Source organism: Nocardia sp. NPDC051030, assembly GCF_040683015.1.
In the GTDB taxonomy this organism is placed as follows: domain Bacteria; phylum Actinomycetota; class Actinomycetes; order Mycobacteriales; family Mycobacteriaceae; genus Nocardia.
Map to the genome: position 1 here is coordinate 1 of NZ_JBFBCD010000006.1, position 230,686 is coordinate 230,686.

Genomic DNA, 230,686 nt, shown 5'->3' on the forward strand with positions numbered 1-230,686 from the left:
CCCGCACAGTGCGGGAGCCGACGGCGTTTGGCGTCCACCCGGCCATAGCCCGGTTCTATGAGTGCATCGGTCCAGGGTGGCTACCGGGTCCGTGACCTGCGATGGAGAGTGGGGTTATACAAAAAATCCCCTCTTGAAATCAGGACACCATGTACACCCTGCTATTCGCACTGATTCTGCTCTGTGTGCTGGCGGTGGTTCGCGATTGGCCACGCCGGTACTCGATGTCGCTCTGCTCGATGACCCTGGCCCTCGCGGTGCTGGCGTTCCTGCCCCATGTGGTCGGCCGTCCCTTCGGCATCGCCCTCTGATGCGCGCGGTAAAGGAGAATCCGATGACCACCACACTTACCGCCCCCGCCGTCGAGAAGCTCGCTGGCACAGGCATTTCCCACAAGCTCGGGCTATGGTTCGCTCACCTCTACGTGCTCGGCATGTGCGGCACTCTGGCCGGTGCCTACTTCTTCCAGTTCGGCCTGGGCGAATACCCCTGCCCCATGTGCCTGCTGCAGCGAATGTTCTTCCTGCTCAGCGCGATCGGACCCGCCTGGATCATTGTCAGGTCGCGTACCGGAGTGGTGACCACCCAGGAGTTCGCCTCCGGCTTCGGCTGGGCCATCCTGGCCGCCGTGCTCGGTTCGGCCATCTCGGCCTCGCAGGTGCTCATGCACATCGTGCCCCCGGACCCCGGCTATGCGGGCGCACTGTTCGGGTTGCACCTCTACACCTGGGCCTTCATCACCTTCGTCCTGGCGATCCTCGCCTCGGCCATCGCCCTGTTCCTCACCGCGGTGAGTGAACCCGGCACCGTGGCAAGGACTTCCGCCGCTCTGAGCCGCGCCGCCAAGATCACCCCGGCCATTCTGATGACCTTCGTCGCCACCAATCTGGTCGCCTGCTTCCTGCTGCAGGGCCTGCACTGGAAGATGAGCGGTGATCCCACCAGCTACCAGTTCCTCACCGATCTCGGCTGGTAACTGAACGCGTTCGACCCCCGTACCGACTGCGGTACGGGGGTCGACTGCCATTCAGGCCACTATTTCGCGAGCGCCTTGCCGCCATTGGGTGCGACGGCGAACCAGGTGCCGCCGACGCCCTGGCCCAGCAGGTCACCCGCCTTCTTGTCCTTCGAGAAGTAGTAGACCGGCCAGCCGCCCACGGTGAGCTGGCAGGTGCCGTCGGCGCGCTCGATGAATCCGGTCAGGACCGGATCGATGCCGTCCACATAGAGGGACTGGCCGCGGTTGACCAGCATCGGCGACCAGGTGGTGGCGCAGTCACCACTGCAGTTCGAGACCGACGGCTTGGCGGTGTCCTTGTCGAACCGGTAGAGCGAGCGGCCGTCCTTATCGACCACGTGCTGCCCGATCGTCCCATCGGTGACCACCTTCAGCTGCACCGAATCGGCATTCGTGGGTGCGGTGCCCTTGTAGATCTTCAGCCAGCCCTGCTGCCGCTCGAGCTGCGCCTGCGAGACCGAGGTGGGTGCGCCGGTCGGCGTCGGGTCGGCGAAAGCCGGTGCGGTGGACAGGGTCAGCACTCCGGCCGCGGCGACCGCGACGGCGGCGGCACGGATCAAGGGTTTGATGGCGGAGATACGGACGGTCATGGAATGCCCCTCACTGATTTTGTGGTTGAGGCAATTGTTCGGTTTCCGGGCCGAATGTTCTGTTCACCCGGCGACGTCCATTGTGTATCCGAGCCGACACAACGATCGGCTGGAGGTCAGCCGAGATACTTTCCGTACCAGTCGGTTACCCGCTTCCAGGCATCGGCGGCCGCGGTCGGCTGATAGCGCGGGCCGGTGTCATTGAAGAACGCGTGATCGGCATTCTCGGCGACGAAGGTCTCATGCGGCAGGCCCGCCTTGGTCAGCGCCGCCTCGGCGGCCGGGCGCGACGCGTCGACGCGCGCATCGAGCGCCCCGTACACCGCCAGCACCGCCGCCTTGGCCCCGGTGACCTCACCGCCGTCCGGGAACGGTCCGTAAAAGGGTGTGGCAGCGGCCAATTCGGATACCCCGGAGGTGAGTAGCAGCCAGGTCAGCCCGCCGCCGAAGCAGAATCCGGTGGCTCCCAGCTTCTTACCCGGTACCCGTTTCTGCAATTCGCCCAGTCCCGCCCGCAGATCGGCCACGAACCGGTCCTGCGAGATCGTGCCGAGCGCCGCCGTGGCGGCGGCCGGATCGGTGAAGGTGGCGGTCCCGCCCTCCTCCGACAGCAGATCGACCGCCAGCGCCGAATACCCGACTCCCGCGAAACGCCCTGTCACGGAACGAATGTGATCGGTCAGGCCCTTATTTTCGTGAATGACCAGTACCCCGCCGCGCGGCTGCGCCGCCTCCGCCCAGGCCGCCTGCAAGGTGCGCCCGTCCGGCCCGGCGAAGGTGATCGCGGCCGGTGTCACCGCGGTGCTGGTTCCGGGCGGGGCCCCGGAACCCGGCGACGTGGTGACCGCACTCGTGGCGGCGGGCGGCGTCGCCTTGTCCGAACAGGCGGCCAGCAGCGCGACCGCCGCCGGTGCCGCCAAGCCCAGCATCCCCAGCCGCCGCATGGCCTCGCGGCGGCTGAGTAGCCCTTCGGCGTGATCAGTGGCGATTTCCTCTGCGATATAGCGTTGCAGTGGCGTCATGAGTGAGAGCGTAGGCCGCCGGGGTTACGCCGGGCTGAAGAAAAGCAGGACGGTCAGGGATTGACCGCGAGCACCAATTTGCCGGTCGAGGTGCGGCTCTCCATCAATCGGTGCGCCTCGGCGACCTCGGTCAGCGCGAACTCGGCGGTGATCGGCAGATCCACCCGGCCCGTCGTCACCAAACCGAATGCGGCCGCGGCGATCTCATGCAGCACCTCGGGCGCTCCGGCCGCCAGGCCGAGAATGGAGAAACCGGCGATCGAGCGCCCGCGCGGGTACAGCTCGGGCTGGCCGATCTGCCAGGGCGCCTCACCGCTCGCATTGCCGTAGGACACCATCCGCCCGAAGATCGCCAGCGATTCCAGCCCGCGCCGCAGGGTTTCCCCACCCACCGGATCCAGCACCAGATCCACGCCGCGCCCACCGGTGGCACGCCGGACATCCTCCTCGAAGGTCGCGGTCAGGAAGGCATCGTCGTAGCCGACCTTGCGCGCGAACTCCGCCTTGGACTCACTCGACACCACCCCGTAGACCGCACCCGCGCCCGCCAGCTTGGCCACCTGCCCCACCACGGTGCCCACACCGCCCGCCGCCGCCTGCACCAGCACGCTCTCACCGCCTTGCAGCCTGCCGACCGTATGCACCAGCGCATACGCGGTCGGCAGCACCGTGGGAAGCGTTGCGGCGGTCCGCATATCGACCCCCTCGGGAATCGCGAACACCGTAGCCGCCGAGACCACCGCGACATCCGCGTACGCGCCGCCCTGCGTGATCGCCGCCACCGGCTGCCCCACCGTCAGCCCCTCGACCCCCTCGCCGACCGCCCGCACCACGCCCGAAAGCTCCAGTCCTGGAACGAAGGGCAGCGAAGGCACCCGGTACCCCACCGAACGTGCTTGCAGATCAGCGAAATTGATCCCGACGTACTGGACGTCAACACTCACCTCACCCGGCCCCGGTTCGGGCGCCTCGACCTCCACCAGCCGCAGAACCTCGGGACCACCGAATTCGCCGATCTGAATCGCGCGCATGCGCCACACTCCATTCGCATTCGTGATGACGTCCGAATGATAACCAGGCGCGCTGTGAAGCAGTCGGAACAGCATTCTCAGTTCGAGCGTTCAGCGCGTTCTAATGCGTTGCGGCGGTGGGGAACTACTCTTGCACTGCGCTATCGCGAAATTTCCGAGCCCTAGCGGGGTTTCACCGGCCGAGTAGACCGCCCACGATCTGCTCCAGGCCGATGTGGGGGTCGAATTGTTTTGCGGGGCTGGCCAGTTGGTGCAGGATGACGCCGTCCAAGTAGTCGACCAGCGGTTTCGCCACGTCTGTGCCGGGGGCGACGTCGCGCAGCAGGGTGGCGGCCCATTCGGTCAGGCGTTCGTGGCCGCGGCGGACGGTTTCCTGGACCGCGGGCACGGTTTGTGCCTCCAGGAACAGCGCGTACCTGGCGAGGGTGCGGGCGCGATCGGTGGTGGTGGCATGGGTGGCGAACTGGGCCATGCCGTCGATGAGTTGATCGAGGGTGGCGGGTGCGGGCGCGCGGTTCATTGCTTCCCAGTCCGCGTGGTCGCGCGCCTCCAAGCGTTCGGCTATTCCGGAGAGCAGTGCGTCCCGCGTGCGGAAGTAATTCGAGGTCGTACCGGAGGGCACGCCCGAGATCTCGTCGACCGCGCGGTGGGTCAGGGCGCGTGAACCGCGCGAACCGAGTAGCTCGATCGCGGCATCCAAGACCTGTTCACGCTTGGTGGGCATGGCCGGATACTACATCAGTAGTGACTTGCACTACAGCCGTAGTATTCGACACTACGGCTGTAGTAGCTTGATGTCAGCAAGGCGGCCGGTTCACTCTCGAACCGGAGGGGAATGAAGGGATCACGACATGTCCAAGGCGGTCATAGTCGGCGGCGGCATCGGTGGACTGGCAACGGCCATCGCATTCATCCGGCAGGGCTGGGAGGTCGAAGTCCTGGAACGATCGGCACGGATCGCCGAGGTCGGGGCGGGATTGTCGATCTGGCCCAATGCGCTTCGGGCACTGGATGAACTGGGCCTCGGGGACGAGGTCCGGGCCCGGGCAGCGGAGGAGGGGCTGGCCGGAATCCGGGACAGCAAGGGCCGCTGGCTCTCCCGCTCCGATGTGGAGGCCGTCCGCGTCCGCTACGGCAGCCCGATCATGATGCACCGGGCCGACCTGCTGGACATCCTGCGTGCGGCCGTACCGAAATCCACACTGCGCACCGGCATTTCGGTATCCGAGGTGCGGTCCGACGGAACCGTCGTGCACTCGGCCGGAACCTCCACCGGCGACGTGATCGTAGGCGCGGACGGCATTCGCAGCGTGGTGCGGCGCGCGGTCGTCGGCGAGATCGAACCCCGCTACAGCGGATACACCGCATGGCGAGTAGTGATCACCCCCACCGAGCCGATCGGCGATATGGGCGAAACCTGGGGCAGCGGAGAGCGTTTCGGCTACGCCAAGCTCGCGGACGGCCGGGTCTACTGCTTCGCCGTGGCCAATATGCCCGCCGGAACCCCGGGCGGCGGCCTGTCCGAACTGCGTTCCCGCTTCGGCACCTGGCATGACCCGATCCCCGCCCTCCTGGCCGCGGCCGACGAATCAGCCCTCCTGAAGCACGACCTCTACGACCTCCCCGACCTGAAAACCTTTGTCGCAGGCCGTATCGCGCTGATCGGCGACGCCGCCCACGCCATGACCCCCAACCTCGGCCAGGGCGCCTGCCAAGCACTCGAAGACGCGGTAGTCCTGTCCCGAGTCGCCGCCAAGGACGCGGACCTCTCCCGCTACGACACCCTCCGCAGACCCCGCACCCAAATGATCGTCAAACGTTCCCGAGCAATCGGCGCAGTAGGCCAACTCTCCTCCCCCCTGGCCGTCCTCGCCCGCAACACCCTCATGCGCCTGGCCCCCTCCTCAGCCCAATTCAAAGCCCTCGCCCCGATCCTCGATTGGGAAGTCTGAGCAGGGATGCTTGAATGGCTGATGACCGCCTGAATCGCACCTGGTTGGGGGTTCGATGCTGATCGAGAAGCAACGGTGGGCAGGGATCCAAGACGGGTCGGTGACCGTCCTGTTCAGGCGCTGGCGCAAAACCCAGGCCACACCCGGGCAGACGTACCGAACCGGGGCTGGGCGAATCGTCGTGGATGGCATGGAGATTGTCACGCCGCGGCGGATTCGGTCCCTCGATGCGCGGGCCGCCGGATACAAATCCGTGGCTGCGGTATTAGCGGATCTACGCGGGGACGCCGACGCCCCGATCTATCTACTTCGCATCCACCTGGCCGAAGATGCCGACCCACGCGAGGAGCTGGCCGCCTCCGATCAACTAACCGACCAGGACATCGCGATCATCACCGGCAAGTTGGGGCGAATGGACGCCTCGAGTCCGCTGGGTCCCTGGACCTTACAAACTCTCCGTCTCATCAACCAGTTTCCGGCCACCCGTGCTCCCGACCTGGCCGCCCGGCTCAGGCGTGAGACGGATCGTTTCAAGGTCGACGTTCGCAAACTCAAAAACCTTGGGCTCACTCACAGCCTCGATGTCGGATATCGCCTGTCCCCGCGCGGCATTGCCTACCTGCAATCGCAGCGTTCACCGAGTTCGGAACGGTAGCCGACCATGGGCCTGGACATCCATCACCAGAAAGCCGCCATGGATGGCGACAGTTATATCGGCGTGGGGAGTATGCCCCCCGAGGCGCTGTCGGAATATGGGTTCGAGCGGTATGTACGGGATATCCCCAGCACTCGGATGGTGCATTCCGTCGTGTTCTTTGAAGGACGAACAGACGCGGGCCTTCGCGGAATCGGCCCATCGCGGTGATAAATCGGGCCACACCTACCTGGTGGGTACGCCGGAGACCGATGCCACGCGGCTTCGGGGCTTGGAACAGCAGCTGGGGATGGGGCATTGCGAGCGGCGCAAGTCGGTCATCGACTTCGTCACGGGCCCTGGCGCTTACGACTCGATCAACCTCTCGTATTACGAGCCGGTCATCATCCCGGTGATCCACATTGTCGACGCCGGGTACCAGCGCAAGGGGATGGCATCCGGGTTCTATGACCACTTCCGCAATCTGGGGCACTACGTGCGGGAGGAAGACTTCCGGATGCTCGAGGAATTCGCGGATCCTGACTACTTCGATACGACCGCGAACATCCGGAAGAACTTCTTGGAGAACTACGAGCGGGGTCGCAGCATTTTGACCAGTTGGTGGTGAGGCGCGCACCGCGTTAGACGGCGGCGGCGTGTCCGATGATGATGTTGCCGAAGGAATTACGGGCGAAGACCTGCACGGAGTCGCCGGTCTCGGAGGGGGCGACCGAGGACAGTTGGTTGTGGACCGAGCCGTGCGGGGTGTTGGTTTCCACGCGGACCGCGCTGCCCGGGCGGATGCCGACCTCCAGCTCGCCGACCGAGGTCTCCAGCTGCATAACCCCGCGGGCGGCTTCGACGATGCGGATGTCGCCCTGGGCGGCCTTGGCGGTGACCGAACCGAGGGGGCGTTCGACGATGATGTCGCCGGAGGCGATCTCCATGTCGACCACGCCGAGTGCGCCGAGGCCCAGCAGGTGGCCGACACCGCCGACGGCCTTGAGTGCGGAGCCGGTGGGGACCTCGATGCGCACCTCGACGGTCGGGGTGCCGCTGAAGGGGGAGTGGTTGCGCCAGTTCTTCGGGGTGTTGACGGTCAGGACGCCGTCGGTGAAATCGACCTTGATCTGCTCGGCGGCACGCACGTCGGCCTTCTTGGAGGCGTCCGAGGGGCGGATGTCGACGACGGTGTCGTTGCGGTCGGAGGCGATCACGGTGAGGGTGCCGGAGAGGACCTCGGCGTCGACGGTGATGGCGGCGGGGGTCTGGAAAACGGTCATGGCATTACTCCTTGTGCGAGTGAAAACGGCTGGTCCGTGAGCTGCGTGGCGGGGTCTTCGACCTGGCCGGTGCTGTTCAACGAGGACTACTTTCGCCAACCCCGCTGACAGTGGACTGACGTGGCGCTGACACGCCCGCTGATACGGTGCCTGAGATGCGAGAGATGCCGATGACATCGAGTCCGGAACGCACGTCGTCGCGGTCGTGGTGGGGGTGGGGTGCGACGAACGAGGCGCTCTCACAACAGGAATCCGAGGCGCTCGCGGCACGGGTCTCGGGCTTGCTGCCGGGGCATGACCTCACCGATCACGAGCCGCCGGATCCGGCGTCATTGCCGATACCGGCTGCCCGGGTGACGCCGCCGGAATCGCTGGCCGGGCTGTGCTCGAGCGATCCGGTCGATCGGGCGTCGCATGCGCATGGGAAGGCATTCCGGGATGTGGTGCGAAATCTGCACGGCCGGTTGGAACATGTGCCCGATCTGATCGTGCGGCCGCGCACCGAACAGGATGTGATCGACGTACTCGATTGGTGCACAAGGGAATCCATTGCCGCGATCGCGTTCGGCGGCGGGAGTTCGGTAGTCGGCGGGATCGAACCGCGGCTGGACGGGCCCGCCGTCACGATCGACATGTCGAAGCTGGATCGAGTGCTGGAGATCGACCGGACCAGTCGCGCGGCGCGGATTCAAGCCGGGGTGTTCGGGCCGGATCTGGAGAATCAGCTTCGCGGGCATGGGCTTTCACTGCGGCACTTCCCGCAGTCGTTCGCGTTCTCCACGCTCGGCGGATGGCTGGCGACTCGCGCGGGCGGGCATTTCGCCACGCTGTACACGCATATCGATGACCTGACCGAATCGATGCGGGTGGTGACGCCGGTCGGTGTCAGCGAGTCCCGGCGACTACCCGGGTCGGGGGCGGGGCCCTCGCCGGATCGGCTGTTCCTGGGATCCGAAGGGACGCTGGGGATTATCACCGAGGCGTGGATGCGACTGCAGGATCGCCCGCGCTGGCAAGTCACCGCCACCGTCGCCTTCCAGGACTACCGGCGTGCGGTGGAGGCAACCCGCGCCATCGCGCAATCCGGTCTGTACCCCGCCAACTGCCGACTGCTGGACCCCGCCGAAGCCTTCCTCAATGCCGGATCGACCGCCCCCGGCGGCGTCCTCGTGCTGGCCTTCGAATCCGCCGACCACCCCGTCGACTCCTGGCTGGACCGAGCCCTGGAAATCGCGGCGGACCACGGCGGCACCACCGCGGCCCGCCGCGACAGACAACAGTCCGACCCCGACGCCTCAACGAACTGGCGCTCATCCTTCCTGCGCATGCCCTACCAGCGGGATGCCCTGGCCCGCCGCGCCATGATCGTAGAAACCTTCGAAACCGCCTGCACCTGGGATAAATTCGAGACCCTGCACGCAAATATCACGTCCGCGGCCCAGTCCGCCCTGGCCGAAATCTGCGGCGGCGGCCTGATCACCTGCCGATTCACCCACGTCTACCCCGACGGCCCCGCCCCCTACTACGGCATTTACGCCCCCGGCCGCTGGGGCAGCACCGTGGCCCAATGGGATGAAATCAAAACCGCAGTCTCGGAAGCCATCTCGAGCTCCGGCGGCACAATCACCCACCACCACGCCGTAGGCCGAGACCACCGCCCCTGGTACGACCGCCAACGCCCCGCCCCCTTCGCCACCGCCCTGCACGCCGCCAAACAGGCCCTGGACCCCGCCGGAATCCTCAACCCCGGAGTCCTCCTCCCCACAAAGCCCGCCTGACCGAAAAAATCTGTAGTGAAAACTCTAGACATTCGGCAAGTGGTTGTGTAATTTCACTGTCGTTCATATGAGAGATCGAGTGACTGGGCAGGTGAGCTGCCTGGTATGCAGTACTCCCCGTCCCCTCCGGAGCAGGCGAGAATCCGGCTGGCCCTCTGGCTGCTGGACCGTCGCCGGAGGGGCGGGGCGTAACACGGCAAGACATTCGCAAGCAGACCGATACGTATGGAGGTGGCCACTGAGTAGTCGAAAGCCTGTTCCGCGACCCGAGACGTCTCGGATGCGGTGTACGCCATCGGCCTAGGGGGGCCGGTGAACAGTTCGACCCTTTCGTATACGTAGATCCCAGGCCCCGGCGCACCCGCGCCGGGGCCTCCCTTCGTTTCAAAACCCTCGAGAGGTGTTGTGCGGCAATCGGATATGACTACGCGTAGCCCTGACCGCGGCGCTAGTTCCGCGCGGTCAGGATCTGGGTGAGGTAGTCCGGGGTGCCGTCGATGCGCTGCAGATGCGGGTAACGGAGGCCATCGTGATAGTTCAGTTCAATGGTCCGTGTCTGATCGAAGTCTTTCACCTGCAATCGGATCGGTGCGGGGTCCGTCTTGGCCGCCTCGATCGCGGCTTCCATCGTGGCTTGGGAATAGGGGGCGTCGTTGACCGAAACCACCGTCATCCCGGAGCCGACCTTTGCCTTGAATGCGGGTCCGTCCCATCGCACGTCGGTGACCTTGCCCGCACCGGACACGTTGAGACCGATCGAGTAGGTGTAGTTGACGGCGCCCTCGGCCTTTTTCCGCTGAGCCGTGAGTAAGGCACCCGGGTTGTTGTCGTAGACCAACTTCCACCCCGTCTTCTCGACACTCGCGGCGAACGATTCCTTTCCGTCGAGGCGATCGCGCAGGTACTTCCCCCAGTCGTCGGAGACCACGCCATTCAGTGTCGAGACGACGTCGTCGAAGTCGTAGGTGTGCTGCGACACCCACTTGCCATCGTCGACACCGAAGAACGCGCGAGCGAAATCATCGAGTGACTTCGTGTTCCCCGACAGTTCGCGGATACGCGCGTCCACCCCCAGCCACACCAGTTGCCCGCCCTGGTAGTAATCCTCGCTGAGCTGCCACGACCGATACGGCTTCGTGCGCCGCTGAGCGATGATGGGATCGTTCGTGGTGTCCCGCAGGCCGCGCCAGGCGAGTCCGGGCCGGTTATCGGTGTACACAGCGACTACCGAAGCCAACGCATCACGGGAGACTTCCGCAGGTTCCAAGCCGGACCGGCCGGTGAGCACATTGCCCCAATACTGCGTCTGTCCCTCGTAGACCCACAACAAGCTGTCTTGCATCGGGACGTTGAAGTTGGGTGTCCACAGATCTGCCGGGCGTCGAAACTTGCCATTCCAGGAATGGGTGTACTCGTGCCCGAGCAGATCGTCGCTGCCAACCGCGGGGTCCCACCCGGTGAAATAGTCCGTGGGTTGGCCGTTCTCGCTGGATCGTTGGTGTTCCAACCCGTTGGAGCTGAGCTGATCCGACAACGACAGCAGGAAGTCGTAGTGGTCGTAGTGTTGTGAGCCGTACAGTCCCACGGCCTGTCGCACCAGAGCCCTGTGCAACTCGATGTGCTCGGGCTTGGCCTCGAGCTGCTCCGGTGCGTCGGCGAATGCTTGCAGCCGCACAGGGGTTTTCGCGCCAGGAGCCAGGTCGAACTCCTTGTGATAGCGCCCCGCATACACGGGCGAGTCGATGAGGATGTCCAATGGAACGGGCTTGTAATTCACGGTGTCGCCGTTCTTTCCGGCGACATCCAGCGCGGTTCCGGCCTCGAATCCTGGTGGGTAGGTAACGCTCGCGATGAAGGGAATCTCACTGGCGGGAGTGCCAGCTGGATAGAGGACCACGGCATTCCACTGTAAATTCAGCATATTCGGCGTCATCACCACGCGCCCCTGAGCGGAATCTGTGGGGGTGAGGAACTGGAAGCTCGCGTCAATTGATTCCACGCCGTCGGGCACGGACACCTTGAACGAATACACATTCAGCGGGTCACGCTTCCACTCCAGCTTGTTCCCTGCGCTGGTGAAGGTGATGCCCGCGATCTTGTCGATCGGACCGGACGCAGAGTGGCTGCCCGGCAGCCACTGCGGAAAAAGTAAATCCACCTCGCCCGGCTGAACGGGGATCGTCTCTTTCACCTGAATCACGCGTTGCGGCAGATTGGTCACGTCGACCGCCACCGAGATCGCTTTCTGATTCGCCGGAGCTTCATCAGACGTGTTGCGCAAGCCGAAGTAAAGCGAGCCCGCCACCAAAATGAGAACGACGACGCCAACAGCGCCATAAATACGAATCTTGGTCAACGGCACTCCCCGATCTCGTGGACGAAATAGACGCAATGCCCGCCCCCGCCCCATCCCCTCCTCCGGCGTCAACGCTTCAAATAGTTTGTTCGGGTCGGCGAGCATCCATTAGTTGTCTGAACTAACTTTTGATAGTACGAGAGTTGGTATCGCACTGCGCGGAGAGCAAGTGTGGGCTGCGTCATACCTGTCGGCGTAGCTGAGATCTGCCGGGCGGTAAGCGATCGAGTCGCGCTCAGGGCCGCGAGTCCTGTGATCCGTGCTCGTCCAAGGCGCTTTGCAGGGTGGTGTTGAGGGCCTGGGCTTCGGTGAGCTGATCCTCGAGGATCACGATCCGGCACGCCCCTTCGAGGGAATTTCCGGCATCGACCAGCTCACGCACGCGCGCGGCGATCCGCAGTTGGTAGCGCGAGTAGCGGCGGTGTCCGCCCGCCGAGCGTTGCGGGGTCAGCAGGTGTGCGGCGTCGAGGGTGCGCAGGAATGCCTGGGTGACGTCGAGGATCTCCGCCGCGCGACCCATGCTGTAGGCGGGGAAATCCTCGTCATCGAGTCTGTCCGCCCCGCCGACATTGCCGGGGGGAGTCGTATCTGGTTGCTGCACAACACCTCTCAAGGGTTTTTGAAACGACGGGAGGCCCCGGCGCGGGTGCGCCGGGGCCTGGGATCTACGTATACGAAAGGAACAAACTGTTCACCGGCCCCTGAGGGCCGATGGCATACACCGCACCCACGATGAGTCGGGATGTGGAACAGGTTTGGGACTACTCAGTGGCCACCACCTCCGCGGGTGTCGGGTTCTGCCTGTCATGGTCTTGGTCCTTGCTGTGCCCCGTCCCCTCCGGCGGCGGTCCGGGCTGCGGGGGGTCCAGCCGGCTTCTCGTCTGCGCCGGAGGGGACGGGTGTATTGCATGCCAGGCAGTTCACCTGCCCAGCCACTCAACTTCTCTCTCGAACGACAGTCAAATTACACACTGGCGCACGGAATGTCTAGAGCCATCACTACAGATTTTTTTCGCGGCGCCCGTGCCTCCCGTGCGCCCGCCCGCTCCCAGCTCACTCACCGGTCGATCAAGGTCGGCGAGGGGTGGTAACCAGGGTCACCGCGGCCGCCAGCACGGCCAGCGCCGAGGCAACCAGCAGCGCCGCACTCGAGCCGGAAGCCAGCGCCTGATGTAGTGCTTCGGTGGGCGGTTCGGTGGGGTGTGTGGCCGTCCATGACGTGATCGAGTCCGCGGTGACGGTCGAACCGATCGAGGCGATGGCGGCGAGGCCGAGCGTGCCTCCGGTTTGCAGGGCCGAGGCCGACATCCCCGACGCGATCCCGGTGTCTTCCTCGGCCACATTGCCGACCACGAGCAAGGTATTGGCAGACAACATCACGCCGATACCGCCACCCAGGGCGAGCAACCCGGGCAGCAGACCCGTCGCGTACGAGCTGGAAACCCCGAGCCGGGACAGCCAGAACGCGCCGAGCGCGGCCAGAATCGCACCCGCCGTGGTGAATACGCGCGGGCCGACCTTTCCGGACTTCGCCTTGACCAGGCCCGCGCTTACCACAATGGCCACGGTCATCGGCAGGAATGACAACCCGGTGCGCATCGGGCTGTAGCCGAATATGTCCTGCGCATAGCGAGTTCCGAAGAAGAACACCGGAAACAGGCACGCGTAGGTCAGCGCGGCCGTGACGAGGGCTCCCGTGCGTACCCGATCGCGGAGCAGCCGGAGCGGGAGCATGGGCACCGCCGTGGTGGCTTCGATCGTCGCGAACAGCACGAACAGCACGATCGCCGCCGCGAGCATGCTTACGCTGAGTCTGTTGTCCCAGCCTGCGCTGCCCGCGTGGATCGCTCCGTAGACCAGGCATGACAACGCCGCGGTCCCGATCACTGCGCCAGGCACGTCGAGCCGTCGGCGAGCGCCACGAGATTCGGGAAGCGTGACCAACGCCGCCAGCACAATCCCCACGCACAGCGGCACATTGATCAACAGCACCCAGCGCCAGGAGGCCAGTTGGGTCAACAGACCGCCGGCCACCATGCCGCCGGCCGCTCCGATCCCCGACATGCTCGCGTAGATCGCCATCGCCCGCTGGCGCGCCGGGCCGGCCGGAAAAGTGTTGGTGATCAACGACAGTGATGAAGGGGTGGCCGCCGCGGCACCCACTCCCTGTAGGCAGCGGCCTGCCAGCAGCCATCCCGGGGTATCGGCCATGCCGCCGATCAGCGAGCCGATGGCGATGATCACGAACCCGGCCACGAACAGCCGTCGGCGTCCGAACAGGTCCGCGGCGCGCCCGCCGAGCAACAGCAGACTGCCGTAGGTCAACGAGTAGGCATCGACCACCCAGGCCAGCCCGGCACCGCTGAAATTCAGCTCCCGCTGCACGGTCGGGAGCGCGACGTTCACGATCGTCATCTCGACGGAGGCCATGAACATCGCCATGCACAACACCACCAGCACCCTGCTGCCGGTCGTGCGGGCTTCCGTCGTGGTCACCGGGCTGCCGTCGCGGTTGGCCGCCGCAGAGACGCGGCGATGCTCTCCTGGGAGAAGGGCGGGATCATGCATGCCTCCAAGTACGGTTCGAAGTCGGCGTATCGGTGACGCCGACGTTCAGACTGAGGAATGCCGATCAACGTTCGTTCATACGATGAGTTGGGCGGCGGTCGCGACCGCCGACGTGCTGCCGTCGGATCAGTTGGGGGACAGTCCGAGGCGGCGCAGAATGTCGTCGGCCCGGCGAACGAGATGCTCGGCCTCTCCGGTCAGGCCCAGTGTCGCCCGAACCGTGGCCAGCACGGTCAGCGATTCGGCTTCTGCCAGTTCCGAGCCGACTTCACGGCTGCGGTGCACTGCCTGAAGTCCAGCATCGGCGGCCTGGTGTGCGCGGCCCGCCGACAGGTGTGCCACCGCGATCCGGACCAGCAGAAACGCCGCCTGCTTCTGTCGCAGCGGGTCGGGGCCGTGCAGATCGAAGCTGTCCTGGTAGCAACCGATGGCCGCGTCATGCTCGCCGAGATTCTCGTGGGCGAGTGCCGAGACGCCCAGGGCGATCGCTTCGCCTCGGCGGCAACCGATCTCGGCGGCCAGCGCCCGGGCCTGCTCGCACATCGCCACTGCCGCACGGGACTCGCCGCGGTCGATGTGGACCTGGGCGATGTCGATCAGAGTCTCGACTTCGCAGGACGGGCTGCTGTCACGTCGATGTGCCGCAAGCAAATCCAGATAGCAGGCCAGTGCGGTGTCGTAGTCCGCGCGACCCGCGGCGATCGCGCCGAAGAGCCGCTGGATCATTCCGGAGACGATGAGCCGGGTCGGATCGTAGGTGCCGCCGGACTCGAGTTCTGTTCGGCGGCAGGCTAGTTCGGCTTGTTCGGCGTATCGTTGCGCCTCGTCGAGGCTGCCATTGCGCTGGGCCGTCCGTCCGAGGGTGAATGCGGCGATAGCTTCAGCGCGCCGATCTCCGCGTTGCTCGGCGACACCGAGTAGCGTGTGCGCGGCGGCCCGGACCGATTCGAACCCGGACCAGAGCACACCCTCATCGTGAGAGCGGGCTATCCCGAGCATCAGCACCGCCGCCGGGAGGATGGGGACGGCCGGGTCTCGGCTGATCTGGATGGCCAGCCCGAAGCAGCCGGGGAACTCCCTGACGACCCACATCTGCGCGGTCAGCAGATCGGTGATGTACAGCGGCAGGTTTGTGGCCGGGCCGATCCCTCCGACGTCGAACAGCAGCTCACTCATCTGATTCGTCATATCGCTCGCCAACGGGTGTCCGGGCCAGATCAGCCCGTACGCGTCGCGCGCATTCACCAGGTAGTACTGCAGCAACCGGATGATCGCCGCATTCCGCTCGGCGATGTTCTCGGTGGACAGAGTCTGTTCGCGGGCGAACAGGCGGAGCAGGTCGTGGTATCGATATCTGCCGGGACCGGTTGCCTCGAGCATGCCGGCATCGACCAGCGATTCGACGAGGTTCTCCGTCTCACGTAAGCCCGAGCCCAGGATCGCGGCAGCTCCGTGCAGGGAGAAATCCGGGTTGTCGGGCAGGGCGAGCAGCAGGAACGCCCTGGCTTGGTGAATGTCCAGCTGTGCATAGCCGAGTGCGAAACTGCTGTCCACGGCCAAGTCGCCGATCCGCAACTCGCTCAGGCGGTGGGTTTCGTCAGCCAGCCTGTCGACCATCGATCGCAGGGTCCACGATCGGCGAGACGCCAGGCGGGAAGCCACGATTCGGAGAGCCAAAGGCAGCCGCCCGCAAGCCGTCACCAGTTCGGCGGCGGCAGTCGGATCGGTGACGATTCGTTCCGGGCCCGCAATGCGGGCGAGCATGGCCACCGCCTCGCTCGACTCGAGCACATCGAGGTCGACCAGGCGTACGCCCGGCAGCGTGGCGAGCCGGGATCGGCTGGTGATCAGCACGCCGCATCCGCTACTGCCCGGCAGCAGCGGCTCGATCTGGGCGGCATCGCGGGCATTGTCCAGCAGGACCAGCACCCTGCGGTCGGCGAGTGTCGACCGATACAGCGCTGAAAGTTCCTCCAGCCCATCGGGAATGGCGATCTCCGGCAGGCCCATCGCCCGCAGGAAAGCAGCCAGCGCCAGCCCTGGATCCGCAGGGTCCTCACCCGCTCCCCGCAGGTTCACATAGAACTGCCCATCGGGGAACCGATCGCGCACCCGATGGCTGACATGCACCGCCAGTGTGGTCTTCCCGATGCCACCCATGCCCGCGACAGCCGAAACCGCCAGTGCCGGTGAATCTTCCGCGCGCAGCGTTGCGCACAGTTCCTCGACGAGGGCTTCACGACCGGTGAAGTCGCCTACCGCGGCGGGCAGTTGCGCGGGTTTCGGCAGACTGGTCGCGACCTCGGCATTCGGTGGCGACAGGGCGGGGTCGCTGATGAGGATCTGCTGCCGGACCCGCTGCAGGTAGGCGCCGGGGTCGATGCCCAATTCCTCAGCGAGTGAATGCCGCACCTGGTCATACACCGACAGGGCATCCGCTTGCCGGCCGGACCTGTACAGCGCCAACATCAGCAAACCTCGCATCCGCTCCCGCAGCGGATGTTCGGCGATCAGCTCGGGCAGTTCGTTGACCGCGGCGGTATGCCGCCCGAGTTCGAGGTCGACCTCGATCCGAGACTCGATCAACCCCAGCCGGCGCTCGACCAGCTTGGCACGCTGAGTCTGCGCATACGGGCCGGGAAGTCCCGCGAGCGGATCGCCGCGCCAATGTCCCAGCGCCTCGGACAGCAATGTGGCCGCGGTGTCGCGGTCACCCGATCCGCGAGCCTCGTCCGCGGCTGCGGCCAACTCCTCGACCACTCCGATATCGACCGCGGTCGGTGGGACTCGCAGGCTGTAACCCCCGCTCGCGTAGACCAGTACCTGCGATTCGACGCGTGGCGCTCGATCGGGCTCCAGCAGTCGGCGCAGCTGCGAAACGTAGTTGCGAACGATCCGGACAGCGCTTTCCGAGGGCTGCTGGCCCCACACCCCGTCGATCAGGTCTCCGACCGGCACCAGTTTGCCGGGCCGCAACAGCAATGCCGCCAGCAATGCGCGCTGTTGCCGCGGCCCGGCGTCCAACTCCACACCGTCTCGCCACACCTGCAATCGACCCAGTACCCCGAACCGAAGATCAGCCACCACGGTTCGTCCTTCCGGTACCGCCTGCTCCGATGATGCGAAGCTGCGACTCTACGGGCAAGACACATCGCACGAGTTGCGGCGACCCGTGTACGACAAGCGGCTCATTCCCCCGCGTTCGTGGAGTCGGCCAGTGCGCCGCCGTCGATCGGGGTGAATCCGGCGTCGCGGATGAGGGGCCTCACGATCTCGGCGGCGCTCGGGTCGTCGCTCCAGTACCGCATTTCCGAGCGCTCGCCACCGTTCTGACCGCGCTGACCGTCAGCGAGCAGGTCGGGGGCGAGGCGGTCGCCGAAGGTGCGCACCAGTCGGACGTCGCCACCCAGTCGGCGCAGCTGGTATTGCGGGCTGGTCAGGCCATCGGGGATAGCCAGCGGCACGATCTTCCCGTCCCGTTCGCTGAGGGGGTTACTGGGGTCGATGACGATCTTGCCCGCGAGCGCCGCACCGTAGTCGCGGGCGATATCCGGGAAACCCTCCCACCACACCGCGATCACCACCACATCGGACGCGGCGATGGCGTCGAGCGGGCTCATGGCGGCGGCACGCTGACCCAGCTCGAGGGCCAGCCGCTTGGGCCCGTCCGGATGATTGGCACTGAGTACGACATCGTGACCGCCGGCCACCAGCAGCCGTGCCAGATTGCCGCCGATGCGGCCGGAACCGATGAATCCCACGCGCATGATCACTCGCTTTCTCTGTATCTCAAGGGGGCGGTGTCAGGAAATGAGGTCGTTGTCGCGAAGGCGGCGCAGGATCAGGGCCACGCCGAGCCTGATGACTCCGTACGGATCGGCGAGCCGGAATCCGAGCATCGTCTCGGCGGCGGCAATGCGGGTGGCGACCGACCGGTGGTGCATATGTAGCTCCCGGGCGGCGTTGCGCAATGAGCCCGCCCACACGAAAACCCTTAAGGCTTCGAGGGTTTCATCGCCGTTTCGGCTGGCGGCGATCAGGTCGAGGGCTTCGACGTCGGCGAGACCGGCCAGGTCGGCACTGCGCAGGTGCCGGGCGAGCACGGTGTTCGCGCCGAGATCGGCGTAGTGGAATATCGAATCCCGGATGACCTCGGACCGAGTCGCGCCGGACGGAGCGGCGAAACGCAGCGCTATCAGTGCCTGCTCCCACGAGTCCGGAGCGTCGGATGCCGCTAACACGGTCCCCACTCCGATCCGAATTCCCTTCGCGCCCTGAAGTTCCCGGCCAACCGGTGCCGCACTGGCGATCGCGTGCACCGATCCGAGCGACGCATGCCGGGTCCACGCCCCGCCCGTACCCAACTGCTTGGCCATGGCTGGACCCGACTCCGCCGGTCCGGCCACCGCGACCATGGTCATCGGCGTCGTCGGCAATACGCCGAGCAGACGTAGCGCGCGGGCGCGATCGGCGACGGACCGGGTGCGGCTGATGACGATCTCCAGCAGTGCCGGATCACCGAGCCGAAGTCCGTCCGGGTCCGCGAGTGGATCGGGTTCCTCGTTCACAGTGCCACCTTCGCTGAAGACTGCCGACAGCCGTGCGTGGAGCAGAAGTGCCAGGTCAGCCTACTTCCTCAGCTGTGGACCAGGGTGCCGGCGGGGCGCGGTCGGCGCGTGGCGAGGCGCGAATTCGCGCCACTTGGGCATATCTCCCGGCCACCCTCGCCGAGCAAGCTGGACAAACGTTCAGCTACATCGCCACACCCCCGAAGGGGCTTGGAAGCAAAGGAGAGCGTCATGAAGGTCAAGAACCTCGCAGTGGCCGCGGTGATGACCGCGACCGCCGTCGGTGTCGTCTCGGGCACCGCGCAGGCGCAGCCGACGCAATTCTGGCGAGCAGATGCTCCGATCAGTGCTCCGGCGGACACCGCGCTCCGCACCCAGGATCACGGGGTATCGATCGCGACCGTCCCGAACGCCGATGGCAGCGGTGTGGTCACCGAAATCGATTCCGGCCGTTTCGAACTGAGCCCCGATGTGCGGTCGGTCACCCTCTTCGACCGGAACGGTGAGATCGTCGACACGCTACCCATGGCGATCCAGGTCGCAGGGGTGAAGTACCTGCTCGCACCCGGCATCGAGCAAGCCGGACGCAGTCTCACCCTGAGCCCGGTCGCAATGCCCACCCTGAGCCCCGCGCAGCGTGCGGACCTGCCGATCAACTTCGCCGACGCCGCCGCCGACCTCAACCGGCACCAATACAACGCCGGAGTCGGCGCGCTCATCGGTCTCGGCATCGGAATCCTGGTCGGTCTACCGTTCCTCTTCCCCTTCGGGGCGATCCCGGGTGGGGTGATCGGAGCCGCGATCGGCGCGCTCATCGGCTGGGTCCTGCCCTGATCCGCTACCCATCGCGGCGACTTCCCGGCACTCGACTGCTGGCCTACAGCCACGACGGCGAGCTCACCATCCGGTGCGATCAGCTCCTACCTGCGGCGGCCTTCCCGGGTTCGCTGACCGGACGGTCGGCATGGCGGTATCTGCCTGGCGCGGTGCCGTATTCGCGTTTGAACGCGGTGGCAAAGGCGAACTCCGAGGTGTACCCGACCTGGCGAGCGATCTCGTTGAGTGGTGCATCGGATTCGCGCAGCAGCCGACCGGCAGTGGCGAGCCGCCACCAGGTGAGGTAGGTCAGTGGCGGACGCCCGGTCATGGTCTGGAAGCGGCGTGCGAACGCGGCTCGGGACTGTCCGGCCACATCCGCGAGTGTTTGCACCGTCCACGTCCGACCTGGATCCGCGTGAATTGCCTGTAGGGCGGCGGCGATGGCCGGATCAGCCAGTGCCGCAGCCCATCCGGTTACTTCCGCACCGGCGGGCTGGTCCTCGAACCAGGCGCGCAGCAGGTACAGCAGCAGCATATCGAGCAGTGCCCGCACGATGATGTCCGCGCCGAGTCGGGGAGTGCCCACCTCCGCGCCCAATAGCTCTATGGCAGAACGCAATTCAGGATGCTTACCGAGCTCGGCGGGCAGATGGATGACGGTGGGAAGATCCCGCAGTAGCGGATGCTTGCTGGTCGGATCGAGTTGATAACCGCCACAAAGGGTTACCGTGGCAGCCCCGTCGGTTCCGATGAAATCGGAAACGAACAGTTCGGTGTTCTCCACCGGATCGCACCGGGGTTCGGCCAACGGTGTGGACAGCTCATCGGCAAGTCCGTAGCTGTCGCCGTGCGGGAAGAACACCACATCGCCGACTCCGAGGGTTATCGGATCACCCTGTGGCGGAACAAGTCTGCACGTACCGCGCAGAATCACCTGGAAACCGGCGGCACCGTCCATGGCGGGAAACCGCTGCCCCCAGGGGGCACGCCATTCGACCCGCGCCGAACTCGCTCGCCCGGTTCGCATGCTCGCGATCACATCACTGAGGAAATCCACCACAGCAGCATAGATCAAGACGATCAAGTATAAATCGAAGATTTTCACGCATTGATCGTCTTACCCTCGGCAAATATGGTCATACCAAGGTCAAACGAGAGGGAAAACGATGTCAGCACGTCAAATCACCGCAGCGACGGTTGCTACCGAGATCGACACGGCGACCAGGACCACCATGCGTGCCGCCCGTATTCACGAATACGGCGGTCCCGAGAACATTCGATTCGACGTGGTGCCGGTGCCGCTGCCTGGTCCCGGCGCGGTCCTGATCCGGGTCGCCGCGACTTCCTTCAATCCCTCCGAAACGGCCCTGCGCTCAGGTGCGTTGCAGGCGTTCATGCCGCTGACGCTGCCGTACACGCTCGGCTGGGACGTGGCGGGAACCGTGGTCGAGATCGGTTCGGGGGTTACCGAATTCGTGCCGGGGGATCGAGTGATCGGCCGACTGGATGCCGGTGGGGCCGCCGCCGAGTACGTGGTCGCCGACACCGAGCTGCTGGCCGTTGCCCCCGCGGAACTGCCGCTCGAAACCAGCGCCGCGATTCCGGTCGCCGCGCTTTCCGCATGGCAGGCGGTCTTCGAACACGCGAAAGTTGTCCCGGGACAGCGGGTTCTGATCAATGGCGCAGGCGGTGGCGTGGGCGGCTTCGCCGTCCAGTTGGCCAAGCGCGCCGGCGCGGTCGTGCTCGCCACCGCCAGTGCGCGCAGCGCGGCGGCAATCCGTGCCGTCGGTGCGGACCAGATCATCGACTACACCCGCGACCCGCTACCGGCCGGAGTGGATGCGGTAATCAATCTCGCCGCAATCGATTCGGACGCGGCTGCTGTACTGGCCACGCTGGTCCGGCCCGGCGGCGCACTGGTTTCGATCGCGACGCCCATTCCCGCAGCGACGGCCGTCCATTTCGTAACCCGCAACGACGCGGCGCAATTGGCTCGGATCGTCGCCTTGGTCGACGCGGGTGAACTGCACATCGACATCGCCGAATCGCTACCCCTGACCGAATTGGCCGAAGTTCATCACCGCAGTGAGAACGGCCGAATCCGCGGCAAGATCACACTCCGCCCCTGAGCAAATTTCCCTCGACGGCGTTGTGCAGGGCCGGGCGGCGAACCCGGCTACCGTAACTCCGGTGGACCTTCAAGGACATGGAATTCGTGCCCGAATGGGACTGATCGCGGTCCTGGCGGCGCTGATGGCCTTCTCCCGGATCTACATCGCCGCGCACTACCCGCAGGATGTGCTCGGTGGGCTGTTGCTCGGCATTGCGGTTACCGGGCTCGGATACCTGGCCGCGCGCCGGCTGCTGGTCTGGCTGCTGGACCGAACCCAACGCACCCCGCTGCGACCGCTGCTCACCGCCACTCCCGCAACCAGCGCGCAGTTATGACTACCGAGCAGGCCGCGACTGCGGTGCCGAGCCGCGTATTTCCTTTGTATGCGGCCGGATTCGTCACGGCGTTCGGCGCGCACAGTATCGCCGCGAGTCTCGGCGGCTACACCGCCGGTGAGCATGCCTCGCTGCTCACTCTCGGCTTGCTGCTGGCGGTCTACGACGGTGTGGAGGTGCTCCTCAAGCCCGTCTTCGGGTCGTTGGCCGACCGTATCGGGCCCCGCCCGGTCCTGCTCGGCGGGTTGGTGGCCTTCGCTTTCGCCTCGGCTGCGTTCGTGCTCGCCGGTGATCCGGCGCTGGTCGGGGTCGCCCGGCTGGGGCAAGGTGCCGCGGCGGCGGCGTTCTCTCCGGCCGCGGGTGCTCTGGTCGCCCGGCTCGCGCCGAAGACTCGGCACGGGCGCGCCTTCGGCAGCTATGGGGCGTGGAAAGGCTTGGGCTACACCCTCGGGCCTGTACTCGGCGGCATTCTCATCACCCTCGGCGGCTACACCCTGCTGTTCGCGACCCTCTGTGTGCTGGCTCTGCTCGTCGCAGGGTGGGCCGCGCTGGCGGTGCCCGCCGTCGCGCCGCTGTCGCGCACCCGCCAGACCGTACTCGATTTGGCTCGCCGCCTCACTGCCGGAAGGTTTCTGCGTCCGACGGCCGCGCTCGCCGGTGCGACCGCGGCTCTGGCGGTCGGTGTCGGATTCCTGCCCGTGGTCGGTGCCGGGCGCGGGCTCGGTCCGTTGGCCACCGGAGCCTTGGTGTCGTTGCTGGCGGCGACGACCACGCTCGTGCAGCCGTACGTGGGCCGCGCCCGCGACGCCGGGCGGATCCGGGATCGCGCCGCGATGGTCGCCGGGCTGGTCCTCGCGGCCCTGGGCATGGCCGGTGCCGCTGCGATACCGGGTATCGCCGGAATCGTGGTCGCCGCGTTGGCAATCGGCGCCGGAGCCGGAGTGATCACCCCGATCGGCTTCGCTCACTTGGCCGCCTCGACTCCGCCCGAACGGATGGGGCAGACGATGGGTGCGGCCGAGGTCGGCCGGGAACTGGGCGATGCCGGAGGCCCACTCCTGGTCGGAGCCGTGGCTGTCGCGAGCAGTCTGGCGTTCGGGTTGGCCGGTCTCGCTGTGGCACTGGTCGTGATCGCGACACTCATCGGCGCCGGGACCACGCGCGGCAAGTAAGTCACAGTGCGCCAAGCAATCTCAGCCAGCGGTCTTGTTTCAGCGGTGATGGTGCTCGGGGTGCTCGGGTGTGGTCGAGTCGTTCGGTGCGTGATCGTGTCCGCTGTGGTCCGGCATCGAATGGTCGTCTTCGCTGTGACCATGGCTGTGCTCGTCGTCCGGACTGCCGCCCATCATCCGCAGCATCGGGATCCCGCCGGTCCGCACGAAGAATGCGACCAGTAGCGCGGCGAGGATGAGGAAGGCGATATTGAGCCAGGTGGTGTAGTTCCAGCTGATGCCTTCGGTCATCACCATGGCGTTGCGCTCCTGTGGGATGAGACTTGTTGCACCGAAGAGAATTTCGACGAGGTACCCGGCGCCCACCATGGCGGCGTAGAAGGTGCCGAGCAGGGTCAGCATCATGCGGGTGCCGTAGTACTTGCGGTAGATATTGAGGATCGGCAGGATCAGCAGGTCGGCGTAGATGAATGCGATCACGCCGCCGAAGCTGATGCCGCCGTTCCACAGCACCGCAGCCAGTGGCACGTTGCCGATCGAGCAGACGAAGGACAGGATCGCGACCAGCGGTCCGACGATCGGGCCCCAGATCGCGGCCAGTAGCGGATGGTCGGTGAGGAAGAAGCTCTGCCAGAACGTGTCCGGTACCCACGCGCCGATCGCACCGGCGATGAGCAGGCCGATGACGAGGTCGCGCAGAATGGCGGCCCATTCCATCACGAACACATGCGAGACCGCGGTGACACCTTGCCGCGAGAGCAGCCGACGCAGGAACGAACCCTCCGCAGTCACCGACATGTTCATGGCGGCATGGCCTTCCATGGAGCCGGCGACACCGCGCTCGGCCTGCTCGCGGGCGGCGTCGACGAGCCGGGAGCGCACGAACAGGCGGAACAGCACCGCGAGCAACACGATCATGATCGGCCCGCCGACGAATTCGGCGGCGGTGAACTGCCAGCCCATCAACAGGGCCAGAATGATGCCGAGTTCGACGACGAGGTTGGTGGAGCCGATCTCGAACGCCATCGCTGCGGTGAAGTTCGCGCCCTTGCGGAACAGCGAACGGGCCAGCGCCACAGCGGCATACGAACACGATGAGGAGGCTGCACCCAAAAGTGCCGATACGGCGAGGGTGCGTGGCCGGTCATCGCCCATCAGCCGCAGAATCGTCGACTTGCGGACAACTGCCTGCACGACCGCGGACAGTGCGAAGCCGAGGATCAACGCCCACAGGATCTCCCAGGTCATCGATCCGGCCAATGCCAGTGCATGCCCGATCGCGTTCACGCACACCTCGTCTCGTTGGGTGCGAGCGGCCGTTCCGGTCGCCGCCTCGTCGCAGAAACTATACCCCCACTGGGTATGTAGTCAACTGCGACGCGCCGTCGGTCCGGTTGGGATCGGTCCCGCCGAGGGTATGTGGTCATCCTCGACGAAGCTCGCCAATCCGGCCGTGTGTGGCGACGGAATATCATATGATGATTGAAATAAGCACTGCCGCTTGATGTTTCGTCCCAGTGTCGGGTATCGGCGATTGTCGGGGGTGGCTCAGGATGAACGATTCGGCTGTATCTGACATGGTTCGGGTCATCCGCTCGGGGCCGCAGGGGCCGACCGTGGCGGCGGTTTTCGACTTCGACGCACTGATTTGTCGGTTCCGTGGTGTCCGCTCGTATCGCAAGGTGGGCCGTGGCAGTCGCCGGGATCGCCGGTTGGCCGCGTCACTGCTGGAAGGTGTGAGCGGTGAGCGGTCGGCGGTCGATATCGAACAGATGGAACGGCGGGTGCGGCGAACGTGGTGTGGTCATGCCGAGAGCGAGTTGGACGATATCGGGCGGCGGTTGTTCCGCCAGATGATGGGCGGTCATCTCTACATGGAGGTCTGGCCACTGGTCCGTGCGCATGAAAATGCCGGTCATACCGTTGTTTTGGTGTCCACCCTGACCAGATTCCATGTCCAGGAAGCGGCGGACCAGCTCGGTATCAGCCATATCGTCTGTACCCAGCTGCAATCCGATGACGGGACCTTGACCGGGCGGTTGGCCGGACCCGTCCTGCACCGCGACGAAAAGGTCACTGCGGTAAAGCAATTCGCGGCAGCGCACGAGGTGGGCACCACCCTCGGACCGGCGGTATTCATCTTCAACCATCAAAGCAACGCCGACTTCGTCATTTTGGCGCACCTGTTCCGGCATCTGAGTGACGCGGCAATCCTCGCGAAGCGGGAGATCAACAGTCTTCCGGTCATCGGCTCGATCTTCCGCACGGCCGGCGCGACCTTCATCGACCGCGACACCATGATCGGCAGGATGGCGGGGTTCCGCCGAATGATCGAGGCATTGCGCGAGGGCCGATCAGCGGTCATCGCGCCCGAGGGCACCACGACCTACACCGCACGTCCCGCGCCGTTCCACCATGGCGCGTTCCGAATGGCGATGGCCGCGCGTGTTCCGATCGTGCCGGTGGTATTGCGCAATGTCGGCGAGGTTGCATGGCTCAACTCCTCGGTGATCCGTTCCGGCACAGTGGATGTGGCCGTCTTGAACCCTTGAGGCTTTCCCAATCGTGTCCCGCATGGCGGGAGGCGGACACAAGAATCCTGCGCCAGGCTGGACTTCAGCGTTGACATTCGGGCACAACATCTACGCCCGAACGATGGCCGAAGACCGCTGTCTGCGGCTCACCGGATATGAGATCTACGGCTTCGGAGGAAGGGTGTTCGTCGACGAGGAATCGGCGTGGCAACCGACGCAGATCGGCCCAAGGGGCTGCCTCGGCCACGGTGGGTGTCTGGGATGTGATGGCGCACTACTCTTCATGTGCGGGTCCACGAGTCCACGGTGCGATAGTGGACGGTTGCGCCATTTGAGCAAGCTCCGTGCTGCGCATACAAGGGCCGGGCAGTCTGGGCGTTCTGTGCTAGACGGACGTAGGAAGTCGATGGCCGTGAACCAATGGCTAATGCCACATCGCTTACCTTCCACGTGATGGCCGTTGTCGATGGTGGCATCTACTCGGCGCTTGTTCGGGGGGATGGCCCTACCCGAACCGATGCGTTCGATGCGGACTCGGTTGGTGAACTGCCGATTCTGATCCTGACTGTGAGTCGTCAGGGTAGGTGGCGCGGCACTCCACCGTCAGATGGGGGCCGTTGGCTAGGTGGTCGTGGGTTCGGGGTGGGCAGACCAGCGTGAACGGCGAGTTGGCGACGGTGTTCGGCGGGTGTGCCGAGGCTGAGCGCGGCGCTTTTCGCGCGGCCGAGGTACAGGTGGGTCGGGTGTTCCCAGGTCATGCCGATACCGCCGTGCAGTTGGATCATTGTTTCGGCGGCGGATACTGCCACTGTCGAGCAGTGCGCTTGGGCGAGCGCGGTCAGCAGCGGGCTGTCGGGAGCAGCGGTGGCGATGGCGTCGGCTGCGGCACGGGCCGCGGCGCGGGCGGAGACGACCTCGATCCAGGCGTCGGCCAGCCGATGCCGGACGGCTTGGAAGGAACCGATCGGGCGGCCGAACTGGATGCGGGTCCGGGTGTATTCGACGGTGCTGGTGAGGCAGCGTTCGGAGAGGCCGACCTGTTCGCTGGCCAGTAGCGCAGCGCCGGTGGAAAGAGCTGTCTGTAAAGAGCTTTCGGCGAGGTCGGGTCCGGCGACGATTCGAGCGGACACTTCGGTCAGGTCGAGATCTGCGAGACGCCGCGTCAGATCGAGTGTGGTCACCGGGGTGATGTGAACCCCCGGCGCGGTCGTGTCTATGAGGTGTAGTTCGGGACCGTCGGGGCCGAGTGCCGGTACCACGATGACGTCCGCGATCGGTAGATCGACCACACTGGTGACGCGACCGTCCAGGGTATCGCTGATACGGGTGACGGTGGTGGGGAAGGGCTGGTTCGGGGCGGTCGATAGCGGAATGGCCAGTGTACCTACGCAATTGCCCGCGGCGAGCGCGGCGAGCGTGTCGTCGGCGGCGGGGAGGTTCCGTAGGGCGGTGGTCGCCAGGACGGCACTTCCGAGGAACGGGACCGGGGCGAGGGATGCGCCCAGTTCCTCCATGACGACGGCGACTTCTCTTGCCGTGCCGCCGGTTTCATCGAGGTCATGTGCGAGCAGGCCGACCACGCCCACCTGCGCGGCGAGGGTGCGCCACAGCTCGGTGTCGTACCACGACTCGGATTCGCAGCGTGCCAGTACGGTCGATGCGGGACTGCGCACCGCGAGGAGATCGCGGACGCTGGCCCGAAGTTGGTCCTCCACATCGCTGTAGAGCAGGTTCGGTGTGGTGGTCATCGTGGTACGTCCTTCCAGGCGATGGCGGTATCGATGCGCGATTCGCGCGGGAGGTTCAGAACTCGGTCGGCGATGACACCGCGCAGGATCTCCGAGGTGCCGCCTTCGATGGAATTGCCCTTGGTACGCAGGTAGCGGTATCCCGCTCCGCGCGTTTGCCATTCGGATTCCAGCGGTCTGCGCATGGTCCAGTCGTCGTAGCGCAGACCTTCCTCGCCGAGCAGTTCCACCTCGAAACCGCTGATCGCCTGGTTCAGTTCGGAGAACAGGATCTTGACGGCCGAACCCTCCGGGCCGGGGGTGCCCGCGGCGAGTTGCTGACGTGCGAGATCGGCTGTCAGGCGCTGTATTTCGGCATCGGCCCAGAGTTTGGTGAGTCGATCGTGCAGTTCGGCGGTGCGCAGTTCGGGGCGTTTGCGCCACAGTTCCGCGACAATGCCGATCAGCAGGGATTCGCGGGGGAGCGCACGGCCGCCGATAGCCACCCGTTCGTTCATCAGCGTCGCCTGCGCCACCGCCCAACCCGCGCCCACACCGCCGATGCGATGGGCGTCGGGGATGCGTACCCCGGTCAGAAAGACCTCGTTGAATTCGGCCTCACCGGTGAGCTGGCGAAGTGGCCGCACCTCGACACCGGGGTCGGTCATATCGCAGATGAAATAGCTCAACCCCTGGTGCTTGGGCACATTCGGGTCGGTGCGCGTCACCAGCAGGGCCCAGCGCGCGGCATGCGCGTAGGAGGTCCACACCTTTTGCCCGTCGATCACCCAGTCCTCGCCGTCGCGCACCGCGCGGGTGGCCAGTGCCGCGAGGTCCGAGCCCGCGCCGGGCTCACTGAAGAGCTGGCACCACACCTCTTCGCCGGTGAACAGCGGGCGCAGAAAGCGTTGCCGCTGTTCGGGAGTGCCCAGCATGGCGATGGTGGGCGCGGCCATGCCGTAGCCGATGGCCTTGGCCACCGGGGCGACTACCGGTGCGCCGGCAGCGGTGAACAGGTCTTCGAGGTGCGCCTGGAAGTCCCGGTTCAGACCGAGGCCGCCCAACCCGGCGGGGAAGTGCACCCACGCGAGCCCCGCGTCGAAGCGGGCGCGGTGAAAGTCGGTGGGGGCAGTGGTGTTCGGGGGATGTGCGATGAGGAACTCCTCGACAAGTGCGTCGAGGTCGATCGGTGCGGGCACGAGAATTGTCCTTCGCTAGATGATGGTCAGTCCGCCGTCGACGACGAGCGTCGCGCCGGTGATATAGCCCGCGGCGGGGCTGGAGAGGAATACGGCGCAAGCGGCGAGTTCGGCGAGGTCACCGGCGCGTCCTGCGGGCAGCATCGGCAGGTGGGAGTCGAGATACCCCTCGGGGTACTGCTCGCCCATCTCGGTCGGAAAGTAACCGGGGACAAGGGCATTCACCCGGATTCCCTTGCGCCCGGTCCACTGCACGGCGAGGTCGCGGGTCATGCCCATGAGCCCGGCCTTGCTGGCCGCGTACGCGGCCTGCGGCAGCTGCCCGCTGATCAGGCCCGCGACACTGGAGATATTGAGAATCGAACTGCCGCGGGGCATGACGCGCCCACATGCCTGTGCGACCCAGTACGCCCCATTGAGATTCACGTCGATGACGCGCCGGAACTGTTCGGGGGTTTCGCGGGATGCCGGTACGGCAGTGGCGATTCCGGCATTGTTGATCAACACGTCCACCCGCCCGAATTCGGCTACGGCGGCATCGGCGATCCGCTGTGCGTCCTCGGGTTCGGAGACGTCTGCGGGCACGATCAGTGCCCGCCGTCCGCTCTTTTCGACCAGTGCCGCAGTCGTTTTCAGGCGATCGGTGCGTCGCGCGGCCAGTACCAGATCGGCTCCGGCCTCCGCGCACGCCTGCGCGAAGGCGACGCCGAGCCCGGACGAAGCGCCCGTGATGACAACCACGTTGTCCTCGAGGCGAAATCGATCCAGCACGGTGGGAGCTGTAGACGAACTACTCATTCCCGAATGCTGACAACACCCGTTATCAATGTCAAGGCCCAGTGTTGAGCGGGAATGTGTCGTGCCCGCTTCGCTAGTCGGTGAGCACCCGACTGCCGAGCCCCGCGACCAGGAGTAATTCGGTGCAGTGGTCGACGAGTTCTTCGCGGGAAGCCTTGATATTGCCCGAAAGCCAAGCCGCGAAGACGATGCCGAGGCTGCCGGCCAGGCTGGTCGCGATGAGCGCCTGCTTGGTGCGGGTGGTGCCGGGCGGGAGGTGGCCCATGGCAAGTTTGGTGAAAGTCGGTGTGGTCAGGATGGTCAGGGCGCTCAGTTCCGGATCGCGCAACGGCTCGACCAGCAGCATGCGCCCCTTGCGGGGATCGTCCAGGGCAAAGGAAACGAAGGCTTCCACCGTCGCGCGAGCCTGTGCGGCGGGCTCGCCACCGCTGTTCCTCAGCGATTCGGTCAGCGTGATCTGGGCTTCGGCGGCGAGTTGCCGGTAGAGCTCGGCGAGAAGTTCCTCGCGATTGGCGAAGTTCTCGTAGAAGTAGCGGGCGGTGAGGCTCGATTGGCGGCAGACCGAGCGCACCGTGACGGCGGCACTGCCTTCCGCGCCGACGATCTCGAGTGCTGCCTCCAGTAGGCCCGTCCGGCGTGACTGTCGCCGTTCGTCTTTCGTGGTGCCCAGCCACATGCCCTTGGGCTCGGCATCGTCCGATGTCGTTGTCATCACCGCCTCCTTTCCGCTCACCCTAGTCGCCGTCGATTGGTGACCTGAGTCACAGGGCCAGATATTGACTACGTATGTTATCAACCCTACTGTGATCACACGCGTTATCAACCTTGCGACGGCGCGGATTCACTGAAGGACAAGGAGGTCCGTCATGACGGACAGAGTGTTCGTGGTCGGCGTCGGAATGACGAAGTTCGAAAAGCCCGGTAGCCGCAAGAACGAAGACGGCACCGATTGGGACTACCCGCACATGGCCAAGGAATCCGGTACCCGCGCGCTCGCGGACGCGGGTATCTCCTACGACCTGGTGGAGCAGGCGTACGTCGGCTTCGTGTACGGCGAATCCTGCTCCGGCCAGCGCGCGGTCTACGAGCTGGGCATGACCGGCATCCCCGTGGTGAACGTGAACAACAACTGTTCGACCGGCTCCACCGCGCTGTACCTGGCAGCGGAAGCCATTCGCGGCGGCCGGGCCGACTGCGTACTGGCCCTGGGCTTCGAGAAGATGCAGCCGGGTTCGCTGGGCTCGACCTTCAATGACCGTGAACAGCCGGCCATGCCGTTCCTGAACGCGCTGCTCGAGAAGTACGAGGCGCACTTTCCACCCGCGCCTTGGATGTTCGGGTGCGCCGGGCGTGAACACATGGAGCGGTTCGGTACCACCGCCGAGCATTTCGCCAAGATCGGCTACAAGAACCACAAGCATTCGGTGAACAATCCGTACTCGCAGTTCCAGGACGCGTACTCGCTGGAGGACATCCTCGGCTCGCGTGAGGTGTACGCGCCGTTGACCAAGCTGCAGTGCTCACCCACTTCGGACGGCTCGGCCGCGGCCATCGTGGTCAGCGAGTCGTTCGTCGAGGCGCACGGCCTTGCCGCACAGGCCGTCGAGATCGTCGGTCAGGCCATGACCACGGACAGTGCCTCCACCTTCGACGGCACCGCGCGCAATGTCATCGGCTACGACATGAATAGGCAAGCGGCCGAAAAGGTTTACGCACAAGCCGGTCTGGGTCCCGAGGACTTCCAGGTCATCGAGCTGCACGACTGTTTCTCCGCCAATGAATTGCTGCTGTACGAGGCATTGGGCCTCTGCCCCGAGGGTGGGGCCGCCAAGCTCATCGACGACGAACAGACCACCTACGGCGGCAAGTGGGTCGTGAACCCCTCCGGCGGGTTGATCTCCAAGGGACATCCTTTGGGCGCAACGGGTTTGGCGCAATGTGCCGAGCTCACCTGGCAGCTGCGCGGCACCGCCGACAAGCGTCAGGTCGCCGATGTCACCGCCGCCCTGCAACACAACATCGGCATCGGCGGGGCCGCCGTTGTCACCGCCTATCAGCGCGCCGAGCACTGATTCACCGACTCGCACCACCGAAATTCGAACGAGGAGTACAACAATGGGACACATCGAGGTCGTCAGGGAACTGCCCGCCACCCCCGAGGCGCTGTTCGCCATTATTTCCAACCCCGCCACCTGGAGCGACTGGTTCTCCATCCACGAACACTGGCTGGAGGAGCCGCCCGCCACTCTGGAGACCGGCGCGAAGCTGGTAGCCAAAATCCTCATGCTGGGTATGGCGAACAAGATCGAGTGGACCGTCGGCACGGTCGAAGCTCCCGGACTGCTTGTGCTCGGTGGCACCGGAATGGCGGGTGTGAAGTGCGGCTTCAGCTTCGCCATCGCCCCGGCCGCGGCGGGCTCCACGGTCACCGTCAGCGGTGATTTCGAGGGTGCGCTGATCAAGGGCGCGCTCGGCAAGGCCGCCGAGAAGGACGGTGCCAAACAGCTCGACAAGAGCCTGGCCAAGCTCGCCGAACTCGCCGCCACCGCAGCCTGATTCGACGGGCGGCGACAGATCATGGCCGAACATCACGAGTTCGACGACAGCGGAATCGACATCTGGACCGAGCAGGAGAGCTTCGAGGTCACCCGGGAACGGATCGCGGACTACGCGGCCGCGACCAATGATCCCATCGAGGCACACCGCAGTGGTGATATCGCCTCGCCCGTTTTCAGTATCGTCCCGGTCTTCGAGACGATGATCGCCCCCGCATTCGATGTGTTTCCCATCGCAGCTATCCCGCGAATCGTGCACGGCGAGCAGGACTTTCACTACATTCGCGCATTGCGACCGGGCGACAAACTGCTCACCCGCGCGAAGATGACCGGCTACGAGGGCCTGGACAACGGCACCGCGGCAACGACTCTGCTCGAGACCCGGACCGTGGACGGTGAACTGGTCGGCACCCAGTACGTCACCTCCTTCGCGCGAGGAATCAACGCGGGCAAGACGATCGGCACCCTGGCCCCCGCGCATCGGTTCGACGAGACCCTGCGCGCGCAACCGCCGGTCGCCACCGTGGCCCAGCAGGTGGATCAGGATCAGACGTTCCGCTACGCGGGGCCCTCCGGCGATCCGAACCCCATCCACCTGGACGACGAGGTCGCCAAGGACCTCGGCCTGCCGGGCATCATCAACCACGGTCTCTGCACCATGGCGTTCACCTCGTGGGCGGTGCTGACCACGGTCGCGGCTTCGGATGTGCGACGGCTCAAGCGATTCGCGGTGCGGTTCGCCAAGCCGGTGCTGCCGGGGCAGCCCATGGAGACCGTCATCTGGCGGCGGAGCTCCGAAAACGGCGAGACCGCATACCAATTCGAGACCACGGTGAACGGCGAAGTCGTGGTCAAAGACGGACTCGCTGTGATCGTCGACGTCGCCGCGATCGGCTGATCACAGTGCCGCCGTGGCACACGGGATACGCGTGGGCCACGGCACTTTTCACAAAAACTCTCTCAGTAAAGGAGCTGCCATCATGGGAGCACTCGAAGGACGCGTAGCAGTTATCACCGGTGCGGGCCGCGGCATCGGCCGTGAACACGCACTGCTGTTCGCCAAGGAGGGCGCGGCCGTTGTCGTCAACGACCTCGGTGGCGCTACCGGCGGAGACGGCGCGGACGCCGGTCCCGCCCAAGACGTGGTGAACGAGATCCGCGCCGCAGGCGGCCGGGCCGTCGCCAATACCGAGAATGTCGCGACCTGGGACGGCGCCAAAGTACTTGTGGAACAGGCTATCGCGGAGTTCGGCCAGTTGGATGTGGTCGTCAACAATGCGGGCATCCTGCGCGACGGTTTCGTGGCGGGGCTGTCCGAGGCCGATTGGGATGCTGTCATCGCGGTGCACCTCAAAGCCCACTTCTGCGTGCTGCGCCATGCCGCCGAGTACTGGAAGAGGCAGAGTAAGGCCGGAAATCAGCCGAGTGCCGCGGTGATCAATACCGCCTCCGGCTCCGGTCTCACCCTGCCCAATCCAGGCCAGACGAATTACGGTGCGGCCAAGGCCGGTATCGCCGCGCTCACACAGGTCGCGGCCGACGAGCTCGAACGCTACGGCGTGCGCGTCAATGCCATTGCGCCCATGGCCCGTACGCGGCTCACCCTCCAGACCCCCGGTATGGGTGCGATCCTCGAGGCACAGCTGGAAGAGGGTGGTTTCGACTACTTCTCGCCCGCCAATATCGCTCCCATGGTGGCCTACCTGGCCACCGCGGACTGCCCGATCAACGGCAAGGTCTTCGCGGTGCAGGGTGGCGCCATCTCCGAGCTCGGCGGCTGGCACCACACCAAGACCATCGAGACCGAAGGTCCCTGGTCGATCGACAATATCGCCGAGCAACTGGCCTGAGCGGCAAAGACCATGGACGATTTCAGCGTCGTTATCGACGGCCCGCACAGTGTCCCGGACTATCGGCATCGGATCGAGGTCCGGTGATGAGCATCGTGCGGCGGGCCTGGGACGAGGCGCAGTATCTGCGGCAGTGCGTGAAAGCCGGTGTGCTGACCGTGGAATCGCCGCGACGGATCGCCCGGATGGCGGCGGGAGTGCGCCGCTTCGGGCTGATCGGCGGCGGGCTGTCGGTGGCGGCGGAACGCTTCGGCGACCGTGCCGCGCTCATCGATGAGCTCGGATCGGTGAGCTTCGCCGAACTCGACGGCGACACCAACGCGCTCGCGAATGCCTGGCGTGCACGAGGATTGCGAGCCGGTGACGGTGTGGCCATCCTGATCCGCAACCATCGCGGATTTCATCGCGCGGTATTCGCCGCCGCCAAGTGCGGGGCTCGAATCATCCTGCTCAATACCGATTTCGCCGGACCGCAGATTCGTGAGGTGGCCGAGCGGGAAGGTACGGACCTGCTCGTCCACGACGATGAATACACCGAGCTGCTCGGTGACCTCGTCCCGCGGTTCGGGCGGTATCGCGCCTGGATGGAGGCCCCTGGCGCGGACACCCTCGACGCCCTCATCGCGGCGAGCCCGCGCGATGCGCCACCGAAACCTACTGTGCCACCCCGTATTATCCTGCTCACCAGCGGAACCACCGGCACCCCGAAGGGGGCGCCGCGCCCGGAGCCGCGTTCCCTGGCACCGCTCGGCATGCTCCTGGAACGCGCGCCGTTCCGGGCGGGCGAGGTCACCGTGTGCGCCGCACCGATGTTCCACACCCTCGGCTTCACACACGCCGTGCTGGCGGTGACGTTCGGCTCGACCCTGGTGGTGCGGCGCAGATTCGACCCCGCCGCCACCTTGGCCGGGATCGCGGAGCACCGGGCCAGCGCCCTGATCGTCGTTCCCATCATGTTGCGGCGTCTGCTCGACCTCGGCGACGAGGCCCGTGCCCGCCTGGACCTGTCCTGTCTCCGAGTCATTGTCGTGGCGGGATCGGCCCTGGGTGCGGATCTGTGCGTGCGGGCCACCACTGCGTTCGGTCCGGTCGTGTACAACGTGTACGGCTCGACCGAGGTCGCCTATGCCAGCATCGCCACCCCGGATGATTTGGCGGTGGCACCCGGCTGTGTCGGCCGCCCGGTCCGTGGCGCGGTGGTCCGCATCGTCGACGACCGTGGCATTCCGCAGCCGACGGGCCTGACCGGACGAATCTTCGTCGGCAATGCAGTCCAGGCCGAGGGCTATACCGGTGGCGGCGGCAAAGAAATGCTCGACGGCCTCATGTCCTCCGGGGACGTAGGTCATTTCGACGCGGCCGGTCGCTTGTTCGTCGACGGCCGGGATGACGAGATGATCGTATCCGGCGGCGAGAATGTCTTCCCCGCCGAGGTGGAAGAGCTGCTTGCCCAACACGATTCGATCCTGGAAGCGGCCGCCCTGGGCATCCCCGACGACTACCACGGTCAGCGCTTGCGGGCCTTCGTAGTGCTGCGCCCGGGTGCGTCCCTCACCGAACAAGACGTTCGTGAGTACGTCCGCGCCCACCTCGCTCGCTTCAAGGTCCCGCGCGATGTCGTTTTCCTCGATCGTTTGCCCCGCAACACCACCGGCAAGGTACTCAAACGAGTTCTGCTGGAACCTTGACTACAGCCGTTTCAAGGTAAAGAATTCTTACCAGTAAAGAGATTGAACCGTCCATCGGGATCTCTCCGACACCGATCGAGGGCGATAGGAGCACGACGTGTACGAGACGATGAGCAGACTGCGCGCGGTTCGCCGGCTCAAGCCGGATCCGGTGCCGGACAAGGTGATTCAGCGTGTGCTGCAGGCCGCGGCGTGGGCTCCGTCGGGTGGGAACGTGCAGCCTTGGCGGGTGGTTGTGGCTACCGCGCCGGAGGTCAAGCAGGCACTGGCCGATATTTACCGACCCGAATGGGAACGGTATTCGGCGGGGTACGCGGCACATGCGCCGCAGGACGCACAGGCCCGCGCGGCATTCCAGCGGAATCTGGATGCCGGGAACTATCTGGCCGCACACCTGCAGGACGCACCGGCGATTCTGGTGTTCTGCTTCGATCCGCGCCGCATGGCGATCACCGATATGGCCCTGGACCGGGTCAGCGTGGTCGGTGGTGGGTCGGTGTATCCCGCCATTCAAAATCTCATGCTGGCGTGCGTCGCCGAAGGACTCGGCTGCACTCTCACCACGCTGCACTGCCTGCGCGAAGACGCGGTGAAAGAAGTACTCGGGGTACCGCCGGAGTGGGGGACCGCAGCCATGATCCCGATCGGATATCCCGTCGGTCGCGGGCACGGTCCGATTACGCGCCGACCGCCGGGTGAACTCGCGTTCCGCGACCGGTTCGGTACCCGATGGGCACCCGAGCCGCAGGGCGCGGCAGGCAACGACGGGACGGCGACATGAGCGCGGAAATCGGCATGAACCGGCAATCGATTCTGGAGAACACCATGACCGACACCTCCGCGATTTCGATCGACGAGCTCGAGCGGGCGGCTGCGGAACTGGCCGAGCTGGCCCGCGCCCAAGCCGAGGACATCGAGCAGCAGCGTTGTCTGCCAACCGAACTCCTGGATCGATTCCGCAAATCCGGCCTGTTTCGAATGGGTGCGCCCGCGACCATAACAGGTCCACAGGCCCCGCCCGCGGTGTTGTTGGCGTGTGCGGAGACTGTCGCCGTCGGTGACGCGGCGGCCGGTTGGTCCGTCGCGATCGGTTCTACCTGCAGCCTGCTGGCGGGATGGCTGCCCCTGGAAGGTGCCGGTGAGATCTTCGGTGATCCGTACGCCGTCGCGGCGGGAGTCGGCGCGCCGACCGGCACGGCTCGCCGGGTACCCGGCGGCTACCGCGTTTCCGGCCGATGGGCGTTCGCCAGCGGAATCATGCACTCGGACTATATGTTCGGCGGCTGCATAGTTGAAGCCGACGACACCAACGCACCGTCGATCCGTTCGATGGGGATGTCCTGCAAAGAGATTCGCGTTCTCGATACCTGGCATACCAGTGGCCTACGCGGCACCGGCAGCCACGACGTGGTCGCCGAAGACGTGTTCGTACCCGAACATCGGAGCATGTCGCTGCTCGATCAGCCGGTTTCGACCGCGAGGCTGTACCGGTATCCGGTGGTCGCGTTTCTCGCACAGGCCGTCGCGGCCGTCGCGCTCGGCAATGCGCGCGGCGCGATCGACGACCTGTCCGGGCTGGCAGTGGGCAAGTCCGCGGTGGGATCGTCGAAGACGCTCGCGCAACGCTCCGCCACCTGGGTCGAGGTCGCACAGGCGGAGGCCGCGCTGCGGGCCGCGCGCGCACTCTTCTACGACGCGATCGAACGGGCCTGGGTGGCAGCCGAATCACCGGAGCCCGTCTCACTGGAGCTGCGTGCCGGGCTGCGGCTGGCGGCGACACATGCCGCGAAAACCGGTGCCGAAGTGGCGAAGTCGATGTACGACCTCGGCGGTGGCACCGCCATCTACGACCGCTCACCGCTACAGCGGCGCTTCCGGGACGCGCACGCCATCACCGCACACGTGCAGGTCAATCCCGCCTCCTGGGAGCTGCCGGGCCGCTTGCTGCTCGGTCAGCCGACCGCGACGGCGATGTTGTGACCGTGGACAGCGCCATGGTCGCCGCCGCCGACTACCGCGACGCGATGGCCCGATTCGCCAGCGGCGTCACCATTGTCACCACCGCGGACGAGTCCGGTCGGTGGTTCGGGTTCACCGCGAGTTCCTTCACCGCACTGTCGATGGATCCGCCCTTGATCCTGGTCTGCCTCGCCCGCACCGCGCGCTGCCACCCGGTTTTCCGTGCGGCGCCGAGGTTTCGGGTCAATGTGCTCGGACTCGAACACGAGCAACTCGCGGTCCGATTCGCCACCAGTGGTGCGGACAAGTTCGGCGGCAATGAATTTCACGCCGACCCGGAGAGCGGCCTGCCGGTGCTCGAGGGTGCGCTGGTCGGTCTGGAGTGCTCCACCACCGATATCACCGAGGGTGGGGACCACACCATACTCATCGCACGAATCGAGGCCGTCGCGCTGCGTCGCGACGGTGTCCCAGCGGTCCACGCGGACCGGCGCTTCTGGGATCTCGTCCCACGCCGAAAGGACCAGCAGTGAGCAACAATCCGGCCGAGGACCTCACCCAGCGTTTTCACGCCGACGCCGGGGCGCGCGCGTTCGCCCTGCTCGGGGACAAGTGGACACTGCTGATCCTGCGCGAGTCGGTGTACGGCGTGCGCCGCTTCGGGCAGTTTGCCCGCAACCTCGGCATCCCCAGACCGACACTGTCGGCGCGGCTTTCGATGATGGTCGAGACGGGACTGCTCGACCGGGTCCGCTACCAGGACGATCCCGAGCGCTTCGAGTATCGCGCCACGCAGGCCAGCCGCGATCTGTTCCCGGCCGCGGTGATGCTCACGCACTGGGGCGACACCTATCTCGCTTCTCCGGAGGGGCCCGCGATCGTGCTCCGCCACCACGAGTGCGGCGAGCCGATCGATCCCGCTCTCATCTGCCGGACCTGCGGCAAAGAGATCAATACCCACAATGTCACCGCCGAACCCGGACCGGCGTTCGCGGACACCGAGCCCGACATTCAGACCTAGGCGAGCCGGTCGATGGCCGTCCGTTCGCAATGGCGCGAAAGAGGAACCATGTATTCGACACTGACCAAGCAGCTGCAGTCCGCCGGCGCACGGCTGGCCGAGCGATATCCCTCGCCCGTCCGTCCGCTGGCCACGCCACCGCCCGGTAGCGAGCTGGCCCCCGTGCTCGGCCGCCACGGACCACCGGGAATCGGCTTCTCGCTGAACATGATCAGCGATCAGGTGGCCCTGATCGAGCAACAGCTCGATAGATTCGGGCCGGTCTCCTGGATCGGCGGGCCGGGCCGATCCGCCGTACTGGCGGTGGGGCCCGAAGCGGCCGAAACCGTACTGTTGGACCGGGACAAGGCCTTCTCCGCGGAGCGGGGTTACGGCTTCGCCATCGGCCCGTTCTTCCGTGGCGGCATCCTGCTGCGCGATCTCGATGACCACAAGTATCACCGCCGCATCCTGCAACAGGCCTTCACCCGCCCGCGGCTGGTTGGCTATCTCGACATCACCACCCCTGCCATCGAGCGCCGCATACATTCTTGGGAGCCGGGATCCGGGTTCCCGTTCTATGTGCGAAGTCGAGAACTGTTGCTGGACATAGCCACCGAGGTATTCCTCGGCTCCGACCTCGGACCCGAATCCACGCGCATCGAACAAGCCTTCATCGACACGGTCCACAGCGCCACCGCCATCGTTCGCACCAATGCGCCGGGCGGATCCTGGTCGCGGGGGCTGCGCGGGCGGCGGGTGCTCGAAGAATATTTCCGGCGCGAACTACCCGTCAAGCGATCCAGCGACAGCAATGATCTGTTCAGTGTGCTGTGCCGCACCGCAAGTCAGGAGGGGCATACCTTCTCCGACCAGGACATCGTCGACCACATGATCTTCGTGCTGCTGGCCGCATTCGACACCAGCACCATCGCACTGTCGATGATGACCTATCAGCTCGCGAAGAACCCGCAGTGGCAGGACCGGCTGCGCGCGGAATCGCTGGCGCTCGGCAAATCCACCCTCGACTACGACGACCTGGACCAGCTGCCGTCGATGGATCTGGTGTTCCGGGAGTCGCTGCGCATGAACGCGCCCGTCGGCGTGCACTTCCGTGAAACCGTCAAGGACACAGAGATTCTCGGGCAGTTCGTCCCCGCCGATACCCTGGTCATCGTCCCGCCGTACGCCAATATGCGGCTGGACAGATGGTGGCACGATCCGGATACCTTCGACCCTGAACGATTCTCGCCGGAGCGGGCCGAGGACAAGAGTCACCGCTACGCCTGGGCCCCGTTCGGCGCGGGCGCGCACAAATGCATCGGCCTCTACTTCGCAGGCATGACGGTCAAGGCGATCATGCATCAGATGCTGCTGGGCTATCGGTGGAGCGTCCCGGACGATTACGACGTCCCGCTGGTGTGGGGGACCGGACCAGTTCCGTCCGACGGCCTTCCGATCGATTTCGTTGCCGCGCCGGTCGATGCCGCACGGAGCGCGACCTCATGAAGCTGCGGGACAAGGTTGTCGTGGTGACCGGGGGCAGTCGCGGGCTGGGTAAGGCGATGGTCGAAGCATTCGCTGCCGAGGGTGCGGACGTCGTGATCGCCAGCCGCAAGCTGGATAGCTGTGAGCGATTGGCGACCGAGATCCGCGAAAAGTACGGCACACGAGCTCTTTCGGTGGCATGCAATGTCAGCGACTGGGCACAGTGCGACGCACTGATCGAAGCGGTCTACGCCGAGTTCGGCCGCGTCGACGTATTGGTCAACAATGCCGGACTCTCGCCCCTGTATCTGAGCTTGGATCAGGTCGGCGAAGCACTGTTCGACAAGGTTATCGGCGTGAATCTCAAGGGGCCCTTCCGATTGACGTCGGTGATCGGCACGCGGATGGCTTCGGGACCGGGCGGATCGATCATCAATATCAGCTCGATCGGAGCGATCCGCGCCGATGGGCAAGCATTGCCCTACGCCGCGGCCAAGGCCGGACTCAACACTCTGACAGAGGGATTCGCGCAGGCATTCGGGCCGACGGTGCGGACCAACGCGATTCAATGCGGTCCCTTCGCCACCGACATCGCCGCGGGCTGGCCGGACGGGTTGCGCGAACGACTGGAAGCCGGTCTCGCCCTGGGCAGGGTGGGGGATCCGGGCGACATCGTCGGCGCCGCACTGTATTTCGCCACCGACGCGTCGTCGTTCTGTACGGGCGCGATCCTGCGCCTGGACGGCGGCATGCGGTAGGTCGACTATCAACCGAAAAGGAACATCGCTATGGCTTGGGATTTCGACACCGATCCGGAGTTTCAAAGAGAACTCGACTGGGCCGACGAATTCGTTCGCACCGAGGTCGAGCCGCTCGATCTCGTCTTCAAGAACCCGTTCGACAAGAGCGATACGGCCGCAATGTCGTACACGCAGCCGCTGAAAGACGCGGTGAAGCGGCGTGGCCTCTGGGCGTGCCACCTCGGGCCCGAGCTCGGTGGCCCGGGATTCGGGCAGCTGAAGTTGGCGCTACTGAACGAGATTCTGGGTCGCTCGGTATGGGCCCCGTCGATCTTCGGCTGCCAAGCCCCCGATTCCGGCAATGCCGAAATCCTCGCCCACTACGGCACTCCCGCGCAGCAGGCCGAGTACCTGCGACCGCTGCTCGACGGTGAGATCGGCTCCTGCTATGTGATGACCGAACCACACGCGGGCTCGGACCCGACCCTGTTCACCACCCGTGCTGTCAAGGACGGCAACGACTGGGTGATCAATGGCGAGAAGTGGTTCAACTCCGAAGCTCGGCACGCGAGCTTCTGGATCGTGATGGCGGTGACAGACCCGGAAGTCAGTGCATACCGTGGGATGTCGATGTTCATTGTCGATCCCCGCACGCCGGGAGCGGAGATCGTTCGCGATGTGACTGTGCACGGATTCAGTGAGCACGAGGCCTACACGCGATTCACCGATGTGCGCGTACCTGCCGAAAACCTGCTCGGACCCCAGGGCGGCGCGTTCGCGGTCGCGCAAACCCGGCTCGGTGGTGGACGAGTGCACCACGCGATGCGCACCGTCGCGCAGATCAACAAAGCCTTCGACCTCATGTGCGAGCGCGCGGTCAGCCGCCCGGCCCGCAATGGCACTCTCGGCGCCTTGCAGATGACGCAGGAGAAAATCGCCGACAGCTGGATCGAGATGGAACAGTTCCGGCTACTCGTCCTGCGCACAGCTTGGCGTATCGACAAATACCAGGACTATCGGAAGGTGCGAAAGGACATCTCCGCAATCAAGGCGGCCATGCCCAAGGTGATGCACGACGTCACCCAGCGCGCGCTGCATCTGCATGGTGCACTAGGTGTTTCGGATGAAATGCCGCTCGCGGACATGCTGCTCTACTCGGAGATCATGGGTCTGGTCGACGGGCCCACCGAGGTGCACAAGATCACCGTCGCCAAGGAAGTTCTCGCGGAATACGCACCGCACGACGGCCTGTGGCCCTCGGGTCACCTGCCCGGTCTACGAGACAAGGCACGTGCACACGTCGCGGCACGGCTCGAACACCGAGTGGGGCAGCTCTGACGTTTCCACGCGCACCCCAAACCCGAACCCTGAACTGGAGCAGCGATTTCGGTCGAACCGCCGACGACATGTTCCGCTTCGCCGTCGCATGGGTCGATTACAGGGGCGGCCCCGAAGCGGATATCTTCGAACAATTCGGCGTCCCCGCTTCCGAGTTCTACCGCCGCATCCAGCTCCTGCTGACCACCTATCAACCGCTTCCCCTATCGCCGCCGAAGGATCGAAGTCGCACGCCGACCGTCTGCGCGGGTCGGCGGTGCCGTGAGAACTGTTCAATGCAGCGCCCGTGCCGCTCGCTGGAGTGGGCGGTCCTATGTGTCGCCGATCGAGCACGAGATGCGCTGCGAAAACCAGTCCATCACCGCCTGGGATTCACATCCGGGCAGGTAACCAATCCTGGGGCAGGTCAAAACCCGGGGAGGTTCATTACGCAGTACGGCCCGTGTGGGCATCGGTCGCAGATCGACGCCACAGCGGGAGCGGTCTGGTTTAGCTCGAGTTGTAACTCGACGCCGTTGTGGGCCGAGATTTTCTCAGGAGGGTGTCGGCCGCTGGACTAGCTATCCTGTTTTGTAGAGGCCGCTGAGCTGGGGAGTTAGCTGACAGCAACCCCCAATGGTGCGAACCTGCGACCTGTGACGTGGCGTTTGTCTGATCCGGGATTGGGTACAAAAATGGGTACCTAGCCTGACCTGGGGGAAAGGTCAGGCTAGGTGGTGCCCTCGGCGGGGCACAATATGGATGGGAACGGTACCGACCAGCATCTTCTCGGCGGGCATTTGGTTGTGGAGGCCGATTTCCCGTTGCGATTACCGCCGCAACGGGGGATGGCTCTGCTCGAGTGTTTGGTATCAGCCGTAGATTGCGTCGATGTCGGCTTCGTGGCGCTTCAGGACGGCGGGGCGCTTGAGGGACAGTTTCGGGGTGAGTTCGCCGGTTTCCTGCGTCCATTCGGCATCGAGGATATGGGCTCGCTTGATTTGTTCGGCCTTGGAGACGCGGGCATTGGTGGCGGCTACGGCCTGGTCGATATCGGCAATCAGGTCTGGGTGTGAGATCAGGTCCAGCAGTGGCGTTGCGGTGGGTACGTTGTGGCGGTGCCTCCATCCGGGCAGGGCGTCGCGGTCGAGGGTGATGAGAACGGCGATGAAGGGTTTGGCGTCACCGATGACCATGCATTGGCTGATCAGGGGGTGAGCGCGGAGGGTGTCTTCGAGCAGGGCCGGGGACACGTTCTTGCCGCCTGCGGTGACGATGATCTCCTTTTTGCGGCCGGTGATGCAGATATAGCCGTCGGAGTCGATGGCGGCGAGGTCGCCGGTGTGGAACCAGCCGTCGGTGAACGATTCGGTGGTGGCGTGCGGGTTGCGCCAATAGCCTTGGAACACAACGGGTCCGCGTACGAGTAGTTCGCCGTCGTCGGCGAGGCGAACGTCATGTCCGGGGAAGGGCTGTCCGACACTGCCGAGGCGTTGATTGCCGGTTTCGTGGCCGTTGAGGGTGATTGCGGCGGTGGTCTCCGTGAGGCCGTAGCCCTCGGCGATGCTGACGCCGACGCCACGGTAAAAGTGCGCGAGGCGCTCGCCCAGGGGTGCGCCGCCGGAGAGAGCGTAGGCGCATTCGCCGCCCAGGATCGCGCGCAGCTTGCCGTAGACGAGCCGATCGAACAGGACGTGTTCGGCGCGCAGCCACAGGTTCGGGCCGCCGGTGTCGAGGGCACGACTCCAGGCGACGGCGATATCAGTGGCGCGGTCGAAGATCCGGCCCTTACCGCTGTCGTGCGCGAGTTGTTTCGCGGTGTTGTAGAGCTTTTCGAACACGCGCGGCACGGCCAGCACACCGGTGGGGCGAATGATCGCGAATTGTGCGGGCAGGTTGGACCAGTCGCTGGTGTGGGCGACGATTACGCGATTCTCGAAGGCCGCCAACGAGATCGCGTGCGCGAGGATATGGGCCATGGGCAGGAAGAGCAACGTCCGCGACCCGGGGGCGGTGAAGGACGGTAGCCGGGCGGGACCGCAGGCGGCCATGGCGCCCAGGTTGCCGTGGGTCAGCGGTACGCCCTTCGGCTTGCCGGTGGTGCCTGAGGTGTAGATCAGCACCGCGTCCGAAGCGGCACCGAGTTGTGCCCGCCGGGAGGTCAATTCGGTGTCCGGGACTTCTCGACCGCGTGTGATCAACTCGGCGATCGCGCCACCGTCGATCCGCAGTGTCTCGCGCAGCGGCAGACCCTCGGATGCCTCCGCGGCGACGGCAGCGTGGGTGGCCTGCTCCACGATCAGCAGCTCGGATCCGGAATCCTCGAGCACCCATCGCACCTGTTCGGCCGCCGAAGAGGCGTAGATGGCGACCGTGACGCCGCCCGCGAACCAGATCGCGTAGTCCAGCAGAACCCACTCGTAGCGGGTGTCGGACATGAGCGAAACCCGATCGCCCACATGCACTCCCGAGGCGATGAGTCCCTTGGCGACGGCGCGTACCTGGTTGGCGAATTCGGCGGCGGTGACCTCCGACCAGTCCCCTCCGCTGGTCGGGGTCAGGAAACACACCGAATCAGGGTGTTCACGCTCGTTACGGGTGACCGCGTCGGCCATGCATTGGTCGTCGGAGATGACGTAGCTGGCGGGCACACTGAATTCACGCATGGGTAGATATCTCCGGGAGTTGTCGGTTTCGGTCACCGTCATCGGGGCGTCCTGTTGGCCAGTACCGCAACGGATTCGGAGAGTGCGCCCATGGTGATCAGGTCGGGTCGCCGGTCGTTGTGCAAGCTGGCGGCCTCGCCGGCCTGAGAGCCGAGTCCGATGGTGTGATGTTCGATGAAGCTGAAGGTGCGGTCGCCGTTGTTGCGGTAGATCATGGCACCAGCCAGGCCCATTTTCCCTGGATCCGATTGGTGACCCGCTTGTTGAAGCGGGCCAGCTTCCTGGTGGCGCTCATCGCGTGGTGTTGATCAGCACGGCGAGGCCCTGCCCGCCGGTGAGGCTGAGGAATTGGGAGGTCACGATGTCGGGCTTGCCGTCGCCGTTGAAGTCCGCGGTGTCGATGCCGTTGGGCGCCCAGCCCGCGTCCCCGGCGATCACCGGAGCGTCGAAGGTCAGCGATTGTGCACCGTCGGCAGTGGTGTTGCGCAGCACCGTCACCGGATTGCGGGGATTGATGTACGGGCTGGCGATGGCGGCATCAGGTTTGCCGTCGCCGTCGTAGTCGGCGATCGCGGTGCCTTCGGTGGCCCACCCGCCGGCCGGTTGGCCCTTCGCGCCGTCGAGCAATCCTTGGAAGTTCGGTGTCATGGAGCCCGCGGCGGTGTTGTTGACCGAGGTCCACAACCCGTTCAGCGGCGTGCCGAAGAATCCGATGTTGGTCAGCAGATCCGGGCGGTCGTCGCCGTTCATGTCGTGCAGGGTGACCCAGGTCGCCAAGGGGAAGACCGTCTCGCTGGATTGGAAGTCGGCCACCATGCTGCCCTTGGAAGTGCGGTTCATCAGCACGGTGACCGTGCTGGAGACGGTTTCGCCGACCACCAGATCGACCGCTCCGTCACCATTGATATCGCCCGCTGCCATGCCTTCCACACACATGCCGCCGTTGAAGAAGAACGGTCCGGTGAACGAAACCTCTTGTGCCCCAGCCGGTGTGTTGTTGAGGTAGATGTCGATCGCGTTGACGCCCACGTTGAGGGTGTTGCCGACCGCCAGGTCGGGTTTGCCATCGCCGTTGAAATCGGCGGTCAGTGTCCAGATGGGCATGAGTCCGCCCGCGAACTTCTGCGGCTGACCGAATTCCGGTTGCGCAGCGCCGTCTTCGGTGTGGTTGAGCATGATGTTGACACCGCCGTCGGCCAGCTTGCTGGCGTCGGCGGCCACCACGTCGGGCTTGCCGTCACCGTTGAAGTCGGCGACATCGCAGCCCAGGCTGACCGGTACGCCCGACAATTGGAAAGGGCCACCGAAATGCGTAGTGGTCGAGCCGGGTTCGGTGTAGTTCATCTGGATCGACATGCCGCCCCAGCCGAATTGCAGGATGTCGCAGGTGGCGAGGTCGGGTTTGCCGTCGTTGTTGAAGTCGGCGGCCTTGACCACGAACGGCACGCCCGAGGCGGTGTCGAGGAACTGCGCCGGAGCGAAGGAGATGGGTGCCGCGGCTGTCGCGGGTCCTGCTCCCGACATGCCGACTGCGGCACTTCCCGCCAGCGCCACGGTGCTGACCACCGTCCGCAACGTCCTCGTACCCCAGCGACCCACATCGACCTCCTCGTCGTGTCCCCTACTTGGAGAAGCGACGGTATTCGCCGGGCCGGGCTGTGGCCAGGATATGCGGAGTCAAACACGTGATAGTTTCGGCCACCGGCTTCCAGTGGTTGCCGACGGCGGAAATTATCACTATCGCGGCCTCTCATCACCTGGTCAACCGGGGCCGTCATGTTCTTGGATCGAGCCGGTGAACGCCACCGACCGCAGCGAGGAAGCCATCTACTGTGACGGCCGGATCCAGGTCAGTCTCGTGGAACTGTATTCCCCACTACCGCAAGACTTCCCGGCGCATCCCGAACGCCTCGACCGGCTCGCCTATCTGCGATACCGATTGGCCGACGGTCCGGATCGAGCCGAGGATGCCGATGCCATCCTGGTGATCCAGCCCGGCAATTTCCTCGGCCCGCATTCCCTGGACGGCGTGGCTCGCGGCAGTGTCCTCGCCGCGGCGGACAAGGGGCGGGTGGTCGAGTTCTGGGCACTGGCGCGGCGCAGTGAAGGCGCCGATGATCCGACCGGGGTGATGGCGGCGCTCGCCGCGAACGACCCCGACATCGCATTCGACTACTACTTCGGCGGGGCCACCGTCGCCGGCCGGGCTTTCGAGGGGTTCCGGTCCGGCGGCGAACAGCCGTTTCTGGCCGAACTCGGATTCGCCCGAGTGGTGCGTGATCTGCACGAAATCCTAGTACGGGAGATCCCCGACTCCCAGGTCCGACGGCGAAAGGTGTTCCTGGGCGGGCATTCCGGTGGCGCGTCGGTGACCGCCGCCTTCGGCTCATGGGACTTCGACGGCACCCCGGGACACGACATGTGCCGAGGGTTCATCGCCCTGGACACACCGCTGGATTGCCACTTCGGACTGCGCAGCAATACCGCGCTGCGGGTGCTGTCGGCACCGTTCACCGCTGCCGCCGGTCTGGCTTATCCGTGGGTGGTGCGCGCCCTGCGTGCCGGGCGTCTGCACCGATCCTCGGGGCGCCTGTCCACCATGGCGATCGAGGTCAACCGGCTGCTCGGTCTGTACGCCCATCTGACGCCGCACGCCGAGGGGGACCTGCTGCGGCGGGTGACCGAATCGGTCGAGGGGAGCGATCTGCACGGGCCGTGGCGGATGCTGGTGCGCCTGCTCTCCGCCACGACGCTGCGGCAGGCCCGCACCGGTCGTCCCGATCCACTCGATCGAAGACTCACCTGCGCTGCCGAATTCGGGATGTGGATCGGCTCCGGTGTCACGCCCAATATCGGACGGATCGGGATCGGCGCGCTCGACGGACCGGTGCGAACGCGGAGCTTCCCGGCACCGGCCTGGCTGTGGCGGGTACCGGTGCTGCGCGGACCCGTGGCGTTCGTGTTCGGGTATCGACCGCTGGTCGCACCGGCCGACCGCGGCCACCTGTACTCCTGGCGCAACGAACCGGGACCGGGCCAGCCGGCCGACTTCGCGGCGACCGCCCGCGCCGTGGCCGGAGGGCCACGCAGCGCCGTCGAGCCCTACCACCCGGTTCGATTTCCCCTGGATCAGACCTTCGCGCTACTCGGCGTACGCAGCGGGGACCTCGCGGCGATAAGGCACGAACGCGGCATGCGCGCCAAACCGCTGCTCTCGGTCTTCGAAAGCCACGTCCCGCTCGCCCCGTACATACCGTTGATGAACACCGGTGTGGCACACGTGATTCCGGGATACGCCCACGACGACATCCCCTTCGCGACTCCGCGACCGGACGGCTCGCCGGAACCGGTCAGCGATCACATCGCCGACTTTGTCGCCGCGCACACCACCGCCGAATTCGCGGCAACCGACATCGCAATGCTCGCGAGCGGTGGGGCCTGATGAGCGGTCGACACGGGTAGTCAGGCCCGAGCGATCTTTCGCTCGCGGGCGAACCTGCCGGGAGACATGTCTTTCCAGCGGCGGAAGGCATGTTGGAACGAGGCCGGTTCGGCATAGCCGAGACGGCGGCTGGTTTCCTCCACCGACAACCCCGCCTGTAGCAATTCCTCGGCCAACCGTTCCCGGACCTCGTCGAGAAGCTCGCGATAATTGGTTCCATCCGCGGCTAACCGGCGAGACAGTGTGCGAGTGCTGATCTCGAAGTGCATCGCGGTCTCCGCCGCGGTCGGCAGCCGATGCGGGTTGGCGAACAAATGATCGCGCACCTCCCCGGCGAGGCTCGGATGCGCGCCGCGCTGATCGAGCAGCTCGCGCGCCTGCTGCTCGTACCACCGGGCGGTGCCCTCGTTGGCACGGGGCAGGCGAAGATCGAGGATGCCGCGGTCGAGTACCGCGAAGGTCTGTTCTGCATCGAAATGCGCTGGCGCACCGAGTATTTCTTGATATCTATCCATCCCGGGCGGGGCCGGGTAGGCGAAGTTCGTGTATTCGACCAGCGCGCCCGGAAGCATCCCCCGGAATGTCATGAAGCAGGCGGCGGTACTGCGTTCAGTGAAGAACACACGCAGATCATCCGGTACAGCGCTGGCGTCGAGGAAGAACCTCGCCGTGTCACGATCCTCCTCGAGGCGCATCGCACAGAAGGAATGGGTAAGCCCCACATAGCGCACACCGAGCTCGATCGCCTCGCGCACGGTCGGACTCGTCGCCATGCCCAAACCCCAGGCACCATAGGTGGTGATGCGATAGCGCGAGCCTGCGATCAACCCGAGACAGGGCTCGTCGCACGCCGCCAGCAGATTGCGCGCCACCGCTTGTTCCTGCCACGATTCGATCTCTGCCGAGGCTAAGCGCACCTCGTGCTCGTCGAGTCGACTGTCACGCAACAGTGTCTCGACGGAGACACCACGCTCGATGCCCACATCGAGCAGGATGGCGGCTCCGGCTGCCGAGCGGCGTAGCGGCACAGTCATCGTGGCGCTCATGGAATACCTCCTTCGACGCGACTTTGCGTCGTGGCTGAAACTATCACTTACGCGGCGATTTCCCACCTGGCTACCGAAAGGTGCAGCTCATAGCCTTGCTGTCGAGCAGTGACAAGGACGTCACGCAGGCAGACGAGGAGGAATTGGTGCGTCGAGAGAGTCGGGACACGTCCGGGTTGCGGACGGCCGCGCGCTGGCTGGCGGCAGCGGGTGTCGCCGCCGGTCTGGCGGTGTCGTCCACGCCTGTGGCGACGGCCGCCCCGGCCCCGGCAATCGTGAGCCCGACCGCACCGGTGGCCGGTGCGCCGGGAGATCTGTTGTCCTACAAGCAGATCATGCCGAAGCTGATCCCCTGGGTGCCGTTGGACGTGCAGGCGTGGCAGATCAGCTACGTGTCGACCGACGCGACCGGCGATCCGATCCAGGTGACCGGCCAGCTGCTCGTGCCGACCGCACCCTATCCGGGCGAGCGGCCACTGATCGGATACGCCGTCGGCACACAAGGGATGGCGGACCGATGCGCGGCGTCGACCATGATGTCGGCGGGCCTCGAATACGAGGCGCCAGGCATCGGTGCGCTACTGGCGCGCGGGTGGGCAGTCGTAGCCACCGACTATCCAGGTCTGGGTTCCTCGGGGCTGCACCCGTACAACATCGGCCGCGCTCTCGGCCCGTCGGTACTGGACTCCATCCGTGCTGCCCGCCACTTCGCCCCGGCCGGTTTGGCTCTGGATGGTCCACTGGCATTGGTGGGTTACTCCGAGGGCGGCGGCGCGGCCGGTTGGGCCGCGCAGTTGCAGCCCAGCTACGCCCCGGAGCTGCGATTGACCGGCGTCGCGGTGGGCGCGGTGCCCGCCGACCTGGAGGCCGAATTCCACTACCTCGACAACGGGCTCGAAACCGGTCTGCTGCTGTGGGGTGCAATGGGCCTCGCCCAGGAATATCCCGAACTCGACCTCGAGGCCATCCTCAACCCCGCCGGTAAGCACTGGGCATGGGAGCTACGCGACAGCTGCCTCTTCCCGGAATGGACGCTCAACGCCCTCGAGCACCTCGGCGGCCACGTCGACGACTACGTCACCACCAACCCGCTGCGAGATCCCGCGTGGCTGGCGCGAATTCGGGAAAACAAGCTCGGCGCATCCGCGCCCGCCGCACCTGTGCTGCTGGCGAACGCCGAATTCGACGAAGCGGTACCGGTGGGCACCGCACACGCCCTGGCAGACGCATGGCAGGCGGGCACCAGCGTCGAGTTCCGCAGCCTCGGTCCCCTCGAACACGTCACCGGCATGCCCGTGTTCTGGCTCTCGGCCGCCGATTGGCTCGGCCAGCGCTTCGCGCACCAATGACGGTGCGACACAGCGGATTCGACTCACCACACAGGAGCACACAGTGAAGAAGCCGTGGGGCCGCCCCCGCTCTGTCGTTGCCGCACTGCCCCATCCGATGCGCATCGCGGTCGTCGGTGCGGGTGGTGTCGGGACCTTCTTCGCGGGCAAGCTCGCGCAGGCCGGCCACGAGGTGACCGTCGTGGCCCGCAACCCTGCCCGCCGCGCCGCGCTGAGCGCCGAGGGCGTACAGATGCGGAACAAGGGACGCGGCCCGATCGAGCACGTCTCGGTCCGGGTCGCCGCCGAACTGGTACACGGCGACCACTTCGACCTGGTGCTGGCCTGTGTGCAGCGGCACCAGATCGACGCGCTGGTCCCGACTTTGGCCGCGAATTCCTCGCCGCGCATCATGTTCGTCTTCAACTGCGCCGCAGGCGCGGACAACTGGGCGGACACGATCGGCCGCGAGCGCCAGCTGTGGGGCTTCCCCTCGGTCATCGCCGAATTGAATGACAGTGGCGTGCTCGACTACCGGCTCTTGCCCGGCCCACTGGCCAGGCTGACTCAGATCACCACCATCGGCCGCGTCGACGGCCGCATCACCGACGACCTTCTCGCGCTGCGCGATCTGTTCCGCGCCGCTGGAATCCCCGCTGTCTGCAGCCCTGACATCGACGCCTGGCTGAAATCCCGTGGCGCACTGATGGCTCCGATGATGGCCGTCGCCCGCCGCCGACTGGAATATCGGCGGGGACCACAATTCAGCCGCGCCGAAACCACCGAGATGGCCCACGCCGTCCACACCGCACTCGCCGCGGTCCGAGCCAGCGGCGTCACACCGACTCCCACGAACCTGGGACTGATCGCCCGCCTACCCATCCCTGTACTCGCCACCGCACTGTGGGCGATCTACACCATCCGCGTCGCCAAACACGGCCTGCTCGGCCACTCCGACAAAACCCCTCTGGAAATCGCCGCCATGCTCGCGGACGTCCAAGCCCTCGCTGCCGGAACCGAAATCGACACCGCCGCACTGTCGAGCCTGACCGCGCATCCGCCCGAGCCCACAGCCACAACCGATCACGTAAGCTGAATGCGATCTTCGCCAGATAGTGCTCCAGTGGTCACTATCGTGGCCCGGAGGGGGCTCTGAGCCGGCGTGCTAGCTGACAGCAACCCCCTATGGTGCGAACCTGCGACACGCGACCTGCGATTTCGTGTTCGCATATTTCTACCTGCGACATCCAAACCCCAGCTGACCTGCGTAAATGTGTTTCCCACTTGTGCCCTCGGCAGGATTCGAACCTGCGACACCCGCTTTAGGAGAGCGGTGCTCTATCCCCTGAGCTACGAGGGCTGAACCGGCTGCTGGTTGTGCGGCTTAGCTGGGACGTCGGGGAGTCTACCTGGTTGGGGGGTGGGGGGCCGCATTCATATGTTGGGCCGGTCGGGGATGGGGGGATGGGGTGGGGCCGTCCGGGGTGGCAGACGGACTGGAAGGGGTCAGGGTTTGGTGGCTACGGCGATTATGTAGTCGGCCCAGGGGGCCCAGGTGAGGAGGCCGGGGCGGCTGAAGGTGGCTCGGAGGACCGGGTTGACGCGGCGCATGTCGGGGTCTCGGAGGCGTTTGCTGAGGTAGGTGGCTAGGGGGAAATAGACGTCTCGGCGGATGGAGTAGGCGGTGACGTTGGTGAAACCTGTTGCGGTGAGGGCGTTTCGGTAGCGGGGGAGGTCGTAGATATTGCGTTCGGGGAGGGTGGCGGGGCGGCGGGGGAGAGGGCGATCGGAGGCTCGGATCATCGCTTCGGTCAGCGGGTTGGTGCGGACCGTGATGTCGGCGGTGACGAGTTTGCCGCCGGGTTCCAGGACGCGGAAGGCCTCGGCGAAGAAGGCCTTGTGGGAGGGGAAGTGGAAGGCCGATTCGAGGGCGGTGACCTTGGTGCAGGAGGCGTCGGGGCGGGGGAGGTCTATGGCGGAGCCGTATTCGAAGTGGATCCGGTCGGATAGGCCCAGTTCGGCGGCTCGGCGGGTGGCTATTTCGATCTGCTCGGTGGCGATGTTCATCCCGATGATTTCCTCGGGGCCGAATTCGCGGGCCCAGAGGAAATCCTGGTCGCCGTAACCGAATCCGATATCCAGCTGGACATCGCCGGGGCCCAGTTCGGCCTCGCGGGCGACCAGGCGGGCCAGATCGCGGCTGGCCTCGTCGAGACTGGCCGGATTGTCATGCCAGTAGCCGAGATTGATGAAGAGCGAGTCCTCGCCGAAGAGGTTCTGGGGGCCGACGATGTCGTAGACGCGGCCCACACGGCGACCGGAAGGGAGGAAGGGCACCTTGGCCCATTCGAGGCATTCGCGGGCCCAGCGGGCGCCGCGCTGGGGCAGGGTTTCGACCGGGATGCCCGCGGTGGTCAACGTCATTGAGACCTCCGAGAATCGGATACGTCCCCCGACGTTCGCCGCCTGTGTCTCGGACGATCTATTGCCGGAGTGATGACAGTCTCAGACAGTTGCGGCGGCGCGTCAAGGGCTCTCGGGCATCCCGGTAGAGCCCCTCACCGTCGTTCGGCGCGCTTCTCGTCGTAGTTCGACGGATCGAATTGCCGTGTCTTCCAACGGAACAGCACCGTCGCGCCCGGCCAGTTATTGGTGATCCGGCCCGAGGCATTGCGGTACCAGCTGGAGCAGAAGTTCCAGGGCGTGTCCTTCAGCCGCTTCTGCAGCCAGTCGTCCCAGGACTGCTCGGCCTCGGGACGCGCGGACAGGAACCGGCCGGGCTGTCCGGACAGGTACTCCACCGCCTGCCGGATGTAGCGCGACTGCGCCTCCAGCATGTAGATGATGGAACCCGAGCCGACATTGGTGTTCGGGCCGTACATCATGAACAGATTCGGGAAGTCCGGCACCGACATGCCCAGGTAGGCGCGAGCGCCCTCGGCCGACCACGCGTCGGCCAGCTTGCGACCGCCCAGTCCGTAGATATTCATGGGAGCCAGGAACTCGGTGCCCTTGAACCCCGTGCCGTAGACGATCACGTCCACCGCATGCTCCACACCATCCGCGGTGCGAATCCCGTTCGGTGTGACCTCGGCGATGGCCCCGGTCTCCACATGCACATTGGGCTGGCTCAGCGCCGGGAAGTATTCATTGGAGAACAGCCCGCGCTTGCAGCCCGCCGCGTAATCGGGAGTCAGCTTGGCGCGCAGGGTTTCATCGGGCACCTGAGCGAGGCGATGCCGGTCCGCGATCGCGACCACCGGGGCCTTCATGGCCGGAATGTCGGTGAGCGCCAGCGCCAGCACCTCGAAGAAGGACCAGATGGCGAAGCGCTCGGCCAACTGGGTGATCGGCACATGCTTGAACGCGGCGTGATGCAGCGCGCTGTACTCCCGGTCGAACTTGGGTAGCACCCAGGCGGCCGAACGCTGGAACAGCGTGAGGTGCTCGACCTGCGGCTGAATTCGCGGAATGTATTGAATCGCACTGGCTCCCGTGCCGATGCAGGCCACCCGCTTGCCGGTCAGATCCACCGAGTGATCCCATTCGGCGGAGTGGAAAGCCGCCCCGGTGAAGGTGTCGATGCCGGGCAGATTCGGCATGGCCGGTCGCGAGAGCTGACCCACCGCCGGAATGAGCACATCGGCGATATGGGTGACACCGTCGGTGGTGCTGACCCGCCAAACCCCGTTCGCCTCATCGAATTCCGCGTCGGTGACCTCCACGCCGAACTCGATCTTGGCGGGCAGGTCGTACTTCTCCGCGACATCGACCATGTAGCCGTGAATGTCCCGCTGCTCCGAGAACCGCCGCGGCCAATCGGATTTGGGCTCGAACGACCACGAGTACAGCGGGGACGGCACATCGCAGGCCGCACCCGGATAGGTGTTCTCGCGCCAGACGCCGCCCAGATCGGCGGCCTTCTCCAGGATGGTGAAGTTCGACAGGCCGCGGCGCTTCAGTTCCAGCGCCATGCCGAGGCCCGCGAACCCGGCACCGATGATGAGGATGGACGGCTCTCGCTTCATATGTTGAAGGTAAGGCGCATCGTACCTGGTCATGAAGGCATACGCGGACAGTGAATCGTTATTTTCGGCCATACCGCGGGGGCGGGGGCGCGAATCAGGCCGCGCGAATGGTGGTACTCGCGCTCACAACAAGCTGTCTCGGTCAGTGAGGCCCGTCTGACCTGCGACGCCTGTCCCCGACTGGACAGCCATATGCCGTACTCCCTATATTCACGGAAGTTCTTGCTCCAATATGCTTGTCCTGGTTAGTGATTGGCTATTCTGCGGCGCCGCAGGGGGTGTCGTTGCGCGCCGATCGCCTACCTGGACTCCGAAGTCGGCTGGTCGCCGTGTTGGGCGGCGGACGGTCGGCAGCACGGCTGCGGGTGGCGAAGGTGGGGTTCGCCACCCGCAGCCAACACTTGGGAAGGCTGCCCCGAATGTGCTCGGCCACAGTCCGGCAATCGGTCATCAGGGGACAATCGCCCGGCTTTCGAGGCCATGTCCAAGGGTGTCCGATTTCAGCTATTCTGCCCAGCAAGTGACTCAGTTCACTCTCCAGTAGGTATATCCAAGGAGCGGTTGGGAAATGTTGAGCACCATGCAGGACGAGCAGCTGTCACTCGCGACACTGCTGCGCTACGCGGCCACCTTCCAGGGCGACAGCACCGTGTCCACCTGGACCGGCACCGGCCTTCGCACCCAGACCTACCGTGAGGTCGGCGCGGATTCGGCCAGACTCGCCAATGCCCTGCGTGACCTGGGTATCGGTGAAGGTGACCGGGTCGGCACGTTCATGTGGAACAACAACGAGCACATGGTCGCCTACATCGCCGTGCCCGCCATGGGTGCGGTGCTGCACGCGCTGAACATCCGGCTGTTCCCCGAGCAGCTGGTGTACGTGGCCAACCACGCCGAGGATCAGGTCGTCATCGTGGACGGCACGCTGCTGCCGATGTTCGCCCAATACCTGCCCAACCTGAAGACCGTCCGGCATGTCATCGTGGCCAATGGCGATGCCGCCGCCCTCACCGCTCCCGAGGGCGTGCAGGTGCACTCCTACGCCGAACTGCTCGCCGCCCAGCCGGACACCTTCGACTTCCCCGTCGTGGACGAACGCTCCGCCGCGGGCATGTGCTACACCTCCGGCACCACCGGCGACCCCAAGGGCGTCGTCTACTCGCACCGCTCCAACTGGCTGCACGCCATGCAGGTCATCTCGCCCAATGGCATGGGCTTCACCGCCTCGGACTCCGTGCTCGCCATCGTGCCGCTCTTCCACGCCAATGCCTGGGGCATCCCGTACGCCGCCCTCATGTCCGGCGCGAATGTGCTGATGCCCGACCGGTTCCTGCAGCCCGCGCCGCTGCTGGAGATGATGGCCGTGGCCAAGCCGACCTTCGCCGCGGCCGTGCCCACCATCTGGGGCGGCGTGCTGGCGGGCTTGCAGGCCGCGCCGCAGGATATTTCGCATCTGCGCACCTGTGTGGTCGGTGGCGCCGCGGTGCCACCGTCCATGATGCGCGCCTTCGAGGAGCGGCACGGCGTGAAGCTGCTGCACGCCTGGGGCATGACCGAGACCTCGCCGCTGGGTTCGGTGGCGCACGAGCCCGCCGGGACCGAGGGCGAGGAGGCCTGGGCCTACCGCTACACGCAGGGCCTCTTCCCGGCCGGTGTGCAGGCGCGGCTGGTCGGCGACGACGGTTCGGTGGTGGCCAATGATGGAGAAGCGCTGGGCGAGTTGGAGGTTCGCGGTCCGTGGATCACGGCCTCGTACTACTCGCCTTCGGGTGGCGTGGTTGATCCGGACAAGTTCCATGACGGCTGGCTGCGCACCGGCGATGTCGGCAAGATCAGCCCGAATGGATACCTGACGCTGGTGGACCGGTCCAAGGACGTCATCAAGTCGGGTGGTGAGTGGATCTCCTCGGTGGATCTGGAGAATGCCGTGGTGGGTCACCCGGCCGTGGCCGAGGCCGCCGTGATCGGTGTGCCCGATGAGAAGTGGGACGAACGGCCTTTGGTGGCAGTCGTTCTCAGGGAGGGCGCCGAGGCCAAGCCGGAGGAGTTGCGCGAGTTCCTGGCCGACAAGTTCGCCAAGTGGCAGCTGCCGGAGCGTTGGGCATTCATCGACGAGGTGCCCAAGACCAGTGTGGGCAAGTTCGACAAGAAGCGGCTGCGCGCGCAGTACGCCGATGGTGCGCTGACCGTCACCACGCTGTCTTGAGTCGCTGACCCCGCGCCCCTACCGGATCGGGAGGGCGCGGGATTCGGTCGCTTGGTGTGAATCTTTCCTCCCGCGTGTCGGGTGCGAGGTTCGGCCAGGCGTTCCACTCGCGCCTTCGCGGACTTACCGTTAGTTTGACTGCGGATGCCCGCAGTGGTGGGGTTGGACGAGGAGGTCCGGGTGAAATCGACACGCGCACAAGGTAATTCGATGGAAGCATCGGCGTGGCAGGGGCGGATGAACGGGGTGCGCGCATGACACTCGGACTGATCAGGACGGTGGGCGAGCGGGCCTACCTGGAATTGGAATCGGCGCGCCTGGTCATGGAGGCCGGGCTGGCGCGTATTGAATCACCGCTGCCGCTGCTGGCGGCGGGCACCGCCATGCTGCGCTACGGCACCATCGCGGCGGGGCTGCGGCTCTCCGCCGCGCGTTATCCCGACCGCACCGCCGTGATCGACGAACTCGGTGCGCTCACCTTCGCCGAATTGGAGGACCGGTCCAATCGGCTGGCCAATGCCTGGCGCGACCGCGGGCTGAAACCGCGCGAGGGCGTGGCCATTCTGGCTCGCAATCACCGCGGCCTGCTGGATGCCATCTTCGCCGCCGCCAAGTGCGGTGCCCGAATCATCCTGTTGAACACCGACTTCGCGGGCCCGCAGATACGCGATGTCGCGACCCGCGAGGGCACCGACCTGCTCGTCTACGACGACGAATACGCCGAGATGCTGGAAGAGGTGCGCCCGCGCCGCGGCAGTTACCGGGCCTGGACGGACAATCCGCGCGAGGACAGCCTGGAATTCCTCATCGATATCGGCTCGCCGAATACGCCGCCCGCCCCCGGCGCGGAACCCAAGATCATCCTGCTGACCAGCGGCACCACCGGCACCCCCAAGGGCGCGCCCCGCGCGGAGCCGAAATCCCTTGCCGCCCTGGGTGCCCTGCTCTCCAAGGTTCCGTTCCGGGTGAACGGTGTCACCGAATGCTGCGCGCCCATGTTCCACACGCTCGGATTCGCCTGCGCCATCCTGTCTCTCGGCATGGGCTCCACCATTGTCATTCGCCGCCGCTTCGACCCCCAGGCCGCCATCGACAGCATGGCCGAACACCACGCCACCACCATGATCGTCGTACCCGTCATGCTCAGCCGCATGATGGACCTGGGAGGCAAGGCCCTCACCGGCCGCGACCTCGCCGCCCTGCGCATTATCTTCGTGGCGGGTTCCCAACTGGGCGCGCAACTCTGCCGTGAGGTGACGGCGGCCTTCGGTCCGGTCGTCTACAACCTCTACGGCTCGACGGAGGTCGCTTACGCCACCATCGCCACCCCCGAAGATCTGGCCGAGGAACCCGGTTGCGTGGGCCGCCCCGTGCTCGGCTCTCGGGTGGAAATCGTCGACGCCGAAGGCCACCCCACTCCGACCGGCACCACCGGCCGCATCTTCGTGGGCAATGTGGTCCAGTTCGAGGGCTACACCGGCGGCGGCCACAAGGAGATGATCCGCGGCCTCATGTCCTCCGGCGATGTCGGCCACTTCGATTCGGCCGGAAGGCTTTTCATCGACGGACGAGACGACGACATGATCGTGTCCGGCGGCGAGAACGTATTCCCGATAGAGGTCGAGGAACTCCTCTACACCCACCCCGCAGTCCGGGAGGCCGCCGTACTGGGCATCCCCGACGACCAATACGGCGCTCGCCTCAAGGCTTTCGTAGTGATCCACGACGGCCACGTCTTCACCGAGGCCGAGGTCAAGGACTTCGTCAAGACCAACCTGGCCCGCTACAAGGTCCCCCGCGAAGTGGTCTTCCTGGAAGAGCTACCCCGCAACCCCACCGGCAAGGTCCTCAAGCGCAAGCTCGAGCTATAGGGACATCCGGCCGACCAGGACGTGCATCCGAGTCGCCTTCGCGTCTGATTCGCCGGGTTCCGTGGACTATCCGGCGAGGTGTGCCAGTAGCGCGGCGAACTCGGCGCGGGACAGGTAGCCGTCACCATCGAGGTCGGCTGATGACAAGAGGGATGCAGCCGACTCGTGGGTCAGGTCGGGGCAGGTGCGGAGGAGGGATTCGAGTTCATCGAGTTCGATCAGGTTGTTCTGGTTGACGTCGAAGGTGTCGAAAGCGGCGTCCGGGTCATTGATTTCGGGGTCCCGCCCCAGGCGGGCGGCATCGAACTCCGCGCGGGAGATGAGCCAGTCGCCGTCGGTATCGGCGGCGGCCACCAGGCGCTGGACGGCGTCGGAGTCGATGTCCAAGCCGAGGGCGACGATGCCCGCGAGGATGTCTTCGGCGGAGATCAGGCCGTCGCCGTCCTGGTCCCACAGGTCGAAGGTGTCGGCGGTCATGAAGCCCCCTCGGTAGTGCTGGAGCACCGCCCGAAACATGGTGGTGCGAGCAGCATTCGACCGCACCCCGCCGACGTGGTCAAGGGGCGGCGGTCATGGTCACACCGGTTTGCCCGGGTTGCTAGGACCGGACTTGGCGGCGGTAGGTGAGTTTGTCGAATTCGCGGCCGTATTCGTCCACGGCGACCACGTCCATCTCGCTGGAGAAGAAGCCGGGGCGCACGTCCACCCGGATGAACGAATAGTTGCGGAAGCGGACCCGGGACCAAGGGGCCGGTTCGTCCTTCTTGGAGCCGTCCTTGGTCCAGTAGTAGCTATTGGGGACGGCCGGATCGGCAACGGTGTTGCCGCGGTAGCTTTCCGGGGAGCCGGGCTGGAAGCCGTAGCGGGGACGACCGCCGCCGCCGACCGTGTAGTAGACCGTGCCGTCGGTATCGGGGTAGACGATCGAATTGTCGGGCGCGGGCTTGGTGACATGGTCGGCGCGAATCGGGTCGGTGCGCTCGAAGACGTGATTGTGGCCCTGCAGCACCAGATCCACCTGGTAGCGGTCGAACAGGCCGCACCAGGCGTCGCGGACGCCGCCGTCGCTGGCATGCGAATCGGTGGTGGAGTACGCGCAGTGGTGGAAGAAGCACACGATGAAATCGATATTCGGGTCGCCGCGGTAGGCGGCGAGAGTGCGTTCCACCCACGAGGTTTGGGTGTCATTGGAGTAGCCGGTATTCGCGCGGATCTCGTAGGAGATGTCATTGGCGTCCAGGGACAGCACCGCCACATTGCCGTAGGTGAAGGAGTACGCCGATGGGCAGGCGGCGGGGCCATTGCCCGGCAGGTCCAGTCGGGCCAGGTGGCCGCCGTAGCCGTGCGTGCCGTACGCGGCTTCCATATCGTGATTGCCGGTGGCGAACATCCACGGCGTGACCGAGGCGCTGGCTTCGATCGCGCCGAAATACACATCCCACACATAGGGATTGAACTTGTCGAAGCCGCCCGCGAGTCGCCCGCCGCCAGACAAGACGAACTGCGGATTCTTGCCCGCGCCGGAGGGATCGGCGTAGGCGATGTCACCTGCCAGCACATGGAAATCCGGTCGGCTGGCGGCGATTTGGCGCATCACATTCGCGGCGTGCGGCGCGTTCGGATCATTGTCCGGCTTGTAATAGCGGTCGTCGTAGTCGCCGGGCGCGATACCTGCGGGCATGGTCGGCGTCTCATCGGTGCCCTGATCGCCCATCATGGTGAAACGGAAGGGCAGCACCGCATTCCGCGCCGTCGGCATGGCCGTCGAGGCGGAAAGGATGTCGCTGCTGAACCCGTCGGAGGTACGCCACCGATAGAAGTGCGGCATCCGCCCCGCTAGCCCATCCACGGGCGCGTGCGCATAGAACTGCTCCGCCGCCAGCACCCCGCCGTCACTGTCCGGAATCTGCGTCACCAGATTCCGCACCTCGGCCTCGGCGGTCCCGCCCAGCGCCGGAGTCGGCCCGTGATCGAGAAAGACCCGAGCCTCCTTGGGATTGCGCGAGAGTTGCGCCGCGAACCGCAACTGGCTCGCCGCATCCGCCCCGAACCCCACATGCCTGCCCGCGACCGTCAATTGCGCCTCGTTCGCATACGCCCGAGAACCGAACGGCGAACACCCGACAACGGCCACCGCCGCGGCCGCGCTCGATCCGACCAGGAAATTCCGCCGCGACACGGCATGGCGGCGCAGATACCCGCGATGCCATTCATGCTGCTCGGCCATGGTCATGTGTGCGGCGAGCTGTGCGGGCACCCCGGTATCGGGAACGTCGCCGGAGGGGTTCAGCGGATTCGACGGCATGCATTCGGATGCTGGTCCACCCGAGTGTCCATAGCAACCCGACACTGCCCTCCACGCAGCGAATTCTTCGTAAACTCTCGCGGGTGGCCGCGTTCCGCAGGCTGTCCGGCGTCGGGTTGCCGCCGTATGCTGAGCTCCTCGCATACGCGGTTGTACAGGGGAGGGCACGTGCCGGGGGACGGCGAACTCGGGCACTACCGACTCATCAAGCTGCTCGGCCGGGGCGGGATGGGGCAGGTCTGGCTGGCCGAGGACACGCATTTGGGGCGGGAGATCGCGCTCAAGCTGCTGCCTCCGGAGTTGGCGGCCGATGAAGGATATCGGCGGCGGTTCGAGCGGGAGGCCAGGCTTGCCGCGCGGCTGAGGGGGCCGCATGTGGTGCCGATTCATTCGTTCGGTGAGCTGGACGGCCGGTTGTTCATCGATATGGAGTTGGTGGACGGTGCGGATCTCGACAAGATCCTGGACGAAACGGGTGCGTTGACGCCCGCGCGGGCGGTCGATCTGGTCGCGCAGATCGCCGACGCGCTCGATATCGCGCATCAAGCCGGGCTCATCCACCGAGATGTGAAGCCTTCCAATGTATTGACGCTGCCCAGTGGGTACGCGTATCTGATCGACTTCGGTATTGCCCGCGGTATGGGCCAGGCCACGCTGACCGCTACCGGGGTGGCGGTCGGCACCTCCGCGTACATGGCACCGGAGCGTTTCGCCGGAGTGGAGGACGACCGGCGCTCCGATGTCTATTCCTTGGCCTGCCTGCTCTTCGAATGCCTCACGGGCAAAAGGCCGTTCGCCCATACCAATTCCGCGCAACTGATGGCGGCGCATCTGACGGCGCCGCCGCCGCGCGCGAGTGACCACAGTCGATTGGTGCCCGTCGCCTTGGACGAGGTGATCGTGCGAGGCATGGCGAAGGATCCGGAGCGGCGCTACCGCACTGCGGGCGATCTGGCCACGGCCGCTCGGGCGGCATTGCGCACGGGAGGTGCGCCGCTGGCTTATCCGTCCTCGGCGACCGCCCAGCCCGCACCGCCGACGGCGAGATGGGATGGGGGAGCGCCATTCCCGGCCTATGGCACCGGGCAGGCCTCACAGCCGCGCGTTCCGATGACGCCGCCGCGTGCGACACCTCATCCCGCACCGTTCACGCCGTTCCCCATGGCGGCCGCACACACGAGCGGGCCGATGCGGCCGGGTGTCAACACCTATCTCCGGCAGCCGGATCAACCTCGAATCCGGGCCTGGCGAGTGCTGTGGTGGGTAGTCCTGGCGCTCTTGATCGTGTTCTTCGGGATCATGACGATCGGCGTCCTCGGCGTGACGTTCACCAAGGGCTTCGGGGGCGTGGGCACCACGATCGTCGCGTATGTGTTCTTCGCCGCTCCTTTCCCGGGCTTCGGCTATCTGGCCTTGCGCGAGGTCAAGAAGTTCCGGGCCGCCCGGAAGTAGAACGGCGCGACCGGATCCCGGTCGCGCCGTTCAGGCCGGTCTCAGCAGTTGCGTAGCTCGGGGCTCTGGTTCAGCAGCTGAGCGCGGGTGGAGATGAAGGTGCTGTAGGTGTCGCCGCCGACCGAGGAGAGCGGGAAGGCCGCGACGCGATGGCAGTTCTGGAATGCGATCTTGATGCCGAAATGGCGTTCCAGGCCACCGCGAATGGAGTCGGAGGCCATGGCGCGCAGCAGTTGGCCGCGGGCCGTCTCGTCCGGCGGGGCAATGGTGTTGTCCGCGTATTCTTCGGTGCCGGAGCGCAAGTCGGCGGCCACCCGCTCCACTACCTCATAGGCGTAGGGCAGCGAGTTACGGACGCATTCGACGAATTCCTCGTCGCTGACTTCACCGCGTTCGGCACGTTCGAGCAGTGCGGTGGGTACGTCGAGTGACATATCGCTCTCCTCATGGGATGGCGGATGGTGTCAGCCGAGTCTAAACGAAAAAGGTTGTCAACAACCCTGGATTCGGATCGAAAGCGCCCTCTTCAGAGCGGTTTTCGCCGATTCCGACAGTTGCCGCACCAGCTCGCCCGCCGGTAGCTCGCCCGCGAGCGAATGCGCCTGACCTGCCCAGAGATTCACCGCGTCGGCATTGCCCTCGGCCCGCGCGGCCGCCCGCAAAGGGCCCGTGGCGTAATGAATTTCCGGGTAGGCGGCGGGTGCGTCCGGATGCTCGAGCATGAATCGATTGCGCAGCCCGCGCGCCCGGCGTCCGGTGAAGGCGCGGGTCAGCATGGTCGGCGTATCCAGGGTGATGGCATCGCGCAGCAGCGGTGCGGTCCCGGCCTCGGGGCAGCGCAGGAAGGCCGTACCCACCTGTGCCGCAGCCGCACCCGCGACCAGCGCGGCGGCCACACCCGCACCCGTGGCGATGCCGCCCGCCGCCACCACCGGCAGATCCACGGCGGCGGTGAGCAACTGCACCAGCGTCAGCAGGCCCAGCGGATCGGTGACATCGTCCTCGGGACGGTCGGCGAAATTGCCGCGATGCCCGCCCGCCTCGGCGCCTTGCGCGATGAGTGCGTCCGCACCGGCTTCGGCCGCGTACCGCGCCTCCGCCACCGACGTGACGGTCACCCACACCTCCGAGCCCACGGCATGCAGCCGCTCGATCTCGGCGGCGGTGGGGCACCCGAAAGTGCACGACACCACGGCAACCGGCGCACTCGCCAGCAGTTCCAGCTTCGCGTCCCAGTCGTCGGCGTCGAATCGTGGTTCGCCGACCGGGAATTCGCGCGCCAGCTCCTCCACATAACCGCTGAACGACGCGGCGGGGCTCGGCGCGGACGGGCAGAAGAGGTTCACGCCGAACGGTGCGGCGGTGAGCGCGCGGGTGCGCTCGATGCGATCGGCGAGGTCGGTGGCCGAGAGATATCCGGCGGCCACGAATCCCAGCCCGCCCGCGTCGGAGACGGCGGCGGCCAGCTCCGGGGTCGATGGCCCACCGGCCATGGGGGCAAGAACGATGGGGGTACCCAACTCATCCAGAACCATGTCCCCAGTGTGCTCTTGTCCTTGCACCCCGTGCTCAAGGGTTAGACCCCGCGACCTGGTGTTTTCCCAAGGAAGGTTGCGGAATGGTCACAGGCGAGTACAGTTTCCGTCACAGCGATGCCGAATCGTTACCGGAACCACCGAACGCTAGGACGAGCTTTGCCGCACCACAGAGAGACCGCAGACTCCGTATCAGTTATGGACTTGCTTGGTGATTCTGGTGCCGGCCGTGCTGGCACCGCCGCTCGCCGGCGGCACCGGGCCGAATCCACCGCCGTTGATCGCGTGAAGGTCGCCGCCGGAGCCGCGGTCGCCGCGGGTGCCCTCATCGGCACCGCGTCGCAGCTGGTTCCCGCGCTCGCCCACGCGGCCCCCTTGCTCCCGAACCACGATGAGAAGTCGATCGGTTCGGATCTCGCCCTCGCCGATGCCTCGCAGACCATGAAGCAGGCCACCGACGTCGCCGCCCCCGCTCCGGAGGCCGCCCCGGCCGCCGCCCAGCAGGTCGCCGCCGCGCCCGCCCCCTTCGGTCTGCAGAACCTGCCGCCCGAGGTCTCCGGTCCGCTGGCCCAGGCCGAGCAGACCCTCAAGGATCTCCAGCAGCAGTTCGCCCCGGCCGCCGCCGTGCGCCCGGTCGCGGACTCGGTGATCAGCTCCGGTTTCGGAATGCGCTGGGGCGCCATGCACTACGGCATCGACTTCGCCGACGCCATCGGTACCCCCATCCACTCCGTCATGGGCGGCACCGTGGTGGAGGCCGGTCCGGCTTCGGGCTTCGGGCTCTGGGTGCGCGTCCTCCAGGACGATGGCACCACCGCTGTCTACGGTCACGTGAACGATATGTACGTGCAGGCCGGGCAGCATGTGAACGCCGGCGACGTGATCGCCACTGTCGGAAATCGCGGCAACTCCACCGGTCCCCACCTGCATTTGGAGATCTGGGATGCCGCAGGAAGCAAGATGGATCCGCTGCCATGGCTGGCCAGCAAGGGCGTCATCATGCAGCAGCAGTGGGGACCGGACCAGTAGAGCGTTCACCGGCACCAGCGAACGGGCGATTCCCGGACCGGCGAATGCCGGTGGGTGCGGTGACGACGCTCGATGATCTGTTCGACCCCGCTTCGCTGCACGGCCGCGCGTACGCGGTCCTGATTCAGCATCCGCGGTCGACCGCGCTCGAAGTAGCCGAGCGCCTGAACGCGCCGCCCCGGGTGACCGAGGCCGCGCTGGAAACCCTGTGCCAGCTCGACGCCGCCGTGCGGCTCACCGAAAGCAATGGCACCGTGCGCTGGGATGCGCACGCCCCGGAAGCCTTGTCCGAGGCCGAGACTCGCCGCCGCAATCACGACATGCTGCGCATGCAGTCGGCCGCCGCACGCCTGGGTGAGACCTTCCGTTCCGTGCGCCGCACCACCGATGCCGACGGCGCGGTGGTGGCCGTCTACGAACGCCGCCAGCTGCTGGCCGATTTCGAGGATCTCCAGCACACCGCGCACACCTGCGTGAAGGTGGTGGAGCGCGGCCCGTTCCTCTCCGATGTGGAGACCGAGGAGCGCATGTTCGAGCTCAAGTCCGCGCGCATCACCTCGGGCATCGACTACCGCACCCTGTACCAGGAGACCATCTACCAGGACGCGGAACGGCTGCGGCATGTGCTGGCCACCAATGCCGCGGGCGCGCAGGCTCGTACGCTGCCCGATCCGCCCATGAAGCTGATCGTCGCCGACGACCGCCGCGCGGTCCTGGTGCTGCACACCGATGAGCGCCGCGGCGATCCGATGGGCGTCCGGGTGGGCCCCTCGCCGACGCTGGATCTGCTGGTCAAGACGTTCGATTCGCTGTGGTCGATGGCCACGCCGATCTCGGTGAACCCGGCCGAGGCCCTCGACGACCGGGACAAGGCGATCCTCACGCTCATGAGCATGGGCGCCACCGATGACACCATTGCCCGCCGGTTGGGACTGTCCCGGCGAACCGTGGTGCGCCGCACGGCCAGTCTGCTGGAGCGGCTCGGTGCGAGCACCCGATTCCAGGCCGGAGTGCAGGCCACGCGCCGCGGCTGGCTCTGAGGCCCACGCCCGCCGCCGGTGCGCGTGCCGGGCGGTGGGCTCGGAAAAGTGGTGTATGTCACCGTCGCGGAGGAAGTCTGTAGCACGCGGATACCCCCGTAGCGATGGGTGAAGGGAGCTCGGGTGGTCTCCGCCGGTGCGCTTCCCCCATATAGGATTGCTCGGACCGCAAACCCTCCCAGACAGAGATCGAGACCATTGGGTAGGGAACCGAATTCGCTTCGGTCCTGCGGACCTGATGAATGCGAGAGGTGACAAGCTCGAATGGATACTGCCCGCCGTTCCGCACGTGGTAGCCGCCGGCGCCGGTCGGGCAGCCCGCTGTTCGCCCAGTTGCTGACGGCGGCGGTCGAATCCGAGGCCGATGCGATCGCGATCCGGTTCAATCCGACCGGCGCTCCCGCAGATGCCCGCGAGCTCACGTACCAGGAGCTCGACGAATCCTCCTCGAAGCTGGCGCGCGAACTCATCGAGCGCGGCGTCGGCCCGGGCGATGTGGTCGCCATCGGCATTTCGCGGTCGATCGAGTCCGTATTGTCCGTCTGGGCGATCGCCAAGACCGGCGCGGCCTATGTGCCCGTCGATCCGGCCTATCCGCCCGAGCGCATCGAATACCTGCTCTCGGATTCCGGGGCCGTCCTCGGCCTGACCGTCGCCGCGCATCGCGAGGCCCTCGGCAGCACGGTCGAGTGGGTCCAGCTGGATGACGCGGCGTTCGCGGCGGGCGTGGACGCCCGGCCCGCGCACCCCATCTCCTACGCCGACCGGGTGCGCCCGCTCACCGAGCAGCATCCGGCCTACATCATCTACACATCAGGTTCCACCGGCCTGCCCAAGGGCGTCGTGGTCACCCACACCGGCCTCGCGGGCCTGGTCGCGGCCGAGCGCGAACACTATGCGGTGACCGGCGATTCGCGGGTGCTGCACGTCTGCTCGCCGAACTTCGACGTCTCGGTGCTGGAACTGTTGCTCACCTTCTCCACGGGCGCGACTCTGGTGGTCTCGCCGCCCAAGGTGTTCGGTGGCGACGATCTCGCCGAACTGCTGCGCCGCGAACGCGTCTCGCACATGCTCATCACCCCCGCCGCACTGGAGTCGGTGGATCCGGCCGGGCTCGACGAGCTGAAGGTCGTGGTGGTGGCCGGTGACAAGTTCGGTCCCGAACTGGTCGCCCGCTGGGCGGTGCAGGGCCGCGACTTCTACAACGGCTACGGCCCCACCGAGGCCACCATTCTGGCCACCAGCACCGCGGCCATGGTGCCCGGCGAAACCATCACCATCGGCCCGGCCATCGCGGGCGTCGGCGCGTTCGTGCTGGACACCCGGCTGCGGCCGGTGCCCGCCGGAGTGATCGGCGAGCTGTACCTGTCCGGCCCGGCCCTGGCGCAGGGCTATCTGGCCCGCCCGGGCCTGTCCTCGGAACGCTTCGTGGCCAGCCCCTTCGGCGCGGACACCGGCAATCCGGGCGCGCGGCTGTACCGCACCGGTGACCTGGTGCGCCGCCGCGAGGACGGCGTCATCGAATACCTGGGCCGCTCCGACTTCCAGGTCAAGATCCGCGGCCTGCGCATCGAACTCGGCGAGATCGACAATGCGCTCACCTCGCACGAGGACATCGACTACGCGGTCACCATGGGCAAGACGCTGCCCTCGGGCGCGACCGCGCTGGTCGCCTATGTGCTGGCCAAGCCCGGTCACACCGCCGACCCGGCCGTGCTGCGCGAGCACCTCGGCCGCAGCCTGCCCGCGCATATGGTGCCCTCGGCCATCGTGGTGCTGGACACGCTGCCGCTGACCCCGAACGGCAAGCTGGACCGGGAAGCCCTGCCGGAAACGGTCTTCGAGACCACCGCCTCCCGCCCGGCCTCCGGTCCGGTCGAGGAGAAGATCGCCGAACTGTTCGGGCAGCTGCTGCGCCTGGACGAGGTCGGTGCGGACGATTCGTTCTTCGCCGTCGGCGGCGATTCGATCATGTCCATCCAGCTGGTCTCGCGGGCCCGCGCGGCGGGCATCGTCTTCAGCCCGCAGGACGTGTTCGAACAGCGCACCGTGGCCGGACTGGCCAAGGTCGCCATTGTGGGCGCGGGCAATGCCCCGGTCACCCTGGACGAGCTGCCCGGCGGCGGCGTCGGCGATATCCCGCTGACTCCGGTGCTGGCCGATTACCTCGAAGACGGTGTCTTCGAACGCTTCTCGCAGAGCATGGTGCTCTCGCTGCCGGACGGCATCGACCGCGCGGGCATTGCCGAGACCCTGAACGACGTGCTCGGCCACCACGACATCCTGCGGGCGCGACTGGTGCACGCGGACGGTCGCTTCGGCCTCGAGGTGCCCGAATCGGGTGCGGTGCAGGCGGATTCGCTGATCGCCGAGGTCGAGGTTCCGGCCGGTGCGCAAGATGAGGACCTCGCCCGCATCGGCAGCGCCGCAATGGATTCCACGCTCGGTGCGCTGAGCCCGGCCGAGGGCCGCATGTTCGCGGTCACCTGGCTGCGCCGCCCCGATGCCGCCGACGTATTGCTCGTCGCGGCGCACCACTTCGTCATCGACGGTGTCTCCTGGCGCATCCTGATCTCCGATCTGGTCGCCTCGTGGGTGCAGCGCGCGGCCGGGCAGCGACCCACCCTGCCCGCCGTCGGCACGTCCTTCCGGCGCTGGGCGCACGGACTGGTCGAGGCCGCCACCGGCGAAGACCGTTCGAGCGAGGTCGAGTACTGGCAGCGGGTGCTGGCCACCTCCGATCCGCTGCTGGGCACGCGCGAACTCGATTCCGCCGTGGACACTTTCGCGACGGTGCAGCGCTTCACCGTGCAGGTGCCGACCGATGTCACCGAAGCCCTGCTGACCGAGGTCCCGGCGCTCTACCGCGGCGGCGTCAATGACGGCCTGCTGGCCGCACTGGCCCTCGCCGTGCAGTCGTGGCGTGCGCGCCGCGGCGTGGACGCGCCCGTCACCCGCGTGCGTCTGGAAGGCCACGGCCGCGAGGAGAGCGCCGTCCCCGGCGCGGATATCACCCGCACCGTCGGCTGGTTCACCAGCGTCTACCCGGTCGCGCTCGACCTGTCGGGCATCGATGCGACCGCCGCCCTCGAGGGTGGCTCCTACACCGCCGCCGCCATGCGGGCGGTCAAGGAACAGCTGATCACCGTGCCGGACAAGGGCATCGGTTTCGGTCTGCTGCGCTACCTGAACCCGGAGACCGCCGCGCTGCTCGACGGCCGCCTCGCCCAGATCGGCTTCAACTACCTGGGCCGCGTCTCCGCCGACGAGGTGCCCGAGGGTCTGGCCGACGCCGCCTGGCTGCCGACCGACGCCCTCGGCGAACTGTCGGTCGAGCAGGATCCGAGCATGCCCGCGGGCATGACCGTGGATCTCAATGCCATCGTCACCGACGGCCCGGACGGACCGCGCATGTCGGTGTCCGTGCAGTACGCCGCAAGGATTCTCGACGAAGCCGCCGTGCGTGAGCTCGCCGAGGACTGGGTCAAGGCACTCACCGCCGTGGCCCGCCACGTGCAGGATCCGGCCGCCGGTGGCCTGACCCCGTCCGATGTGCCGCTGGTTCGAGTCGCACAGCCGGAACTCGATGCCTGGCGCATCGCCTATCCGGGACTCTCGGATGTGCTGCCGCTCTCGCCGCTGGGCGCGGGCCTGCTCTTCCACGCCCAGCTCACCCAGGGCGCGGCCGATGATTACGTTACCCAGTTCGCGCTCGAACTGGCCGGTCAGGTCGATCTGGATCGGCTGAAGCGTGCTTCGCAAGCCATCCTGGATCGGCACGCCGGACTGCGCGCCGCCTTCGTGACCGCCGCCGACGGCACCCCCGTGCAGGTCGTGGTGGATTCCCTCGAAGCGCCGTGGCAGCTCGTCGAAGGCGTTGCGGACGAGGACATTCCGGCCCTGCAGGCCGAGGATCAGCGCACCCGGTTCGATCCGGCCGTGGCACCGCTCATCCGGTTCACCGTGTACCGCACGGTCACCGGCCGCACCCACTTCGTGCTGACCACCCACCACCTGCTCTTCGACGGCTGGTCGCTGCCGCTGCTCATGAAGGATCTGCTGATCCTGTATGCGACGCACGGTGATTCGTCGCTGCTGCCGCCGGTGCGGCCGTACCGCGACTACCTGACGTGGCTGTCCCGCCAGGACCGCGAGGCGACCCTGGACAAGTGGGTGAACACCCTCGCCGGTGCCCAGCCCACCGTCATCTCCACCGTGCTGGAGAAGCCCGAACAGCCGGAAATCGGTTACGGCGAAATCGAATTCGAGTTCTCCGAGGCCGAGACCGCGGCCGTCACGGCCTTCGCGGCCGACGCCGAGGTCACCGTCAATACGGTCGTGCAGACCGCGTGGGCGCTGCTGCTGGCCACCCTCACCGATCGCGAGGATGTCGTCTTCGGTGCCGTGGTCTCCGGCCGCCCGCCGCAGTTGGACGGCGTGGACGACATGATCGGCCTGTTCGTCAACACCATCCCGGTGCGGGTGCGCTTCGACGCGGCATCGACCGTGCGCGATCTGCTCACCAAGGTGCAGTCCGAGCAGGCGGGCCTGCTCGAACACCACTACCTCGGCCTGGCCGAAATCCAGAGTGCCGCAGGAACGGGCGCGGCCTTCGACTCGCTCGTCGCCTACGAGTCCTACCCGGTGGACGCCGACGGCCTCAAGGCCGCGGGCGGCTCCATCGACGGCCTCGAGATTGCGGGCGTGCAGTCGGTGACCTTCACCCACTACCCGGTCACCGTGGTCGTGGAATCCGGTGCGTGCCTGCGCTTCAAGGTCTGGCACCGCCTCGACACCGTGGGTGATCCGGCAGCTCGGGCCCTGGCCGATTTGCTGCGTGTTCTCATCGGTCGCTTCGCCGGAGGCGAACGTGACAACAGTGTCGACGCCCCGCAGGAAGCGATTGCGGCGCAGTCGAACTGGTGGCGCGCGGGCGTGCAACCGGCCGGGCTGGAACTGCCCGCCGACCGCCCGCGTCCGGCCACGCCGTCGCGTCGTGGCGGCGAACTGAGCTTCGACCTGCCCGCCCACCTGCACGCGGCGCTGGACGAGCTGGCGCGCCAGCGCGGTTCGTCGCTGTTCACGGTCGTGCACGCCGCCTTCGCGGTGCTGCTGGCTCGCCTCTCGGGCGGGGCCCGTGACATTTCCATGGGCGTCATCGCACCGGAATTCGGTGCGGCGCAGCCCGGTTCGACCGCCGGTGCGGTCGTGCTGGGCACCGAGATCGACCCGGGCATCGCCTTCACCGACCTCCTCGACGTGGTGCAGCGCGCCGACGCCGAGGCGGCCGGTCGTACCGGCGGCGGCTCCGAGCGGCTCGCCGATGTCCTCGACATGGTGCGCACGACGGCGGGGCATCCGCCGTTCCAGGTGCTGCTCACCGCCGGACAGGGTGCGGCACAGGGCGATCCGATCGCCTCGGCCGATCTGCGACTCGACCTCAGCGCCGACGCGGAGGGCGTGGTGCTCACCTGCACCTACGCCACCGATCTGTTCGACGAGGCGACCGTGCTCGACTTCGCGGACCGCCTCGGCCGCATACTCACCGCCGTGGCCGTCGACGCCACCGCCGTGGTCGGCGATATCGACATCTACGCGCCCGGTGAGCGCGATCTGGTGCTGCACGAATGGAATACGCCGGGTGCACCGGTGCCGGACGTGACCCTGGTCGACCTGATTACCGCCGTGGCCGCGCGGCAGCCCGACGCCACGGCCGTCCGCTTCGGCGACACCACGCTCACCTTCGGTGAACTGGTGCGCCGCGCGAATACGGTCGCGCGGGCCCTCATCGCCTACGGTGCGGGACCGGAATCGCTGGTGGCCGTTGCCGTTCCGCGTACCGAGGAACTGCCGGTGGCGCTGCTCGCGGTGCTCATCTCCGGTGCGGGCTACCTGCCCATCGACACCGCCTACCCGGCGCAGCGACTCGAATTCATGCTCGGCGATTCCCAGCCCGCCTGCGTGCTGACCACGACGGACGAGCGCGCCTCGGTGCCGTCGGGGGATACCCCGGTGGTCCTGCTCGACGATCTGGGCGGCTTCTCCGACGCCCCGGTCACCGATGTGGATCGCCGCGCTCGGCTGCGCGCCGATCACCTCGCCTACGTCATCTACACGTCCGGATCCACCGGCGTCCCCAAGGGCGTCGGCGTGGCCCACCGCAATGTGGTGGAGCTGTTCGCGAACACCCAGGCGCACTTCGAATTCGACGAGAACGATGTGTGGACGCTGTTCCACTCGTTCGCCTTCGACTTCTCGGTGTGGGAACTGTGGTGCGCGCTCGCCAATGGCGGTGCGGTCGTGGTGGTCGACCACCTCACCTCGCGTTCGCCGGAACAGTTCCGCGAGTTGCTGATTCGCGAACGCGTCACGGTGCTCAACCAGACCCCGTCCGCCTTCTACCAGCTCGCCGAGGCCGACCGGGCCGCCGCCGGGCAGACCGGCGACTACGCCCTGCGCTATGTCGTATTCGGCGGTGAGGCACTGGATCTGCGCCAGCTGCGCCGCTGGTACGAACGGCATCCCGCGGACGCGCCGACCCTGGTCAATATGTACGGCATCACCGAGACCACGGTGCACGTCTCCTTCCTGGCCCTCGACGAGGAACTGGCGGAGCAGCCGAGCAGCATTATCGGCCGGGCCCTGCCGGGCCTGGGCGCGCGCGTGCTCGACACCCGCCTGCACCCGTCCCCCGTGGGCGTCGCCGGTGAGATCTATGTCGATGGCGCGCAGCTCTCGCGCGGCTACCTGGGCCGTCCGGGGCTCACCGCAACGCGTTTCGTGGCCAACCCCTACGGCGCGCCCGGCACCCGCATGTACCGCGCGGGTGACGTCGGCCGCTGGGCCGGTTTCGGCGGCGAGGCCAATCTCGAATACGCGGGCCGCAGCGATCAGCAGGTGCAGCTGCGCGGCTTCCGCATCGAACTCGGCGAGATCGAATCCGCACTGCTGCGGCTGCCCGGCATCAGCCAGGCGGTCGTGCTGGTGCGCACCGACAATGGCGTGGATCAGCTGGTCGGCTACGTGGTGCCGGAGGGCGAGACCGCCGTCGATCCGGCCGACGCCAAGGCCGCGCTCGGCGAATTCCTCACCGCCTACATGGTTCCCGACGCGATCGTGTCCCTGGACACGCTGCCGCTCACCCCGAACGGCAAGCTGGACCGCAAGGCCCTGCCCGCACCGGAATTCGGCGGCTCCGCCGAATTCCGCGCCCCGCGCACCGAGATCGAACGCGTGGTCGCCGCCGAATTCGCCGCCCTGCTGGGTGCGGCCGAGGTCGGCGTGGACGACGACTTCTTCGCCCTCGGCGGCAACTCGCTGCTCGCCACCCGCGCACTCGCGCGGATCAATGAAGCGCTCGGCGCGAATCTGGCGGTGCGCGAACTGTTCGAGGCCTCCACGGTCGCGGCCCTGGCCGCCCGCGTGGTGACCGGTACGGCCGCCAACCGGCCGCCGCTGGTGGCGGTCGAACGTCCCGCCCGGGTACCGCTTTCGCTTGCGCAGCAGCGCATGTGGGTGATCAACCAGATCGATCCGGAGTCGCCCGCCTACAACATTCCGCTGGCCCTGCGCCTGTCCGGCACCCTCGATATCGAGGCGCTGCGCCAGGCCGTGGCCGACGTCGTGGAACGCCATGAATCGCTGCGCACCCGCTACCCGGTGGACGGTCCCGGCGGCCTGCCGTACCAGGACATCCTGACGGTCGCGGACGTGCTGCCCGGCGGCCTGGCCGTCGAGCCCCTCGCGAGCGCGCAGCACCGCATGATCGAGGTGCTGTCGAGCGGATTCGACGTCACCGCACAGGTTCCCGTGCGCGCGCTACTGTGCAGCGACGGCCCCGCGGGCACCGAGCACTATCTGGTCGTCGTCGTGCACCACATCGCCGGTGACGGTGCGTCGCTGCCCCCGCTGGCCCGCGACCTCATGACCGCGTATGTGGCGCGCTCGCAAGGCGATTCACCGGTCTGGGCGCCACTCGCGGTGCAGTACGCCGACTTCGCGATCTGGCAGCGCGAGGTCGTCGGCACCGACGACGACGAGAACTCCGTCGCCGCAGGGCAATTGGCGTACTGGCGTGATCAGCTCGACGGAGCCGCCGGAAATCTGGAACTGCCCCTGGATCGGCCGCGCCCCGCCGTGCGGACGATGCAGGGTGGCGCAACCACTTTCACGGTGCCCGCCGACGTGCACGAGGGCTTGCAGCGCATTGCCCGCGAGCACAATGCCTCGCTGTTCATGGTCGTGCACGCCGCCCTGGCGGTCCTGCTGGCCCGCCTGTCCGGCGGCCGCGACGTCACCATCGGCACGCCCATCGCGGGACGCGGTGAACGCGTCCTCGACGATGTGGTCGGCATGTTCGTCAACACCTTGGCCCTGCGCACCGCGATCGACCCGGCCGCCAGCTTCGACGAACTCGTCGACAAGGCCCGCGAAACCGATCTGGCGGCCTACGGCAATGCCGACATCCCGTTCGAACGGGTCGTGGAAGTCGTCGCACCGGACCGGGCCAATGGTCCGGACCCGCTGTTCCAGGTGGTGCTGTCCTTCCAGAACACCGACCGCCCCGAACTGGCACTGCCCGGCCTGACCGTCACCGGACTCGACACCGGCGCGGTCTCGGCCAAGTTCGATCTCCAGGTGACCCTGGATCCGCGGCAGTGGGAGGACAGCGTCGGCGAACTCGCCGGCGCCATCACCTATGCCACGGACATCTTCGACGAGGCCACCATTCGCACCTTCGGCGAACGGTTGCAGCGGGTGCTCGCCGCGGTCGCCGCCGATTCCAGCGGACGCGTCGGAGCCATCGAATTCGGCATGGTCGCGGCGCAGCGCCCGCAGCCCGTGGCCGCACCGGTCGCCGACGCCATCACCCGCGGCACCGCGCTCCCGCAGCTGCTCACCGCGGCCGTGGAGGACGATCCGGACGGCCCCGCCCTGGTGTGGGGCGAGGACGCGTTGTCCTATCGGGAACTCGACGCCCGCTCCTCGCGGCTGGCGCGGGTGCTCATCGGCCGCGGCAGCGGTCCGGGCACCGGTGTCGCGCTGCGCCTGGATCGCGGTATCGACGCGGTCGTGGCGACCTGGGCGGTGCTCAAGTCCGGTGCCGCACTGGTTCCGGTGCGCGACGCCGAGGGCGACCTGCCCGGCGATCTGGTGATCAAGGTCGGCCTGACCGCCGGTGCCGAACCCACGGTGGGCGGCGTCGACTGGCTGGTGCTCGCCGATCCGGCGCTGGTCACCGAGATCGCGGCCGCCTCGCCGCGTCCGGTCACCTACGCCAACCGCACCCGCGCGCTGCAGGGCGCGGACCCAGCCTTCGTGAACGAGTCCAAGGCGCTGACCTACGACGAACTCGCGGAGCTGGTCAATACGGTCAGTGCCCGCAGTGAGCTGACCTTCGAATCCCGCACGCTGCGCTACGGCCGCCCGGACGCGCCCGCCGCCGCGGTCGAGATCCTCGCGGCCGGTGCGAGCGGGGCATCGGTGGTGGTCACCGCGGTCGAACCGGACGGTTCGCTGGACGAGCTGCTGGCCGACGAATGGGTGACACACCTGTTCACCGACCGCACCGGGATCGACGGCCTGGGCACCGAACCCCTGGACGATCTGGCCGCCGTCATCGTGGACAGTGGAGCGGACGCCGAGGCGGCACAGCGCATTCCGTGGCTGCCCACGGTCGTGCCGCTCGAGCAGGTGTAGCGACGACCGGCGGGCGGCGGTTAGAGTGGCCGCCCGCAGGGTATCGGCCGCCGCACGACAATTCGTTGATATGACAGAGCGATGAAGCAGTGCGCCCGAGGCGGAGCACACAGGTAGACGGCACACAGGTAGACGGCAAGGATGAGGCGAAGTTGATGGGTCGGGCAGTCGGAATGCAGCGCACGCTGAACCTGGAAGGGCAGCAGGCATGACGCGCCCGGCACGCCAACGGCCCGTCCGCACGCGCCGACCTCGGGTCACCACCCTGCCGCAGCTCATGGCGACCGCGGTCGAGGCCAATCCGAGCGGGACCGCCGTCGTCTTCGCCGATGCCGCCGCGACCCTCGGCACGCTCGGCTACGCCGAACTCGACGAGCGCTCGACCCGGCTGGCGCGACTGCTCATCGACCGCGGCATCGGCCCGGAGGACCTGGTGGCCGTGGGCATTCCACGGTCGCTGAACTCCGTGATCGCCGTCTGGGCCATTGCCAAGACCGGTGCCGGATATGTCCCGGTCGACCCAAACTATCCGGCCGACCGCGTCGCGCATATGGTCACAGACTCCCGCGCGGTGCTCGGCCTGACCGTCGCCGAGGTCCGCGAAGACCTCGCCGACGAGGTCGAATGGCTGGCCATCGACAGCGCCGAATTCACCGCCGAGGTCGCGGCCTACCCGGACGAGGCCATCACCTCCGCCGACCGCATCCGGCCCCTGCGCGCCGAACACCCCGCCTACGTCATCTACACCTCGGGCTCCACCGGCAAGCCCAAGGGCGTGGTGGTCACCCAGGCCGGACTCTCCGGCTTCTGCGACGAACAGCGCGAGCGCTACCGCACCGGAACCGACTCCCGGGCATTGCACTTCGCCTCACCGTCCTTCGACGCCTCGGTGCTGGAACTGCTCCTGGCACTCGGCGGCGGGGGGGCGCTCGTGGTCGCCTCCCCGGACGTGCTCGGCGGCGACGAACTGGCCGCACTGCTGCGCCGCGAACGGGTGACCCACGCCTTCATCACCCCCGCCGCGCTCGCCTCGGTGGATCCGGCCGGACTCGACGACCTGCGCGTGGTGGTCGCCGGTGGCGAGGCATGCCCGCCGGATCTGGTGCGGCGCTGGGTACTTCCCATCGCGGGCGGTGCCACCCGCGAGTTCTACAACGGTTACGGGCCCACCGAAACCACCATCATGACCAATATCAGCGCGCCCCTGGTGCCGGGTGAACTCGTCACCATCGGCGGGCCGGTGCGCGGTATCACCGAATTCATTCTCGACGAGCAGCTCACGCAGGTCGTCGACGGCGCGGTGGGTGAGCTCTACATTTCCGGTGCGCAGGTGGCGCGCGGCTACCACGAGCGGCCCTCCCTCACGGCCCTGCGCTTCGTCGCGAATCCCTTCGACCCCAGCGGTACCCGCCTCTACCGGACCGGCGACCTGGTGCGCCGCACTCCGACCGGCGAGGTGGAATACCTGGGCCGCAATGACTTCCAGGTGAAGATCCGCGGCTTCCGCATCGAACTCGGTGAGATCGACGCCGTCCTCGGCTCACACGACAGCGTGGATTTCGCCGTCACCGTCGGGCACAAACTCGATACCGGCGCAACGATTCTGGCCGCCTACGTGCACGCCGCCACCGGTGCCACCGTCGATATCGACGAGCTGACCGCCTACGCGGAGCAGAGCCTGCCCGCGCATATGGTGCCCACCACCATCATGGTCCTGGATGTCATCCCGCTGACCCCCGTCGGCAAGCTGGATCGCCGCGCCCTGCCCGCACCGCAATTGCGCACCAAGGAATTCCGCGCACCCGCCGGACGTCTCGAGGAACTGGTCGCGGGCGTCTACGCCGAACTTCTCGAGCCAGCCGACCCGATCGGCGCGGACGACGACTTCTTCGAACTCGGCGGCAATTCGCTCATCGCCACCCGGGTCGCCGCACGACTGGGTGCCGAGATCTCCGCGCGCGTGCCCGCCCGCATGATCTTCACCTCGGCCACCGTCGCCGGACTGGCCGCACAGCTGGAACCCCTCGTAGGGGAGGGCGGCCGACCTGCCTTGACGGCACAGCCGCGCCCGGAGCACATTCCGCTCTCGCTGGCGCAGCAGCGCATGTGGTTCCTGAGCCAGTTCGACACCACCTCGGCCGCCAATAACATTCCGTTCGCCATCCGGCTCACCGGATCGCTCGATGTCGCCGCATTGCGGGCCGCCATCGGCGATCTCGTCGCACGGCACGAAACCCTGCGCACCGTGTACCCGGCCGTCGACGGCACCGGCTACCAGGTGATTCTGCCTGCGGAGCAGGCGATTCCGGAGCTCGAGCCGCAGGTCGTGGACCCCGCGCGGATTCCGGACTGGCTGACGGCGCTGGCCATCGAGGGCTTCGATGTGGCTGCCCGGGTGCCGCTGCGCATCGAACTCGCCGAGGTGGGGCGCGACGACTACGTGATCGCGGTGGTGGTGCACCACATCGCCGCCGACGGCGCGTCGGTCGGGCCGTTCATGCGCGATCTGCTGACGGCCTACTTCGCTCGCCACAATGGCGACGAACCGGCGTGGGCTCCGCTGGCGGTGCAGTACGCCGACTACACCCTGTGGCAGCGCGCGCTGCTCGGCGACGAGCACGACCCCGAGTCCCTCGCCGCGGGCCAGATCGCCTTCTGGCGTGAGACTTTGACCGGCATTCCCGACCGCATCGAGCTGCCCGCCGACCGGCCGCGCCCGACCGTCGCCTCCGGGCGGGGCGCTGTGTACTCGTTCGATATCGACGCGGCCCTGCACGCCAGCCTCACCGAACTCGCGCACACCAGCGGTGCATCGCCGTTCATGGTCGTGCACAGCGCCCTCGCGGCCCTGCTCGCACGGCTCACCGGCACCGATGACATCGTCATCGGCACACCCGTCGCGGGCCGTGGCGAACGCGAACTCGACGACCTCATCGGCATGTTCGTCAATACCCTGGTGCTGCGCACCCGGATCGACGGCGCGGCCTCCTTCGCGGACCTCCTGGACACCGCCAAAGAGACCGACCTGGCGGCCTTCTCGCACGCCGAGCTGCCCTTCGAACGCCTCGTCGAGGTGCTCGACCCGGTCCGCTCGCAGGCGCACCACCCGCTGTTCCAGGTCGCGCTGTTCTTCCACAATATCGAGACCCCGCGCCTGGAACTGCCCGGACTCTCCGCCGAAGCCGTCGAATTCGACGGTGCCGTAGCTAAATTCGACTTGCAACTGTCGATCGTGCCGCGCGAACGCGACGGCGTCGCCGATGGCATGACGGCCATGTTCACCTACGCCACCGACCTCTTCGACGAGGCCACGGTGGCCCGCTTCGCCGACCGCCTGACCCGGCTGCTGACCGCCGTCACCGCCGACCCCAAGGCCGCGCTCGGCGATATCGACCTGCTCCAGCAGGACGAGCGCGAGCGAATCCTGCACGGCTGGAACGACACCCGCCGCGCCATCACCCCCGGCCTGCTGCTCGACGACTACCGCCGCGCCGTGGCCCGGCACCCCGACGCCATCGCCATCAACTACGAGGGCACCGAACTCACCTACCGCGAATTCGACGCGCGCGTGAACAAGCTGGCCCGGCTGCTCGTCGGCTACGGCGTCGGCCCGGAATCCCTGGTGGGCCTGGCCATTCGCCGCTCCCCGGAACTTGTCGTCGGCATGTACGCGGTCATTGCCGCCGGTGGCGCGTACGTGCCCCTGGATCCGGATCATCCGGCCGAGCGCATCGCGCACATCCTCGAAACCGCCCGGCCCGCCGCCGTGCTCACCACCATCGCCGACGCGGTCGCGGTCCCGGACGACGACACCTCCGTGGTGTACCTGGACATTCTCGACCTCGACATGTTCAGCGCCGCACCGCTTTCCCCTGCCGAACTCATGGGTGCGGTGCTACCGGAGCATCCGGCGTACGTCATCTTCACCTCGGGCTCGACCGGCCGTCCCAAGGGTGTCGCCGTCTCGCACGCCGCCATCCACAACCAGATCACCTGGATGCTGGACGAGTACCCCCTGGGCGCGGGCGACGTCTATCTCCAGAAGACCGCCACCACCTTCGACGTGTCGCTGTGGGGCTACTTCATGCCGCTGCGGACCGGGGCCACCCTGGTCGTCGCCACCCACGACGGGCACCGCGACCCGCAGTACGTGGCGGAATCGATTGCCCGCCACAGCGTCACGGTCACCGACTTCGTGCCGTCCATGCTGACCGTGTTCGCCGCGCACACCGCGCCGGGCTCGATCGCCAGCCTGCGGGACGTGTTCGTGATCGGTGAGGCGCTGCCGCCGGAGACCGTGGCCGCCTTCGCCGCCGTCTCCGATGCGCGGGTGCACAACCTGTACGGGCCGACCGAGGCCGCGGTCTCGATCACCTACTGGCAGGCTCGCGGCGATGAGCGTCCGACCGTGCCGATCGGCCTGCCGCAGTGGAACTCCGAAGTCTACGTACTGGATTCGCGTCTGCGTCCCGTCCCGGCGGGTGTTGCCGGTGAGCTGTACCTGGCCGGTGACCAGCTGGCGCGCGGCTATGTCCGCCGCCCGGACCTGACCTCGGATCGCTTCGTCGCCAACCCCTTCGGCGACGGCTCCCGCATGTACCGCACCGGTGACCTCGTGGTTTGGCGTGCGGGTGACGGTGATCGGCCACAACGCCTGGATTACATCGGCCGCACCGACTTCCAGGTCAAGTTCCGCGGCCAGCGCATCGAACTCGGTGAGATCGAGACCGCGCTGCTGGCCCAGCCCACCGTGAGCGCGGCCGCCGCGCTCGTCATGGCCTCCGAACTCGGCGATCAGCTGGTCGCGTACGCGGTTCCGGCCCCCGGTGGCGAGATCGAACCGGCCGAACTGCTGGCCGCACTCGCGGAATCCCTGCCCACATACATGATTCCGGCGGCCATCGTGCCCCTGGAAGAGTTCCCGCTCAATACCAGCGGCAAGCTGGACCGCAAGGCGCTGCCCGCCCCGACCTTCTCCGGACGCGAATTCCGTGCTCCCGCAACGCCGGTCGAGGAAATCGTGGCCGGAGTCTTCGCCGAGGTCCTCGGCATCGGCCGGGTCGGCGCGGATGACGACTTCTTCGCCCTCGGCGGCAACTCCCTGGTCGCCACCCAGGTGGTGGCCCGCCTCGGCGCGGCCGTCGGCGACCGGGTGCCGGTGCGCACCCTGTTCGAGACGCCCACCGTCACCGCCCTCGCCGCGGCCGTCGAATCCCGAATTCACCAGGGCCGCACCCACGAACTGGGCGCCATCGAACGCCCGAAGCAACTGCCGCTGTCCCTCGCGCAGCAGCGCATGTGGTTCCTGAACCGGTTCGAGGACAGTGGCGACGGCACCGTGAGTGCCGGATCCGCCGCCTACAACCTGCCCTTCGCGCTGCGCCTGACCGGCAGCCTGGACTGGGTCGCGCTCGGCGCGGCCCTCGATGACGTGGTGGCCCGGCACGAGGTACTGCGGACCGTCTACCCCGAGACGGCCGACGGGCCGGTGCAGCTGGTATTGCCGCCCGGTATGGAATCCGCCATGGGTCTGGAGCCCACCCGGGTCGACGCCGCCGAGGTGCCCGCCGCCGTGTACGAGCTGGCCATGACGCCGTTCGACGTCACCCGCGATGTCCCGATCCGGGTGCGGCTGCTGGAGATCGGCGATCTCGCGCCCGGCTCCATGCGCGAGTACGTGCTCGCCGTGGTCGCTCACCACATTGCCGCCGACGCCTCCTCCATGGGGCCGCTGGTGCGCGACATCATGATCGCCTACGCCGCGCGCACCGCCGGTTCGGAACCCGGCTGGCAGCCGCTGCACGTGCAGTACGCCGACTACGCGCTGTGGCAGCGCGCCGTGCTCGGCGACGAGGCCGACCCGGAATCCATTGCGGCCCAGCAGATCGGCTACTGGCAACGCCAGCTGGCCGACCTGCCGGACCTGCTCGAACTGCCGACCGACCGGCCGCGCCCGGCCGTGGCGTCGATGGCCGGTGCCCGGGTGAACGTCGAGTTCGCCGCCGACACCCACGCCGGACTGGTCAAGCTGGCTCGCGAGCACAATGCGACCCTTTTCATGGTCGTGCACACCGCCTTCGCGGTGCTGCTGTCGCGACTGTCCGGCTCCACCGATATTGCCATCGGCACCCCGGTCGCGGGCCGCGGTGAACGCGAACTCGACGACCTGATCGGCATGTTCGTCAATACCGTCGTCTTCCGCACCCGGGTCGACGGCGGCGACGCCTTCACCGACCTGCTCGCCCGCCAGCGCGAAATCGACCTGCAAGCCTTCTCGCACGCGGACATTCCGTTCGAGCGCCTGGTCGAGGTGCTCAGCCCGCCCCGCACGACCGCGCACCACCCGCTGTTCCAGGCCGGTCTGTCGTTCCAGAACATGGCGCGCGCCGAACTCGAACTGCCGGGCCTCAAGGTCGCCGGTGTCGACGCGGAACTCGAAGTGTCGCAATTCGATCTGCACCTGATCGTCTCCGACGGCTACGACGAATCCGGCGCACCGGCGGGCATCGGCGGCTTCATCACCTACGCCACCGACCTGTTCGACGCCGACACCGTCACCGGTTTCGTGCGACTGCTCGGCCGCGTACTCGACGCCGTCGTCACCGATGCCGCCACACCGGTCGGCGATATCGAACTCCTGGACCCGGTGGACCGCGCCGATCTGCTCGCGGTGCGCAATGCCACCACCCAGGAACTCGATCGGTCGGCCACCCTGGCCTCGCTGTTCAATGCCACTGTCACCGCCAACCCGGCCGCGGTCGCGCTCATCGGCCCGGCGGGCGCGGCACTCAGCTACGCCGCGCTCAGCACCCGCGTGAATCGCCTTGCCCGGCACCTCATCTCGCTGGGCGTCGGCCCGGAGCGCCGGGTGGCCCTCGCACTGCGACGCTCGGTGGATCTCGTGGTCGCCATGTACGCGGTCTCCGCCGCCGGTGGCGCGTACGTACCGGTCGACCCCGACCAGGCCGCCGACCGCACCGAGTACATCCTCGATACCGCGGCACCGGTCTGCGTGATCACCAATGCCGATGCCGACTTCGCGACCGATATCGCACCGGTGGTGCATATCGACCGCTTGGACCTCGGCTACGAGAACGGCGCACCGCTCTCCGACGCGGATCGCCTCGAGCCGCTGCGTGCGTCGAATACCGCGTACGTCATCTTCACCTCCGGTTCGACCGGCCGCCCCAAGGGCGTGGCGCTGCCGCACGCCGCGATCGTCAACCAGTTGCGCTGGAAGACCACCGAATTCGAGCTCGGCGGCGACGATGCGGTGCTGTTGAAGACCGCCGCCACCTTCGACCTGTCGGTGTGGGAATTCTGGTCGGCCGCCGCCTGCGGTGGACGCCTGGTCATTGCCGCGCCGGACGGGCACCGCGACCCGGCCTACCTGAACGAGCTCATGGCCCGCGAGCAGGTCACCACGCTGCATGTGGTGCCGTCCATGCTCGACGCGCTGCTCGCGGACGCCCGCGCGACGACCTCCGGAACCCGCCCGGGGCTCGGCACCCTACGCCGGGTGCTGGCCATCGGTGAGGCCCTGCCGGGCGTGCTCGCGCAGCGCTTCCGCTCGACCTTCCCCGAGGTCGCCCTGTTCAACCTGTACGGGCCGACCGAGGCCGCGGTATCCATCACCAGCCATGCGGTGACCGACGCCGATCAGATATCGGTGCCGATCGGTGCGCCCGAATGGAATTCGCGGGTGTACGTCCTCGACGCCCGCCTGCACCCGGTGCCGGTCGGCGTGTCCGGTGAGCTGTACCTGGCCGGAACGCAGCTGGCGCGCGGCTACTTCGGGCGCGCGGATCTCACCGCCGACCGGTTCGTGGCCGATCCGTTCGAAGCGCGGAGAGGCGGAGCGGACGGCGAGCGCATGTACCGCACCGGTGACCTGGTGGCCTGGAACGCCGGTGGTGAACTGGAATACCGGGGCCGCACCGACTTCCAGGTGAAGATCCGCGGCTTCCGCATCGAGCTCGGCGAGATCGAGGCCGCGCTGCTGGCGCTGCCGGAGATCGCGCAGACCGCCGTCCTGGCCAAGCGCGATCCGCGCACCGGCGACCGACTGGTGGCGTATCTGGTCTCGGTCGGAGCGGATATCGATGTGGCGCAGGTGAAGTCCGCGCTCGCGTCTTCGCTGCCGTCCTACATGGTCCCGGCCGCCTTCGTGGTGCTCGATGCCCTGCCGTTGAACGTGAACGGCAAGCTGGATCGAAAGGCATTGCCGGAGCCCGAGTTCGAGGCCACCGCCTTCCGTGCGCCCTCGACCCCGATCGAGGAAATCGTCGCCGGTGTCTTCACCGACGTGCTCGGTGCCGAACGCGTCGGTGCGGATGATGACTTCTTCGCCCTCGGCGGTAACTCGCTGCTGGCCACCCAGGTGGCGGCCCGCATCGGCGCGGCCCTCGACACCCGGGTGCCGGTGCGGGCCCTGTTCGAGGCGTCGACCGTCGCGGGTCTCGCCGCCAAGGTGGAACAGCATGCGGGACAAGGCGATCGCAAGCCTCTCGTCGCGCAGGCGCGTCCCGCCGCGATCCCGCTGTCCCTCGCACAGCAGCGCATGTGGTTCCTCAACCAGTTCGACCCCACCGCCGCGGCCTACAACGTGCCGGTCGCGGTGCGCCTCACCGGCGACCTGGATGTGCCCGCACTGCAGCAGGCGGTGGCCGATGTGGTCGCCCGCCACGAGACCCTGCGCACCATCTACCCGCAGGTCGGCGATGCCGCTACCCAGGTGATCGTGACCGCCGCGCAGGCGGTGCCGGATCTGACGCCGATCACGGTGCCGGGCGAGGCCATTCACGATCGGATCGCCGAACTCATCGGCACCGGCTTCGACGTGACCGCCGAAGTTCCCTTGCGCGCCACCCTGTTCCGCATCGACGGCACCGAAACCGCCGAGCACGTCCTGATATTCGTGGCGCACCACATCAGCGCCGACGGCTGGTCCATGGGACCGCTGACCCGCGATGTGATGATCGCCTACGCCGCACGCACCTCCGGTGCCGAACCGGGCTGGTCGCCGCTGCCGGTGCAGTACGCCGACTACTCGATCTGGCAGCGCGACGTGCTCGGCGCGGAAACCGATCCGGAGAGCCTTATCTCGGCCCAGGCCGACTACTGGCGTACCGCGCTGGCGGATCTGCCCGACGAGCTGAACCTGCCCGCGGACCGGCCGCGCCCGATCACCCAGTCATTGCGCGGCGGCCGGGTGGAATTCGCCATCGACGCCGACCTGCAGGCCGGACTGCGGCGCATCGCCCGCGAGCAGAACGCCACCATGTTCATGGTCGTGCACACCGCCCTCGCGGTATTCCTGGCCCGCCTGTCCGGCACCGGGGACATCGCCATCGGCACCCCGATCGCTGGCCGCGGTGAAGCCGAACTCGATGACGTGATCGGCATGTTCGTCAACACCCTGGTGCTGCGCACCGTGGTCGACGGACAGCAGAGCTTCACCGAACTCCTCGCCCACGCGAAGGACGCCGACCTGAAGGCGTTCGCGCACGCGGACATTCCGTTCGAACGCCTCGTAGAGGTGCTCAACCCGGAGCGCTCCACCGCCCGCAACCCGCTTTTCCAGGTGATGCTGGCCTTCCAGAACCTCCCGGACGCGGCCTTCGAGCTGCCCGGATTGCGGGTCGCCGCCGTCGATTTCGACGTCGAGACCTCGCAATTCGATCTGTCCCTGGCGATTCGGGAATCCGGCGACGCCGGAATGGGCGCGGTGTTCACCTTCGCCCGCGACCTGTTCGACGACGCCACCGTGGAGGTGTTCGCGCAGCGGTTCGTCCGCCTGCTCACCGAGATCACCGCGCGACCGCAGTCCCCGGTCGGCGATCTGCCGCTGCTGGATGACATCGAACGCGAACTGCTCACCCATGTGCACGGCGACGATGTCATGGTCACCGGCATGCTGCTGCCCGAGCTGCTCACGGCCGGACTCACCATGGGCCGCAACCGCACCGCCGTCCGCTACCGCGGTCACTCCATCAGCTACGGCGAACTCGACGACTACTCCTCGCAGCTGGCGCGGGTGCTCATCGAACGCGGCGTCGGACCCGAGCAGCTGGTGGCCATCGCCTACCCGCGCTCCTTCGAAATGATCGCCGCGGTCGTGGCCGTCGCCAAGGCCGGTGGCGCGCACGTCCCCGTCGACCCGAAGTACCCGGCGGATCGCGTGCGGCACATGATCACCGACTCGCGCGCGGTCATCGGCATCACCGGATCCGCGTATGTGGGCCAGTTGCCCGACGATGTGGAATGGCTGGTCCTGGACGACGCCGCCACCGACGGGCAGATCTCGCGCCGTTCCCCGCTGACCGTCACCGACGACGATCGCCTGGCCCCGCTGCGCACGCATCACCCGGCGTACGTCATCTACACATCGGGCTCGACGGGAATGCCCAAGGGCGTCACCGTGACTCACGCCGGTGTCGGCGGTCTCGCCGACTACGCGATCGCCCAGTACCAGCTGGATCACCAGCACCGGATGCTGCACATCTGCTCGCCCAGCTTCGACCCCTCGGTGCTGGAATGGGTGTGCGCGTTCTACACCGGCGCGACCATGGTCGTCGTCCCGTCCGAGATCATGGGCGGCGCGGAGCTCAGCGAATTCATTCGCGCCGAGCACGTCACGCACGCCATCATGACCCCGGCCGTGCTCGGCACCCTCGATCCGGCCATCGCACTGCCCGAACTCGAGATGCTGTCCATCGGCGGCGACGTCCTGACCCAGGAGCTGCTCGCCAAGTGGCAGCCGGGCCGGGCCTTCCACAATGCCTACGGCCCCACCGAAACCACCATCATCTCCAGCTACGCGCAACCGGTCGCGGGCCGCCACGTCACCATCGGCAAGCCGGTGCACGGCATGTCCGCGCTGGTCCTGGACGGCCGCCTGAACCCGGTGCCGCCGGGCGTCGCGGGCGAGTTGTACCTGGCGGGCGGCGCACTGGCCCGCGGCTACCGCAATCGGCCGGGGCTGACCTCCGACCGCTTCGTGGCCAACCCGTGGGGCGAACCCGGCGCGCGCATGTACCGCACCGGCGATGTGGTGCGCTGGTACGCCGAACCGGGGGAGCGGTCCGGCAATTACGCCGCGCCCGAGGTGGATTGGGAGCTCGACTACGTCGGCCGCTCCGACTTCCAGGTCAAGATCCGCGGCTTCCGCATCGAACTCGGCGAGATCGACACCGTGCTCGCCGCGCACGAGGACATCGACTTCGCGATCACCATCGGCCACAAGACACCGTCCGGGACAACGGCACTCGTGTCGTACGTGCGGCGCGTGCGCGGCCGCGCGGCCCTCGCGGAGGATCTGATCGCGCACGCCGCGCGCAGCCTGCCGCCGCATATGGTGCCATCGGCCATCGTGGTGCTGGACCAGATCCCGCTCACCCCGGTCGGCAAGCTCGATCGCAAGGCGCTGCCGGAACCCGTTATCGCGCAGCGCGAATACCAGGCTCCCGTCACCCGCATGGAGACCCTCGTCGCCGAGGCCTTCGCCGAAGCCCTCGGCGTGGAACGGGTCGGACTCGATGACGACTTCTTCGCGCTCGGCGGCAACTCGCTGCTCGCCACCCAGATGGTCGGCAAGCTGCGCGGGCTCACCGGCGCGCAGGTCATGGTCGCCTGGTTCTTCAGCCACCCGACCGTCGAAGGCATCGCCCGCCAGCTCACCGAGGCACTGGAGAGCGCGCACGACTACGACTCCGGCACCGATGCCGCCTTGCAGGTACTGCTGCCGATTCGCGACTCGGGCGACCGCCGCCCGCTGTTCTGCGCCCCGCCGCTCGGCGGAATGTCGTGGAGCTTCGCGGGATTGGCGCGCTACCTGCCCGAGGATCAGCCGATCCTCGGCCTGCAATCGCCCGCGCTCACCGAGGACCACTACGCCCCGGTCTCGCTCACCGACGTGGCCCGCCGCTACATCGACGAGATGCGCAAGGTACAGCCGGAAGGCCCGTACCGGGTGATCGGCTTCTCCCTCGGCGGTGTCGTCGCGCACGCCATCGCCACCGAGCTGCAGGACGACGGCGACGAGGTCGACCTGCTGGCCATCCTCGACGCCTACCCGGGCCTGAGCTTCGCCGAATTCCAGTCCTCGCTGCGGGACGAGTTCCTGCAGCTGGGTGTCTCGCCGGACCTGCTGCCGCAGGACATGCGCAAACTCGGCGACGAGGCCCTCGCCGCGCTGCACGCCGCGATCCCCGCCGAACTCGCGGTGCTCACCATGGATCGACTGCGGCGCATCTACCGCGGCGCGCTGCACTCCGCGCGACTCGGATTCGAATACCGGCCCGACGTTTTCGACGGACGTATCGAATACTTCAAGGCCGAGATCGGCGGCGAGGACCGGTCGGCATCCGACTGGCTGCCGTTCGCCACCGAGGCCGTCGCCGTGCGCAGCATCCCGGTCGAACACCAGGCCATGACCGGTGCCGAGGGCTTCGCCGTGATCGGCCCGAAGGTGGCCGAACTCCTGGAGCGCGCCGAGCACGCTTCGGAGGAAACCGCCGAACCGGAGGTCGACGAGACCCCGAATCCGGTCCCGGACAAGGCTTTCACGACGGTCAGTGCCTTCACCACGGACAAGGCCTTCACGTCGGATAAGGCCTTGACCTCCGACAAGCCCTTCGGCCCGCCCGTGGACTACACCGCGCACGACGCCGAAGCCGTCGACTGGGCGACCACGCAAGTGCTCCCCGTCATCAATATGGACGCTCCGCCGCCCGGGGTGACGCTGTTCTCCTCCGACCCGGCCTACGCAGCCCTCGCGGAGTCGAACGAAGATGTGGCGGAAGCGGATTCGGAGACCGAGGGCGAGTTCGAGGCGGCAGTGGATCCGTCCGCCGACGCTGCTACGGATGTCGCGGCCGCTTCCGATATCGACACTGCCGATGTCGACGCTCCTGATGTCGGCACCGCTGATGTCGACACCGCGAATGAGGCCGACACCGCGAATGAGGCCGCCGCCGCGAATAACGCCGCCGCCGCGAATAACGCCGCCGCCGAACCAGGCTCGGCCCCGGCCACGCCGTCGGCCCTTGCCGCCGCGCTGGCCCAGCGCCAGACCGCCTCGGCGAATGCCGCCGCCGCACCGACCAAGGGCCCGAGACTCACCGCCGTGGGCAATGTTTCACCGCTGCCCGCCGGCGCCGTGGGCCTGCTCGAACTCGAACCATCCGGCCTGTGGGTCCGGGCGATCACCCTCGATATCGCCGCCGATGTCTCGGGCACCCGGGTGCGCCGCTCCGTCTCCACCCTGCTCGACCGGCACCCCGCGCTCTGGGCGCGCCTGCGCCGCGACGGCGAATCGGCGCTCCTGGACATCCCGGCCCAGCAGCCGCGCGGTGCCGCCGTCGTCTGGCAGCTGGACCCGTCCGTGGAAGCCGTCGGCGACCCCATCGAGGCCGTGATCCATGCCGCCGCAGCGGAATTGAACCCCGAGAAGGGGCATCACATCCGCTTCGTGCTGCTGGAGAACATGTCCGCGGAACCCGACGCCGACAGCGACACCGGTGAGCGGCCCGCCGCCATGCTGGTCGTGGTCGCCAATGGTCTCGTCGTGGACGACGTCTCGTGGCGCACCATCATCGAGGACCTGACCGCCTCCTGGTCCGGCGGGCACGCCACGCCGCCCAGCGCCGACGCGCACCCGGTCGGCATCGCCGGCACGCTCGCCGAGCTGGCCGCCACCCCGGAGACCGTCGCCGAATTGGACTGGTGGCGTGCCGCTCTCGCCTCCGCCACGCCCGGCGTCTCCCCGGACGCGGTGCCCGTGGATGGACGACCGACCGGCCGCGGCCGGGTCTCGGTCTCCATCACCGGTGAGGGCGCGGCGGCCGTGGACGCGGCGGCCCGCCGCTACGGCGCCACCATCGACGAGGTGCTCCTCGCCGCGCTCGCCGTCGCACTGCTGGACGACGGCGGCGAATTGGCCCGCCACACCACGGGTTCCGTGGTGCGGCTGATCGCCGACGGACGAGTCGCCGGAGATCCGGCCGGGCTGCGCACCGTCGGCGCGTTCAGCACCGCGCACCCATTCCCGCTGCGGCTCAACGGAGTGGACTTCACCGAGGTCCGCCAGGGCGGTCCCGCCGCCGGATCGGTGATCGAGCAGATCCGCGACCAGTTCCGTGCGGTGCCGTCCCAGGGCGTCGGCTTCGGACTGCTGCGGCACCTGAATCCGGCCACCATCGCCGAGATCGCCGCGCTGCCCCCGGGCCGCATCGGCTTCCGGTACCGGGACCTGCGCCCGGCCCGGGTCTACCCGGAACCGGTGGCCGACGACCTGTACCTGGACCTCACGGTCGACACGAGTCAGGACGGTCTGGTGGCCCGCTTCGACTTCGCCGGTGCGGTGCTCGAACTCGAACAGGTCAAGAAGCTGGTCGAGGGTTGGGTCCTGGCATTGAGCGGCCTCGCCGAACACGGAAGGGCGACCAATCCGTAACATCCTGTGCTATCGCCGCGACATGATAGGCCGTATCGTCTGTCCCGGGATCGGCTCTGCCCGGAGAATCCGGCCGTAAGTCGCCGACCAGCAAATTCGCAACGAGATGAAGGTGTGGAACTTTGATTCTTCGAACTGTCCGGAATGGAGTTGCGGGTCGTAGGCGTGGTGCGCGGGCCGCCGCCTTCCTCGCAGCTACCGCCGTGCTCACCGGTATGGTCGCCGGCGTCGGCGGTCCCACCGCCTCCGCCGACCCGATCATCGACAGCAAGAAATTGCTGGCCGACCCGGTCGCCCCGGACGGATCGAAGATCACCAAGGCCGAGATGAAGAACGACCGGAACATTCGGTTGTACGTCTACTCCGCGGCCATGGACGCCACCTACCCCGTCGACGTGCAGCGCCCCGCCGACACCTCCGAACCGCGCCCGGTGCTGTACCTGCTCAATGGCGCGGGCGGCGGTCAGGACGACGCCTCCTGGGTGAAGAAGACCAATATCGTCAATGGCTTCCTCGCCGACAAGAACGTCAATGTGGTGCAGCCCATCGGCGGCAAGTGGAGCTACTACCAGGACTGGCAGTCCGATGACGACGCCCTCGGCCGCAATAAGTGGCAGACCTTCTTCACCGATGAACTGCCGCCGCTGATCGATGGCGCCCTCGGCACCAATGGCGTCAACGCTCTCGCGGGCATCTCGACCTCCGGCACCACCGTGCTGTCGCTGCCCGAGGTCCGGCCGGGCCTGTTCCGTGCCGCCGCGGCCTACAGCGGTTGCGCCCAGTTCGCCGATCCGGTCGGCCGCGAATTCATGCGCCTCACCGTCGAGACCTGGGGCGGCGGCAAGCTCGAGAACATGCACGGCCCCGAGGATTCCCCGGCCTGGGCCGCCAATGACCCGGTCCTCAATGCCGACAAGCTGCGTGGCACAGAGCTTTACATCTCCTCCGGCAGCGGCCTGCCCGGCCAGTACGACACGCTCAATGGCCCCTACGCCCTGCCCGGTGCGTACGGTCTGGCCAACCAGCTGCTCATCGGTGGCGTCATCGAAGCGGGCACCAACTACTGCTCGCACAATCTGCAGGCGAAGCTGGACTCGCTGGGCATCCCGGCGACCTACAACTTCCGCGCCACCGGCACCCACTCCTGGGGTTACTGGAACGACGAGTTCCTGAACTCCTGGCCGGTGCTGGCGCGCGGCCTGGGTATCTGAACCTCGGTCCACAGCTGACGAACCGCCCCCGGCATGTGATGCCGGGGGCGGTTCGTTTTCGGTCCCGTCCCGGGCTCACAATTCATACCGACTGAGCGGATTTTGCCTGTTTAAGGGCAGGGCGGACATCTTTTTCCGGGTAGGTCTAAACAAAAAGTTCGGTTACCCGTAAACTTACTTCGTGAGTACCTTGGCTGAGCACCGCACCACGTTTCAACGAGCCAGATCGGCCACGGTGCTGCTCGGCCCCGCCTTCGTCGCGGCCATCGCCTACGTCGACCCCGGCAATGTCGCCTCGAATATCAGCGCGGGCGCGCAGTACGGGTACCTGCTGGTCTGGGTCATCGTCATGGCCAATGTCATGGCCGGACTCGTCCAATTCCTCTCCGCCAAACTCGGCCTCGTCACCGGCATGTCGCTGCCGGAAGCCGTGCGGGACAAGGCCTCCCGGCCCATGCGCCTGGCCTACTGGGGGCAGGCCGAAACCGTCGCCATGGCAACCGATCTCGCCGAGGTGGTCGGCGGCGCGATCGCACTGAACCTGCTGTTCGGGCTGCCGCTGCTACTGGGCGGCGTCATCACCGGCGTGGTGTCGATGTTCCTGCTGCTGATCCAGAACCATCGCGGGCAGAAGCCCTTCGAGCGGGTCATCCTCGGTCTGCTGGGCGTGATCTCCATCGGATTCCTTGCCTCCCTGTTCATCTCACCGCCCTCGGTCTCCGGCACCATAGGCGGCCTGGTCCCGCGCTTCGACGGCACCGAGAGCGTGCTGCTGGCTGCCGCCATGATCGGCGCGACCGTCATGCCGCACGCCGTGTACCTGCATTCCGGGCTCTCCCGCGACCGGCACGGTCAGCCCGAGGCCGGACCCGTCCGCGCCCGGCTACTGAAGATCACCCGCTACGACGTCGGCTTGGCCATGCTCCTCGCGGGCACCGTCAATATGGCCATGCTGCTCATGGCCGCCCACACCCTGCGCGGGCGCGACGATGTCGACTCCATCGAAACCGCCCATGCCGCGGTGCAGGACACCCTCGGCCCGATCGCGGGCCTGCTCCTCGCGGTCGGCCTGCTGGCCTCCGGCCTGGCCTCCACCTCGGTCGGCGCGTACGCCGGAGCCATGATCATGCAGGGCCTCCTGCACCGTCACATCCCGCTGGTGCTGCGCCGCCTCATCACGCTCATCCCCGCGCTGGCCGTGCTCGCCCTCGGCGTGGATCCCACTCGCGCACTGATCATCTCGCAGGTGGTGCTGTCCTTCGGCATCCCGTTCGCGCTGATCCCGCTGGTCCGGTTCACCAGTAATCGTCGGCTCATGGGTGACGACGTCAACCCGCGCAGCACCACCGCCATGGCCTGGCTGGTGGTCGCCATCATCACGGCCCTGAATATCGCCCTGATCTACCTGACCGTCAGCGGCAAATAACCGAAAAGGGGTGCCGCCTTGGGCTATTCGGCGAAGGCGGCCTTGCGCTTCTGGAGCATGGCGGTCGCGCCCTCGACGAAGTCGGGGGACTGGAGCAGCTCCACCTGACCGGTCGCCTCGGCGGCCAGGGCGGCGTCGAGGGAGGTCAGGGCGGCTGCGTTGAGAGCCCGCTTGGTCAGTTCGAGGGCACGGCGCGGGCCGTGGGCGAGCTTGGCGGCGGCGGCCTCGACCTTGGCATCGAGATCCGCATCGGAGTAGACGCCGGTGATCAGGCCGTGCTCGAGGGCCTTGGCGACCGGCAGCCGCTCGCCCAGCAGTGCCATCTCGGCGGCCAGGGGGCGTCCCGCCGCCGCGGCGACCATGGCCGCCGCGCCGCCATCGGGCATCAGGCCGATATTGATGAAGGCCAGCAGGAGGTAGGCGTCCTCGGAGGCGTAGGTGAGATCGGACGCGAGGGCGAAGGCGACGCCGACACCGGCGGCCGCGCCCTTCAGGCGGGCGATGACCGGGATCGGGGCGTCCACGATGGCCTTGATCATGTCGTTCGCCGCGACCATGGTCATCTCGGGGGTGATGCCGCGGGCGGCCTCGCCCGGGCCGGCGGACAGGTCCGCGCCGGTGCAGAAGTCGCCGCCCTCGCCGGTCAGCACGATCACCCGGACCGCGGGATTCGCCGATGCGGCGCGCACAGTGTCGCCGAGCCCGACCATGGTGTCGTAGTCGATGGCGTTCTTGCGTTTCGGGTTGGTGATGGTGACACGCAGCACCCGGCCGTCCAATACGGCGGTGTAGCCCGGGGTGGTCGCGGTGTTCTTCATTGATGCTCCCGATCCGCGTGCGGGCAGTCAGTCCGCGCGATATGTTCAGCTTTGCGAATTGTGGTTAACTTAGGTGGGCTCGTCCGGCACTGTCAATGGCCGGTGTCGTTGAGAAGGAGAATGTGAATGGTCGCCGATCGCAGCGAGGCAGGACTCGCTTCCGCGCGACCGAAAACCGAATCTCCGCGATCCGACGGCACTCTGTCATCGACAACGGCCGGGCCGCGTCGCCGCCCCAAGAATCGCAAGGCGCAAATCGTGCGCGTCGCTGCTCGCGCCTTCGCCGAGCGCGGCTACCACCCGGTCGGCGTGGACGAGATCGCGGCCGAGGTCGGCATCTCCGGGCCCGCGCTGTACCGGCACTTCACCAATAAATACGCACTCCTCGTGGCCGCCGCCGAAATGGGTGCCCAGCAGTTGCTGGACGCCGCCCAGAACGCCGACAACCCGAGACTCGAACCCGAACCGCGACTCACCGCACTGATTCGCGGCGTCACCGAATACACCAATGACGTACGCCGCGAAGGCGGACTGTACCGCTGGGAACGCCGCTACCTGGAGCGCGAGGACCGCGCCCGGATCCGCGTCATCTACACCGCGCTGCACGACACCCTCGCCGTGCCCATCGCCGAGCTGTACCCCGAGGCCGAACCCGCCGATATCCAGCTGCGTGCTGCCGCGGTGCTGAGCGCCATCGGCAGTATCACCGCGCACCGCACGGCACTGTCCACCACGCGCCTGGTGAAGCTCATGGAGGACATCTGCTGGGACATCCTGCGCGCCGACCTGCCACCCGCACTGCCGCCGCCCACCGGCGAGCCGATCGCGCGCGGGCTGCCGGTCATCTCCAAACGCGAGCAATTGCTGACCGAGGCCATTCGGATCTTCGGCCGCCAGGGCTATTACGAGGCAAGCATCGAGGAGATCGGCGCGGCCGCCGGAATCAATGCCTCGAGCGTCTACCGGTATTTCACCAGTAAGTCCGATCTGCTGGCCGCCGCCTTCCATCGCACCGGCGAACGCGTGGCCATCGCCAATGCCGAGGCGCTGTCCGAGGCGACCAGCCGCTCCGACGCCGCCGTCCGCATCGCGGACCGCTTCGCCCGCATGACCTTCGCCATGCCGGAGATCCTGCCCGTCTACTTCTCCGAATTCTCGAATCTGCCCGCCTCCGAACAGCATCGGCTCCGCTCCATCCAGCGGCAGAACGTCCTGGAATGGGCCAACCTCCTGGAAGGCGACCCGGTCGAAGCTCGCTTCCGCGTGCACGCCGCCATCTCCCTGGTCGCCGACGTGGGCCGCCGCCTCCGCTTCGACTCCCGCGCGGGAACCATGGCCCGGGTCAGCGCCCTGATGAGCGCGGTCCTGCTGGGCCCGGCCTCGAATCCTGAGTAACTACGCGCATCGATTGTCGCGCTCCGTAATTCCGGCGTGCCTTGGCTGGAATCTGACTCATGCTCTGGGGTCCTGCCATGAGCGAGCCGGGATGGCAGGGGCCTTCCCGGCACCGTCTGGTGTGACGGCTCAGACTCGGTGCCGCATGCGGAAGACGGCCCGCGCCAGGCGAAGTCGGCGGGGGCTGCTGTCGAAGGTGCCGAGTACCGGTTCGCGGTGACGCTGCTCGGAAATGGTGAGCGGGCGGGCGAATTCGCGCAGAGTCCGCTCGTCGCGAATGCGCCCGGGACCATTGACGCCGTAGACCGGGGTGGCGTTCACCGTCACCAGATCCGTGCGCAGGCGTTCCGCGAATTCGGGGACGCTGCGCACATCGCGGGTGAAAACCGCTACCGGCAAGGGGCGTTCGGCGGCATTGACGCGTTCGATGGCCTCATCCATATTCGCCACGCGGTTCACCACCAGGACCGGGCCGACCGCGTCCCCGGTGATCGCGAGGCTCACCTCCGGTACCTCGGTGAGCACGATCGGCTCGATGTACGGCTCGCGAATGGACTCCAGGCTGCCGAATACCGTGCGGCCGCCGCGCGTGATGGCGTCCCGGACCTGTCGGCGCACCTCGGTCAGCTGGCCCTCGATGACCATGGGGCCGTACGACGCTCGGCGATCCGCGCCCGGGCGCAGGCGGCGGGCCTGATCGGCCACCAACTCCAGGAACGGGTCGTAGACCGACTCCGCCACATAGACGCAGTGCACTCCGGCGGGCTGCTGGCCCGCATTGGCCATGGCCCCGTAAACGGCTGCCGCGGCGGCGGTGTCGAGCCGGGCATCGACCTGGACGATCATGCTTCCGCGCCCGCCCTGCTCCAGCACCAGGGGAGTGGCGGTTTGCGCGCACAGGGCGGTGATCTCCCGCGCTCCGGCGGGGGAACCGGCATAGGCGATCTTGTCCAAGCGGGACCGGCAGAGCGCCGCAGCGGTCGAGCTGTCACCGGTAACCGCCTGGAGGACAGGCTGATTGGGGGCCAGGCGGCTCCAGGTGTCGGCCAGCCAGGTGCCCACGCCCGGGGTCAGCTCACTGGGCTTGAAGACCACGGCATTCCCGGCCGCCATGGCCGCGGCGATCGAATTCATCGGGGTGAGCACGGGATTGTGCCACGGCCCGAGCACGCCGACCACGCCCAGCGGCCGGTATCCGACCGAGCTGGATCGGTCGCGGTGGAACCAGCGGGCCGCGCGGGTGGAGCGGCCCAGCACGCTGTCGGCTTGGCGCGCAACCCAATCCAGATGCTCCACCGCCAGGGTCACCTCGATGGCGGCGTCCATGCGCGGTTTGCCGGTCTCGGTGCTGACAAGGTCCACCAGTTCCCGGGTGCCGCGCGCGATGACGCGCTTCCAATCCAGCAGCCAGCGTTTGCGACCGTCGAAATCCATTGCCGCCCACCACTGTTCGGCGGTGCGCGCGGATCGGACGGCGCGGGTCAGCTCACCGGAGCCCATGACGGCGTAATCGCCGACGACCTCTCCGGTGCGCGGATCGTAGGAGGTCAGAACCTTCGGTCGTCCCGCCCCGGTGCGCGCTGCCGGCTGCGGTTGCCCGGATTCGGCTCGTGGCTGCGCGGACTCGGCCATGAATTACCCTCTCGCGGCCTCGAAATCTCTCCCCTCCACGCCAGACTAGGGTTCGAGGCGCAGATGCGACAAGGTAGCGAAATCACCGCATACCGGCCGGTCCGTGCCCGGATCTGCGGCTATTCGGGTACCTCACAGTTTGTGACCAAGGACACAGCACCCGAATGGTCGCATGACCGAAGGAAAGACCCCGAATCTGCCGCGCCGGTAACATCACGCGCGGCGGAGTGGATCATCCCGGGAGGGATGTGGGGACCCGCCGCAACGGGGCGACCTGATTTGCCCGCCCAGCCGATAGTGGAGAGTTGATGCCGAGCTTGGACAATCCGGATTCGCACACGCCAGACACGCCCCCGGGCGGTGCGGACCAGCCCGCGACACGCAGTGTCGAGGAGGCTGCGAGCAGCAACGCCGAGAAGCCCGCGAGCAGTAGTGCCGCCGCGCCCGCGACAAGCGGCGAACCCGCGGTCTACGTCGAGGACGTTCGCAAGTCCTTCGGTGATGTGCACGCCCTGCAGGGCATCAGCTTCACCGCGGACCGCGGCCGCGTGCTCGGCATCCTCGGCCCCAATGGTGCGGGCAAGACCACCTGCGTGAAGATCCTCTCCACCCTGCTGCGCCCCGACTCCGGCATCGCCCGGGTCGCCGGCCACGATGTGCGCACCGACGCAGCCGGGGTGCGCCGCTCCATCATGATGACCGGACAGTATGCGGCCCTGGACGAAAACCTCTCCGGCCGTGAGAACCTCGAACTGTTCGGCCGTCTCATGGGCCTGGGCCGCAAGGACGCCCGCAAGCGCGCCGACACCCTGCTCGAGGAATTCGACCTGACCAGCGCCGGCCGTCGCGCCGTCCGGCACTACTCCGGTGGCATGCGCCGCCGCGTCGATATCGCTTGCGGACTCGTCATCCGCCCCGAGGTGGTGTTCCTCGACGAACCCACCACCGGCCTCGACCCGCGCAGTCGCCAGGGCGTGTGGGATCTCGTCACCGCGCTCAAGAACCAGGGCATCACCGTCCTGCTGACCACGCAGTACCTCGAAGAGGCCGATGTGCTCAGCGACAACATCATCGTCATCGACAAGGGCACCGTCATCGCCGAAGGCACCGCCGACGCGTTGAAGGAGAAGACCGGCGGCAGCTACTGCGAGATCGTGCCGCTCGACCCGAAGGATCTGAGCAAGGCCGCCGACGCGCTCGGCGATCTGGTGCCCGCCGCGGTGCGCGCCGAGATCAATGGTGGTGACCGGCTGTCGATTCCGGCTCCGGAAGGTGCCGCCACCCTCGCCGAGGCCCTGCGGCGGCTCGACGGCGCGGGCATCGAACTCGCCGATATCGGCCTGCGGCGGCCCTCGCTCGACGACGTCTTCCTCTCCCTCACCGGACATTCCGGGGGCAAGCCGTGACCGCGCCCGCCACGACCCGGGCCGACGATCTGTTCGCCGGACTACCGGTCGCCAAACCCAATAGCTTCGCGCAGTGGCGTGCGCTGACCGGGCGCATCGTCTGGGTCATGGCCACCAAGGGCGAGCTCATCATTGCGGTGATCACGCCGCTGGTGTTCACGCTCGGCTTCTACCTGCCACTGAAATACGTCATGCAGTTCCGCGGCATCGACTACGCGCAGTTCGTCATGCCGATCATCGTGTTGCAGACCATGTCCTTCACCATGATGTCGAATGCGCAGCTGGCCGCGTTCGAGGCCATGACCGGACTCAATATGCGCATGCAGACCATGCCCATCGGCAAGATGGTCCCGCTGCTGTCGAGAATCAGTGCGGGTCTGGTGCGTTCGATCACCGCGCTCGTCGCCGCCATCGGGTGGGGGCATCTCATCGGCTTCCGATTCGTGGCCGGATGGGGTCAGGCGGCGCTGTTCTGCGGGTTCTCGCTCGCGGTCGGCACGGTGCTGGCCGTCGGCGCGGACTGGATGGGATCGCTGACCAAGAGTCCGGAATCACTGAGCCAGGCGCTCACCCTGCCCACCCTGATCCTCGGCATGCTGTCCTGCGGTTTCGTACCGGAATCCGGCTTCCCCCTGTGGATTCGGCCGTTCGTGCGTAATCAGCCCATCTCGCAGTTCTCTTTCGCACTGCGTGACATGGCGGCACACGGCGTGACATGGCAGGTCTTCTGGGTGCCGTTGGCGTGGCTGGTCGGTCTGGCGGTCGTCTTCACGCCGCTGGCGGTCGCGGCGAGTGTGAGGCGGTCATGAGTTCTGTCATCGAGGCCGATTCGGATGTCGTCGACACCGATTCGTGGGCCGGGCATCAGCCGCTGCCCGTGGTGAAGCCGCGCTCGGAGCGTGCGCTGTCGGTGTGGGCGCAGCAGAGCCTGATCCAATGCAAGCGACTGCTGCTGGGCTGGGCGCGCGACCCCGCCACCACCATCCAGACGCTGATCTATCCGGCGGCGACACTCCTGATGTTCCGTGTGGTGCTGGGTGATTCGATCACCGCCGCCACCGGTGCGCCCTCCATCTACGGCACCGTGCCCATGGTGACCCTGGTGGCCGCCATGACCGGCTCCGTGGTCAGCGCGCTCGGTTTCAAGACCGAGAAGATGACCGGACTGCTCGGCCGATTCCACACCATGCCGGTGCACCGGGCCGCCGGGCTCACCGGGCGGCTGCTGGCCGAGGCGATCCGCGTGCTGATCACCTCGCTGTTCGTGGTCGCCGTCGGCATCTGCCTGGGCTTCCGATTCTGGTTCGGCCCAGCCGGTTCGATCGCCATGCTCGGGATTCCGATCCTGTTCGGCGTCGGCTTCGCGGTGCTGGTGACGGCCATGGCGACGTTCTCCGACGGCATCATGCTGGTGCAGGTGATCGGCATCATCACCAATCTGCTCATGTTCTTCAATTCCGGATTCGTGCCGGTGTTCGCGTATCCGCGCTGGTTGCAGACGACGGTCGAGAACCAGCCCATGAGTACGGCCATCGACGCCATGCGCGGGCTCGCCTATGACGGGCCGATCGTGACGCCGCTGCTCAAGACGCTCGCATGGACGATCGGCATGATCGTGGTGTTCGCGTATCCCGCCATTCGGGGTTATCGCCGGGCGGCCGAGACGGGGGCCTGATCCCGGATCGTTTCGCGGCGGCGGCGCTCGGTTCTCCGAGTGCCGCCGCTGTCGTTTGCGGTGGTCACGTTCTGTCGTTAGCGGTGGTCACCGCTGTGTCGTTTTCGGTGGTCACCACTGTGTCGTTTTTGGTGGTCACCACTGTGTCGTTTTCGGTGGTCACCGAAAGTGCACCGGACGTGGGAGGTTTGGGGCATTTGGGTGCCGCAGGAAAAGTGTGTCCCGCATCACGTTAAGGTGGCCTCATGGCTTACCTGGTTACCGGGGCAACTGGGTTCATCGGTAGGTTTCTGGTTCCCGAACTCCTGAAACGCGGCGTCGACGTGCACGTGCTGGTGCGACCCGGCGAGGATTCCGTGCTGCGCTACAACCGCTGCACCCGCGCCTGGGATGCGGGCAGCCGGGTCCGCCCGGTGCGCGGCGACCTGAGCGCGCCCGGACTCGGCATCGACGCGAGCTGGATTGCCGCGCACAAGGGTTCGATCGAACACGTCTTCCACCTGGCCGCCGGCTACGACTCGGTCGCGCCCGGCGGCGGCACCCAGCGCGTGGCCGAACTGGCCGGGGAGCTGGAAGCGGGCCAACTGCATCATGTTTCGACCGTGCAGGTGGCGGGCACGATGGAGGGCCTGTTCACCGAGGACATGGTCGACGTCGGCCAGTTGCTGCCGACCCCCTACCAGCGCGCCATGCTGCAGGCCGAGCAGGCGGTCCGTGAACACTCTCCGGTGCCGTGGCGCATCTATCGGCCGTCCATTGTCATCGGCCACTCCCGCACCGGCGAGATCGACCGCGTCGACGGCCCCTACTACTTCTTCCGCCTACTCCGCATGGCCGCCCAACTCCCGCGCATCCTGCCGGTGGTCGCGCCCAAGCTCGGCGAAACCAATATGGTCCCCGTCGATTTCGTGGCCCGCGCCCTCGACCACCTCGCACACCGCCCCGGCGGCGAATCCACCACCTATCACCTGGTCGACCCGCGCCGCCAGAGCGTCGCCGACGTCTTCAACCTCTTCGCCGACGAAGCGGGAGCCCCCCACCTGGTCGAGGTCATGCCCAAACAAACCCTCGACATGTCCCTGCGAGTCCCCGGCATGGGCTGGGCCCTGCGTCAGGTCGGCCTCCCCAGGGATGTCATCGAACACAGCGAATTCACCTGCCGCTTCGACTCCCGCCACACCGCCGCGGGTCTCGCGGGCACCGACATCAAGGTGCCGCCCCTAGCGGGCTACGCCCCCATCATCTGGAAGTACTGGATCGAGAACTGGGTCTAGAAATCGCCGAGGGAGCTCTCATGGCGGCGAATGTCCGATTCCGGTGACACAGTCGCTCCCTCACCGCGGGTGTCCGCGCCGGGACGGCCGTAATCCCAGTCCACCCAGCGATTTCGGTTGGTCCAGCCGACCAGGTCGTAGCGCCAGTGGAACGGGTACGTGGTGGCAACCGTCATGAACAGCGCCGCCCCGAGTGCGGTGTAGTCGTCGTGCGAGGACAACAGCGCTCGCTGCTGCCGAGGCGGCCGGGTGAAGAACGCCTCGAACATGGCGATCGACTGCGCGGTGGTGAGCCGCCCCAGCCCGTACACCCCGCGCATGCGCATCCAGTAGACGAGCCGCGCCTCCCGAGACCACATGGCCTCGATCGGATCCTCCCCGCCCTGTAGCGCGGCAACCGCCTTGTCCACCTGCGACAGCGAATCTGCCACGCAATACCCGGTGATCGGATGCATCATCCCGCCCCGCGACCCGAACGGAATCACCTGCCCGCGACCGGCTTTCGGCGGCGCATCATCCAGCGGATAGTGCGCGGCCTCGGTGGGCTCATCGCCCTTCAATCGAATCCCATGCGCCGCAAGCCGATTCAACGTCCGCCGCCGCAACTCGTGCTGCGGCATCCCCCCGCGCAGCCCCAGACTGGTCTCCTCGAAGATGACAGTCCCATCCCCCAGCGGCACCGCATAAAGGAACGAAGGCGGCTCATCGGCCCCCGCCCCATTCTCGGCCCGCCAATCCAGCATCAGCCCTTCCCCCTCGGCGACCATGGGCGCGGCAATATCCTCATCCACGAAAATCCCATGCGCACTGGCAGTCCGCCGCTTCCCGGGCGACCCCTGCCCCCGCGTATCGAACACGGCCGCCGCCCGGACCTCGGTCCCGTCCGCCAACTCCACCCGATGCGGCTGGACGATACGGGCCCGGCCCGCCACGACGGTCGCGTCATCCAACGGCATGGCATCCCGCAACCCCTGCTTGGACAACACGCAATAGGGCCGCTCGATCCGCAATTCCCGCGAGGTCCACACCGCGGGCCGCTCGATCCGGCTCGCAATAGCACTGCGCGGCACCCACTCCGGCAGTTCATCGATCCAGCAGGAGTAGGTAGGCCCCCAAAGCCGCTCCGGCCGCGGATCCACCGCAACCACTGTCAACCCCGCGGCTATAGCCCGATGCGACAACGCCCGCCCGGTAGGCCCCAGCCCCACCACGCAAACATCAGCAGCCCCGCCAACCCGCCCACTCATACCCGCATTCAAACAGCCCACCGAAGCATTCGGCCATACCGAGTCCCGGTCGAGTGTCATGTCTGGACTCCGGGAAATATCCCGTGAACGAGACCGTGGAAATCGACCGAATACGGCTCTATCTGCGACGACGACGTTCCACCGGCTCATCGAGGGCTTCGTCCAACCAGGCATATTTGATAGCGTGCAACTCATTGGCAACCATTTGGTTCGGGGTGTGGGATGAGAAACGACAGCGATCCGCTACAGCAGAAATCCGAGCAGCTGACCGAAGCGCTGAGCACCGCCCGCTCGCGGTCTCACTCCGCGGACGGTCTGCTCGCCGTCGAGGCATGCGCCGATGGCGAGATCGCGATCCACCTCCACGACCAGGCGCTGCGGCTGGGCGGCGACGAGCTGAGCCGCCGCCTGACCGCCCTCGCCGCACAGGCCCTGGCGCAGGCGCGGGAACAGGTGCAATCCGCCCTGGCCGAGTTCCGTTCGGACCCCCGCATCGACGCCGCCGTCTGGAACTCCCGCGAGGCACTCGACCGCCCGCAGCCCGCACAACCGCAGTCTGCTCCGGCATTCCGCACCAAGGCTGAGGAAGAGCTCGCTCGCAGACTCGAATTCGAGGATGCCGTCCGCGAGAACCAGGCCTTCCTCCGTCGCAGCCTCGGCCGGTGACCGGATGAGCAGCACATTCGCCGAATCCCTGAGCATCGACCAGAACGATGCCCTCTCGCTCGCCAACGCCATGCGCGCGCACGGCCAAGCACTCGACACCATCGCACCCGGCGGCAACCCGATCGGTCACGCCGCCGCGGCAGTGAGCGGCGGCTTCGCCGGATTCCGCCTGGGTACCGTATGCGCCGCGCGCTCCAAGGACACCGCTGACGCCGCGGGCATTCTCGGCAAGGCATTGGCGAAGATCGGCAACACCACGGTTCTGTGCGTGGACGCCTTCCACCACACCGACTTCGCCGTGCGCATGAACATCGTGAACGCGACCACCCACCTGCCGAACTCATGACGGCCGCACCCGTCACCAAATCGCAGGCCTATGCGATCGTCCCCGAATCGCTGACCCCGCAGATCACCGAGTGGACCACTGTCCGCGACACCGTCCAACTGCACCTGGACCAAGGCTCCCGCGACTACGCGGCCTCCACCGCCTACTGGGTCGGCGCCGCCGGTGACCGCGCCCGCACCGGCGCCGCCGACACCGCAACCGCGGGACGCACCGTCATCGATGCCCTGACCAGCGCGGTCACGGCCGCCACCGACGGGCAGACGAAGATCGCCACCGCCAAACGCGTCACCGTCGCCGCCATCGACCTCACCGAGAAGAACAAATTCAAGGTCGCCGAGGACGGCACCGTCACCGCCCCCGACGCCAAACTCTCCCTCCCGAGCGATGCGAGCGCCGCCGACATCACCACCGCGCAAGCTGCCCTGGACCACACCGCCAAAACCCTCTACGAGCCACCCATCAAAAAGGCCCTCGCCGGCCTCGGCCAAATCCTCGAAGACACCGCCACCGCGATCGACAACGCCTTCACCGCCATGAGCGCCATCAAATCCCTACCCTCCACCCTCCCGGTGAAACTCGGCGAACACAGCCAACAAGTCCAGGACATCCTCGACGGCAAAGCGAGAATCCCGGACGATCCCAAGGCCTTCCGTGACTTCTGGGTCCCTCTCAGCGACGAGGACAAGAACGCCCTCTGGCAGCACGACCAATACCTGGGCAACCACGAGGGCATGCCATCCGGCGACCGCAGCAAGTACAACGACCTCAAACTCGACGACGAAATGACCCGGGCCACGTCCGCTCGCAACGAGGTGGAGCAGCTGCGTTCGCAGCACCCCGACTGGACCAAATACCGGGGCACGAGCAAGGAAGCTGACGACTGGCTTTCGACCCGACCCGGCTACAACGAATGGAAAGCGAAGCTCGATTCCGCCGAGAGTCGAGCCAAGCCGTACGACGATCTGCGCAAGATCTACGACATCATGCACGACAAAAACCACCCCAACCGGATTCTGCTGCAGTTGGACAGCCAGACCGGGGAACGAGTACACACGATCATCGCCGACGGCAATCCCGACGCCGCAACCAATGTCACGACGTATGTCCCCGGAACCGGCTCCCAGCCATCGAAGATGGGCGACGACATGGCCCGGGTGGATTCCATGAGTCAGCAGGCGAGGTGGTCGGGCGCGAAGAACCCGGTGACCATCGCGTGGTTCGGGTACGACGCACCACCGGAACTCACCGATGCGACCGATCGCAAGTACGCCGACACCGGTGCACCAGCACTGGACAGGTTTCAAGAGGGGCTGCGTGTCACCCACGACGGGCCGCCTTCGCGGAATACGGTGCTGGGGCACAGCTATGGGACGACCGTGGTCGGCGACGCCGCCTCACATGGTCGGACCTTGGATGCGGATGCGGTCGTGTTCGTCGCGAGCCCCGGCACCACGGTCGACCACGCAACCGACCTGAAGCTGACCGGAGTCCCAGATGGACAGCAGTACCTGCACGTCTTCGCTACCAAGGCGGAGAACGACCCGGTGCCCCTGTACCCGCTCGTTTCGGGTCTGGGCGGCACGGATGATTTCGGGCGTGATCCGACAGGCTCGAAGTTCGGCGCTCAGGTGTTCACGTCCGATCCCGGTACCTCCAGCAAGGTGGTTCCGCTGGCGGCGGCATTGGCTCCGATTCCGTTGCCGCTCAAGGGATTTCTGGCAACAACGTCTTACAGCACGCAAGCCCACAGCGAGTACTGGGAAGCCGATTCGAAATCCCTGATCAATATGGGCTACATCATCACCGGTGATCTTTCGGAGGTGCATTACCAATGATTGGTGCCCGATGGGCGGTCGTGCTCGCGGCCGTATTGGCAGTAACCGGATGTGCCTCGAAAGGATCGGATGTGGATTCGTCACTGACCGCGCAGCGTGCCCAGCACCGCGTGTACGAGCTGCTGGCCGAGACCTTGCGCGGCCTGCCCGCAGGGGTGGCTTTGTCGAAGACGCCGGACAGCCCGGACCTGGGAAAAGACACCAACCTGTATCCGCTCACGATGCCATGCCGAGATGGCAACACCGAGACTGACGGCCCGCATTACGTGCGCAGCGGCTACTGGCTGGTCGGTGTACCGGCGGGCGCGTCGCGGGACTACTTCGACCGGATCAAACGCCTCTGGCAGGACAGCGGATGGCGGGAAGTCGACTCCCGAGATCGGGTCGTCGTCGTGAAGACGAGTGACGATTACGGCCTGCAACTACAAGACGCAGGCAAAGGCGACGGCTCCCTGAGCCTGACCGGTAGCTCCCCCTGCTTCCCGCAATCGGCCATGCAGCCCCTCGATCCCGACCCGACCGAGATCCACGCGCAGTGAGCGGCGACGAGCCGGGTTGGCGGCCGATGCCGCCTTATCCCGGTGCGTTTTCGATTACGCCGGATGCCAATCGGAACTGGTGGTTGCCAGCGCTGTTCTCGACCATCGTGACGATTGTGCTGGGTGTCTGCGTCGCGCCTGCGGTACTGGTGACATTCATTTTCGCGGGCATGGATCCCGAGGGCTCCGCGGGCTTGGTGGCCGCTGCGGCGTTCACTGCATTGCTACTTGTCGTGGCCATTGCCGGACTCGTCACGCAGTGGGCGATCGGCGCTCGGGCAGCATGGGCGACGCGGATCGTCCTCGCCGTGCTGACACCGCTCCTGCCCGCGATTCCGGGAGCCACCCTGCTGGTTGCCTTCTATGGGTCCTGACCCTGGCAATCCTGTTGATTCGCAACAGAATTGCCAGGTTCGGGAGGTGTTACTTGGGGGTGATCCAGGTCGTGATGTCGGCGTGGACGACCTCGAGGCCGGACTTGTCGTAGATGGAGATGGGGACGATGAGTTCCTGGCCTTCGGTGATCTTGGTGAAGTCGGGGATCTCGGGGAGTTTGGCTACGGCGCGGAGGCTGGAGTTGGCCTTGGCCAGGTATTGGACGTTCATGGCCTTGGGGATCCAGCGGTGGGTGTCCGGGACGGTGGCCTCGGAGAGCATGCCCATGGCGACCTCGGCGAGGTTGCAGGCGGCGATGGCGTGGAAGGTGCTCAGGTGGTTGTGGATGCCGAACCACTTGGGGGCGGTTACTTCGCAGAGGCCGGGCTCGAGGCGCACGACGGTGGGGAGGACGGTGCCGAAGTAGGGCACGCGGGCCACCATGCCCAGGGAGAACAGGGTGTGGCCGAGGCGGTTGTCGGGGAGCTTCTTCCAGCCGCGGTAGGTGGCGGTCTCTTTCGTCATGCCGCGTATCTTACTCAGAAGTAAGTTATCCGGAAGTACCCCCGGGCCGTCGCTCGTGGCACGCGGTGTGGCCACGCCGAGCGATTCGTAAACGGTAGTTAGTCACTTCGCTGGCATACTCCGTCACTGTGCTGGACGGCTGGAGGGACAAGCTGAGGTTCATTGTCGTGGTGGTGTTCGGGGGACTGTGCTTTCTGATCCCGGCCTACTACGACAAGGTGGATACCTATCTCGCCGGTGAGCGGGTCACCGCGCAGGTTCTGCAGTGTGAATTGGCGGGGCGCAAGGCAGGGACGAATTACACCTGCCTTGGGTCTTGGGTTCGCAATGGGGTCGCGGATGTGGGCACGCTGCACGGTGTCTCCGATTCGGAGCCGCCGGGCACGACGGTCGCCGTGCGCGTGACCGATGACGCCGCCGTTCTCGACAGTCCGCGCTGGATGGTCTACTTCGCGATCGGCTGCTTGGCGCTGGTCACGGTGACAGGGCTCATAGTCCGGCTTTTCGTCAGGCTGATCCGGGCGACGCGGCCTCGATGACCGGGCTTCGGGACTCGGATTGTGGTGTGCCGGGCCGTCACTCGCGGCACCTGGTGTGACCAGGGCCATCGGGGTTCGCGGGTAAGTGGGGGGCGATTTGAAGTCCCCCCCTGGCTCGAGGCATACTGTTCGGGTTGCCCAGACCGCGTTGCGTCGTTTCGATGAATCGTCGCAGGTCGTGGGTAAGTGAGACCCAATTTTGTACCCGGCTGAATACGGCGCGGGTGCGTTCGGGACAACGTTCCGAGGCCCAGATAGAGATTTCATCCGGGCACAGGAATGAGCGGCCAGGCGACACGCCCGACCGCGTGGACCGGATAGAACCATGACAGATGAACAGCGGCGATGGATTAGGCCCCAGGTGGGCCGGTCGTGTGGTGGCTGATGCGTCTTCGTGTGTTCGGGCTATGCAAATGAGGGTGATTCAGGAGCGAGAGCTCAGGGATCACGACGTAAGCGGAGAAAAGGACACTCAGCGTGGCGGGACAGAAGATCCGCATCAGGCTCAAGGCCTACGACCATGAGGCGATCGACGCGTCTGCGCGCAAGATCGTCGAGACGGTGACTCGCACCGGCGCTCGTGTCGTCGGTCCGGTGCCGTTGCCCACCGAGAAGAACATCTACTGCGTCATCCGTTCGCCGCATAAGTACAAGGACTCGCGCGAACACTTCGAGATGCGCACCCACAAGCGGCTTATCGACATCCTCGACCCGACGCCGAAGACGGTTGACGCGCTGATGCGCATCGACCTCCCGGCCTCTGTCGACGTCAATATCCAGTGACGGGGACTTCGAATATGACTGACAACAAGAGCCGTCCGGCCGCGGGCATTCTGGGCACCAAGCTCGGCATGACCCAGGTCTTCGACGACAAGAACCGCGTCGTTCCCGTGACCGTCGTCAAGGCGGGCCCGAACGTCGTTACGCAGATTCGCACCGTGGAGCGCGACGGCTACGCCGCCGTTCAGATCGCCTACGGCGCCATCGACCCGCGCAAGGTGAACAAGCCGGTCTCCGGCCAGTTCTCCAAGGCCGGTGTCACTCCTCGCCGCCACATCGCCGAGATCCGCCTCGCGGATTCCGCTGCGTTCGAGGTCGGCCAGGAAATCAACGCCGACGCCTTCGAAGAGGGCTCGTACGTGGATGTCACCGGCACCTCCAAGGGCAAGGGCTTCGCCGGCACCATGAAGCGTCACGGCTTCAAGGGCCAGGGTGCCTCGCACGGTGCGCAGGCTGTGCACCGTCGTCCGGGTTCCATCGGTGGTTGCTCCACCCCGGGTCGCGTGTTCAAGGGCATGCGCATGTCGGGACGTATGGGTAGCGACCGCGTCACCACGCAGAACCTCACGGTCCACAAGGTGGATGCCGAGAACGGTCTGCTGCTGATCAAGGGTGCGATCCCGGGCCGTCGCGGCCACGTCGTGATCGTCAAGAGTGCAGTGAAGGGTGGTGCCCGGGCATGAGCACCGAGACCAAGACCAACCTGACGCTTCCGGTCAAGGCACCGGGCGGCAAGACCGAGGGCACCGTCGAGCTCCCCGCGGAGATCTTCGACGTCACCGCGAACATCGCGCTGATGCACCAGGTCGTCGTGGCTCAGCGGGCCGCGGCTCGCCAGGGCACGCACTCCACCAAGACCCGCGGTGAAGTCCGCGGTGGTGGTAAGAAGCCGTACCGCCAGAAGGGCACCGGCCGTGCGCGCCAGGGTTCGACCCGTGCGCCGCAGTTCGCCGGCGGTGGCATCGTCCACGGCCCGCAGCCGCGTGACTACACCCAGCGTCTGCCCAAGAAGATGAAGGTCGCCGCACTGCGTGGCGCCCTGTCGGATCGTGCTCGTAGCGAGCGCATCCACGTCATCACCGAGCTGGTTTCGGGTCAGACCCCGTCGACCAAGGTTGCCAAGAGCTTCCTGGCCGAACTGTCTACCCGCAAGCAGATTCTGGTGGTGGTGGGCCGCGAGGACGTCACCACTTGGAAGAGTGTTGCGAACCTCCAGAACGTGCACCCGATCGCTCCCGATCAGCTGAACACCTACGACGTGTTGAAGGCCGATGAGGTCATCTTCTCCGTCGAGGCGCTCAACGCCTTCGTGCACGGCCCCGCCGAAGCTGCACAGGAGGAGAGCAAGTGACCACCATCGCCGACCCCCGCGACATTCTGCTGGCGCCGGTCATCTCGGAGAAGTCCTACGGACTCATCGAAGAGGGCACGTACACGTTCATCGTGCACCCGGACTCCAACAAGACGCAGATCAAGATTGCCGTCGAGAAGGTTTTCGGCGTCAAGGTGACCAGCGTCAATACCGCCAACCGTCAGGGCAAGCGCAAGCGGACCAAATTCGGTTACGGAACGCGCAAGAGCACGAAGCGCGCACTCGTGACCCTCTCGGCCGATAGCAAGCCCATCGAGATCTTCGGGGGCCCGGTCGCGTAAGCGCCTGGGAATCCAGAAAGTAGAGAAGACTCATGGCAATCCGTAAATACAAGCCGACTACCCCGGGTCGTCGTGGTGCATCGGTCTCGGACTTCGCCGAGATCACCCGCTCGACCCCCGAGAAGTCGCTGCTGCGTCCGCTTTCGAAGACCGGTGGTCGTAATGCGCAGGGTCGCATCACCACTCGTCACAAGGGTGGTGGCCACAAGCGCGCCTACCGTCTGATCGACTTCCGTCGGTCCGACAAGGACGGCGTGCCGGCCAAGGTCGCTCACATCGAGTACGACCCGAACCGCACCGCGAACATCGCGCTCCTGCACTTCGCCGATGGCGAGAAGCGCTACATCATCGCGCCCAAGGGCATTGCCCAGGGCACGAAGATCGAGTCCGGTGCGGGCGCCGACATCAAGCCGGGTAACAACCTGCCGATGCGCTCGATCCCGACCGGTACCACCATTCACGCGGTGGAACTGCGTCCGGGCGGTGGCGCCAAGCTGGCTCGTGCCGCGGGCATGTCGATTCAGCTGCTGGGTAAGGAAGGCGCTTACGCCGTCCTGCGTATGCCCTCCGGTGAAATCCGTCGCGTCGATGTGCGCTGCCGCGCCACCATCGGCGAGGTCGGCAACGCCGAGCAGTCGAACATCAACTGGGGTAAGGCCGGCCGCATGCGGTGGAAGGGCGTTCGCCCGACCGTCCGTGGTGTGGTCATGAACCCGGTCGACCACCCGCACGGTGGTGGTGAAGGTAAGACCTCCGGTGGTCGCCACCCGGTCTCGCCGTGGGGCAAGCCTGAGGGCCGCACCCGTAAGCCCAACCGTCCGAGCGACAAGCTCATCGTCCGCCGCCGCGGCAAGAAGCGTTAAGGAGGAGGTTAGACATGCCACGTAGCCTGAAAAAGGGTCCGTTCGTCGACGGCCACCTCCTCAAGAAGGTGGACGTTCAGAACGAGAAGGGCACGAAGCAGGTCATCAAGACCTGGTCGCGTCGTTCCACCATCATCCCCGATTTCATCGGCCACACGTTCTCGGTCCACGACGGCCGCAAGCACGTGCCGGTGTTCGTGTCGGAGAACATGGTTGGACACAAGCTCGGTGAATTCGCACCGACTCGTACGTTCAAGAGCCACGTCAAGGACGATCGGAAGAGCAAGCGGCGATGAGCACTGAAACTCAGAACCCGACCGCGCGCGCAACCGCCAAGCACGTCCGTGTGACGCCTATGAAGGCGCGCCGGGTCGTGGACATGGTTCGCGGCAAGCGAGTCGAAGATGCGCTGAACATCCTGCGGTTCGCTCCGCAGGCCGCCAGCGAGCCGGTCGCGAAGGTTGTGGCCTCGGCTGCGGCCAACGCCGAGAACAACCTCGGCCTGAACCCGGCCACCCTGGTCATCTCGACGGCTTTTGTCGACGAGGGCGCGACCATGAAGCGTTTCCAGCCGCGGGCCCAGGGCCGTGCGTTCCGGATCCGCAAGCGCACCAGCCACATCACCATCGAGGTCGAGAGCGTGCCTTCGCTTTCCAACGCCCCTCGCAACCGCCGGAAGGGAGGGGAAAAGTAAATGGGACAGAAAATCAATCCCCATGGCTTCCGCCTCGGTATCACCACCGACTGGAAGTCGCGTTGGTACGCGGACAAGCAGTACGCGGAATACGTGAAGGAAGACGTTCAGATCCGCAAGCTCCTCGCCACTGGCATGGAGCGCGCGGGTATCTCGAAGGTCGAGATCGAGCGCACCCGTGATCGTGTGCGGGTCGACATCTACACCGCCCGTCCGGGCATCGTCATCGGTCGCCGCGGCGCCGAGGCCGATCGCATCCGTGCGGCGCTGGAGAAGCTCACCAAGAAGCAGGTGCAGCTGAACATCCTCGAGGTCAAGAACCCCGAGTCGGATGCGCAGCTCGTTGCTCAGGGTGTTGCCGAGCAGCTGTCGAACCGTGTGGCGTTCCGTCGTGCGATGCGTAAGGCCATCCAGTCGGCCATGCGTTCGCCGAACGTCAAGGGCATCCGCGTGCAGTGCTCGGGCCGCCTCGGTGGCGCCGAAATGTCGCGCTCGGAGTTCTACCGTGAGGGTCGCGTGCCGCTGCACACCCTGCGTGCGGACATCGACTACGGCCTGTACGAGGCGCGCACCACTTTCGGTCGCATCGGCGTGAAGGTCTGGATCTACAAGGGCGACATCGTCGGTGGCAAGCGTGAGGTCACTGCGACCGCCGCTCCGTCCGGCGATCGTCGCGAGCGTCGTGAGCGGCCGAGCCGCCCGCGTCGTTCCGGTGCCCAGGGCACCACGGCGACCAGCACTGAAGCCGGACGCGCCGCGACTGCTGTCGCGGAGGCACCGGCAGAGACGACCCAGGAGGGCTGACCTATGTTGATGCCTCGCAAGGTCAAGCACCGTAAGCAGCATCACCCCGGCCGTTCGGGTATGGCCAAGGGCGGCACCTCGGTGGCGTTCGGTGAGTTCGGCATCCAGGCTCTGGAGCCGGCTTACGTGACCAACCGTCAGATCGAGTCGGCGCGTATCGCGATGACCCGCCACATCAAGCGTGGCGGCAAGATCTGGATCAACATCTACCCCGATCGCCCGCTCACCAAGAAGCCGGCCGAAACCCGCATGGGTTCCGGTAAGGGTTCGCCGGAGTGGTGGATCGCGAACGTGAAGCCGGGACGGATCATGTTCGAGATGTCTTACCCGAATGAGGAGACCGCTCGTGAGGCCCTGCGCCGCGCGATGCACAAGCTCCCCATGAAGTGCAGGATCGTCACCAGGGAGGAGCAGTTCTGATGGCTACCGCTAATCCAGCCGCAGAGCTCCGCGAGCTCGATAACGAAGCGCTCGTCGCCAAGCTGCGTGAAGGTAAGGAAGAACTCTTCAACCTGCGCTTCCAGATGGCGACCGGTCAGCTGACCAACAATCGCCGCCTGCGTGTGGTCCGTCACGAGATCGCACGCATCTACACGGTCATGCGCGAGCGCGAGCTCGGCCTGGCCTCCGGTCCTGAAGGCAAGGGAGACGCCGCATGAGCGACGTAAAGGGCCCGGCCAAGACGCCGGCCACAGTTGAGGAGCGGGGCCAGCGCAAGGTGCGCAAGGGCTACGTTGTCTCGGACAAGATGACCAAGACCATCGTGGTCGAGCTGGAGAATCGCGTGAAGCACAAGCTTTACGGCAAGATCATCCGCACCACCTCGAAGGTCAAGGCGCACGACGAGAACGAGACCGCCAATGTCGGCGACCTCGTGCAGCTGATGGAGACCCGTCCGCTGTCCGCTACCAAGCGGTGGCGTCTGGTCGAGGTCCTGGAGCGCGCCAAGTAAGGCTGCTCCACGACTCACAGTTGTAAAGCGAAGGCCCGCTTCCTTTTTGGGAGGCGGGCCTTCGTTCTGTTTGCGCAAAGGTCGCTCGGCCCAGCGCATGTCGGCTGGATCTCATCTGTAGCGGCGTGGTATTGGCGTGCCGGCGGCTCGAGGAGTTACCTTTGAGGAGCTATGAGGGATGCTGCGACAACTACTTCGGGTGCTTGGCGGATCGACGACCACGAGGCGGTGACTTTCCGCGACGCGGCTGTGGCATGGGCACTGGCCGCGCATGAGGTGCTCGCCGAAACCGCAACCGGCTACGGCCATTTCGTGACGGTCAATGAATTGGCCGAACGGGTGCAGGACATGTCGGGCGTGAAGACCGACGCCCCCACCCGCACGTGGATGGACGCCATCCTGCGCAAGGTGGCCCGCCGCTGCCACTCCGCCGGCGAGCCCCCGCTGACTTCCCTGTGCGTCAAGCAGAACCACAAGGTCAGCGACAGCTACAAGTACGTCCTCGAGCTGGCGGCCCTCCCCATTCCCGCCGACCTCGAACTGCATGCCGCCTACGCGCGCTGGCAGTGCTACGTCGCGCACGGTTCGGCCGATCCCAATGATTTCGGCATCCCGCCGCTCACCCCGAAGGTGGCCGCCACCCGCCGCGGCACCGCCGTCGCTTCCGCCTTCGCACCCGTGGAGCCGAAGCCCGAGGCCACCCGCGAGGTCCTGTGCTCGCAGTGCTTCATCCAGCTCCCTGCGAACGGCGTCTGCGAGTACTGCTGACCCCATAGTCGAAAGCCGAAGGCCCGCATCCTGATTGGATGCGGGCCTTCGGTATTTGCGGAACATTTTCCCAGTGGCGCAATCCCCAGGATCGGCCATCGCCATCGCCATCGGGCTCAACCGAGGAGCACGATCACGCATGCGCCGAGGAAGATCCCCTGCACGACGGTGCGCAGCGGCAGCGGCATGGTTTTGATGCCGATATTGTCCCGGGCCGCACGCACATTCGCGGGGAACATGACGATCAGCAGTAGTAGTAGGCCCGCTGCGGCGAGTGTGGTGAGCGGCGGGATGAGCAGGCCGACCGCGCCGCCGAATTCGAGGACTCCGGTGAGGGCGATCCAGGCCGCGGGGTTGGGCAGCTGCGGCGGGACCATGGCCAGCAGCGCGCTGCGCTTGGGCTCCACGAAGTGTGCGCTCGCGGTCAGGACGAACATGACGGCGAGGCCGAGGGCGGCGGTGTGCGGCCACGAGTCGAGCCAGGTGAGGCCGGTCAGCCAGCCGATGAGGCGGGTCGATCCGGTGATTGCGAGAAGTACGACCAGCGGTGCCATCAGAGTCTCCTGCATGTCTTGCTTATCTTGACAGTGGCTAGATTAGGTGCGAGCTGGGGAACTTGTCAATGGCTAGATTATGGGCGACCATCGACACATGGCGAAGAGCGGTTATCACCACGGAGATCTGCGGGCCACCATCCTGGCCGCCGCGGCCGAGCAGATCGCGGCGGAGGGCCTCGATGCGGTGTCCCTGCGCGGACTGGCCCGGCGCGCGGATGTCTCACACGCGGCCCCCGCGCACCACTTCGGTGATCGCGCGGGCCTGCTCACCGAGCTGGCCATCGAGGGTTTCGGGCTGCTCGCCGCGCAATTGGCCGCTGCCGGAGGGGATTTCCGTGAGGTTGCGGTGGCCTACATTCGCTTCGCACGCGAATACCCCGGCCACTTCGACGTCATGTTCCGCCGCGATGTCCTGCGCGCCGACGACCAGCGCCTGGCCGACGCGCGCACCGCTGCGGGTGATGCGCTGCGCTCCGGCGTCGCGCTGCAACAGCCCGACGGCACCCCGGAACATCAGCGGTCGACCCGCCTCGCCGCCTGGTCCCTGGTGCACGGCTTCGCCTCGCTCTGGCGCGAAGGGGCGCTGGGGGATTCGTCGCTGGGTAACCCCTCGGACCCCGAAGCCATGGCCCGCAACATGATTGCCACGGTCGCCTTCGAATGAAAACAAGGTGGCCGGTCTAGACCAATGACTGCTAGGGTCGATGGTGATCGCGTCTAGGGTTCCGCGAACAGACCGCCTGGTACAACACACAATCAGGTCTGCGAGGACTGGTCCGAGCGACGCCACGAGGGATTCCGCCGGAGCCTTCGTCATATGAAGGGATAAAAGCCTGGAGTACTCCATTCACCTGCCCTGAGAACGGGCCGGAGACAGAGAGTGCTGATGGCCGTGGATGTCCTGCTTTCCTCCTCGCAATCCCTTGCCGCGCTGAGCGGTTCGGCACGCGTGCCCGCCGTGGTCTTGGCGGCAACACTGGTGGCCGCGTGCGGGCACGCCGCCTGGAATGCGATCGCGCACTGGGTGCCCGACAAACTCGTATCGATCACGCTCGTGAATGCGGGCGGATCACTGTGCGCGATTCCCTTGGTGCTCTTGGCGGCTCCGCCCGATTCGCGCAGCTGGTGGTATCTGGGCGCGTCGGTCATCCTGCACATCTTCTACAACGTGCTGCTCATGGCGTCATACCGCCTCGGCGACCTGAGCCAGACCTATCCGCTGGCGCGCGGGACCTCCCCGCTGGTGGTCACGCTGGTGGCGGCGCTGCTGTTCAATGAGACGCCGCGCGGCGGACAGGTGGCGGGCGTACTGCTCATCTCGATCGGGTTGGGCTGCTTGGTCTTCTGGGGTCACCGGACCAACCCGAGCCGTCCGGCCGCGGTGGGTGCCGCGGTCCTGACCGGAACCATGATCGCCGCCTACACGACGGTGGACGGCATCGGCGTGCGCGAATCCGGCAGCACCCTGGGCTATATCGGCTGGCTGATGCTCCTGGAAGGTTTCGCGGTCCCCGCCTACGCCTTGTACGCGCGTCGCAATGACCTCTGGTCGGACCTCCGCCCGGTCTGGCACATCGGCCTCACCGGCGGTGTCCTGAGCTTCCTCGCCTACGGCCTGATCCTGTGGGCCCAGACCCGGGGCGCACTGGCGGACATTGCGGCCCTGCGGGAATCGAGCATCATTGTCGGCGCACTCATCGGAACCCTGCTCTTCGGTGAACGTTTCGGCGTCCCCCGCGTCATGGCCACCATCGCGGTGGTAGCGGGCATCGGAACCATCTACCTGGCTTGACCAACCGCTGAGGGAGCGATGGTGGCGGGAATTCGTCCGATTCGCCTCCACCAGAGCTCCCTCGACGAATTATGCGGGGACGTGCAGGGATTCGACTGCGCGCACCAGGGGAGTCAGCTCGGGGTTGCGGGCGGCTGCGTCGAGGGCCTCGCGTAGGGCGGTGTCGTTGGTGGGTCGGGCTGCGTCGAGGAGTTCGCGTCCGGCGTCGGTGACCTGGGTGTAGATGCCGCGGCGGTCGGTGGGGCAGAGGTAGCGGGCGAGGAGGCCGCGGTCCTCGAGGCGGGTGACCAGGCGGGTGGTGGCGCTCTGGCTGAGGACGACCGCGTCGGCGACCTGCTTCATCTGGAGCATGCCGCCGGGCTCGTCCGCCCGCTGGCGGCTCAGCACGTCGAGGAGAGAGAACTCGCGGACGCTGAGGTCGTGCTCGGCCTGGAGGGCGCGCTCGATATGGATTTCGATCTTGCCGTGCAGGAGGGAGAGGGCGCACCAGCCCTGGGAGAGGGCGGTGAGGGCCGGGTCGGTGGCGGTCATGGCGTTTCCTCCTGGTCGGAGCGGGTTCGCTACCAGGATAGTCCACTATCGAGATAGTCCGCGCTTGCAATTAACACGCGTCTGCAATTATTGTGGACGCACGTAAGGTGCTCTTGCAATCGTCTGGAAGGTGCAGTTCATGCCGCTCGCGCTACTTGCCCTGGCCATCGGGGCCTTCGGGATCGGAACCACCGAATTCATCATCATGGGACTGATGCCCGAGATCGCCGGGGACTTCGGCGTCTCCATCCCGACGGCCGGATGGCTGGTGACCGGCTATGCGCTCGGCGTCGTCCTGGGCGCGCCGGTGATGACCGTGCTCGGCACCAAGGTCTCGCGCAAGAAGATGCTCATGCTGCTCATGGGCCTGTTCATCGCGGGCAATCTGCTCGCCGCCGTGGCTCCGGTGTTCGGTGTGCTGCTGCTGGGCCGCGTGGTCGCCTCGCTCGCGCACGGCGCGTTCTTCGGCATCGGCTCGGTGGTGGCGGCCGATCTGGTCGCGCCCGATAAGAAGGCCGGGGCGATCGCGCTCATGTTCACGGGCCTGACCCTCGCCAATGTGGTGGGCGTGCCGTTCGGCACCTTCGTCGGCCAGAGTGTCGGCTGGCGAATCACTTTCGTGCTGGTCGCCGCGCTCGGCGTGGCGGGTTTGATCGGTGTGGCGAAGCTGGTGCCCGAGGTGCCCAGGCCCGCCGGTGTGCACCTACGGGACGAGCTGGCCGCCTTCAAGAACGTGCAGGTACTGCTGGCCATGGGGATGACCGTGCTCGGCTTCGGTGCGGTGTTCGCCGCCATCACCTATATCGCGCCGATGATGACAGAGGTCGCGGGTTATGGCCCCGGTGCCGTCACCTGGCTGATGGCCCTGCTCGGTCTCGGCATGTTCGTCGGAAATCTGGTGGGCGGCAGGTTCGCCGATCGCGCCACCATGCCCATGCTCTATGTGTCGCTCACCGCGCTGGCCATTGTGCTCGCGCTGTTCACGGTCACCGCGCAGGACAAGGCGCTCGCGGCCGTGACCATCTTCCTGGCCGGTGCGCTCGGTTTCGCCACGGTGCCTTCCCTGCAGAAGCGTGTGCTCGATCATGCGCACGCCGCGCCGACCCTGGCCTCGGCCATGAATATCGGTGCGTTCAATCTCGGTAATGCGCTGGCCGCCTGGCTCGGTGGCCTGGTCATCGCCGCTGGCTTCGGCTACACCGCGCCCAATTGGGTCGGTGCCGCCCTGGCCGTCTCCGCGCTGCTGCTGGCCGTGCTCTCGACCGTCCTGGAGCGCCGGGATGTTCCGGCTGCCGAGGCGGGTGCCGTGCCTTCCGAGCAGTTGGCCGCCGCCCACTGATATTTCCGTCGCATTCGAAACTCGCAGGCCCACTTCTCCATTCGAGAGGTGGGCCTGTGCCGTGACATATATTGCCGCAAAGGAAATTTCGGAGTTTCGGGAGCATTCCGGCATTCCGTACCACTCGTTCTTGTGGTGCATTCGGGGCGCTGCTAGCCTCGGCGAATGTGCTCGAAATGGGGGCACCGCTATTCGGGCGCGATCGGTGAGACTGGATGCTCGACAACGTAATACGGATCGCAATAGTCGGTATGGGCCCGCGTGGCCTCAATGTTTTCGAACGTATTTGCGCGAATGCCCGGCAACTCGGAAATTCCGCCGGTGTGGAACTGCTCGTCATCGATTCGCAGCGGGTCGGCACCGGTGCGGTCTGGCGTACGGATCAGTCCGCGCACCTCTTGATGAATACCGTGGCCGAGCAGGTCACCATATTCACCGACGACAGCGTCGACATGGCGGGTCCGGTCGAGCGCGGCCCGAGTCTGCACGAATGGTCCGACTTCCTGGCCAAGATAGGCAATTTCGCGGACCTGCCCGGACCGGCGTATCACCAGGCGCTGCGAATCACTCCCGATACCTATCCGCCGCGCTACTTCTACGGCCATTATCTGCGCTGGGCATTCGAACGCACCCGTGATCGCTATGCCGAATGGGCGCATGTGCGCGAAATCCCGGCAACCGCGGTGAATCTGTGGGACGGCCCCGGCGGCTTGCAGGAACTGGAGCTGAGCACGGGGGAGCGGCTGCGCGGCATTCACGCGGTGGTGCTGACCCAGGGGCATCTCGGTGAGGTCCGTGCGGAAGTGCCCGGCTCCCTGGCGGATTCGGCGCGCCGGTCCGGTCTCACCTATGTGGCTCCCGCGAATGCGGCCGATATCGACGTCGATCGGATTCCGGAGCGCGAACCGGTGCTCATCCGGGGCTTGGGCCTCACCTTCTTCGATTATCTGGCGCTGCTCACGGTCGGTCGCGGCGGTTGCTTCAAGGAATGCGACGGCGGACTGGAGTACATCGCCTCAGGACGCGAGCCCAGCATTGTCGCGGGCTGTAGACGGGGCGTGCCGCATCATGCGCGAGGCGAGAACCAGAAGGGCGTGGACGGCCGGTACACGCCGCTGCTGCTCGACGCCGAACGCATTGACCGATTGCGGCGCCGTGCAAAGCATTTGGGTGATGTGTCCTTCCGCCGCGACGTGTGGCCGCTGATCGCCCGGGAGGTGGAGTCGGTCTACTACACCGCCCTGCTCGCCGACCGGATCAGCCCGCAGCGGCTGGACTCCTTCCGCATGCGCTATCTCATCGCGCCGACCGACGACGAGGCATCGGAACTGTTGCAGCGCTTCGGCATCGACACGCGCTGGGATTGGGCGGCGCTGGTGGACCCGACCGGCGGCCGCCACTTCGCCGATCCCGCCGCCTATCACGAATGGCTGCTCGCCTACCTGGACGCCGATGTGCGCGAGGCCCAGCTCGGGAATGTGCGCGGCCCGGTCAAGGCGGCCCTGGATGTGCTGCGGGACTTGCGCAATGAGGTCCGCCTGGTGGTCGATCACGGCGGCATCGCCGGATCCTCCTACCGCGATGATCTGGATCGCTGGTACACGCCGATGAACGCCTTCCTGTCCATCGGCCCGCCCGCGAGCCGGATAGCGGAGCTGGCGGCGCTCATTCGGGCGGGCGTGGTGCGTGTCGTCGGTCCGGGCATGCGGGTGCGCGTGGATGCCGACCGCACGCGGTTCGTCGTGGAGTCCGCGCAGGTCGACGAGTCGATGGTGGTGGGCCGCACGCTCGTCGACGCCTGGCTGCCGGTCCCGGATGTGCGCTGTACCGCGGATCCGCTGCTGCGCAATCTGTTCCAGCGGGCGGAGGTGCGCGCCTATGTGATCGCCTCACCGGACGGCAATGGCTACCGCACCGGCGGTCTGGCGGTCGCCCCCGGCTCGCATCACCTGGTGGACAGCCAGGATCGAATCCATTCGCGCCGCTTCGCCTTCGGTGTCCCCACCGAGTCGGTGCGCTGGGTGACCGCGGCCGGTCCGCGCCCCGGCGTCAATTCGGTGACCCTGGCCGACGGTGACGCCATCGCGCGGGAGATCCTCACCGCCCATCGTTACCAGCACTCCTCCAATTCCCCGGAAAGGCAAGGCGATATGACAATCGAATGCGGTCTGCTCGCGCCCGTGAGTGTGGGCACACCGGTGGAATCCCTGGTGGGCGATGACGCCTGGATCGAGGCCATGCTGGATGTGGAGACCGCCCTCGCCCGCGCGCAGTCCCGGCTCGGCATGGTGCCCGAGACCCTCACCGAACATCTGGCGATCGCGGTGCGCGAGCACGACTTCGACCCCCGCGAGATCGCCGAGGCGTCGCGGGGCGCGGCGAATCCGGTGGTGACCTTCGTGGAGCGCCTGCACGCCGCGGTGGCCGATGTGGACCCGGCCAGTGCGGATTACGTGCATTTCGGCTCCACCAGCCAGGACATTCTCGATACCGCGACCATGCTCATCGCGGCCCGCGTGCTCACCGTCATAGTCGCCGATCTCGATGACATTGTCGGCGCGCTGGCGAATCTGGCCCGCCGCCATCGCGAAACGCCGATCGCCGGGCGCACCCTCGCCATGCATGCGGTGCCAACGACTTTCGGCGCGAAGGTGGCCGTCTGGATGCAGGGACTCCTGGACGCCCGGGACCGGCTGACCGGGGTGCGTGCGAGCCTTCCCGTCCAGTTGGGCGGCGCGGCAGGCACCCTCGCGTCCTATGTGGAATGCGCCCGCTGCACCGATTCCGTTCTCGCGCAGGCTCCCACCGGCGAGATCATGGAGCGCCTGACCCGGGAGTTCGCGGACGAACTCTCGCTCACCGTGACCGCCACCCCGTGGCATACGGTCCGCACGCCCATCGCGGATCTGGCCTCCGCGCTCGCGCTGACCTCCGGCGTGCTCGGCAAGTTCGCCGTGGACGTGATCTCCCAGTCGCGCACCGAGATAGCGGAACTCGCCGAACCCGCCGCCACCGGGCGAGGCGAGTCATCGGCCATGCCGCAGAAGCGAAACCCGGTGCTCAGCACCATGATTCGTGCCGCCGCGCTGCAAGTTCCGGGGCTCGCCGCAACCCTGTTCGGCTCATTGCTCGCCGAAGACGAGCGCTCCGCCGGAGCCTGGCATGCCGAATGGCAGCCGCTGCGGGATTGTCTGCTGCTGGTCGGCGGTGCGGCGCATACGGCCGTCGAACTCGCCGAGGGCCTCACCGCGGATGCCGATCGAATGATCGCCAACCTCTCGCTCACCGAGGGGCAGATCGTGTCCGAACGGCTCGCCATTCGCCTGGCCCCGCTGCTCGGCAAGCCGGTCGCCAAGAAGACCCTGCAGTCGGCCGCCTACGAGTCGCGGTCCACGGCCCGCCCGCTGGCGGAGATTCTCGCCGAACATCCGGATGTGGCCATGCACCTCACCAAGGAGGAGCTGGCCGAGCTGCTGCGACCGGAGAACTATCTGGGCGCGGCCCCCGACCTGGTGGATCGGGTGCTGCGTCGGCTCGGGGCCGAGCTGACTAGCCGAAGCGCTTCTTAGCGGGCCGGTTGGAGGCGGCGCGCCGTTCGGCTTCCTTGGCCTTGACCCGCTCTGCTTCCTTGCGCACCTCGACCAGGTTCGCGCGCTCCTTGACCAGCCAGTCCGGCTGATCGGCGAGCAGAGCCGCGATCTCGTCGGCGGTCAGCGAGTCGGAGACGCCGTTGCGGGACAGGCCCGAATTGGAGATGCCGAGCTTGTGGGCCGTCACATCGCGCGGGAAGGGCCCGGTGCGGCGCAATTCGGTCAGCCACTCGGGCGGATTGGTGCGCAGCTCCTCGAGCTGGGCGCGGGTCACGGGTGAGTTCCGGAACTCCTCGGGGGTAGCCGGGAGGTAGATGCCGAGTTTGGCCGCCGCGGTCAGCGGCTTCATGTCTTGGGGGTTCTTGTCCGGGCTCACCGAATCAGGGTATCGGGCGGCGCGGAGGTTCTTGACCGCGCGGTGCAATAACCTGGACAGCATGAGTGGTCAGGGTCCGGAGGCGGCAGCGGAGCATAACCACGCAGGGCCCCCACACATGCTGCATAGAGGCGGAATGAGCCGGTTCGAGTCTCTTGACGTCACGCAGTTGCGCTGGTTCGTGGCGGTTGCGGAGGAATTGCACTTCGCGCGTGCCGCGCAGGGGCTGGGAATCGCCCGGCAGCGTTTGAGCCGGACAGTGATCGAGTTGGAGGAAGCGCTCGACACGAAACTGTTTGTGCCGGGCGCATCGCCGACCGAATTGACTGACGAAGGTCGTGAGCTGCTCGAAGCCGCCCGGGAGATCATCGCCACAATCCCCGAGTCGCAGCCGGTCGAGGAATCCGGCGAGGGGGAAGGGCTGCGCGTCGGCTTCGTGCCCGGCGTGACCGTCACCAAGTGGGAACGGATCTGGGCGGACCGGTACCCGGACATCCGCCTGCGACTCCTCCCCATCCCGATGGGGGAGCAGGACGCCGCCCTGCGCGACGGCCGCGTGGACATGTGTTTCGTGCGACTCCCCATCGACCGCGACGGCATCAGCGCCATTCCGCTCTATCGCGAGATCCCGGTGGTCGTGGTGCCGAAGGATCACCCGCTCTCGGTATTCGAGCAGGTCGGCATGGCCGAGCTGGCCGATGAGCTGATGCAGGACGCCTCGAATCTGGACGATGCCGCCATGACCATGGAACTGGTGGCGGCGGTCAGTGGCGTGGCGATCGTGCCGCATTCCATTGCGCGCCTGCACAGTCGCAAGGATCTGGTCTACCGGACCATGATGGGCGTCCCCGATACCGAGATCGTGCTGGCCTGGCCGACCGAGCAGACGACCGAACTGGTCGAGGAGTTCGTCGGTGTGGTGCGCGGCCGTTCGGAGCGCAGCACGCGGTCGCCGTCGGGTGCGAAGCAGTCGGGCGGTGCGAAGAAGCCCGCGGCGAAGAAGCCGGTAGGCGGTAAGAAGCCGGTGGGTGGGAAGAAGCCCGCGGGCGCGGCGAAGGGGAAGCCGCAGGCGGGCGCGGCGAAGCGGCAGGGTAAGCGCAAGGGGCGTTAGAGCAGGTCAGAGGCCCGTCTCCCGGTGGGGGACGGGCCTTTTCGCGTCTCAGGGTGGAATCGGGGGAAGTTCAGGGTGAAATCAGGGTTGCGCTATACGTATACGTCTACTTATAGTGATCGCAGGCGGTTGGGAACCCGTCAATAGAACTCAGAACCGATGCCGGACACCGGATTTCAACCCACAGTCCCGTGTTGTAGACGCATGCCAATATGCGCATTCGCTGATGAATTGGAGCACGCCATGCCCGATATGCAGAAGCCCGAAGAAAACGCCGGCCCGCAGGCCGACGCCCAGGAAACCACGGTGCTCACCACCGCCGTCGCCGTGGACGAGACGCTCGCCGGGATGCGCGAGATCGAGGTCCGCGTGGGCCCCGGCGGCGGCCGTACCCAGCGCTTCACCGGCCGCCTGCTGGCCGAATCGCAGCAGGTCACCAAGGTCGGCAGCGAGGCGGTCAAGGTCTACCTGAGCCGTAAGGGCAAGTTCGTCGTGCACCGCCACTTCATCGAGTGGTCGGACTTCACGACGGCCACCAAGCGGGCGTATGCGGAGAAGAAGGAAGAGTTCGTCACCGCGCGTAATGCTTCCGACCAGTCGGATTTTTCTCTGATCGCGAACTGGGCCAAGGGATTTAAAAACTGGCGCGAACTGCTCGGTATCGGTGACGATGGGTATGGCGACTTCACTCTGGACATCGTGGATTCGCTGGGGGAGTTGCGAGACCGGATTCCGGCGAAGGCATTCCGCATTGTCGCCGATGTGACAGAGAACCCGGCTGAGCAAGTTCTCGACATCTGAACCATCGCGGCCGAAACCCCGAAAGGACTTCTCCCGCATGTTCTCCTACCTTGGGCGCTTCGTCGTCCGGTTTCCGTGGCTGGTCATCGCCGCCTGGCTGATCGCCATCGTCGCGGTGGTGGCGACGGCGCCCAAGCTCACCGCCACCACGGACCAATCCGATTTCCTCCCTTCGCATTACGAATCCATCCAGGCGATGGAATTGCAGCAGAAGGCCTTTCCCAATAGCGCCACCCCGGCCGCGATCATCGTCTTCGAGCGCGCCGACGGGGCGCCGCTGAGCGAGACCGATCAGGCCACGGTGGCGGCCGCCGCGACCAAACTGGCCGAGCGGAACATCAAGGACGTCACGGGAATTCAGGCCGCGCCCGCCTCGGACAATAAGCTGGTCCAGGTCGCGGCGGTCGGAATGACCAAGATCACCAGCCAGAGCGACACCCGGCAGACCGATGCCGTGAAGACGCTGCGTGACGCCCTGAAGGAGGAGACGAACGGCTCCGACCTGAAGGCCGGTATCACCGGATCCGCGGCGCAGCAGCTCGATCAGCAGGACTCCGGTAACAAGGCGCTGGCCATTATTCTGGTGGCGACCATCGTGCTGATCCTGGTGCTGCTGCTGGTCATCTTCCGCAGTCCGGTGCTCGCGCTGTTGCCGATCGTGGTGATCATCGGTGTGTCCATGATCGTCAATGGCCTGATCGCCATGGTGGCCAAGGGTTTCGACCTCAAGATCGACTCGTCGATTCAGTCGCTGCTGTCGGTGGTGCTCTTCGGTGTCGGTACCGACTACATCCTGTTCCTGATGTTCCGGTTCCGGGAACGGTTGCGAGCGGGTGAGGATGCCAAGACCGCCATGGTCAGCGCCGTCACCCGGGTCGGTGAGGCCATCACCTCTGCCGCGGCGGCGGTCATCATCGCCTTCGGCGCGCTGACGCTCTCCACCCTGGGCATGTTCCGGGCGATGGGCCCCGCGCTGGCCATTGCGGTGGCGGTCGCGCTGCTGGCCGGTCTGACGCTGGTGCCCGCGATCGTTTCGCTCTTGGGTACCAAGGTGTTCTGGCCCTCCAAGGCCTGGCAGGTCGAGCCCAAGGGTGCGCGTTTCGACGCCATCGGCAAGGCGCTCGGCAAGCGGCCCGCGGTATTCGCCATCGCTTCCGGTGGTCTGCTGCTGGTGCTGGGCGCCTTCGTGCTCAGCTTCAATCCGACCTTCGATCTGGGTTCGAATTCGACCTCGGATGCTTCGGAGTCGACGATCTACAGCAAGGAAATGCTGAAGGGCATGCCCGCGGGCACCACTCAGCCGTCGCAGGTGTACCTGCGCAATGACGGCGGCGGTGCGCTGGACCCCGGCCAGCTGACGGCCTTCGAGGCCGCGCTGAAGGTGGATGGCGTGGGCCAGGTTTCGGCACCGAAGCTGTCGGAGGACAAGGCGGTCGCCGAATTCCAGGTGACGTTGTCGAATACGCCGGAATCGGATGCGGCGCTGGATACGGTCAGTGGTCCGCTGCGGGATGCCGCGCACGATTCGGCCCCGCCCGGCACGACGGCGGTGGTCGGCGGTATGACCTCGGTGTTCGTGGACTTCAAGCACGCCATGAACCGTGACTACATGGTGGTGTTCCCGGTGGCCGCCGTGCTCATCATGATCGTGCTGGCCTTGTTGCTGCGCAGTGTGGTCGCCCCGTGGTACCTGATGGCCTCGGTCTTCATGGGCTTCGCCGCGACGCTCGGTTCGGCCGTGCTGGTCTTCCAGAACATCCAAGGGCATTCGGGTCTGATCTTCACGTTGCCGCTGATCATGTATCTGTTCGTGGTGGCGCTGGGTACGGACTACAACATCCTCATGGTGGCCCGGCTGCGCGAGGAGGCTCGCGAGGGCAATGATCCGCATACGGCGGCCGCGCTGGCGATCAAGCACACCGGTCCGACCGTGGCCGCGGCCGGTTTGATCCTGGCGGGTTCGTTCGCCTCGATGATGCTGGCGGGCAATACCGTGGTCTCGGAGATGGGCTTCGCCATCTCGCTGGGCATCGCGATCGCGGCCTTCGTCATGGCGATGTTCTTCACTCCCGCGGTGACCGCGCTGGTGGGCCGTCGCGCCTGGTGGCCGGGCCATGGGGGGGATGCCGTTCCGCGCCAGGGTGAATGGACCGACCCGAAGTGGGTACAACCAACCTACGACGACGCCTACCGCCGCTGATCTCTTCGCGGTAGTGCGCACATGCCGGGCCCGCTTCCTGTTGGGGGAAGCGGGCTCGGTCCCGTTCCGGGTGGTCAGGCCCCTCTCCGAACATCTGACAGAAACACGTTTCAGTTTTTTGTCGAAAGTGCCTCGGGGCTAACTGGACAACCGATATGGTTCGGCCCGACCGCACCTGATGCGGGTTGGCACAAGGAGTTTCGACATGACCATGTCCGTGAACAAGCACATCGCCCGGCGGGCCGGGGTCGGCGTCACCGCCCTCGCCGCGATGGCCTGTTCGGCGGCGCTGACCGCGCCCTTCGCGGCGGCCGTACCCACTGGCCTGTCGGTGAATGCCAGCAATATCTACGCCGCCTGCACCTATGAGGTCACCGCCACCTACGACCACTGGTTCGAGGCCTGGTTCTACGACAATGGCCTGGTGATCGCGGGCAGCCCGCTGCACCCGTCCAATGGCAAGGCGACCATCCAGTGGACGCCGAAGAAGGCGGGCACCCACACCCTGTCGACGCTGCAAGGCTCGGCCTGGGAACTCAAGGTCAATGTGCTCGAACCGACGTTGACCGGCAGCGCCACCTGCGGCGCGGGCCCGCTGGGATTCCTCGGCTCCTCCTAGGAGCCGCCGCATAGCGTCAGCGCAGAGTCGTATGCCACACCACGGCGGCGGCCAGCGCGCCCGCCCCGTTCACCGACCAGTGCAGCGCGATCGGCGCGAGCAGGCTGCCGCTGCGGCGGCGCAGCCAGGTGAAGACGACTCCGGCCGCGGCGGTCGCCACCACGGCGAGCGCGATTCCGAGAATCTGCCCGGCGACGCCACTGCCCAGGAATCCACTCAGGCCCGTGTTTCCGCTGGTGAGCCCGAACGACGAGGCAATATGCCAGAGGCCGAAAAGCAGAGAACCGGCAGCGAACAGGCCGCGCGCCCCGACCACTCGATCGAGCGTGCCGTGCAGCACGCCACGGAATGCGAGCTCTTCGGGAATGGCCGTCTGCAAGGGAATGACGATCATCGAGGCGATGAGCGCGCCGGAGACGGTGGCGTAGCGATTGTTCAGGAAGAACGGCCGGGTGATCGGCAGCAGCGCGCCGATGACGACCGCGGCCAGCACCACGCCCACCGCCGCGAGGGCCCAGACCGAACCGCGCTTCCAGTGGCTCGGGGCCAGGCCGAGCTCGGCCCAGCCGAGTCCGCGGCGGCGAACCATGGCCAGCAGCACGACCGCGGCGATCGGCACCGTGAAGATGCTGGCCCACGCCGTGGTGAAGTGCGCGATGAGGTTCGTGCAGGTCAGAACGACAATAACGACGGCCACATCGATATAGGCATGCATTTTGTGGCCAGCGGGAGCGGGCGCATCGGGGAGTACGGCGACCACTCCACCGTTATCGTTCTGAGACATCCCGGCCAGTGTACGTACGGAACCTTAGAACGCACTTCGAATGTGGTTAATACCCGCGGCCGTCGATCGAGGTGCCGTCCGCCCAGCCTTGCGGGTCATCCCAGGCTTGCAGGTGGCGGGTGGTTTCGAAGCGTCGCGGCTCACGCGTCAATGGGTCTGTGAATTCGAGCGCCGAGGCGAGCAGCTGGAGTGGGCGGGTGTAGTCGTCGACCGATTTGTCGGTGAGTTCCGGATAGAAGTCGTCGCCCAGGATCGGGATGCCGAGGCTGTTCATATGCAATCGGAGTTGATGGGTGCGTCCGGTGCGCGGGCGCAGCCGGTAGCGGCCGAGGCCGTCTCGGTGCTCCAAGAGCTCGATCCGGGTTTCGGCATTGGGTTCGCCGTCCGTCTCATAGGCGCGCAGCACCTGGCGCTCCTTGACGATTCGGCTGATGATCGTGCGCGGCAGTTCCAGTTCCGGATCGAACCGGGCGATCGCCTCGTACTCCTTGTGAACCAGGCGATTGTGGAACATCGTCTGATACGCGCCACGTCGTGCCGGATCGACAATGAACATCACCAGCCCGGCGGTGACCCGATCCAGCCGATGCGCGGGCACCAGATCCGGCAGATCCAGGTCGCGGCGCAGCCGCACCAGAGCGGTCTGCAAGATGTGCTGTCCGCGCGGGATAGTCGACAAGAAGTGTGGCTTATCGACCACGAGAATCGTGTCGTCGCGATGGACGATCCCGATCTCGAAGGGCACGTCCTTCTCCACCGGCAGGTCTCGGTGGAACCAGATCGCCCCGCCCGGGACATACGGTGCGTCGGGCGCGATCGGTCCGTCCAGATCGACAATGCCGCCCTCGTGCAGGAGTTCATCGATCCGCGCCGGGGACACTCGCGGCAGTCGCTCCACGAGATGGTCCCGGATGGTCGCCCAGTCGCCCTCTTCGGGCAACCGCAACCGTGCCGGGTCCAGCCCGTGCCGCTTGGGTAGCGGCGGTTTCTGCCTGCGTCTCACCGCAAAGACCCTAGTCGGCGGCGTTCGGGCGGTGACCAGGGGCTTCGCTCGCAATCGGAAGCCGCGGAGGCGATCGGGCGTTATGCGCACCGCGACGGTGTAGGCATATTGCCAAAGTTAGCCTAACCTATTTTCCTGTTGATCTCTCGAGAGGCAGGACTCATGACGGTGGAGGCGCCGGACAAGGCCGAGGCCAAGGCGCGCAAGCAACGGGAGGCCCAGGCACGCAAGGAGATTCTGGCCCCGGTCGGCGGTGCGCTGAGCCTCGCGAGCCTGATCGTGGCGATCGCCTCGATCTGCGCGGTCGTGCCATTCCTGCTGATCGTCTCGGCCTGCCGGGAACTGCTGAATGAGCACGTCGACACCGATCGGGTGTGGCGGCTGCTGCTCATTGCCGTGATCGTGCTGGCGGTCCGGGCGGTCCTGCAGGCGGTCGCGCTGACCTGGTCGCACGCGGTCGATGCCGGATATCAGCTGACGCTGCGGCGCATGCTGGCCGACAAGCTGACCCGGGTGCCGCTCGGCTGGTTCGGTGCGCGCACCTCGTCCGAGGTCAAGAAATACCTCCAGGACGATGTCGAGGCGCTGCACTATCTGGTCGCGCACGCCCGGCTGGATTTCATCGGCTCGGTGACCGTGCCGCTGGTGACGTTGATCTATCTGGCGACCGTCGACTGGCGGCTCATGCTGATCCTGCTGCTGCCCTTGGTGGTCTACGCGCTCTGCATGAAGAAGATGCTGGACGAACCCGGGCGCGAGCGGATCATGACCTACAACGCCGCCGAACAGCGCACGCGTGAGGCCACCGTCGAATTCGTGGACGGCATCCAGGTGGTGCGGGCGTTCGGGCGGGCGGGCAAGGCGCACAGCGTCTTCCAGGATGCCGTCGAGCATCAGACCGACAGCCTGCGGAAGATGAAAATGCCGGTCATGACCGTGCAGTCGCTGTCGGAGACGGTGGTCTCGCCGGTGTTCGTCATGCTGCTGGTCGTCGTCGCGGGTCTGACGGGTGCGGGCGCGGGCTGGATCGAGCCTCTCGATGTGCTGCCGTTCCTGCTGGTCGGGCTCGGCCTGGGCAGTTCGCTGCTGGGTCTGAGCTACGGTGCGCAGGCCCTGCGGACGGCGAGTGACGCCGCGCTGCGGCTGGCCGAGCTGATGAAGACTCCGGAATTGAGTTCGGGCGCACCGGATCTCGAGATGGGCACTGCCGAGACGAGCACCGTTGAGGCCGCCGACACTGCCGAGGTCGCCCCGGGGCTGGTTCGGTTCGAGGGCGTGAGTTTCGGCTACCGCGCCGATCATCAGGTGCTGCGCGGCCTCGATCTGGAGCTGGCTCCCGGCACGCTGACCGCACTGGTCGGCCCGAGTGGTTCCGGCAAGTCCACCCTCGCCAAGCTGCTGCCCCGGTTCTACGACGTGGATGCCGGTCGAATCACCATCGGCGGCCGCGATATTCGCAACTTCCCGAGCGATGAGCTGTATCGCACGGTCGGATTCGTCTTCCAGGATGTGCGGCTGATTCGCGGCAGCATTCGCGACAATCTGAAGCTGGCCAAGGCCGACGCGGATGACGCCGCCCTGGAACGGGCGGCGCGGGCCGCGCAGATCCACGATCGGATCACCGCCCTGCCGCGCGGTTACGACTCCGAGATCGGAGTGGACGCGACCCTGTCCGGCGGTGAGGCGCAACGGCTTTCGATCGCGCGGGCATTGCTCGCCGATACGCCGGTGCTGGTGCTCGATGAGGCGACCGCCTTCGCCGACCCGGAATCCGAAGCGGCCGTGCAGGACGCGCTCGCCGTGCTGGTCGCCGGGCGCACCGTGCTGGTGATCGCGCACCGCCTGCACACCATCACCGCGGTGGATCGAATCCTGGTGCTGGAGACCGGAACCCTGGTCGAACAGGGCGCGCACGCCGACCTCGCCCAGGCGGGCGGCGTGTACCAACGGCTGTGGGAAATCAATGAGGCGGCAGTGCACGCCGTCGCCCTGACCGGGGAGGGAACCCGATGATCCGCAAGGTGCTCGCCCTGGTGCCGCGCGAGTTCGCCCATCTCACACCGAGATTGCTGCTCGCCATTGTCGCGCAGGCGCTCACCCAGGCCGCCGCCTATGTGTTGCTCGTCCCGGTCTTGAAGGCGCTGTTCGACGATGACATGGACCGCGCCTGGTTCTGGACGCTGTGGCTCGCGCTGGCCGTGGCCGGCGTGGTGGTCTTCGGTTACCTGCAATCGGTGCTCGGCCTGAAGGTCGGGGTCGGCATGCAGCACGGTCTCCAGACCCGGCTCGGCGATCACCTGAATGCCTTGCCACTGGGCTGGTTCGAGACCCAGAACGCGGGCGCGCTGTCCCGCATCGTGGTCGAGAATGTCCGCGAGGTGCAGGGCCTGATCGCCTACCTGATGGCGAAAATGCTGACCGGCGTGCTGGTTCCGCTCGGCGTGGCCGTCGGCCTGCTGTTCGTGGATTGGCGCATTTCCCTGGCCATGTTGGTGGCTGCCCCGCTGCTGTTCCTGGTGAACCTGTGGGCCAATCGTTCCTACACCGCCTCCGACGAGCGCATGCACGAAGCGGCCTCGGAAGCCAATGCGCGCGTCCTGGAATTCGCTCAGGCGCAACCGGTCCTGCGTTCCTTCGGCGCGGTCGGCACCGGCAACCGAGCCCTCGACGCGGCCCTCGCCAGGCAACGCAAGGCCGCCTCGGGCCTGCTGTTCGCCAGCGTTCCCGGCTTGATCGTGTTCTCCCTCATCGTCCAAGCGGTCTTCCTGGTACTGGTGTACCTGGTGGTCGGCCGCGTCACCGGCGGTGCGATCGAGGCCGCCGCGGCCATCGCCCTGATCGCCGTGAGCGCCCGCTTCATCGAACCCCTGAACCAAGCCGCCCAGCTCGGCACCGCCCTACGCTCGGCCGCCGCGGCAGCCGACCGGGTCACCGGTCTACTCGCGGAACCATCACTCCCGCAATCGGATACCTCGGTCACCCCGGCCGCTCCCGAAGTCGTCTTCGACCAGGTCTCCTTCGGCTACACCCCCGACGCTCCCGTGCTGTCGAACATTTCGTTCACGGCGGCCCCCGGCACCACCACGGCGATCGTCGGCCCTTCCGGCGCAGGCAAATCCACCCTCCTGCGCCTGGCCGCCCGCTTCCACGACACCGACTCCGGCCGCGTCACAGTCTCCGGCCACGACGTCCGCGAGCAGCCGACCGAAACCCTCCTGAACCAACTCTCCCTGGTCTTCCAAAACGTCTACCTCTTCAACCGCTCTGTCCTGGAGAACATTCGAGCGGGCCGCCCCGACGCCACCGACGCCGAAGTCCACGCCGCCGCCTCGGTTGCCCGAGTCGACGAAATAGCCGACCGCCTCCCCGACGGCTGGCAAACCGCCGTAGGCGAGGGCGGCTCCGCCCTCTCCGGCGGTGAACGCCAGCGAGTCTCGATAGCCCGCGCCCTCCTCAAGGACGCTCCGATAGTCCTCTTGGACGAGGCCACCAGCGCCCTCGACCCACAGAACGAAGCAGTCGTGGTCCGTGGTGTGCACGAACTCACCCGCGACAAGACGGTGATCGTGGTCGCACACCGCCTCGCGACCATCGCCCACGCCGACCAAATCCTGTTCATGGCCGAAGGCGCAATCGTCGAACGAGGCACCCACACAGAACTTCTCGCCCTCGATGGCCGCTACGCCGCCTTCTGGAACGAGCGTTCCCGAGCCTCAGGCTGGCGTTTGGAACCTGCTCCGGCATAACAAAAGCGGCCCCGGATCTCCGCGCGGATCCGAGGCCGTTTGTGGGGGTTCGGGGGTGTAGCCCCCGAGACTCCGCGTCAGCGGTTTCTCCCTCACTGGGGTGTGAGGGCGAAGCCCCTGACAGTTACAAGCTGCAGGGAATCATGGCGACGCTCGCCACGGTGCACTCGCCGTCACGGGAGAGCTTCCAATCCCCGTCGACGAGCTTCCAGGTGATCGGGAAAGTGAAGGGGTCGAAGCCATCCACCGAAGTCTGGAGCGTTGCGGACAGGGTGTCGCCGTTCTCGGTGACCGGACCCAGGATCGTCCACTTGAAGCTCGGCGGCGCGGCGGCCATGACGCCGGCGGCCTGGTCGATGAGCGGCAGACCGGCTTCACCGGCCTCCAGTTCGGCGGCGCGGGCGGACCGCGAGGCGCCGGAGTTCAGGACGGTCTGGAGCTTGGCTTTCAGATCGCCGGCGCTCGGGGTCGCGGTGCGCACGGGCGCGGCAACCGGTGCGGCCGTAGCGGTTACCGCGGTGGCGGCGGTGCCGGTGAGCAGGGCGGTTGCGGTCAGGGCCGCGGCGAGAAGGCGGGTAGTACGAGACATCCGGTTCCTATCCAATCGTTTTCGTCACTGGCGCTTCGCAAGCGCTCCTGTGCAATATAAGGTAAGCCTATGCAAACCTGAAGGGGCGGTGGGTTGTGCGATACAGACAACAGCGGGCAACCGTGACAGAGCAGGAGAACCGGTGGACACACTCTTGGTGGTCGGCGCAGGGCCGAAAGCCCTGGCGGTAGCGGCCAAGTCGCATGTGCTGCGCGAACTCGGACTGCCCGCGCCGCGGGTGATCGTGGTGGAAGCGCACGCGGTGGGCGGCAATTGGCTGCCCAGCGGCGGCTGGACCGACGGCCAGCATCGCCTCGGCACCAGCCCGGAGAAGGATGTGGGCTTCCCGTATCACTCCACCCTGGCCCGCGGTCACAATCGCGCCATCGATGAGGCCATGCGCGGCTTCAGCTGGAATGCCTTCCTGGTGGAACACGGCACCTACGCCGAATGGATCGACCGCGGCCGCCCCAGCCCGCAGCATCATGTCTGGGCGAAATACCTGCAGTGGGTGGCCCGCAAGACCGATATGGACCTGGTCCTGGGCAGCGTACGGGGCATTGCCGCGGCCGCCGACGGCTGGCTGGTCACGGTGGCCGACGCCGACGGCGGCACCAGCGAGATCGACTGCGACGCGGTCATGATCACCGGCCCCGGCCGCAGCGACCGCGCCCTCACCCAGCACCCGCGCGTCCTGAGCATCTCCGAATTCTGGAATCTGGCGGGCCGCCGCGCCCTGCCGCCGTCCTCCCGGGCCGCGGTCATCGGCGGCGGCGAGACGGCCGGTTCGGCCCTGGACGAGCTGGTTCGCCACGATGTGATGACCGTCTCGGTGATCTCCCCGAAGGCCACCCTCTACACGCGTGGCGAAAGTTACTTCGAGAACTCGCTGTACAGCGATCCCACCAAGTGGAGCGCGCTCGGCATGGACGAGCGCCGCGATGTCATCCGGCGCACCGACCGCGGTGTCTTCTCGGTGCGGGTGCAGGAAAACCTGCTGGGCGACAACCGGGTTCACCACCTCCAGGGCCGAGTGGTGACCATGACCGGTGAGGATGACCGCGTCGCCCTGACCCTGCGCAATGAGCTGCGCCCCGATCAGGTGCACACCTTCGACCTGGTCGTGGATGCCACCGGCGGGCAGCCGCTGTGGTTCCTGGACCTGTTCGATTCCGGCGCAACCGATCTCCTGGAGCTGGCCGTGGGCGGTCCGCTCACCCGCTCGCGCATCGAGAACGCCATCGGCTACGACCTGGCCGTCTCCGGCCTGGACGCCAAGCTCTACCTGCCGAATATGGCCGCACTGTCCCAGGGGCCGGGCTTCCCGAATCTCAGCTGCCTGGGCGAACTTTCGGACCGGGTGCTGGGCATGGATCCGGCGCAGCGGCGAACAGGCCAGCGTGAACGGCTCGCCGCCGCCCGCTAGGGGACAGACGCGCGGTATCCATCACGCGAAGCGGCCGCGAGAGCGACTCTCGCGGCCGTGGCGGAACGGTGCGGGGAAAGCTAGCGAATGACCGGCAGATCCGCGGCATCACGCGGGAACGCGTACAGCGAGATCCGCCGGTCCGGGCGAATATCGAAGTCGCCCAGGTGATGCCAGCCGGTCTTCTCGAGCGCCTTGCGCATGGGAGTGTTCCGGTAGTCGGGCTCGCACATGACCCGCAGGCACTCCGGCTCGGTGGCGAGGATGCGCTCCGCCAACTGCCGCATCCATCGCGACATGACGCCCCGGCCAAGCAGATTGGTGTCCGCGGTGGCGATATGGAACCCCATATCGCGCGGGTCCGCCTCATACAGGCGGGCGATCTCGTCCTTGGCGGGGCGATACAACTCCACATAGGCAACCTCACGCGGCCCGAGTTCGGGCAGTCCGAGGGCGGTGAAGTCGTAGCCGAGAATGCAGGGCCGCGAGAAGGTTCCGGCCAGCTGAGCGGTGCAGTCCGCGTACCGGCGCTCGATATCCCAGTCCTGCTCCCAGGTTTCGAGCAGGTGCGGCCGATGCATCCATTCGGTGATGGTCTCCGGATCGCTGCCCTCGATATCGACCGGTCGCAGCGAGAACGGTGCGGCGAACTCGGGAATCACCGGTGCGGGCGCGGCGCGGACCTCGTCGGGAATGTCCGTGAGTTCGCGCACGAGGACGTAGGTCGTCCGGTTCATCGGTGGGGCGCTCCGTTCGGTCGTTAGCTTGATCACCCTGATTGGTAAGGCTAGCCTATACTAAGTTGTCAGTGTTATGGTCGCCCGGACATTCGGGGGGACAAGGTGAACCGACGCTGCGGCTTGTCGGGCAGTGTGTAGGAGAGATATTCAATGGCACGGGAACTCGGATGGATCAGGCAATTTCAGGCTCCGCGTTCCTCGCAGGAAGAAGTGATCCTCCCGCCGCTGCTGGTTTTTCCGCACGCGGGTGCCGGAGCCTCCGCCTACCGGGTATTCGCCAAAACCCTCGCTGAGCAATTCGATGTCGTGGTGTTCCAATATCCGGGCCGCCAGGATCGGGCCCGCGAGGCCGCCGCCGAAACGCTTCCCGAGATCGCCGCCGGAGCATTCGCGGCATTCCGGGACTCTGCGCACAACACCGGTGTGCCGATCACCATTTTCGGGCACAGTATGGGCGCCATCGTCGCCTTCGAATTCGCGCGGCTGGCCGAGGCCGCCGGGCTGAGCGTGCGCCTGGTCGCCGCCTCGTCCGCCGCCGCGCCCTCGCTGATCGCCGATCTACCAGGGCATCCCACCGAGGACGAAGAGTTGCTCGACCACATGTCGGCGCTCAATGGCACCGGGGCCGATGTCATGGCCAGCCGCGATGTGCTGCGCATGGCGCTGCCGGTCATGAAGGCCGACTACCGGGCCTTCGACGCCTACTCCTGCGCCGCCGATATCGCTCTCCAAGCGCCGATTCTGGTACTCGGCGGCGATGAGGATGAATTCGTGGCTCCGCGCGCCCTGTATGCGTGGGAAGCGCACAGCCGCAGTGGAATCGAGGTCACGCTGTTCGCGGGCGGGCACTTCTATCTCAATGATCATGTGCACGGCATTGCCGAACTCCTGGTGGCCGAGAAGAGCGTCGCGGCATGACCGTTTCGACCGTGGATGATCCGATCGTCATTGTCGGAATGGGTATCGAAGCCCCGGGCGGGATCGATACCCTCCCGGAATTCTGGACGGCACTCGCCGAATCCCGTGAATTGATCGGACCGTTCCCGCGTGATCGGGAATGGCCGCTGGCCGAATTGCTGACACTGGATCGCACTGAGGGCTGGAGTCCGGTCGCCGATGCCGGTGGCTTCCTCACCGGTGCAACCGAATTCGATCCGCTGTTCTTCGGCATCACTCCGCGTGAGGCTGTCGCCATGGACCCGCAGCAGCGGGTCGGCATGCGGGTGGCCTGGCGAGCGCTGGAGCATGCGGGGCTCAATCCCGGTGCCCTGGACGGTGATTCGGCCGGGTGCTGGATGGGCGTCTCCTTCATGGAGTACGGCCCGCGTGCCGCGTCGGTCAATGAATACAGCGGCTACCGCGCTACCGGCACCGCGTTGGGTGCGGTGGCCGGGCGCATTTCGCACGGACTCGGCCTGACCGGGCCGTCCATCAGCGTCGATACCGCGTGCGCTTCCTCGCTCACGGCGGTGCATCAGGCCGCCGCCGCCATTCGCGCGGGCGAATGCGAGTGGGCGCTCGCCGGTGGCGTCTGCGTCATGGGTTCGCCGGGCGCGTTCTACGAGTTCTCCAAGAACAATGCACTCGCCGGTGACGGCCACTGCCGCTCCTATGCCGCCGATGCCACCGGAACCCTGTGGGGTGAGGGCGCGGGTGTCATTGTGCTGGAACGGGAATCGCGGGCGCGGGAGCTCGGGCACCGCGTGTACGGCCGCCTGCTGGGTTCGCGGGTCAACCACAATGGCAAGGGCGCACCGATCGCCGTGCCCAGTGCGACCGCACAGGAACGACTGATTCGCGCCACCCTCGCCGCGGCCGATATCACCCCGGAACTGATCGGGCTGATCGAAGGCCACGGCACCGGCACTCCGGTCGGGGATCCCTTGGAACTGACCGCCCTGTCGAACACCTATGGCGGCGAGCGTGAGTCGGGTCCGCGATTGGGCTCGGTGAAATCGAATGCCGGTCACGCCCAGGCGGCCTCCGGCATGCTCGGCCTCATCAAGGTGCTGCTCTGCGGCGTCAATGGCCAGATCGCCCCGAGCCTGTACGCCGGGCAGCCGACCGGCGAAATCGACTGGGAGAACACCAGTCTCCGCTTGGCCACCGACCTCGAAGCATGGGAGCCGATCGACGGCGTCCGCTATGCGGCCGTGTCCTCGTTCGGCGTCGCGGGCACCAATGCGCACGCGATCGTCGCCATGCCGGTTCTGGAGGAAAGCGATGTCTAGCCACCGCCTGCCCGATGGCAGCATCCCCGTTCTACTGTCCTCCGACACCGCCGACGGCGTGCGCGGCGAGGCCGCCGCCATCCTGGCGTATCTGGAGCAGCGGCCCGCGATCACGCCGGATCGCGTGGCGGACATGCTGTTCCGCACCCGGACCGCGCGCCGCTACCGGGCATTGGTCATGGTGAGCACGCGCGAAGAGCTCTTGGATGCGCTGCGCGCTGTCGCCACCGACACCGCACATGCGGCGGTAGTTGCAGGCGAAGGCCCCGCTACCGCGCGCAAGATCGGCTTCGTCTTCCCCGGTCAGGGCAGTCAGCGTCCCGGCATGGGCAAGCTGTACTACGAACTGTCCCCGGCCTACCGCGCGCGCGTGGACGAATGCGCGGCCCACCACGCCGAACGCTTCGGCCATGACCAGCCGCTGCACTACCTGCTCGGCAATGAAGGGCAATACCAGGACACGGTGTGGGAAGTGCAGCCCGCCTTGATGTTCCACATGACCGGCCTGGCCGCAATGTGGCAGGCGGCGGGCGTGCGCCCGGCCGCCACCATCGGCCACAGCCAGGGTGAACTGGCCGCCGGTGCGGTCGCCGAGGTCATGTCGGTGCGTGACTCCGTGCTGGTGGTGACGCACCGCGCCCACCTGGTGGAGCGCATCTCGCCGCGCGGCTACTCCATGGCCGTGCTGGCCATGAACCGCGAGGACTGCGAGGCACTGCTGGCCCGGCACTCCGGCTGGGCCGAACTGTCGGTGGTGAACGCCCCGCACATCATGGCCATCTCCGGTGACCGCGACACCATTCGCGACATGGTGGCCACGGCCACCGCGCGCGGCCAGTTCGCCCGCGAGATCGGTGTCGCCTACCCGGCGCACACCTCCATCGTGGCGGAACTGCGTGAAGACTTCGAAGGCTTCCTCGGTGACGAGATGAGCAGCCCGACCTTCACCGAATCCGAAATCACCTGCTACGGCGCGACTCTCGGCGCGGCCATCACCCCCGACCTCACTCAGGACCAGTACTGGTACTGGAACCTGCGCAACCGTGTCCGCTTCGACAATGCCGTGATCGCGGCGGGCACCGACGGCGTGGACACCCTCATCGAGGTCGTCGAACACCCGGTGCTGCAACTCGCCCTCCAGGAGAACCTCACCCTCGTACCCCGAGACCCGGCCCGCGGCCCCCGCGACTACAAGGTCCTCGGCACCTCCCTGCGCACCGCCGACAGCCTGCGCGAATTCACCCGCAACCTGGCTACCGTCGCCGTCCACGACCTCGACTACAACTGGGATGCCCTGCGCATCGACTCGGAGGTCTCCCTCCCGCTGCGCGACTTCCCGCACACGGTCCTCAACCCCAAGAAGCTGTGGGCCGCAGTCGGATACGACACAGACAAGATCAAAGCCGCTACCCCTTCGGTCCCCGCCCCGCAACGCCTGGTGGAGCGCTGGAACCAGTGGGACCGCCGCTCGCTCACCGCGCCACGCACCCTCGCCGTCGCCGACCCCATGGGCCAGTGCCGCGACCTCGCCGCCGCGCTGGTCAAGGCCGCCGACCGCTTCGGTGCCACCGCGCGAATCGTGGACGCTCCCGCCGGTGCAGCCACCTCATCCGAAGCTGTCGTCACCACCCGCGCAGTGGGTTCGATCGCTGCTACCGGACAAGCGCCTGCCTCGGGTGCGCCGACGGTGATGGAGCCGGGCGTTGCCGAGGCCGCTGCCACCTCCGGCAAAACGACTTCGTCCCGCCGGGTCGTATCGACCGGTGCGGCTGGTGCCAGCGGTTCCGGCGGCGCGGTGGGTTCGGCTGTCGGCGGTGATTTCGACACCATGGTGATCCTGTTGCCACCGATGGCCGAGGTCGATGGTGCCGGTGCCGTGGGCGATCTGGCCGAGTTCTTCGCGGAGCGGGCGTGGCTGCCTGCTGTGCAAGGGTTGCGGGCCGGTGGTGAGTGCTGGCTGGTGACCGTGGGCGGTGAGTCCGTGGTGCCGGGGGATGGGGTGCCACAGCTGTTCCATAGTGCGGTGGCGTCCGGATTCCGTTGTGTCGGTGTGGAATATCCCGGTGTGCGGTTCCGGCACCTGGATCTGCCCGCCGATGCCGGTGCCGAGCAGGCGACCCGGATTGTCGGTGCGCTGCATACCGCCGGTGAGCCGGAATTGGCGCTGCGTGAGGGCAAGGTGTTCGTCAAGCGCCTGGTCGCGGACGAATCCGAGGCAGGGGCGGCCGCCGATCTGGATCATGTGGTGATCGTCGGCGGGACCGGGCAGTTGGGTGTGGTGTTCTGCGAGCACTTCGCGCGGAGCGGTGCGGGACGGGTCACGCTGTTGAGCCGGTCCGGTGAATCCGGTGCTGCCGCAGGCGAGTTGGCGCGACTGCGGGCCATCGGCGTCACTGAGATCGTCGCGGTTGCTTGCGATGTGAATGATCCCGAAGCGGTATCCCGCTTCGCAGCCGGACAGGCTGATCGCCCGGTGTCGCTGCTCATTCACGCGGCCGTCAATTACGTGGATTCCGCGATCACGGATATCACCGCCGACATGGTGGCGACCGCCGCTGCATCGAAGGTGGTCGGGCTGGAAGCCATCCTGGCCGCCGTGCCGCGTACCGAGGATTGCCGAGTCCTGTTGTGCTCGTCGGTCGCTGCCACCCTCGGCGGCCGGGGCCAGATTCTGTATGCCGTCACCAACCGCATGCTGGATGTTCTCGCGCGCCGGTTGCGGGCGCGGGGCATCGACTGCACCTCCATCGAATGGGGTTTGTGGAGTGTGGCGGGCCCGCTGGACGATGCCGGATTCGCTCGGGTCGCGGGTGCGGGAGCATTCCCGATGAACCCGGCCGACGCGATTGCCGCCGGATTCACCGGTCAGCCGACCGATGCCGTCGTCATCTCCGCCGATTGGCCGTTCCTGCGCGAGGTGCTCGGCACCTTCGGTCAGGCCACCGTGCTGTCGGAGGTACCGGAACCGGTGGTCGCAGCGCCGGTGGAAACTTCCACCGCTGCAAGGGAATCCGCCGTCGCGGCCCCGGCCGCACCCGCTGCGGTGAGCACGCCTGTCATCGCGCCCGCCGCCGATGAGCGTCCGCTGGCCGATCAAATCCTGGTCGAATTGCGGCGCGTCATGGGCATCGACGGCGGTGACGCCGTCGACGGGTCGGTTCCGCTGGTCGCACTGGGCCTGGATTCCTTGCAGGCCCTGGACTTCCGCAAGCGGGTCCGCATCGCACTGGACCGTGAACTGCCGGTCGCGGCGATTCTGGGCGGCGCATCGCTGGACGATGTCGTGTCGCTGATGGCAACGAACACCAACTAGGGCTAGGGGCCAGATTTTCCATGTCAGACACCGAAGCCACCGTGCTCGACTCCACCGTGTCCGCGCTGGATCGCCGCCGCGAACTGCTGCGCCGCCGCCTCGCCGAGACCGGCCTGGCCGCCGCGTCGCCCGCCGCGCCGGTGCGTCGCACCCAGGCGGGGGAGCGGCGGCCGCTTTCGGCCGGTCAGCGCCGCATGTGGTTCCTGCAGACGCGGGATCCCGAGGACACCACGCTGAATATCTGTGTGGCATACCGTCTCTCGGGTCCGCTGGATGAGGCGCGGCTGCGGTCGGCGGTCGGCGCGGTGTTCGCGCGGCACGACATTCTGCGCACCACCTACGGTGTCGATGAGCAGGGTGAGCCGTTCCAGGTGTTCGCCGAGGACATCACGGTGCCGTGGCAGTCGCAGGATCTGACCGAGCTGCCCGAGCAGAGTCGTTCGGTGCGGGTGGAGGTGCTGGCGCGCCGCGAATTCGGCCGCGCCTTTGATCTGGCCACCGAGCTGCCCTTGCGAATCACCCTGGTGCGCACCGGGTCCGAGGAGTTCGTGCTGTTGCTCGCCGCCCACCACATCTGCTGGGACGACGATGCGTGGGGTGTCTTCTTCGCTGACCTGAACGCCGCCTACAACGGCAATGGTGAGATTGCCGCTCCCGCAGCGCAGTTCGTGGATCTGGAGGTCCTCGATGCCGCCGCTGAGGACGAGGCGGATATCGACTACTGGCGCACCACCCTGCGCCCGCTGCCCGAACCCCTCGAGCTGCCGGGTTCGGCTCTCGCGGCCCCGTCCAAGCTGGCCGACCGCTGCACTCTCACTCTCCCGCGTGACCTTCTCGACCGCGTCGACGCCTTCGCCCGCGAGCACGCCGCTTCCCCGTTCATGGTGCTGCTGGCCGGTTACACCGCACTCGTCGAGCGCTACACCGCCGCAGGCGATTTCCTCATCTCCATCCCGGTCACCAACCGGCGCTCCGCCGCCGCCGAACAGCTGATCGGCTACTTCGGCAATACGTTGCTGCTGCGCGAAACCCTGCAAGGTGGTGAAACCTTCACCACCTTGGTCGAATCCACCAAGCAGACCTGCCTGAACGGCTTCGCCCACCAAACCGTCGGCATCGATCGCGTTGTGCGCGAGGTGAATCCGGAGCGGGTCGCCGGTCGTGACGGCATGGATCAGCTGGTGCGCCTGGGCTTCAGCGTGCGCAAGAGCGCCGACGGTTTCGCCCTGCCCGGCATCACCTCCACCCAGCTGGACGAGCTCGGCGCACCGACCGCGCAGGTGCCTCTGGCGCTGGCGGTGGTCACGGAGAGTGCGAACGGCGCTGTCCTGGAGGCCGAATACCAGGTGGATGTGCTGGCCCGCCCGCTGGTGGAACGCATGCTCGACCATTACGTGCGACTGCTCGACAGCGCGCTGTCCGCGCCCGCCCGCCGCATTGCCGACCTCGACATGCTGGGTGACGACGATCGCGCCGCCCTGCTCGTGCAGTCGCACGGCACGCTCGTTCCGGCGGACCCGACCACCATGGTCGACCTGTTCGAGGCCGCCGTCGCCTCGGGCCCGGAAACCCTCGCCCTGGTCTCCGATACCGTCGAACTCACCTACGCCGACCTGAATCGCCGCGCGAACCGCCTGGCGCACTGGTTGATTCGCGAAGGCGTCGGTGCGGAAGACATTGTCGGCCTGCGCATGAGCAATTCCGTCGAGTTCATCGTCGCCGTCTTCGGCGTGCTCAAGGCGGGTGCCGCCTACCTGCCCATCGACCCGGCCTACCCGGACGACCGCATCGACTACCTGGTCGAGGACGCCCACCCGCGCCTGGTGCTGGGCCGCGTGGAACTCGATGCCGCCGAAGAGGCCGCGGCCGGGCTCCCCGGCACGAACCCGGCCGACAGCGACCGGCTGCGCCCGTTGTACCCGGACAACCTGGCCTACGTCATCTACACGTCGGGCTCCACCGGAAGGCCCAAGGGCGTCCCGGTTGCGCACGCCGCCATTGCCGAGCACGTGGTGAGCTTCACCGCCGAATGGGGCATGACCGCCGAAGACCGTCTGCTGCAATCCTCTTCGGTCAGTTTCGACGCCTCGCTGCTGGATATCTTCGTGACCCTCGCACTGGGTGCGCGCCTGATCGTGCCGAAGCCGGACGCCTTCCGCGATATCCGCTATGTCGCCGACCTGATCACCCGCCGCGGCGTCACCGTGCTGCACATGGTGCCGTCCATGCTCAGCACCTTCCTGCTGCTGCCCGAGGTCAGCGAATGGCGGGAACTGCGCCACGTCCCGGTCGGCGGCGAGGCCCTGCCGGGCGAGGTCGCCGACAAGTTCGCGGGCGTCTTCGATGCCGAACTGCGTAATCACTACGGCCCCACCGAGGCCGTCGTCTGCGCCACGCACATGCCGGTGGACGGACCGCAGGGCACCGGCATCGTGCCGATCGGCGTGCCCAACCAGAATGTCTTTGCCTACGTGCTCGACGAGGCATTGCAGCTGGTGCCCGCGGGCGTGGTGGGCGAGATCTACCTGGGCGGCGAGCAGCTGGCCCGCGGCTACCTGGGCCGTCCCGCGCTGACCGCGCAGCGGTTCGTGGCCGACCCGTTCACGCCGGGCGCGCGCCTGTACCGCTCCGGAGACCTGGCCCGCCGCAATGAGTTCGGCGAGATCGACTTCGTGGGCCGCGCGGACGAGCAGGTCAAGGTGCGCGGATTCCGCATTGAACTCGGCGAGGTCGAATCCGCCCTGGCCGCGCATCCGTCGGTCGGACACTGCGTGGTCACCGTGACCGAGGATCCTGCCGTCGGCGCCATGCTGGCGGCCTACCTGGTGCCCGCCGCCGGGCAGTCGGTGGAGGTGGAGCAGGTGCGGGCGTATGCCGCCGGTGCGCTTCCGGAGTACATGGTGCCCAGCGCCTTCGCCGTCATCGACGAGATTCCGCTGACCGTCAATGGCAAGCTCGACAAGCGCGCCCTGCCCGCCCCGACGCCCGCCGTGGAGCGGTCGCATCGTGCGCCCGCGACGGCCACCGAGCGTCGCATGTGCGGAATCTTCGGACAGCTCTTCGGGATCGAGCGGGTCGGCGCGGACGATTCCTTCTTCGAACTCGGCGGGCATTCGCTGCTGGCCGCGCGCCTGGTCGCACAGATTCGCGCCGAATTCGGTGTGGAGCTGGATGTCCGGGTCATCTTCGACAGCCCGACGGCCGCCGGATTGGCCGCGCGCCTGGTGGAACAGTTCCTCACCGAGTTCGGCATCGACCTCGACTCGATGGACGACGAGGAGGAATCGAGCGTCGAGTCCGGCGAAAGCGTGCCTGTCGCCGTCGAATCCGCGTCCGCCCGTCCCGTGCTGGCGAATCGGTTACGGCCACAGCATCTTCCGCTGTCCTACTCGCAGCTGGCCATGTGGTTCCAGTACCGCATGGAGGGCGCGAGCTCGGTCGGCAACCTGCCGTTCGCGGTCCGCTTGGACGGTGCCCTCGACCTCGGCGCGCTCCGGGCCGCGCTCGGCGATGTGATCGCCCGGCACGAGGCGCTGCGCACGAGTTTCGCCGAGCGCGAGGGCGTCCCGTATCAGGTGGTGCAGCCCACCGGGCAGGTCGATCTGGAGGTCGCCGAGATCCCCGCCGACGGCCTGAACGCCGCGCTCGCCGAGATCGGCGACTACCGCTTCACTGTCGAATCCGAACCGCTGCTTCGCACGAAACTGCTGGTCCTCGGCCCGCAGACGCATGTGTTGTCGCTGCTGGTGCATCACATCGTGGCCGATCACGCCTCGCTCGGCCTCCTTCTCGAGGACCTGGTCGCGGCCTACCGAGCGCGCGTGGAAACCGGGCAGGCCCCGGGGTGGACGCCCCTCGACATCCAATACCCGGACTACGTGCTGTGGCAGCGCGCGGCCTTCGAACCCGATGCCACCGGCGCGCCGAGCCCGTTCGGCCAGGCCCAGATCGACCACTGGCGTGCCGCGCTCGCCGGAGTCCCGGACGAGATCAATGTGGCGCATGACCGCCCGCGTCCGCCCGTGCTCGGCAAACGCGGTGTGGTGCAGACCTTCTCGTTCCCAGCCACCCGGCGCGCGGGATTGACCGCGCTCGCCGAGCAGTGCGGCGCAACGGAATTCATGGTGTACGAGGCGGCCGTCGCCACCCTGCTGCACAAGCTGGGCGGCGGCACCGATATCGCGCTCGGCACCCCGGTGGCCTGCCGCGTGGACGAGGCCACCACCCCGCTCATGGGCCTGTTCGCCAATATGGCCGTGCTGCGCAATGACCTGTCCGGTGCCCCCACCTTGCGCGACACCGTCTCGCGCAGCCGCAATGTCGTGCTGGATGCGCACGCGCATCAGGAGCTGCCGATCGAACGCCTGGTGGAGGCGCTCAACCCGCCGCGCTCACGCTCGCGGAACCCGCTGTTCCAGAGCATGCTGCACTTCCGTGGCGCGGACTGGGCACCGGCCACGCTCACCATGACGGGCGCGACCACGGCCACCGTGCTGCCGACCGACTTCGACGTGTCGTTCCTGGACCTGAACATCAGCGTGAACGTCACCGGCGACGGCGGCTTGGACGTGCGGGTGGTCGCCAATGCCGACCTGTACGAGCCGGACACGGTGCGACTGATCGCGGATGCCCTGTCCGCCACCCTGGATGGCTACGCCATCGCGCCCGACGGCACGGTCGCGGATCTGACGGTGCTCCCCGCCGCCGAACTCGAACGGCTGCTGGCGATTCCGGCTCCGGTCGCCCCGCGCGCCACTCCGGCCGCGTCCGAGGGCGGATCGACCGCGACCGAGCGGACCCTCATCGAACTGCTCGAGGAACTCCTCGAAATCACCGATGTGGAGGCCGAGGACAACTTCTTCGCCCTCGGCGGTGACAGCGTCATTTCCATCCAATGGTCCTCGCGGGCCGCGGCGCTCGGCCTGCCGCTCACCCCGCAGCTGATCTTCGAGCACATCACCATCGCCGAACTGGCCGCCGCCGTCGATGCGGACGAACCGGCTGCGCCACAGCAAGAGTCACCACAGCAGGAGGAATCCGCTCCCATGTCCGCCTCGGGTCTGGATGCCGACGCCCTGGCCATGCTCACCGCCTCCTGGGGGGCACAGTCGTGACCGCAGCCGCCGCTCCGCCCCGGATCGAGGACGTCCTCGCGCTGAGCCCGCTGCAAGAGGGTTTGTTCTCCCTCTCGCGGCTCACCGGTGACGGGATCGACCTGTACACAATGCAATTCGTCGTCGATATCGACGGGCCGCTGAATACCGAAGTGCTGCGCGCCAGCGCGAATGCCATGCTGCGGCGGCACGCCAACCTGCGCGCCGCCTTCTGGGATCGGGATGTCCCGCGCCCGGTGCAGATCGTGCCCGCCGAGGCCGAATTCCCATGGACCGAGCGGGTCGCCGACCCCAGCGAGTTCGACGCTATCGCGGCCGAGGAACGCCGTAACCCGTTCGACCTGAGTCGCGGTCCGGCACTGCGCATCCTGCTCCTCGAGGTGCCCGGCTCCGGCACCCGGCGCATGATCCTCACCGCCCACCACATCCTCATGGACGGCTGGGCCGTAGCGGTGTTCTTCACCGAACTTCTGGCGGTCTACCAGGCGGGCGGCTCCACCGACGGCCTGCCCGCACCGCGCCCCTACCGCGACTACATCGCCTGGCTCGCCGCGCAGGACACCGCGGCCGTCACCCAGCGGTGGGTGGACTATCTGAGCGGCCTGAGCGGACCGCTCATGATCGCAGACGGCAGCCCCGCCGCCGGTGCGGTCCCGGAGAAGACCAAGCTGCTGCTCCCCGCCGCGGAGACCGCGCGGCTGCAACAGTGGGCGCGCGCCCATGGACTGACCCTCAATACCGCCGTGCAGTTCGCCTGGACCGTGGTGCTGGGCCGCCTCACCGATCGCCGCGATGTCGTCTTCGGCACCACGGTTTCCGGTCGCCCCGAACACCTTTCGGGTGTGGAGCAGATGATCGGCCTGTTCATCAATACGGTTCCCGTCACGCATCGCATCGACCGCGAGCTGAGCGTGGTCGAACAGTGCACCCGCCTGCAGCGCGAATGCGCCACCATGCGCGATATCGGCTATCTCAGCCTCTCGGCCGTGCAGCGCGCGACCGGTCATGGCGCGCTGTTCGATTCGCTGTTCGTATTCGAGAACGCGCCCATCGACGAGGCCATTCAAACCGTCACCGCCGCCGATGGCGCGCGCTTCCGGCCCATCGAGATGGAGAGCCTCGCCCACTACCCGCTGACCGTGGTGTCGCACCTGAGCGGCGCGGACCTGGTGGTGCTGGTGGAGGCCGTTCCCGAAGCGCTGCCGCACTTCCCGGCCGCCGATATCGGCGAGCGACTGCTCGCTGTGCTGCGCCAACTGCCCGATATCGGCGATGCCACGCCGGACGCACTCGACGTGCTCACCCCGGCTGAACGGGTCGAACTCGAAGAGCTGAACGGAGCTGTCGAAGGTCCATTCGGCGCCGAGGCGGAGCCGAATGGAACCGTCGCACGTCCATTCGGCACCGTGGCGGAGCCGAATGGGACCGTCTGGGAGCTGTTCGAGCGGCAGGTGGCGGCGACGCCCGATGCCTTTGCCCTCCAGGCTGGTTCGGATGAGCGCTACACCTACCGGGAACTCCGGGATGCCGCTGCCCGCATGGCCGGTGAGCTGGCCGCGCACGGCGTCGGACCGGAAAAGGTTGTGGCACTCGCACTGCCGCGCTCCACGCGGTCGGTCATCGGCCTGCTCGCGGCCTTCGCAGCGGGTGGGGCGTACGTTCCCATCGACATCACGCTGCCCGCCGCACGCATCGAATCGATTCTGCGACAGGCACAGCCGACGCTGGTGCTCACCGACGAGAACTGCAAGGCACTGGTGGCCGAGCAGTCCACACCGGTCCTGGTGCTGGACGATCCGGCTGTCGCGGAACGGATCTCGCAGCGTCCGGCCGTGACCGGCGAAGTACTCCGCCATCCCGATCAGACCGCCTACTTGATCTTCACCTCCGGCTCGACCGGTGAGCCCAAGGGCGTCGCGGGCACCCATGCCGCGCTTACGGCCTATTTCGCCGATCACCGCGACCGCGTCTACCGTCCGGCCATGGCCCGCCTCGGCCGCCCGCTGCGCATCGCGCACGCCTGGTCGCTGAGCTTCGACGCCTCCTGGCAGCCCATGGTGGGTTTGCTTGCCGGACAGACCATTCACCTGTTCGACGCCGAGGAAATGCGGGACGCGCACCGCCTGTGCGCGGGCATGATCGCCCACGATATCGATATGATCGACACCACCCCGTCGATGTTCGCGCAGCTCATTGCCGCCGGACTGGTCGATCGTGAACTCCCGGTGCTGGCGCTCGGCGGCGAGGCCATCGATGCCGCGCTCTGGGCCCGACTGCGCGCCCTGGCACCGCAGGACGGTAAGACCGGCACCGCCGTCTACAACTGCTACGGCCCGACCGAGACCACCGTCGAGGCCGTCGTCGCCCCCGTCGCGGACTTCGACAGCCCCACCATCGGCACCCCGAATGCCGGAATGTCGGGGTACGTCCTGGATTCCATGCTGCGCCCGGTGCCGCGCGGTGTCATCGGCGAGCTGTACCTGTCCGGTCCGCAGCTGGCGCGCGGCTATATCGGCCGCGCCGCAATCACTTCCGACCGCTTCATCGCCGATCCGTTCTGTTCGGGTCGGCGCATGTACCGCACCGGCGATCTGGTGCGCCGTCTGCCGCACGGTGGCTTCGGCTACCTCGGTCGTGCCGACGATCAGGTCAAGGTGCGCGGCTACCGCATCGAGATCGGCGAGATCGAGACCGCGCTGCGGCAGCTGCCGGGCGTGGATACCGCCGCGGTCACCGTGGTCCGTCGCGCGGGTGGGGCGAGCCTGGTGGGATTTGTGGTGGCACAGCCGAATCGGGTCCTGAACTCGGCGCGGCTGCGCGCCCCGCTCGGGGATCGCCTGCCCGCGTACATGATTCCGGCCCGCATTCTGGTGCTGCCGCAGCTGCCGGTGAACGCCAATGGCAAGCTCGACGGCCCGGCGCTGGCTCGCCTGGCCGAGGCGGCGCTCTCGGATACGGCCTCCGGCATCGCACCGAGCACTCCCACCGAGAAGGAGCTGGGTGCGGTCCTCGCCGAACTCTTCGACGGCCGCACACCCGGCCTCGACGACGACTTCTTCGCGCTCGGCGTGGACAGCATTGTCGCGATCTCGCTGGTCAACAAGGCTCGTCGCCGGGGGCTCGCACTGACCCCGCGCATGGTTCTGGCCACCCCCACCATGCGTGAGCTGGCCGCGGCGCTCGACAATGCCGCACCGTCGGACGGTCCCGCCGAAGCGGCGGACTACGGCGAAATCCTGCCGCTGCCGGTGGTCTCGTGGATGTACGAGTACGGCAACTACCGCCGCTTCACCCAGACGGCACTGCTCACCCTGCCGTCCGGAATCCAGCGTGCGCAGCTGGAAGCGTCTCTGCAAGTCCTGCTCGACGGTTACGACACCCTGCGCTCCCGTCTGGTCGATACCGCCGACGGCCCGCGCCTGGTCACCGAGGCTCCCGGCAGTATGCGGGCAGCCGAGATCCTGTCGGAGGCAGACGGATCGGATGATCTCGCAGCCGCCGTGCATGCGGCCGCGCGCACGGCCATGGACGAGATCGATCCGGGCACCGGCGATATGGTGCGCGCGGTCTGGTTCCCCGGCACCGCGCAGGGCGACGTCCTGCTGCTCACCATTCACCATCTCGCGGTGGATGTGGTGTCGTGGCATATCCTGCTCGCCGCCCTGGGCGAGGCATGGAGGCAGCTGGAGGCGGGCGAACAGCCGCGCGCACTGCCCGAATCCACCTCGTACCGTGAGTTCTCGCGTCGCATATGGGAGCGCGCGGAGGATCCGGAAGTGCTGGCGCAGAGCGACTATTGGACGGCCCAGCTGTCGGCCCCCGACCCGGCCATCGGCCGTCGCGTGCCGTACCCGCGTGATGACAAGTGGTCCTCTCTGCGCGTCACCACCGCGGTCACGCCGGTAGCGGTCACCGAGCGCGTCCTGGCCGCTCTCACCCGTGAGGAAGGCGTCCGCGAATTCCTTTTGGCGGCACTGACGATGACCGTGGCGAGCTGGCGGCGTGAGCGCGCCGAGAACCCGTCCATCGGCACGCTCATCGCCCTGGAGGGCCACGGCCGCGCCGACGAACTCCTGGACACCGACACCTCCAACACGCTCGGCTGGTTCACCACCATCTTCCCGGTCCGTCTCGGCGCCGGTGCGACCGTGGATGTCGCACGCGCGGAACAGGATCCGGCCCAGGCGCGTGCCCTGCTGGATTCGGTCACCGCGCACTTGGCGGCCATCCCGAACCAGGGCGTTGATTACGGCGTCCTGCGCTACGCGACTCGCGCCCCCGAGCTGGTCTCGGCCCGCCATCCGCAGATCGAGTTCAACTATCTGGGCCGCGTGGATCTCGGAGGGCAGGATCCGGCCTCCTGGTCCCTGCTCACCGGTCCGCTCAATGAGGCGCTGCCCCTGGACCCGGAACCCGAACTGCCGCTGCGTTATGCGCTGGACGTCATCTCGGGCATCGGCTCCACCCCGGCGGGCCCGCAGCTCACCACCAATTGGCGCTGGAGCGAAACCCTCTTCACCGAGGCCGATGCCGCGCGCCTGACCGAACTCTGGCAGCGCAGCATCGCCGCCCTGGCCGCCGCTCTCTGACCACCCGCTTCGCGCCCTCCGCCCCAACGACGCAGGGCGCGAAGCGAAGTCAGTGCGTCACCAGCCGCCAATCCTCGGGCAGGTTGGTGGCGGTCACCCGATCGCCCTCGATGATCAGGTCGATGACATGCCCGCCGAGCCGCAGATCGGTGAGTTCCACTCGCCCCCACCGTGCGGGCAGATGCGGCAGCACCGTCAGCGTCCGCCGCGGCACATCCGGTTCGAGCCCCAGGAACGACCGCACCAGCAGCAGCGGTGCCGCGCTCGCCCACGCCTGCGGTGAGCACGAGGTGGGGTAGGGGACCGGCGCGGAGAACTTGGAACGCGGGAAACCACAGAACAATTCGGGCAATCGCCCGCCGAACGCACCCGCCGCGTCCAGCAGGCCCTCGGCCAGTCGGGTGGCCAGTTCGATCGCCCCGGGGATATGCCGGTAGCGCAGCAGCCCGGCCACGCCGATGGCCGTATCGTGCGGCCACACCGAACCATTGTGGTAGCTCATCGGGTTGTACGCGCCCATAGTGGAAGCCAGTGTGCGCAAACCGAATCCGGTATCCATATCCGAGGAACCCAGCCGGTCGATCACCTCGGCGGCATGTTCGTCGGTCACGATTCCGGACCACAGGCAGTGCCCGATATTGCTGGTCAAGGCGTCGAGTCGCCGCTTATTGCCATCCAAGGCGACCGCGAACCACCCCTTTTCGGGCAGCCAGAAGGCCTCCGCGAATTTGGTCCGCATCTCCGCGGCCCGATCCCGCAGATGCCCGGCGGTCATGGGATCGCCGAACTCCTCGGCTAATTCGGCACGGGCCAGCAGGGCGGCGTACACGTACCCCTGCACCTCGCACAGCGCGATCGGTGGTTCCGGCAGATGCCCGGCGGCGTCATTGATGCCGTCGAAGCTGTCCTTCCAGCCCTGATTGATGAGCCCGCGATCGGTGGCGCGCCGGTATTCGACGAAGCCGTCGCCGTCGCGATCGCCGTAGTCGGCCATCCAGGCCAGCGCGGCATCGGCGGCGGGCAGCAGCGCCTGCACCGACTCGGTATCCGCACCCCATCGTCGGGCCTGCGCCAGCAGCATCACGAAGAGCGGTGTGGCGTCGATCGTCCCGTAGTACGTCTCACCGCCCAGCACCTGACCGCTGGCCGGTCCGCGCCGCATTTCGTGCATGATGCGGCCCGGCTCCTCCTCGGTCATCGGATCGATGTGCTGTCCCTGCATCTCCGCCAATTGCTGCATGGTGCCCACCGCCAGCCGCACATCCAGCGGCAGGGCCATCCATGCGGTTAGTAGGCTGTCCCGGCCGAAGAGCGTCATGAACCACGGCGCACCGGCCGCCACGAACGGTCGTCCGCCGCGCGCATCGTCGTGAATCTGCAAGGCCCCCAGGTCGCTTTCGGTGCGTTCGAGCACCCACGCGAGCAGCGGGTCGGCGGCGGTGATGTTGGTGGCGGTATCGCGCCAGGCCGCGATCTTGCGGCTCGGTGCGCTGTAGTCGTAATGCTCTCCCGGCCGCAGCGGCGAGTGAATGGGCTGGCTGCCGATGGTCGGCAGGGCCAGGACTTCGGTCTGCCAGCTGCCACCGGCGGGCACCACCACCCGCCAGGACAGCGAACCCGGCAGCACCACCGGGGTTTCCGAGGAGGACACCGCCAATCCCCGGGCCCGGTCGGAGCGGTCGTTGAGCAGCAGCTCCACATCCGCCACCAGCATCTCGGCGCGGGCATTGCCGCTGCGCCCCTCCTTGACCGCGAACAGGTCCACGAAGTCCGCGTCGACCTGCAATTGCAGGTCCAGCGCGGTGGTTTCGCGGCCCAGATTCTCCACCGTGATGGTTTCCCGCAGGCCGTCCGAGATCAATCGCTCGCGGGTGATGAGAACACTGCTGTCTGCTGCGCCGGCCCGGGGAGGCCGGCGCAGTATGAACCGGGCGATGAACGCCTCCGGACTCAATACCGACAGCGGCTCCGGCCGCTGCCCGTCCAAACGCAGCTCCCACCGGGACAGCACGCGCGCGTCCCGGTAGAACAATCCGTATGGCGTGCCCGGCTCGACATCGCCGAGCCGGTCCGACAGGCAGAATGTGCTGCCCTCCACCAGCGTGATCGCACCGCCGCCGCCACCGATGTGGGACGGCTCGCCGGCGTTGAGAGCGGACGGAGCCTCATCGTTCATGCAGATCCTTCCTCCGTGGTGCCCGTCTCCGGCGTGTTGCCGGGCTCAGCGATGGGCACGGAACCTGTGGGATGACATGTCGTACCCGTTCCCGCGACGGGACTACCGCTCGGCGCCGGCGCGGGGTTCAGGGCAGAACCGGTATCCGGCACCGTTTTACGGCCCGGCGTGCGGCCGCCTCCGGTCAAGAGGGGTGGATCGGCCGCGAGGTCGGCCACCGCCTCGGCGAGGGGACCCGTCGGTGGTCGGCGGCGCGCGGCGGGCCTGCTGGTCACCGCGGTGGCGGGCGCGCGACCCGGGCCGGTGCCCGCGGCGCGTGGCGGCAGGGCCGGTTGGTGCGACGGTGCCCCGGGCCAGCTGTGGATCGTGACGCGTGCGCCGCGCCGCGGTCGTTCGGCCGCCGTGTGGGCACGGACCGCCCGGCGGTAGATCTCCTCATAGCCGCGCCCCAGGGTGTCCGCACCGAAGTGCGCGATCACGTGATCCCGCATGGCCTGCGGGTCGTAGGACTCGACTTCCTTCATCGCCATCGGCAATTCGGCCGGATCATCACAGATGCGGCCGGTGACCCCATCCACGATCACCTCGGACACGGCTCCGCCGCGCAGCGCCACCACCGGCGTGCCGCACACCATCGCCTCGATCATGACCATGCCGAAGGGTTCCTCCCAGCGCACCGGGAACAGCAGGCAGCGCGCCCCGGCGAGCAGTTCTCGTTTGGCTGCGGCATCGGCCATCCCGAACATGTGATCGCGTTCGGTGAGCAATGGCCGGACCGCACTGTCGAAATACGCGAGCTCGGGTGGTTCGGCGCATTTGCCCGCCAGGATCAGCGGAATATCGCGGGCATGCGCGGCCTCGAGCGCCAGATGCGGCGCCTTGTCCTCGGTGAACCGGCCCAGGAACAGAGCGTAATCCTGCTTCTCCGGCTGGAAGGGCCAATCCGGCACACGCAGCGCATTGTGCACGCGGCCCACCCAGTTCAGGTCGGGTGCGAGCGAGCGCTGCCGGTCGCTGATGGCCACCAGGTGGGCGTCCTCGCCGAGCTCGCTGTAGTAGATGTACGGGTCGCCGTTCACCGGGCCGTGCACGGTGACCACCATGGGCAGCCCGAGTTCGCGGTAGACCGGCATATTGAGCGGTCCGGCGAAGGTGTGATCGTGCACCAGGTCCAGGCCGTCGGTCTGCGTCAGCCGCTCCAGTGCGCGGCGAACCTTCAAGGCGTGCAGCACCTCCGGGAACGGGTCGCCGAGGCGACTGGCCTGAATCTCGTCCCACACCGAGATCAGCTTGCCCTTGGTCCCGTTCTCGCCCGCCCCGATCAGTGTGACCTCATGCCCTCGATCCACCAGTGCGTCAACGAGATCCGCGACGACCGCTTCGACGCCGCCGTAGGCCTTGGGCGGAATATCGAAATAGGGTGGCACCACCATGGCGATGCGAAGTTTCTCGCGCTCCACCGTGGGGTACTCGTAGGCGATGACTGCCGGGCCGGGCGTCGGGGATTCCGCGCTCATGACCGCTCCTTCCAGAACACAACCGCATACGCCCGAATGAGGCGGGCGCTCTTCTAGACGGCCGTGGTCGGCGGAAAGATCGAAAACGACTGTGTCGCGGTGGATTCACCCGGCTCAGCAATTAACGACGTCGACCAGTGTGATCGACGTCGATGACACTTCCGAGGCGCGTCGTCGCGCTCGGGCGGCCATTGGGTGATTTCCACAATATCGCTGGAGATAACAGAAAATGCGCGGATCGGCAGTGTTCGGGGGTTCATTCGGACAAAGTTCAGCGCTTGGGCGGTGTGCGGTCATTTCGTGGCCGCCGAATGAGAACACGTTCGTTCGTGCAGGGAAATTCGCACGCCGAATCAAGCTGCGGCGTAGTCCATATCGTCATCGCCACCCGAATTGATCAGACCGATCAGTTCGGTTGCGGTGGGAACCGAGGCGACCTCGGCGGTTTCGGCCTGAGCGAAGACCAGCCAGCCATCGGCCGTCCACTGCCCACGCGTACCGGTACGAACCAGACGGCCGGGGCCGAACGGATCGGCGATGCTGAAGCCCGCCGCCGCATCGGTCAATTCGACGGCCATGGCCGCGCCGCCGAGGTAGACATCACCGGTCTCGCCCGGCACGACCAGACGCAGCGACTCGTCCAGGACCAGCAGGCGCGCGCCCGGAATGGGTCGCACCCGCCCCGATCCATCGAGGGGCCCGCGCGCGGCGACGCCCGCGTATTCGACTGTGCCATAGGCGAATCCGGCGCAGGAACCCGGAGAAAGCTCGCGCAGCAGGCCGGAAAGCGCCGCCGGGCAGTGAGTTCCGAGGACATCCCAGCGGCGCACGCTCGGCAGTGCGGGCACCGCGGGCAGCTCCGTCAGTCCGGCGAGGGTTCCGGCCGCGGCCATCACGTGGCTGGCGGCCGTCTCGGCGACGAGTTCGGCCAGTGCGCTCGAATCCATGCGCTGGGCCGCGGTGGCCAGCACCAGGGTCGCGCCGTCGGCGAGTGTGGCGAGGAGTTCGACCGCGGCGTCGGTGCAGTCCCAGTGCGTGCCGAGCAGACGCACATCGGCGGAACCATAGGCGCGATCGATATGACAGCTGCGCAGGTCGGCGGCGACGGCGCGGCGATCGTCGGCAGCCGCGGCCACCGCGTCGGGGGTCAGGCCTGTGCCCTCGGGGCCGAGCTCGGCCAGCATCGCGCCGGTGTGCGCGGCGGCGGCGATATCGCTGAGCAAGCGGGCCAGATCATCGAGCGTGGGTCCGGCCGTGCCGATGGATCCGCCGTCGAGGCGTTCATAGAGTTCGGCGTAGGTGAGGATGTGCCCACCGCAGCGGACGGCGGTGCGCACGGACGGCACACGCCGACCACATTCGATCAGGTCGGAAACCGAGGGGACGTCGTAGAGTTCGACGCCATTGGCCCATTCGTCCGCGAGCCGCTGCCGCTCGACGGTGGACAAGCACTCGGACACCGCACGCTCCATCGTTCCAAATCCAGGGCCTACAACTTAAGCAACCCTAACCTAATCCATCGAGGACACAATAGGCAGGCCTATCGGGGCTCGAACCGGCAACGGCAATGGGCAAGCCCGCTCAATATTAGGCTAGGCTCACCTTCTGCTCGGCCGGATGGGATCGGGCGTTCCTGACCAAGGAGGGTCAACGATGAAGTCGGTCCGCAGCTCACGCGGCTGGACCCGGGCGGCCATCGCCGTCGTCACGGGCGCGCTCACACTCGGTCTGGTGGCCTGCGGCGGCAAGTCCGAGGACTCCGCCGGTAGCGGCGAACCCGTCACCGTCTCGCACGCGCGGGGCGATACCACCGTCACCGGTACCCCCGAACGCATTGTCGCCCTGGGCAATCAGTGGCTCGACACCGCGCAGGCGCTGGGCGTCACCCCGGTCGGGTACATCGACAATATCGCCGTCCTCAGCAAGACCGCGCCGCCGTGGGAGCCGAAGGCGTTGTCCTCGGCCAAGTCCCTCGACACCACCGGCAATCTCGCCGAACAGGTCGCGGCACTGAACCCGGACCTGATCCTCGTCGATTCGTTCCTGGCCGATGCCAAGACCTACGGCGACCTGTCCAAAGTCGCGCCGACCATTCCCGGCCTCGGCAAAGAAGCCATCACGCCGTGGCCCGACCTGGTGCGCACGCTCGGCAAGGTGCTGCACAAGGATTCGGACGCCGACAAGCTGGTCACCGACCTGAACGCCCGCATCGACGGCATCGGGCAGCGCAATCCCGGGTTGAAGACCAAGACCTTCATCAGCAGCTGGCTGGCCGGACCCGCCCAGCTCATGGTTCTCACCGACCCCAATGACGGTTCCAGCCGCCTGTTCACTCAGCTCGGCATGACCATCCCCAAGCACCTCACCGAACAGGGCGGTTCGGGCGGACGCCTCGCCTTGTCCCCGGAGCGGCTCGACGAACTCGACTCCGACCTGCTGCTGGCCGGTTACTCGCCCGGCATGGACGAAAAGTACCGGCAGCTACCGGGATACAACGACCTCCCCGCGGTCAAGAAGAACTCCATCGTCTTCCTGACCACCCAGGAGATCAGCGCCATCAACCAGCCCACCCCGCTGGCCCTGCCGTACCTGCTGGACAAGATCGAACCGGCCCTGGTCAACGCGGCGAAGTAATGTCGACCCCGCTTGCACACACCCGCTACGCCCTGCGCACGGGTGTCACCTGCCTGACCGTCCCCGGCGGCGCGATCCTGCTCAACCCGCCGCACAAAGAGAAGCTCACGGGCCTCGGCGCGCCCGAGACGCAGGCATTGAAAACGCTCAACCGAGGCCCCTCGACCCTGCTCGAGATGACCGGCGGCGCAGCCGAACCCAACGGTGTCACCACCCTCCTGGATCGGCTGTCCGCAGGCGGCTGGCTCGCCACCACGGTCCGCGACGGTGCCCGTGACCTCTACACAGTGAGCCCCTTCTCCACCCCGCCCGCCCGCACCGCAACCCCGGCGGCCAAGGCTACGCTGTCGAAATTCACGATCATTCACCGTGATTCGGACGGCCTCGTGCTCGAGCACCCCACCTCCTGGTGCGACCTCCGCATCCACGACCCGCGCCTCCTGGCCCTGGCCGCCGGAGCCGACCCGGCCGAACTCGGCCTGCCAGCGGATATTTCGACCCAACTGGCGGCAGACCTGCACTGGGCCGGTTTCACGGTTGCCGACCCGGCCACCGAGGACACCACCTTCACCACCCGCAGCTGGAGCGCCCCCGACCTCTGGTTCCACCGTCGCAGCACCCTCGGCCCCCGCGTAATCACCTGGGACCACTTCGGCCCCACCCAATGGGCGGCCCCCGACTTCCCCCAACTCCCGGCCCGCAGACCCGACTACCCGTCCGCCCCCATCGCCCTCCCGGTCCCGGACCTCTCGACCCTGCGCGCAACCGACCCCACACTCACCGCGGTAATCGAAGACCGCCACTCCACCAGGTCTTTCGACGACACGACCCCGATAACCCTGGCCCAACTGAGCGAACTCCTCTACCGCACGGCCCGCACCCGCTCGGTCGAATCCACCCCCGACGGCACCGAACGCCCGTCCCGCCCCTACCCCTCCGGCGGCAGCGTCCACGAACTCGAGCTCTACCCCGTAGTCCGCCATGTCGCAGGCCTCGCCCCCGGCATGTACCACTACGACTCCTTCGACCACGCCCTCCGTCTGGTCGCCCCCGCGGATTCCCCCGCAGTGCAACGCCTCGTGAAGACGACCTCCGCCACCCTCACGGAAGCAGCCGAACCCCAACTGGTCCTGCTGATCTCGGCAAGGGCAGGCCGAGCCATGTGGTCCTACGAACAGGTCGCCTACGCCAACACCCTCAAACACGTAGGCGTCCTCCTCCAAACCCTCTACCTATCAGCCACCGCCATGAACCTCGGCGCGGTAGCCCAAGGCTTCAGCGACACCGCCGCCTTCACCACCGCCACCGGCGTCAACGAGCTAGAAGAATGCAACGTAGGCAGCATCATCATCGGCACCCCCGCAGCGCCGCGCTGATCCTCCCGCTGCCGGTTATCGGCTGGGTAAGCTCCTGGTATGACGATCCAGCCAGTGGATTCGCTTCCGCACACGATGACCGAGGAGCAGTACCGTCTGCTGCCCGAGGATCTCGCGCGAGAGATCGAAATCGTGCACGGCCACGTGATCGTCTGCGAATCACCCACCCCGGAGCACAACCGGGTTGCACGTCGTCTGGCGAGCGCTCTGGAGGAATTGCCGACCACTGAACCCTGCATCCGGGTGGACACCGATATCGACGTGGTCCTGTGGCGCATCCCCAAGTACACATTCCGCCGACCGGACGTGATCGTCTACCGCTGCCTGGAGGAACGAGGCGCGAAACCGGAAGCCGGCGATGCCCTGATCGTGGTCGAGGTGTCGTCTCCCTCCACTGCCGAGGAAGATCTGCTCGACAAAAAGGCCCAATACGCCCGAGTCGGCATCCCGCTGTACTTGGTCGTAGTGCTCAACGCGAAGTACGAGATCGATGAGGTGCTCGAATTTCGGCTCGACGCCTATGCCCGCGAATATCGCTTGCACCGTCCCCATCGCGGACCCTTCCTCCGCTTGGAGCACATCATCATCGGCGATGTCGCTCTCGCGGACCTCATTCGCTGATCTGTCGGAGTCGGCTGGGAAGATCGCGGGTATGGCGGCTAGTGGGGATGAGGTTCGGGCGGTGGCGGTTTCGCTGCCCGGGGTGCAGGAGCGGTTCGAGTGGGAGATGCCTACGTTTCGGGTGGCGGGGAAGTTGTTTTTGACGTTGCCGGAGGGGGAGACGTCGATGGCTGTGCGGTGTCCGATCGCCGATCGGGATGAGTTGGTTTTGGCGGAGCCGGAGAAGTTCTGGGTGGCTGCGCATGAGGCGGGCGGGGCTTGGGTTCGGGTGCGGCTGGGGATGCTCGATGATTTGGATGAGCTTGCGGCGATTGTGGAGGATTCGTGGCGGCAGGCCGCGTCCAGGCAATTGTTGGAGGAACGGGCTGCCGCCGACGTCGAGTGAACCGGTGCCGAAGTCAGTGGGCGGCCAGGAACTTTCCGATCTGGTCGGTGGCCGCGGCGGCTTCGGGGGTGCCGAGCATGAGGGGGTAGACGTGGGGGAGGCCTTCGCCGACCTCGAGGGTGACATCGACTCCGGCGGCGGCTGCGGATTCGGCGAAGCGCTCGGAATCGCTGAGGAGGAGTTCTGCGGAGCCGACCTGGATGAGCAGCGGCGGTAGGCCGGTCAGATCGGCGAACAGCGGGGAGACGGCGGGCAGAGTGGGGTCCGCGCCGTTGAGGTAGTCGGCGCCGATGCCGTGCAGCATGTCCGGCGTGAAGATGGGATCCTCGCCTTCGCGGTCGGTGACCGACTGCCCGGAGAAGGTCAGGTCGACCGTCGGGGACAGCAGCACGGCCGCCGCGGGCTGATCCTCACCATTGTCGCGCAGGAACAGCATGAGCGTGACCAGGAGTCCGCCGCCTGCCGAATCACCCGCCACCACAATGTTCTTCGCCGGAATTTCCTGGTCGGCACGTAGCCAGCGCCACACGGCCTGGACATCATCGACACCGGCGGGGAACGGGTTTTCCGGGGCCAGACGGTATTCCGGGAACAGCACCCGCCGCCCGGTGACCCGGCCGAGCCGCGCCGCCAGTTCACCGTGACTGTTCAGCGATCCCACCGCGAACCCGCCGCCGTGTACGTACAGCAGCACGCGGGCGGAATCGGTGCCGGGGGCATCGACCCAGTACGAGGGCACTCCGGCGGCCGAAACCTCGGTCACCTCGACATCGACGGGCATCGAATGCGGCTGTCCCGCAGGCGCGAATCCGGCCCGGATCACGTCCAATGGCGGTGGCGTTCCACCGGTCGCCCGGGCCGCCCGCTGCTCCAGGAAAATAGTGAACACGTCCTGCATCTCGGGACTGGGCATGGTCTTCTCCTCGGGCTGTTCGATGTCGTTCGCCCCGGCACAACCGCACCGGTCCACCTGCTATTCCCCGTGTTCAGAGGGTTATGCGGGCGTCGGGCGCGAGGTAGAGCTTGTCGCCTTCCTTGACGCCGAACGCCTGATAGAACTCGGGAACGTGGCGGACCACCTCGTTGACCCGGAATTCGGTGGGGGAGTGGGTGTCCGAGGCGAGCTGGGCGGCGAGTAGTTCGGGGCGGGTCTTGCGCCGCCAGGCTCGGGCATAGGCGAGGAAGAGCGGGGCGTAGTCGGGATGGTCCACGCCGAGCCGCATTTGGGCGCGCCGGTAGGCGGCGACGGCGGCGGTCAGGCCGCGGATATCGGCGGAGTTCTCGCCGACGGTGCGTGCGCCGTCGACATGGTTGGGCGGGTCCACGCCCTCCGGCACCAGGCCGTCGTAGCGGCTGACCACGACCTGCATGCGCCGCTCGAATTCGACCCGGTCCACCGCCGTCCACCAGTCGCGCAGAGTGTTGTCGGCGTCGTAGTGCGAGCCCTGATCGTCGAAGGCGTGCCCGATCTCGTGGCCGATGGTCGCGCCGATCGCGCCGTAATTGCAGGCCGCTGCGGCATGCGGATCGAAGAACGGCGGCTGCAAGATACCGGCGGGCAGTTCGAAGGCATTGGGGTGGTACATGGCCTCCACGGTGTGCGCGTGCAGCCGCCACTCCGAGGCGCGCACCGGCGTGCCGATCTGGGCGAAGCCCTGCTGCCATTGGAATCGCAGCGACGCCCGAATGCTGGTGACCAGCTGCCCCTTCGTGATGGTGAGCCCGGAATAGTCCTGCCAGGTCTCGGGATAACCCACCCCGACGGCCATGCGGTCCAGTTTCGCCAGCGCGGTGGCCCTGGTGTCCGGAGACATCCACATGGCCTCCCGCAGCCGGATCCGGTACACCTCCACGATATCGGTGACCATCTCCTCGACCCGCTGCTTGATCAGATCCGAAAAGTGTTTGGCCACAAACCATTTACTCAGCACATCGCCGAAATGCTGCTCGGCCAGATAGAACGCGATATCGCGGCGCGCCGGGCGCTCGGTGAGCCCCATGCGGACGGCCGCGAAGGCGAAATCGGCATCGGCGAACGCGCTGCTCAGCAGCCCCGCGTATTCGCGCACCACGCCGAGCTTCAAGTACTCCCGCCAGATCGCGATATCGGTCTGCTCCCACAACTGTGCCGCGGCGGTGAAATACGACGGCTGCCCGACGATGACGGTCCCGAACTGCGACTCGGTGCCGCCCAGTCCGGCCAGCCACGCATCCCACTCGAATCCCGGTGCGAGAGTGGCCAGCTCACGCCATGCAAAGCGGTTGTAGGTGGCCTCGACATCCCGCAGCCGCGCATCCTCCCAATGCTCGGCCGCGATCCGCGTCTCCAACGCCACCACCCGCTGCGCCATCCCGGCCGGGTCGGTGAATCCGGCCGTGGTAGCCAGGCTTTCCAGCTCCGTGCGATAGGCGTCGAGCTGCTTGCCGAAGTTCGGCGTCCGATAGACGCTGTACGCCAATGCGATTCCGGCCTGTCCCAGCAAGACCGCATGAGTCCCGGCATTGCGCGAATCGGGGAGCACCAGCACCTCGAACAGACTGCACGGATCCAGCGCCGCACGCCGCTGCAACTGCACCGTCACCGCGCCCATGACCCGGGCCAGCTCGAATTTCGTTGCGGCCCGGTCGATATCATTCAACAGATCCCGGATCGGCTCCAGGCCGAGCCGCTCGATGGCGTCCAGATCGAGCGCAGCGTCGTACAGGTCTCGCAGCTTCTGCTCATCCGATCCGGCCACCGGATCATGGATGCCCTCGATGTACTCCCGCAGCCATTGCGTGTTCCGGTCCTCGACCGCGGCTCCGGTCCCGTACCAGCTCTTGTCCGCCGGAAGCTCATACTCCTTCAGCCACGCGCCGTTCACGTGCCGGTACAAGTCGTCCTGCGCCCGTACTCCCGCATCCGCGCCGGACATATCCGGCCCGGCCACCACCGCCCCGCCGCTGTTCGAACTCGAACATCCCGGCAGCAGTACCGCCGCGGCCGGAGCCGCCACCAGCGCAGTCAGGAACGCCCGTCGATTCATCAAGATCCCCTCCCCGTCAACGTGGGAAGGGGATCACCCGATGCGGCTGCCGCGCAACCTATTTACGCCCAGCCGAATCGGTCAGAAGGAGACGCGCTGATCCTCGGGCAGGAACATCTTGTCGCCGTCCTTCACCTCGAAGGTGGCGTAGAACTCCGGCTGATTGCGCGGCGTCTGATTGGCCCGGCATTCGCCCGGCGAGTGCGAGTCATTGGCCAGGAGATTCTCGGTGTACTCCTTGGTCGACTTGGTGCGCCAATTGCGGCCCCACGATTCGAACATGGGCTTGTAGTCCGGCTTATCGATATTGTCGCGCTTCTGCGCGATCCGGAATGCGGCCAAAGCCATTTGCAGACCGCGATTGTCGGCCACATTCTCGCCGAGGGTGAGCTCGCCGTCCACATGCTGCCCGGGGTCCACGCCCTCGGGTGCGAGCGCATTGTACTGCTCGACCAGCTTCTTGGTGCGGGCGTTGAACTTGTCCCGGTCCTCGGTGCTCCACCAGTCCTTGAGATTGCCGTCGCCGTCGTACTTGGAGCCCTGATCGTCGAAGCCGTGCCCGATCTCGTGCCCGATGACCGCGCCGCCCGCACCGTAGTTGACGGCCACCTCGGCCTTGGGATCGAAGAACGGCGGCTGCAGGAAGGCGGCCGGGAAGACGATCTCATTATTGACGGGCGTGTAGTAGGCGTTCACCGTCTGCGGCGTCATGCCCCACTCGGACTTGTCGACCGGCTTGCCCAGCTCGTTGAACATCTTCTTCGAGCCGAAAGTATTGACCGCGCGCAGGGATTCGATGAGCTTGCCGCGAGTGATCTTGATCCCGGAGTAGTCCTCCCACTTGTCCGGGTAGCCGATCTTGACGCCCATCTTGTCCAGCTTGGCCAGCGCCGCATCGCGAGTGGGCTGCGACATCCAGGAGGAGTTGGTGAAATTATCCTTGTACGCCGCGACCAGGTCGGCCACCATCTCGAGGGCGCGCTTCTTGGCCTCGGCCGGGAAGTGCTTGTCCACGTAAAGCTTTCCGAGCTGCTCTCCCAGTGCGTCATTGACGGTGGAGACGGCCGACTTCCAGCGTTCGGGCCGCTGATCGAGCCCGTTCATCACGGTGCCGAAGAACTCGAAGTTGGCGTCGGCGAGCACCTTCGGCAGATAGCGCGCGTTATCGCGGACCAGGTACAGCTTCAGGTAGTCCTTCCACACCCCGAGATCCACGTCATGCCACAGGTTTCCGGCATGCGTGATGTACGAGGGCTCGCCGACGATCACCGTGGCGAACAGGTCCTTCGACCGATCGGTATTCCCGGAAAGCCAAGGATCCCAATCGAATTGCGGTGCGAGGGCGACCATGTCGTTCCACGACATCTTGTTGTAGGTCGCCTCGGTATTGCGCAGCTTGACGCTGTCCCAGAACCCGCTCGCGATCTTGGTCTCCAGATCCAGCACCCGCCCCGCCATGGCGGTCGGATCGGTGAACCCCGCGCCCGCGGCGATCTTCTCCAGGAAGGTCTTGTACCCCGCGAGCTTGTCGGCCAGTTCCGGCTTGCGGTAGTACTTCTCGCTCAACCCGATTCCGGACTGCCCGACCGAGGCGATCGTCGCGCTGGAGTTCTTGCGATCCGCGCCGACGCCCAGCCCGATCAGCCCGCTGATGGGCAGCTGGGCCATCACCTTCGCCAATTCCGACTTGCTCGAGGCCTTGTCGATGAGCGTGAACTCATCCTGCAACGGCGTCATGCCCAGCTTCTCGATCTCATCGACATTCAGGCGCGCGTCGTACAGATCCCGGATCTGCTGTTCGGCGGTCCCGTCCTTGGGATCCTTGATCCCGTCGATGATCTCCTTGAGCTGCCCCTCGACCCGATCACCCACCTCGTCGAAGGTGCCGAAGGACACCTTGTCCGGCGGTAGCTGATAGTCCTTGAGCCACTTGCCATTGACGTACCGGTAGAGGTCGTCCTGCGGGCGGATCGCCGGATCCGAGCCCGACATGTCGGGGCCCTGCAGGGGCGTGGTCACCGAGGTGCCCGTGGTCTCGTCCTTGGTGCAGGACGCCAACCAGGCTGCCGTCGGTACCAGGCCGAGGGCGATCAGAAATCGGCGGCGGTCGAGACCGACCGGACGTCCGGTGGGTGTCACAGGCTTTCCTCTCCCCGAAGAGCTGCGTGGGCGCGATACCGACGCGAGGCTACCGGTACGGCAACGATCGCGTCGGTACCTGTGAAACGGGACCAGGCCCGCTGGCGGGTCAAATGGGCTGAGCCCGCTGGCGGGTCAGAAGATGACGCGCTGATCCTGCGGCAGGAACATCCTGTCCGATTCCTTCACCCCGTACGTGGTGTAGAACTCGGGCAGATTGCGCACCACCTGATCGGCCCGGAATTCGGCGGGCGAATGCGGATCCTCGGAGATCTGCATTTCGATCGACTCCTTGGTCGACTTATTGCGCCAGGTCCGCGCCCACGCCTCGAACATCGGTGTGTAGTCCGGCTTCTCGACGCCGTGCCGCTGCTCGGCAATGGCGTAGGCGGCCAGGGCCATCTGCAAACCGTGAATATCGGCCACGTTCTCGCCCACGGTGAGCGCGCCGTTCACATGCTGCTCGGGTGTGAGCCCCTCGGGCACCAGCTTGTCGTACTGCGCGATGACCTTGTCGGTGCGCTCCTTGAACGCCGCGCGATCCGCGGGCGTCCACCAGTCGTGCAGATTGCCGTCGCCGTCGTACTGCGAGCCCTGATCGTCGAAGCCGTGCCCGATCTCATGCCCGATGACCGCGCCGACCGCCGCATAGTTCACCGCCGGTAGCGCGTTCGGATCGAAGAACGGCGGCTGCAGGAACGCGGCGGGGAAGACGATCTCATTGTTGACCGGGTTGTAGTAGGCGTTCACCGTCTGCGGTGACATGCCCCATTCGGTCCGGTCGACGGGCTTGCCCAGCTTGGCGAAATTGCGCGCACTCTCGAATCGGTCGGCCGCCAGCACGGATTGGAGCAGCTTCCCGCGGGTGATCTTCAGCCCCGAGTAGTCCTGCCACTTGTCCGGGTAGCCGATCTTGGTGTCGATCTTCTCCAACTTGGCCAGCGCCGCATCCCGGGTGGGCTTGGACATCCAGGTCGAATTGCGGAAGTCGTCGCGGTAGGCGGCCATCAGATCGGCCACCATCTCGAGCGCCCGCTTCTTGGCCTCGGGCGGGAAATGCTTGTCCACGTACAGTTTTCCGAGCTGTTCGCCCACCACGCCGGTGACCACGCCCAGGCCGTCGCGCCACCGTTCGCGCGCCTTCTCCATGCCTTGCAGGTCCTTGTTGAAGAAGTCGAACCAGGCGTCGTAGATGTTCTTGGGCAGGTATTGCGCATAGTGGTTGACCACCGACAGCTTCAGGTATTCGCGCCAGACGCCGATCTCCACGTCCTGCCACAGCCCGCCTGCATGCGTGAGATAGGACGGCTGCTCGACAATGACGGAGTCGAACAGCTGGTGCGGCCGGTCGGTGCTGCCGGACAGCCACTGATTCCATTCGAATTGCGGTGCCAGCGCGGTCATTTCGTCCCACCGCAGCTTGTTGTAGGTGGCTTGCGGGTCGCGCATCTTCACGTTGTCCCAGAAGCCCGCGGCCATCCGGGTTTCCAGATCCAGCACCCGGTTCGCCATTCCGCCCGGGTCGGAGAAACCGGCGGCGGTCGCGATGCGCTCCAGGTAGCCGCGGTACCCGGACACCTTGTCGGCGTACTCGGGCTTGCGGAAGTACTGCTCGGGCAGCCCGATACCGGTCTGCCCGATCGAGGCGATGGTCGCGGTCGACTTCTTGGAGTCATTGGCGACGTACATGCCGAACAGCGCACCGACCGGCAGCCCGCCCATCACCTTGGCCAGTTCCGGCTTGCCGGGTGCGGCGTCGATCTGGGCGAACAGCTCGGAAAGCGGTGTCATGCCCAGCTTTTCGATGGTGCCGGTGTCCATCCAGGCGTCGTACAGATCGTGGATCTGCTGGCCCGCACTGCCCGGTTCGGGATCGCTGATCCCGTCCACGATGGCGCGCAGTTGGTCCTCGACGCGGTCATTGACCTCGTCGAAGGTGCCGAACGAGACCTTGTCCGAGGGCAGTTGGTAGTCGCGCAGCCAGGTGCCGTTGACGCTGCGGTAGAGGTCGTCCTGCGGGCGGATGGCCGGATCGACTCCGGACAGATCGGGTCCGGTCAATGACTTCGGCGTGCTGGCGGCATCGTCCTTACTGCAAGACGCGAGCCAGGCGGCGGCCGGAGCCAGGCCGAGGGCGATGAGAATGGTGCGGCGGGACGGGCGGTTGTCGGCGGGACGGCCGGACGAGGTCACGCGGTTCCTCTCCTTATAGCTACAAATTTGCTAGAGGATGGTTCCGTTTCGAGGTTACTCGAGATCCCGGTCCGTGTCGGCGGTCGTAACATCCGCCACACCAGCCCCTTCAGTACCAGCTCTCGGACCCGATTTGGGGTCGACCTGCGGTTTGGCTACACTTGAGCGGTTGTCTGCGGGCTCTATGCCCGCGCTCCGGCCGCGAACCCCCAGTGGCAGGTCCCCCGGGATCGGCAAAACCGCTGGCAGGCGCGCGTGCCGCGTTCCCTTGGGAAGGCGTTCCGGAGGACAACTGACCATGCCCGTCGGGTCGGCAATCCGGCGTGCATATCGTCCAGGTCTTAGGAGGAGCTGAAGTGATTCAGCAGGAGTCGCGACTGCGCGTCGCCGACAACACGGGTGCCAAGGAGATTCTCTGCATCCGCGTTCTCGGTGGTTCGTCGCGTCGCTATGCCGGTATCGGCGACATCATCGTCGCTACCGTTAAGGACGCCATCCCCGGTGGCAATGTGAAGAAGGGCGAGGTCGTCAAGGCCGTCGTCGTTCGCACCACCAAGGAGCGTCGCCGTCCGGATGGCTCGTACATCCGTTTCGACGAGAACGCCGCGGTGCTGATCAAGCCGGATCACGATCCGCGCGGCACCCGCATCTTCGGCCCGGTCGGCCGTGAGCTGCGCGAGAAGAAGTTCATGAAGATCGTTTCTCTGGCTCCGGAGGTGCTCTGACTTATGAAGGTGCACAAGGGCGATACCGTGATCGTCGTTTCCGGTAAGGACAAGGGCGCGAAGGGCAAGGTCATTCAGGCCTTCCCCGCGACCGGCAAGGTCCTGGTCGAGGGCGTGAACCGGATCAAGAAGCACGTCGCGAACTCCGCGAACCAGCGTGGCGCCAGCTCGGGCGGCATCGTCACTCAGGAAGCCGCTATCCAGGCTTCCAACGTGATGGTCGTCGACTCCGACGGCAAGCCGACTCGCGTGGGCTACCGCACCGATGAGAACGGCAAGCGCGTTCGCATCTCCCGTCGTAACGGGAAGGACATCTGAGATGACTTCTACCGAGAACAAGGTCCAGCCCCGGCTGAAGACTCGCTACCGCGAGGAAATCAAGCCCGCGCTGAACACCGAATTCAGCTACGCCAACGTGATGCAGATCCCGGGCGTCGTCAAGGTCGTCGTGAACATGGGTGTCGGCGACGCCGCCCGTGACGCGAAGCTGATCAACGGTGCCGTCGCGGACCTCACCCTGATCACCGGTCAGAAGCCGGAGATCCGCAAGGCGACCAAGTCCATCGCGCAGTTCAAGCTCCGCGAGGGCATGCCGATCGGCGCGAAGGTCACCCTTCGTGGCGACCGCATGTGGGAGTTCCTGGATCGCCTGATCTCCATCGCGCTGCCGCGTATCCGCGACTTCCGCGGCCTGTCGCCGAAGCAGTTCGACGGCCACGGCAACTACACCTTCGGTCTCTCGGAGCAGTCGATGTTCCACGAGATCGACGTGGATCGCATCGATCGTCCGCGCGGTATGGACATCACCGTGGTCACCACGGCGACCAACAACGAGGAAGGCCGCGCCCTCCTCAAGCACCTCGGCTTCCCGTTCAAGGAGAACTGAGCACATGGCTAAGAAAGCCCTCGTAAACAAGGCCAACGCGAAGCCGAAGTTCGCCGTCCGCGCCTACACCCGCTGCCAGCGTTGCGGTCGCCCGCACGCCGTCTACCGCAAGTTCGGCCTGTGCCGTATCTGCCTGCGCGAGATGGCCCACCGCGGCGAGCTCCCGGGCGTGCACAAGTCGTCCTGGTGAGCTGACCAGCCTCGCGCTGATCAACTGAACCCCCGAAGGCCCCTTCCGAGATTCGTCTCGGAAGGGGCCTTCGGCCTTCCCCGTAACGATGAGCTACTGCAATATTCGACGCCGACGGGATACCGTGAGGTTCGGGGCGACGTTCGCGAGTCCATGAGGTGAAGCCAATGGTCAAGCTGCTGATCGAAGTTGATGACGAAGTGCTCGCCGAAGCGCAGCGGGTGCTGGGCACCGCCACTGAAACCGACACCGTGAACGCCGCACTCATCGAGGTCGCGAAGCGGATCAAGCGCGCCGAAGCCCTCGTCGAACTAGTCGAGATGGGGGAGCAGGGTGACTTCGACATCCTGTTGAGGAAGGGCAACTACCGCCTGTGACCGGTCAACCCACCCAATGGATTTCGACGCCGGGCTCAGTCTCCTGACGCCTGTGCTTGCAGCTCGACTGGGCCCAAAGGTCCCTGCCCGGACTCGTCTCGGTGTGTCGGATGGTTGCCGCTGACTATCGGCGGTCGGGCGAGGGGGCCAGCGGCACTGTTCGGAGGGGTTGGCCGCCGTCGATGAAGAGTTGGCCGGATGGCTTCAGGGCCGCGGTGATTCGCTTGATTGCTTGTGCACCGATCGTCGGGTGGCGGCCGTCGAGTGCGCCGACCCGGATGGCGAAGGCAAGGTCGAAGGGCGGCTCGCTGGGCTGTAGGACGAAGTCTTCGATGGCTATGTGACGCACGCTCATTCGGCCGGACGCGATTTCGGCGGCGCAGCTCGCCTCTGCTTGCGAGATCGCCTTCGTGGACCGGTCGATGGCGAGGATGTGCCCGGTGGTGAGTCGGGCCGCGACGGCTCGTGCGGCCGCGCCTGGACCGCAACCGATCTCGAGCACGCGTAGCTGCGGTTCGAGTGGCAGGGCGTCGACGATCGCGGACAACCGCGGTGACAGACCACCGGTCATGAAATCAGCCTAAATTGGTTGTCGCAACGCCGGACAAGTACCGTGACGGTTCGTCGGAAATGGGTGGTTATGGGGAGGGTTTCGAATGCGGTGGGTAGTGGCGGTTTCGGCGCTGCTGTTGGCGTTGTTCACGAGCGGGTGCGGGCTGATCGGCGGGTCGTCGAATGGTGTGCAGCAGGGCGACTGCTTGAAGAAGGCCGGTGAGGACAGCTTCGACACGGTGTCCTGTTCCGCGTCCGACGCCGGGTTTGTCGTGCTCGACCGTGCCGGATCCGGCACGGCGCACGACAAGTGCGTAGATGTCGCGGGCACCGAATACGTCTACTACGACAAGGGCGACGGCGCGGTGTGCGTCGGTATCAAGGGCGCCGATGTCGCCCACGCGGTGAACACCGCGCAAAAGGGCGAATGCGTCACCGACACCGCGGTCAATGATGTCCGAAAAGCCAACTGCGCTGACCCCACCGCGATCTACCGCGTCCTGGACCGCTTGGACACAACAGGCTTCATGTCGGATGCGGCCTGCAAGAGCGTCGCAGGCACCCAAACCACCTACAGCTACGTCCTCAAGTCGAAGAGCGGCATCGGCTCCCTGGGCACCGGCGTCGTATTCTGCTTGATAGCAAAGGATTCCGACCCCACCCGCACCATCGACAACGCCAAAATCGGCGACTGCCTGAAGAAAAAGGGCTCGGATAGCGTAGAAATCACCGCCTGCACGAGCCCCGACGCAAAATACAAAATCCTGTCCTCGGTCCTCGACGAATCCCTCTGCGACCGCGTAGCAGGCTCAATCGCCACCTACACCTACCAACCCGCAGGCGGCCTGACCTTCCCCAAATCCTTCTGCCTAGCCGCAGCCTGACCGCACACCCCACCCACCCACGCACACCGATCTGAAACCCCAACTCCCCGGCACATCCTGGCACCGCGTGGTCGGAATCCGCACGACCATGCACTGGCTGAGGGGCTTCCTGGGTTTTGCCCCAGCCATTGCATGCTCGTCACTCCAGCCGACATTTCACACCACATGCGTGATGCGGGTTGGAGTGGGCTCCTCCCAGTCTTGTGAGCTAGCGGTTGGTGAGGGATTCGGGGGCGATGGTGCAGGCATGTCCATCAGTTCCGCATACACCCGGTTGGCTTCGACAGCGGCCTGGTCCCTGGCATTCTGATGACACTGCGAGATTGCCTTCGCCAGTCGGCTACCGTCGACCGTCATCGCAGCCGGTGAAATCTGCAGATCGGTGATGGTTCCGTAGGCGTCGGTTTCGACGACAACCGCGCCACCTGACGTTTGGGCGCGGCCTCGAACCTGCGCGACCGCACTCACGATGCGTTCATTGCGTGCAGCGATCGGATCACTGTTCATTGGAGCTTCCTGTTGTGACGTCGAGCAGAACGGTAAGCCACCGTGGTAGGCAGCTGAGCGAGGGCCCGCCATCAAATTTCGCGGTACTCCTCCCGGGGGAGTCCCATGGCCTCGCGCTTCTGTTGTCGAGATTCGAATAGGCGTTTGCCCTCGATTCTCAGTTCCAATGTAATTTCATGCGCGCGCCATGCCCAATCCAAAAAGCTCTCTGCCAGCGTTTGAATTCGATCTGGATTTCGCTCGACATAGCAATAAACATTTGGCTGGTGATTTTCGAAGAAGAATACTTGGTAACCCTGATGATGAGCGAAGAAGAAGCGGTTCTCCAACGTCAACGTTTCGCCTGTATCGCCAGCAATATCCTCTGCGGCCACAACTGCATCCAGGGGTTCGGGGAAGAATACAGACGTGCCTCGGAAGAGCCTCCCGGCCTTCCTGCCCATGACTTGAAGAAAGGCGAGGTATTCATCGGGAAGCGGGATCGGTGATTTCTGTGCCACTTGCTGAATCTCACTGACCGTGCAACCGATGATGCTCGCCTGATCAGCCAATTCAGAGTCCAGCAGCGCGGTGCGCAGCCGAAGGGCCTTCTCCAGAGCGGCGTCGCTAGGGGGGTTTTGGAACGCTGTAGGTGACATTCAGTTCCACTCCTGGATACTTGTTCTCGAATTGTTTGATAACGGAGTCGCAGGCTGGGCAAGGCTCGCTTTCCGTGTAAAGTTCTATCTTGCCCGTCGACTTTGGATTCAGTTTAGCTGCGAGATTTTCGAGAATCTTATACTCTGAATCAGTCGGGCGGACTTCGACACCAGTATCGCTGCGTGGGGTGAAGATTGGATTCTTAGGCTCGCCCAGAGTTCCCGCTGGTGGCGGATCCTCACCGCTTATCGCACGCAGACTCTGGGATGAAACATACTGCCCGTCGATTTCACCTTCAGCCACTGCGACATTCTTCTTGACCTTGGCTTGGTTGCCACTCTTTGCGAGGAAATCGCGAACATCCTGGGCGGCCTGCTCGCCGTTGAAGTCTGTGACTGTGTCGGAATCTCGGTAGGGTTTTGGTTGTATGGGTTCGCCGATGGGTCGGGTATTGGCGTCGAATCGGGTGGGTTTGGCGTCCAGGAGTGGCTGCAAGTTGCCGGTCAGGCGTCCGGCGGCGATGGCCGTTCCAGCCAGCGCGGCGTTCTTGGCGGTTACCACTTCGGACAGCGCATCGATGATCGTCACCACTCGCGTGGCTGTAGCTTCGCCTCGTAGCCCCGCTGCTAATGCCGCGCCGCCAGCAGTGCCTTCGGGACCGATGACCGATGAAATCACCGCCGTGACCCCAACCGTGAGGACGAGTTCGGCCAGGGCCTTCTCGATTTCGTGATGGGCGGTGGTAAGTGCCTTGGAGTAGTCCCAGCAGGCGGTGGACAGGATTTCGCAGTGGTTTGCGATGTTCGTGATATCGCCGATGACGAGATCGATCTGGGTCAGGATCTGCGGGACTTCGTCGGATACCTGTTGATCGACGATTTCGCGGGCATCTCGGAGTCCTTGAACCACAGCGTTGAGTCCGTCTTTGGCGGTTGTCCACGCGCTGGTGAGATTGTCGAGCCCGTCTTGGTGGCCGTTGGGCCACACCTTGCCTTGGAGCCATCGAGTGATCAGTCCCCAACCCAGCGGTGCATCACTGTCGCGCCCGACGTTACCGCGTTGAACGCGGCCGAGTCGTAGCCGTTGGCGAAGCTCTGGCCAGTGTTATCGGTTCCGGCGCAACCCCAATTGTCGTCGAGGGACTTGGCCAAGGCGGTGATCACTTCGGTCACCGATTTGTGTGCTGTACCGAAAGTTGTTGCAGCGGAATTGAAGGCAGCTGGTTGCACGCTGATTGTGGCGGTCGGAGTCATGCCGGCCACATCTTCTGGTTGGTTGACACCACGTCGGAGTAGACGGTCCGCGCCTGATCGGTGCCGGTGCGCAGATCTTGGAGCGCCTGATGTAGATCGCGAGCGGCAGCCACCCAGCGCGTGTGAGCGGCCGAGTGCGCGTCGGCGGCCAACCCGGACCACTCCACATGCAGGGCATTGATCCGCTTCTCGATATCGTCGAGTCGCGTTTCGACCGTTGTCTCGATTTGCGCGGCTCGGTCGATCAGTCGCTGCATCTCGGTGAGGTCGGTGCGATATTCATCGGGATCCGCGCTCATCAGGCCAATCCCTCCGCCGCCGCATCCAACCGCCCTGCGGACCCGGAATCGGTGGACCGGAAGGTTATCGCGCCACTGCGTAAAGCCGCCGCGTCATCAGCCAAGGCGCCTACAAGGTTGCGCGCGGCTACTGCCCACTCGTCCCACGCCGTCTGGTGGGTATCGGCGGCGCTGCCTCGCCATTTGTCCATCAGCGACTGAACATCGCCGATGAGCTTCTCGACGTCGTTGTGGAAATCTTGCGCGGTGGTCCGCACCCAATCGGCTACCGACAGCATGTCGTCGATATCGGCGCTGAGACGCTCCCCGCTGCTCCCCGTCATGCCAGCCATTATGGGTGACCGCCTCGAGCCCCAGTCATCCGGCAACCCGTGAGTAAGGTCACCAGACGACCTGGACTCACGAGTTTCTCCATGTGCGTTGATGCTGGTCTCAGGCGAAGCGGTTGCCTTTGGTGGCGAGGGCGGCTCGGCCTCGTGGGGTGATGCGCCAGCGGCCTCGGGGTTGGGTGGGGAGGATCAGGCCGCGGGATTCGAGTTGGGCGAGGGCGTTTCGGGTGCGCCAGCTGGTTAGGGCGGAGGTGCGCTGGACTTGGGTGGCGGTCAAGGTCACGTTGGGGTGGAGGGCGGTCAGGACGGCCACTTCGGCGGGGTTCATGCTGCGAACTCCCTTCGGGCTCGGTGGCGGCCGGAGGAGTGTTCTCCCGTGTAGGGGACGTCGAGGTGGCCGCCGTTGAGGAGGGGGAGTCGGAGCGGGCCGGTGTCGTGCGGGTGGCTGTCGCGGTAGAAGTCCAAGCAGGATCGTGCGATTACGGTGAGGCACAGTGCCGTGATTGAAAGCAGTGCCCATGTGTCCCAGGACATTACGGACTCCTTGCGTTATAGCTTGCTGCGACTGGTCGGTAGAAATCCACTGTGGCGCAGCCGAAACGCCGCCAAGAGGGAATTCTCGACCTACGCTGGAATTCCAGTACGGACCGTTCCACTAAGCGTTCGCCCAGATAGTGAGGCTAATAAAATGGCTGGTTCCACTATTCCTCGTAGAGCTTTCGGCCGGTTCCTTCGTGGGCTTCGGGAGCGGGCGGGGGTGACCCTGCTGACCGCCGGGCTGGAGATCGACACATCGAAGCAGACGATCCTTCGACTGGAGGATGGTCAACCGACCAAAGTGTCTACTCCGCAACTAAAATCGCTACTGGACCTCTACAAGGTCCGTGCGGTGGATCGGGCGGAGGCGCTCGAGCTGTGGGAGGACGTCAAACAGCAGGCCAAGGCTGCCAAACTGCAAGGCATCGCGAAGGGTTGGTGGCAGGCGTACAGCGATCAGTACGCCCCGCACTTCGATCACTATCTCCGGCTCGAGGCATCGGCGGACCGCCTGACAACTCACCAGCTCGTGCTGGTGCACGGGCTAGTGCAGACTCCGCGATACCGCCGGGCAATCATCGAGGCCACCCACCCTGACCTGGCGTCGGTCGATGTGGACCGTCGGCTCGAGTTGGCCGCGCGTCGTCAAGAACGACTGGCCGACAGCGGGTTCAGTCTGGAGATTCTGATATCGGAGGCGGTGCTGCGGCATCAAGTAGGTGGGCATGCGGTGATGGCTGAGCAGTTGCGTCACCTCGTGGATGTCGATGCGAGGGAAAACGTTTCGATCCGGGTGGTGCCGTTCAGTGCAAGCACGCATGCCGGTCTGATATCCCAATCGTTCACCTTGCTCGAGTTTCCGCCGCTCGCAATACGTTTGGTTGAACCACCAGTTGTCTACATGGAGGGTTCCGAAGGAGCGCTCTATCTGGAACAGGACCGGATGATCGGCCGATTTCGCCAGTCGGCCGAGGGCCTCCGCCAGGTAGCGTTGAATCAGCAGGACACCAGAGACATGGTGTCGGCGGTGGCGAAGGAGTACGAAGCGTGATCATCGACCAGTCGGCCGCAAGCTGGTTCAAGTCCTCCAAGTCCGCGAATGCGTCCGAGTGCGTCGAGATCGCATTCCTCGGTGACTCCGCAAACAACGTCGGGATCCGTGACTCCAAGAACCCCGGTGGTCCAGCGCTGATGTTCTCTGGAGACCAGTGGGACTGCTTCCTATCCAGCGGTATCTGGCAGCGCTGAGCGACTCGCCGGGGGCGGGTTTCCTGATCCGGGGATGGAATGCGGGCGTTCCTTCGATACTGGGGCGATGACGCAATCGGGTGAATTCGCGGCAAATGTGAGTTCGGTGGGCGGGCTGCGGGTGTTGGTGGTGGGGGCGGGGATCGCGGGATTGGCGGCGGCGCAGTCCCTTCGGCGGCTCGGGCACGAGGTGACGGTGGTCGAGGCTCGGGATCGGATCGGCGGGCGGATCTGGACCGATGACGACGGGGTGGATCTGGGAGCGCATTGGATTCACGGGACCGAGGGAAATCCGCTGACCGAGCTGGTGGAGCGGCTCGAGTTGCCGTGCGGATACGTCGGGGGTGACAGTTCGTACACCGGTGGCTTCGACAGTTTGACGCTGTTCGGGCCGGATGGGCTGCCCGCGCCGGTGACCTTGAAGAATCGCACGCTCGAATTGGCCGATGCGGTGTTGCATGAGTTGGAGTTGCGGGCCGAACTGGCGCGTAGGCATGGTGATCCCGATGTCTCGCTGGCCGAGGTCATCGATGCGATTCTGGCCGAGGGCAGCTATCCGCCTGCCGATGAGCAATCCATTCGCTATCACCTCAATGTGATTCTGCGCGAAGACGTCGGCGAGGATCCGGGCCGCTTGTCCTTCAAATACTGGGAGGAGGGCTATCGCGTCTACGGGTATGGGGACAGCGTGCTGGCGGGCGGATATCACTCGCTGGTGCAGACCCTCGCGGCCGATCTCACCATCGAGACCGGTGTCGTGGTCCAGGGCATCGCGTACGGCGATCCCACTCGCCCGGTGCGTGTCACCACCTCCGCCGGTGTCGTCGAAGCCGACAAAGTGCTGGTCACTGTTCCGCTGGGAGTGCTCAAGGCCGGTGAGCCGCGATTCGATCCACCGCTTCCGGAACTCAAACGCCAGGCCGTGGACCGCCTCGGTTTCGGCACTCTCAATAAGATCGCCTTGCACTATGACCACCGCTTCTGGCCCGCCGAGCAATACGTCTTCGGTTACCTGTGCCGCGAGACCGACAGCTATCCCACCGTCGTGATCAGCATGTGGAAGTCGCACGCCAAGCCGATTCTGGTGCTGTTGCTGGGCGCTTCACTCGGCCGCACCATGGAATCCTGGTCCGACACCGAAGTCCGCGACTACGCGACCACGGTGGTGAGCGATATCTTCGGCACGAATGTGCCGGAGCCGCAGAAGATTTCCCGCACAGCCTGGTCCACGGACCCGCATGCGCGCGGCTCCTACGCCTGTATCGGCGTGGACGCCTCTCCGCGTGACCTCGATACCCTGGCCGAACCCGTCGCTGACCGAGTCTTCTTCGCGGGCGAGGCCACCAACAGCTACCACTGGGGCTGCGTGCACAGCGCGTATGAATCGGGTCTGCGCGAGGCCGCCCGAATCGCGGGTGACCCCTCCCTCTACAACCCGCCCGCCACCGAAACTCCTCGCCGCCAGCGTCGCGATATCGACCGCATGAAGCGTTTCGCGCGAATGCGCATGAGCCACTTGTCTTTTGAATCCCTCCGCGAGCGCACCGCTTGTCTGGCGGCGGGCACCGACCCCTTCGGTGTCCGCTTGTTCGCTCCCCTCGTCGCCACCGACCTGGAAACCCTGGCCTCGATGTTCGACGAAATCGCTTACGCCCCAGGCGACCTCATCTGCCGAGAGGAAGACCCAGCCCACGGCATCTACGTAATAGCCGACGGCGACGTGGAGGTCGACTTCGGCGGCGTCTACGAGGGCGCACTCATGTCCCGCGGCGCAGTCCTCGGCGGCCACGACATCTTCTACGACGCCCGCACCACCACAATCACCGCCACCACCCCCGTCCGCCTCTACTACCTGGACCACTACCGCTACAAAACATTCCTCTACGCCTTCCCCGACGTAATGATGATGATGCTCTCCGACCTCATCACCCGCTGGGAACAACTCGAAGACGTCCTGGACGCCGCCACCCTCAACGGTGCTCTTCGCATCCTGCAAAAACGCCGCGCCGAGCCCTGAACCGCCGAGCCAACGGGTCAGGGGCAGGCGGTCAGGGCGGCGGTTTTGGCGTTCGAGTAGCGGGTTTGGGCGGACATGAAGGCGTCTTCGTTGCTGGTGCCGAGGGCTAGGTTGGTTAGTTGGGTGCTGAATGCTGTTGCGGCTTGGGAGTATTCGGTCAGGGCGGATTTGAAGTCGGCGGGGACTGGCGTGTTCGTCAGGGCGTCGGCGACTTTTGTGCCTGCGGATTTGAGGGCGGTGGCGGCGTCGGTCAAGGTGGGGAGGGCGACTTCGGCGGGGGCGTGTTCGTCGGCGCGTTTCTTGACGGCGTCGAGTTTGAAGCTGGCTTCGATGGCGGCGGAGAAGAATGTGCTGCAGACGGTGTTCATGCGGGCCGTGGCGGCCGCGGCCGCGGAGGTGGAGGCGCTCGCCACCGAGGAGCGGTAGGCGGTGACATCGGCATTATTGGCGATGCCGTGGCCGTCGATCGTGCTGGAGCAACCCACCGCTATCAAGCCCGCGCTCACCACCGCGACCGCCAACAGCATTCCGAGAGTTTGTCGCTTCAACGCCCCTCCTCAGTACCCCCGATTTGGTCGCTGATCTGCAGCTGTCTACACTAGACCGGTTGCCTGGGCACACCTGTGTCCGTATGCGCCTCGCGCGTGCGGCGTGTTGAACCCCGGGCAGCGAATCATTCGGCCGAGCAACCTCGGCCGGAAAGAGCCGAATTGTCGTAGGCCCACGACCGCCCGTGTGACGGTGCTGAATGGGAACCGCGGCGAGAAAGGTAGCGGTCAACTTATGACCATGACAGATCCGATCGCAGACTTCTTGACCCGTCTGCGCAACGCCAACTCGGCGTACCACGACCAGGTGAAGGCTCCCCACTCGAAGATCAAGGTGAACATTGCCGAGATCCTCAAGCGTGAGGGCTACATCGTCGACTACCGCGTCGAAGACGCCCCCGTCGGCAAGTCGCTGATCGTCGACCTCAAGTACGGCCCGAGCCGTGAGCGCTCCCTGCAGGGTGTGCGCCGCGTGTCGAAGCCCGGTCTGCGCGTGTACGCGAAGTCCACCAACCTGCCCAAGGTGCTCGGTGGCCTGGGCGTGGCGATCATCTCCACGTCCACCGGCCTCCTGACGGACCGTCAGGCCAAGCAGCAAGGTGTAGGCGGGGAAGTCCTCGCCTACGTCTGGTAAGGGAGGTAGGAACAATGTCGCGTATCGGTAAGAAGCCGATCCCGGTTCCCGCCGGCGTCGAGGTGACCATCGAAGGCCAGAACGTGTCGGTCAAGGGCCCCAAGGGCACCCTGTCGCACGTGGTCGCCGAGCCGATCACCATCGCCCGCGCGGAGTCCGGTGAGCTCGAGGTCGTTCGTCCGAACGACGAGCGTCAGAACCGCTCGCTCCACGGCCTGACCCGCACCCTGATCAGCAACATGATCGAGGGTGTCACCAAGGGCTACGAGAAGAAGATGGAAATCTTCGGCGTCGGTTACCGCGTGCAGGCCAAGGGCTCGAACCTCGAGTTCGCCCTGGGCTACAGCCACGCGGTTCCGGTCGAGGCCCCCGAAGGGATCACCTTCGCGGTCGAGGCCCCGACCAAGTTCTCGGTGTCGGGTATCGACAAGCAGAAGGTCGGCCAGATCGCCGCGGTGATCCACGGCCTGCGTAAGCCCGACCCGTACAAGGGCAAGGGCATCCGCTACGCCGGCGAGGTCGTTCGCCGCAAGGTCGGAAAGACGGGTAAGTAAGCCATGGCACGTACTGAAAACCAGAAGGCCAAGCGCCTTCCGATTGGCACCGATGCGTCTACCGCGCGTCGTCTGTCCAAGACTCGTCGCCACTTCCGTCTTCGTAAGAAGGTCGTCGGAACCACGGAGCGCCCCCGTCTGGTGGTCAATCGCTCCGCGCGTCACCTGCACGCTCAGCTCATCGACGACTCGATCGGCAAGACCATTGCCGCCGCGTCCTCGGTCGAGGCCGATGTTCGTGCATTCGAGGGTGACAAGTCCGCCAAGGGCGCCAAGGTCGGCGAGCTCATCGCCGCCCGCGCCAAGGCTGCCGGTATCGAGGCGGTCGTGTTCGACCGTGGTGGTCACGACTACCACGGCCGTATCGCGGCGCTTGCGGATGCCGCCCGTGAAGGTGGGCTGAAGTTCTGATGATTGCTAACACCAAGGGAAGGAACGTCTGATGCCGGGACGTCAGCGGCGTGACGGCGGAAACAACGGTCCCGCCGGACAGAACAACAGTGGCCCGAACGACCCTAACCAGCGTGGTGGCGGCCGTGACCGTCGCGGCGGTGGCGACAACCGTCGGGACCAGGCCGAGAAGAACCAGCTCGAGCGCGTCGTCGCGATCAACCGCGTCTCCAAGGTCGTGAAGGGTGGTCGTCGCTTCAGCTTCACCGCCCTCGTGATCGTCGGTGACGGCAACGGTCTGGTCGGCGTCGGCTACGGCAAGGCCAAGGAAGTTCCCGCGGCCATCCAGAAGGGTGTCGAGGAGGCTCGCAAGAGCTTCTTCCGCGTCCCGATGATCGGCTCGACCATCGTCCACCCGGTTCAGGGTGAGGCGGCGGCCGGTGTCGTCATGCTGCGTCCGGCTTCGCCCGGTACCGGTGTGATCGCCGGTGGCGCGTGCCGTGCCGTGCTCGAATGTGCCGGTATCCACGACATTCTGTCGAAGTCGCTCGGTAGCGACAACGCCATCAACGTCGTGCACGCCACCGTTGCCGCGCTGAAGATGCTGCAGCGTCCCGAAGAGGTTGCCGCTCGCCGCGGTCTGCCGATCGAGGATGTTGCTCCGCACGGCATGCTCCGTGCTCGTGCGGGACAGGGGGCCTGATATGGCACAGCTCAAGGTGACCCAGATCAAGTCCAGCATCGGCGCCAAGTCGAATCAGCGCGAATCGCTGCGCACCCTCGGGCTGCGTGGCATCCGCCAGGAAGTGGTTCGCGAGGACAACGCGCAGAACCGCGGCCTGATCAACGTCGTGCGCCACCTCGTAACCGTTGAGGAGGTTCAGGCATGACCATCAAGTTGCACCACCTGCGTCCTGCCCCGGGCGCCAAGACCGATAAGACCCGTGTGGGTCGCGGTGAAGGCTCCAAGGGTAAGACCGCGGGCCGCGGTACCAAGGGTACGAAGGCTCGTAAGAACGTTCCGGTCCGCTTCGAGGGCGGGCAGATGCCGATCCACATGCGTCTGCCCAAGCTGAAGGGGTTCAAGAACCCGTTCCGCACCGAGTACCAGGTCGTCAATGTCGGTGATATCGCTCGGGTGTTCCCCGAGGGTGGCACCATCGGCAAGGCCGAGCTGGTCGCTGCCGGTCTCGTTCGCAAGAACGAACTGGTGAAGGTGCTCGCCGAGGGCGAAATCGGTGTGGCCGTTCAGGTCTCCGCCGACAAGTTCTCCGGCTCTGCCGCGGAGAAGATCACCGCGGCCGGTGGCACCACCACCGTGCTGGGCTGACCAGTAACCTGAATACACAGCGGCACCGGGTGAGCTGAGAGCTCACCCGGTGTCACTGTTAGAGTTCAAGTGTTGTCTGCCAACACCGTCATGGGGATCGGCGTTAATCCTTCGCTGAAGCCATGGCCTGACCCATGTCGTTAGCCAGGAGGATGTGTGCTTTCCGCCTTCGTGTCGGCTTTCCGGACTCCGGACTTACGGCGGAAGATTCTCTTCACGCTGGGCCTGATCGCGCTCTACAGGCTCGGCGCCTCGCTGCCCTCGCCAGGCGTCAGCTATAAGAACGTCCAAGAGTGTGTGAACCTGGTTTCCGGTGGCGATTCCGCCGGTATCTACCAGCTGATCAACCTCTTCTCCGGCGGAGCTCTGCTCCAGCTGTCGGTGTTCGCGATCGGCATCATGCCGTACATCACGGCGAGCATCATTATCCAGCTGTTGACCGTCGTGATTCCGCGGTTCGAAGAACTGCGTAAAGAAGGCCAATCGGGTCAGAACAAAATGACCCAGTACACCCGATACCTGGCGGTCGCGCTGGCGGTCCTGCAGGCCACGGGTCTGGTGGCGCTCGCTTCGCGCGGACAACTGCTGCGCGGGTGCCCCAAGGACATCCTCGACGACACCTCCATCTTCGGCATGATCATCATCGTGCTGGTCATGACCGCGGGCGCGTCCCTGGTCATGTGGTTCGGCGAGCAGATCACCGAGCGCGGTGTCGGTAACGGCATGTCGCTGCTGATCTTCGCGGGTATCGCGGCGCGTATTCCGTCCGAGGGCAAGTCGATCTATGACAGCCGTGGCTGGGGCGTGACCGCTCTGGTTGCCGCCGCCGCCCTGGTCGTGATCGTGGGTGTCATCTTCGTCGAGCAGGGCCAGCGCCGGATTCCGGTGCAGTACGCCAAGCGTGTGGTCGGCCGCAAGATGTACGGCGGTTCCTCGACGTATCTGCCGTTGAAGGTCAATCAGGCCGGTGTCATCCCGGTGATCTTCGCGTCCTCGCTGCTGTATCTGCCGAACCTGCTGGCCCAGCTGACCCAGAAGACCGCGGGTGAGCCGGCCAAGTGGCAGGAGCTGATTCAGAAGTACCTGGTCAACCCGAGCAACCCGGTGTACGTCGGGATCTACTTCGCGTTGATCGTGTTCTTCACCTACTTCTATGTCGCGATCACCTTCAATCCGGAGGAACGCGCGGACGAGATGAAGAAGTTCGGTGGCTTCATCCCGGGCTATCGCCCCGGTAAGCCGACCGCGGACTACTTGAACTACGTCCTGAGCCGGATCACCCTGCCCGGCTCCATCTACCTCGGTGCTGTCGCTGTGCTGCCGAACCTGCTTCTGGGTATCGGCTCCTCGGGCGGTATTCAGAGCCTGCCGTTCGGTGGCACCGCGGTGCTGATCATTGTGAGCGTCGGCCTCGATACCGTGAAACAGATCGAGAGCCAGTTGATGAACCGAAACTACGAAGGGTTCCTGAAGTGAGACTCGTACTGCTCGGCCCGCCCGGGGCCGGTAAAGGCACGCAGGCCGAATTGTTGTCGGAAAAGCTCGGTGTTCCGCACATCTCCACGGGAAACCTGTTCCGCACCAACATTGCCGAGCAGACCCCGCTGGGTCGCGAGGCGCAGCAGTACCTGGACACCGGTCACCTGGTGCCGTCCGACGTGACCAACCGCATGGTCGATGCCCGCATCGCCGAGCCGGACGCCGCCAATGGCTTTGTGCTGGACGGCTACCCGCGCACCGTGGATCAGGCCGAGGCGCTGGAGAAGATGCTGAAGGAAGCGAGCCGCGAGCTCGATTCCGTGCTCTGCTTCGTGGTCGATGAAGATGTCGTGGTCGGTCGCATGCTGGCCCGTGGCCGCGGCGACGACACCGAAGAGGTCATCCGCAACCGCATGCGCGTCTACCGCGAGGAGACCGAGCCGCTGCTCGAGCACTACGACGGGCTCGTGGTGTCGGTCGACGGCGTCGGCGAGATCGACGAGGTCAATGTGCGGGCCATGCAGGCGCTGGGTCGCTGAATGGTCTTCGGCCGTAAGACCAAGAAGGTGGTGCCGTTCCGCACCGCCGGTGAACTGGACGCCATGGCGGCGGCCGGCGCTATCGTCGGTCGTGCGCTGGTGGCGACGCGTGCTGCCGCCAAGCCCGGGGTCTCGACCCTGGAGTTGAACGAGGTCGCCGAGCAGGTCATCCGCGATGCGGGGGCGGTCCCGTCCTTCCTGGGCTACCACGGTTTTCCGGGGTCCATCTGTTCGTCGGTGAACGACCGTGTCGTGCACGGCATCCCGTCGAAGGACGATGTGCTCACCGAGGGCGACCTGGTGTCGATCGACTGCGGCGCGATTCTGGATGGCTGGCACGGTGATTCGGCCTGGACGTTCGGGGTCGGCAATATCATCGAGGCCGATCGGCTGCTGAGCGATGCCACCCGGATGTCCATGGAGGCCGGGATTGCCGCCATGCTTCCGGGCAATCGGCTGAGCGATGTCTCGTACGCCATCGAGATGGGGACGCACGCCGCCGAGCAGGAGCACGGCCGCGCCTACGGCATTGTCGACGGCTATGGCGGTCACGCCATCGGCCGCGAAATGCATATGGACCCGTTCCTGCCGAACGAGGGCAAGCCGGGCAAGGGCCCGCTGCTGCGTGTCGGTTCGGTGCTGGCGATCGAGCCGATGCTGACGCTGGGCACCACCGAGACCAAGACTCTCGAGGATGACTGGACGGTCGTCACCATCGATGGTTCGCGTGCCGCTCACTGGGAGCACACGGTCGCGGTCACCGAGGACGGCCCGCGCATCCTCACTCTCCGCCCGGAGTAATCCGGTTTCAGCTTGTACGGCGAAGGCCCGCTCCGCGATTCGGAGCGGGCCTTCGTCATGTTCGGGGCCGCTTCTTACCGGGGATCGCGGCTCGCAGGTGGTTCGATGGAAACCATGAGCGACAAAGTCGTAGTCATCACCGGAACCTCCACCGGGATCGGCCTCGCGACCGCGGCAGCGGCCGTACGGTCCGACTTCACCACCGTGGCGACCCTGCGGAATCTCGACCGCGCGGACGCGGTGCGATCGACCGGCGCGGACGTCCGCCAACTGGACGTGACCGATGCCGACTCGGTGGCGGAGTGCCTCGCGGGCGTGATCGCCGACTACGGCCGCGTGGACGCCATCGTCAACAATGCGGGCGCCTCCGTGCTGGGCACCGCGGAAAACCTTTCGATGGACGACTTCCGTCGCGCCATGGAGGTCAACTACTTCGGCGTCGTCGAGCTGACCAAGGCGGCCATGCCGCACCTGCGCGCCACTGGCGGCCGAGTGGTCACCGTGACCAGCGTCGGCGGCATCGTGGGCCAGCCCTTCAATGAGGCCTACTGCGCCGCGAAGTTCGCCGTTGAGGGCTTCATGCAAAGCCTGGCCCCCGTCGCGGCCAGTGTGGGAGTGGGCATCTGCGTCATCGAACCCGGCGCTGTCACAACGGAATTCGTCGCCAACGCGGGCATCGAACCCGCCAAGGAAATCGCCGAAGCAGGCCCCTACGCCCCGGCCCTGCGCGCCTACATAGAACGCACCCTCGGCGCATACACCGTAGGCCAAACCCCCGAAGATGTAGCGGCGGTCGTAATGCAAGCCCTGACCACCGACCCCATCGTCTTCCGCAGGCAAACCTCCGACGCCGCAAAGGCTTTCGTAGCCTCCACCCTCGCCGACCTCGACGGCTCCGCCATCCTCAACCTAACCTCCACCTGGGTCCGCTGACCTCGACCGGGTCCGCACCCCATCTGTTCGGCTCACACCTTCTATCGGGGACCCATAGCGGGTGCGTGCCAAACAGATGGGGTGTGTGCACCACTGGACCCGGCGGTGCTTGGGTCCGCTGACCCGGCACGAACTTTGAGCGGTACACACCCCGTGCGTTCGGCTCGCACCCCGTTTCGGTGATCGATAACCGGTGTGCCGAACAGATGGGGTGTGGACCACTGGATCCGGCCGTGCTTGGCCCTATGGGAGTGGGTCGCCGGCCGGACTGGTCGTTCTCTTCGGTTGGCGGGGAGGGGGTCGGGCGGCTAGCTTAGGGCCCGAAGTTGATGGGCCGAGGAGGGACATGTCCGGAGAGACAACCGGCGTGCAGGGTGATCGAGGGTTGCTGGGGCGGATCGCGGATACCGCGGCCGCGCAGAATCTCGGGGCACATCGGATGGCGTATCCGGCGGTCAAGGGGGCGGGGCGGCTGGATCTGTATGAGAACGGATTCACCGCCGTGCTGGACGGGTCGACTGTCCGGGTGGGGCGGTACGACTCGGCGCAGGTCAGTCAGAACGTGGTGCGGGTGCATCGCAATGGCGTGCATACGCACACCACGCACGAGTATCGCGTCACCGATGTGAATGGTGCGGAACTGCGGCTCACAGAGGCGATTCGGGGTCCGGAGGAGTGGGGGCCCGCCCTGGTGGAGGCGGTCGCGGTGCGGCAGGCCGCCGGAGCGGTGGACGCGGTGCGGGCGGGGCGGCGAGTCGAGTTCGGGTCGTGGTGGCTGTCGGCAGCGGAGCTGGGTACGGGGCGCAAGGTCATTGCGTTGCAACAGCTTCGCGGCTTTCGGGTCGATCAGGGCACCGTCACGGTAGAGGCCGGGGAAGACTTCCGTGTCACGCGTAGAGTGGGGGAGATCCCGAATTTCCTGGTATTCCGCTACCTGCTGCGGCAGCTGCGCCCGGACCTGCCGGAGTCAGCGGGCAAGATCTTCGCACGGCGGCTGACCGTGCGCGGTTTCAATCGCGCGGTCGCGCTCGCAGCGGTCATCGCATTCGGCATTGCCTGCGTGAGCAATTGGCCGGTGCACAAGGCTGAGCTATGCGGCAAGCTCTCGGACTTGCAAGCAGCCAAATCCGAACTCACCGACCAATTGAAGGCCCTACGCGATGCGGCCGATAACTATCGAGGCGAGCAGCAGGACGCCGTCCGCTCCGACAGCGACAAGCTCGACAAGTTCACCGGCTCAGGCCGCCACTGGCTGAAGGACTCCGACCTGGACGGTGCAACACCCGCGATCCGCACTGTCTGCCAAGCAAATTCGTTCGCCAGAGGGCACTGAGATGAACCGCGATATCCAGAGTCTGTTGCTGAGCTCGGCCACCCTGGTGCTAGGCGCACTGGCAATGGTGCTCACGACCAGCTGGGTCCTCCCCATCGGAATGCTCGTCCTCGGTGGCATCGGCCTCCTACTGGCCCTGATAACCCCAGCCCGCGAAACCGGCCCCGACCGCCGCCTACACCTCCAGTAACCCACCACCAGAGCCATTCGCCGCCGAGGGAGCTCTCATGGTGGAAATCGGGGCTCAATCACACCACCAGTGCTCCCTGATCTTGGTGCGCCATCCCGAATGCATCTAGGTCGAACTGTCACGCCGACTGCGGACAGCCACGAGAGCGCCTGACTCGCCGCGACATTCGCCAGCCGGACCGAATCACTGCCGCTGTGGCAGCCAGCCCGAGTCCGTCTATTGCTGCGTTGGCGAGCACACCTGGCGTGGGGTGAAGCAGTTCGCAAGCGGTCATTGCCGTAGGCGGTGGCGTAGCTCGTCGGCGAGTTGGGCGGCGGTGTCGCGGAGGGCCTCGGCGAAGGGGTGGCGGCTGTCGGGGCCTGGTTGGCGGTAGGCCAGGACGGTTCGGCGGAAGGCGGCCGGGTCGTCGATGCGGATGATGGAAACCGTTGCGGGGAGGGCTGGTACGAGCAGGCCGGGGACGATGGTGACGCCGAGTCCGGCGGCGACCAGGCCCAGTTTGGCGGCCCAGTCGCGGGCTACGTGCGCGATCGTGGGTTGCCAGGCGGGATCGGACCAGGCGCCGAGGAGTGTGCTGCGGGGGTTTTCGCTGCCGGTGATCCACTGTTCTTCGCGGAGGGCGGCAGGCTGGACGCTGGTGTGGCCCGCCAGCGGGTGGGTGGGGTGCACGGCGAGGTTCAGCGAATCATCCAGCAAGGTGGTGAGTTCCACGCCGTCCGGGGGTTCGATGATGCCGGAGAGCACCGCCATGTCGATGCGGCCTCGGGCGAGTGCCGTGAGCAGGCCGGGGCTGTTGCCCTCGCGCAGTCGCACTTCCAGTCCGGGATTGCTGTGTGTCGCAGCGGCTATGGCGCGGGGGGCGAGTGCCGCGGTGGCGGTGGAGAATGCTCCGACACGTATGCGGCTGGGCGGCTGAGGGTTTCGCAGTTCCTCGCGGGCGATGGCGAGGGCGTCGAGCACGGAATCGGCGTGGCGGAGCACGATGCGGCCCGCCTCGGTTGGTCGTACCCCGCGCGCTTGGCGTTCGAACAGCGGTTGCCCGGCCGCCTGTTCCATCAGTGTGATCTGCCGCGAGATCGCGGACTGCGTGTATCCCAGACGTTCCGCGGCCCGCGTGAACGACCCGCTCCGAGCCGCCTCGCGCACGACGCGCAGCCCGCTGACAGTGAACTCACCCATGCCTATCCGTGATACCAGGTATGCGAGAGTCTCGCTGGTCGCATGCCTGCTTCGCCCGTAGTTTCGCTGGTGTGAGCCCTATCGAAAACAAAGCCCTGATCCGCGGAATCTTCGAGCAGATGGCACGGGGCAACGGCCGCGCCCTCACCGACGCCATGTCGGACGAGTGCCGCTGGACCTTCCCCGGCGAGTGGTCCTGGTCCGGTACCTGGGAGCCGAAATCCACCGTCGTGCACGGCCTCCTGCGCCCGCTCCTCACTCAATTCGCCGACTACCGCAGCGAGGCCGACCTGATCCTGGCCGATGACGACCGCGTAGTGGTCCAAGCCCGCGGCATCGGCACCACGGTCGCGGGCGAGCCCTACCCTCAGACGTATTGCTTCCTCTTCCGAATCGCGGACGGCCGCATCACCGAGGTGATCGAGCACTGCGATACGGCATTGGTCGAACGGGTCCTGAAGACCATGACCCGGCCCGCTGCTTGACCGCGATCCGGCTACGACTCCAAGAGGATGGTGACGGGCCCGTCGTTGACCAGCTCGACATGCATGTGCGCGCCGAATACTCCGGTGGCGACGGTCGCCCCGAGCTCGCGCAGGCTGGCCGCGAAGGTGTCGACCAGCGGTTCGGCCACCGGCCCGGAGGCGGCGGCATTCCAGGAGGGCCGCCTGCCCTTGGCAGTGTCGGCGTAGAGGGTGAATTGGCTGATCACCAGGATGGGCGCGTTCAGATCGGCGGCCGATAGTTCACCGTCGAGAATTCGCAGCCGGAAGAGCTTGTCGGCCAGCGTTTTCGCGGTGGCCTCGGTATCGCTGTGGGTGATCCCGACCAGCGCGACCAGCCCCTGCGGCGCCCCGTGCGCGGCCGGATCGATCCGCCCGACCACCACGCCGTCCACGCTGACCTGCGCCGAACTCACCCGCTGCACCAGTATCCGCACAGCGTCGATCTTTCCAGACCCCAGTTTCGTTCGCCCCCTGCCGCGCGGACCGGCTCACCTGTCGGTACCGTCGAGCGTGAATTTTATTGTGCGCCACCGTCAGTTCACGAAACTAGGCTGTGCTGGCACACACATAGTTGACTTTGGGCGGAGCGACGGAAGTTACCGATGGCTGAAATCAAAGACACGACGGTCTGGCCGGACCTGAAGAAAGCGGCGGACGGGGGGACGCTGAAGTTCGAGTCCGCCGCGGCGGAGACGGGTGCGCAGGCGGCAGCGGAGCTGGTGGGCGCGCTCCGGTATTACCGGGATATGGCCGTGGATCTCGCCAAAGTGAATCCGATCGGTGATTTGCCGTCGGGCGGGCTGCTGGCCACCAAACTCGCCGATACCGGCCAGCTGCTGCTGGATTCGCTGGACGCGCACATCCTCGTCGCGACCGATATGGGCGAGACCTTCAAGGCGGCGGGCCGGGCGTATCTGCTCGCGGAGCACGCCTCGGCGGATTCGTTCCGGTATCAGAACACGGCCATGCCGACCAAGGCCGTCGATCAGGGTCTGACGGCTCCGAAGGGCGAGAGGTACAAGCCCAAGGTCACCGGAGGCCGAGCGCCGACCAACGATGGCGGCCGCAGCCTGCACGACGATTTCCCGGACAGCCTGAAGAAGTATCACGTCGACATGAACAAGCAGAACATGTCGATCCACCTGGAAGCACCGGATTCGATGACCTGGGCCGCGATGTATGACCTCGGTCAATCGATGAAGCCGGATCCGTACTCGGATGCGAGCGAGCTGTGGAAGTTCCTGGCGGGCAAGATCGACGAGAAGATGGGCGCGTTCACCAATAAGATTCAGGGGCTGAAGAAGTCCTGGGACGGTCCGCCCGGGGGTGGTGCGGAGCAGGCTCAGGCCGCGGTCGTGCAGTACGCGAACGATACGAAGCCGCTCGTCGACGGCATGAAGGTCCAGGGTGAGCTTCTGCATTACGTCTATCAGTGGATGAAGAAGACGACTTATGTCATGCCCAAGACCAGGGATCAGCCGTCGAGCTGCGATAAAGGCGAGGCCCTGCGCGATATGCAGGGCGAATACAAGAAGCATTATTACGACGGCGCGGAAAACACCGCGACCACGGTGACGCAGCTTCCCCCGCCGACCAAGAAGCCGGAGCCGCCGAAGGTTCCGGAGCCCAAGCCGGAACCGAAACCCGAGCCGAAGCCGAACCCGAAGGGGGACGGGGACGGCGGTGGTGGCGGCGATCAGTCGGGCGGCGGTGGCGGAGGCAGCCATTCGGGCGGCGGTGGCGGCAGCCAAGGGGGCGGCGGTAGCCAGTCCGGCGGCGGAGGCGGCCAGGCGAAGGCTCCGACCATGCCCAATCTGGATCCGACCAAGCCACCCACCACGGATCCGACCAAGCCACCCACGACCGATCCGACCAAGTCGACCACGGATCCCACCAAACCCACTGTCGATCCGAGGTCGAACACCACGCTGCCGGTCAATACCGGCTCCGGGTCCACAGGCACCGGGTCCGGGTCGGCGAGCCCCTCGTCCAGCAATTCGAGTGGCAGCTCGGGCATTTCCTCGCTGACCAGTGCGCTCAGCTCCTTGGTCAGTGCGGGATCGACTGCGATGCAGCAGTTGCCGAGCATCATCACGGCGCTGGAATCCGCGGTGAAGTCGACCGATACCGCGACGCTTGCTTCGCTGCTCGGAGTGCCCGAGGACAAGTTGACGGCCGCGATCACGGCGGTCGAGCAGAATCCGGCCAAGCTGGCCGAGCTGGGGCAGCTGCTGGGTCTTTCGACGACCACGACCGATGCCACGGTGCCGGTCGACACCACGGCTTCCGGTGCGACGGCGGTGACGCCTACATCCGCGCAGGTGACGACGACTCCCGCGGCCGGGCTGCCCGGCGGCCCGGCGGCGGGGCTGACCAACCTGTTCCCGCGCGCGGGACTCTTGGATGGCGGTTTCATCCAGCCGGTATCCGGTGTGACAGCTGGTATTTCGGACGCTGTGCTGAATGGCTCGGCCACTTCCGGTGCCGATGCCGAGCCGCCCGCGGTGGACTTCGTCGCGGCGCTCTCGCATATCGGTGAGTCGCAGGTCGAGGTGAAGCCGGTGGCCGAGGCGTGAGCTGGAAATTCACTGACGTCGAGTTCAAGATCCTGTGCAATCGATATCGGGAGGGGGCGCTGCCTTCGCCCTTCGTGTATCTCGCTCGGACTCGGGTGGACGACGACTACCAGCGCGAGCTCCGAGAGATCGGTGCGGAGCTCGACGCACGGCTGGATCCGAGTTTCCGCGCGATATTCGAGACGGTCGCGCGCCCAGAGATTTTCATCGGCGTGCATGGCTGGCATGACGCCGATATGGAGAATCCGGACAAGCATCTGCGGGTGCATGGTGCGTTGCGCGGACGCCGCGCGTTGGTGCTGATTCAGCAGCCGGGTGAAACTATGGATCACAGCCGTGAGGTCACGCTGATCGAGTGTGAGCCGGAGGAGTTGGCTCGGTTGCTGGTGGCGCAGCTGCCGGAGGTCGAGGCGGGCCGATCGGGTCCTATAAATCTCCATACGGAACCGGCGACCCCGGATCCCTATGAGGCGCCGCGTGCTTCGGCCTTCGACAGCTTCGAGGAGACCGCGGAAAGCCGCAGTCTGCGCTTCCTGTCGCTTCCGGCCGATCAGACCGGTGCCATGCAGATCCTGCAGGGCCGCTCGAAGTACGGTCCGCGTGGTGTCGCGGAGTCGACGCTGGTGTGGCGCGATCTTCCGGGTGACGGCCGGTATCTGATCGATCTGGATACTCCGACGCGGACCGCGGTGGGTGTGGACGCGCGCAAGCTCACCGCTCACATCGACGGAGTCATCGGCCGGATTCTGGCGCGCATGGAATCGCGCGGCGAGCAAGACGAACTCTGAGTGCGGGCGGTGGGATTCGGAAGGAATCCCGCCGCCCACATCATTCGGCCCGGCTCGGCCATCGGGTTCACGGAGCAGTTGCGCGGACTCAGGAGGCGGCCAACATCGAATCGTTCCAGATCAAGCGAATTCAGAGGATGTAGGGGAATACGGTCAGATCGTTGGTCGCGATCCCGATACCCGTGCCCGCGCCGATCGCGCCGCCACCGGCCGTGCCTGCGGCGACACCGACCGCCGCGCCGATAACGCCGCCGATGATCGCTCCGGGAATGGCTCCGAACCCGGCGACGGGCGCGCCGATGAGTCCGCCGATGACCGCGCCCACTCCGGCACCCACGACTCCAGCCCCGACCGCGCCGAGCCCGGCGCCGATGCCGCCACCGATCACCGCACCATTGTCCTGCGGCGTGTACAGCGCGACCGGCTTGATCTGCGCGGGCTTGGGGAGTGCGGCGTGAAGGTCGGCCACGGGCGCGGCGGTGTCCTCCGGCAGGTAGTACGCGATCGGCTGCACAACCGGTGCGGCCTGCGCGATTGCGGGCTGCGCGACGGGGGATTCGGTGTTGACGGAGGCCGTCGTGCCGGGCTGTCCGGTGACCGATTCCGCGGCGGCGGGTCCTGCCACGCCTGCCAGTGCGATGGCGGAGGGCAGCGCGATCGCCACGGTGCGGAGTCCGGTCATGCGGGCGGAACGGGTCATCGAAGAGTCCTTTGGGTAGGAAGATCAATAGTCACAGTTTAGTAACTGGGTCTGTAACCGTTATTTCCGGGTCGTAAACATTTGCGTCCACGTCGGATGTGACCGGAAGGTGTGCTGGCTGCGGCGTCCGGAGAACCGGCAGGTCCGTGCGGCGCAAATGTGCCTGTGGCGTGCCTCGGCCGATCCGGCCCACGCCGCCGAATCGGCACTCGCCGTTCATATTCCAGCAACTGGGTGGTTGCTCTAGGCTGAAAAAGTTGATGCCCGGAGGTTGTTGGTGAGTGGTGGAGGTGGTTCGTGAACGACCGGCTGCATTCCTATGAGGATCTGCTGACGACCGCCGCGGGCAAGACCGCCAAGGTGCGCGACGGGATCGAAAAGGTCGTGGACGCACTGGTTTCCAGCACCGACGGGCGCGGACAGCCGTGGGGTTCGGACTCCATGGGCAAGAACTTCGCCGACGGGCCCAATGGCTATCTGAAGAGCAGCAGCAACCTCATCGAGGGTGCGAACAATATGGCGGGCACGTTCGGCAACTTCTCCAAGGGCCAGACCGATGCCGCCGCATTGCTTTCCCGTATGGATACGGGAAATGGCGAGGGCTTCGAGTGACATGACCAACGAACGCGAGAAGTCCGACCTGCACGCCATTCTGGATGGTTTCGCCGACCAGATGCGCACCATCACCAAGTTGCAGCGCGAGCGGGCCGCGCTCACCGCGTCGGCGAGCGTGCGGAGCAAGCGCGTCACGGTGACGGTGAACGCGGACGGCACCTTGATCGACATCAAATTCGGTTCGGGCATAGAGGATCTCGACTATCCGGAGATCGCCAAGGCGGTGCTGGAGGCGGCGCAGCAGGCGTCCGCCGAGGTGGCGCGGCGGAGCCGGGAGGTGATGGCGCCGGTGTCGCAGACCCGCAATCGCCTGCCGAAGCTGGCCGACCTGATTCCGGGCATGCCGGACCTGAGCCGGGAACTGGCCATCCCGGAGCCGCCGGTGGTGTCGACCGCGCCGCCCAAGGCGCCGGAACGTATTGCGGCGGAACGTGCTGCGGCGCAGCCCGATCCGCAGGCCGAGGCGGCACAGCGACGCGGCGGGGCCACCGACTCCGGATGGTGAGTGTGCGCGCGGGGGCGGTCGGCCGCGAATGATCTATCTGCCCCCCGAACTCGAATGGCTCGGCTGGCTCGTCGGCATGGAATGGCCGGAGGGCAATGAAGACGAGATGTGGTCGCTGGCCGAGGACTGGCACACCGCGGCCGATGGTCTGCGCGACCAGCTTTCATCCATCGACGACGCGCGCTACGCCACCCTGGCCGCCTATGTCGACGGCCAGGGCCGCGATGAGATGGCCAATGCCTTCGATCTGCTGAGCGGCAAGATCAAGAAGGACGACAACACCTCCATTCCGGATCTGGCCGGGTACCTCGATCAGATCGGTGAATCGGCCTACGAGACCGGTTCGGAGATCGAGTACACGAAGCTCATGTTCTACTCGTCGCTGGTCCTGCTGGCGGCGGAACAGATTGCGGCATGGTGCTTTCCGCCCACCGCACCCGCCGTAGAAGCGGCGGCGATCGCGGCTACCCGCATCGCGGTCCGCATCATCGGCCGCCGCGCGTTGATGGCGATCGCGCGCGCGGCCGCCAAAATGGGCATCACGGCCATCGTGAAGTTCGCGCTCAAGCACATGATCATCGACACCGCCCTGGGTACCTTGCAGGACATCGGTGTGCAGGAGTGGCAGAAGCACGAGGGCCACCGCAAGAACGTCGACTGGACCCGCGTCGGCGTCACCGCCATCAGCTCGGCGGCAGGCGGCGCGGCGGCGGGCCCCCTGGGTGGAGTGATCGGCCACCACCTGCCCGGCACCATGAACCACTACCTGTCGTCGATGATCACCGGCGCAGGCGCCGGAATCGTCGGCGCGGGAGCCGGTTTCGTCGCCGCCACCGGCGCACAGTTCGGATTCGACGTCGCCCAGCACGGCTGGGATCAAGCAGTCGAGAACCTGAAGAACACCCAATTCGACCCCCGCATGTTCACCGCAGGCGTCTCCAACGGCGCCCTCTCCGGCGCGAATCACGGTGCAGCCCACAAGTTCTGGGAACCCCGCGTAGCGCGCATGCGCGCAGGCATCCCCGACATGGCCAACGTAGGCTTCCGCCCCGGCGCCGACGGCACCCACACCACCCCGGGCAACCTCGCCCACAACGGCGCATCCGGCGCGAACGGTGGGTCGGATGCGAATGGCGGGTCGGGCGCGAATGGTGGGTCCGGTGGCAATGGTGCGCACGGCGCGAACGGTGCATCCAGTGCCAATGGTGCACACGGCGGCGCGAGCCTGCACCCAGCGGGATCCACCACCGGAGAATCGGATTCCGGCACCCACCCCCGCACCTCCAACGACGGCACCGCCCCCCGCCCGGAAGCCCACACCGACGGCGGCGCAACCGTAGACACCCGCACCAACGACCGCGGCACCCCCACCGACGCCACCCCCGACGGCAACGGCACCCAAACCCACTCACCCGCCCCCACCACCACCCCCGAATCCCACCCCACCCCCGACCCCCGCGCCGACACCCCCCAATCCGCCTCACACCAAGCGACCGCCCCCGACCACGCCAGCCAGGTCGACACCGGAGTCCAAGCCTCCCCCCACGATTCCCCCGCCCCCGCCACCCACGGCCCCGACACCTCCACCGCCTACGCAACCCCGAACACCACATCCGCAGCCCCCGGCCCGTCCACCGCAACAGGTTCCGGCCCGTCCAGCACCACCACCGGCTCCGGCCCGTCCACCGCGACAACAGGTTCCGGCCCTTCCGCCACCGCCGGTCCCACCCCCGCGAGCGCGCCCGCCGGTACAAGCCCCGCCACTTCGGGTGCAGGCCCCGCCAGTGCAGCCGCCGGTGCAGGCCCCGCCGCCGGTGCCGCCCCGGCCGCCGGCACGGCTCCGGCGGCTGGTGCCGGTCCTGCTGCTGGTGCGTCCAATGTCGCAGCTGCCCAACATGGCGCAGGCGCTCCCCAGCACGCCGCAGGCGCCCCCCGCCCCGTCGACCCCCTCACCCCCCAAACCAAGCCCACCATCACCGACCCCACCACCTCTGGGGCAAGCGCCGCAGAAACCACCTCCCACCCAAACTTCAACGCCCCCACCGAGCACCGCGCGCCAACGGATACAGAATCCAACGGCTCCCGCCTCAAGTCCGACGCCCCCTCCGACCTCCCACCCACCCGCGACGAAGCCGCATCGCCGCGTGATGAGAACGCGCCGTCGCGCGAAGACCACCCATCGCGCCCCGATGAGGCCGCTGTGTCCCGCGACGAGAGCCCGTCGCCTCGCGACGATTCCACTCCGCTGCGTGACGAGGCGACCACACCCCGCGATGAGGCCGTTGCGCCCCGCGAGGAGAGCCCGTCCCCCCGTGACGAGTCCGCTCCGCCGCGGCGAGACGAGGCGACTTTGCCTCGTGACGAGAGCCGGTCGCCTCGCGGCGAGTCCGCCCCGCTGCGTGATGAGCCGTCAGCGCTTCGCGACGAGCCCACCGTGCCGCGTGATGAGAGCCCATCGAACCTCGATGAGCACACTCCGCTCCGAGGCGATGGCTCGTCATTGCATGATGAGGGCGGCGTCCCGCGTGAGGAGAGCCCGTCCTCTCGTGATGAGTCCACTCCGCTGCGCGACGACAGTTCGCCACAGCGGGATGACGTTGCGTCGCCGCGTGATGAGAGGTCGGCGGAGCCGGACGAGCTGACCGGGCCGCGCGCCGATGAGGGTGCGGGGCGGGCGGATCGGTCCGAATCGCCTGTTGGGGAACATGATTCGGGTATGCCGAAGGCGCCGTCCGATGGGCGGACGCCGGGTGAGGGGGATGGGTCGGCTAGGCCGCGTCCGGTAGATGCTGAGCATTCGGATGCGGGGCAGTTGAAGGCTGAGGACGATTCTTCGGGTCGTCGTCCGGGTGATGATGATCGGGCGCGGGGTGATGACCCGGATGTCGCGCTGCTGGTGCCGTTGCATCCGGTGGGGGATGGCGCGATTGCCCGTGGGGCGGATGGGCCTGAGCGGCGTACCGCCGGTGGTACGCGGGAGCCGGATGTGGTTCATGCGGGTGACGGGCCGGATGGTCGCGTGCCGGAGGGTGCGGCTCCTGAGCATCGGAGTGGGCGGCCCGATCGGGGCGATGGGGCCGCGCCGCATCCGGGCAGGCTTGACGAGTCGTCGGAACTTGGTGGGCAGCAGCGGGATTCGAATCGATCGGAGCCGGATGCGAATCCGGACAGGTCGGATCGTGGGCGTTGCGGCGAGCTGGCGTTGCGCTTGCTCAAGTCGATCACCGGCAACGATTCGATCCGTATCCCGGAGCGCGAGATCGGCCCCGAGGGCATGTCGGCCTCGGAGTTGGTGTCGGATGCGGGCGGCAAGCTGCGCACCTTCGACGGTCACGACGCCATCGCCGATCAATTGCGCGAGCTGGGCCCGGGCTCGGCGGCCCTGGTCATCGACCATTACGCCGGTCCCGCCGACGAGCACGGCGTCGGCGCACACGCCTACCTGCTGGTGAACGAGGGCGGCGAACTGGTCGTCAAGGACCCGGGCGCCGGACTCGATCACGGCTATCCGCCGGTCGTCCCGCGTGAGACCCAGGGCACCCACGCCGTCCTCTTCAAGGCCGACGGAACCGCCGTCGACCCCTTGAAGGAGCAGGTCCGCCACGCCCTGAACCCGGACGGCCACCCCCACCCAGCCCCATCCCATCCAGACGATCCGCCCGAGGATCCGAACCGGCCCGATGGTGTTCGGCCGGATGAGGCTCGCCCGGAGGGGATGCGGGTGGAACCGGACCGGCTCGAGTTGGCTGCGTCCGAGCCGCGGCCGACTGCCGCGGATGCGGAGGGGCCGGAGCATTTCGACGGGAATGATTGGGTTTCCGAGGACAAGCCGCCGCATGTGGATGATTCGAATGATCAGCCTGAGCGGTGGGATGGTTCGGAATGGAAGGTGGACGAACCACACCGGATCGAGGACTCGTGGACCGGGTTGGGCCGCGACGAGATCGTTCCGGAGTTGGAGCGGCGCTGGCCGGATCTGGATGCGTCGGGCTTGAACAATGGCTTGGCGGACACGGAGTCGATCCGCGAGTTCGCGCGCGCGATCGACGACATGATGACCCGCTTCCCGAGTACCGATTTGCGCCGTATCGAAATCGGCCCGGTCGAGGATCCCAACGCCTACGCGGTCGCTCAAGGGCGGTTCGACGCCGACCACGTCTTGCACAACGACCGCATCGTCTTGAACGAGCTGTGGGCCGCGGATCCCAAGGCCTTCGCCGCGGCTGCCCGGAACGATGAGGCCGCCGACTTCCATGTGCCGAATTCGGCTGAGCGCCCGGTGTATTCGACGATCGTGCACGAGTTCGGGCACGCCATGGATTTCGGCTCCCAGCGCATCTCGCAGGACGACGCCGTCTACGCCCTGGTCGACCACTTCATTGCCACGCGTGGTGAAACCGAGGTCCTGCCTTTCCTGGAGTGGATGTCCCAGCTATCCGACTACAGCTTCAACAAGGAGAGCGGACTCAACGCGCCCGAGGCCCTGGCGGAGGCGCTCACCGATGTGATGTTGAACGGTTCCGGCGCGAGCGAGCCCGCGAAGGTGCTGCACAACCTGCTGCTTTCGCACGCCGCGCCCGACGCCGTAATCCCGACCTCGCACGAGATCGCGGCCGACCACATCCGCCCCGTCCCGGACCACAGTCCCCATGCCGACGACACGTCCACTCCGCCATGGGGAACCGGCTGGTCCGCCGTCGACGTCGGACCCGAGTCGCCCCACCTCGCCCACGATGCGACACCCGATGCGCCACGCTCGGAGCCTTCAACCCCGCCCCGCGCCGCCGCTGCGGGCGATTCCGAGATCACGTCCCCTTCTCGAGGTTCCGGCCGAGACGGCGAGACCGGCGGCCCGTCCCCCCGCCCCCGCCCCGACGAGTCCGGTGCCGATCACCACCCGGACCCGAGCGAGGCAGGCAACGGCAAGCCCCCGAACGACCCCCCACGCACCCCCGCCGCCTCCGACGACCACCCGGAGCGCCCTGGCGAGAGAAACTCCGACCCCTCCACCGACCCCGGCAACACGGTCCCACGCGAACTCCACCCGGAGACTCCGCCCGGCCGCACCCCCGATGCCGACCCGAATCCGGCTGCCGCACAAGACCCGACGCACCGTGACCCGGGCGCACAGGACCTCGGCCACGAGCCGACCATGCGCGACCCGCAATCCCAGCCGCCCGCGCATGAGCCGATTTTGCGTGATCCGGCCACATCGGGTGACAGGGATCCTGAGACTTCGGGTGAGCATGGTCCGAGTTCGGAGTCACATGAGCCGACGTTGAATTCGGCAGAGGCGCAGGCGAATTACGATCGGTTGTTGCAGCAGCGCAAGGAGATGGCGCGGGAGCTGGAGTTCTGGCGGGCCAAGCGGGATGACCGGGTCGGGCGTTTGGGCGATGTGGGGGATCCGGAGGAGGCGCTCGGGTCTCGGGATGGGTTGGAGCGGACTGTAACTCGTTTGGTAGACGAGTTGGGTGTGCGATCCATCGAGCTTGCCGGAGCTGGCGATGAGAGCCCGCAGCATGTGCGGGAGCCGGTGGGCCGGGAGGAGCTCGGGCACCGTCGCGAAGCGTTGCGCAAGCTTGTCGAAGCCGCCGAGAAGGTGCTCGGGCTTCAGGATGAGATTGCCCAAATCGACAGGCATCTCTCGGATTTGGAGCATCGCGGCGATATTGTCGGCCGCCCGATGCCTGCCGAGTTGCAGACCGAGCACAGGCGTATGGCGCAGGAGCGCGCCGAGGAGCTGTTGCGGATCAAGCCGCGCCGCATTATGCGCGACGATCTGGCCACTCGTCTCGGCGTGACGGACGAGCATGGCCTAGTAGACGAGTCGGCCTTGAGTCATGACCGGCTCGACGCCACCATCGACGACCTGCGCACCCGTTTCCCCGAGGATGCCGACGCGATCACGGCACTGCGCGACGCCGCCGACGATGTGAACCAGGCACACAACAAGATCGGCCGCATTCAGGACGAGATGGAGCGCGCCTCCGCCGCCTACCGCCAGCTGGCCGAGGCCGAAGGCGCGCGCATGCACACCGATCGAGTGGCTCTCGTGGGAGGCGATCCGAAGCGGATCATCGTGTACGGCCCACGTGACGAGCTCGGTCATCCGCGCGCGGATCATGATGCGGCCCTGGACTTCGCGGTCCAGCATGTCGGCGATATCGCCCGCGCCATGGCCGATCCGAATACGAAGATCGAATACAAGCAGGTGCGCGGCGACCGCGAAGGCAATCGCGATGTCGTGGACCTGCCGCCGCCCACGGTCGATCACCTGCACGCCGCCTGGCCCGGTGGCGGCCCTGGTCGCTTCGACATGGTGAGATGGCGTGACGCGGAAGGGAATTGGCATCATGTCGATCCGAGCCGCCCGGATCATGAAACGAATCGGCCTCGCAGTGATGCCAAGGAGAAGGCCGCGATCAAAGATGTTGCGGACCATGTCAAGGACCGCACGTACGAGCCGAGGGTCCTTCCCGAAGGCCTGAGCAGCTGGGCGACGGATCAGGGCCAGGCCGAGGTCGAGGGCATATTCATCGACCCGGCTCAGGGTGAGCACGGTGTCAACTCGGATATGCTCGAGAAGATCCCCGGCGGCGATCCGGTGACCTTCCCGGGCCAGGAAACGTACGACCTGCCGTATCACGGCGCGATTTCTCAGGTGATGCGCGTGTTCCTGGAGGTCGCGAAGGGAGCTGGCTTCACCTGGTTCGGCGACCCCGAGCATCCAGGCAAGATCCATCCGAAGTTCAAGGGCCATCCGTGGTTCAAATCGCGTGCGCCCGAGGTTCAGCCGATGGTGCGCGAGTGGACTCCGCAGGAGCACGTCGCGGATGAGCGTTCACCGGAGCTCAGGCAGCAGAAGGCGGACGATGCGGCGCGCTGGGCGGAGGTGCAGGCATGGGCCGATGCGGAGTACGCCCGATTCCGCGCCGACGACAGCGATGTCGATGCCATCGCGGCAGGATTGGACGCTTACCGCCAGCGCGTGGACACCGGTGTCGCCGATTTCATCGACCGGATCCGTGACCAGCTGGCAAACCACCCGGATGCCGACCCGGCCGAGCTGATCGCCGATTTCGTCGGTGAGCGTCGCGGCGAATTGTCCGAGGACGTAGTGGATCTCGCCGCCGACCTGCGGCAGGCGCTCGGTCAGCTGGACAGCCATGACCGTGAGACGGTGGCAAACGCTGTCGCCGATGGTTTGCAGGCTGCCGCGGATGCCATGGTGCCGCCGGAGTTCACGCACGAGGAACTCCAGCAGATCAAGAACCATCTCATGCGTGACGAGCTGTTCTCGGTCGATCCGATCAATGGACAGCTGGAACGCCGCCCACTGGATGCGGTCGCCGATGTGGCCGAGGCCTGGAACCGCCTCCAGGCGGGCAACCCGCACCCCTCCGATCTCCTCCTGCTGCAGGACGCCCTCGCCGAGTCGAACTACTTGCGAGACAACCCGACCGCCACCTGGCGAGCAGCGAATGCCCACGCCGCCGCCGCGGACGGCTACCACTGGGATGCCGCCCGCCCGCCCCTCACCGACGACCGCGCAGGCATCAAATACGAACCCGCCCCCTTGCCGGAGGACAACTTCCTCCCACGCCGCCCGGAACCCGACACCTGGAAGCCGCCCCCGGGCTGGCGTCTCGACGGTGACACCCCCGAGCTGCCTCATGGCGGCGATTCGAACGGCGATACTCAGGCGCTGCCGCGTGGCGGCGACCCGGACGGCGACACCCAGCCTCTGCCGCGTGGCACTGACCCGGATGCCGAGACACAGGTGCTGCCTCGCGGTGACGGGCGGGAAGACCGGTTCGAGCGGCTCGAAGCTGAGCACGCCGACGTGGACGCTCGCATTGCGGCTGAGCGCGCCGCGTGGTTGCGCGAGGCCGCCGATGCCGAGTCCAGCAGTGACCCCGATAGTTTGGCGCTGCGCCTGCGGGCCGATGAGGCGGAGGTCGACGCACGAATCGCGGCCGACCGCGCGGACTGGTTGTGGGATGGCCTCGGCGGCAGGCCGGACGAGCCACCGAATGCCCCTGCACCCCACCGTGATCCGCAAACCCCGCCGTCAAGTGGCGAGTCCGAATCACTAAGCCGAGACGGCAACACCAAGCCCCTCGAGCAACCTCGAAATGACGGCACCACAAGGCCTCTCGAAGCGCCGCGACCCGAAGACACCACCGATCCCCGTGCCGACGACACCGCCCGAGTCGACGGCCCCGACAGGTTCGAGCGGCTGGCTGCCGAAAACGCCGACCTGCTTGCGCATATCGACGCCGAACGCGCCCGAGAGCTCCGCGAACTCGCCGACGCCGACCCCTCCGACACCCCGGACGCCAAATACGCGCGCTTCCAGGCGGATATGGCCGAATTGGAGGCCCGGGGCTCCGCTGCCGACGCCGAACGACGGTGGGAAGACGCCGGTGGCAGGCAGCGTCCGGATTCGGACCCTGTCGACCCGCCGAACTCCGATGGCTTCGGCCCGCACCCCGACGACCCCACCGGCGGCGCTCCCGCCAAGCCGGAAGGCCCCAACCACCCGGGGTCCGACCCCGCCGCCGCGGACCGCGCCGGACTGCCTCGCTCCGACAAGGCGCTGCCCACGCACGACGAGCACGGTGGTCCCGAGTTCTTCGACGGAAGTGGCTGGGCCACAGACGATTCGCACACGACGAATGACTCGAATACGACGGAGCATCCACATCAGGACGATGTCTTACAGCCTCCCGAAGACACTTCGGCCAATTTCGATCCGGCCGAGCACGACTGGTCGCCGCGCCCGGATGACAGCTGGTCGCAGCTGGATCGCGACGGGATCGTCGATGAGCTGAAGGAACACTGGGGTTTCAAGGACGTAATCGGCTTCGACAACCCGAATGTCGATGTGGAAGTGCTGCGCGAATATGCCCGCGCCGCAACCGATATGAAGGCTCTGCACGGCTTCGTCGATCTACGCATGCTGGAAGTCGGCCCGACCGATACCCCGGGCGCTTATGCCGAAACGCATCCGGGCTCCGACGCCAATGGCCGGAATTACACCGCGAAACTCGTGCTGAGCGACAAGTGGGCGACCAACCCGGAGGCCTTCCGCGCCAGCACGAGGCTGGACGAGGAGTCCTCCTTCCACGTGCCGAATTCCGGTGACCGCCCGATCTACGCGATCATGGTGCACGAGTTCGGCCACGTCCTGGACTTCGCCGGTCAGACGCTGGCGCGCGCCGACGTCGACAGCACGCTGTTCAACCACTACAAAGCCAAATACGGTGAGGTCAAGACGATCCCGTATCTCGAGTGGCTGTCCCAGTTGTCGAACTACAGCTTCGAGTCCGGCGGGACCAACCACCCCGAAGCGCTGGCCGAAGCCTTCACCGATGTGATCCTGAACGGCGAGAACGCGAGTGAGCCCGCCCAGGTGCTCTATCGACTCCTGGTCACGCACGCCGAGGACGCCTACATCCCGCCGTCCGCGGCCGGTGAAACTCCGGCCTCCCACCCGCACCTGTCCGAGCATGCGGCCGAGAACCACTCCATCCCCGAGCCCTCGAACGCCTCCAGCGGTGAGCGTCCCGGCACCGATCCCGCCCGACAACACTCCAACCCCGAGTCGGACGGTGAGACCCCCGAGCCGAGCGGCGCAGGCGACGGCGCACCGCCGAACGAACCCCCCAGGGCCCCTTCATCATCCGACCCGGACGAGAACAGCGCCTGGTTCGACCGCCAGCAGGCCATCCAAGCCGACTGGAGCGCCCGCGAGGACGCCAAGAACGCCGCCTGGCTACGCGAACTTGTCGACCGCCATCCACCCGAAAGCCTGGATCGCCGCTTCGCGGAACTCCGCGCCGACAACGCCGAAGCCCTGGCCCGAATCTCCGCAGAACGTGCAGATCACCTGTGGGAGAACGCCGGTGGTCGCGTGGAAGAGGCCACCCCGCCCATCGCTCACGATACGACCTTGCGTGATCCGGCCGCATTGGGAGAGCCGACACCGCGTGACCCGACTGCGCCGGAGCCGGGGCATGAGCCGACGCAGCGTGATCCGCAGGCGCAGCCGCCTGCGCACGATCCGGCCGCATCGGGCGAGAGGGATCCCGATACCTCGGGTGAGCATGGTCCGGGGTCAGAGCCGCATGAGGCGACGTTGAATGTGGCTGAGGCGCAGGGGGATTACGACCGGCTGTTGCAGCAGCGGAAGGAGATGGCGCGGGAGCTGGAGTTTTGGCGGGCTAAGCGGGATGACCGGATTGGGCGGTTGCTCGATGCGGGGGATCCGGAGGAGGCGCTCGGGTCACGGGATCGGTTGGCGCGGACTGTTACTCGGTTGGTTGACGAGTTGGGGGTGCGGTCGGTCGAGATCGCCGGGGCCGGTGATGAGGGGCCACAGCGTGTGCGGGAGCCGGTTGGTCATGAAGAGCTGGAGCGTCGGCGGGAGGCGCTGCGCAAGCTTGTCGAGGCTTCCGAGCGGGTGCTCGGCTTGCAGGACGACGTCGGGCAAATCGACAGGCGTCTACAGGATTTGGAGCATCACGGCGATATCGTGGGGCGGCCGATGCCTGCCGAGTTGCAGGCCGAGCACACGCGGTTGGCGCAGGAGCGCGCCGAGGAGCTATTGCGGATCAAGCCGCGCCGCATGATGCGCGACGATCTGGCCACTCGCCTCGGCGTAACGGACGAGCACGGCCTCGTCGACGAGTCCGCGCTGAGTCATGAGCGGCTCGATGCGACCATCGACGACCTGCACACTCGTTTCCCCGACGATGCCGACGCCATCCGCGCCCTGCGTGATGCCGCGGACGATGTGAACCAGGCGCACAACAGAATCGGCCGAATCCAAGACGAGATGGAGCGCGCCTCCGCCGCCTACCGCCAGCTGGCCGAGGCCGAAGGCGCACGCATGGTGACGGACCGGGTCGCCATCGTGGAGGGCGATCCGCGCCGGATCATCGTCTTCGGCCCGCGTGATGAGCTCGGGCACCCGCGCGCGGATCATGATGCGGCGCTGGATCATGCGGTGAAGCACCACTCCGATATCGCACAGGCGATGATGGATCCGGATACGCGCGTCGAGTACAAGCAGGTGCGCGGCGACCGCGAAGGCAGCCGGGATGTGGCGGAGCTGCCGCCGCCGACGGTCGATCACATGCATATGGGCTGGCCGGGTGGCGGAGAACGCCGCTTCGACAGCGTGAGATGGCGTGATGCGGAAGGGAATTGGCATCACGTCGATCCGGGCCGACCGGACCGGGATTATCACGTGGCCGATCCGAAGGCGATCGCGGACGGTGCCAAGCGCCGCAAGTACACCGCCCGCGATCTGCCGGAGGGTGTGAGCGGCTGGGCGGTGGATCCGACCCAGGCGGTGGTCGAGGAGATGTTCGTCCATCCGGGTCCCAACGACCACGGAGTCGACAAGGATCTGCTCCCGAAGATGCCCGGCGGCAAACCGGTGATTCCCCCGGGCATGGAGACCTACGATCTGCCGTTCCACGGCGCGGTGTCCAACCTGATGCGCGTCGTGCTGGAAGTCGCGAAGTTGAGCGGCTTCACCTGGTTCGGTGACCCCGATCATCCGGGCAAGATCCATCCGGGGTTCAAGGGCCATCCCTGGTTCAAAAAGCGTGCGGGTGAAGTACAGCCGATGGTGCGCGAGTGGAATCCGGTCGAGCACACCGACGACACGGAACGCTCACCGGAGTTCAAGAAGCGCAAGCTGGAGGAGGCCGCGCGCTGGGCGGAGGTGCAGCGCTGGGCCGACGAACAGTACGCCCGATTCCGTGCCGATGACACCGATATCGATTCCATCGCAACAGGACTCGACGCCTACCGCCAGCGGGTGGACACCGGTGTCGCCGATTTCATCGACCGCGTCCGCGAGCAGCTCGTCAACCATCCGGATGCCGACCCCGCCGACCTGATCGCCGACATCGTCGGCGAGCGTCGCGGCCAAATGTCCGACGACGTACTGGATCTCGCCGCCGACCTGCGTCAAGCGCTCGACCAGTCCGACAGCTACGACCGCCAGTCCCTGGCGAATGTGCTCGCCGACGGTCTGCAAGCCGCCGCGGATGCCATGGTGCCGCCGGAGTTCACCCACGACGAACTCCAGCAGATCAAAAACCACCTCATGCGCGACAACCTGTACTCCCTGGACCCGGTCACCGGACTCCTGGAACGTCGCCCCCTCGACGCGGTAGCCGACGTCGCGGAAGCCTGGAACCGCCTCCGCTCCGGCGACCCCCACCCCTCGGACCTCCTGCTCCTGCAAGACGCCCTAGCCGAGTCGAACTACCTGCGAGACAACCCAACCGCCACCTGGCGCGAAGCCAACGCCCACGCCGCCGCCTCCGACGGCTACCACTGGGACGCCGCCCGCCCACCCCTCACCGGCGACCGCGCCAACATCAAATACGAGCCCGCCCCCCTGGAAAAACCCACCCTCCTCCCACCCCGCCCAGAAGCCGACACCCTCGAACTGCCCCCCAACGGCGATCCGAATGGCGGCCCCCAGGCGTTGCCGCATGGCAGTGACCCGGATGCCGAGACACAGGCGCTGCCCCGTAGTGACGGTCGCGAGGACCGGTTCGAGCGGTTGGAAGCCGAGCACGCCGACGTCGACGCCCGCATTGCCGATGACGCGAATGATCCTGCGTACGAGCACCATCCGAATTGGCGTTCGCACCTGCCGAAGGTTCCCCGTGACTTCGACGTAGACATGCCGGACTACACCCCGGAACCGCCGCGCCAGCCCGCCCCGTGGACCCCACCCTCCGATCCGGTGGATCCACCGCACAATCCTCCGCAGCCGCAGCCGCAGCCGCAGCCGCAGCCGCAGCCGCAGCCGCAGCCGCAGCCGCAGCCGCAGCCGCAGCCACCTCATCCGACGGCTCCGCCGCTACCGACGGTGCCGCAGCCACCGCATCCCACGGCTCCGCCTGTCCCAACTCTGCCTCCGGTGCCGACTCCTCCGGTGCCGACGCTGCCTCCGACTCCGACTTTGCCGCCGGTGCCCACGGTGCCGACCCCGACCTTGCCCACGGTGCCGACACCGACTCTGCCGACGGTTCCGACTGTGCTTCCAGGCGGATCGGGTGGGCCGTCGAGCGGGGGTGGCACCACTCATGGCGCTTCAGGTAATCCGGGCAGTGCATCGCCGCATGTTCCCGGTGATACGACCGCCCCGAATGGTTCCCGGGAGCCATCTGTAACTGGAACTCGGGATGTCGGCGGGCAGCCGTCTGCTCCCGGCGGCCCAGGCGTTCCGGGGCATCCGCCTGTGCTGGGGGCTCCTCGGGAGCTGTTCGCACCGCATGTTCCGTCTGTGCCCGATGTTTCGGGCGGGCCGGTGGTGTCGAGTGGCGATCCTGTGGCGGCGGGGTATCCCGGTGGGATGCCGATGATGCCTTCGGCGGCGAATTCGGGCGTGGGGAGTGGTGGGGCGAATGCTCGTGCGGGGCAGCGGTTTCCGCGAGCCTCGTCTGCGCCGGTCGGTGGTGGGCAGGTTTATTTGCGTCTGCATTCGGGGTTTGGGGATTTCGCGATGTTCGATCCGATGACGGGGGAGTTGCATTCCGCGCCCGCGTCGGCGTCGGTGCCGGGTGGTGTGTATGACGATTTGGATGGGGTGCGGGTGGTGTTCTATCGCGGGCAGTTCGGGCTGGCTTTGCAGGTTGGTGGGCAGACGATCGCGGTGGATCAGGTGGGGGCTGATGTTTTGTGGGAGCGGGCCGAGCACGGGTTCAACAGGTTGAGGGTGCAGGTTGCGGGGAATCCGTACTGTGACCTGCGGTATCGGGCGGTTGCGACGGATGCCGATCTGGGGCTGTTGATCCGGGATGTGCTGGCGGATCCGGTTCGGCGGGCGCGGCTGTTCGGGTGAGTGAAGTGCTGTGAGTTCGCCGATTTTTATGGTTTCGGCAACCACCCGGTCGGCTTCGATATGTGATGCTGAGGGTTGGCTTTCGATAGACGAGGAGGGTGGACGTGCGTAGTGGCCGTCCGGACGCGGAGCAGTTGCGTCGCAATTTCGAGTCCGTATTGAGTGCTGCCCTGCAGGGTGAGGGTGTGCGCAGCGAGACGGGTCTGGACTCGCCGACGCAGGATGCCCTGTGGGCCATTGCCCGTGCCCATCCGAATGCCTCGGACGATTTGATCGCCGCCGCCAGGCAGTCCCTCGCCGACCAGTTGGATGGCACCAATGCCGCCCGCTGGCGTGCGAATCTGGACCGCATGATCGCCGAGCAGTCGTGACCACGTCCCGCGAATTCAGCGAAACCCGCACCGGTGAAACGGAATCGGCCGAATCCGCCCCCGACATCGGTTTCAGCATGGAGCCGCGTGAACCCGCGGCCGCCGAGCTCGATACCCCCGAACGTGCCCGCCGCCTGGCCCACCGCATCGCCCAGGAACTGATGCAGCTGGGCCCGGAGGGCTGGCGGCGCGTGCACGCCGCGTTCGCGCTCACCGCGGTCGGCCACCACTCCCGCGTGATCTTCTCCGATGATGACGAACGCCAGGCCCGCGTCCTGCCCTCGGCCGAGGCGCTGGATCTGGTTGCCGCGCATCGCCGTCTGTCCGCCGAGCTCGGTGACGGCCCCTGGTGGCGGCTCGAGCTCGAATTGACCGCCGAGGGCGGCCTGACCGTCGATCACGACTACGGCGACGAGCCCTTCCCGGATGATCAGATCTTCGCTCCCGAGGACTATCTGGCCGACCTGGAGGCCTATCCCCGCTCCACCCTGCCCACCTGGCTGGCCGCCTATGTGCGCCAAGACAATCGGCAGTCCCGCACCGCGCAGCAGGCCGCCGTCGCCGCCCGAGCCGATGCCGAATCCGGCTACCTCCCAACGGTTTCGACGGACGATTTCCCGGATTTCCCACTGCTGTGGTCCCGTTGGTCCGCCATTGCCGCCGCCTTCGTCGCGGTTCGCTCGGAGTGGGGCCCGCGTGTGCTCCCGTCCTTCGGCTGGTTCGAGGGCTCCCGCCGTTCCGGCTCTTCGCTCTACGCCCTGCCGGGCGGCCGCGCGGTGCTTTCCGGTGGCGTATGGGACGCCCCCGAACTCGAGGCCGCCTACAACGGCAAGGCCCCCCTGCCGCGCCTGTACAAGGGCGCTCCGGAATGGGTGGCGAACCCGGTGCTGAACACCCGCGCGGGCGGCGGCCTGCTCACCTTCTGCTACTGGTGGGAGCGTGGCCGCTGGTATCGCGGCGAGTCCCCGTCCGCGGCCGATCTCGCCCCGGCCGTCCCGGGCATGTGGACCGCCGCCACCGTCATCGACGTCATCTGCGGCCTGCTGGCCGACGAGCCGACCGAGGAGCAGCGCACCGCGGTCACCGAATTCGTCGCCGCCGCCGAACGCCGTGATGTCACCCGCCCGGTCTTGGCCGAAGCCTTCGGCCCCACAGCGGATCTGGACGCGGCCAACTATCAACTGGTGCTCGCCGGTGTGGCCCGCAACGGCCCGGATCCGCTGCCCGAGGCCGAGGCGATCGAGTCGGTCCGCCACCACTTCGCCACCACCGGAACCGATTCCACCGGCTATCCGCTGGATCTCTTACGCGCCGATCGACTTTCGGTCGGCTGGCTGGTGTACGTTCCCACCGAGCCCGGTGAGATCGCCGTGCAACGCTCCCTGTTCTATGTCGCCGACGATGGCGTCGTGGAATCCGCGACCTCGGCCACCCCGCCTTCGGTCTACCTGCCCGGGTTCGAACAGCGATTCCGGCAACGGCATTCGTAGATTTCACTCGCTCGGGCGGAGAGCCGACTGGGGTGCTCTATCTTCGATGTGATGCTGAACTGGGAGCCGAACGTGGTTGGCGGAGGTGGGAAACCGATGGGCGACGCCCCGATCGTGGTGAAACTTGTGGTGGAGGGTTGATTCGGTGCATCGAAGCTGGTCCTTGACCGACCTGGAATTGCTGGCGCTGTGGGAGGAGTTGGGGGAGCAGTTCCTGCCGGACCCGCTGAAGTTCGGCCGCCGCACCGAATTGTGGGATGAGCATCTGGCGCAGGTGCGCCACGCGCGCGAGGCGCTCGACCGGGATCCCGCCCTCGAGGAGGCCCTCGCCGCGGTGCATGCCGCGGATGTGCGGGTGGAGTTGCGCGGCTGGGACGATCGCGAATGGCAACTGCCGGAGGGCACCATCCGAGTGCTCGGTGCGCGGCGCGGCGACCTCGGCTATCTGCTGGTGCAGCAGCCCGGCGAAACCGGTGTGCACAGCGGCGGTTTCACCATCACGGAGTTCTACGCCGAGGCGCTGGCCGACGAGCTGGTGGCGGTGCTTCCGGAGGTGACCGCGGGCCGTGGTCGCGATATCGTGCTCGCCGATCCCGAGCACACCGACGATTTCGAATACGCCTACGACCTGTCCCCGGCCCATGAGACCGCCGAGGGCACGGTCGTCGATCGCGCCGCGGATTTCCTGGCCGTGCCCGCGACAACCGCCGGAACCATCGATGTGGTCCAGGGCCATTCGGTATTCGGCCCGCGCGGCATCGTCCGCTACCGGCTGGGCTACCGCGATGTGCAGGGCGACGGCCGCTATCTGATCACCAACGACGTTCCTCCGGTGGCGACCTCCGCCGACCGCAGGAGAGTGAGTACGGCCATCGACACGCTGATCTCCGAGGTGCTCATCGCCATCGACGACGAGCGAGTCTGAAGGGTGGTCGAGGTCATGCGGTTGCCGATCGCATTGGGGCGTAATAAGTTCGGACGGATTAGCGGCCGGAGTAACCAGGCGTTCACCGCCCGTCGTTACCCTGATGCCCGCCGCAGGGCCGTGTCGTGGTCGAGGGTAGGAGCGTGACGTGAGTACCGAGAACCCTTGGGAGGGATTGTCCCGGGAGGCGCACGCCGGCGCACTCCAGTTCAATCCGGGCGCGGCCGATGCGGCCGCGACAATGGCCGCGGATGCCTCCTACATCCTGGGTGTGCTGAAGAGCAACGCGAGCAAGTTCGAGACGCATAACGTTTTCGGCGGCACCGCCCCGAACCAGCCGTCCACGACACTGCCGTCGGCTCAGGACCTCATGGCCCGGTTCAACCAGCAGGGCCGCAACTTCGGCGATGTCGTGGGGAAGTACATCGAACTCATCGATTCGATGGCCGACACCCTGATCTGGGCGGGCAAGAAATACAAGTCGGTCGACGAGGATTCCGCGAAGGCGTTCGGCCGCTACAAGGATGGCGCGAAGGCACGGATCGAGAGCAGTCTCCCGTCGGCGCTGCATGTTCCGACGGAGGCTCCCAAGAACAATGTGACGTTCAAGAAGGAGCTGGAAGGCCTGCTCGGTGGCCCGCTGGGGGATTCCGGACTGCCCAAGGTGAGTGGCCAGAAGTATGGAGACCCGATCGGCGCCGAAAGCCCCTACGGCCGAGGCGTCGAGTGGTTCCGCGGCATCCGCAATACGCTGGCCCCGGAGTTCCTCGGATCGAACAGCCAGCTCTGGGAGTGGGCCGCGGTCAATATCGCGGGGGTCTTCAATCCGCTTGCCACGCGGCTGGAGACCATGGCCACCGACGGAGATTGGGCGCATTCCAAGGGGCAGCAGGGCGCTCTCGCGGCGGTGAACAGCTTCAAGGCCCAGTCGCACGACTTGGCGGTGGATCTGGCCGCCCTGGCCGCCACGGTGCTGAACACGCAGGAATGGATGATCTCGTTCCGAGGCGGTCTGGCCGAATTACAGGGAGCTTGGTCCAGTCAGCAGGCGCGCGACGACGCACTGGAAAAGACGTGGACGACGGCCTTCACCAATATCTACACACCGAATCTCACCGCCTCCAGCACGGCGATTCCGAAGCTGACCGATCCCACGGCGAAGCCGCCGGCTCGGACCGACGGCGGAGGCGGTGACGGCGGTGGCGGTGGCGGCACCGGCACCGGTGGCGGTGGCGGTGGAACCGGCCGTGGCGGCGGTGGCGGCGGCTCCGGGATCGACCCCAGCAAGCTCGGGATTCGATCGGCCACGCTGCCGGACGGCACCAAGATCAACCCGGACGGCACCAGGACCAATCTGGACGGCACGAAGACGAATCCGGATGGCACCAAGGCGAATCCGGACGGAACCAAAACCAACCCGGACGGCACGAAGACCAATCCCGACGGCACCAAGACCAACCCGAGCACAACGAACCCGAGCGGCACGGGCAACTCGAGCAACTCCTCGAGCGGCTCGTCGGATTCGAGCTCGCTGCTGAGCGCGCTCCAGCAGGGTCTGTCGGCGCTCACCTCGACCACCTCGACCTCACCCACCTCGACGTCGCCGACGACCACCTCGCCGACCACGACGAACCCGGTGTCCAGCCTGCTCAAGGATCTCGCCAAGGACATCAAGGGCGGCGGCGGTGCGGGCGGCGGCGGTGCGGGTGGCGGTGCCCCGAAGGACACCACCCAGCGCCTCTTCCCGCGCGCGGCACTCACCGCCGAGACCGCGGAGACGTCGACCGCGGGCATCCGTACGGGTGTCGCCGCCGCGTCCACCGGCACCGGCATGGGCGGCGGTATGGGTGGTGGCGGCATGGGCCCGATGGGTCATGGCGCGCAGGGTGGCCAGGGCAAGGGCGAGCACAAGCGCCCCGAATTCCTGGACTCCACCGAGTATTTGGAGGAAGCGATGGGCGAGGCCCCGATCGTGGCGAAACCAGTGGTGGAGGGCTGAACCGATGAAGATCGACGATATCCCGTTCCCGACCGAGTTCACCATGGCCTCGCGCACCGGTTCCATCGTGGTCAGCACCACCGAACAGGGCCTGCCCCGCGCCATTTCGGTGGAGCGCGACCAGTTGCGCAATGATCCGGAGCAGTTGGCGGCCGAGATCCTGCGCCTGTGCAAGCAGTCCGCCAATCGCGCGGGCCTGGAGCGGCGGGCGCAATTGCGGGCCGCGGGATTAGCGCCGGAACTGCTGGCGTTGACGGGATTGCCGACCGTGGAAGAGGTGACCCGTCAAGAGTTCGTGGAGGAGCAGGAGTACGAGACCGAGCCGGACAGCTGGTTGCGCCCCATCTGATGGCCGGATTCGGGGCTGTTCCGGCAGCGAAAACCCCAGTGTGACAGCCTGTTCCGGTTTCCAGTTGATCACCGTAGGATCATCGGATGTTCACCGGCCGTGCTCGTAGTTGGTAAAGGCTTTCCTGTGCCGGGTGAATCCTCGCTCTGTATAGTTCATTTCGACTTGATCTTCCTGATGGAGTGGGTCCCATGAGCAAACTCGTTGCAACGCCGGACGCGATTCGCAGTTACGGTGACGCCTCGGCCGCGATGGCCTCGACCGTCGCGACCGCCGCCGCCGCGGACCAGTCCGCCACGCTGGCGGCGGTCATCCCGGTCTTCGGCCTGATCGGCCAGGACTTCCTGCTGAGTTTCGTGGGCGCGCAGGGCAATCACATTGCCGCCACCGCCGAACTCGCGGCCGTCTACGCGGGCACCGCGGTCACCGCGCACCAGGCCGCCGCCACCTACGAGGGCGTCGACGGCCACTCCGGTGGCGACTTCATCGCCCTGTCGCGGGAGCTATGACCACGCCGTCCGACCCGGGCTCACTCGATTCCGCGGTGTCGAATGTCATGACCGGCACCGCGCTCGGGTCGGCGATCAACCGCCCGATCAATGACATCCTCAGCGATATGGGCCTGCCCTCGCTGCCCGAACTCCCACCCGCCCCGGTATTCCCGGATCTCCCGGCACTGCCGACCCTCGACCTGTCCGTGCTCACCCGCCCGCTGACCGATATGGCATCCGCGTTCGGCAGCGGCGAGCTGACCAAGAATGTCGACGCCACCAAGGTGCTGGAGGGCGTGCAGAGCGCGCTGTCCACGGTCCTGCAAATGGCGTCCACGCTCATGTCGCTGGCCTCCTCCTGGGAGGGCTCCGGCGCGAGCGGTGCGGGCGAGAAAAGCGCTGCGGCAGAGACGAACGCGGGCCAGCTGGGCGTCCAGAATGTGGAGCAGAAGACCGTGCTCACCGGTGCGGCGACCACCGTGGCCACCGGTGCGGCGACGATGGCGGGCATCATCACCAAATTCGTCACCGGCGTCACCATTTCGGCCCCCTTCCTGGTGACCCCGCCCGGACAGGCCTTCCTGCTGTCGCTGGCCACCGAGACGGCCGCCGAAGCCACCGCCGTCACCGCGCAGACCCGCGTGGCCTTGACCGGTCACAGCGCTCAAATGACCGCGGCGGGCCAGAAGGTCAATGTCACCAGCGCCCCGACCAGCGGGGACTCGCTCTCTCAGGTCACCCAGCTACTGAGCCTGATCTCGCCGCTGTCCAGCGTGGCGAGCTCCGGCGTATCGGCCGTGCAGCAGCTGCAAACCATCGCGAACCCGACCACCACGACGACGGACGACACCACCGAGATCACTCCGCTCTCGGAGACCGTCGATACCTCGGGCGGCGGCACCGGCGGCATCCCGATCAACACCCTGTCCGCCTCCACCCAGCTGAGCCAGCTGGGCACCCGCACCATGAGCGCGCCCCCCGGAAGTGGCACCCCCACAGCCGATCCGGTCCCCGCCGCCCGCGGCGCGACCTCCGCCCCCGGCGGCATGGTCCCGCCCATGGGAGCCGGTGCGGGCCTGGGCCACCGTGCGGGCGAAGCCGACGATTCCGGCGAGGTCCGCACGAACTTGGTCACCGGCGAACACGGCGACGAGGTAGTAGGCGAACTCGGCAACACCGGCGTCCCCGTGGTCGGCGCGGTAGGAAACCAGGCTCCGCGCACCACACAGTGACACGGTAGTATGCCCTGAACGGGAGGGAAGGTGACCGAAATGACCATGGGGAGTGTGCGTTTCGACGCAGCCGCCGCACTGTCCGCCGCGGCGGACCTGGATGCGCTGGCAGATCGCCTGGAAGCGGCCTTGTCCGCGGACCAGCCGGCACTGACGGTCTCGGCCGCAGGAGCCGACGAAGTCTCGGTGCAAGCCGCAAGCACATTGACCGAAGTAGGCGCGTCCTTCGCCGACCAAACCGGCTTGGGCGTAACCGAACTCCGCAAGCTGGCCGCCGCGGTCCGCGCGCAGACAAGCACCTTCAATCAGGTCGAGACGGACAGCACCACCGATTTCACCAACCTGACGAATCACTGACCCACTTCACCCACTTTTCTGTCACTCCACCCACGCAAGAGCGTGCGCAAAGTGCCGGAAATGTGGGTGAAGTCAGTTGGGCGGGTGGTCGATTCCGGTGGGGAGCGGGCCTCCTTCGTCCGAGTCGGGTGCGAAGGGGGGTGTTGATCCGGCCATGCTGAGGTAGCCGTTGACACTCTGCGTGACGGTGAGGCCGTAGCCGTCGGAGGTGCGTGCGTAAGCGGTGCGGGGGCGCGAATCCCGATCGGTTCGGGTTGACCAGCCTTGTGCGCCCCAGGCGCTCAGCACCAGGTCGAAATACCGGTCCGAGGTGTCGGGAGTGGTTCCGAGGACCCAGTATCGGATATCGAAGAATTCCAGCGGGTTGTCGGGATCGCTTTCGTCCCAGGGCAGGTTCACGCCGCGGTGCAGGGCCGCTGCGGGAAGGTCCGGATGCCGGAGTGTCAGTGCGAGTTCGGCCGGGAGTGCCCGGAGTGTCTCGGTGAAGTGCCGTAGCAATTGTGCGCGGGCAGCGGCCTGAGTGGTCGCCGGTGCCATACCGTCCTCATTTCGTCGAGTCGAAGTGTCGCGGGATGTGCCGCTGCCTGTTCAGCGCAGCAGGTCCCGGTAGCCGGCGATGATCAGCCCCAGACTTCGATACGACTGGTTGTGGGAGCTGAAGTAGTTCGTGGCCAGGTGGTCGTCCGGATTCCAGCCCAGCCGGGTCGGGCTGGGTGAGGAGTCGGACTCGAAGACCGTAGCGCCGAACGCCGGATCGTCCGGTGCGGGGCCGTGGGTCGGGGGCATCAGCTGGATGGAGTCGTATGCGGCCATGGTCGCAAAGACGTGGTCGCGGATGTCGGCGGGGTCGACGCCGGTCAGCCGGAGATCCGCCACGTTCGGCACGCCGGTACCCCAGCTTCCGATGAAAACCAGGGCGTCGGTGTTCAATTCGCTGCCGTGTCCGGCCGAATGCCCGCCGGTCACGCCACCGTAGGAGTGCGCGATGGTGGTGGTGTTCGCGGGCGGGCCCTCATGGGTGGCGCGCAGACCATCGTGGAATTCCCGCACTTTCAGCGCACCGTCTTCCGCGCCCTTGGAGGAGAGCGTCGCGACCAGCGAGTCCGGGTTGTTGTAGGCACCGAACAGCAGCACCGACGTCTCCGCAGTCGGGTCGATCGCCAGGGCGGCCTGCCGCAATTGCTGCAGGGTTTGCATGGCGTATCCGACACCGCTGCGCCGCCGGAACGCTCCGGCCAGCGCTATCGCGATGTTCTGAGCGGTATCGGGGTTGCCGAGCGCGTAGATGTACTGGAGTTTGTCATCGACATACGACAGGAAGTGCTCGGGCAGGCCCTCTTCGGCCGAATCGAGCAGTTTCAGCATGTCGTCGATCTGCTTCAGACGCTCCTCATTGTGGGTGTGCTCGGCCTGTTCTCGCAGCATGGCGAGGGTTTGCCGGTTGTAATGGTCGCGGTCGACCTGCGGTATGCCGTCGCGGTTTCCGATGAAGGGGTCCTCGCGATGCCAGGCGTCCTTCTCCTCCGGGGACAGCCCCGACCAATGCTCGTGCAGTTCTTCCGGATCGGTGGGGAGTTCTCGTACCCGATCGGCCGGGAGTTCGATGTCCGGCTCCGGTGAACTCGCCGGAGCGACCTCCGCGGATTCCTCCGCAGTCGGCGGCCATCGGAACCATCGCGCCCCGGAATCGTCCCGGACAAGATTGTCGATCACGGCCGGAGGCCTGTCGGAGGTTGGCCGGTAGGCCCCGGGATCGGCCGATTCCGGGACGAGCTGAGCCACCTCGGTCCGGTAGGCCTGATGGACTTTCATCACGGCCTTGTGGAACGGCAGGGACAGGAAGTCGAGCGCGTCCGCGGCCCGCGCCTCGAGCCGGACCGTGTCGACGAACTGCCGGTCGGTGTCGGAGAGATCGCCCTCGGGACGACCCACGTCGGCGAGCAGACGATCGACCTGCTCGCGGGTCTGCTCCTCCAATCGCTCGTCGACGATCGCCCGCCGTTCGGCCGCGCCCGGCGTGCCCTCCCGCAATCCGAGCCGCTCGACGAGGGCCAGCGCTTCGCGACGGGTGGAGTCGTACCTGGCCCGCGCGGCGGGATCGGCCTGCCGCGCGGCCGGCGGGATCTGCTCCGACCGCTCGGCCAGCTCACGCAACTGCTGGATCCTGCCTAGATCGTGCGGGGTCGGCACGGCATCGGGGTCGATCTCACCGGGCCGCAGCATGCCCGGATCCGGTATGCGCGCCTGATCGATTCGGCGAGCGAGGTCCGGATCATGTTCGGCCAGTAGCCGTTCGGCGGTCGGTGCGTGCTGTGGATCGTGGAAACCCAGGTCATTGATCAAGGTGTTCAGGTCGTGGCGGAGTCCCGGAAGTTCTTGTGCCCGAGCTCGATCCCCGACGACCTCATCGATATGAGCGACCAACTCCCGCATTTCGCCGAATCGACCGCTGAGATGCGGTGTCAGCTCCGATGGGCGGTCGCGGGCAGGCTCCGGAATGTCCGCACCGCGTTCCCCGGCTTCGTCCGGGTTGAGGTGCTGCTTGTTCTCCTCGCGGGTGCCGGGCGCGAAACCATCGTCCGTAGCGGTGGTTCGGGTGCCGTCGGGGTGGTGGACCTGCCATTCGCCGTCGGGTGGGATGCGAGGGCGGCGGTTGCCATTGCCGTCGATGTCGGTGGTGCTGGTGTAGACGTTGCCGTGGGCATCGGTCCAGGCGGGTTTGGTGGGGGCGAGGACGTCGACACCGAGATGCCGTGCCAGGTCGGTGGCGAAGCCATTGGTCGCGGCGTCGCAGCCGATGAGGCGGATGGGGGTCTGGCCGTCCCAGTTCGATCGGCGGACCAGATCGGCGAATTCGTCCGGGGTGTAGGTGCGGTCGCCGATGCGGGCGTGGCCGTTCTCATCGATGTGGACGTCGACGGTGAACCGGTCCGGGTCCGGCTGGACCTGGCGGGCGAGTTCGGCGGTGGTGTCGTCGCCGGGGTGGAACGAAGCGCCTGCGTCGGTGTGTTCGCCGGGCGGGGTGTGGGTTTCGTCGACGCTCGGGGTGGGGTCCGGGGCGGCGTCGGGGTGCCGAGTGTCATCGGTGGCCGGGTCGGGCTGTGCCGCAGTGGTTTCCGGGTTCGAGTCCGCGACCGCAGGCTCGGCGATGAAGCGGGTGGCGCGGGCGTCGTCGAGGGTGCCTTGAATGAGGACCTGGGCGAAACCGTCGGGGAGGTCGTAGATCGGTTTGAAACGCCAGGTGGCGCCTTCCGGGGGGAGACCGGTGCGCCATTCCATGATCAGGCCGTCACCGTGCGCGAAAAGTTCTGCGGTGGACCGCATTCGGGTCCACGAGGTGGCGTCGCTCTCGGAGCCCAGATGTGAGGTGTGGCCGTCGTAGTCGAGATCCATATCGCCGCGTGCCGGTACGTGTCCGCGCAGGCCGTCGATATATGCCGGGTTGACCGAACCGTCCGGAAGCAGGCGTGGCACACCGCGATACAGGGGGTCGCCGCCCTCGGGCAGGTTGCCGTCGAATATCACGGTCTGGCCCGGCTCGTAGACGATCACCATGCGGTGCTCGGGTAGCGGCGGGTCGATATTGGCCATTCGGTCGGTATCGAGGGTATTGCTGCCACCGGCGTCGATGGAGTAGTCGTAGTCGGAGTTGCCCGGGTGCGGGAAGGTGGTGTTCTCGTCGACCCGGAACGGGTTGACCCTGCCGTGGTAGTGCCTTTCGAGCGCGTCCCACAGCGTGGTGCCGAGAATGTGGTTGCGGTCGCCGGGTTGGCCGCCCTCCTCCTCGGGCTTCATGTCCCATTGCACCTCGACGCGCCCACCCGGGGCGAGGGTGTCGGCCAAGGTGGCCGCGATGGCGTCGTAGGCCGCATCGGGGAGGTCGGCGCTGACATTGTTGATGTAGATGCGGGCCACGTCACCGGTGGGCCCGTCGCTGAGCAGGTGGCCGTCGGACAACATATTGCTGTAGACCATGACGCTGCCGGGCGCGGCCAGCGGTCCCGCGTCGAGCAGTCCCTGATCGCGCTTGCGCTGGGCAACGATGGCGGCATCGGCCAATTCGGTCTTGATGATCAAGCCGCCGCCGGATCGGTCTGCGTCCGGGGTCATTTCGAGGCCGAAGGCGCTGCGGCCGACTCCGACATCGATGGTGTGCCCGCCGGCCGCCGACATGGGCACGGGCGGTCGCTGCTGGAGGGTGATCCTGTCATTGTCGGGTCCGAATGCGTTCTGGTGCAACGGTAGTCGATGCTGCGGCAGCGGGCGGGAAAGCACCTCGACGCTGGACTTACCGTCCACCGCATCGTGAACGACCACCACGTATTCGGTGCTCAGCGCGTTGTCCCTGGCACCGCGATTGGCATTGTCGATGTCGCGCAGGAAATCGCCCAGCGTGGTTTCCTGGCCGTCGACGGTGAGCCGCCCGGTGGCGTGGTCGAGGACGGCGGGGATGTGCGCGGGTGTGTCCGCGAAACCGTCTGCGGCATCATGCATCTGGGCGAAGCCCTCGGGTCCGAGTGCGTCCCGGAAGTTCTGTGGCATCGCGTCGTGGAATCCGTCGATGGCGCGATGGATCGCAGCGGCACGCTCCGGGCCGCTCAGGGACGAATCGTTGATGGCGACATTGATCGGATCGAGCGCACCGAACAGAACCTTGGCACGCACCAGCTTGCGGATGGGTTTCGCGTCCGGATCCATGATCGGATCGAAGACGCGCCGTGCGAGTTCCTCGCGCATGCGCCCGTTCAGGGCCCGCTCCTCGGCCCGCACGACGTGGTCCGAGTAATCGCCATCGAGCAACTGCCGCAGCTGATTCAGATGATCGTCCGCCCCTTGCCGGAAGTCCGCGTCCGACAGGTCCGGATCGAACACCGGTCGATGCTCGTTCAGCCCCTGCTCTTCGAGTTCGAGGCGGCGGGCCAGCGCCGGATCGTGGTCTTCGAGCAGTTGCCGCACGGTGTTCGCGTGGTCGGGATCGTTGAAGCCGAGCCTGTCCATCAGATCGGCCAGATCGGCGCGCCGCTCCGAACGGATTTCCGACCTAGCGGGATCCGCTGCCGCACGATCGATGTCTTCAGTGAGAGCGTGGATCTCGGCGAACCGCCCGCCGAGATGGCTGCTCATCCGGGAGGGGCGATCGTCGTCCGGATCGATCAGGATATCGATGTCCGGATCTGTCGACAGCCGGATCTCGGCCAGCTCGTGCGCCAGCGCGCGCATGACGTCCTGGTCCCGGGCCCGCTCGGACACCGTCACGTCGAAACCGCCGGGGCCTTCGGAATCGGCGGGCCGCGAATGGAATTCGGCGACATTGCCATTGCTGGTCGGTCCGACGTTCACCGTCACCGTCCGGCCGTCCGGCAGCAGGAAATGCTTCGCGTCGCCATTCCACGACACACCCTCGGGGGTGATCACGCCGAGATTGTTCTTGATCTGATCGAGCACGAACTTCGGCGTGACATCCACGAGCGGGATGGGGCGGTTCGTACCGTCGAATTCGCCGACCGGGGAGGCATTGCCGCGGCCCGCGCCGACGAGGTCGCGAGGTGCGGATCCCGCGTGGTCGGCGGGAGCCGGGGGATCGAAGAATGGCACGTAGGGCGGAACCAGGTCGTCGTCGGGAACCCTGCCCTCGTCCGGGTTCGGGGCGGTGTCCTGGCGATCGGTCTCGGGATTTCCTCGGTGATCGGCCGCTGGACTCTCCTGGCGGTCGCCCGAAGCGGTCTCGGGTTGTGCTGTCCTCGAATCGATTCCGGCATGCGGTGCCGTTGGTTCGACGCCTGTACGACCGGCCTGCATCGGATTGTCGATGCCGGTGGTGCCGGGGGAGTCGCTCATTGAGGCCCGGGCGGCAGGGCCTGCGTGCGACGGGTCTATGCCGGGCGCGGTGCCGAGGTCGCTGACGGACGTCCGGATGGGAGTCGCCGGGCCCGCTGCCACCGGTCGCGGCGCGCTGCCGTCCAGACGGCCGTCACGGGCTCCCGGAGCGGCCTTGGCGGGATCGCTGTTCGGTGTGGTGCTGTTCGGTGTGGTGGTGTTCGTCGATGTATGCGAGGCCGGGCCGGAGTGTGAAGCCTGCGCGGCCGGACCACCGGGCTGGGTTGTCGATCCCGGGTTGGCCGACACATTGGTCGCTCCGACCGGGGCCGTCGTATTCGGCTGGAGGTTCGACTCTTTCGCTGGCTCTCCCGCGTGCTCCGGCCGCAGCGGGCCGTCGTGCGGGTGTTCGCGACCATTCGGCCCGGTGGCGGTGTCGTCCGCCCGGCCGTGCTGGATGTCCTCGTTTCGGGTGCCGGTGTCGTCGGTGCGCCCGTGCGTATCCGCCGAGTGCGACGAACCGCTGTCCGAGCCACCGGAGGTCGAATCATTGCCGTCGACATCGGCTTTCGGATCCTGTTTGCGGTTGTCGACGTAGGCGGAGTCATTGTTGCCCGAGGCGTCGTGATTATCGTTCCGCGAGGTGTCGTGATCGGACGGCGCGGGAGCGTTGGCGTGGGTGTCGCTCGCGGGCGCGCTCGTGGAGTGCAGCTTCCCTTCGCCGGAGTCCTGCCCGTGCGTCCCCGGCTGCTGCGAGTTGCCGCCCGGGTCTTGCCCATTCGCGCCCGGCTGTCGCCCCTCGCCCGTCGAATCGTTCGCGCCCGACTTCTGTCCGTCGCCCGTCGAATCGTTGCTGCCGGACTTCTGTCCATCGGCTGTCGAATCGTTCGCGCCGGGCTTGTGCCCATCGGCCGCGGGATCGTTCGTGCCCGGCTTGTGGCCGTCACCTGTCGAATCATTGGTGCTGCCAGGGGCTTTGGCGTCGGTCTCGGGCGCGTTCTTGGAGCCCGCCGGATCGTGGGTCGACGGTGCGCTGCCGTCGGTGTTCGCCCCGTGGCCGCCCCCATCCGGGCCGGAATGCCCGGCGTATCCGTGCAGGCTGCCGGGCGCGGCACCGGAGAACGCGCCACCGGTCAGCGAGCGCGGATCGAAATCCCAATTGCCATTGAGGAGCCCGCCGCCGAGCCAAGCCGCCCCCGCACCCGCCGCGCCCGCTGTAGCGCCGCTGACCGCACCGTGGAACGCGCCCTTGAATCCACCCATATCGGTCGGCAGGAAATGCCCGCCGAGCCCGCCGACGCCACCGCCCGCACCACCGGCGATCGCGGAGATGATGGCGTTGTCGCGCATCGCTCCCCAGTCGTACCCATCGGTGTGCCCGGTCTGCTGCTGGATCGTCTGAACCAGGAATTCCTGCGCGGTGCCCTGGAAGGTCTCGACCAGCGCTTCCTGCCCGATCTCGTACACCAGTTTGGGGATGAGCCGCTTGACGACCTGATTGGTGATGCGGTCCGTGATCACCTTGGTGATGCGCTTGGCCAGCGCCTCGCCCAGTTCCCGGAAGGCGACGCGGGCCGTGGAGATGACGACCGCTTCCGCCTCCGGCGCGAACGGCCCGGTGGCCGCGGCCCAGAGGAGTTCGCCGACCAGCCAGGCTCCGGCGATATAGAAGTTGAGCTTGGCGGACTGCAATTGGTCGCCCATGTCGTCCGCGGCCTTGGCCAGCGAGTGATAGTTGTCGACGAGTTCCTGTAGCGAGCCGTGATGGTCGGCATCGCCGTCGCGCAGCGGTTTCAGCCAGTCCAGGATGTTGTCGCCGCCGGAGCCGTCCGGATAGGCGGTGCGCACGTCGGCGAGCAGTTTGTCGAGATCGCCGATGAGCCCGTCGGCGTCCGCGGCGACGTCCTCGAGATCGAGGCCCATCTGCCACATGCGGTCTTCATTGCCGTGTGGCCAGTCGGATCCGACCAGCCATTCCATCCATTCCAGCCACGACGGAAATTCCAGCGCCACAGGACACCTCAGTAACCGGGTGCGATGAAAACGCTGCGGCGCAAGGCGGCTCCCGGTGGGCTGTAGGACTGATCTCGGCGAGACCGACTGTGCCACAACGGAGCAGGTGAACTCAACATGAACGGCAAATGTGATGTGGATCGTGCGTCGCGGCCGGACCTCGGACGGACTTTGGTAGGGTCCGGCCGGAAGGAGGTCGCATGGGTGAAATCCCGGGTGCGCGGGCGGAACTGGACCGGCTGGGCGGTGCGCTGCGCGCGCAGCTCGTCGAGCTCATTTCCGAGTTGACGCCGGGGACCGGCCTCGACCTTCTGTTCCTGGATGAGCCGACCGTCGTCGATTGGCATGAGCCGCTGAAGTACCGGTACTCGACGGACTTCAGGGGCGCGCGAGCGGCGGAAGTCGGTGCGGCGGAGGTCGCGCGGCTCGGGGCGGGCAGGTTGGCCGCCGCGGGCTGGACGGTATCGCAGGCCCCGGAGGCCGACGGATCGGGCACCGTCGTCACCGGAACCCGCGACGGCATGTCGATCGAAATCCGTGTCGCGGAGCATGTTCCGAACGTGCTGTTCAGCGGGCGCACTCCGGCGATGGCGCTGTTCACGCCCTCGTTCGAATGGCCCGCTCCGGTCCGGACGCCCGAGAACCTGACCCCCGGATATGTGCTCTGCTACGAGTGCGACGGCCTGGGCCGCTGCCCGGAGTGCGGCGGTCGCGGCTGGCTGCCGGACGAGGCCGCCGGACGGGTGAAATGCCCGGAGTGCCTCGGGCGGCGGGTATGCCCGATCTGCCGGGACGCGGGGGAGCTGGCCATCTCGCAATTGCAGCCCTTCCAGCGGGGCTACTACCCGGAGCTGGGGAAGCGGCCCGAATAGCCCGCGTTCACCACTCCCGGCTGGTGGCTCCGCCGCTGTTCCCGGAGGTGCGCCAGTCGTCGTAGTCCAGCGCATCGGTGAATTCGGGTGCGGGCGTGGCCTGTTGCGCGAGACGTTCCCGGGAGTTGGGTGCGGCCAGCGAGGCAGGTGGCAGTGTCGGCGCTTCGGCTTGCACGTCGGGCATGCCTTCGAACAGCTCCGACAGCCTCGGCATCCTGGCGCGTTTATCGCTGATCGGCTTCAGCAGTTCCTTGGTCCTGAATGCCACCTCGGCGGAGGCCTTCTGGGAGGCGCTGGTGACGGCCTTCGCGATCTCGTCATAGGTGAGATCGCCGATATCGGTGGAGAACCGGGTCGCGATCACAATGTGGTCGGCGTTGACGGTCACCGTGATCCGCCCGCTCGCGGCGCTCGCACTCGCGGTGAGCTGGGTGCGTTTGCGGGACACCTCGGCGATCTCCCGCATCTGCTGCGTGAAGCCTTCGAGAATCGATGCGGCGGCGGCTTCCCCGCGTTCCCTGGTCAATTCGATCCCCTCGATTCCCGGCTAGAAGCTCTCGGTGTTCCCGTGTTCCATGTTCTCCAGCTTTTTCGCGGTCTTCCGCATGCCGGAGGCGAGGTTCGAGAACGAGTCGGCCAGGGTCGCGGTGCTGTCGGCGGTATTGCTGCTGCCGTCCCCGAACCCCTTGCTCCCGTCCGCGAACTTCCCGCCGAACTCGTCATCGCCCCAGGCGGACGCACCGGGCGAAATCGCCGCCCGCGTCTTATCCGCTATTCGGGCCAGCCGATGCGCGACGTCACTCGCCGACCCCGCGGCGATCCGCACATTCTCCGGTTCGACATGGACTCTTCCGGTCATGAGAGCGTCCCTCCCGAGTTCGGTGGTCACGATTCCGTGCCCAGCACGGAGAAACCGACTGTGCCACAGCCGAACAGTGAACACAACGCGAACAGCAGCGCTCGGCCGGGCGAACGGGGATGCCGGGGACTCGCTCGAACAGGCGGAACCGTGTTTAAGATCAACCTGAACCTTCGATGAGCTGAGCCCTCGTAAGAAAGGAGCCGGTGTGCCGGACGTACTGCCGCTCGCGCGAACCAATGCCGAAGCCCGGCTGTTCGTGAGCCTGCAGCCCTGCCCGACTTGCGGCGACAAGCGAACCAAGTTCACCAGCTCGGTCGTGACCGTGAATGGTGTTCTCGCCAGCCGATATTCGGGAGTATGCCCCGCCTGCGGCGAGCAACGCCAGTACGAGTTCCGGCTCCCCGACGAGGTGCTGCCGCCACCCGCCACGACCGTGCGATTCGGTGCGGACAACCCATCGGAACTCCTGGATCCCGGTGTGTGGCTCTGGTATTCGGACGTCGCCATCCGTCAGGTCCCCGCCGACACCACAGGCTTGGACGACCGCGCCCTCCACTCGGCCCGCCACGCCCTGGCCACCGCCCTCGCCTCGATCGAGGAAGTCTTGAAGTTCATCCCCGCCGAAGCCGATCGAGTCCCGGTGTCGGCCTTCACCTCCGCCGAAGGCCGCGCCACCTACAACCGCGAACCGGGCCGCTTCACCCATGCCCGCCTGGAAGCCGTCCGCGACCACTACGCGACCCTGCTCGCCGACTGGTAGCCCTCACCAGGGCGGCCGAAGCCATTCCTAGTTCAAGGTGAGCACCCACGACCCATTGCACCCAATCCCGATGTTCATACCCGAGTCGTACACCCAGGTGCTGTCCACGGATGGGTTGAGCTCGACATTCCAGACGCCATTCGGGGTGGTGACCGGAATATCGTCGTCGGACAGATGCCAGATGTCATCCGGGTAAGACGTCCAATACCCGGTATGAATCGGGTAGTTCAACGAAACATCAACCGTAGTCCCCGAATGGTTCTGCACCACCAGGCAGGAACCCGGATAGTTGTAGTCATCGGCACCGGCGCCCCCCGTACCAGCCACAATGCCCGCGAACACCAGCCCGGCCGCGGCCGCCACTATTGAAAAAGCCTTCATTGTTCCCTCCCCGAAGTTCGTGGGGATAATACCAAGCCAGCCGAATTTCGTTCCAGCGCAATATTTCCCGGCGTACTTTTCCCGCACTGCTCAGACGCCGGTAATGACCCGGACCGCCCGCTCCTGCATCGCATCGTTCACCTCATACAGCCGGAACCCACGAGCAGCGATGTGCTGCACCAACTCCGGCTCCGGCGGCAAGCGATGCTTGTTCAGGTGGTTCGCCACGCTTCCGGACCACACCCAGGTCCCATCGGTGTGGAAGTTCAGCGGCACATCGCGTTCGCCTGGCGCGAATTCGTCCTCGTCCAAGCTGCGCGCGGCCAGGGCTACAGGGTCGGCCCGTCCGTGCCGTGCCCATCATAAACCTGTGTCGTGCGCGGCAGATGACCATTGAAGTGCTGCGGCGCAGGGGAATTCGGTATCGGAGCCGGTCCATGAGTGGGCGGATACATCGGGTGCGGTGTCGCCGCGAATCCCATCGGATTGCCACCCGGCATCCCACCGCTGCGGCGCGAGCCCGCGAAAGCCACTGCGCCCGCGGCGAATACGACCACTGCACCGACTCCCATCGCGGCCCAGCTCGCCGGTACACGCCAGGCGGGTGGATCGCTCGGACCCAGCACGGTGGCAGTCACGCCGTCCTGCATGGTCAAACTGTTCACCGTGTCGGTGACAGCGGCCTTCACCTCTCGGTAGTTGGATCCGTCACCGGCGACCTGGGCCATGATGAGCGCAGCGCTCTTGCCACTATTGGTCGGCAGGAGAGTGGCCGTGTCGACGTTCGGTATCGACTTCACCTTGTCGAGAATCGGCGCAGCCTCCGTGTCGACCTTTCCAGATGTGGACCGAATAAGAATGGGGACGCTCGAACCCGTCTTGACGGGGATCCCAGCCTCGTTGAGCTCCGTCTGAAGGCTGGTGTCGGTGCTGGTCGCGGGCTCGCTTCCGCGCAGCCCGACACCCCCGCCCACGATCAACCCGATGCCGATGAGGCTGCCGAACACCGCACCGACGATCCGCACACTTTTGGACACAGTCCCCCCATGGAGTCACCAACATCAACGGGGTGCAGCCTAGCCAGGTGGTCAACTGGAGGTCGTCTCAGCTGTAGCGCCGAACCAGCTCGAGCTGCTCAGGATGCGATCACTCCGTGCGTCGGCCAGGCTTGTTCGCGGTTGGCGCGGTACATGATCCGCGCGGCGGTGGCCCGAAACAGGCCATCCTCCACGCGATCCGTGCGCGCGGTTCGGCGTTCCTTGTCGATGATCAGGGTGCGGCTGAGGGCTTCTCGGCTTTCCCCGAACCAGTACTCCGTCTCGTCGGGATCATCGCGAATCTGGCGGTAGTAGACAAGTAGCGCCATCGGTCACCCACCATCCGTTCCCCCGCGGGTAGGTCACCCGCCCAACTCGGACACCACTTCGAGATTACGTGTGCGAGCGTTGTCTTGCGACTGCTTCAGTCGAGCGGTTGGATGTAGCCCTCGTCGGTGATGTGAAGGCCCTTCAAGCTTGTCGTTGGACTGCCGGAAAGGGCTATGTTCCAACCAGTTTCGGCACGCTTGAGTCTGAACCGCATGCGCTTGATCTTGACGCCTGCTCCGCGGAGGTACAGCCGAATTCGTCTGCGGGCTTCGGACCGGCGCATGCCGCCAGGCGGGGCGGCGTGGACGAGCCACGGTTGTCGTTGGAAGCCAAGGCGTTTGCGTTCGCGCGCGATTCGCTCGTCCGCGTCTTCGCTGCGGCCTTGCCGGAGTATCCGCCACAGCGGATCATGCTTGGCCCAGCCGTAGAAGTGGCTTCGACTGTGCACGCTCAGTCCTGCGGTGATCTGCTGCGCATCTTTTCTTTGAGAGAGCGTGACATTCCCGCTGTGGCCGTATCTCTCGTTGAACGACATGACATAGCTCGCGCGGTACGGCGACGATTGATCCCCGAAGCCCGCAACCACACCCCACGGCAGGGCGGCGAGATGTTGCGCCAGTTCGTCGAATTCCATAGGCGGACCGAAGAATCCGATGTTGACGTTGTAGATCCGCCCGTTGGATCCCGGATCGAACCGATTGAACCCCTCCCCGACGCGATAAGTCCTGTTCCACGCCTCGCTGCCCTCGTCCTTCACGACAAAGCCCGCCCCTTCGAGCAACGAAACCAACTCCCGCGCGTAACGCTGCCCGTTCGCCACCACGGCCGCCGCCTGCCTCCGCCCGATCGGCTTCACCGTCGAAGAGAACCCACCCCAATACCGGCTGGTCCGTTCCGGCCGAGTGAACGTGATGCCGTGCGGAATGAACCACAACAACCGCATACCGACCCCCGCACTCCACCCAGCAAGTCCTCGCCGACGATATCCGAAGCCCGAGATGCGCACCGTTCAGTGGTTTCGTAGCCTGGCTAAGATCAGGCACGTCACAGTCGGGGGAGCGGGAGGGCTTTCAGCCAATGGATGCAGGATCCGATCAGGCACTTCGTCTTGCGCACGTCTATGACGGTCGCGACGATGGCGGTCGTCCCATCGCAGTCCGGGAACCGCTGCCCGGCGACTTGCTGGACGGAATCCTCTCGTACCTGGAGAGCGCGCCAGTGGTACTGGCGGCCCGCAGCTACGACGTCGACGAGTTCGTACCCACCGAACGCGATGTCCCCTTGAACTTCCGCACCGACGGCGCATGGATCTGGTCCGGCTCGGTACCCCACTACCTGCGCAAACACGGCCTCCCCCCGGAGCCGGAACTGGTGCGGCACATTGTGGATCGCGGCTTCCGGATCGGCGAAGTCGACGAGGCCGCCAAGGACGCGGCGGTCCGGATCATTACCGGCGAGTGAGGGGTATCACGCCTCGCTGGTACCGAGAGCGTGACCGGTTTCGTGGATACACTCAGCCGTCGAACCGGAGTCGTTGATAGGGGGCGGTCGATGCCTGAGGCAGGTCTGCGCGGGGTGGGCGAGCCGACTCGGCGGCGCTCACCATCGAAGCGATTGCGCGGCAGCCGGGTTGTGATGCTCGGTTCGGCGTTGTGTGCGCTGCTCGTCGTGGCGGGGTGTTCGACGGTACCGGGGCGCCCGGTGGCGGCGGCGAACACTTCTCCGTTCTATGCGGCGGTGGTGGATCTGCTGACGCAGTCGGCCGCGCACTACACCGGCTCGGATTCACAAGGCGCTTCCTGGGATGTGCGCGCCACCTCCGGCGGGGAGATGCTGGGGAAGGTCACCACGGCGGGACAGCAGACCGATGTGCTGACGGTGGATGGGAAGACCTACGTCAAACCTCCTGCAACCAAGGATGTTCCGAATCTCCCGCGCGGCCTGTCGACCAAATCGGTGCGAGGGAAGTGGATTACGGGATCGGACGATCTCGGCAACTCGGTTCCGGCTGGAGTGTGGTCGCCTCGCCAACTCGCCACCGAGCTATTGCATGCCCTCGATCAAACGACCGCGTATCCCCGAGTGGGCGACGACACGGTGCGCGTTGGCTCCGATCTGGCGTACGAAGTCGCGACACCCACTGGCACCCTGGCTGTTTCGGCTACAGCGCCGCACCGTCTGCTGCGGTGGATCCCCGCGCCCGCCACGAAGACTTCCTCGAGCACGGTCCCGACCACAGCCGCTTGGGACGTCAGCTCGACGACGACCACTCAGCCGGTCGGTCCGATCTCGTTCGTCCTGATGACGCCCGCCGATCGTGAACAAGCATTCAACGACATCGCCGCGCAAACCCAAACCCTGACCGACGCCGTGAACATCGGAATCCAGTTCGACTTCAACCAAACCGGCAACCTGAACTGCTCTGAAACCAGCTGCACCGTCAGCACGAATGTCACGACCTCCACAACCGCCACCCGCGGCGCGACACTCACCGGCAATGTCTCCGCGGCGATGAAGGCCGCGATCACCGTCGACGGCACCCCCAGCGGCGGCTGCGCCACCACCCAGTCGCTCCCGATCAGCGGCAGTTCGGTGATGACCTGCATCGACCCGACGATCGCCCCGCTTGTCGCGCAGGTCAATGCCCGCAAGCAGGCGGAAGCCGACGCTCAGGCCCGCGCACAGCACCGCGATGTCACCGTCGAATACAACATCAACTTCCAGGCCAGCATCGACATCCAGGCCGTAGCCATCGTCCAAGCCGAGATCGACCGCCTGGTCACCCTCGTGCGCACCGAACAGGACGGCGCCCGCAACCGAACCAGCTGCGGCCAAAACTGCAACTACCAGCAGGTCCCGTATAACAGCGACAAATTGAGCCAAGCCGCCTACCGCGCCCGACAGGCCGGGAACACCACACCGAGCCGCAATATCATCGTGGCCCTGGTACCCGGCTTCAATGACCCGAAGACCGGCGACCTCGTAATCGGTTCCGGCGACGGCCAATCTGACAACCCCTCAGGTCGCTCCGAGGACGACGTCGTAAACCAGCTCACCGCAAAGGGATTCAAAGCCGAGCAGATCACGGGCCTCTACAGCGAACGTCAACCCTGCTTCGCAACCTGCGGTTCGAAACTCGGCCTGAAACCGGAAGCACCTGTCTCTTACACGATTCCGTGGATAGCGAACGATGCGCAAGCCCTCAGCGCCGGAAACGACCTACTGACCAAACTGACCGCTGAAGGTGGCGGAGCGCACAAGTAATGAACAAGGGGGAGTAATGAACCAGCCGTATCCTGACAACTCGACGCCCGGGAACTTGTCCGGCGCTGCGCGGCAACAGCCTTCGCTACCGCTGGACGTGTCCGTGGTCGCGCAATCCGGCACCGCGATCCAGCTGCAACGGGCAACCCTGCCAATGATGATCCGCTCACCGTTGATGTGGATCCTCGTGGCCACGATTCCACTGATCCTGATGGCGAAGCACATTTTCGACGTCATAACGAACACCAGCCACAATGGCGACGGCCTGCTCGGCATCATCAAGATCTACTTCGGCCTACTGGCCGTCACGCTCGTCCTCATGGTGCCCGTCATCGCGATGAAGTTCGTCTGGCCATCGAAGGACTATCGGGCCTACGCCTCCAAAGGCAAGACCCTCCGAGTCCTCTACCGCCAGGATTCCCTCGACGTGATCCTCGCGACCGGAACCACAACCGTCTCCTACGACGAGATCGACGAACTCACCGATCACGGTCCCGTCGTATACCTGCGCTATCGGGTGTGGAAGGGCGTGTCCCTGCCACGGGAACTCTTCCCCGCCGAAGCTCTCGCCCTGATGGGCCGTGAAATCGAGCCTCAGGGACGACGCCGGTAGCTGCGGATGCCGCGGGGAACACGTCGGTCCGAGATCATTTAGGGTCGCTGGGTGAGTAGTTTCCACAATCCCGCCCCGGTGCCGAATCCATTCAGTCCCAATGTTTCGCCGGTTGGGCCGACGCCGTCTGCGGGCGGTTCCGCGGTCTGGCGAGTGGTGGGCGGCTTGTTGGTCGCTGTCGCGGGTCTGGTGGTCGTTTCTACATTCCTCGGTGAGCCGCGCTCGGACCTTTGGTTTTACATCGGACCTGTCCTGTGCGGCGTGGTCGCGGGTATCACCGGGGTGCTCCTGCTCGCCGGCCTCGGCGCACGGAGTGCCGGTGCGCGTGGATTCGCCGGGCTGGCTGCGGGTTTGGCGATTGGGACGACTGTGCCCCCGATCCTCGACGTGCTGTCGTTTGCGTGGGCGATCGACGACTTCGGACATGCGATCAGCCGCCTGGGGTCGAATTTCTGGCTGCTGGCCTTCGCTGCGATCCTGTCGATTGCGGTGCTGGTCACGACCGGGATCGCTATCGCAGGAGCGAACACGCGGCCGTCCGGATCTGGCAGTGCGCCAGGTGTATCCGCTGGTCACTCTGCGGCTGGAGGCCGGGTGTCGGGTGCGGTCGCGGGTGTATTCCTGATACTCGGCGCAGTGTTGACGATCGGCGGGTCGTTCCTGAATCTAACCCGCCACTATTCCGCCTGGAGCTGGCACGAATCGGGTGGGCCAATCCGGATGCTGGGTCCGGTGCTGGTTCTCGCCGGTCTTATTTCGATCGCCGTGGCGGTTCTCCTGTTCGCGGGCAGTGGAGTTCGGAGCCAGCTGGTCCGTATTGCGGGGCCGTTGGCTGCCGGACTGCTGTCCGGCACGACACTGACCGTCGTATCGCAGACGATGGAGCGGACCGGCCTCGTAATGAATACCGCCGGACCCGGCGCATGGGTGATCACCGCGGCCTTCGTGCTGTCGATCGGCGCGATCATCGCCAGCCTGGTCTCGAATCTCGCGGCTCCCCAGCCGCAGCCTGCCCTTCGGCCGCCGCCAGCCTTCGCCTCGCCCCCACCCCCGAATCCCTTTGCACCGCAGCCCCTCCCCACTCATCCACCGCGTATGGCCCGGGTTTACGACGGCCGCAGCACAGACGGCCGCCCCACCGTCGACCGCCCGGCCCTCAACCCGCACACCCGCACCGCAGTACTCGCCTACCTCGAATCTGCCCCCATAGTCCTGGCCGCCCGCAGCCTGGACGAAGACGAATTCGCCCCCGGCGACCGAGACGTACCCCTGAACTTCCACACCGACGGCTTCTGGATCTGGTCGGGAGCCGTCCCGCACTACCTGCACAAGCACGGCGTCCCGCCGGAGCCGGATTTGGTGCGGCACATAGTCACTCGCGGCTTCCGACACGGAGAGGTCAGCGAGGCGGCAAAAGACCTTGCGGTGAAGGCCATAACCGGCGGGTGAAAGTCTGCACCCACG

At 66.5% G+C, this 230,686-nt stretch carries 183 protein-coding genes, 1 tRNA gene and 2 pseudogenes; 119 read left to right on the forward strand and 67 right to left on the reverse strand.

The features are described from left to right. Nucleotides 1-149: 149 nt before the first annotated feature. The gene (locus AB0N05_RS20965; protein ID WP_364696613.1) at nucleotides 150-311 is read left to right on the forward strand and encodes a hypothetical protein; all 162 of its coding nucleotides are present in this window, start codon (nucleotides 150-152) and stop codon (nucleotides 309-311) included. 23 nt (nucleotides 312-334) lie between these two features. Further along, nucleotides 335-976, forward strand: coding sequence for a disulfide bond formation protein B (locus tag AB0N05_RS20970; protein ID WP_364696616.1), 642 nt, complete (start codon nucleotides 335-337; stop codon nucleotides 974-976). A 59-nt stretch (nucleotides 977-1,035) separates the two neighbouring features. Here AB0N05_RS20970 and AB0N05_RS20975 read toward each other — a convergent pair whose 3' ends face one another. From AB0N05_RS20975 to AB0N05_RS20990, 4 genes are all read right to left on the reverse strand, one after another. Further along, nucleotides 1,036-1,608: a hypothetical protein gene (locus AB0N05_RS20975; RefSeq protein ID WP_364696619.1), complete on the reverse strand. Its 573-nt coding sequence runs from the start codon at nucleotides 1,606-1,608 to the stop codon at nucleotides 1,036-1,038. Nucleotides 1,609-1,724: 116 nt separating this feature from the next. Further along, nucleotides 1,725-2,630 (reverse strand): dienelactone hydrolase family protein, encoded by a 906-nt coding sequence (locus tag AB0N05_RS20980; RefSeq protein ID WP_364696622.1) that lies wholly within the window; start codon nucleotides 2,628-2,630, stop codon nucleotides 1,725-1,727. Nucleotides 2,631-2,683: 53 nt separating this feature from the next. Continuing rightward, a complete protein-coding gene (locus tag AB0N05_RS20985; protein ID WP_364696625.1) occupies nucleotides 2,684-3,661 on the reverse strand; it encodes a zinc-binding dehydrogenase in 978 nt (325 codons plus the stop codon). Between the two features lie 172 nt (nucleotides 3,662-3,833). Further along, complete coding sequence (locus AB0N05_RS20990; protein ID WP_364696628.1) at nucleotides 3,834-4,385, reverse strand: TetR family transcriptional regulator; 552 nt, start codon at nucleotides 4,383-4,385, stop codon at nucleotides 3,834-3,836. Nucleotides 4,386-4,512: 127 nt separating this feature from the next. Here AB0N05_RS20990 and AB0N05_RS20995 point away from each other — a divergent pair, with 127 nt between their 5' ends. From AB0N05_RS20995 to AB0N05_RS21005, 3 genes are all read left to right on the forward strand, one after another. Continuing rightward, nucleotides 4,513-5,613 (forward strand): FAD-dependent monooxygenase, encoded by a 1,101-nt coding sequence (locus AB0N05_RS20995; RefSeq protein ID WP_364696631.1) that lies wholly within the window; start codon nucleotides 4,513-4,515, stop codon nucleotides 5,611-5,613. Nucleotides 5,614-5,668: 55 nt separating this feature from the next. Continuing rightward, on the forward strand, nucleotides 5,669-6,268 hold the full coding sequence (locus AB0N05_RS21000) for a hypothetical protein (protein ID WP_364696634.1): 600 nt from the start codon (nucleotides 5,669-5,671) through the stop codon (nucleotides 6,266-6,268). Nucleotides 6,269-6,428: 160 nt separating this feature from the next. Beyond that, nucleotides 6,429-6,875 (forward strand): hypothetical protein, encoded by a 447-nt coding sequence (locus AB0N05_RS21005; RefSeq protein WP_364696637.1) that lies wholly within the window; start codon nucleotides 6,429-6,431, stop codon nucleotides 6,873-6,875. Between the two features lie 13 nt (nucleotides 6,876-6,888). Here the strand turns inward: AB0N05_RS21005 and AB0N05_RS21010 are convergent, their stop codons facing one another. Then, nucleotides 6,889-7,530, reverse strand: coding sequence for a hypothetical protein (locus AB0N05_RS21010; protein WP_364696640.1), 642 nt, complete (start codon nucleotides 7,528-7,530; stop codon nucleotides 6,889-6,891). A 164-nt stretch (nucleotides 7,531-7,694) separates the two neighbouring features. Between AB0N05_RS21010 and AB0N05_RS21015 the strand changes: the two genes are divergently transcribed. Further along, nucleotides 7,695-9,308: an FAD-binding oxidoreductase gene (locus AB0N05_RS21015; protein WP_364697879.1), complete on the forward strand. Its 1,614-nt coding sequence runs from the start codon at nucleotides 7,695-7,697 to the stop codon at nucleotides 9,306-9,308. A 448-nt stretch (nucleotides 9,309-9,756) separates the two neighbouring features. Here AB0N05_RS21015 and AB0N05_RS21020 read toward each other — a convergent pair whose 3' ends face one another. The 6 genes from AB0N05_RS21020 to AB0N05_RS21045 form a co-directional block, all read right to left on the reverse strand. Next, a complete protein-coding gene (locus AB0N05_RS21020) occupies nucleotides 9,757-11,670 on the reverse strand; it encodes a peptidase M61 (RefSeq protein ID WP_364697881.1) in 1,914 nt (637 codons plus the stop codon). A gap of 229 nt (nucleotides 11,671-11,899) precedes the next feature. Next, a complete protein-coding gene (locus tag AB0N05_RS21025) occupies nucleotides 11,900-12,265 on the reverse strand; it encodes a MerR family transcriptional regulator (protein WP_364696643.1) in 366 nt (121 codons plus the stop codon). A 467-nt stretch (nucleotides 12,266-12,732) separates the two neighbouring features. After that, nucleotides 12,733-14,160: an MFS transporter gene (locus AB0N05_RS21030; RefSeq protein WP_364696646.1), complete on the reverse strand. Its 1,428-nt coding sequence runs from the start codon at nucleotides 14,158-14,160 to the stop codon at nucleotides 12,733-12,735. 198 nt (nucleotides 14,161-14,358) lie between these two features. Further along, nucleotides 14,359-17,316 carry a BTAD domain-containing putative transcriptional regulator gene (locus AB0N05_RS21035; protein WP_364696649.1) on the reverse strand — a complete coding sequence of 986 codons (2,958 nt, stop codon included), beginning with the start codon at nucleotides 17,314-17,316 and terminating at the stop codon, nucleotides 14,359-14,361. Between the two features lie 104 nt (nucleotides 17,317-17,420). Continuing rightward, nucleotides 17,421-17,999: an NAD(P)-binding domain-containing protein gene (locus tag AB0N05_RS21040; protein ID WP_364696652.1), complete on the reverse strand. Its 579-nt coding sequence runs from the start codon at nucleotides 17,997-17,999 to the stop codon at nucleotides 17,421-17,423. 36 nt (nucleotides 18,000-18,035) lie between these two features. After that, complete coding sequence (locus tag AB0N05_RS21045; RefSeq protein WP_364696655.1) at nucleotides 18,036-18,800, reverse strand: helix-turn-helix domain-containing protein; 765 nt, start codon at nucleotides 18,798-18,800, stop codon at nucleotides 18,036-18,038. Nucleotides 18,801-19,031: 231 nt separating this feature from the next. On the opposite strand from AB0N05_RS21045, the gene AB0N05_RS21050 reads away from it, so the two are divergent. Beyond that, a complete protein-coding gene (locus AB0N05_RS21050; RefSeq protein ID WP_364696658.1) occupies nucleotides 19,032-19,634 on the forward strand; it encodes a hypothetical protein in 603 nt (200 codons plus the stop codon). Nucleotides 19,635-19,713: 79 nt separating this feature from the next. On the opposite strand, the gene AB0N05_RS21055 is transcribed toward AB0N05_RS21050, so the two are convergent. Continuing rightward, the gene (locus AB0N05_RS21055) at nucleotides 19,714-20,694 is read right to left on the reverse strand and encodes an AraC family transcriptional regulator (RefSeq protein ID WP_364696661.1); all 981 of its coding nucleotides are present in this window, start codon (nucleotides 20,692-20,694) and stop codon (nucleotides 19,714-19,716) included. A 91-nt stretch (nucleotides 20,695-20,785) separates the two neighbouring features. On the opposite strand from AB0N05_RS21055, the gene AB0N05_RS21060 reads away from it, so the two are divergent. The 3 genes from AB0N05_RS21060 to AB0N05_RS21070 all read left to right on the forward strand — a co-directional run bounded on the left by AB0N05_RS21060 (nucleotide 20,786) and on the right by AB0N05_RS21070 (nucleotide 23,239). Beyond that, a complete protein-coding gene (locus tag AB0N05_RS21060; protein ID WP_364696664.1) occupies nucleotides 20,786-21,748 on the forward strand; it encodes an NADP-dependent oxidoreductase in 963 nt (320 codons plus the stop codon). Nucleotides 21,749-21,842: 94 nt separating this feature from the next. Further along, nucleotides 21,843-22,067: a phosphatase PAP2 family protein gene (locus AB0N05_RS21065; protein WP_364696667.1), complete on the forward strand. Its 225-nt coding sequence runs from the start codon at nucleotides 21,843-21,845 to the stop codon at nucleotides 22,065-22,067. Next, complete coding sequence (locus AB0N05_RS21070; protein ID WP_364696670.1) at nucleotides 22,064-23,239, forward strand: MFS transporter; 1,176 nt, start codon at nucleotides 22,064-22,066, stop codon at nucleotides 23,237-23,239. Before AB0N05_RS21065 ends, AB0N05_RS21070 begins: the two co-directional genes overlap by 4 nt. A gap of 156 nt (nucleotides 23,240-23,395) precedes the next feature. On the opposite strand, the pseudogene AB0N05_RS21075 reads toward AB0N05_RS21070, so the two are convergent. Beyond that, nucleotides 23,396-24,526 (reverse strand): annotated as a pseudogene (locus AB0N05_RS21075) (permease); the annotation flags it as partial. A gap of 290 nt (nucleotides 24,527-24,816) precedes the next feature. Between AB0N05_RS21075 and AB0N05_RS21080 the strand changes: the two are divergent. Continuing rightward, nucleotides 24,817-25,791 carry a 1-acyl-sn-glycerol-3-phosphate acyltransferase gene (locus AB0N05_RS21080; protein WP_364697883.1) on the forward strand — a complete coding sequence of 325 codons (975 nt, stop codon included), beginning with the start codon at nucleotides 24,817-24,819 and terminating at the stop codon, nucleotides 25,789-25,791. A gap of 557 nt (nucleotides 25,792-26,348) precedes the next feature. Here the strand turns inward: AB0N05_RS21080 and AB0N05_RS21085 are convergent. From AB0N05_RS21085 to AB0N05_RS21100, 4 genes are all read right to left on the reverse strand, one after another. Beyond that, complete coding sequence (locus tag AB0N05_RS21085) at nucleotides 26,349-27,521, reverse strand: acyl-CoA dehydrogenase family protein (protein WP_364696673.1); 1,173 nt, start codon at nucleotides 27,519-27,521, stop codon at nucleotides 26,349-26,351. Further along, nucleotides 27,518-28,654: an acyl-CoA dehydrogenase family protein gene (locus AB0N05_RS21090; RefSeq protein WP_364697885.1), complete on the reverse strand. Its 1,137-nt coding sequence runs from the start codon at nucleotides 28,652-28,654 to the stop codon at nucleotides 27,518-27,520. The genes AB0N05_RS21085 and AB0N05_RS21090 overlap by 4 nt, the downstream gene beginning before the upstream one ends. Nucleotides 28,655-28,714: 60 nt before the next feature. Continuing rightward, the gene (locus tag AB0N05_RS21095) at nucleotides 28,715-29,497 is read right to left on the reverse strand and encodes an SDR family oxidoreductase (protein ID WP_364696676.1); all 783 of its coding nucleotides are present in this window, start codon (nucleotides 29,495-29,497) and stop codon (nucleotides 28,715-28,717) included. A gap of 73 nt (nucleotides 29,498-29,570) precedes the next feature. Further along, nucleotides 29,571-30,209 carry a TetR/AcrR family transcriptional regulator gene (locus AB0N05_RS21100; protein WP_364696679.1) on the reverse strand — a complete coding sequence of 213 codons (639 nt, stop codon included), beginning with the start codon at nucleotides 30,207-30,209 and terminating at the stop codon, nucleotides 29,571-29,573. Between the two features lie 154 nt (nucleotides 30,210-30,363). Between AB0N05_RS21100 and AB0N05_RS21105 the strand changes: the two genes are divergently transcribed. The 12 genes from AB0N05_RS21105 to AB0N05_RS21160 all read left to right on the forward strand — a co-directional run bounded on the left by AB0N05_RS21105 (nucleotide 30,364) and on the right by AB0N05_RS21160 (nucleotide 42,115). Then, the gene (locus AB0N05_RS21105; protein WP_364696682.1) at nucleotides 30,364-31,569 is read left to right on the forward strand and encodes a lipid-transfer protein; all 1,206 of its coding nucleotides are present in this window, start codon (nucleotides 30,364-30,366) and stop codon (nucleotides 31,567-31,569) included. 43 nt (nucleotides 31,570-31,612) lie between these two features. Beyond that, nucleotides 31,613-32,053 (forward strand): SRPBCC family protein, encoded by a 441-nt coding sequence (locus AB0N05_RS21110; protein ID WP_364696685.1) that lies wholly within the window; start codon nucleotides 31,613-31,615, stop codon nucleotides 32,051-32,053. Nucleotides 32,054-32,074: 21 nt separating this feature from the next. Continuing rightward, the gene (locus tag AB0N05_RS21115; protein WP_364696688.1) at nucleotides 32,075-32,950 is read left to right on the forward strand and encodes a MaoC/PaaZ C-terminal domain-containing protein; all 876 of its coding nucleotides are present in this window, start codon (nucleotides 32,075-32,077) and stop codon (nucleotides 32,948-32,950) included. Nucleotides 32,951-33,032: 82 nt separating this feature from the next. Further along, entirely contained in the window at nucleotides 33,033-33,902 is an 870-nt protein-coding gene (locus AB0N05_RS21120) for an SDR family oxidoreductase (RefSeq protein ID WP_364696691.1), read from the forward strand. Nucleotides 33,903-33,988: 86 nt separating this feature from the next. After that, the gene (locus AB0N05_RS21125) at nucleotides 33,989-35,590 is read left to right on the forward strand and encodes an acyl-CoA synthetase (protein ID WP_364696694.1); all 1,602 of its coding nucleotides are present in this window, start codon (nucleotides 33,989-33,991) and stop codon (nucleotides 35,588-35,590) included. Nucleotides 35,591-35,687: 97 nt separating this feature from the next. Beyond that, nucleotides 35,688-36,371, forward strand: coding sequence for a nitroreductase family protein (locus tag AB0N05_RS21130; protein WP_364696697.1), 684 nt, complete (start codon nucleotides 35,688-35,690; stop codon nucleotides 36,369-36,371). A gap of 44 nt (nucleotides 36,372-36,415) precedes the next feature. After that, nucleotides 36,416-37,570, forward strand: coding sequence for an acyl-CoA dehydrogenase family protein (locus AB0N05_RS21135; protein WP_364697887.1), 1,155 nt, complete (start codon nucleotides 36,416-36,418; stop codon nucleotides 37,568-37,570). Beyond that, nucleotides 37,567-38,082: a flavin reductase family protein gene (locus AB0N05_RS21140; RefSeq protein WP_364696700.1), complete on the forward strand. Its 516-nt coding sequence runs from the start codon at nucleotides 37,567-37,569 to the stop codon at nucleotides 38,080-38,082. Before AB0N05_RS21135 ends, AB0N05_RS21140 begins: the two co-directional genes overlap by 4 nt. Beyond that, nucleotides 38,079-38,570: a helix-turn-helix domain-containing protein gene (locus tag AB0N05_RS21145; RefSeq protein ID WP_364696703.1), complete on the forward strand. Its 492-nt coding sequence runs from the start codon at nucleotides 38,079-38,081 to the stop codon at nucleotides 38,568-38,570. The genes AB0N05_RS21140 and AB0N05_RS21145 overlap by 4 nt, the downstream gene beginning before the upstream one ends. Before the next feature lie 48 nt (nucleotides 38,571-38,618). Further along, the gene (locus AB0N05_RS21150; RefSeq protein ID WP_364696706.1) at nucleotides 38,619-40,058 is read left to right on the forward strand and encodes a cytochrome P450; all 1,440 of its coding nucleotides are present in this window, start codon (nucleotides 38,619-38,621) and stop codon (nucleotides 40,056-40,058) included. After that, complete coding sequence (locus AB0N05_RS21155; protein ID WP_364696709.1) at nucleotides 40,055-40,795, forward strand: glucose 1-dehydrogenase; 741 nt, start codon at nucleotides 40,055-40,057, stop codon at nucleotides 40,793-40,795. The genes AB0N05_RS21150 and AB0N05_RS21155 overlap by 4 nt, the downstream gene beginning before the upstream one ends. 30 nt (nucleotides 40,796-40,825) lie before the next feature. Continuing rightward, on the forward strand, nucleotides 40,826-42,115 hold the full coding sequence (locus tag AB0N05_RS21160) for an acyl-CoA dehydrogenase family protein (protein ID WP_364696712.1): 1,290 nt from the start codon (nucleotides 40,826-40,828) through the stop codon (nucleotides 42,113-42,115). Between the two features lie 851 nt (nucleotides 42,116-42,966). Here the strand turns inward: AB0N05_RS21160 and AB0N05_RS21165 are convergent. The 3 genes from AB0N05_RS21165 to AB0N05_RS21175 are packed head-to-tail and all read right to left on the reverse strand — an operon-like array spanning nucleotide 42,967 to nucleotide 46,326. Continuing rightward, on the reverse strand, nucleotides 42,967-44,760 hold the full coding sequence (locus AB0N05_RS21165; protein ID WP_364697889.1) for a long-chain fatty acid--CoA ligase: 1,794 nt from the start codon (nucleotides 44,758-44,760) through the stop codon (nucleotides 42,967-42,969). Between the two features lie 38 nt (nucleotides 44,761-44,798). Then, a complete protein-coding gene (locus AB0N05_RS21170) occupies nucleotides 44,799-44,993 on the reverse strand; it encodes a hypothetical protein (RefSeq protein ID WP_364696715.1) in 195 nt (64 codons plus the stop codon). Between the two features lie 58 nt (nucleotides 44,994-45,051). Then, nucleotides 45,052-46,326, reverse strand: a complete 1,275-nt coding sequence (locus AB0N05_RS21175) for a VCBS repeat-containing protein (protein WP_364696718.1) — start codon at nucleotides 46,324-46,326, stop codon at nucleotides 45,052-45,054. Between the two features lie 229 nt (nucleotides 46,327-46,555). On the opposite strand from AB0N05_RS21175, the gene AB0N05_RS21180 reads away from it, so the two are divergent. Beyond that, nucleotides 46,556-48,202, forward strand: coding sequence for a hypothetical protein (locus AB0N05_RS21180; protein ID WP_364696721.1), 1,647 nt, complete (start codon nucleotides 46,556-46,558; stop codon nucleotides 48,200-48,202). A 20-nt stretch (nucleotides 48,203-48,222) separates the two neighbouring features. Here AB0N05_RS21180 and AB0N05_RS21185 read toward each other — a convergent pair whose 3' ends face one another. Continuing rightward, nucleotides 48,223-49,248 carry an AraC family transcriptional regulator gene (locus AB0N05_RS21185; protein WP_364696724.1) on the reverse strand — a complete coding sequence of 342 codons (1,026 nt, stop codon included), beginning with the start codon at nucleotides 49,246-49,248 and terminating at the stop codon, nucleotides 48,223-48,225. A gap of 95 nt (nucleotides 49,249-49,343) precedes the next feature. Between AB0N05_RS21185 and AB0N05_RS21190 the strand changes: the two genes are divergently transcribed. Then, on the forward strand, nucleotides 49,344-50,597 hold the full coding sequence (locus AB0N05_RS21190; protein WP_364696727.1) for a lipase family protein: 1,254 nt from the start codon (nucleotides 49,344-49,346) through the stop codon (nucleotides 50,595-50,597). 43 nt (nucleotides 50,598-50,640) lie between these two features. Then, entirely contained in the window at nucleotides 50,641-51,672 is a 1,032-nt protein-coding gene (locus tag AB0N05_RS21195) for a 2-dehydropantoate 2-reductase N-terminal domain-containing protein (protein WP_364696730.1), read from the forward strand. 191 nt (nucleotides 51,673-51,863) lie between these two features. On the opposite strand, the gene AB0N05_RS21200 is transcribed toward AB0N05_RS21195, so the two are convergent. The 3 genes from AB0N05_RS21200 to AB0N05_RS21210 form a co-directional block, all read right to left on the reverse strand. Beyond that, nucleotides 51,864-51,936 (reverse strand) — tRNA-Arg (locus AB0N05_RS21200). A gap of 146 nt (nucleotides 51,937-52,082) precedes the next feature. Next, entirely contained in the window at nucleotides 52,083-53,000 is a 918-nt protein-coding gene (locus tag AB0N05_RS21205) for a methyltransferase domain-containing protein (protein WP_364696733.1), read from the reverse strand. A 134-nt stretch (nucleotides 53,001-53,134) separates the two neighbouring features. Further along, nucleotides 53,135-54,604 (reverse strand): NAD(P)/FAD-dependent oxidoreductase, encoded by a 1,470-nt coding sequence (locus tag AB0N05_RS21210; protein WP_364696736.1) that lies wholly within the window; start codon nucleotides 54,602-54,604, stop codon nucleotides 53,135-53,137. Nucleotides 54,605-55,172: 568 nt separating this feature from the next. Between AB0N05_RS21210 and AB0N05_RS21215 the strand changes: the two genes are divergently transcribed. Beyond that, the gene (locus AB0N05_RS21215; protein ID WP_364696739.1) at nucleotides 55,173-56,810 is read left to right on the forward strand and encodes a long-chain fatty acid--CoA ligase; all 1,638 of its coding nucleotides are present in this window, start codon (nucleotides 55,173-55,175) and stop codon (nucleotides 56,808-56,810) included. 254 nt (nucleotides 56,811-57,064) lie between these two features. Next, nucleotides 57,065-58,681 (forward strand): acyl-CoA synthetase, encoded by a 1,617-nt coding sequence (locus AB0N05_RS21220; protein WP_364696742.1) that lies wholly within the window; start codon nucleotides 57,065-57,067, stop codon nucleotides 58,679-58,681. A 66-nt stretch (nucleotides 58,682-58,747) separates the two neighbouring features. Here the strand turns inward: AB0N05_RS21220 and AB0N05_RS21225 are convergent, their stop codons facing one another. Further along, complete coding sequence (locus AB0N05_RS21225; protein ID WP_364696745.1) at nucleotides 58,748-59,158, reverse strand: EF-hand domain-containing protein; 411 nt, start codon at nucleotides 59,156-59,158, stop codon at nucleotides 58,748-58,750. A gap of 121 nt (nucleotides 59,159-59,279) precedes the next feature. Continuing rightward, nucleotides 59,280-60,986: a metallophosphoesterase gene (locus AB0N05_RS21230; protein WP_364696748.1), complete on the reverse strand. Its 1,707-nt coding sequence runs from the start codon at nucleotides 60,984-60,986 to the stop codon at nucleotides 59,280-59,282. A gap of 168 nt (nucleotides 60,987-61,154) precedes the next feature. Between AB0N05_RS21230 and AB0N05_RS21235 the strand changes: the two genes are divergently transcribed. Further along, nucleotides 61,155-62,438, forward strand: a complete 1,284-nt coding sequence (locus tag AB0N05_RS21235; protein ID WP_364696750.1) for a protein kinase — start codon at nucleotides 61,155-61,157, stop codon at nucleotides 62,436-62,438. 41 nt (nucleotides 62,439-62,479) lie between these two features. On the opposite strand, the gene AB0N05_RS21240 is transcribed toward AB0N05_RS21235, so the two are convergent. Both AB0N05_RS21240 and AB0N05_RS21245 read right to left on the reverse strand, forming a co-directional pair. Further along, nucleotides 62,480-62,872, reverse strand: a complete 393-nt coding sequence (locus tag AB0N05_RS21240; RefSeq protein ID WP_364696753.1) for an SCO5389 family protein — start codon at nucleotides 62,870-62,872, stop codon at nucleotides 62,480-62,482. A gap of 57 nt (nucleotides 62,873-62,929) precedes the next feature. Beyond that, nucleotides 62,930-63,973, reverse strand: a complete 1,044-nt coding sequence (locus tag AB0N05_RS21245; RefSeq protein ID WP_364696756.1) for a nitronate monooxygenase — start codon at nucleotides 63,971-63,973, stop codon at nucleotides 62,930-62,932. Nucleotides 63,974-64,258: 285 nt separating this feature from the next. Between AB0N05_RS21245 and AB0N05_RS21250 the strand changes: the two genes are divergently transcribed. From AB0N05_RS21250 to AB0N05_RS21275, 6 genes are all read left to right on the forward strand, one after another. After that, the gene (locus tag AB0N05_RS21250; RefSeq protein WP_364696759.1) at nucleotides 64,259-65,002 is read left to right on the forward strand and encodes a M23 family metallopeptidase; all 744 of its coding nucleotides are present in this window, start codon (nucleotides 64,259-64,261) and stop codon (nucleotides 65,000-65,002) included. Nucleotides 65,003-65,061: 59 nt separating this feature from the next. Further along, nucleotides 65,062-66,042 (forward strand): helix-turn-helix transcriptional regulator, encoded by a 981-nt coding sequence (locus AB0N05_RS21255; RefSeq protein ID WP_364696762.1) that lies wholly within the window; start codon nucleotides 65,062-65,064, stop codon nucleotides 66,040-66,042. A 264-nt stretch (nucleotides 66,043-66,306) separates the two neighbouring features. Then, nucleotides 66,307-75,741: an amino acid adenylation domain-containing protein gene (locus AB0N05_RS21260; RefSeq protein ID WP_364696765.1), complete on the forward strand. Its 9,435-nt coding sequence runs from the start codon at nucleotides 66,307-66,309 to the stop codon at nucleotides 75,739-75,741. 208 nt (nucleotides 75,742-75,949) lie between these two features. Beyond that, entirely contained in the window at nucleotides 75,950-90,196 is a 14,247-nt protein-coding gene (locus AB0N05_RS21265; protein ID WP_364696768.1) for an amino acid adenylation domain-containing protein, read from the forward strand. A 215-nt stretch (nucleotides 90,197-90,411) separates the two neighbouring features. Further along, nucleotides 90,412-91,407 carry an alpha/beta hydrolase family protein gene (locus tag AB0N05_RS21270; RefSeq protein ID WP_364697891.1) on the forward strand — a complete coding sequence of 332 codons (996 nt, stop codon included), beginning with the start codon at nucleotides 90,412-90,414 and terminating at the stop codon, nucleotides 91,405-91,407. A gap of 190 nt (nucleotides 91,408-91,597) precedes the next feature. Continuing rightward, nucleotides 91,598-92,833 (forward strand): Nramp family divalent metal transporter, encoded by a 1,236-nt coding sequence (locus tag AB0N05_RS21275; RefSeq protein ID WP_364697893.1) that lies wholly within the window; start codon nucleotides 91,598-91,600, stop codon nucleotides 92,831-92,833. 23 nt (nucleotides 92,834-92,856) lie between these two features. Here the strand turns inward: AB0N05_RS21275 and AB0N05_RS21280 are convergent, their stop codons facing one another. Further along, entirely contained in the window at nucleotides 92,857-93,651 is a 795-nt protein-coding gene (locus AB0N05_RS21280) for an enoyl-CoA hydratase-related protein (protein ID WP_364696771.1), read from the reverse strand. Nucleotides 93,652-93,909: 258 nt separating this feature from the next. Here AB0N05_RS21280 and AB0N05_RS21285 point away from each other — a divergent pair, with 258 nt between their 5' ends. Further along, complete coding sequence (locus tag AB0N05_RS21285) at nucleotides 93,910-95,046, forward strand: helix-turn-helix domain-containing protein (protein WP_364696774.1); 1,137 nt, start codon at nucleotides 93,910-93,912, stop codon at nucleotides 95,044-95,046. A gap of 129 nt (nucleotides 95,047-95,175) precedes the next feature. On the opposite strand, the gene AB0N05_RS21290 is transcribed toward AB0N05_RS21285, so the two are convergent. Continuing rightward, nucleotides 95,176-96,678 carry an aldehyde dehydrogenase family protein gene (locus AB0N05_RS21290; protein WP_364696777.1) on the reverse strand — a complete coding sequence of 501 codons (1,503 nt, stop codon included), beginning with the start codon at nucleotides 96,676-96,678 and terminating at the stop codon, nucleotides 95,176-95,178. Nucleotides 96,679-96,986: 308 nt separating this feature from the next. Between AB0N05_RS21290 and AB0N05_RS21295 the strand changes: the two genes are divergently transcribed. From AB0N05_RS21295 to AB0N05_RS21310, 4 genes are all read left to right on the forward strand, one after another. Next, nucleotides 96,987-98,084 (forward strand): ATP-binding cassette domain-containing protein, encoded by a 1,098-nt coding sequence (locus AB0N05_RS21295; protein WP_364696781.1) that lies wholly within the window; start codon nucleotides 96,987-96,989, stop codon nucleotides 98,082-98,084. Further along, on the forward strand, nucleotides 98,081-98,893 hold the full coding sequence (locus AB0N05_RS21300) for an ABC transporter permease (protein WP_364696784.1): 813 nt from the start codon (nucleotides 98,081-98,083) through the stop codon (nucleotides 98,891-98,893). The genes AB0N05_RS21295 and AB0N05_RS21300 overlap by 4 nt, the downstream gene beginning before the upstream one ends. Further along, nucleotides 98,890-99,759: an ABC transporter permease gene (locus AB0N05_RS21305; RefSeq protein WP_364696787.1), complete on the forward strand. Its 870-nt coding sequence runs from the start codon at nucleotides 98,890-98,892 to the stop codon at nucleotides 99,757-99,759. Before AB0N05_RS21300 ends, AB0N05_RS21305 begins: the two co-directional genes overlap by 4 nt. 245 nt (nucleotides 99,760-100,004) lie before the next feature. Next, nucleotides 100,005-101,033: an SDR family oxidoreductase gene (locus AB0N05_RS21310; protein WP_364696790.1), complete on the forward strand. Its 1,029-nt coding sequence runs from the start codon at nucleotides 100,005-100,007 to the stop codon at nucleotides 101,031-101,033. Here AB0N05_RS21310 and AB0N05_RS21315 read toward each other — a convergent pair. Beyond that, complete coding sequence (locus AB0N05_RS21315; protein WP_364696793.1) at nucleotides 101,030-102,280, reverse strand: lycopene cyclase family protein; 1,251 nt, start codon at nucleotides 102,278-102,280, stop codon at nucleotides 101,030-101,032. The genes AB0N05_RS21310 and AB0N05_RS21315 overlap by 4 nt on opposite strands. A 222-nt stretch (nucleotides 102,281-102,502) precedes the next feature. Between AB0N05_RS21315 and AB0N05_RS21320 the strand changes: the two genes are divergently transcribed. The 5 genes from AB0N05_RS21320 (at nucleotide 102,503) to AB0N05_RS21340 (ending at nucleotide 106,040) form a co-directional block, all read left to right on the forward strand. Further along, on the forward strand, nucleotides 102,503-102,946 hold the full coding sequence (locus tag AB0N05_RS21320) for a hypothetical protein (protein ID WP_364696796.1): 444 nt from the start codon (nucleotides 102,503-102,505) through the stop codon (nucleotides 102,944-102,946). 4 nt (nucleotides 102,947-102,950) lie between these two features. After that, a complete protein-coding gene (locus AB0N05_RS21325) occupies nucleotides 102,951-103,292 on the forward strand; it encodes a hypothetical protein (protein WP_364696799.1) in 342 nt (113 codons plus the stop codon). Further along, nucleotides 103,289-105,127 carry an alpha/beta hydrolase gene (locus AB0N05_RS21330; protein WP_364696802.1) on the forward strand — a complete coding sequence of 613 codons (1,839 nt, stop codon included), beginning with the start codon at nucleotides 103,289-103,291 and terminating at the stop codon, nucleotides 105,125-105,127. Before AB0N05_RS21325 ends, AB0N05_RS21330 begins: the two co-directional genes overlap by 4 nt. 71 nt (nucleotides 105,128-105,198) lie before the next feature. Further along, entirely contained in the window at nucleotides 105,199-105,666 is a 468-nt protein-coding gene (locus tag AB0N05_RS21335) for a hypothetical protein (protein WP_364696805.1), read from the forward strand. After that, on the forward strand, nucleotides 105,663-106,040 hold the full coding sequence (locus tag AB0N05_RS21340; RefSeq protein WP_364696808.1) for a hypothetical protein: 378 nt from the start codon (nucleotides 105,663-105,665) through the stop codon (nucleotides 106,038-106,040). Before AB0N05_RS21335 ends, AB0N05_RS21340 begins: the two co-directional genes overlap by 4 nt. 49 nt (nucleotides 106,041-106,089) lie before the next feature. Here AB0N05_RS21340 and AB0N05_RS21345 read toward each other — a convergent pair whose 3' ends face one another. After that, complete coding sequence (locus AB0N05_RS21345) at nucleotides 106,090-106,566, reverse strand: hotdog fold domain-containing protein (RefSeq protein WP_364696811.1); 477 nt, start codon at nucleotides 106,564-106,566, stop codon at nucleotides 106,090-106,092. A gap of 128 nt (nucleotides 106,567-106,694) precedes the next feature. Here AB0N05_RS21345 and AB0N05_RS21350 point away from each other — a divergent pair, with 128 nt between their 5' ends. The 13 genes from AB0N05_RS21350 to AB0N05_RS21410 all read left to right on the forward strand — a co-directional run bounded on the left by AB0N05_RS21350 (nucleotide 106,695) and on the right by AB0N05_RS21410 (nucleotide 113,619). After that, nucleotides 106,695-107,105: a hypothetical protein gene (locus AB0N05_RS21350; RefSeq protein ID WP_364696814.1), complete on the forward strand. Its 411-nt coding sequence runs from the start codon at nucleotides 106,695-106,697 to the stop codon at nucleotides 107,103-107,105. A gap of 477 nt (nucleotides 107,106-107,582) precedes the next feature. Further along, nucleotides 107,583-107,888 (forward strand): 30S ribosomal protein S10, encoded by a 306-nt coding sequence (rpsJ, locus tag AB0N05_RS21355; RefSeq protein ID WP_040804197.1) that lies wholly within the window; start codon nucleotides 107,583-107,585, stop codon nucleotides 107,886-107,888. 14 nt (nucleotides 107,889-107,902) lie between these two features. Further along, nucleotides 107,903-108,568: a 50S ribosomal protein L3 gene (gene rplC, locus AB0N05_RS21360; RefSeq protein WP_364696817.1), complete on the forward strand. Its 666-nt coding sequence runs from the start codon at nucleotides 107,903-107,905 to the stop codon at nucleotides 108,566-108,568. Continuing rightward, a complete protein-coding gene (gene rplD, locus AB0N05_RS21365; protein ID WP_364696821.1) occupies nucleotides 108,565-109,236 on the forward strand; it encodes a 50S ribosomal protein L4 in 672 nt (223 codons plus the stop codon). Before rplC ends, rplD begins: the two co-directional genes overlap by 4 nt. Further along, the gene (gene rplW, locus AB0N05_RS21370) at nucleotides 109,233-109,538 is read left to right on the forward strand and encodes a 50S ribosomal protein L23 (RefSeq protein ID WP_067695895.1); all 306 of its coding nucleotides are present in this window, start codon (nucleotides 109,233-109,235) and stop codon (nucleotides 109,536-109,538) included. Before rplD ends, rplW begins: the two co-directional genes overlap by 4 nt. Nucleotides 109,539-109,570: 32 nt before the next feature. Beyond that, nucleotides 109,571-110,401, forward strand: a complete 831-nt coding sequence (gene rplB / locus AB0N05_RS21375) for a 50S ribosomal protein L2 (RefSeq protein ID WP_364696824.1) — start codon at nucleotides 109,571-109,573, stop codon at nucleotides 110,399-110,401. A gap of 14 nt (nucleotides 110,402-110,415) precedes the next feature. Next, nucleotides 110,416-110,697: a 30S ribosomal protein S19 gene (gene rpsS, locus AB0N05_RS21380; protein ID WP_364696827.1), complete on the forward strand. Its 282-nt coding sequence runs from the start codon at nucleotides 110,416-110,418 to the stop codon at nucleotides 110,695-110,697. Continuing rightward, nucleotides 110,694-111,095 carry a 50S ribosomal protein L22 gene (gene rplV / locus AB0N05_RS21385; protein WP_364696830.1) on the forward strand — a complete coding sequence of 134 codons (402 nt, stop codon included), beginning with the start codon at nucleotides 110,694-110,696 and terminating at the stop codon, nucleotides 111,093-111,095. The genes rpsS and rplV overlap by 4 nt, the downstream gene beginning before the upstream one ends. After that, on the forward strand, nucleotides 111,096-111,899 hold the full coding sequence (rpsC, locus tag AB0N05_RS21390; RefSeq protein WP_364696833.1) for a 30S ribosomal protein S3: 804 nt from the start codon (nucleotides 111,096-111,098) through the stop codon (nucleotides 111,897-111,899). 3 nt (nucleotides 111,900-111,902) lie between these two features. Further along, entirely contained in the window at nucleotides 111,903-112,319 is a 417-nt protein-coding gene (rplP, locus tag AB0N05_RS21395; RefSeq protein ID WP_364696836.1) for a 50S ribosomal protein L16, read from the forward strand. After that, on the forward strand, nucleotides 112,319-112,558 hold the full coding sequence (gene rpmC, locus AB0N05_RS21400; protein ID WP_364696839.1) for a 50S ribosomal protein L29: 240 nt from the start codon (nucleotides 112,319-112,321) through the stop codon (nucleotides 112,556-112,558). Before rplP ends, rpmC begins: the two co-directional genes overlap by 1 nt. Next, the gene (gene rpsQ, locus AB0N05_RS21405) at nucleotides 112,555-112,851 is read left to right on the forward strand and encodes a 30S ribosomal protein S17 (RefSeq protein WP_364696842.1); all 297 of its coding nucleotides are present in this window, start codon (nucleotides 112,555-112,557) and stop codon (nucleotides 112,849-112,851) included. Before rpmC ends, rpsQ begins: the two co-directional genes overlap by 4 nt. A 171-nt stretch (nucleotides 112,852-113,022) precedes the next feature. Continuing rightward, complete coding sequence (locus tag AB0N05_RS21410) at nucleotides 113,023-113,619, forward strand: hypothetical protein (protein ID WP_364696845.1); 597 nt, start codon at nucleotides 113,023-113,025, stop codon at nucleotides 113,617-113,619. A 116-nt stretch (nucleotides 113,620-113,735) separates the two neighbouring features. Here the strand turns inward: AB0N05_RS21410 and AB0N05_RS21415 are convergent, their stop codons facing one another. Then, the gene (locus tag AB0N05_RS21415) at nucleotides 113,736-114,173 is read right to left on the reverse strand and encodes a hypothetical protein (protein ID WP_364696848.1); all 438 of its coding nucleotides are present in this window, start codon (nucleotides 114,171-114,173) and stop codon (nucleotides 113,736-113,738) included. 97 nt (nucleotides 114,174-114,270) lie between these two features. Here AB0N05_RS21415 and AB0N05_RS21420 point away from each other — a divergent pair, with 97 nt between their 5' ends. Further along, the gene (locus tag AB0N05_RS21420; RefSeq protein WP_364696852.1) at nucleotides 114,271-114,840 is read left to right on the forward strand and encodes a TetR-like C-terminal domain-containing protein; all 570 of its coding nucleotides are present in this window, start codon (nucleotides 114,271-114,273) and stop codon (nucleotides 114,838-114,840) included. A gap of 222 nt (nucleotides 114,841-115,062) precedes the next feature. After that, entirely contained in the window at nucleotides 115,063-115,968 is a 906-nt protein-coding gene (locus tag AB0N05_RS21425) for a DMT family transporter (RefSeq protein WP_364696855.1), read from the forward strand. Between the two features lie 69 nt (nucleotides 115,969-116,037). On the opposite strand, the gene AB0N05_RS21430 is transcribed toward AB0N05_RS21425, so the two are convergent. Further along, entirely contained in the window at nucleotides 116,038-116,499 is a 462-nt protein-coding gene (locus tag AB0N05_RS21430; RefSeq protein ID WP_364696858.1) for a MarR family transcriptional regulator, read from the reverse strand. 139 nt (nucleotides 116,500-116,638) lie between these two features. Between AB0N05_RS21430 and AB0N05_RS21435 the strand changes: the two genes are divergently transcribed. Together AB0N05_RS21435 and AB0N05_RS21440 are read left to right on the forward strand one after the other, a co-directional pair. After that, nucleotides 116,639-117,838, forward strand: coding sequence for an MFS transporter (locus tag AB0N05_RS21435; protein WP_364696861.1), 1,200 nt, complete (start codon nucleotides 116,639-116,641; stop codon nucleotides 117,836-117,838). Nucleotides 117,839-118,053: 215 nt separating this feature from the next. Then, nucleotides 118,054-121,407, forward strand: coding sequence for a 3-carboxy-cis,cis-muconate cycloisomerase family FAD/NAD(P)-binding protein (locus AB0N05_RS21440; RefSeq protein ID WP_364696863.1), 3,354 nt, complete (start codon nucleotides 118,054-118,056; stop codon nucleotides 121,405-121,407). Here the strand turns inward: AB0N05_RS21440 and AB0N05_RS21445 are convergent. Next, nucleotides 121,388-121,804 (reverse strand): DUF5997 family protein, encoded by a 417-nt coding sequence (locus AB0N05_RS21445; protein WP_364697895.1) that lies wholly within the window; start codon nucleotides 121,802-121,804, stop codon nucleotides 121,388-121,390. The genes AB0N05_RS21440 and AB0N05_RS21445 overlap by 20 nt on opposite strands. A gap of 136 nt (nucleotides 121,805-121,940) precedes the next feature. On the opposite strand from AB0N05_RS21445, the gene AB0N05_RS21450 reads away from it, so the two are divergent. From AB0N05_RS21450 to AB0N05_RS21465, 4 genes are all read left to right on the forward strand, one after another. Then, entirely contained in the window at nucleotides 121,941-122,915 is a 975-nt protein-coding gene (locus AB0N05_RS21450; RefSeq protein ID WP_364696866.1) for a LysR substrate-binding domain-containing protein, read from the forward strand. Between the two features lie 243 nt (nucleotides 122,916-123,158). Then, nucleotides 123,159-123,716: an EXLDI protein gene (locus AB0N05_RS21455; RefSeq protein ID WP_364696869.1), complete on the forward strand. Its 558-nt coding sequence runs from the start codon at nucleotides 123,159-123,161 to the stop codon at nucleotides 123,714-123,716. Nucleotides 123,717-123,753: 37 nt separating this feature from the next. Beyond that, on the forward strand, nucleotides 123,754-125,916 hold the full coding sequence (locus AB0N05_RS21460) for an MMPL family transporter (protein WP_364696872.1): 2,163 nt from the start codon (nucleotides 123,754-123,756) through the stop codon (nucleotides 125,914-125,916). Nucleotides 125,917-126,121: 205 nt separating this feature from the next. Beyond that, nucleotides 126,122-126,535, forward strand: a complete 414-nt coding sequence (locus AB0N05_RS21465) for a hypothetical protein (RefSeq protein ID WP_364696875.1) — start codon at nucleotides 126,122-126,124, stop codon at nucleotides 126,533-126,535. 16 nt (nucleotides 126,536-126,551) lie between these two features. On the opposite strand, the gene AB0N05_RS21470 is transcribed toward AB0N05_RS21465, so the two are convergent. Beyond that, nucleotides 126,552-127,250, reverse strand: coding sequence for a CPBP family intramembrane glutamic endopeptidase (locus tag AB0N05_RS21470; RefSeq protein ID WP_364697897.1), 699 nt, complete (start codon nucleotides 127,248-127,250; stop codon nucleotides 126,552-126,554). Between the two features lie 115 nt (nucleotides 127,251-127,365). Continuing rightward, nucleotides 127,366-128,322, reverse strand: coding sequence for an RluA family pseudouridine synthase (locus AB0N05_RS21475; protein ID WP_364696877.1), 957 nt, complete (start codon nucleotides 128,320-128,322; stop codon nucleotides 127,366-127,368). A gap of 162 nt (nucleotides 128,323-128,484) precedes the next feature. Here AB0N05_RS21475 and AB0N05_RS21480 point away from each other — a divergent pair, with 162 nt between their 5' ends. Together AB0N05_RS21480 and AB0N05_RS21485 are read left to right on the forward strand one after the other, a co-directional pair. After that, complete coding sequence (locus AB0N05_RS21480) at nucleotides 128,485-130,335, forward strand: ABC transporter ATP-binding protein (RefSeq protein WP_364696880.1); 1,851 nt, start codon at nucleotides 128,485-128,487, stop codon at nucleotides 130,333-130,335. Next, nucleotides 130,332-132,068, forward strand: coding sequence for an ABC transporter ATP-binding protein (locus AB0N05_RS21485; protein WP_364696883.1), 1,737 nt, complete (start codon nucleotides 130,332-130,334; stop codon nucleotides 132,066-132,068). The genes AB0N05_RS21480 and AB0N05_RS21485 overlap by 4 nt, the downstream gene beginning before the upstream one ends. A gap of 124 nt (nucleotides 132,069-132,192) precedes the next feature. Here the strand turns inward: AB0N05_RS21485 and AB0N05_RS21490 are convergent, their stop codons facing one another. Next, nucleotides 132,193-132,657 carry a hypothetical protein gene (locus AB0N05_RS21490; RefSeq protein WP_364696887.1) on the reverse strand — a complete coding sequence of 155 codons (465 nt, stop codon included), beginning with the start codon at nucleotides 132,655-132,657 and terminating at the stop codon, nucleotides 132,193-132,195. A gap of 142 nt (nucleotides 132,658-132,799) precedes the next feature. On the opposite strand from AB0N05_RS21490, the gene AB0N05_RS21495 reads away from it, so the two are divergent. Continuing rightward, the gene (locus tag AB0N05_RS21495) at nucleotides 132,800-134,083 is read left to right on the forward strand and encodes a SidA/IucD/PvdA family monooxygenase (RefSeq protein WP_364696890.1); all 1,284 of its coding nucleotides are present in this window, start codon (nucleotides 132,800-132,802) and stop codon (nucleotides 134,081-134,083) included. A gap of 80 nt (nucleotides 134,084-134,163) precedes the next feature. On the opposite strand, the gene AB0N05_RS21500 is transcribed toward AB0N05_RS21495, so the two are convergent. Continuing rightward, a complete protein-coding gene (locus AB0N05_RS21500) occupies nucleotides 134,164-134,820 on the reverse strand; it encodes a GNAT family N-acetyltransferase (protein ID WP_364696893.1) in 657 nt (218 codons plus the stop codon). Between the two features lie 153 nt (nucleotides 134,821-134,973). Between AB0N05_RS21500 and AB0N05_RS21505 the strand changes: the two genes are divergently transcribed. The 5 genes from AB0N05_RS21505 to AB0N05_RS21525 are packed head-to-tail and all read left to right on the forward strand — an operon-like array spanning nucleotide 134,974 to nucleotide 150,070. Further along, on the forward strand, nucleotides 134,974-135,741 hold the full coding sequence (locus tag AB0N05_RS21505; protein ID WP_364696896.1) for an alpha/beta fold hydrolase: 768 nt from the start codon (nucleotides 134,974-134,976) through the stop codon (nucleotides 135,739-135,741). Next, nucleotides 135,738-137,054, forward strand: coding sequence for a polyketide synthase (locus AB0N05_RS21510; RefSeq protein WP_364696899.1), 1,317 nt, complete (start codon nucleotides 135,738-135,740; stop codon nucleotides 137,052-137,054). The genes AB0N05_RS21505 and AB0N05_RS21510 overlap by 4 nt, the downstream gene beginning before the upstream one ends. Further along, a complete protein-coding gene (locus AB0N05_RS21515) occupies nucleotides 137,047-140,367 on the forward strand; it encodes an SDR family NAD(P)-dependent oxidoreductase (RefSeq protein ID WP_364696902.1) in 3,321 nt (1,106 codons plus the stop codon). The genes AB0N05_RS21510 and AB0N05_RS21515 overlap by 8 nt, the downstream gene beginning before the upstream one ends. A gap of 20 nt (nucleotides 140,368-140,387) precedes the next feature. Next, nucleotides 140,388-145,481: an amino acid adenylation domain-containing protein gene (locus tag AB0N05_RS21520; RefSeq protein WP_364696905.1), complete on the forward strand. Its 5,094-nt coding sequence runs from the start codon at nucleotides 140,388-140,390 to the stop codon at nucleotides 145,479-145,481. Further along, the gene (locus AB0N05_RS21525; protein ID WP_364696908.1) at nucleotides 145,478-150,070 is read left to right on the forward strand and encodes an amino acid adenylation domain-containing protein; all 4,593 of its coding nucleotides are present in this window, start codon (nucleotides 145,478-145,480) and stop codon (nucleotides 150,068-150,070) included. Before AB0N05_RS21520 ends, AB0N05_RS21525 begins: the two co-directional genes overlap by 4 nt. Before the next feature lie 49 nt (nucleotides 150,071-150,119). Here the strand turns inward: AB0N05_RS21525 and AB0N05_RS21530 are convergent, their stop codons facing one another. The 3 genes and pseudogenes from AB0N05_RS21530 to AB0N05_RS21540 all read right to left on the reverse strand — a co-directional run bounded on the left by AB0N05_RS21530 (nucleotide 150,120) and on the right by AB0N05_RS21540 (nucleotide 155,223). Then, a complete protein-coding gene (locus AB0N05_RS21530) occupies nucleotides 150,120-152,246 on the reverse strand; it encodes a glycogen debranching N-terminal domain-containing protein (protein ID WP_364696911.1) in 2,127 nt (708 codons plus the stop codon). Between the two features lie 410 nt (nucleotides 152,247-152,656). After that, nucleotides 152,657-153,679 (reverse strand): annotated as a pseudogene (locus AB0N05_RS21535) (glycosyltransferase family 4 protein); the annotation flags it as partial. A gap of 437 nt (nucleotides 153,680-154,116) precedes the next feature. Further along, nucleotides 154,117-155,223 (reverse strand): AMP-binding protein, encoded by a 1,107-nt coding sequence (locus AB0N05_RS21540; protein WP_364696914.1) that lies wholly within the window; start codon nucleotides 155,221-155,223, stop codon nucleotides 154,117-154,119. A gap of 193 nt (nucleotides 155,224-155,416) precedes the next feature. Here AB0N05_RS21540 and AB0N05_RS21545 point away from each other — a divergent pair, with 193 nt between their 5' ends. The 4 genes from AB0N05_RS21545 to AB0N05_RS21560 are packed head-to-tail and all read left to right on the forward strand — an operon-like array spanning nucleotide 155,417 to nucleotide 158,779. Continuing rightward, on the forward strand, nucleotides 155,417-156,397 hold the full coding sequence (locus tag AB0N05_RS21545) for an ABC transporter substrate-binding protein (RefSeq protein ID WP_364696917.1): 981 nt from the start codon (nucleotides 155,417-155,419) through the stop codon (nucleotides 156,395-156,397). Further along, nucleotides 156,397-157,773 (forward strand): SagB family peptide dehydrogenase, encoded by a 1,377-nt coding sequence (locus tag AB0N05_RS21550; RefSeq protein ID WP_364696920.1) that lies wholly within the window; start codon nucleotides 156,397-156,399, stop codon nucleotides 157,771-157,773. Before AB0N05_RS21545 ends, AB0N05_RS21550 begins: the two co-directional genes overlap by 1 nt. 39 nt (nucleotides 157,774-157,812) lie before the next feature. Then, nucleotides 157,813-158,394, forward strand: a complete 582-nt coding sequence (locus AB0N05_RS21555; protein WP_364696923.1) for a Uma2 family endonuclease — start codon at nucleotides 157,813-157,815, stop codon at nucleotides 158,392-158,394. Nucleotides 158,395-158,425: 31 nt separating this feature from the next. Further along, on the forward strand, nucleotides 158,426-158,779 hold the full coding sequence (locus AB0N05_RS21560; RefSeq protein WP_364696926.1) for an MmcQ/YjbR family DNA-binding protein: 354 nt from the start codon (nucleotides 158,426-158,428) through the stop codon (nucleotides 158,777-158,779). Between the two features lie 13 nt (nucleotides 158,780-158,792). On the opposite strand, the gene AB0N05_RS21565 is transcribed toward AB0N05_RS21560, so the two are convergent. The 4 genes from AB0N05_RS21565 to AB0N05_RS21580 form a co-directional block, all read right to left on the reverse strand. After that, nucleotides 158,793-159,692, reverse strand: coding sequence for an alpha/beta hydrolase (locus AB0N05_RS21565; protein WP_364696929.1), 900 nt, complete (start codon nucleotides 159,690-159,692; stop codon nucleotides 158,793-158,795). Nucleotides 159,693-159,765: 73 nt separating this feature from the next. After that, nucleotides 159,766-161,805, reverse strand: coding sequence for a M13 family metallopeptidase (locus AB0N05_RS21570; protein ID WP_364696931.1), 2,040 nt, complete (start codon nucleotides 161,803-161,805; stop codon nucleotides 159,766-159,768). An 81-nt stretch (nucleotides 161,806-161,886) separates the two neighbouring features. Beyond that, nucleotides 161,887-163,944, reverse strand: a complete 2,058-nt coding sequence (locus AB0N05_RS21575) for a M13 family metallopeptidase (RefSeq protein ID WP_364696934.1) — start codon at nucleotides 163,942-163,944, stop codon at nucleotides 161,887-161,889. Between the two features lie 135 nt (nucleotides 163,945-164,079). Further along, entirely contained in the window at nucleotides 164,080-166,137 is a 2,058-nt protein-coding gene (locus tag AB0N05_RS21580) for a M13 family metallopeptidase (protein ID WP_364696937.1), read from the reverse strand. 356 nt (nucleotides 166,138-166,493) lie between these two features. Between AB0N05_RS21580 and rplN the strand changes: the two genes are divergently transcribed. From rplN to AB0N05_RS21605, 5 genes are all read left to right on the forward strand, one after another. Further along, nucleotides 166,494-166,862, forward strand: a complete 369-nt coding sequence (gene rplN / locus AB0N05_RS21585; RefSeq protein WP_297622674.1) for a 50S ribosomal protein L14 — start codon at nucleotides 166,494-166,496, stop codon at nucleotides 166,860-166,862. Between the two features lie 3 nt (nucleotides 166,863-166,865). Then, nucleotides 166,866-167,180, forward strand: coding sequence for a 50S ribosomal protein L24 (gene rplX, locus AB0N05_RS21590; RefSeq protein ID WP_153808457.1), 315 nt, complete (start codon nucleotides 166,866-166,868; stop codon nucleotides 167,178-167,180). Nucleotide 167,181: 1 nt separating this feature from the next. Continuing rightward, on the forward strand, nucleotides 167,182-167,748 hold the full coding sequence (gene rplE, locus AB0N05_RS21595) for a 50S ribosomal protein L5 (protein ID WP_364696940.1): 567 nt from the start codon (nucleotides 167,182-167,184) through the stop codon (nucleotides 167,746-167,748). 4 nt (nucleotides 167,749-167,752) lie between these two features. Next, entirely contained in the window at nucleotides 167,753-167,938 is a 186-nt protein-coding gene (locus tag AB0N05_RS21600) for a type Z 30S ribosomal protein S14 (RefSeq protein ID WP_067695781.1), read from the forward strand. 167 nt (nucleotides 167,939-168,105) lie between these two features. Beyond that, nucleotides 168,106-168,315 carry a type II toxin-antitoxin system VapB family antitoxin gene (locus AB0N05_RS21605; RefSeq protein WP_364696944.1) on the forward strand — a complete coding sequence of 70 codons (210 nt, stop codon included), beginning with the start codon at nucleotides 168,106-168,108 and terminating at the stop codon, nucleotides 168,313-168,315. A gap of 124 nt (nucleotides 168,316-168,439) precedes the next feature. Here AB0N05_RS21605 and AB0N05_RS21610 read toward each other — a convergent pair whose 3' ends face one another. Next, nucleotides 168,440-168,886 (reverse strand): methyltransferase domain-containing protein, encoded by a 447-nt coding sequence (locus tag AB0N05_RS21610; RefSeq protein ID WP_364696947.1) that lies wholly within the window; start codon nucleotides 168,884-168,886, stop codon nucleotides 168,440-168,442. A gap of 85 nt (nucleotides 168,887-168,971) precedes the next feature. Between AB0N05_RS21610 and AB0N05_RS21615 the strand changes: the two genes are divergently transcribed. Continuing rightward, complete coding sequence (locus tag AB0N05_RS21615) at nucleotides 168,972-169,751, forward strand: hypothetical protein (RefSeq protein ID WP_364696950.1); 780 nt, start codon at nucleotides 168,972-168,974, stop codon at nucleotides 169,749-169,751. Nucleotides 169,752-169,907: 156 nt separating this feature from the next. Here the strand turns inward: AB0N05_RS21615 and AB0N05_RS21620 are convergent, their stop codons facing one another. The 7 genes from AB0N05_RS21620 to AB0N05_RS21650 form a co-directional block, all read right to left on the reverse strand. Beyond that, nucleotides 169,908-170,258, reverse strand: coding sequence for a YbaB/EbfC family nucleoid-associated protein (locus tag AB0N05_RS21620; protein WP_364696953.1), 351 nt, complete (start codon nucleotides 170,256-170,258; stop codon nucleotides 169,908-169,910). 71 nt (nucleotides 170,259-170,329) lie between these two features. Further along, the gene (locus tag AB0N05_RS21625) at nucleotides 170,330-170,896 is read right to left on the reverse strand and encodes an SMI1/KNR4 family protein (protein ID WP_364696955.1); all 567 of its coding nucleotides are present in this window, start codon (nucleotides 170,894-170,896) and stop codon (nucleotides 170,330-170,332) included. Further along, complete coding sequence (locus AB0N05_RS21630; RefSeq protein WP_364696958.1) at nucleotides 170,865-171,806, reverse strand: deaminase domain-containing protein; 942 nt, start codon at nucleotides 171,804-171,806, stop codon at nucleotides 170,865-170,867. The genes AB0N05_RS21625 and AB0N05_RS21630 overlap by 32 nt, the downstream gene beginning before the upstream one ends. Before the next feature lie 101 nt (nucleotides 171,807-171,907). Further along, on the reverse strand, nucleotides 171,908-172,150 hold the full coding sequence (locus AB0N05_RS21635; RefSeq protein WP_364696961.1) for a hypothetical protein: 243 nt from the start codon (nucleotides 172,148-172,150) through the stop codon (nucleotides 171,908-171,910). Next, on the reverse strand, nucleotides 172,147-172,449 hold the full coding sequence (locus AB0N05_RS21640; protein WP_364696963.1) for a WXG100 family type VII secretion target: 303 nt from the start codon (nucleotides 172,447-172,449) through the stop codon (nucleotides 172,147-172,149). The genes AB0N05_RS21635 and AB0N05_RS21640 overlap by 4 nt, the downstream gene beginning before the upstream one ends. After that, complete coding sequence (locus AB0N05_RS21645) at nucleotides 172,449-172,772, reverse strand: WXG100 family type VII secretion target (protein ID WP_364696965.1); 324 nt, start codon at nucleotides 172,770-172,772, stop codon at nucleotides 172,449-172,451. Before AB0N05_RS21645 ends, AB0N05_RS21640 begins: the two co-directional genes overlap by 1 nt. A 109-nt stretch (nucleotides 172,773-172,881) precedes the next feature. Continuing rightward, on the reverse strand, nucleotides 172,882-173,106 hold the full coding sequence (locus AB0N05_RS21650; protein ID WP_364696968.1) for a hypothetical protein: 225 nt from the start codon (nucleotides 173,104-173,106) through the stop codon (nucleotides 172,882-172,884). A 360-nt stretch (nucleotides 173,107-173,466) separates the two neighbouring features. Here AB0N05_RS21650 and AB0N05_RS21655 point away from each other — a divergent pair, with 360 nt between their 5' ends. The 3 genes from AB0N05_RS21655 (at nucleotide 173,467) to AB0N05_RS21665 (ending at nucleotide 176,580) form a co-directional block, all read left to right on the forward strand. Continuing rightward, the gene (locus tag AB0N05_RS21655; protein ID WP_364696971.1) at nucleotides 173,467-174,366 is read left to right on the forward strand and encodes a helix-turn-helix transcriptional regulator; all 900 of its coding nucleotides are present in this window, start codon (nucleotides 173,467-173,469) and stop codon (nucleotides 174,364-174,366) included. Continuing rightward, nucleotides 174,363-174,563, forward strand: coding sequence for a DUF397 domain-containing protein (locus AB0N05_RS21660; protein WP_364696974.1), 201 nt, complete (start codon nucleotides 174,363-174,365; stop codon nucleotides 174,561-174,563). Before AB0N05_RS21655 ends, AB0N05_RS21660 begins: the two co-directional genes overlap by 4 nt. Before the next feature lie 67 nt (nucleotides 174,564-174,630). After that, the gene (locus AB0N05_RS21665; protein WP_364696977.1) at nucleotides 174,631-176,580 is read left to right on the forward strand and encodes an FAD-dependent oxidoreductase; all 1,950 of its coding nucleotides are present in this window, start codon (nucleotides 174,631-174,633) and stop codon (nucleotides 176,578-176,580) included. Between the two features lie 17 nt (nucleotides 176,581-176,597). Here the strand turns inward: AB0N05_RS21665 and AB0N05_RS21670 are convergent, their stop codons facing one another. Continuing rightward, nucleotides 176,598-177,128, reverse strand: coding sequence for a hypothetical protein (locus AB0N05_RS21670; protein WP_364696980.1), 531 nt, complete (start codon nucleotides 177,126-177,128; stop codon nucleotides 176,598-176,600). Nucleotides 177,129-177,363: 235 nt separating this feature from the next. Between AB0N05_RS21670 and rpsH the strand changes: the two genes are divergently transcribed. From rpsH to AB0N05_RS21730, 12 genes are all read left to right on the forward strand, one after another. After that, nucleotides 177,364-177,762 carry a 30S ribosomal protein S8 gene (gene rpsH, locus AB0N05_RS21675; protein ID WP_364696983.1) on the forward strand — a complete coding sequence of 133 codons (399 nt, stop codon included), beginning with the start codon at nucleotides 177,364-177,366 and terminating at the stop codon, nucleotides 177,760-177,762. Nucleotides 177,763-177,776: 14 nt separating this feature from the next. Then, nucleotides 177,777-178,316 (forward strand): 50S ribosomal protein L6, encoded by a 540-nt coding sequence (gene rplF, locus AB0N05_RS21680; RefSeq protein ID WP_364696986.1) that lies wholly within the window; start codon nucleotides 177,777-177,779, stop codon nucleotides 178,314-178,316. A gap of 3 nt (nucleotides 178,317-178,319) precedes the next feature. Continuing rightward, the gene (gene rplR, locus AB0N05_RS21685) at nucleotides 178,320-178,727 is read left to right on the forward strand and encodes a 50S ribosomal protein L18 (protein ID WP_364696989.1); all 408 of its coding nucleotides are present in this window, start codon (nucleotides 178,320-178,322) and stop codon (nucleotides 178,725-178,727) included. A gap of 31 nt (nucleotides 178,728-178,758) precedes the next feature. Continuing rightward, nucleotides 178,759-179,409: a 30S ribosomal protein S5 gene (gene rpsE, locus AB0N05_RS21690; RefSeq protein WP_364696992.1), complete on the forward strand. Its 651-nt coding sequence runs from the start codon at nucleotides 178,759-178,761 to the stop codon at nucleotides 179,407-179,409. A gap of 1 nt (nucleotide 179,410) precedes the next feature. Next, nucleotides 179,411-179,596, forward strand: coding sequence for a 50S ribosomal protein L30 (rpmD, locus tag AB0N05_RS21695; protein ID WP_364696995.1), 186 nt, complete (start codon nucleotides 179,411-179,413; stop codon nucleotides 179,594-179,596). After that, nucleotides 179,593-180,036 (forward strand): 50S ribosomal protein L15, encoded by a 444-nt coding sequence (gene rplO, locus AB0N05_RS21700; RefSeq protein WP_364696998.1) that lies wholly within the window; start codon nucleotides 179,593-179,595, stop codon nucleotides 180,034-180,036. The genes rpmD and rplO overlap by 4 nt, the downstream gene beginning before the upstream one ends. A gap of 156 nt (nucleotides 180,037-180,192) precedes the next feature. Then, complete coding sequence (secY, locus tag AB0N05_RS21705; protein WP_364697001.1) at nucleotides 180,193-181,512, forward strand: preprotein translocase subunit SecY; 1,320 nt, start codon at nucleotides 180,193-180,195, stop codon at nucleotides 181,510-181,512. Next, nucleotides 181,509-182,054 carry an adenylate kinase gene (locus AB0N05_RS21710; RefSeq protein ID WP_364697004.1) on the forward strand — a complete coding sequence of 182 codons (546 nt, stop codon included), beginning with the start codon at nucleotides 181,509-181,511 and terminating at the stop codon, nucleotides 182,052-182,054. The genes secY and AB0N05_RS21710 overlap by 4 nt, the downstream gene beginning before the upstream one ends. Beyond that, nucleotides 182,055-182,855: a type I methionyl aminopeptidase gene (gene map / locus AB0N05_RS21715; protein WP_364697007.1), complete on the forward strand. Its 801-nt coding sequence runs from the start codon at nucleotides 182,055-182,057 to the stop codon at nucleotides 182,853-182,855. A 114-nt stretch (nucleotides 182,856-182,969) separates the two neighbouring features. Then, entirely contained in the window at nucleotides 182,970-183,788 is an 819-nt protein-coding gene (locus AB0N05_RS21720) for an SDR family oxidoreductase (RefSeq protein WP_364697009.1), read from the forward strand. A gap of 346 nt (nucleotides 183,789-184,134) precedes the next feature. Continuing rightward, complete coding sequence (locus tag AB0N05_RS21725) at nucleotides 184,135-185,121, forward strand: DUF6585 family protein (protein WP_364697012.1); 987 nt, start codon at nucleotides 184,135-184,137, stop codon at nucleotides 185,119-185,121. Nucleotide 185,122: 1 nt separating this feature from the next. Continuing rightward, nucleotides 185,123-185,311 (forward strand): hypothetical protein, encoded by a 189-nt coding sequence (locus AB0N05_RS21730; RefSeq protein WP_364697015.1) that lies wholly within the window; start codon nucleotides 185,123-185,125, stop codon nucleotides 185,309-185,311. A gap of 270 nt (nucleotides 185,312-185,581) precedes the next feature. Here AB0N05_RS21730 and AB0N05_RS21735 read toward each other — a convergent pair whose 3' ends face one another. Beyond that, on the reverse strand, nucleotides 185,582-186,490 hold the full coding sequence (locus tag AB0N05_RS21735; protein WP_364697018.1) for a LysR family transcriptional regulator: 909 nt from the start codon (nucleotides 186,488-186,490) through the stop codon (nucleotides 185,582-185,584). Nucleotides 186,491-186,561: 71 nt separating this feature from the next. On the opposite strand from AB0N05_RS21735, the gene AB0N05_RS21740 reads away from it, so the two are divergent. After that, nucleotides 186,562-186,975, forward strand: coding sequence for a nuclear transport factor 2 family protein (locus AB0N05_RS21740; RefSeq protein ID WP_364697021.1), 414 nt, complete (start codon nucleotides 186,562-186,564; stop codon nucleotides 186,973-186,975). Nucleotides 186,976-186,986: 11 nt separating this feature from the next. On the opposite strand, the gene dtd is transcribed toward AB0N05_RS21740, so the two are convergent. After that, entirely contained in the window at nucleotides 186,987-187,430 is a 444-nt protein-coding gene (dtd, locus tag AB0N05_RS21745; RefSeq protein WP_364697024.1) for a D-aminoacyl-tRNA deacylase, read from the reverse strand. A 168-nt stretch (nucleotides 187,431-187,598) separates the two neighbouring features. On the opposite strand from dtd, the gene AB0N05_RS21750 reads away from it, so the two are divergent. Together AB0N05_RS21750 and AB0N05_RS21755 are read left to right on the forward strand one after the other, a co-directional pair. Further along, on the forward strand, nucleotides 187,599-189,572 hold the full coding sequence (locus AB0N05_RS21750) for a hypothetical protein (protein WP_364697027.1): 1,974 nt from the start codon (nucleotides 187,599-187,601) through the stop codon (nucleotides 189,570-189,572). Beyond that, nucleotides 189,569-190,360, forward strand: coding sequence for an ESX secretion-associated protein EspG (locus tag AB0N05_RS21755; protein WP_364697030.1), 792 nt, complete (start codon nucleotides 189,569-189,571; stop codon nucleotides 190,358-190,360). Before AB0N05_RS21750 ends, AB0N05_RS21755 begins: the two co-directional genes overlap by 4 nt. A 130-nt stretch (nucleotides 190,361-190,490) precedes the next feature. On the opposite strand, the gene AB0N05_RS21760 is transcribed toward AB0N05_RS21755, so the two are convergent. Beyond that, nucleotides 190,491-191,060 carry a hypothetical protein gene (locus AB0N05_RS21760; RefSeq protein ID WP_364697032.1) on the reverse strand — a complete coding sequence of 190 codons (570 nt, stop codon included), beginning with the start codon at nucleotides 191,058-191,060 and terminating at the stop codon, nucleotides 190,491-190,493. A gap of 297 nt (nucleotides 191,061-191,357) precedes the next feature. Between AB0N05_RS21760 and AB0N05_RS21765 the strand changes: the two genes are divergently transcribed. The 11 genes from AB0N05_RS21765 to AB0N05_RS21815 all read left to right on the forward strand — a co-directional run bounded on the left by AB0N05_RS21765 (nucleotide 191,358) and on the right by AB0N05_RS21815 (nucleotide 213,273). After that, nucleotides 191,358-191,672: a hypothetical protein gene (locus AB0N05_RS21765; RefSeq protein WP_364697035.1), complete on the forward strand. Its 315-nt coding sequence runs from the start codon at nucleotides 191,358-191,360 to the stop codon at nucleotides 191,670-191,672. 1 nt (nucleotide 191,673) lies between these two features. After that, nucleotides 191,674-192,180, forward strand: a complete 507-nt coding sequence (locus tag AB0N05_RS21770; RefSeq protein WP_364697038.1) for a YbaB/EbfC family nucleoid-associated protein — start codon at nucleotides 191,674-191,676, stop codon at nucleotides 192,178-192,180. 28 nt (nucleotides 192,181-192,208) lie between these two features. Continuing rightward, nucleotides 192,209-206,059 carry a toxin glutamine deamidase domain-containing protein gene (locus AB0N05_RS21775; protein ID WP_364697041.1) on the forward strand — a complete coding sequence of 4,617 codons (13,851 nt, stop codon included), beginning with the start codon at nucleotides 192,209-192,211 and terminating at the stop codon, nucleotides 206,057-206,059. Between the two features lie 104 nt (nucleotides 206,060-206,163). Then, nucleotides 206,164-206,430 carry a hypothetical protein gene (locus AB0N05_RS21780; RefSeq protein ID WP_364697044.1) on the forward strand — a complete coding sequence of 89 codons (267 nt, stop codon included), beginning with the start codon at nucleotides 206,164-206,166 and terminating at the stop codon, nucleotides 206,428-206,430. Then, complete coding sequence (locus AB0N05_RS21785) at nucleotides 206,427-207,920, forward strand: hypothetical protein (protein WP_364697047.1); 1,494 nt, start codon at nucleotides 206,427-206,429, stop codon at nucleotides 207,918-207,920. The genes AB0N05_RS21780 and AB0N05_RS21785 overlap by 4 nt, the downstream gene beginning before the upstream one ends. Nucleotides 207,921-208,065: 145 nt before the next feature. Continuing rightward, nucleotides 208,066-208,845 (forward strand): ESX secretion-associated protein EspG, encoded by a 780-nt coding sequence (locus AB0N05_RS21790; protein ID WP_364697049.1) that lies wholly within the window; start codon nucleotides 208,066-208,068, stop codon nucleotides 208,843-208,845. Nucleotides 208,846-208,993: 148 nt separating this feature from the next. Beyond that, a complete protein-coding gene (locus AB0N05_RS21795) occupies nucleotides 208,994-210,844 on the forward strand; it encodes a hypothetical protein (protein WP_364697051.1) in 1,851 nt (616 codons plus the stop codon). Nucleotides 210,845-210,848: 4 nt separating this feature from the next. After that, entirely contained in the window at nucleotides 210,849-211,193 is a 345-nt protein-coding gene (locus AB0N05_RS21800) for a hypothetical protein (protein WP_364697054.1), read from the forward strand. Nucleotides 211,194-211,384: 191 nt separating this feature from the next. Further along, entirely contained in the window at nucleotides 211,385-211,702 is a 318-nt protein-coding gene (locus tag AB0N05_RS21805) for a type VII secretion target (RefSeq protein ID WP_364697057.1), read from the forward strand. Further along, nucleotides 211,699-212,916, forward strand: a complete 1,218-nt coding sequence (locus AB0N05_RS21810) for a hypothetical protein (protein ID WP_364697060.1) — start codon at nucleotides 211,699-211,701, stop codon at nucleotides 212,914-212,916. Before AB0N05_RS21805 ends, AB0N05_RS21810 begins: the two co-directional genes overlap by 4 nt. 39 nt (nucleotides 212,917-212,955) lie before the next feature. Next, entirely contained in the window at nucleotides 212,956-213,273 is a 318-nt protein-coding gene (locus tag AB0N05_RS21815) for a PE family protein (protein WP_364697063.1), read from the forward strand. 72 nt (nucleotides 213,274-213,345) lie between these two features. Here the strand turns inward: AB0N05_RS21815 and AB0N05_RS21820 are convergent, their stop codons facing one another. Together AB0N05_RS21820 and AB0N05_RS21825 are read right to left on the reverse strand one after the other, a co-directional pair. Further along, the gene (locus AB0N05_RS21820; protein WP_364697066.1) at nucleotides 213,346-213,810 is read right to left on the reverse strand and encodes a hypothetical protein; all 465 of its coding nucleotides are present in this window, start codon (nucleotides 213,808-213,810) and stop codon (nucleotides 213,346-213,348) included. Between the two features lie 51 nt (nucleotides 213,811-213,861). Beyond that, the gene (locus AB0N05_RS21825; protein ID WP_364697069.1) at nucleotides 213,862-221,103 is read right to left on the reverse strand and encodes a hypothetical protein; all 7,242 of its coding nucleotides are present in this window, start codon (nucleotides 221,101-221,103) and stop codon (nucleotides 213,862-213,864) included. Between the two features lie 200 nt (nucleotides 221,104-221,303). Between AB0N05_RS21825 and AB0N05_RS21830 the strand changes: the two genes are divergently transcribed. After that, nucleotides 221,304-221,975 (forward strand): hypothetical protein, encoded by a 672-nt coding sequence (locus AB0N05_RS21830; protein ID WP_364697072.1) that lies wholly within the window; start codon nucleotides 221,304-221,306, stop codon nucleotides 221,973-221,975. Between the two features lie 7 nt (nucleotides 221,976-221,982). On the opposite strand, the gene AB0N05_RS21835 is transcribed toward AB0N05_RS21830, so the two are convergent. Both AB0N05_RS21835 and AB0N05_RS21840 read right to left on the reverse strand, forming a co-directional pair. Further along, on the reverse strand, nucleotides 221,983-222,501 hold the full coding sequence (locus tag AB0N05_RS21835) for a YbaB/EbfC family nucleoid-associated protein (RefSeq protein WP_364697075.1): 519 nt from the start codon (nucleotides 222,499-222,501) through the stop codon (nucleotides 221,983-221,985). Between the two features lie 21 nt (nucleotides 222,502-222,522). Next, the gene (locus AB0N05_RS21840) at nucleotides 222,523-222,834 is read right to left on the reverse strand and encodes a hypothetical protein (RefSeq protein ID WP_364697078.1); all 312 of its coding nucleotides are present in this window, start codon (nucleotides 222,832-222,834) and stop codon (nucleotides 222,523-222,525) included. Between the two features lie 208 nt (nucleotides 222,835-223,042). On the opposite strand from AB0N05_RS21840, the gene AB0N05_RS21845 reads away from it, so the two are divergent. Next, nucleotides 223,043-223,597: a hypothetical protein gene (locus AB0N05_RS21845; RefSeq protein WP_364697081.1), complete on the forward strand. Its 555-nt coding sequence runs from the start codon at nucleotides 223,043-223,045 to the stop codon at nucleotides 223,595-223,597. Between the two features lie 27 nt (nucleotides 223,598-223,624). Here AB0N05_RS21845 and AB0N05_RS21850 read toward each other — a convergent pair whose 3' ends face one another. The 5 genes from AB0N05_RS21850 to AB0N05_RS21870 form a co-directional block, all read right to left on the reverse strand. Beyond that, entirely contained in the window at nucleotides 223,625-223,978 is a 354-nt protein-coding gene (locus AB0N05_RS21850) for a hypothetical protein (protein ID WP_364697084.1), read from the reverse strand. A 90-nt stretch (nucleotides 223,979-224,068) separates the two neighbouring features. Continuing rightward, nucleotides 224,069-224,290: a hypothetical protein gene (locus AB0N05_RS21855; RefSeq protein ID WP_364697085.1), complete on the reverse strand. Its 222-nt coding sequence runs from the start codon at nucleotides 224,288-224,290 to the stop codon at nucleotides 224,069-224,071. A gap of 17 nt (nucleotides 224,291-224,307) precedes the next feature. Further along, nucleotides 224,308-225,015 (reverse strand): hypothetical protein, encoded by a 708-nt coding sequence (locus AB0N05_RS21860; protein WP_364697087.1) that lies wholly within the window; start codon nucleotides 225,013-225,015, stop codon nucleotides 224,308-224,310. A 98-nt stretch (nucleotides 225,016-225,113) separates the two neighbouring features. Continuing rightward, a complete protein-coding gene (locus AB0N05_RS21865; RefSeq protein ID WP_364697089.1) occupies nucleotides 225,114-225,344 on the reverse strand; it encodes a hypothetical protein in 231 nt (76 codons plus the stop codon). 95 nt (nucleotides 225,345-225,439) lie between these two features. Next, nucleotides 225,440-226,288 carry a hypothetical protein gene (locus AB0N05_RS21870; protein WP_364697092.1) on the reverse strand — a complete coding sequence of 283 codons (849 nt, stop codon included), beginning with the start codon at nucleotides 226,286-226,288 and terminating at the stop codon, nucleotides 225,440-225,442. A gap of 134 nt (nucleotides 226,289-226,422) precedes the next feature. Between AB0N05_RS21870 and AB0N05_RS21875 the strand changes: the two genes are divergently transcribed. The 4 genes from AB0N05_RS21875 (at nucleotide 226,423) to AB0N05_RS21890 (ending at nucleotide 230,671) form a co-directional block, all read left to right on the forward strand. After that, on the forward strand, nucleotides 226,423-226,806 hold the full coding sequence (locus tag AB0N05_RS21875; protein ID WP_364697095.1) for a hypothetical protein: 384 nt from the start codon (nucleotides 226,423-226,425) through the stop codon (nucleotides 226,804-226,806). Between the two features lie 90 nt (nucleotides 226,807-226,896). Beyond that, on the forward strand, nucleotides 226,897-228,609 hold the full coding sequence (locus tag AB0N05_RS21880) for a nucleic acid/nucleotide deaminase domain-containing protein (RefSeq protein ID WP_364697098.1): 1,713 nt from the start codon (nucleotides 226,897-226,899) through the stop codon (nucleotides 228,607-228,609). A 16-nt stretch (nucleotides 228,610-228,625) separates the two neighbouring features. After that, entirely contained in the window at nucleotides 228,626-229,222 is a 597-nt protein-coding gene (locus AB0N05_RS21885) for a hypothetical protein (RefSeq protein WP_364697101.1), read from the forward strand. Nucleotides 229,223-229,483: 261 nt separating this feature from the next. Beyond that, the gene (locus AB0N05_RS21890; protein ID WP_364697104.1) at nucleotides 229,484-230,671 is read left to right on the forward strand and encodes a hypothetical protein; all 1,188 of its coding nucleotides are present in this window, start codon (nucleotides 229,484-229,486) and stop codon (nucleotides 230,669-230,671) included. Nucleotides 230,672-230,686 lie beyond the last annotated feature (15 nt).

Coding starts and splice junctions, on each gene's coding strand:
- AB0N05_RS21295 (WP_364696781.1), top strand. CDS start 96,987: ATGCCGAGCTTGGACAATCCGGATTCGCACACGCCAGACACGCCCCCG.
- AB0N05_RS21530 (WP_364696911.1), bottom strand. CDS start 152,246: ATGAACGATGAGGCTCCGTCCGCTCTCAACGCCGGCGAGCCGTCCCAC.
- AB0N05_RS21125 (WP_364696694.1), top strand. CDS start 33,989: ATGAGCATCGTGCGGCGGGCCTGGGACGAGGCGCAGTATCTGCGGCAG.
- AB0N05_RS21270 (WP_364697891.1), top strand. CDS start 90,412: ATGGTCGCCGGCGTCGGCGGTCCCACCGCCTCCGCCGACCCGATCATC.
- AB0N05_RS21425 (WP_364696855.1), top strand. CDS start 115,063: ATGGCCGTGGATGTCCTGCTTTCCTCCTCGCAATCCCTTGCCGCGCTG.
- AB0N05_RS21830 (WP_364697072.1), top strand. CDS start 221,304: ATGGGTGAAATCCCGGGTGCGCGGGCGGAACTGGACCGGCTGGGCGGT.
- AB0N05_RS21260 (WP_364696765.1), top strand. CDS start 66,307: ATGGATACTGCCCGCCGTTCCGCACGTGGTAGCCGCCGGCGCCGGTCG.
- AB0N05_RS21430 (WP_364696858.1), bottom strand. CDS start 116,499: ATGACCGCCACCGACCCGGCCCTCACCGCCCTCTCCCAGGGCTGGTGC.
- AB0N05_RS21420 (WP_364696852.1), top strand. CDS start 114,271: ATGGCGAAGAGCGGTTATCACCACGGAGATCTGCGGGCCACCATCCTG.
- rplR (WP_364696989.1), top strand. CDS start 178,320: ATGGCACGTACTGAAAACCAGAAGGCCAAGCGCCTTCCGATTGGCACC.
- rplP (WP_364696836.1), top strand. CDS start 111,903: ATGTTGATGCCTCGCAAGGTCAAGCACCGTAAGCAGCATCACCCCGGC.
- AB0N05_RS21470 (WP_364697897.1), bottom strand. CDS start 127,250: ATGCATGCCTATATCGATGTGGCCGTCGTTATTGTCGTTCTGACCTGC.
- AB0N05_RS21230 (WP_364696748.1), bottom strand. CDS start 60,986: ATGCCGTCGAATCCGCTGAACCCCTCCGGCGACGTTCCCGATACCGGG.
- AB0N05_RS21770 (WP_364697038.1), top strand. CDS start 191,674: ATGACCAACGAACGCGAGAAGTCCGACCTGCACGCCATTCTGGATGGT.
- AB0N05_RS21805 (WP_364697057.1), top strand. CDS start 211,385: ATGAGCAAACTCGTTGCAACGCCGGACGCGATTCGCAGTTACGGTGAC.
- AB0N05_RS21500 (WP_364696893.1), bottom strand. CDS start 134,820: ATGAACCGGACGACCTACGTCCTCGTGCGCGAACTCACGGACATTCCC.
- AB0N05_RS21850 (WP_364697084.1), bottom strand. CDS start 223,978: ATGAAGGCTTTTTCAATAGTGGCGGCCGCGGCCGGGCTGGTGTTCGCG.
- rplE (WP_364696940.1), top strand. CDS start 167,182: ATGACTTCTACCGAGAACAAGGTCCAGCCCCGGCTGAAGACTCGCTAC.
- AB0N05_RS21505 (WP_364696896.1), top strand. CDS start 134,974: ATGGCACGGGAACTCGGATGGATCAGGCAATTTCAGGCTCCGCGTTCC.
- AB0N05_RS21885 (WP_364697101.1), top strand. CDS start 228,626: ATGAACCAGCCGTATCCTGACAACTCGACGCCCGGGAACTTGTCCGGC.
- AB0N05_RS21170 (WP_364696715.1), bottom strand. CDS start 44,993: ATGGGCCTGGCTGGTGCCATGATCTACCGCAACAACGGCGACCGCACC.
- rpsQ (WP_364696842.1), top strand. CDS start 112,555: ATGAGCGACGTAAAGGGCCCGGCCAAGACGCCGGCCACAGTTGAGGAG.
- AB0N05_RS21815 (WP_364697063.1), top strand. CDS start 212,956: ATGACCATGGGGAGTGTGCGTTTCGACGCAGCCGCCGCACTGTCCGCC.
- AB0N05_RS21165 (WP_364697889.1), bottom strand. CDS start 44,760: ATGCGTGAATTCAGTGTGCCCGCCAGCTACGTCATCTCCGACGACCAA.
- AB0N05_RS21725 (WP_364697012.1), top strand. CDS start 184,135: ATGTCCGGAGAGACAACCGGCGTGCAGGGTGATCGAGGGTTGCTGGGG.
- rplV (WP_364696830.1), top strand. CDS start 110,694: ATGAGCACTGAAACTCAGAACCCGACCGCGCGCGCAACCGCCAAGCAC.
- AB0N05_RS21185 (WP_364696724.1), bottom strand. CDS start 49,248: ATGAGCGCCACGATGACTGTGCCGCTACGCCGCTCGGCAGCCGGAGCC.
- AB0N05_RS21735 (WP_364697018.1), bottom strand. CDS start 186,490: ATGGGTGAGTTCACTGTCAGCGGGCTGCGCGTCGTGCGCGAGGCGGCT.
- AB0N05_RS20980 (WP_364696622.1), bottom strand. CDS start 2,630: ATGACGCCACTGCAACGCTATATCGCAGAGGAAATCGCCACTGATCAC.
- AB0N05_RS21015 (WP_364697879.1), top strand. CDS start 7,695: ATGCCGATGACATCGAGTCCGGAACGCACGTCGTCGCGGTCGTGGTGG.
- AB0N05_RS21605 (WP_364696944.1), top strand. CDS start 168,106: ATGGTCAAGCTGCTGATCGAAGTTGATGACGAAGTGCTCGCCGAAGCG.
- AB0N05_RS21205 (WP_364696733.1), bottom strand. CDS start 53,000: ATGACGTTGACCACCGCGGGCATCCCGGTCGAAACCCTGCCCCAGCGC.
- AB0N05_RS21465 (WP_364696875.1), top strand. CDS start 126,122: ATGACCATGTCCGTGAACAAGCACATCGCCCGGCGGGCCGGGGTCGGC.
- AB0N05_RS21105 (WP_364696682.1), top strand. CDS start 30,364: ATGACGGACAGAGTGTTCGTGGTCGGCGTCGGAATGACGAAGTTCGAA.
- AB0N05_RS21240 (WP_364696753.1), bottom strand. CDS start 62,872: ATGTCACTCGACGTACCCACCGCACTGCTCGAACGTGCCGAACGCGGT.
- AB0N05_RS21640 (WP_364696963.1), bottom strand. CDS start 172,449: ATGAGCGCGGATCCCGATGAATATCGCACCGACCTCACCGAGATGCAG.
- AB0N05_RS21550 (WP_364696920.1), top strand. CDS start 156,397: ATGTCGACCCCGCTTGCACACACCCGCTACGCCCTGCGCACGGGTGTC.
- AB0N05_RS21080 (WP_364697883.1), top strand. CDS start 24,817: ATGGTTCGGGTCATCCGCTCGGGGCCGCAGGGGCCGACCGTGGCGGCG.
- AB0N05_RS20990 (WP_364696628.1), bottom strand. CDS start 4,385: ATGCCCACCAAGCGTGAACAGGTCTTGGATGCCGCGATCGAGCTACTC.
- AB0N05_RS21455 (WP_364696869.1), top strand. CDS start 123,159: ATGCCCGATATGCAGAAGCCCGAAGAAAACGCCGGCCCGCAGGCCGAC.
- AB0N05_RS21600 (WP_067695781.1), top strand. CDS start 167,753: ATGGCTAAGAAAGCCCTCGTAAACAAGGCCAACGCGAAGCCGAAGTTC.
- AB0N05_RS21545 (WP_364696917.1), top strand. CDS start 155,417: ATGAAGTCGGTCCGCAGCTCACGCGGCTGGACCCGGGCGGCCATCGCC.
- AB0N05_RS21115 (WP_364696688.1), top strand. CDS start 32,075: ATGGCCGAACATCACGAGTTCGACGACAGCGGAATCGACATCTGGACC.
- rplF (WP_364696986.1), top strand. CDS start 177,777: ATGTCGCGTATCGGTAAGAAGCCGATCCCGGTTCCCGCCGGCGTCGAG.
- AB0N05_RS21000 (WP_364696634.1), top strand. CDS start 5,669: ATGCTGATCGAGAAGCAACGGTGGGCAGGGATCCAAGACGGGTCGGTG.
- AB0N05_RS21290 (WP_364696777.1), bottom strand. CDS start 96,678: ATGGCCGAGTCCGCGCAGCCACGAGCCGAATCCGGGCAACCGCAGCCG.
- rplD (WP_364696821.1), top strand. CDS start 108,565: ATGAGCACCGAGACCAAGACCAACCTGACGCTTCCGGTCAAGGCACCG.
- AB0N05_RS21730 (WP_364697015.1), top strand. CDS start 185,123: ATGAACCGCGATATCCAGAGTCTGTTGCTGAGCTCGGCCACCCTGGTG.
- AB0N05_RS21325 (WP_364696799.1), top strand. CDS start 102,951: ATGAGCAGCACATTCGCCGAATCCCTGAGCATCGACCAGAACGATGCC.
- AB0N05_RS21775 (WP_364697041.1), top strand. CDS start 192,209: ATGATCTATCTGCCCCCCGAACTCGAATGGCTCGGCTGGCTCGTCGGC.
- rpmC (WP_364696839.1), top strand. CDS start 112,319: ATGGCTACCGCTAATCCAGCCGCAGAGCTCCGCGAGCTCGATAACGAA.
- rplX (WP_153808457.1), top strand. CDS start 166,866: ATGAAGGTGCACAAGGGCGATACCGTGATCGTCGTTTCCGGTAAGGAC.
- AB0N05_RS20985 (WP_364696625.1), bottom strand. CDS start 3,661: ATGCGCGCGATTCAGATCGGCGAATTCGGTGGTCCCGAGGTTCTGCGG.
- AB0N05_RS21490 (WP_364696887.1), bottom strand. CDS start 132,657: ATGTCTCGTACTACCCGCCTTCTCGCCGCGGCCCTGACCGCAACCGCC.
- AB0N05_RS21070 (WP_364696670.1), top strand. CDS start 22,064: ATGACTACCGAGCAGGCCGCGACTGCGGTGCCGAGCCGCGTATTTCCT.
- AB0N05_RS21625 (WP_364696955.1), bottom strand. CDS start 170,896: ATGTCACCTACAGCGTTCCAAAACCCCCCTAGCGACGCCGCTCTGGAG.
- AB0N05_RS21635 (WP_364696961.1), bottom strand. CDS start 172,150: ATGACTCCGACCGCCACAATCAGCGTGCAACCAGCTGCCTTCAATTCC.
- AB0N05_RS21245 (WP_364696756.1), bottom strand. CDS start 63,973: ATGGTTCTGGATGAGTTGGGTACCCCCATCGTTCTTGCCCCCATGGCC.
- AB0N05_RS21265 (WP_364696768.1), top strand. CDS start 75,950: ATGACGCGCCCGGCACGCCAACGGCCCGTCCGCACGCGCCGACCTCGG.
- AB0N05_RS21095 (WP_364696676.1), bottom strand. CDS start 29,497: ATGAGTAGTTCGTCTACAGCTCCCACCGTGCTGGATCGATTTCGCCTC.
- AB0N05_RS21520 (WP_364696905.1), top strand. CDS start 140,388: ATGTCAGACACCGAAGCCACCGTGCTCGACTCCACCGTGTCCGCGCTG.
- AB0N05_RS21450 (WP_364696866.1), top strand. CDS start 121,941: ATGAGCCGGTTCGAGTCTCTTGACGTCACGCAGTTGCGCTGGTTCGTG.
- AB0N05_RS21460 (WP_364696872.1), top strand. CDS start 123,754: ATGTTCTCCTACCTTGGGCGCTTCGTCGTCCGGTTTCCGTGGCTGGTC.
- AB0N05_RS21565 (WP_364696929.1), bottom strand. CDS start 159,692: ATGCCCAGTCCCGAGATGCAGGACGTGTTCACTATTTTCCTGGAGCAG.
- AB0N05_RS21615 (WP_364696950.1), top strand. CDS start 168,972: ATGCGGTGGGTAGTGGCGGTTTCGGCGCTGCTGTTGGCGTTGTTCACG.
- AB0N05_RS21100 (WP_364696679.1), bottom strand. CDS start 30,209: ATGACAACGACATCGGACGATGCCGAGCCCAAGGGCATGTGGCTGGGC.
- AB0N05_RS21330 (WP_364696802.1), top strand. CDS start 103,289: ATGACGGCCGCACCCGTCACCAAATCGCAGGCCTATGCGATCGTCCCC.
- AB0N05_RS20965 (WP_364696613.1), top strand. CDS start 150: ATGTACACCCTGCTATTCGCACTGATTCTGCTCTGTGTGCTGGCGGTG.
- AB0N05_RS21485 (WP_364696883.1), top strand. CDS start 130,332: ATGATCCGCAAGGTGCTCGCCCTGGTGCCGCGCGAGTTCGCCCATCTC.
- rpsC (WP_364696833.1), top strand. CDS start 111,096: ATGGGACAGAAAATCAATCCCCATGGCTTCCGCCTCGGTATCACCACC.
- AB0N05_RS21665 (WP_364696977.1), top strand. CDS start 174,631: ATGACGCAATCGGGTGAATTCGCGGCAAATGTGAGTTCGGTGGGCGGG.
- AB0N05_RS21510 (WP_364696899.1), top strand. CDS start 135,738: ATGACCGTTTCGACCGTGGATGATCCGATCGTCATTGTCGGAATGGGT.
- AB0N05_RS21215 (WP_364696739.1), top strand. CDS start 55,173: ATGTTGAGCACCATGCAGGACGAGCAGCTGTCACTCGCGACACTGCTG.
- AB0N05_RS21345 (WP_364696811.1), bottom strand. CDS start 106,566: ATGACGAAAGAGACCGCCACCTACCGCGGCTGGAAGAAGCTCCCCGAC.
- AB0N05_RS21220 (WP_364696742.1), top strand. CDS start 57,065: ATGACACTCGGACTGATCAGGACGGTGGGCGAGCGGGCCTACCTGGAA.
- rpmD (WP_364696995.1), top strand. CDS start 179,411: ATGGCACAGCTCAAGGTGACCCAGATCAAGTCCAGCATCGGCGCCAAG.
- AB0N05_RS21150 (WP_364696706.1), top strand. CDS start 38,619: ATGTATTCGACACTGACCAAGCAGCTGCAGTCCGCCGGCGCACGGCTG.
- AB0N05_RS21315 (WP_364696793.1), bottom strand. CDS start 102,280: ATGAGTGGGCGGGTTGGCGGGGCTGCTGATGTTTGCGTGGTGGGGCTG.
- AB0N05_RS21415 (WP_364696848.1), bottom strand. CDS start 114,173: ATGGCACCGCTGGTCGTACTTCTCGCAATCACCGGATCGACCCGCCTC.
- AB0N05_RS21870 (WP_364697092.1), bottom strand. CDS start 226,288: ATGCGGTTGTTGTGGTTCATTCCGCACGGCATCACGTTCACTCGGCCG.
- AB0N05_RS21820 (WP_364697066.1), bottom strand. CDS start 213,810: ATGGCACCGGCGACCACTCAGGCCGCTGCCCGCGCACAATTGCTACGG.
- rpsE (WP_364696992.1), top strand. CDS start 178,759: ATGCCGGGACGTCAGCGGCGTGACGGCGGAAACAACGGTCCCGCCGGA.
- rpsS (WP_364696827.1), top strand. CDS start 110,416: ATGCCACGTAGCCTGAAAAAGGGTCCGTTCGTCGACGGCCACCTCCTC.
- AB0N05_RS21410 (WP_364696845.1), top strand. CDS start 113,023: ATGAGGGATGCTGCGACAACTACTTCGGGTGCTTGGCGGATCGACGAC.
- AB0N05_RS21305 (WP_364696787.1), top strand. CDS start 98,890: ATGAGTTCTGTCATCGAGGCCGATTCGGATGTCGTCGACACCGATTCG.
- AB0N05_RS21120 (WP_364696691.1), top strand. CDS start 33,033: ATGGGAGCACTCGAAGGACGCGTAGCAGTTATCACCGGTGCGGGCCGC.
- AB0N05_RS21865 (WP_364697089.1), bottom strand. CDS start 225,344: ATGGCGCTACTTGTCTACTACCGCCAGATTCGCGATGATCCCGACGAG.
- AB0N05_RS21650 (WP_364696968.1), bottom strand. CDS start 173,106: ATGAACCCCGCCGAAGTGGCCGTCCTGACCGCCCTCCACCCCAACGTG.
- AB0N05_RS21760 (WP_364697032.1), bottom strand. CDS start 191,060: ATGACCCGTTCCGCCCGCATGACCGGACTCCGCACCGTGGCGATCGCG.
- rplO (WP_364696998.1), top strand. CDS start 179,593: ATGACCATCAAGTTGCACCACCTGCGTCCTGCCCCGGGCGCCAAGACC.
- AB0N05_RS21210 (WP_364696736.1), bottom strand. CDS start 54,604: ATGAAGCGAGAGCCGTCCATCCTCATCATCGGTGCCGGGTTCGCGGGC.
- AB0N05_RS21085 (WP_364696673.1), bottom strand. CDS start 27,521: ATGACCACCACACCGAACCTGCTCTACAGCGATGTGGAGGACCAACTT.
- AB0N05_RS21620 (WP_364696953.1), bottom strand. CDS start 170,258: ATGAACAGTGATCCGATCGCTGCACGCAATGAACGCATCGTGAGTGCG.
- AB0N05_RS21225 (WP_364696745.1), bottom strand. CDS start 59,158: ATGACCGCCGACACCTTCGACCTGTGGGACCAGGACGGCGACGGCCTG.
- AB0N05_RS21435 (WP_364696861.1), top strand. CDS start 116,639: ATGCCGCTCGCGCTACTTGCCCTGGCCATCGGGGCCTTCGGGATCGGA.
- AB0N05_RS21110 (WP_364696685.1), top strand. CDS start 31,613: ATGGGACACATCGAGGTCGTCAGGGAACTGCCCGCCACCCCCGAGGCG.
- AB0N05_RS21440 (WP_364696863.1), top strand. CDS start 118,054: ATGCTCGACAACGTAATACGGATCGCAATAGTCGGTATGGGCCCGCGT.
- AB0N05_RS21610 (WP_364696947.1), bottom strand. CDS start 168,886: ATGACCGGTGGTCTGTCACCGCGGTTGTCCGCGATCGTCGACGCCCTG.
- AB0N05_RS21060 (WP_364696664.1), top strand. CDS start 20,786: ATGTCAGCACGTCAAATCACCGCAGCGACGGTTGCTACCGAGATCGAC.
- AB0N05_RS21135 (WP_364697887.1), top strand. CDS start 36,416: ATGACCGACACCTCCGCGATTTCGATCGACGAGCTCGAGCGGGCGGCT.
- AB0N05_RS21840 (WP_364697078.1), bottom strand. CDS start 222,834: ATGACCGGAAGAGTCCATGTCGAACCGGAGAATGTGCGGATCGCCGCG.
- AB0N05_RS21310 (WP_364696790.1), top strand. CDS start 100,005: ATGGCTTACCTGGTTACCGGGGCAACTGGGTTCATCGGTAGGTTTCTG.
- AB0N05_RS21050 (WP_364696658.1), top strand. CDS start 19,032: ATGAAGGTCAAGAACCTCGCAGTGGCCGCGGTGATGACCGCGACCGCC.
- AB0N05_RS21655 (WP_364696971.1), top strand. CDS start 173,467: ATGGCTGGTTCCACTATTCCTCGTAGAGCTTTCGGCCGGTTCCTTCGT.
- AB0N05_RS20995 (WP_364696631.1), top strand. CDS start 4,513: ATGTCCAAGGCGGTCATAGTCGGCGGCGGCATCGGTGGACTGGCAACG.
- AB0N05_RS21010 (WP_364696640.1), bottom strand. CDS start 7,530: ATGACCGTTTTCCAGACCCCCGCCGCCATCACCGTCGACGCCGAGGTC.
- AB0N05_RS21555 (WP_364696923.1), top strand. CDS start 157,813: ATGACGATCCAGCCAGTGGATTCGCTTCCGCACACGATGACCGAGGAG.
- AB0N05_RS21750 (WP_364697027.1), top strand. CDS start 187,599: ATGGCTGAAATCAAAGACACGACGGTCTGGCCGGACCTGAAGAAAGCG.
- AB0N05_RS21160 (WP_364696712.1), top strand. CDS start 40,826: ATGGCTTGGGATTTCGACACCGATCCGGAGTTTCAAAGAGAACTCGAC.
- AB0N05_RS21480 (WP_364696880.1), top strand. CDS start 128,485: ATGACGGTGGAGGCGCCGGACAAGGCCGAGGCCAAGGCGCGCAAGCAA.
- AB0N05_RS21280 (WP_364696771.1), bottom strand. CDS start 93,651: ATGAAGAACACCGCGACCACCCCGGGCTACACCGCCGTATTGGACGGC.
- AB0N05_RS21040 (WP_364696652.1), bottom strand. CDS start 17,999: ATGCGCGTGGGATTCATCGGTTCCGGCCGCATCGGCGGCAATCTGGCA.
- AB0N05_RS21320 (WP_364696796.1), top strand. CDS start 102,503: ATGAGAAACGACAGCGATCCGCTACAGCAGAAATCCGAGCAGCTGACC.
- AB0N05_RS20970 (WP_364696616.1), top strand. CDS start 335: ATGACCACCACACTTACCGCCCCCGCCGTCGAGAAGCTCGCTGGCACA.
- AB0N05_RS21800 (WP_364697054.1), top strand. CDS start 210,849: ATGAAGATCGACGATATCCCGTTCCCGACCGAGTTCACCATGGCCTCG.
- AB0N05_RS21560 (WP_364696926.1), top strand. CDS start 158,426: ATGGCGGCTAGTGGGGATGAGGTTCGGGCGGTGGCGGTTTCGCTGCCC.
- AB0N05_RS21875 (WP_364697095.1), top strand. CDS start 226,423: ATGGATGCAGGATCCGATCAGGCACTTCGTCTTGCGCACGTCTATGAC.
- AB0N05_RS21810 (WP_364697060.1), top strand. CDS start 211,699: ATGACCACGCCGTCCGACCCGGGCTCACTCGATTCCGCGGTGTCGAAT.
- AB0N05_RS21720 (WP_364697009.1), top strand. CDS start 182,970: ATGAGCGACAAAGTCGTAGTCATCACCGGAACCTCCACCGGGATCGGC.
- AB0N05_RS21065 (WP_364696667.1), top strand. CDS start 21,843: ATGGGACTGATCGCGGTCCTGGCGGCGCTGATGGCCTTCTCCCGGATC.
- AB0N05_RS21155 (WP_364696709.1), top strand. CDS start 40,055: ATGAAGCTGCGGGACAAGGTTGTCGTGGTGACCGGGGGCAGTCGCGGG.
- rpsH (WP_364696983.1), top strand. CDS start 177,364: ATGACCATGACAGATCCGATCGCAGACTTCTTGACCCGTCTGCGCAAC.
- map (WP_364697007.1), top strand. CDS start 182,055: ATGGTCTTCGGCCGTAAGACCAAGAAGGTGGTGCCGTTCCGCACCGCC.
- AB0N05_RS20975 (WP_364696619.1), bottom strand. CDS start 1,608: ATGACCGTCCGTATCTCCGCCATCAAACCCTTGATCCGTGCCGCCGCC.
- AB0N05_RS21645 (WP_364696965.1), bottom strand. CDS start 172,772: ATGACGGGGAGCAGCGGGGAGCGTCTCAGCGCCGATATCGACGACATG.
- rplC (WP_364696817.1), top strand. CDS start 107,903: ATGACTGACAACAAGAGCCGTCCGGCCGCGGGCATTCTGGGCACCAAG.
- rplB (WP_364696824.1), top strand. CDS start 109,571: ATGGCAATCCGTAAATACAAGCCGACTACCCCGGGTCGTCGTGGTGCA.
- AB0N05_RS21570 (WP_364696931.1), bottom strand. CDS start 161,805: ATGAATCGACGGGCGTTCCTGACTGCGCTGGTGGCGGCTCCGGCCGCG.
- AB0N05_RS21880 (WP_364697098.1), top strand. CDS start 226,897: ATGCCTGAGGCAGGTCTGCGCGGGGTGGGCGAGCCGACTCGGCGGCGC.
- AB0N05_RS21515 (WP_364696902.1), top strand. CDS start 137,047: ATGTCTAGCCACCGCCTGCCCGATGGCAGCATCCCCGTTCTACTGTCC.